At 73.8% G+C, this 182,399-nt stretch carries 172 protein-coding genes and 1 tRNA gene (1 of these 173 only partly in view); 71 read left to right on the top strand and 102 right to left on the bottom strand.

Annotated elements, in window-relative coordinates; genetic code table 11:
• Positions 1-145: 145 nt before the first annotated feature.
• The 7 genes from ACIRS1_RS16470 to hemL form a co-directional block, all read right to left on the bottom strand.
• On the bottom strand, positions 146-532 hold the full coding sequence (locus ACIRS1_RS16470) for a hypothetical protein (RefSeq protein ID WP_360219144.1): 387 nt from the start codon (positions 530-532) through the stop codon (positions 146-148).
• Between the two features lie 140 nt (positions 533-672).
• A complete protein-coding gene (gene ccsB / locus ACIRS1_RS16465) occupies positions 673-1,803 on the bottom strand; it encodes a c-type cytochrome biogenesis protein CcsB (protein ID WP_360219147.1) in 1,131 nt (376 codons plus the stop codon).
• A gap of 3 nt (positions 1,804-1,806) precedes the next feature.
• Entirely contained in the window at positions 1,807-3,573 is a 1,767-nt protein-coding gene (locus ACIRS1_RS16460; RefSeq protein WP_360219150.1) for a cytochrome c biogenesis protein ResB, read from the bottom strand.
• Between the two features lie 2 nt (positions 3,574-3,575).
• A complete protein-coding gene (locus ACIRS1_RS16455; protein WP_360219153.1) occupies positions 3,576-4,364 on the bottom strand; it encodes a cytochrome c biogenesis protein CcdA in 789 nt (262 codons plus the stop codon).
• Positions 4,361-4,978, bottom strand: coding sequence for a TlpA family protein disulfide reductase (locus tag ACIRS1_RS16450; RefSeq protein ID WP_402840038.1), 618 nt, complete (start codon positions 4,976-4,978; stop codon positions 4,361-4,363). The genes ACIRS1_RS16455 and ACIRS1_RS16450 overlap by 4 nt, the downstream gene beginning before the upstream one ends.
• A gap of 185 nt (positions 4,979-5,163) precedes the next feature.
• Positions 5,164-5,814 carry a histidine phosphatase family protein gene (locus ACIRS1_RS16445; RefSeq protein ID WP_360219192.1) on the bottom strand — a complete coding sequence of 217 codons (651 nt, stop codon included), beginning with the start codon at positions 5,812-5,814 and terminating at the stop codon, positions 5,164-5,166.
• 236 nt (positions 5,815-6,050) lie between these two features.
• Positions 6,051-7,379 (bottom strand): glutamate-1-semialdehyde 2,1-aminomutase, encoded by a 1,329-nt coding sequence (gene hemL, locus ACIRS1_RS16440; protein ID WP_402840036.1) that lies wholly within the window; start codon positions 7,377-7,379, stop codon positions 6,051-6,053.
• A 438-nt stretch (positions 7,380-7,817) separates the two neighbouring features.
• On the opposite strand from hemL, the gene ACIRS1_RS16435 reads away from it, so the two are divergent.
• A complete protein-coding gene (locus ACIRS1_RS16435; RefSeq protein WP_078881187.1) occupies positions 7,818-8,300 on the top strand; it encodes a hypothetical protein in 483 nt (160 codons plus the stop codon).
• Between the two features lie 98 nt (positions 8,301-8,398).
• On the opposite strand, the gene ACIRS1_RS16430 is transcribed toward ACIRS1_RS16435, so the two are convergent.
• From ACIRS1_RS16430 to ACIRS1_RS16415, 4 genes are all read right to left on the bottom strand, one after another.
• Positions 8,399-8,887 carry a MarR family winged helix-turn-helix transcriptional regulator gene (locus ACIRS1_RS16430; RefSeq protein WP_402840033.1) on the bottom strand — a complete coding sequence of 163 codons (489 nt, stop codon included), beginning with the start codon at positions 8,885-8,887 and terminating at the stop codon, positions 8,399-8,401.
• A gap of 62 nt (positions 8,888-8,949) precedes the next feature.
• Positions 8,950-10,230 carry a glycosyltransferase family 39 protein gene (locus tag ACIRS1_RS16425; protein ID WP_360219165.1) on the bottom strand — a complete coding sequence of 427 codons (1,281 nt, stop codon included), beginning with the start codon at positions 10,228-10,230 and terminating at the stop codon, positions 8,950-8,952.
• Between the two features lie 215 nt (positions 10,231-10,445).
• Positions 10,446-12,122, bottom strand: a complete 1,677-nt coding sequence (locus tag ACIRS1_RS16420; RefSeq protein ID WP_402840030.1) for an RICIN domain-containing protein — start codon at positions 12,120-12,122, stop codon at positions 10,446-10,448.
• A 251-nt stretch (positions 12,123-12,373) separates the two neighbouring features.
• Positions 12,374-12,613 carry a chaplin gene (locus ACIRS1_RS16415; RefSeq protein ID WP_360219171.1) on the bottom strand — a complete coding sequence of 80 codons (240 nt, stop codon included), beginning with the start codon at positions 12,611-12,613 and terminating at the stop codon, positions 12,374-12,376.
• A gap of 239 nt (positions 12,614-12,852) precedes the next feature.
• Here ACIRS1_RS16415 and ACIRS1_RS16410 point away from each other — a divergent pair, with 239 nt between their 5' ends.
• The 4 genes from ACIRS1_RS16410 to ACIRS1_RS16395 all read left to right on the top strand — a co-directional run bounded on the left by ACIRS1_RS16410 (position 12,853) and on the right by ACIRS1_RS16395 (position 14,452).
• Positions 12,853-13,107: a chaplin gene (locus tag ACIRS1_RS16410; RefSeq protein ID WP_360219174.1), complete on the top strand. Its 255-nt coding sequence runs from the start codon at positions 12,853-12,855 to the stop codon at positions 13,105-13,107.
• 231 nt (positions 13,108-13,338) lie between these two features.
• On the top strand, positions 13,339-13,581 hold the full coding sequence (locus ACIRS1_RS16405) for a chaplin (protein ID WP_360219177.1): 243 nt from the start codon (positions 13,339-13,341) through the stop codon (positions 13,579-13,581).
• A 107-nt stretch (positions 13,582-13,688) separates the two neighbouring features.
• Complete coding sequence (locus tag ACIRS1_RS16400) at positions 13,689-13,958, top strand: chaplin (protein WP_360219180.1); 270 nt, start codon at positions 13,689-13,691, stop codon at positions 13,956-13,958.
• 119 nt (positions 13,959-14,077) lie between these two features.
• Positions 14,078-14,452, top strand: a complete 375-nt coding sequence (locus ACIRS1_RS16395) for a hypothetical protein (RefSeq protein ID WP_402840025.1) — start codon at positions 14,078-14,080, stop codon at positions 14,450-14,452.
• A gap of 84 nt (positions 14,453-14,536) precedes the next feature.
• On the opposite strand, the gene ACIRS1_RS16390 is transcribed toward ACIRS1_RS16395, so the two are convergent.
• The gene (locus ACIRS1_RS16390) at positions 14,537-15,244 is read right to left on the bottom strand and encodes a hypothetical protein (RefSeq protein ID WP_402840022.1); all 708 of its coding nucleotides are present in this window, start codon (positions 15,242-15,244) and stop codon (positions 14,537-14,539) included.
• 280 nt (positions 15,245-15,524) lie between these two features.
• Here ACIRS1_RS16390 and ACIRS1_RS16385 point away from each other — a divergent pair, with 280 nt between their 5' ends.
• The 3 genes from ACIRS1_RS16385 to ACIRS1_RS16375 all read left to right on the top strand — a co-directional run bounded on the left by ACIRS1_RS16385 (position 15,525) and on the right by ACIRS1_RS16375 (position 16,774).
• Complete coding sequence (locus tag ACIRS1_RS16385; protein WP_031063477.1) at positions 15,525-15,869, top strand: hypothetical protein; 345 nt, start codon at positions 15,525-15,527, stop codon at positions 15,867-15,869.
• A gap of 76 nt (positions 15,870-15,945) precedes the next feature.
• Positions 15,946-16,290, top strand: coding sequence for a rodlet layer protein (locus tag ACIRS1_RS16380; RefSeq protein WP_188309838.1), 345 nt, complete (start codon positions 15,946-15,948; stop codon positions 16,288-16,290).
• A 220-nt stretch (positions 16,291-16,510) separates the two neighbouring features.
• A complete protein-coding gene (locus tag ACIRS1_RS16375; RefSeq protein WP_360212806.1) occupies positions 16,511-16,774 on the top strand; it encodes a hypothetical protein in 264 nt (87 codons plus the stop codon).
• A 77-nt stretch (positions 16,775-16,851) separates the two neighbouring features.
• Here the strand turns inward: ACIRS1_RS16375 and hemB are convergent, their stop codons facing one another.
• The 7 genes from hemB to ACIRS1_RS16340 form a co-directional block, all read right to left on the bottom strand.
• Positions 16,852-17,832: a porphobilinogen synthase gene (hemB, locus tag ACIRS1_RS16370; protein ID WP_402840017.1), complete on the bottom strand. Its 981-nt coding sequence runs from the start codon at positions 17,830-17,832 to the stop codon at positions 16,852-16,854.
• Positions 17,833-17,896: 64 nt separating this feature from the next.
• Positions 17,897-19,546: a bifunctional uroporphyrinogen-III C-methyltransferase/uroporphyrinogen-III synthase gene (locus ACIRS1_RS16365; protein ID WP_360212802.1), complete on the bottom strand. Its 1,650-nt coding sequence runs from the start codon at positions 19,544-19,546 to the stop codon at positions 17,897-17,899.
• A complete protein-coding gene (gene hemC, locus ACIRS1_RS16360) occupies positions 19,543-20,553 on the bottom strand; it encodes a hydroxymethylbilane synthase (protein WP_402840014.1) in 1,011 nt (336 codons plus the stop codon). Before hemC ends, ACIRS1_RS16365 begins: the two co-directional genes overlap by 4 nt.
• A gap of 41 nt (positions 20,554-20,594) precedes the next feature.
• Positions 20,595-21,932 (bottom strand): glutamyl-tRNA reductase, encoded by a 1,338-nt coding sequence (locus ACIRS1_RS16355; protein WP_402840011.1) that lies wholly within the window; start codon positions 21,930-21,932, stop codon positions 20,595-20,597.
• Positions 21,933-21,960: 28 nt separating this feature from the next.
• Positions 21,961-22,860 (bottom strand): redox-sensing transcriptional repressor Rex, encoded by a 900-nt coding sequence (locus ACIRS1_RS16350; protein ID WP_360212796.1) that lies wholly within the window; start codon positions 22,858-22,860, stop codon positions 21,961-21,963.
• A 101-nt stretch (positions 22,861-22,961) separates the two neighbouring features.
• Complete coding sequence (locus ACIRS1_RS16345; RefSeq protein WP_360212794.1) at positions 22,962-23,708, bottom strand: 3'-5' exonuclease; 747 nt, start codon at positions 23,706-23,708, stop codon at positions 22,962-22,964.
• 162 nt (positions 23,709-23,870) lie between these two features.
• A complete protein-coding gene (locus ACIRS1_RS16340) occupies positions 23,871-24,155 on the bottom strand; it encodes a glutaredoxin family protein (RefSeq protein ID WP_402840008.1) in 285 nt (94 codons plus the stop codon).
• A 141-nt stretch (positions 24,156-24,296) separates the two neighbouring features.
• On the opposite strand from ACIRS1_RS16340, the gene ACIRS1_RS16335 reads away from it, so the two are divergent.
• From ACIRS1_RS16335 to ACIRS1_RS16325, 3 genes are all read left to right on the top strand, one after another.
• Positions 24,297-25,286 carry an HAD family hydrolase gene (locus ACIRS1_RS16335; RefSeq protein ID WP_402840005.1) on the top strand — a complete coding sequence of 330 codons (990 nt, stop codon included), beginning with the start codon at positions 24,297-24,299 and terminating at the stop codon, positions 25,284-25,286.
• Positions 25,287-25,904: 618 nt separating this feature from the next.
• The gene (locus ACIRS1_RS16330) at positions 25,905-26,678 is read left to right on the top strand and encodes an ECF subfamily RNA polymerase sigma factor, BldN family (protein ID WP_360212815.1); all 774 of its coding nucleotides are present in this window, start codon (positions 25,905-25,907) and stop codon (positions 26,676-26,678) included.
• A 276-nt stretch (positions 26,679-26,954) separates the two neighbouring features.
• The gene (locus ACIRS1_RS16325; protein ID WP_402840002.1) at positions 26,955-28,271 is read left to right on the top strand and encodes a DUF5667 domain-containing protein; all 1,317 of its coding nucleotides are present in this window, start codon (positions 26,955-26,957) and stop codon (positions 28,269-28,271) included.
• Positions 28,272-28,357: 86 nt separating this feature from the next.
• On the opposite strand, the gene ACIRS1_RS16320 is transcribed toward ACIRS1_RS16325, so the two are convergent.
• The 5 genes from ACIRS1_RS16320 to ACIRS1_RS16300 form a co-directional block, all read right to left on the bottom strand.
• On the bottom strand, positions 28,358-29,365 hold the full coding sequence (locus ACIRS1_RS16320; RefSeq protein ID WP_360212786.1) for a lysophospholipid acyltransferase family protein: 1,008 nt from the start codon (positions 29,363-29,365) through the stop codon (positions 28,358-28,360).
• Between the two features lie 7 nt (positions 29,366-29,372).
• Positions 29,373-30,476, bottom strand: coding sequence for an NAD-dependent epimerase/dehydratase family protein (locus tag ACIRS1_RS16315; RefSeq protein ID WP_387902090.1), 1,104 nt, complete (start codon positions 30,474-30,476; stop codon positions 29,373-29,375).
• A 150-nt stretch (positions 30,477-30,626) separates the two neighbouring features.
• Positions 30,627-30,725 carry a 30S ribosomal protein bS22 gene (locus tag ACIRS1_RS16310; RefSeq protein WP_003948845.1) on the bottom strand — a complete coding sequence of 33 codons (99 nt, stop codon included), beginning with the start codon at positions 30,723-30,725 and terminating at the stop codon, positions 30,627-30,629.
• A 191-nt stretch (positions 30,726-30,916) separates the two neighbouring features.
• Positions 30,917-31,126, bottom strand: coding sequence for a helix-turn-helix domain-containing protein (locus tag ACIRS1_RS16305; RefSeq protein ID WP_063351305.1), 210 nt, complete (start codon positions 31,124-31,126; stop codon positions 30,917-30,919).
• A gap of 215 nt (positions 31,127-31,341) precedes the next feature.
• On the bottom strand, positions 31,342-32,538 hold the full coding sequence (locus ACIRS1_RS16300; RefSeq protein ID WP_402839998.1) for an acetoin utilization protein AcuC: 1,197 nt from the start codon (positions 32,536-32,538) through the stop codon (positions 31,342-31,344).
• A 239-nt stretch (positions 32,539-32,777) separates the two neighbouring features.
• Between ACIRS1_RS16300 and ACIRS1_RS16295 the strand changes: the two genes are divergently transcribed.
• A complete protein-coding gene (locus ACIRS1_RS16295; protein WP_387902088.1) occupies positions 32,778-33,248 on the top strand; it encodes a hypothetical protein in 471 nt (156 codons plus the stop codon).
• A gap of 39 nt (positions 33,249-33,287) precedes the next feature.
• Here ACIRS1_RS16295 and ACIRS1_RS16290 read toward each other — a convergent pair whose 3' ends face one another.
• Positions 33,288-34,520 (bottom strand): MFS transporter, encoded by a 1,233-nt coding sequence (locus tag ACIRS1_RS16290; RefSeq protein WP_402839995.1) that lies wholly within the window; start codon positions 34,518-34,520, stop codon positions 33,288-33,290.
• Between the two features lie 247 nt (positions 34,521-34,767).
• A complete protein-coding gene (gene proC / locus ACIRS1_RS16285) occupies positions 34,768-35,595 on the bottom strand; it encodes a pyrroline-5-carboxylate reductase (protein WP_402839992.1) in 828 nt (275 codons plus the stop codon).
• A gap of 259 nt (positions 35,596-35,854) precedes the next feature.
• On the opposite strand from proC, the gene ACIRS1_RS16280 reads away from it, so the two are divergent.
• The gene (locus tag ACIRS1_RS16280; protein ID WP_402839989.1) at positions 35,855-36,304 is read left to right on the top strand and encodes a hypothetical protein; all 450 of its coding nucleotides are present in this window, start codon (positions 35,855-35,857) and stop codon (positions 36,302-36,304) included.
• Between the two features lie 113 nt (positions 36,305-36,417).
• Positions 36,418-37,791, top strand: a complete 1,374-nt coding sequence (locus ACIRS1_RS16275; RefSeq protein WP_360212772.1) for a hypothetical protein — start codon at positions 36,418-36,420, stop codon at positions 37,789-37,791.
• A 4-nt stretch (positions 37,792-37,795) separates the two neighbouring features.
• On the opposite strand, the gene ACIRS1_RS16270 is transcribed toward ACIRS1_RS16275, so the two are convergent.
• The 9 genes from ACIRS1_RS16270 to ACIRS1_RS16230 form a co-directional block, all read right to left on the bottom strand.
• Complete coding sequence (locus tag ACIRS1_RS16270) at positions 37,796-38,326, bottom strand: hypothetical protein (RefSeq protein ID WP_402839986.1); 531 nt, start codon at positions 38,324-38,326, stop codon at positions 37,796-37,798.
• A gap of 124 nt (positions 38,327-38,450) precedes the next feature.
• Positions 38,451-40,295 (bottom strand): dihydroxy-acid dehydratase, encoded by a 1,845-nt coding sequence (gene ilvD / locus ACIRS1_RS16265; RefSeq protein ID WP_360212768.1) that lies wholly within the window; start codon positions 40,293-40,295, stop codon positions 38,451-38,453.
• A 239-nt stretch (positions 40,296-40,534) separates the two neighbouring features.
• Complete coding sequence (locus ACIRS1_RS16260; RefSeq protein WP_402839983.1) at positions 40,535-41,338, bottom strand: class I SAM-dependent methyltransferase; 804 nt, start codon at positions 41,336-41,338, stop codon at positions 40,535-40,537.
• A 46-nt stretch (positions 41,339-41,384) separates the two neighbouring features.
• Complete coding sequence (locus ACIRS1_RS16255) at positions 41,385-42,188, bottom strand: sugar phosphate isomerase/epimerase family protein (protein ID WP_402840053.1); 804 nt, start codon at positions 42,186-42,188, stop codon at positions 41,385-41,387.
• A gap of 816 nt (positions 42,189-43,004) precedes the next feature.
• Positions 43,005-43,967, bottom strand: a complete 963-nt coding sequence (locus ACIRS1_RS16250) for a Ppx/GppA phosphatase family protein (RefSeq protein WP_360212764.1) — start codon at positions 43,965-43,967, stop codon at positions 43,005-43,007.
• A 145-nt stretch (positions 43,968-44,112) separates the two neighbouring features.
• Entirely contained in the window at positions 44,113-44,964 is an 852-nt protein-coding gene (locus ACIRS1_RS16245; RefSeq protein WP_402839981.1) for a glycerophosphodiester phosphodiesterase, read from the bottom strand.
• Positions 44,965-45,327: 363 nt separating this feature from the next.
• On the bottom strand, positions 45,328-46,650 hold the full coding sequence (locus tag ACIRS1_RS16240; protein WP_402839978.1) for an SUKH-4 family immunity protein: 1,323 nt from the start codon (positions 46,648-46,650) through the stop codon (positions 45,328-45,330).
• 1,106 nt (positions 46,651-47,756) lie between these two features.
• Positions 47,757-50,660 (bottom strand): toxin glutamine deamidase domain-containing protein, encoded by a 2,904-nt coding sequence (locus tag ACIRS1_RS16235; RefSeq protein ID WP_402839975.1) that lies wholly within the window; start codon positions 50,658-50,660, stop codon positions 47,757-47,759.
• A gap of 177 nt (positions 50,661-50,837) precedes the next feature.
• Positions 50,838-51,224 (bottom strand): WXG100 family type VII secretion target, encoded by a 387-nt coding sequence (locus tag ACIRS1_RS16230; RefSeq protein ID WP_402839972.1) that lies wholly within the window; start codon positions 51,222-51,224, stop codon positions 50,838-50,840.
• Between the two features lie 424 nt (positions 51,225-51,648).
• Here ACIRS1_RS16230 and ACIRS1_RS16225 point away from each other — a divergent pair, with 424 nt between their 5' ends.
• Complete coding sequence (locus ACIRS1_RS16225) at positions 51,649-52,485, top strand: hypothetical protein (RefSeq protein WP_402840050.1); 837 nt, start codon at positions 51,649-51,651, stop codon at positions 52,483-52,485.
• Between the two features lie 143 nt (positions 52,486-52,628).
• Here ACIRS1_RS16225 and ACIRS1_RS16220 read toward each other — a convergent pair whose 3' ends face one another.
• Together ACIRS1_RS16220 and ACIRS1_RS16215 are read right to left on the bottom strand one after the other, a co-directional pair.
• Positions 52,629-53,798, bottom strand: a complete 1,170-nt coding sequence (locus tag ACIRS1_RS16220; RefSeq protein WP_360212754.1) for an NADH-quinone oxidoreductase subunit D — start codon at positions 53,796-53,798, stop codon at positions 52,629-52,631.
• Positions 53,795-54,811 carry an SAM-dependent methyltransferase gene (locus tag ACIRS1_RS16215; protein WP_402839970.1) on the bottom strand — a complete coding sequence of 339 codons (1,017 nt, stop codon included), beginning with the start codon at positions 54,809-54,811 and terminating at the stop codon, positions 53,795-53,797. The genes ACIRS1_RS16220 and ACIRS1_RS16215 overlap by 4 nt, the downstream gene beginning before the upstream one ends.
• A gap of 129 nt (positions 54,812-54,940) precedes the next feature.
• On the opposite strand from ACIRS1_RS16215, the gene ACIRS1_RS16210 reads away from it, so the two are divergent.
• From ACIRS1_RS16210 to ACIRS1_RS16140, 15 genes are all read left to right on the top strand, one after another.
• The gene (locus tag ACIRS1_RS16210; protein ID WP_360212750.1) at positions 54,941-56,167 is read left to right on the top strand and encodes a sensor histidine kinase; all 1,227 of its coding nucleotides are present in this window, start codon (positions 54,941-54,943) and stop codon (positions 56,165-56,167) included.
• Positions 56,168-56,202: 35 nt separating this feature from the next.
• Positions 56,203-56,892 (top strand): response regulator transcription factor, encoded by a 690-nt coding sequence (locus ACIRS1_RS16205; RefSeq protein WP_360212748.1) that lies wholly within the window; start codon positions 56,203-56,205, stop codon positions 56,890-56,892.
• A gap of 163 nt (positions 56,893-57,055) precedes the next feature.
• Complete coding sequence (locus ACIRS1_RS16200) at positions 57,056-58,006, top strand: DUF2520 domain-containing protein (protein WP_360212746.1); 951 nt, start codon at positions 57,056-57,058, stop codon at positions 58,004-58,006.
• Complete coding sequence (panC, locus tag ACIRS1_RS16195; protein WP_402839965.1) at positions 58,006-58,911, top strand: pantoate--beta-alanine ligase; 906 nt, start codon at positions 58,006-58,008, stop codon at positions 58,909-58,911. Before ACIRS1_RS16200 ends, panC begins: the two co-directional genes overlap by 1 nt.
• A 45-nt stretch (positions 58,912-58,956) precedes the next feature.
• Complete coding sequence (gene panD, locus ACIRS1_RS16190) at positions 58,957-59,406, top strand: aspartate 1-decarboxylase (RefSeq protein ID WP_360212742.1); 450 nt, start codon at positions 58,957-58,959, stop codon at positions 59,404-59,406.
• A 16-nt stretch (positions 59,407-59,422) separates the two neighbouring features.
• A complete protein-coding gene (locus ACIRS1_RS16185) occupies positions 59,423-61,096 on the top strand; it encodes an L-aspartate oxidase (RefSeq protein WP_402839962.1) in 1,674 nt (557 codons plus the stop codon).
• A gap of 4 nt (positions 61,097-61,100) precedes the next feature.
• Complete coding sequence (gene nadC / locus ACIRS1_RS16180) at positions 61,101-62,072, top strand: carboxylating nicotinate-nucleotide diphosphorylase (protein ID WP_402839959.1); 972 nt, start codon at positions 61,101-61,103, stop codon at positions 62,070-62,072.
• A gap of 29 nt (positions 62,073-62,101) precedes the next feature.
• Positions 62,102-62,887 carry a type III pantothenate kinase gene (locus ACIRS1_RS16175; protein ID WP_360212736.1) on the top strand — a complete coding sequence of 262 codons (786 nt, stop codon included), beginning with the start codon at positions 62,102-62,104 and terminating at the stop codon, positions 62,885-62,887.
• Positions 62,888-62,980: 93 nt separating this feature from the next.
• Positions 62,981-63,733 carry a hypothetical protein gene (locus ACIRS1_RS16170; RefSeq protein WP_360212734.1) on the top strand — a complete coding sequence of 251 codons (753 nt, stop codon included), beginning with the start codon at positions 62,981-62,983 and terminating at the stop codon, positions 63,731-63,733.
• A 92-nt stretch (positions 63,734-63,825) separates the two neighbouring features.
• Positions 63,826-65,382 (top strand): bifunctional lysylphosphatidylglycerol synthetase/lysine--tRNA ligase LysX, encoded by a 1,557-nt coding sequence (gene lysX / locus ACIRS1_RS16165; RefSeq protein WP_396317620.1) that lies wholly within the window; start codon positions 63,826-63,828, stop codon positions 65,380-65,382.
• A gap of 263 nt (positions 65,383-65,645) precedes the next feature.
• On the top strand, positions 65,646-66,086 hold the full coding sequence (locus tag ACIRS1_RS16160) for a BlaI/MecI/CopY family transcriptional regulator (RefSeq protein WP_360212732.1): 441 nt from the start codon (positions 65,646-65,648) through the stop codon (positions 66,084-66,086).
• Positions 66,087-66,095: 9 nt separating this feature from the next.
• A complete protein-coding gene (locus tag ACIRS1_RS16155; RefSeq protein ID WP_360212730.1) occupies positions 66,096-66,632 on the top strand; it encodes an amino-acid N-acetyltransferase in 537 nt (178 codons plus the stop codon).
• Between the two features lie 91 nt (positions 66,633-66,723).
• A complete protein-coding gene (locus ACIRS1_RS16150) occupies positions 66,724-67,077 on the top strand; it encodes an Lsr2 family protein (RefSeq protein ID WP_360212728.1) in 354 nt (117 codons plus the stop codon).
• A 650-nt stretch (positions 67,078-67,727) separates the two neighbouring features.
• On the top strand, positions 67,728-70,247 hold the full coding sequence (locus ACIRS1_RS16145) for an ATP-dependent Clp protease ATP-binding subunit (protein WP_360212726.1): 2,520 nt from the start codon (positions 67,728-67,730) through the stop codon (positions 70,245-70,247).
• A gap of 410 nt (positions 70,248-70,657) precedes the next feature.
• Positions 70,658-72,934: an immune inhibitor A domain-containing protein gene (locus ACIRS1_RS16140; protein WP_402839952.1), complete on the top strand. Its 2,277-nt coding sequence runs from the start codon at positions 70,658-70,660 to the stop codon at positions 72,932-72,934.
• A gap of 113 nt (positions 72,935-73,047) precedes the next feature.
• Here ACIRS1_RS16140 and ACIRS1_RS16135 read toward each other — a convergent pair whose 3' ends face one another.
• Entirely contained in the window at positions 73,048-74,214 is a 1,167-nt protein-coding gene (locus ACIRS1_RS16135) for a beta-eliminating lyase-related protein (RefSeq protein ID WP_360212722.1), read from the bottom strand.
• Positions 74,215-74,573: 359 nt separating this feature from the next.
• Between ACIRS1_RS16135 and ACIRS1_RS16130 the strand changes: the two genes are divergently transcribed.
• Positions 74,574-75,518, top strand: a complete 945-nt coding sequence (locus tag ACIRS1_RS16130; protein ID WP_402839950.1) for a M23 family metallopeptidase — start codon at positions 74,574-74,576, stop codon at positions 75,516-75,518.
• Positions 75,519-75,566: 48 nt separating this feature from the next.
• Here the strand turns inward: ACIRS1_RS16130 and ACIRS1_RS16125 are convergent, their stop codons facing one another.
• Positions 75,567-76,202, bottom strand: a complete 636-nt coding sequence (locus tag ACIRS1_RS16125; protein WP_360212718.1) for a helix-turn-helix domain-containing protein — start codon at positions 76,200-76,202, stop codon at positions 75,567-75,569.
• Between the two features lie 227 nt (positions 76,203-76,429).
• Here ACIRS1_RS16125 and ACIRS1_RS16120 point away from each other — a divergent pair, with 227 nt between their 5' ends.
• A complete protein-coding gene (locus ACIRS1_RS16120; protein WP_402839946.1) occupies positions 76,430-78,034 on the top strand; it encodes an MDR family MFS transporter in 1,605 nt (534 codons plus the stop codon).
• Between the two features lie 161 nt (positions 78,035-78,195).
• On the opposite strand, the gene ACIRS1_RS16115 is transcribed toward ACIRS1_RS16120, so the two are convergent.
• Complete coding sequence (locus ACIRS1_RS16115) at positions 78,196-79,137, bottom strand: A/G-specific adenine glycosylase (RefSeq protein ID WP_387902049.1); 942 nt, start codon at positions 79,135-79,137, stop codon at positions 78,196-78,198.
• Positions 79,138-79,352: 215 nt separating this feature from the next.
• On the opposite strand from ACIRS1_RS16115, the gene ACIRS1_RS16110 reads away from it, so the two are divergent.
• Positions 79,353-80,258 carry a hypothetical protein gene (locus ACIRS1_RS16110; RefSeq protein ID WP_402839943.1) on the top strand — a complete coding sequence of 302 codons (906 nt, stop codon included), beginning with the start codon at positions 79,353-79,355 and terminating at the stop codon, positions 80,256-80,258.
• 183 nt (positions 80,259-80,441) lie between these two features.
• On the opposite strand, the gene disA is transcribed toward ACIRS1_RS16110, so the two are convergent.
• Together disA and radA are read right to left on the bottom strand one after the other, a co-directional pair.
• The gene (gene disA / locus ACIRS1_RS16105) at positions 80,442-81,500 is read right to left on the bottom strand and encodes a DNA integrity scanning diadenylate cyclase DisA (protein ID WP_360212808.1); all 1,059 of its coding nucleotides are present in this window, start codon (positions 81,498-81,500) and stop codon (positions 80,442-80,444) included.
• 201 nt (positions 81,501-81,701) lie between these two features.
• Entirely contained in the window at positions 81,702-83,201 is a 1,500-nt protein-coding gene (gene radA / locus ACIRS1_RS16100) for a DNA repair protein RadA (RefSeq protein ID WP_360212712.1), read from the bottom strand.
• 242 nt (positions 83,202-83,443) lie between these two features.
• Between radA and ACIRS1_RS16095 the strand changes: the two genes are divergently transcribed.
• Complete coding sequence (locus tag ACIRS1_RS16095) at positions 83,444-85,462, top strand: sigma-70 family RNA polymerase sigma factor (protein WP_402839939.1); 2,019 nt, start codon at positions 83,444-83,446, stop codon at positions 85,460-85,462.
• Between the two features lie 46 nt (positions 85,463-85,508).
• Here the strand turns inward: ACIRS1_RS16095 and ACIRS1_RS16090 are convergent, their stop codons facing one another.
• Both ACIRS1_RS16090 and ACIRS1_RS16085 read right to left on the bottom strand, forming a co-directional pair.
• The gene (locus tag ACIRS1_RS16090; protein WP_402839936.1) at positions 85,509-86,843 is read right to left on the bottom strand and encodes a DUF1254 domain-containing protein; all 1,335 of its coding nucleotides are present in this window, start codon (positions 86,841-86,843) and stop codon (positions 85,509-85,511) included.
• A gap of 93 nt (positions 86,844-86,936) precedes the next feature.
• Positions 86,937-88,280, bottom strand: coding sequence for a DUF1254 domain-containing protein (locus ACIRS1_RS16085; protein WP_402839934.1), 1,344 nt, complete (start codon positions 88,278-88,280; stop codon positions 86,937-86,939).
• Between the two features lie 233 nt (positions 88,281-88,513).
• Here ACIRS1_RS16085 and ACIRS1_RS16080 point away from each other — a divergent pair, with 233 nt between their 5' ends.
• Entirely contained in the window at positions 88,514-89,554 is a 1,041-nt protein-coding gene (locus ACIRS1_RS16080) for an NAD-dependent epimerase/dehydratase family protein (protein ID WP_402839931.1), read from the top strand.
• Positions 89,555-89,751: 197 nt separating this feature from the next.
• Here ACIRS1_RS16080 and ACIRS1_RS16075 read toward each other — a convergent pair whose 3' ends face one another.
• Positions 89,752-90,801 (bottom strand): family 2 encapsulin nanocompartment cargo protein polyprenyl transferase, encoded by a 1,050-nt coding sequence (locus ACIRS1_RS16075; protein ID WP_402839928.1) that lies wholly within the window; start codon positions 90,799-90,801, stop codon positions 89,752-89,754.
• Between the two features lie 317 nt (positions 90,802-91,118).
• Entirely contained in the window at positions 91,119-92,540 is a 1,422-nt protein-coding gene (locus tag ACIRS1_RS16070; RefSeq protein WP_402839926.1) for a family 2B encapsulin nanocompartment shell protein, read from the bottom strand.
• A gap of 385 nt (positions 92,541-92,925) precedes the next feature.
• On the opposite strand from ACIRS1_RS16070, the gene ACIRS1_RS16065 reads away from it, so the two are divergent.
• Positions 92,926-94,002 (top strand): ATP-grasp domain-containing protein, encoded by a 1,077-nt coding sequence (locus tag ACIRS1_RS16065; protein WP_402839923.1) that lies wholly within the window; start codon positions 92,926-92,928, stop codon positions 94,000-94,002.
• A gap of 97 nt (positions 94,003-94,099) precedes the next feature.
• Here ACIRS1_RS16065 and ACIRS1_RS16060 read toward each other — a convergent pair whose 3' ends face one another.
• The 8 genes from ACIRS1_RS16060 to ACIRS1_RS16025 all read right to left on the bottom strand — a co-directional run bounded on the left by ACIRS1_RS16060 (position 94,100) and on the right by ACIRS1_RS16025 (position 103,484).
• The gene (locus ACIRS1_RS16060) at positions 94,100-94,645 is read right to left on the bottom strand and encodes a methylated-DNA--[protein]-cysteine S-methyltransferase (protein ID WP_402839922.1); all 546 of its coding nucleotides are present in this window, start codon (positions 94,643-94,645) and stop codon (positions 94,100-94,102) included.
• Positions 94,646-94,824: 179 nt separating this feature from the next.
• Positions 94,825-95,058: a hypothetical protein gene (locus ACIRS1_RS16055; protein WP_402839919.1), complete on the bottom strand. Its 234-nt coding sequence runs from the start codon at positions 95,056-95,058 to the stop codon at positions 94,825-94,827.
• Between the two features lie 390 nt (positions 95,059-95,448).
• Positions 95,449-96,525 (bottom strand): serine/threonine-protein kinase, encoded by a 1,077-nt coding sequence (locus ACIRS1_RS16050; protein ID WP_402839916.1) that lies wholly within the window; start codon positions 96,523-96,525, stop codon positions 95,449-95,451.
• Positions 96,522-98,366 (bottom strand): ABC transporter ATP-binding protein, encoded by a 1,845-nt coding sequence (locus ACIRS1_RS16045; RefSeq protein WP_402839913.1) that lies wholly within the window; start codon positions 98,364-98,366, stop codon positions 96,522-96,524. The genes ACIRS1_RS16050 and ACIRS1_RS16045 overlap by 4 nt, the downstream gene beginning before the upstream one ends.
• 727 nt (positions 98,367-99,093) lie before the next feature.
• Positions 99,094-99,723 (bottom strand): DUF4276 family protein, encoded by a 630-nt coding sequence (locus ACIRS1_RS16040; protein ID WP_402839910.1) that lies wholly within the window; start codon positions 99,721-99,723, stop codon positions 99,094-99,096.
• Positions 99,720-101,120 carry an AAA family ATPase gene (locus tag ACIRS1_RS16035; RefSeq protein WP_402839908.1) on the bottom strand — a complete coding sequence of 467 codons (1,401 nt, stop codon included), beginning with the start codon at positions 101,118-101,120 and terminating at the stop codon, positions 99,720-99,722. The genes ACIRS1_RS16040 and ACIRS1_RS16035 overlap by 4 nt, the downstream gene beginning before the upstream one ends.
• Positions 101,121-101,355: 235 nt before the next feature.
• A complete protein-coding gene (locus tag ACIRS1_RS16030; protein ID WP_402839906.1) occupies positions 101,356-102,174 on the bottom strand; it encodes a class I SAM-dependent methyltransferase in 819 nt (272 codons plus the stop codon).
• Positions 102,171-103,484: a helix-turn-helix transcriptional regulator gene (locus tag ACIRS1_RS16025; RefSeq protein WP_402839903.1), complete on the bottom strand. Its 1,314-nt coding sequence runs from the start codon at positions 103,482-103,484 to the stop codon at positions 102,171-102,173. The genes ACIRS1_RS16030 and ACIRS1_RS16025 overlap by 4 nt, the downstream gene beginning before the upstream one ends.
• A 203-nt stretch (positions 103,485-103,687) precedes the next feature.
• Between ACIRS1_RS16025 and ACIRS1_RS16020 the strand changes: the two genes are divergently transcribed.
• The 7 genes from ACIRS1_RS16020 to ACIRS1_RS15990 all read left to right on the top strand — a co-directional run bounded on the left by ACIRS1_RS16020 (position 103,688) and on the right by ACIRS1_RS15990 (position 108,701).
• Entirely contained in the window at positions 103,688-104,182 is a 495-nt protein-coding gene (locus ACIRS1_RS16020; RefSeq protein WP_402839900.1) for an ATP-binding protein, read from the top strand.
• Positions 104,183-104,362: 180 nt separating this feature from the next.
• Positions 104,363-104,503, top strand: coding sequence for a hypothetical protein (locus ACIRS1_RS16015; RefSeq protein ID WP_167574070.1), 141 nt, complete (start codon positions 104,363-104,365; stop codon positions 104,501-104,503).
• 13 nt (positions 104,504-104,516) lie between these two features.
• Positions 104,517-105,704, top strand: a complete 1,188-nt coding sequence (locus tag ACIRS1_RS16010) for a cupin domain-containing protein (protein WP_402839897.1) — start codon at positions 104,517-104,519, stop codon at positions 105,702-105,704.
• Positions 105,701-106,597, top strand: a complete 897-nt coding sequence (locus ACIRS1_RS16005; protein ID WP_402839894.1) for an aldo/keto reductase — start codon at positions 105,701-105,703, stop codon at positions 106,595-106,597. Before ACIRS1_RS16010 ends, ACIRS1_RS16005 begins: the two co-directional genes overlap by 4 nt.
• A gap of 28 nt (positions 106,598-106,625) precedes the next feature.
• Entirely contained in the window at positions 106,626-107,414 is a 789-nt protein-coding gene (locus ACIRS1_RS16000; RefSeq protein ID WP_402839892.1) for a hypothetical protein, read from the top strand.
• A 131-nt stretch (positions 107,415-107,545) separates the two neighbouring features.
• The gene (locus ACIRS1_RS15995; protein WP_402839891.1) at positions 107,546-108,121 is read left to right on the top strand and encodes a hypothetical protein; all 576 of its coding nucleotides are present in this window, start codon (positions 107,546-107,548) and stop codon (positions 108,119-108,121) included.
• A 64-nt stretch (positions 108,122-108,185) separates the two neighbouring features.
• A complete protein-coding gene (locus ACIRS1_RS15990; RefSeq protein WP_402839888.1) occupies positions 108,186-108,701 on the top strand; it encodes a hypothetical protein in 516 nt (171 codons plus the stop codon).
• Between the two features lie 641 nt (positions 108,702-109,342).
• Here ACIRS1_RS15990 and ACIRS1_RS15985 read toward each other — a convergent pair.
• Positions 109,343-109,534, bottom strand: a complete 192-nt coding sequence (locus ACIRS1_RS15985) for a hypothetical protein (protein WP_402839885.1) — start codon at positions 109,532-109,534, stop codon at positions 109,343-109,345.
• Positions 109,535-109,635: 101 nt separating this feature from the next.
• Positions 109,636-109,709 (bottom strand) — tRNA-Thr (locus ACIRS1_RS15980).
• 283 nt (positions 109,710-109,992) lie between these two features.
• On the opposite strand from ACIRS1_RS15980, the gene ACIRS1_RS15975 reads away from it, so the two are divergent.
• The 3 genes from ACIRS1_RS15975 to ACIRS1_RS15965 all read left to right on the top strand — a co-directional run bounded on the left by ACIRS1_RS15975 (position 109,993) and on the right by ACIRS1_RS15965 (position 112,667).
• Complete coding sequence (locus tag ACIRS1_RS15975; RefSeq protein WP_360211288.1) at positions 109,993-111,084, top strand: sn-glycerol-3-phosphate ABC transporter ATP-binding protein UgpC; 1,092 nt, start codon at positions 109,993-109,995, stop codon at positions 111,082-111,084.
• Between the two features lie 182 nt (positions 111,085-111,266).
• Complete coding sequence (locus ACIRS1_RS15970) at positions 111,267-111,716, top strand: hypothetical protein (RefSeq protein ID WP_360211286.1); 450 nt, start codon at positions 111,267-111,269, stop codon at positions 111,714-111,716.
• A 150-nt stretch (positions 111,717-111,866) separates the two neighbouring features.
• Complete coding sequence (locus ACIRS1_RS15965) at positions 111,867-112,667, top strand: NDP-sugar synthase (RefSeq protein WP_402839880.1); 801 nt, start codon at positions 111,867-111,869, stop codon at positions 112,665-112,667.
• Between the two features lie 156 nt (positions 112,668-112,823).
• Here ACIRS1_RS15965 and ACIRS1_RS15960 read toward each other — a convergent pair whose 3' ends face one another.
• The 7 genes from ACIRS1_RS15960 to ACIRS1_RS15930 all read right to left on the bottom strand — a co-directional run bounded on the left by ACIRS1_RS15960 (position 112,824) and on the right by ACIRS1_RS15930 (position 120,017).
• Entirely contained in the window at positions 112,824-114,518 is a 1,695-nt protein-coding gene (locus ACIRS1_RS15960) for a DoxX family membrane protein (protein WP_402839877.1), read from the bottom strand.
• A 316-nt stretch (positions 114,519-114,834) separates the two neighbouring features.
• Positions 114,835-115,824: a 23S rRNA (guanosine(2251)-2'-O)-methyltransferase RlmB gene (rlmB, locus tag ACIRS1_RS15955; protein WP_360211280.1), complete on the bottom strand. Its 990-nt coding sequence runs from the start codon at positions 115,822-115,824 to the stop codon at positions 114,835-114,837.
• A gap of 136 nt (positions 115,825-115,960) precedes the next feature.
• Positions 115,961-117,355 carry a cysteine--tRNA ligase gene (gene cysS, locus ACIRS1_RS15950; protein WP_402839874.1) on the bottom strand — a complete coding sequence of 465 codons (1,395 nt, stop codon included), beginning with the start codon at positions 117,353-117,355 and terminating at the stop codon, positions 115,961-115,963.
• A gap of 70 nt (positions 117,356-117,425) precedes the next feature.
• The gene (locus ACIRS1_RS15945) at positions 117,426-117,821 is read right to left on the bottom strand and encodes a PPOX class F420-dependent oxidoreductase (protein WP_360211277.1); all 396 of its coding nucleotides are present in this window, start codon (positions 117,819-117,821) and stop codon (positions 117,426-117,428) included.
• A gap of 155 nt (positions 117,822-117,976) precedes the next feature.
• Positions 117,977-118,477 carry a 2-C-methyl-D-erythritol 2,4-cyclodiphosphate synthase gene (gene ispF / locus ACIRS1_RS15940; protein ID WP_360211275.1) on the bottom strand — a complete coding sequence of 167 codons (501 nt, stop codon included), beginning with the start codon at positions 118,475-118,477 and terminating at the stop codon, positions 117,977-117,979.
• Positions 118,467-119,192: a 2-C-methyl-D-erythritol 4-phosphate cytidylyltransferase gene (gene ispD, locus ACIRS1_RS15935; RefSeq protein WP_402839871.1), complete on the bottom strand. Its 726-nt coding sequence runs from the start codon at positions 119,190-119,192 to the stop codon at positions 118,467-118,469. The genes ispF and ispD overlap by 11 nt, the downstream gene beginning before the upstream one ends.
• Before the next feature lie 342 nt (positions 119,193-119,534).
• Positions 119,535-120,017 (bottom strand): CarD family transcriptional regulator, encoded by a 483-nt coding sequence (locus tag ACIRS1_RS15930; RefSeq protein ID WP_030244332.1) that lies wholly within the window; start codon positions 120,015-120,017, stop codon positions 119,535-119,537.
• Between the two features lie 431 nt (positions 120,018-120,448).
• Here ACIRS1_RS15930 and ACIRS1_RS15925 point away from each other — a divergent pair, with 431 nt between their 5' ends.
• Positions 120,449-121,144 carry a DUF461 domain-containing protein gene (locus ACIRS1_RS15925; RefSeq protein ID WP_402839868.1) on the top strand — a complete coding sequence of 232 codons (696 nt, stop codon included), beginning with the start codon at positions 120,449-120,451 and terminating at the stop codon, positions 121,142-121,144.
• Between the two features lie 107 nt (positions 121,145-121,251).
• Here ACIRS1_RS15925 and ACIRS1_RS15920 read toward each other — a convergent pair whose 3' ends face one another.
• On the bottom strand, positions 121,252-121,947 hold the full coding sequence (locus ACIRS1_RS15920; protein WP_280725820.1) for a response regulator transcription factor: 696 nt from the start codon (positions 121,945-121,947) through the stop codon (positions 121,252-121,254).
• Positions 121,944-123,470, bottom strand: a complete 1,527-nt coding sequence (locus tag ACIRS1_RS15915) for a sensor histidine kinase (protein WP_402839864.1) — start codon at positions 123,468-123,470, stop codon at positions 121,944-121,946. Before ACIRS1_RS15915 ends, ACIRS1_RS15920 begins: the two co-directional genes overlap by 4 nt.
• Positions 123,471-123,777: 307 nt before the next feature.
• On the opposite strand from ACIRS1_RS15915, the gene phoU reads away from it, so the two are divergent.
• Together phoU and ACIRS1_RS15905 are read left to right on the top strand one after the other, a co-directional pair.
• A complete protein-coding gene (gene phoU / locus ACIRS1_RS15910) occupies positions 123,778-124,458 on the top strand; it encodes a phosphate signaling complex protein PhoU (protein WP_402839862.1) in 681 nt (226 codons plus the stop codon).
• A gap of 205 nt (positions 124,459-124,663) precedes the next feature.
• Positions 124,664-124,840 carry a hypothetical protein gene (locus ACIRS1_RS15905; protein ID WP_360211267.1) on the top strand — a complete coding sequence of 59 codons (177 nt, stop codon included), beginning with the start codon at positions 124,664-124,666 and terminating at the stop codon, positions 124,838-124,840.
• Between the two features lie 94 nt (positions 124,841-124,934).
• Here ACIRS1_RS15905 and ACIRS1_RS15900 read toward each other — a convergent pair whose 3' ends face one another.
• The 4 genes from ACIRS1_RS15900 to ACIRS1_RS15885 all read right to left on the bottom strand — a co-directional run bounded on the left by ACIRS1_RS15900 (position 124,935) and on the right by ACIRS1_RS15885 (position 128,895).
• Positions 124,935-125,525, bottom strand: coding sequence for a lytic polysaccharide monooxygenase (locus ACIRS1_RS15900; protein ID WP_360211265.1), 591 nt, complete (start codon positions 125,523-125,525; stop codon positions 124,935-124,937).
• Positions 125,526-126,840: 1,315 nt separating this feature from the next.
• The gene (locus tag ACIRS1_RS15895; protein ID WP_402839858.1) at positions 126,841-127,500 is read right to left on the bottom strand and encodes a hypothetical protein; all 660 of its coding nucleotides are present in this window, start codon (positions 127,498-127,500) and stop codon (positions 126,841-126,843) included.
• Between the two features lie 213 nt (positions 127,501-127,713).
• Positions 127,714-127,920, bottom strand: a complete 207-nt coding sequence (locus ACIRS1_RS15890) for a hypothetical protein (RefSeq protein WP_402839855.1) — start codon at positions 127,918-127,920, stop codon at positions 127,714-127,716.
• A 216-nt stretch (positions 127,921-128,136) separates the two neighbouring features.
• Positions 128,137-128,895, bottom strand: coding sequence for a phosphoglyceromutase (locus ACIRS1_RS15885; protein ID WP_360211261.1), 759 nt, complete (start codon positions 128,893-128,895; stop codon positions 128,137-128,139).
• Positions 128,896-129,044: 149 nt separating this feature from the next.
• Between ACIRS1_RS15885 and ACIRS1_RS15880 the strand changes: the two genes are divergently transcribed.
• Positions 129,045-130,373, top strand: a complete 1,329-nt coding sequence (locus tag ACIRS1_RS15880; RefSeq protein WP_402839852.1) for an MDR family MFS transporter — start codon at positions 129,045-129,047, stop codon at positions 130,371-130,373.
• Between the two features lie 37 nt (positions 130,374-130,410).
• Here the strand turns inward: ACIRS1_RS15880 and ACIRS1_RS15875 are convergent, their stop codons facing one another.
• Both ACIRS1_RS15875 and mshA read right to left on the bottom strand, forming a co-directional pair.
• Entirely contained in the window at positions 130,411-130,932 is a 522-nt protein-coding gene (locus ACIRS1_RS15875) for a YbjN domain-containing protein (protein ID WP_402839849.1), read from the bottom strand.
• A 109-nt stretch (positions 130,933-131,041) separates the two neighbouring features.
• Complete coding sequence (gene mshA, locus ACIRS1_RS15870) at positions 131,042-132,412, bottom strand: D-inositol-3-phosphate glycosyltransferase (RefSeq protein WP_387902142.1); 1,371 nt, start codon at positions 132,410-132,412, stop codon at positions 131,042-131,044.
• 217 nt (positions 132,413-132,629) lie between these two features.
• Between mshA and ACIRS1_RS15865 the strand changes: the two genes are divergently transcribed.
• Entirely contained in the window at positions 132,630-133,460 is an 831-nt protein-coding gene (locus ACIRS1_RS15865; RefSeq protein WP_402839846.1) for a class I SAM-dependent methyltransferase, read from the top strand.
• 366 nt (positions 133,461-133,826) lie between these two features.
• Here the strand turns inward: ACIRS1_RS15865 and ACIRS1_RS15860 are convergent, their stop codons facing one another.
• A complete protein-coding gene (locus ACIRS1_RS15860; protein ID WP_360211314.1) occupies positions 133,827-134,384 on the bottom strand; it encodes an O-acetyl-ADP-ribose deacetylase in 558 nt (185 codons plus the stop codon).
• A gap of 347 nt (positions 134,385-134,731) precedes the next feature.
• Between ACIRS1_RS15860 and ACIRS1_RS15855 the strand changes: the two genes are divergently transcribed.
• On the top strand, positions 134,732-136,093 hold the full coding sequence (locus ACIRS1_RS15855; protein WP_402839843.1) for a PP2C family protein-serine/threonine phosphatase: 1,362 nt from the start codon (positions 134,732-134,734) through the stop codon (positions 136,091-136,093).
• A 209-nt stretch (positions 136,094-136,302) separates the two neighbouring features.
• Here ACIRS1_RS15855 and ACIRS1_RS15850 read toward each other — a convergent pair whose 3' ends face one another.
• The 8 genes from ACIRS1_RS15850 to ACIRS1_RS15815 all read right to left on the bottom strand — a co-directional run bounded on the left by ACIRS1_RS15850 (position 136,303) and on the right by ACIRS1_RS15815 (position 144,269).
• Positions 136,303-136,653 carry a DUF2516 family protein gene (locus ACIRS1_RS15850; protein ID WP_396317611.1) on the bottom strand — a complete coding sequence of 117 codons (351 nt, stop codon included), beginning with the start codon at positions 136,651-136,653 and terminating at the stop codon, positions 136,303-136,305.
• 123 nt (positions 136,654-136,776) lie between these two features.
• A complete protein-coding gene (locus ACIRS1_RS15845) occupies positions 136,777-137,331 on the bottom strand; it encodes a hypothetical protein (protein WP_360211251.1) in 555 nt (184 codons plus the stop codon).
• A gap of 2 nt (positions 137,332-137,333) precedes the next feature.
• Positions 137,334-137,786 (bottom strand): helix-turn-helix domain-containing protein, encoded by a 453-nt coding sequence (locus tag ACIRS1_RS15840; protein WP_402839839.1) that lies wholly within the window; start codon positions 137,784-137,786, stop codon positions 137,334-137,336.
• A gap of 69 nt (positions 137,787-137,855) precedes the next feature.
• A complete protein-coding gene (locus tag ACIRS1_RS15835; protein WP_402839836.1) occupies positions 137,856-138,503 on the bottom strand; it encodes a deaminase in 648 nt (215 codons plus the stop codon).
• A 32-nt stretch (positions 138,504-138,535) separates the two neighbouring features.
• Positions 138,536-139,663 carry a MerR family transcriptional regulator gene (locus ACIRS1_RS15830; RefSeq protein WP_402839833.1) on the bottom strand — a complete coding sequence of 376 codons (1,128 nt, stop codon included), beginning with the start codon at positions 139,661-139,663 and terminating at the stop codon, positions 138,536-138,538.
• A 33-nt stretch (positions 139,664-139,696) separates the two neighbouring features.
• Positions 139,697-140,671, bottom strand: a complete 975-nt coding sequence (sigJ, locus tag ACIRS1_RS15825) for an RNA polymerase sigma factor SigJ (protein ID WP_402839830.1) — start codon at positions 140,669-140,671, stop codon at positions 139,697-139,699.
• Positions 140,672-140,715: 44 nt separating this feature from the next.
• Positions 140,716-141,003, bottom strand: a complete 288-nt coding sequence (locus ACIRS1_RS15820; RefSeq protein ID WP_402839827.1) for a hypothetical protein — start codon at positions 141,001-141,003, stop codon at positions 140,716-140,718.
• Positions 141,000-144,269: an SNF2-related protein gene (locus ACIRS1_RS15815; protein ID WP_402839824.1), complete on the bottom strand. Its 3,270-nt coding sequence runs from the start codon at positions 144,267-144,269 to the stop codon at positions 141,000-141,002. The genes ACIRS1_RS15820 and ACIRS1_RS15815 overlap by 4 nt, the downstream gene beginning before the upstream one ends.
• A 197-nt stretch (positions 144,270-144,466) precedes the next feature.
• Between ACIRS1_RS15815 and ACIRS1_RS15810 the strand changes: the two genes are divergently transcribed.
• A complete protein-coding gene (locus tag ACIRS1_RS15810) occupies positions 144,467-145,084 on the top strand; it encodes a YceI family protein (RefSeq protein WP_360211237.1) in 618 nt (205 codons plus the stop codon).
• Between the two features lie 143 nt (positions 145,085-145,227).
• On the opposite strand, the gene ACIRS1_RS15805 is transcribed toward ACIRS1_RS15810, so the two are convergent.
• A complete protein-coding gene (locus tag ACIRS1_RS15805) occupies positions 145,228-146,190 on the bottom strand; it encodes a LysR family transcriptional regulator (RefSeq protein WP_402839822.1) in 963 nt (320 codons plus the stop codon).
• A gap of 130 nt (positions 146,191-146,320) precedes the next feature.
• On the opposite strand from ACIRS1_RS15805, the gene ACIRS1_RS15800 reads away from it, so the two are divergent.
• Positions 146,321-147,721 carry an MFS transporter gene (locus ACIRS1_RS15800; protein WP_402839819.1) on the top strand — a complete coding sequence of 467 codons (1,401 nt, stop codon included), beginning with the start codon at positions 146,321-146,323 and terminating at the stop codon, positions 147,719-147,721.
• 9 nt (positions 147,722-147,730) lie between these two features.
• On the top strand, positions 147,731-148,210 hold the full coding sequence (locus ACIRS1_RS15795) for a macro domain-containing protein (RefSeq protein WP_360211231.1): 480 nt from the start codon (positions 147,731-147,733) through the stop codon (positions 148,208-148,210).
• Here ACIRS1_RS15795 and ACIRS1_RS15790 read toward each other — a convergent pair.
• Positions 148,195-148,764 (bottom strand): GNAT family N-acetyltransferase, encoded by a 570-nt coding sequence (locus ACIRS1_RS15790; protein ID WP_402839815.1) that lies wholly within the window; start codon positions 148,762-148,764, stop codon positions 148,195-148,197. The two genes, ACIRS1_RS15795 and ACIRS1_RS15790, sit on opposite strands and share 16 nt — an antisense overlap.
• 192 nt (positions 148,765-148,956) lie before the next feature.
• Here ACIRS1_RS15790 and ACIRS1_RS15785 point away from each other — a divergent pair, with 192 nt between their 5' ends.
• A complete protein-coding gene (locus ACIRS1_RS15785; protein WP_402840046.1) occupies positions 148,957-149,748 on the top strand; it encodes a TetR family transcriptional regulator in 792 nt (263 codons plus the stop codon).
• 34 nt (positions 149,749-149,782) lie between these two features.
• Here ACIRS1_RS15785 and ACIRS1_RS15780 read toward each other — a convergent pair whose 3' ends face one another.
• From ACIRS1_RS15780 to ACIRS1_RS15755, 6 genes are all read right to left on the bottom strand, one after another.
• A complete protein-coding gene (locus ACIRS1_RS15780; RefSeq protein ID WP_402839812.1) occupies positions 149,783-151,063 on the bottom strand; it encodes a GNAT family N-acetyltransferase in 1,281 nt (426 codons plus the stop codon).
• Between the two features lie 40 nt (positions 151,064-151,103).
• A complete protein-coding gene (locus ACIRS1_RS15775) occupies positions 151,104-151,625 on the bottom strand; it encodes a GNAT family N-acetyltransferase (protein ID WP_402839809.1) in 522 nt (173 codons plus the stop codon).
• A 123-nt stretch (positions 151,626-151,748) separates the two neighbouring features.
• Positions 151,749-153,044: a C40 family peptidase gene (locus ACIRS1_RS15770; RefSeq protein WP_402839806.1), complete on the bottom strand. Its 1,296-nt coding sequence runs from the start codon at positions 153,042-153,044 to the stop codon at positions 151,749-151,751.
• Between the two features lie 272 nt (positions 153,045-153,316).
• Positions 153,317-154,390, bottom strand: a complete 1,074-nt coding sequence (locus ACIRS1_RS15765; RefSeq protein WP_402839803.1) for a hypothetical protein — start codon at positions 154,388-154,390, stop codon at positions 153,317-153,319.
• Between the two features lie 78 nt (positions 154,391-154,468).
• Positions 154,469-156,238, bottom strand: coding sequence for a threonine/serine exporter family protein (locus ACIRS1_RS15760; RefSeq protein ID WP_402839800.1), 1,770 nt, complete (start codon positions 156,236-156,238; stop codon positions 154,469-154,471).
• A 209-nt stretch (positions 156,239-156,447) separates the two neighbouring features.
• Positions 156,448-157,101: a VTT domain-containing protein gene (locus tag ACIRS1_RS15755; protein WP_360211217.1), complete on the bottom strand. Its 654-nt coding sequence runs from the start codon at positions 157,099-157,101 to the stop codon at positions 156,448-156,450.
• A gap of 432 nt (positions 157,102-157,533) precedes the next feature.
• Here ACIRS1_RS15755 and ACIRS1_RS15750 point away from each other — a divergent pair, with 432 nt between their 5' ends.
• Complete coding sequence (locus tag ACIRS1_RS15750; protein WP_402839797.1) at positions 157,534-157,857, top strand: hypothetical protein; 324 nt, start codon at positions 157,534-157,536, stop codon at positions 157,855-157,857.
• 109 nt (positions 157,858-157,966) lie between these two features.
• Here ACIRS1_RS15750 and ACIRS1_RS15745 read toward each other — a convergent pair whose 3' ends face one another.
• Positions 157,967-159,169, bottom strand: coding sequence for a TetR/AcrR family transcriptional regulator (locus tag ACIRS1_RS15745; RefSeq protein ID WP_402839795.1), 1,203 nt, complete (start codon positions 159,167-159,169; stop codon positions 157,967-157,969).
• A 275-nt stretch (positions 159,170-159,444) separates the two neighbouring features.
• Here ACIRS1_RS15745 and ACIRS1_RS15740 point away from each other — a divergent pair, with 275 nt between their 5' ends.
• On the top strand, positions 159,445-160,602 hold the full coding sequence (locus tag ACIRS1_RS15740) for an acyl-CoA dehydrogenase family protein (protein ID WP_402839792.1): 1,158 nt from the start codon (positions 159,445-159,447) through the stop codon (positions 160,600-160,602).
• Positions 160,603-160,737: 135 nt separating this feature from the next.
• Here ACIRS1_RS15740 and ACIRS1_RS15735 read toward each other — a convergent pair whose 3' ends face one another.
• Complete coding sequence (locus ACIRS1_RS15735) at positions 160,738-161,004, bottom strand: hypothetical protein (protein WP_402839789.1); 267 nt, start codon at positions 161,002-161,004, stop codon at positions 160,738-160,740.
• A 220-nt stretch (positions 161,005-161,224) separates the two neighbouring features.
• On the opposite strand from ACIRS1_RS15735, the gene ACIRS1_RS15730 reads away from it, so the two are divergent.
• On the top strand, positions 161,225-161,542 hold the full coding sequence (locus ACIRS1_RS15730; protein ID WP_402839786.1) for a cupin: 318 nt from the start codon (positions 161,225-161,227) through the stop codon (positions 161,540-161,542).
• Between the two features lie 35 nt (positions 161,543-161,577).
• Here the strand turns inward: ACIRS1_RS15730 and ACIRS1_RS15725 are convergent, their stop codons facing one another.
• Positions 161,578-162,168, bottom strand: coding sequence for a TetR/AcrR family transcriptional regulator (locus tag ACIRS1_RS15725; protein WP_360211205.1), 591 nt, complete (start codon positions 162,166-162,168; stop codon positions 161,578-161,580).
• 110 nt (positions 162,169-162,278) lie between these two features.
• Here ACIRS1_RS15725 and ACIRS1_RS15720 point away from each other — a divergent pair, with 110 nt between their 5' ends.
• The 4 genes from ACIRS1_RS15720 (at position 162,279) to ACIRS1_RS15705 (ending at position 165,591) form a co-directional block, all read left to right on the top strand.
• On the top strand, positions 162,279-163,835 hold the full coding sequence (locus tag ACIRS1_RS15720; protein ID WP_402839783.1) for an MFS transporter: 1,557 nt from the start codon (positions 162,279-162,281) through the stop codon (positions 163,833-163,835).
• Positions 163,836-164,053: 218 nt separating this feature from the next.
• Positions 164,054-164,416 carry a YidH family protein gene (locus ACIRS1_RS15715; RefSeq protein ID WP_402839780.1) on the top strand — a complete coding sequence of 121 codons (363 nt, stop codon included), beginning with the start codon at positions 164,054-164,056 and terminating at the stop codon, positions 164,414-164,416.
• Positions 164,417-164,591: 175 nt separating this feature from the next.
• Positions 164,592-164,870 (top strand): Sec-independent protein translocase subunit TatA, encoded by a 279-nt coding sequence (gene tatA, locus ACIRS1_RS15710; RefSeq protein WP_360211199.1) that lies wholly within the window; start codon positions 164,592-164,594, stop codon positions 164,868-164,870.
• A 154-nt stretch (positions 164,871-165,024) separates the two neighbouring features.
• Positions 165,025-165,591, top strand: coding sequence for a potassium channel family protein (locus ACIRS1_RS15705; protein ID WP_402839777.1), 567 nt, complete (start codon positions 165,025-165,027; stop codon positions 165,589-165,591).
• 98 nt (positions 165,592-165,689) lie between these two features.
• Here ACIRS1_RS15705 and ACIRS1_RS15700 read toward each other — a convergent pair whose 3' ends face one another.
• The 3 genes from ACIRS1_RS15700 to ACIRS1_RS15690 form a co-directional block, all read right to left on the bottom strand.
• A complete protein-coding gene (locus tag ACIRS1_RS15700; protein WP_402839775.1) occupies positions 165,690-167,231 on the bottom strand; it encodes a hypothetical protein in 1,542 nt (513 codons plus the stop codon).
• A 311-nt stretch (positions 167,232-167,542) separates the two neighbouring features.
• The gene (locus ACIRS1_RS15695) at positions 167,543-167,725 is read right to left on the bottom strand and encodes a hypothetical protein (protein WP_402839773.1); all 183 of its coding nucleotides are present in this window, start codon (positions 167,723-167,725) and stop codon (positions 167,543-167,545) included.
• A 191-nt stretch (positions 167,726-167,916) separates the two neighbouring features.
• Positions 167,917-168,228 (bottom strand): hypothetical protein, encoded by a 312-nt coding sequence (locus ACIRS1_RS15690; protein ID WP_402839770.1) that lies wholly within the window; start codon positions 168,226-168,228, stop codon positions 167,917-167,919.
• A 159-nt stretch (positions 168,229-168,387) separates the two neighbouring features.
• Here ACIRS1_RS15690 and ACIRS1_RS15685 point away from each other — a divergent pair, with 159 nt between their 5' ends.
• Entirely contained in the window at positions 168,388-169,371 is a 984-nt protein-coding gene (locus tag ACIRS1_RS15685; RefSeq protein ID WP_360211189.1) for a LuxR C-terminal-related transcriptional regulator, read from the top strand.
• Between the two features lie 21 nt (positions 169,372-169,392).
• On the opposite strand, the gene ACIRS1_RS15680 is transcribed toward ACIRS1_RS15685, so the two are convergent.
• The 4 genes from ACIRS1_RS15680 to ACIRS1_RS15665 all read right to left on the bottom strand — a co-directional run bounded on the left by ACIRS1_RS15680 (position 169,393) and on the right by ACIRS1_RS15665 (position 173,661).
• Entirely contained in the window at positions 169,393-169,761 is a 369-nt protein-coding gene (locus ACIRS1_RS15680; protein WP_402839767.1) for a VOC family protein, read from the bottom strand.
• A 57-nt stretch (positions 169,762-169,818) separates the two neighbouring features.
• Positions 169,819-171,345, bottom strand: coding sequence for a protein kinase (locus tag ACIRS1_RS15675; RefSeq protein WP_402839764.1), 1,527 nt, complete (start codon positions 171,343-171,345; stop codon positions 169,819-169,821).
• Positions 171,346-171,763: 418 nt separating this feature from the next.
• The gene (locus ACIRS1_RS15670) at positions 171,764-172,843 is read right to left on the bottom strand and encodes a hypothetical protein (protein WP_402839761.1); all 1,080 of its coding nucleotides are present in this window, start codon (positions 172,841-172,843) and stop codon (positions 171,764-171,766) included.
• Complete coding sequence (locus tag ACIRS1_RS15665) at positions 172,840-173,661, bottom strand: RNA polymerase sigma factor (RefSeq protein WP_402840043.1); 822 nt, start codon at positions 173,659-173,661, stop codon at positions 172,840-172,842. The genes ACIRS1_RS15670 and ACIRS1_RS15665 overlap by 4 nt, the downstream gene beginning before the upstream one ends.
• A gap of 318 nt (positions 173,662-173,979) precedes the next feature.
• On the opposite strand from ACIRS1_RS15665, the gene ACIRS1_RS15660 reads away from it, so the two are divergent.
• From ACIRS1_RS15660 to ACIRS1_RS15645, 4 genes are all read left to right on the top strand, one after another.
• Positions 173,980-174,672, top strand: coding sequence for a hypothetical protein (locus ACIRS1_RS15660; protein ID WP_360211181.1), 693 nt, complete (start codon positions 173,980-173,982; stop codon positions 174,670-174,672).
• A gap of 244 nt (positions 174,673-174,916) precedes the next feature.
• Positions 174,917-175,639: a VC0807 family protein gene (locus ACIRS1_RS15655; RefSeq protein WP_402839758.1), complete on the top strand. Its 723-nt coding sequence runs from the start codon at positions 174,917-174,919 to the stop codon at positions 175,637-175,639.
• Between the two features lie 183 nt (positions 175,640-175,822).
• The gene (locus ACIRS1_RS15650) at positions 175,823-176,563 is read left to right on the top strand and encodes a tyrosine-protein phosphatase (protein ID WP_402839755.1); all 741 of its coding nucleotides are present in this window, start codon (positions 175,823-175,825) and stop codon (positions 176,561-176,563) included.
• A gap of 103 nt (positions 176,564-176,666) precedes the next feature.
• Positions 176,667-177,416: a Clp protease N-terminal domain-containing protein gene (locus ACIRS1_RS15645; RefSeq protein ID WP_360211175.1), complete on the top strand. Its 750-nt coding sequence runs from the start codon at positions 176,667-176,669 to the stop codon at positions 177,414-177,416.
• Positions 177,417-177,537: 121 nt separating this feature from the next.
• Here ACIRS1_RS15645 and ACIRS1_RS15640 read toward each other — a convergent pair whose 3' ends face one another.
• A complete protein-coding gene (locus ACIRS1_RS15640) occupies positions 177,538-178,029 on the bottom strand; it encodes an NUDIX hydrolase (RefSeq protein ID WP_360211173.1) in 492 nt (163 codons plus the stop codon).
• 184 nt (positions 178,030-178,213) lie between these two features.
• On the opposite strand from ACIRS1_RS15640, the gene ACIRS1_RS15635 reads away from it, so the two are divergent.
• Positions 178,214-178,549: an STAS domain-containing protein gene (locus ACIRS1_RS15635; protein WP_402839750.1), complete on the top strand. Its 336-nt coding sequence runs from the start codon at positions 178,214-178,216 to the stop codon at positions 178,547-178,549.
• On the opposite strand, the gene ACIRS1_RS15630 is transcribed toward ACIRS1_RS15635, so the two are convergent.
• The 3 genes from ACIRS1_RS15630 to ACIRS1_RS15620 all read right to left on the bottom strand — a co-directional run bounded on the left by ACIRS1_RS15630 (position 178,457) and on the right by ACIRS1_RS15620 (position 180,297).
• The gene (locus tag ACIRS1_RS15630) at positions 178,457-179,431 is read right to left on the bottom strand and encodes a sigma-70 family RNA polymerase sigma factor (RefSeq protein ID WP_402839748.1); all 975 of its coding nucleotides are present in this window, start codon (positions 179,429-179,431) and stop codon (positions 178,457-178,459) included. The two genes, ACIRS1_RS15635 and ACIRS1_RS15630, sit on opposite strands and share 93 nt — an antisense overlap.
• A 168-nt stretch (positions 179,432-179,599) precedes the next feature.
• The gene (locus ACIRS1_RS15625; RefSeq protein ID WP_402839746.1) at positions 179,600-179,872 is read right to left on the bottom strand and encodes a hypothetical protein; all 273 of its coding nucleotides are present in this window, start codon (positions 179,870-179,872) and stop codon (positions 179,600-179,602) included.
• Positions 179,873-180,030: 158 nt separating this feature from the next.
• Complete coding sequence (locus tag ACIRS1_RS15620) at positions 180,031-180,297, bottom strand: UBP-type zinc finger domain-containing protein (RefSeq protein ID WP_360211163.1); 267 nt, start codon at positions 180,295-180,297, stop codon at positions 180,031-180,033.
• Between the two features lie 240 nt (positions 180,298-180,537).
• Here ACIRS1_RS15620 and ACIRS1_RS15615 point away from each other — a divergent pair, with 240 nt between their 5' ends.
• Positions 180,538-181,242 (top strand): SDR family oxidoreductase, encoded by a 705-nt coding sequence (locus ACIRS1_RS15615; RefSeq protein ID WP_387902133.1) that lies wholly within the window; start codon positions 180,538-180,540, stop codon positions 181,240-181,242.
• Between the two features lie 117 nt (positions 181,243-181,359).
• A protein-coding gene (locus tag ACIRS1_RS15610) for a lysylphosphatidylglycerol synthase domain-containing protein (protein WP_402839743.1) crosses the window boundary here: on the top strand, positions 181,360-182,399 show its beginning. 1,510 nt of this gene lie beyond the right edge of the window; 1,040 of the gene's 2,550 nt are visible here — the first part of the coding sequence; its start codon is at positions 181,360-181,362; its stop codon lies off the right edge, out of view.

The following is a 182,399-nucleotide window of genomic DNA, read 5'->3' as shown; positions in this document are numbered from 1 at the left end:
CGGTCCGATATCCGCTCACCCGCAGACGACTTGACCTGCCCCACCCTCGCCATACCCCAATCAACGAGACGACAGCGCCAAAGTCACTGGCATTGCGGCTAGGGCCCGTCCGGCCCCGGCCGGCGCCCCGCGCGCCGGCGGCCGGTCAGGCGGCGACCAGGGCCGACGGCCGCCCGGCGTGCATCACGCTCAGGTTGGCCGCCAGCCGGACCGGGTCCTGGGCCAGCCAGAGCCGCAGCGCCGCGCCCAGCGCCGCGCTGGCCGAATCGATCCGGACCTCGGTGACCTGCGCGATCCGCGCCGCGCCGGGCACCAGCAGGTCGGCCAGCGGGGTCGGCAGCCAGACCGTCAGCGCACACGGCGCCGGCGTGGCGAGGGCCCCCAGCAGCCGGTAGGCGTCCCCCGGCGCGCTGAGCACGGGGATGATGTCCAGCAGGCCGTCGGCCACCACCTCGGACACGTCGCTGCGGTGTCCCTGGGCGAGCCGGCGGAGCAGCATGCGCTCGGCGGCGGTGATTCGGACGGTCAGCATGACCTCGTCGCACTCCATTGCGCGATTTCCTCCTCGTTCCTCCCCGTGCCGGCACCGACGGCCGGCACGAACTACCCCTGTCGCACCTCGGCCCGGCCACCTTCTGCGGAGAGCCGGGCCGGTGGGTGACTGTGCCCCGGTCAGATCCCCGCGTACGAGTGCTTGCCGGTGACGAAGATGTTCACGCCGTAGTAGTTGAAGAGCCAGCAGGCGAAGGCCGCCAGCGCCAGGTAGGCCGCCTTGCGGCCCTTCCAGCCGGCCGTCGCCCGGGCGTGCAGGTAGCAGGCGTAGGCGACCCAGGTGATGAACGACCAGGTCTCCTTCGGGTCCCACTCCCAGTACTTGCCCCAGGCCGCCTCGGCCCAGATCGCACCCGCGATGATGGTGAACGTCCACAGCGGGAAGACCAGGGCGTTGATCCGGTAGGACAGCTTGTCGAAGGTCGACGCGGCCGGCAGGCGGCGCCAGACCGACGCCGGGGTGCCCAGCGGGCCGCTGGTCAGGCCGGCCGCCATCCGCTTGTCGAAGGCGTCCTTGCCGAGGTACAGCAGCGTGGCGATGAACGCCGCGTAGAAGGCGCCGCCGCAGAAGATCGCGGTGGAGACGTGGATCGCCAGCCACGGCGAGTGCAGCGCCGGGACGAGCTGCTCGGAGTCCGTGTACAGCACCGTGGTGGCGATGCCGAGCGTCAGCAGCCCGGCGAGGACGACCGGCAGGCCCAGCCAGCGGACGTTCTTCCGCGCGGCCAGCAGCACCAGGTACGCCGCCGTCATGGCGAAGGCGAAGGCGCAGGAGAACTCGTACATGTTGCCCCACGGCCAGCGGGACACCGACAGGCCGCGGGTGACGATGCCGCCCGCGTGCAGCAGCGCGCCGAGGACGGTCAGCGAGACCGCGATCCGGCCGGCCAGGTCGGCCCGGTCGCTGGTGCCGGCCGCGCCCGGGCCGTCCTCCTCGTCCGCGCCGCGCCCGCTGGTGACCACCGTCGCGCCCGCGCCCGCCACGGCGGTGCGGGTGAGCGTGGCGGTGCCGCCGCCGGCCTTGGCGACGGTGACGGTCACCTTCTTCGTGCCCTTGGCGTCCGCCGCGGCGACGGTCTCGGCCAGGCTGCCCGACTGCTCCGTCGAGCGGACGGCGACGGCGCCCTTGCTGCCGAAGGTCCACTCGATCATGTGGGCGAACATGGCGAGCGTGTAGACCACCATGGCCGAATAGATCAGCTTGTTGGAGAGGTCGGCCAGCTGTGGGTCGACCCCCGAGGCGAGATGCACCGTCTACTCCTTGGAGTTCTGGTCGGCAGGGGCTGCGGGTTGCGGGGGTGCTTCCGGGGCCGTGGCGGTCTCCGGTCCCGGGCCTCCGGGACCCGGCTCCCCGGGTGCGGTGCCGTCCTCGTCCTCCGACGCCGGGGCGTCGTCCTGGAGGTCCACCGCGAGTTCGGCCAGCTCCTCGGCGATCTTCGCCGACTCGCTGCGGGCCAGTCCGGCCAGCTCCACCTGGGTGCCGCCGCCGGGCAGGGCGACCGCCCGGACCCAGATCCGGCGGCGCTGCACGAACAGCGAGCCGATCAGACCGAGGATCGCCAGCACCGCACCGGCCAGGGCGATCGAGTTGCCCGGGCGGTGCGAGACGTTGAAGCTGGCCCACTGCTTGTAGCCGTCGAAGGTGACGCTGCCGTAGCCGTTCGGCAGCTCCCAGGCCTGGCCGGGCTTGAGCCGGGCCTTGGCGGGCTGGTCGTCCTGCGTCAGCTGGGTCAGCTTGCGGGTGTTCAGCTGGTAGATGTTCTGCGGCAGGCCGGAGTCGGTGCCGAGGTCGCCGGCGAAGGCGTTCAGCACCAGCTCGGGGGCCGCGTCGCCGGGGAACAGGGACACCGGCCCGGTGCCCTCGAAGCTCAGCGGGGCGGTCGGCAGGAAGAAGCCGGAGAAGCCCAGCTGGGTCCTGCTGCCGTCGGGCCCGGTGCCGTAGTCCGAGACCTTGACGACACCGGTGGAGGTGAGGTTGCCGTCCTGCGGGAGGAACGGCGTGGCGCCCTGGTAGACGACCTCGCCCTTGCCGTTGCGGACGGTGATGACGGGCGCGTAGCCGTGCCCGATCAGGAAGACCTTGCTGCCGCCGATCTCCAGCGGGTGGTTGACCTCGATGGTGCCCTTGCTGCGCTTCGACGCGTCGCTGCCCGTCGAGTACTCGACGTTCGCGGTGAACTGCCGGGCGGCGCCGATCTGGTCGCCCTTGTCCTGGAACTTGGCGGTGAAGCCGTCCAGCTTCAGATAGAAGGGGTCGAGGTCCTCGTTGCCGTAGAAGCGGGTGCCGTTGAAGTCGTCGAGCTGGGTGATCGTGTTGGAGTACCCCTCGCCCTCGACCATCAGCTTGCCGCCGGTGCCGGAGGCCAGGCTGGCCCAGGCGAAACCGCCGAGCAGGGCGAACAGCGACATGTGGAAGAGCAGATTGCCGACCTCGCGCAGGTAGCCCTTCTCGGCGGCCACCGAGCCGCCGGCCAGGTTGGCGCGGAAGCCGCGCTTGCGCAGCAGCCGGTGGGCGGCGGCGTTCACCGCGTCGGGGTCGGCCGCGGTGCGCCAGGCCGCGTGCACCGGCATCCGGGTCAGGTTGCGCGGCGCGGCCGGCGGCTGGGCCCGCAGCACGCCGACGAACTGCCAGGTGCGCGGGACGATGCAGCCGGCCAGCGAGACGAACAGCAGGATGTAGATCGCCGAGAACCAGACCGAGCTGTAGACGTCGAACAGCTGGAGCTTCTCGTAGACGGGCGCGACGGTGGCGTGCTGCGCCTTCCAGGCCTCGACCTTCAGCTGGCCCTGGCCGTTCTGGTACTGCGGGATCAGCGAGCCGGGGATGGCGGCCAGCGAGAGCAGGAAGAGCAGGATCAGGGCGACCCGCATCGAGGTCAGCTGGCGCCACATCCAGCGCGCCCAGCCGAACGCCCCCATGCCGGCCGGTCCGTCGGACTCGACCGGCGCGGTGCTGAGCCGCTCGGCGGCCGCGTCGTCCGGAGCCTGGGGCGGCTCGGTCTCGGTCGTGGTGTTGCTCACGGTCAGATTCCGATCCGGAAGTCGGCGGTCCAGGTCTGCAGTTCGCTCATCATCGAGTCCCAGACACCGGTGACGAGCAGCAGACCGACCGCGACGAGCATGCCGCCGCCGATCCGCATGACGAGCGGGTAGTGCCGTTTGACCCACCCGAAGGCGCCCAGCGCCCGGCGGAAGGCGACGGCGGCCAGGATGAACGGTACGCCCAGCCCGAGGCAGTAGAAGGTGGTGAGCAGCGCGCCACGCTGCGCGTCGGCCTGGTTGAGCGCGAGGTTCTGCACCGCGGTGAGGGTCGGGCCCATGCACGGGGTCCAGCCGACGCCGAAGACCACGCCGAGCATCGGCGCGCCGAGCAGGCCGACCGCCGGGCGGCGGTGCGAGCGGACCTCGCGCATGCTCAGCCCGGGCACCAGGCCCATGAAGGCCAGGCCCATCACCACGGTGAGCGAGCCCAGCACGATGCTGATCGTCCGCTTGTAGTCCTGCAGCTCCTGGCCGAAGTAGCCGAAGAGCGCCCCGGTGGAGACGAACACCGCGGTGAAGCCCAGGATGAACAGCACCACGCCGAGCAGCATCCGGCCGCGCCGCGAGCCGCGGGCGTCCGCGAGGTCGGCGGCGGAGAACCCGGTCACGTACGAGAGGTAGCCGGGCACCAGCGGCAGCACGCAGGGCGAGAAGAACGACGCCAGCCCGGCCGCCAGCGCGACCGGGGCGGCCACCAGCAGCGCCCCGCTCTGGACGGTCGTGGTGGTGTCGGCCAGGTGCGCGCCGGCCAGCTGGAGCGCGGCACTCACTGCTTCTGCTCCGCGACCACCGGCTGCAGGATCGACTCCAGCGCGTCCTCCACCGTGCCGCCGACGGCCCGGGCCGCCAGCTTGCCGTCGCGGTCGACGATGAGGGTGGTCGGGATGGACTGCGGGTTCAGGCTGCCCTTGGGGAACTTCAGCAGCTGGGTGCCGGCCGGGTCGAAGATGCTCGGGTAGGTGACGCCCTTCTCCTGCTCGAACCGGACGGCGTTGGCCTTCTCGGTGTCCCGGGTGTTGACGCCGAGGAACTGGACGCCCTGGTCCTTGTACTTCTCCGAGACCCGCTGCAGGTCGTCCGCCTCGCCCCGGCACGGCCCGCACCAGGAGCCCCAGACGTTCAGCACCACGACCTTGCCCCGGTAGTCGGAGAGCTTCACCTGGGCGCCGTCCAGCGTCTCGCCGGAGATGTCCGGAGCCTCCTGGCGGTGGCCGGCCTCGGCCTTGGAGACGTTGGTGCCCTTGACGGTGACGAAGCCCAGCTGGCTCTCACCGCTGCTGGACGAGCCCGCGGAGGAGCAGCCGGTGAGGGCGAGCGCAGCGGCGGCGGCGGTGGCGGCGGCGGCTGCGGCGACACGGGGACGGGGGCGCGCCATGGCAGACATGTGAAAAGTTTCGCATGGAGTCCCGGGAGGGTTCGGGGGGGTCCTGCCTTGCGCGTCGCACCCCTCCTGACCTGCGACTGGACCGGACCGCCCGGCGTGCGCCGGGCGGTCCGACCCCATACTTACGCACCGCTTACGCGCCGTCCGTGCGGGGCGTGGGCAGGGCGCGAGGGGCCCGGGCCCGCTCAGGCGCCGAAGCTCTTGCCGACCGGCTTGTCGCCCTTGCGGCCCTTGCCCACCAGGTGCGCGGGCAGCAGGTCGCGGGCCGGCTCGCGGTAGCCGACCGAGACGATCCTGTCGCCCTCGAAGGTGAAGCTGGTCAGCGAGGCCAGCGAGCACTGCCGGTTGCGCGGGTCGTGCCAGAGCCGGCGGCGCTCGACGAAGGAGCGGAGGATCCAGATCGGCAGCTGGTGGCTGACGCAGACCGCCTCGTGCCCGCGCGCGGCGTCCCGGGCGGCGCCGAGCGCGCCCATCATCCGCACCACCTGGTCGAGGTAGGGCTCGCCCCAGGAGGGCTTGAACGGGTTGGTGAGGTACTTCCAGTAGCCCGGGTTGCGCAGTGAGCCGTCGCCCACCCCGAAGGTCTTGCCCTCGAAGACGTTCTCCGCCTCGATCAGCCGCGCGTCCGCCGCGACCTCCAGGCCGTGCGCCTTCGCGATCGGCTCGGCGGTCTCCTGGGCCCGCTCCAGCGGGGAGGCCACCACGTGGGTGATGTCCCGGCCGGCCAGGTCCTCGGCCACCCGGTCGGCCATCCGCCGGCCCAGTTCGGACAGGTGGTAGTCCGGCAGGCGGCCGTACAGGACGCCCTCCGGGTTGTGCACCTCACCGTGCCGCATCACGTGGACGACGGTGATCTCTTCGGCGCTCACTTCTCGGTACTCCTGGGGATCGGGGTGAACTGGGGCGTGGCCAGGGCGGGTCTTTCGGATCACGTCGGATCAGCGGGCGTCGTTGGGGTGCGTGCATCGGCGGCGCCGAGGAGGGAGTCCATGCGGAGCATCGGCGACTGACGAGAAGCCGGCGAGGTGCGCGCCCCGGCGGCGACCGCCTGGCGTGATCCGAAAGACACGCCCTAGGCCGTGGCAGCGGCGGCCGCGCGGGCGGCGGCGGGCAGGGCCGCGGCGATCCGCTCGAGGGCGCGCTCGTCGTGGGCCGCCGAGACGAACCAGGACTCGAAGGCGGACGGCGGCAGGTAGACGCCCTCGGCGAGCATCGCGTGGAAGAAGGCGGTGAAACGGTACGCCTCCTGGGTCTTCGCCTCGTCGTAGTTCGTGACGGCGGCGTCGGTGAAGAACACCGAGAACATGTTCCCGGCGGTCTGCAGCCGGTGCACCACGCCCTCCTTGGTGAGCGCCTCCGTCACCAGCCCGGAGACCTCGGCGGCGACCCGGTCCACCGTCGTGTACACCTCGTCGGTGCAGCCGCGCAGCTGGGCCAGGCCCGCCGCGGTGGCGACCGGGTTCCCGGACAGGGTGCCCGCCTGGTAGACCGGGCCGGCCGGGGCCAGGTGGGCCATCACGTCGGCGCGGCCGCCGAAGGCCGCGGCGGGGAAGCCGCCGCCCATGACCTTGCCGAAGGTCAGCAGGTCCGGCGCCCAGCCCTCGCCGGCCGCCTCCAGGCCGTACCAGCCGGCCTTGGAGACGCGGAAGCCGGTCATCACCTCGTCGGAGACGAACAGCGCGCCGTTCGCCGCGCAGAGCCGGGCCAGGCCCGCGTTGAAGCCGGGCAGCGGCGGGACGACGCCCATGTTGCCGGGCGAGGCCTCGGTGATCACGCAGGCGATCTCGCCCGGGTGGGCGGCGAACGCCTGCTCGACGGCGGCCAGGTCGTTGTAGGGCAGCACGATGGTGTCGCCGGCCTGGGCGCCGGTGACGCCCGGGGTGTCCGGCAGACCGAAGGTGGCCACCCCGGAACCGGCCGCGGCCAGCAGCGCGTCCACGTGACCGTGGTAACAACCGGCGAACTTCACGACCTTCGCCCGGCCGGTGAAGCCGCGGGCCAGCCGGATCGCGGACATGGTGGCCTCGGTGCCGGAGGAGACCAGGCGGACCTGCTCGACCGGGGCGACCCGGGCGACGATCTCCTCCGCCAGCTCGACCTCGCCCTGGCCGGGCGTGCCGAAGGAGGTGCCGTGGGAGACCGCCCGCTGGACGGCGTCGATCACGGCGGGGTGCGCGTGGCCGAGGATCATCGGGCCCCAGGAGCACACCAGGTCGACGTACTCGCGGCCGTCGGCGTCGGTGAGGTAGGGGCCGGTGCCGGACACCATGAAGCGCGGCGTGCCGCCGACGGCGCGGAAGGCGCGCACCGGGGAGTTGACGCCGCCGGGCGTCACCACGGAGGCGCGGTCGAACAGCGACTGGGACTGGGGGGCTTCGTAGGGGTAGCTCACGGGAGACATGGTCTCAAATCGTGTCCTTGAGCTCTGCATGTCGGACCCGATCATCTGGAACGATGATCCGGGCACCGTTGTCTGTACGGTTGTCCGTACAGCAGGGGCCCTGACCGCTCCGGAGCGCGGACCGGTCAGACTGTGCACTCGGGGTGCGCAGGCGCTCCGGTTGTGTGCAGGGGTGTGGAGAGGACTGCCGCGTACCGCGAGTGGGTACGGCGGCGCATGACGGGTAAGGAGCACGTCCGGTGGGACGCCGGGCGTGCGGGGGTCTGTCGATTCCGGCGAATTCCGGTGAGGATGGTCCGAGTGTCCGAGGCGCAGGACGGCTACGACGAGGCCGCGGGGGGCTCCCGCAGGCCTGCCGAAGCCGCACGCGGGGGTACGGGAGCGGGTACGGGTCGTGGTCGTCGCGGTGGCGAGAGGCGGGGTGAGGGACACGTGGGGGTGACGTACAAGTACTTCGGCGCACCGGACCGCGCCACCGCCGCCAGAGTCCCCACCGCCCTCGGCCCCGGGGGGCTCGGTCTGGACGCGGGCGAGCTCGGCTCGCTCGGGCGCCTGGGCGACCTGATGGAGACCAGCGGCTCCCCCAACGGCCACCTCTCCACCAAGATCAAGCCGGAGACCATGAGCGCCATGGTGCTCACCGGCATCCAGGGCGTCCCGCTGCACCAGGTGCCGCCGCTGGAGCTGGTCGTGCTGCACCCCGACTACGCCGTCGTCCAGCTCCCGCACAACGTCGTCGAGCCGCTGCGCAAGGCCGACGAGACCGAGCTCGGCGCCGCCGCCTTCATCTGGTCCACCGTCCCCGACCGGCGCGGACCGCGCGACGCCTTCGTGATCTACAGCATGCTGCACGAGTGGCAGGACTTCGCCAACCGCCTGCACGAGGCGGGGCACCAGCTGTACTGCCTGGTCTGGCCCTAGGGTTCATCTGACAGCTCCGCCGCCCCGGCCGCTCGACGCGGGCCGGGGCGAGGTCGGTTGACGCCCGGTCAGCCCTCCCCGCGGCCCCCGGGCAGGGCTCAGCCCCGGGCGCGCCGCGCGCGGCGCACCGTCCGTTCGCTCTCCACCGGCTCCGCCAGGTGCCCGCCCACCAGGTGCGTCAGCGCCCGCACGAACACCTCCTGCTCGGGCTGCGGCAGCGACTCCAGCAGCTCCCGGTGCACCCGGTCGGCGATCGCGGTGCCCTGCTCGACGGCGCGCCCGCCCGCCTCGGTGACCGAGATGATCCGGGCCCGCCGGTCCGTCGCGGACGGGCGGCGCTCGGCCAGCCCCAGCTTCTCCAGCTCGTCCACGGTGACCACCATGGTGGTCTTGTCCAGGTCCGCCAGCTCGGCCAGCTGGATCTGGGTGCGTTCGGACTCCTGCGCGTGGAAGAGCACGCAGTACGCGCGCGGCGTGATGCCGAGCTCCGTGAAGGCGGCCGCCATCCGGGTCGCCAGCACGTGGCTCGCGTGGTCCAGCAGGCCGGAGATGTCTCGGATCTGGCGCACGGGCGGGGTCGTCGTCATACGTCCGAGGTTAGCAACGGCCCGTCCGCTCCCGGATGATCCCGTTGCCAACCAACGCGGGTCTACGGGATACCCAACTCGAACAGCGCATAGCCCGCGTACCAGCCCGCCGCCACCACCGGCATCGCGAACAGCCCGACCAGCGAGGAGGTCCGCACCCGGCGCAGCGCCACCGCCAGACCGATGAACAGCGGGAACGCCGGCAGCAGGTAGCGCGAGATGTTGCCGAAGATCTGGTTGCTGCTCAGCGCGGTGATGATGGTCAGCGCCGTGTAGACCACCAGCACCAGCGGCGGGCGGGTCCGCCGGAGCAGCACCAGCAGACCGGGCAGCGCGATCAGCAGGGCGATCGCGATCAGGTCCGGAACGGGATTGGACTGCCAGAAGTCCCAGTGCCCGGTGATCACGTCCATGACCGTGCGGACCGTGGACGCACCACCGTCGAAGTAGCGGTTCCAGGCGCCGCGCTGCAGCTTGAAGTAGCCGCCCCAGTCGCCCATCCGGTACCCGACCCAGACCACGTAGCCGAGCAGGCCCCACGGGGTGACCAGCATCGCGAACAGCGGCCGGCCCACGCCGTCGGTGCGCCGCACCAGCGCCACCAGGGCCGCGATCGACACCGCCGCGATCAGCGCCGCCGCCGTCGGCCGGTTGAGGCCCGCCACCAGGGCCAGCAGGCCGGCCGCGACCCAGCGGCGGGTCATCACGCAGTAGCAGGCCCAGGCGGACAGCGCGACGAACAGCGAGTCCGAGTAGACCGCCCACTCCACGCCCGAGCCCGGGAACAGGCCCCAGATCACCGCGGCGATCACACCCGCCCGGAACCCGCCGAGCCGCTCCGCGACCGCGAAGATCCCGGCCGCCGCGACCAGCGAGGCCAGCACCGAGACCGCTATCCCCGAGCCGTACGGCCCCAGCCCGGTCACCGCGCCGACCAGCCGCATCAGCCACGGGTACAGCGGGAAGAAGGCCGCCGAGTTCTCGTAGTAGGTGGCCAGCGGCCAGCCGTGCAGCGGGATCAGCTGCGGGTCGTACCCGTTCTCCGCGATCCGCTGGTACCAGACGCCGTCCCAGGTGCCCAGCACGTCCCACGGCTGGGCCCCGCCGCCGCGGCCCGGGTCCTTCTTCAGGAAGTCCCCGGTGTGCGACAGCAGCACCATGAAGACGGTCAGGCCGACGGCCTTGACCACCGCGTACGCGCCGAGCGCGGGTGCGAAGCGGTCCACCAGCGCCCCGAACCGCCCGGGCACCCGGCCCGACGACTCCTCGGAACGCTCCACGTCCGGTGCCGCGGGCGCACCGGGCTCCTTGCTGGACGACTCGGTGCTCGATGCCGTGCTCATCTGCTCTCGGTACTCCCCGCCCCGCTCGTGGGTCCGCGCGGCTACGGCGCAGCGATTTTTCAGGTGAGCCTACGGCACGCCCCCGAGCGCCCGGCTCCCAGCCGCCCGCCCGGAACCCCGTGGCGCCGCCCCGCCCTCACCGGCGACGGACCCGCGTGCCGACGCCCCGCCGCCGCACCGGATCCGGGCGGTGGCGGGGCGTCGGGTGCGGAGGGTCAGCTCGGGAGGTAGACGATGCCGAGCTTGGTGAGCTGCCAGAGCTGGTTCGGGGCGCCCGTGTCGGCGGTGAGCTCGACGAGCGGGTTGCCCTTGGCGTCGAGCGTGCTGCCGGGCGCGACCACCTTGCCGCGGTCCTGGGAGTCGGCGATCTTGTAGCGGCCGTCGCCGGCGGGCACCAGGACCCAGCGCTGGTTGCCGCCGCCGTTGCAGCGCCACTGCTGGATGCGGGTGCCGGGGGCGGTGGAGGCGGCGTTGGCGTCCAGGCACATGTCCCGGTTGCCGCTGAAGTCGAGCTCGAAGCTGCCGCCGGCCTTGGCCTCCAGCACGAAGGACTGGTTCAGCCCGCCGCCGGCCGGATAGGTGATGGCGGCCCGGCCGTTGGTGGAGTCGCCGTAGGTGCCGCCGCCGCTGAGGTCGAGCACGTTCCCGTTGCCCGCGTTGGTGAGCTGGTACCAGGAGCCGTCCTCGGGGGCGTCGCCGAACGGCTTGCCGGGGGTGAGCGGCCGGATCGAGGTGGTGTTCTTCGGATCGAGCGTGCAGTAGGCCTGCGCCAGGTCGGGCTCGGCGAAGAACTGGCCGAGGCAGACGCCCTCGCCCCGGTAGCCGGCGACCCGCAGGTGGTACGACTGCCGGACCATGTTCATGCACAGGCCCGGGATGCCGATCTGCGAGTCGCACCCGTTGCGCGCCCACTCGGAGAGGTTGATGACGTCCCCGTTGGAGTACTCGTACGGGGAGCTCGTCCACTCCGCGCAGACCTCGTGCCCGAAGGCGACCCTGCGCTGGTCGAGGTAGCGCACGCCCGGCACCTGCTCGGCGGCGCCGCGCAGCGCGTCGCTGAAGGTCGGCACCACCCAGTTGTGGCCCCAGGCGAGGTCCTCGGGGAAGGCCGGGCAGCCGTCGGCGATCTTGCCGAGGTAGTCGTTGCGCCGGATGTCCGGGGTGATCGGGTTGAAGTACGACTGGTAGACCAGCTGGTACGAGGTGTCCGGGTAGCCCGCCCGGCGCATGGTCTGCCGGACGTTCTGCAGCGCGGCCACGACCTTGGGCTGGACCCGCTTGGCGCGCTGGACGATCTCGGCGCTGCCGATGGTGTCCCGGCAGCCCTGGTCCTTGGGGATCGGGAAGTACTGCGCGAGGCAGTGCATCATGATCCCGCTGAAGTCGAAGTCGTCGTTGGCGCCGATGGTGACGACGACCATCTTGACGTCGTACTTCCCGGCCACGTCGGCGAGTCGGACGTCCTGTTTCGGCTCGCCGAAGTCCCCGCTGCCGGAGCCGGTGACCTTGGCCAGCTCGGGGTCGCTGACCAGGTCGCCGGTCTGGGCGCCGGAGCAGGCGAGGTCGATCGGGGTGACCCCGGGGATGTCGGTGACGAAGATCTCCGACTTGGGGTGCCGGTGGCAGTAGTTGGTGGGGCTGTCGGTCTCGGGGAAGTAGCCGTCGCCGGTGTCGGTGCCGGCGCCCTCCCCCGAGATGGCGCTGTCGCCGAGGGCGACGATCGCGGCCGGGCGGGTGGCACCGGCCTGCGGGGCCGGGTCGGCGAGGGCGGCCGGCGCGCCAGCCAGGCCCAGGGAGGCGACGAGGGCGCCGGTGGCCAGCAGTGCGCCGTAGGGGGAGCGGCGCGCCGGCTTCCGTGGGCGCCGCGCCGCTGACAGTCGGGACCTGATCACACGCGACTCCTTGCGGGGGTGGGGGGCCGCCCGGAGGGGCGCCGAGCGGCGCGGGGCAAGAAAGGTGAGCAGGTCTCACATTCTAGGTACTGACAAGTAGTGCAACAAGGCTCGTGACAGCGGCGGAACCTGAGGCCCCGTCGGCCCGCGTGGCGTCCGCGGGGAGGCGGGCACGACGAAAGCCGCCGCTCCGCACCCCAGGAGGGAAGCGCGGAGCGGCGGCTCACACCCCGGCCGAACCGGGTGCGGGATCAGCCCACGTTGGCGCAGTGGTTCCCGAACGCCGGGTTCAGCAGGCCGACGATGTCGATGGTGTTGCCGCAGAGGTTGACCGGAACGTGCACCGGAACCTGGACCTGGTTGCCCGAGATGACACCGGGGGAACCGGCGGCGACGCCCTCGGCGCCGGAGCTGGCCATCGCGGTGCCGGCGCCGGCGGCCACGATGCCCACCACGGCCGCGCCGACGGCGGCGGTCTTCTTGATGCTCATACGAGCCTCCTGACTGTTCAACAGAGATGCACGGGGAGTGCGACATCTAGAACGACACCCGTCCGGAGCGGTTGCGACGGTGCGCGCACTGTCACCCGTGTGGCCCAACGGGCACGGCGACCGGCATTCGGGTGATCACGGGTGATCCGCCGACCGGACCGTTTCCCCCGGCCCCCTCCCTCGTTCTCCCTGGCGGAACACGCTCCATCCGGTCCTACACAACGAATCGAGTACCGCCCATGCGCAAGCTCGCCCACGGCGTCGTCGGCACCGCGGCCACCGCCGCCCTGCTCGCCGCCGGCGCAGGCGCCGCGTCCGCACACCACCTGCACGGCGCGTCCGCCGAGGGTGCCGCGGCCGGCTCCGCCGGCGTGGTCTCGGGCAACGAGCTGCTGATGGTTCCCGTCGACGTCCCGGTGAACCTCTGCGGCAACTCGATCGACGTGGTGGGCCTCCTGAACCCGGCGTTCGGCAACCACTGCCTCAACGCCTGACCGGGAATTCCTGGTCGCTCCCCCTCCGAACCGTTCCCGGCCGTGCGGGAACCGTCCGCGGGGAGCCGGAAACGACGCGACGGCTGCGTGCGCCCGCGCCACGGGCGAAACACGCCGGTGTGCGCCGTCGGAGTGACAATCACGGCAATCCCAGAAGCCATCGGGTGAGTATTCCCGCTCGCCCGGCTCCCGACATTTCGCATCCGTCGGGCAGAAAACGGAGGAAAGAACATGCGTAACCTCAAGAAGGCCGCCGCCCTCTCCCTGGCCGCGACCGGCCTGGTCCTCGGTGCGGCCGGCGGCGCGTTCGCCAGCTCCGGTGCCGAGGGCGTCGCCGCCGGCTCCCCGGGCGTGCTCTCCGGCAACCAGATCCAGATCCCGGTGCACATCCCCGTCAACGTCTGCGGCAACAGCATCGGCGTCATCAGCATCCTGAACCCGGCGTTCGGCAACTCCTGCGCCAACATCGGCTGAACCCGCGGTCGCCGCAGCGGCGACTGCTGATTCACCGACCGTGCCGCGCCCCGGAGCGCCGGGGCGCGGCACGCTCCACCCGTGTGTGATCGAGGAGATCAACCCCCATGCAGAACGTGAAGAAGGCCGCCGTCCTCTCCGCCGCCGCCGCCGGCCTGGTGCTGGGCGCGGCCGGCTCCGCCGCCGCGAGCTCGGGCGCCGAGGGCGTGGCCGCCGGTTCCCCCGGTGTCGCCTCCGGCAACCAGATCCAGATCCCGGTGCACATCCCGGTCAACCTGTGCGGCAACAGCATCAACGTCATCGGCGCCCTGAACCCGGCCTTCGGCAACAGCTGCGCCAACGCCGAGATGCACCCGCAGCACGCGGACGACTGCTGATCACCGATCGGCACGCGTTCCGGCCGAACTGCCCCCCGACCAGCCGGCCGGGGGGCAGTTCGGCGTCCCCGGCGCCCGGTGGCCGACCGGGCCCCCGATCCACCGAAGGGTGATACCGCATGGTTTCGAAGAAGGGTGGGGCCGGCGTGGCCGCCGCCGTCGGCGCCGCGATGCTGCTCGGTGCGGGCTCGGCGCAGGCCGCCCCCGCGGCGGCCCCCGCGCCCGGGCCGGCCACGCTGGCCAAGACCGACGTCGGCCAGGCGCTGAACGGCACGACCTCCGGGCTCGGCTACGGCGTCGCGCCGATCAAGAGCCTGCGTCTGGACCCGTGGGCCAACTCCTCCGCCGACGTGCTCAACAACGGTGCGACCGTGCAGCCGGACCAGGGCCTGGCCCCGGTGGGCACCGGCACGCTGACCGGACCGCTGAGCGCGGGCGGCGGGGTCAAGGACCTCCCGCTGGTCGGCGGGCTGACCGGCGCCCTGCCGGGCTGAGGGCGCGGACGCGCCGGAGCCCGGCACCCCGCCTGGTGGCCAGGGGTGCCGGGCTCCGGCGCGTCGGGCCGGTGCCCGACCGGCTCAGAGCCGGGTGAGGTCGGCCAGACCGCTCTGCCGGACGAGGCCGGTGACGGTCGAGGTCGCCGTGTCGGTCGCGTCGGTCTGCTGCAGGACGCCGGTGGCGGTCGCGGTGGTGGTGGTGGCCAGCGCGTTCGCCTCGTCGGTGACGGAGAGCCGGCTCTCGTCGCCGCCCAGGCTCGCGGTGGCCCCGGGGACGGTCTGCACGGCACCGGGCACCAGGCGCGGGTCCACCTCGTGCACCCGGATCCGGCCGTCGGCGAGCTGGCCGGTGCCGTCGTGCACCAGGGACAGCGGCTTGCCCACGTCCAGGCCGGGCGTCTTGGCCTGGAGCGGCGCGGCCGGGGCCTCCAGCAGCACCTCACCGAGGTCGGCGCCCTGGTCGACCAGCGGGAGCGGCAACTGGGCCTTGGCGCTCGGGCCGACCTTGCCGGTGGCCAGCTGGGGCACCAGGTGGTCCGGGAGCAGCCCGTTGTCGGTGGTCCGGCCGGCCGGCGGCATGACCAGCGAGGTGGGGATGCCGGCCGTGACGCGGCTGCCCAGCGGGGTGAGCGGCACGTCGGCCGGGACCTGCTGGGTGGCCAGCTTGTCCTCCAGGGCTCCGACCTGGTCGGGGCTCACGGCCGGGGCGGCGGAGGCCGCTCCCTGGGAGGCGAGCACGCCCGCACCGACCGCCAGCAGCATCGCGCCGGCCCGCTTGGAGAACTTCATGCTTTTCACCGTTCCTTCGGGGAGGGCTGCGGGGCCGCAGCCGGAAAGCAATCTGCCTCAACGAGTGACGGTGAGCCCGGATTGCGGCGGTTAACCGGTTCGGCCTAATAATCCGACCGGAAACCACCCCTCGACGCGCCTCCCGGACTGTTTTAAAAAATGCCCGTAACCTTCCGTGCCGTCATTCTTTGATCTGGACGTCAGTGACTGCAGACCGGGTCTGAGCGTTCTACGCGTTGTACGCACGGAAACCAAGAGCATTTCAGAGAGGGATCTCCCCATGATCCAGAAGTCCTTCGCCGCCGCCGGCCTGGCCGTCGCCGCGCTGGCCGCCGCCGCCGCGCCCGCCTCGGCCATCGGGGACGCGGACGGCGCCGCCGCCTCCATCGAGGGCAACGGCGGTACCAACTTCACCGGCACCGTCGGCAACAACAGCCCGAACTTCCACTTCCTGGACAACGCGAACGTCTGCCTCCCCGAGATCCACAACATCGCCGTCGGCGTTCTCGGTGTGGCCGTCCCGGTCGAGGTCCCGATCGCCAACAGCGGTGGCAAGCAGTACTGCACCCAGGGCCAGGGCACCCAGAGCCACGGCGACGCGGGCGTGTCCCACCTCGTCGGCTGACGCTCCCCCAGCCGCACTCCCCCCGATCCACCCTTCGAATCGCTCCCCGATTCACCCCTCGAGAGGAAAACCGGAAATGATCAAGAAGTCCCTCGCCGCCGCCGGCCTGGCCGCCGCCGCCATCGCGATGTCCGCCGGCTCGGCCTCCGCCATCGTCGACTCGGACGGCGCCGCCACCTCCGTCCAGGGCAACGGCGGTACCAACCAGACCGGCACCCACGGCAACGGCAGCCCGAACTTCCACACCCTGGACAACGCGAACATCTGCCTGCCGGAGGTCCACAACATCGCCGTCGCCGTGGTCGGCGTCGCGGTTCCGGTCGAGGTGCCCGTCCTGAACAGCACCCCGAAGCAGATCTGCAACGTCGGCCAGAACACCCAGTCCTCGGGCGACGCGGGTGTCTCGCACCTGATCGGCTGATCAAGGGGCCTGGTACGGACGGAGGGCCCGGGGAGGTACGTCTCCCCGGGCCCTCCGGGCTCTGCGGACGAGGTTCCCGGCGGTCCGCCCGCACGGGTGGGACCGGCCGGGTGACCGGTCGTCGGGGGCGGCGCGTGGGGCGCCGCCCCGGACGGCCGGATGTGATCACGTGTCAGAGGCAGGGCGCCCCCGGGGGCGCTCCGACAGAGAGGCAGAACCCATGAAGAGCAAGCTGGCCAAGGCCGCGCTGACCGTCACCGCCGCACTGGCGCTGGCGGGTGCCGCCACCCCGGCGTTCGCGCACGTCGGCCTGGCGGGCGGCGGCGAGTTCGCGGCCTCCGGCCACCACCCGTTCGTCGCCGGCGACTGGTGGGGCATCGCCCACACCTCGCACGTCGCCGCGGGCGGTGCGGGCTGGGGCGCCGCGACCTCCGAGGACGTCATCGGCGGCGAGGAAGGCTTCGCGCACGTCGGCGGCTGGTAGCAGACGGCGAAGGCCGGGTCCCTCCTGCGGGGAGGGGCCCGGCCTTCGGCGTGCCCGGCGCGATCCGGGACGGGACGTCAGTCCAGCAGCGCGGCGGCCTCGGCGGCCCAGTAGGTGAGGATCTGCTGGGCACCGGCCCGGCGGATCGAGGTGAGCGTCTCCATGATCATGCGCTCCCGGTCGATCCAGCCGTTCGCGGCGGCCGCCTCGACCATCGCGTACTCGCCGGACACCTGGTACGCGGCGACCGGCACCGGAGAGGCGTCGGCGACCTGGCGCAGGACGTCCAGGTAGGCCATGGCCGGCTTGACCATCACCAGGTCGGCGCCCTCGGCGAGGTCCTGCTCCAGCTCGCGCAGCGACTCGCGGGCGTTGGCCGGGTCCTGCTGGTAGGTCTTGCGGTCGCCCTTGAGCGAGGAGCCGACGGCCTCCCGGAACGGGCCGTAGAACGCCGAGGCGTACTTGGCCGTGTAGGCGAGGATGCCCACGTCCTGGTGCCCGGCCTCGTCCAGCGCCCGCCGGATCACCGCGATCTGGCCGTCCATCATGCCGGACGGGCCGACCAGGTGGACGCCGGCGTCCGCCTGCACCCGGGCCATCTCGGCGTAGCGCTCCAGGGTGGCGTCGTTGTCCACGCTGCCGTCGGCGGCCAGCACGCCGCAGTGGCCGTGGTCGGTGTACTCGTCCAGGCAGAGGTCCGACATGACCACCAGGGAGTCGCCGACCTCGGAGACCACGTCCCGGATGGCCTGCTGCAGGATGCCGTCCGGGTTGGTGCCCTCGCTGCCGGTCGCGTCCTGCACCTCCGGCACGCCGAACAGCATGAGGCCGCCCAGACCGGCCTCGGCCGCCTCGACCGCGGCCTTGCGCAGGGTGTCCCGGGTGTGCTGGACGACGCCCGGCATCGAGCTCACCGGGACGGGCTCGCGGACGCCCTCGCGGACGAACAGCGGCAGGATCAGCTCCGCCGGGTGCAGCCGGGTCTCGGCGACCAGCCGGCGCATCGCCGGGCTCTGCCGGAGCCGGCGCGGGCGAACGTACGGGAATTCAGCGGACACGGCTTCTCTCTCCGAACGGTTGTGCAGTGCCGGGGGCGGCGGATCACCGCCCCCGGCCGGGGTGTCAGCGGGCCTTGCGGCGCGAACCCGGACGGCGCTCGCTGGGCCGGTAGACCGGCTCGCCGGCCGCCGTCGCGGTGTCCCGGCGCTTGGCCCCGAAGTCCGCCAGCGCCTGGGCCAGCGCGGCCGCCGACGGCGCCGGGGCCATCACGTCGACCCGCAGGCCGTGCTCCTCGGCGGTCTTGGCGGTGGCGGGGCCGATGCAGGCGATGACCGTCACGTTGTGCGGCTTGCCGGCGATGCCGACCAGGTTGCGGACGGTCGAGGAGGAGGTGAAGAGCACCGCGTCGAAGCCGCCGCCCTTGATCGCCTCGCGGGTCTCGGCCGGCGGCGGCGAGGCGCGCACCGTCCGGTACGCCGTCACGTCGTCGACCTCCCAGCCCAGCTCGACCAAGCCGGCCACCAGGGTCTCGGTGGCGATGTCGGCGCGCGGCAGCAGCACCCGGTCGATCGGGTCGAAGACCGGGTCGTACGGCGGCCAGTCCTCGAGCAGACCGGCGGCGGACTGCTCGCCGGAGGGCACCAGGTCCGGCTTCACGCCGAAGTCCACCAGGGCCTGCGCGGTGGTCTCGCCGACGGCGGCGACCTTGATCCCGGCGAAGGCCCGGGCGTCCAGCCCGTACTCCTCGAACTTCTCCCGGACGGCGCGGACGGCGTTCACCGAGGTGAAGGCGATCCACTCGTAGCGGCCGGTGACCAGGCCCTTGATGGCCCGCTCCATCTGCTGCGGGGTGCGCGGCGGCTCGACCGCGATGGTCGGCACCTCCTGCGGCACCGCGCCGTAGGAGCGCAGCTGCTCGGAGAGGCCGGTCGCCTGCTCCTTGGTGCGCGGCACGAGCACGTTCCAGCCGAACAGCGGCTTGGTCTCGAACCACGAGTGCGAGGAACGGTGGACGACCTGCTCGCCCACCACGGCTATCACCGAGGTCGCCGGGTCCACCGGGGCGGAGACCGGCGAGGGCAGCACCCGGGCGGCCTTCAGGTCGGCCGCGATGGCGGACAGCGTGGAGGTGAAGGTCCGCTGGCGGGTGGTGGTGCCGGAGAGCGTGGCGCTCAGCGCCGACTCCGGCTTGCGGCCGTTGGCGACCAGCGCGTTGGCGGTGGCCGGGAGCTGACCCAGGGTGGTGCGGACCACCAGGGTGGTCTCCGGCGCGCCCAGGTCCACCGGGCTGCCGGCCAGCAGCGCGGCGCCGTCCACGAAGCGCACGTCGGTGCCGGCCGCGCCGCGCAGCGGGACGCCCGCGTAGGCGGGGACGCCGACCGACTGGGCGACGCCCGGGACGACCTCGAAGGGGATCCCGTCGCCCGCGCAGCGGAGCATCTCCTCGGCGGCGCAGCCGTCCAGGCCCGGGTCGCCGTCGACGGTGCGGACCACGTGCTTGCCGGCCCGGACGGCCTCGGCGACCAGGCCGGTCAGGTCGAAGTCCGTGCCCTCGGCGGCCGGGGTGTGCACCTGCACACCGGCCGGACAGTGGGTGCGCACCGCGGCGGCGGTCAGCGGGTCGGCGACCAGGATGTCGGCCGAGGACAGCACCTCGACCGCGCGCAGGGTCAGCAGCCCCGGGTCCCCGGGGCCCGCGCCCAGGAAGGTGCACCGTCCGGCGGCGGACTGGCCGCCCGGGAACGGGGTGTCGGTGGCGGCGGTGGGGCTCATCGGGCTCGCTCCCCCATCAGGGTGGCCGCGCCCGCGTCGAGCAGCCGGGCGGCCAGCGCGCGGCCGAGGGCCGTCGCGTGCTGCTCGGCGGTCTCGTCGAGGACGATCGGACCGTTGGCGGTCATCTTCAGCAGGGTGGCGCCGTCGGGGTCTCCGACCACGCCCTCCAGCCGCAGTTCGTTCGGCCGGGCCCAGGTGGCCAGCGCGGCCACCGGGGCCGAGCAGCCGGCCTCCAGGGTGGCCAGCAGGGCGCGCTCGGCGGCCACGGCGACCCTCGTGGGGGCGTGGTCCAGCGCGGCGAGCGCGGCGGCCAGTCCGGTGTCGGCGGTGGTGCACTCGATCGCGAGCGCGCCCTGGCCGGGGGCCGGGATCATCAGGTCGGGGTCGAGGTGCTGGGAGATCTCGGCGCCGCGGCCGAGCCGGTTGAGGCCGGCCGCGGCCAGCACCACCGCGTCCAGCTCGCCGCCGGTCACGTAGCCGATCCGGGTGTCCACGTTGCCGCGGATCGCGACGGTCTCCAGCTGGGCGCCGCGGGCGGTGGCCCAGGCGTTCAGCTGGGCCATCCGGCGCGGGGAGCCGGTGCCGATCCGGGCCGGGCGGCCGGCGCCGGCCAGCTTCTCGACCAGCTCGTCCAGGGTGAGCCCCTCGGCGGCGACCAGGGCGTCCCGGACGTCCTCGCGCTCGGGGACGGCGGCCAGCACCAGGCCCTCCGGCGCGGCGGTGGGCAGGTCCTTGAGCGAGTGCACGGCGAAGTCGATCCGGCCCTCCAGCAGCGCGTCCCGCAGCGCGGAGACGAACACGCCGGTGCCGCCGATCTGCGCCAGCGCCTCCCGGGAGGTGTCGCCGTAGGTGGTGATCTCCACCAGCTCGACGGGGCGCCCGGTGACCCGGGTGACCTCGCGGGCCACCATGCCCGACTGGGCCATGGCGAGCGCGCTGCGCCGGGTGCCGAGCCGCAGGGTCGCGGTGGCGGCCGGAGCCTGCTCCGTGATCGGTTGACCATTCATGAGGTGATCGTCCCGGTGGTACTCGTGGGATGGCTGACGGTTCATCTGGCGCCCCCGCCCGAGGGCTGGGGTCCGCCGACGGGGGTGCCCGACACGGCGTGCACGGCTGCCGGGTCGAGGTCGAAGAGCTCGCGCAGGGCGTCCGCGTAGGAGGCGCCCCCGGGCTCGGCGGCCAGCTGCTTCACCCGGACGGTCGGGGCGTGCAGCAGCTTGTCGACGACCCGGCGGACGGTCTGGGTGATCTCGGCGCGGGAGCGCTCGTCCAGGTCGGGCAGCCGGGAGTCCAGCCGGCCCAGCTCGGCGGCGACCACGTCGGAGGCCATCGAGCGCAGCGCGACGACGGTCGGCGCGATCCGGGCGGCCCGCTGGGCGGCGCCGAAGGCGGCCACCTCGTCGGCGACGATCCGGGTGACCTGGTCGACGTCGCCGGCGCCGGGGCTGGCGGCGTGCGCGTGGGAGAGGCTCTCCAGGTCGACCAGCAGGGCGCCGGGCAGCTCGTGCACGGCGTGGTCGACGTCGCGCGGCATGGCCAGGTCGAGCAGCGCGAGCGGCTCGCCGGACGTCCGGGCGGCGACCGCCGCGGCCACGTCCTCGGCCCGGATCACCACGCCGGCGGCGCCGGTGCAGGAGATCACCAGGTCGACGTCGGCCAGCGCCTCGGGCACCTTGGCGAGGTCCAGGGTGCGGGCCGCGCCGGGGCCGAGGATCTCCACCAGGCGCTCGGCGCGGGCCGGGGTCCGGTTGGCGATCAGCAGGTCGGTGACGCCGGCGCGGACCAGGGTGGCGGCGGCCAGCGAGCTCATCGAGCCCGCTCCGACCACCAGCGCCCGCTTGCCGGCGATCTCGCCGGCGCCCGCCGCGACCTGCTCCAGGCCGAAGGTGACCAGCGACTGGCCGGCCTTGTCGATGCCGGTCTCGCTGTGCGCGCGCTTGCCGACCCGCAGCGCCTGCTGGAACAGCTCGTTCAGGCCGCGGCCGGCGGTGTGCTCCTCCTGCGCCTTGGCCAGGGCGTCGCGCAGCTGGCCGAGGATCTGGCCCTCGCCGACGACCATCGAGTCCAGGCCGCAGGCCACCGAGAAGAGGTGGTGGACGGCGCGGTCCTCGTAGTGGACGTACAGGTGGGAGGTCAGCTCCTCCAGGTCCACCCCGCTGTGGTGGGCGAGCAGCAGCGACAGCTCGGCGACGCCGGCGTGGAACTTGTCCACGTCCGCGTACAGCTCGATCCGGTTGCAGGTGTTGAGCAGCGCGGCCTCGCCGACCGTCGCGGTGGCGGCCGCGTCGTGCAGCAGCCGGGTCGGCACCTCGCCCGTCAGGGCGGCGCGCTCCAGCACGCCGACCGGCGCCGTGCGGTGGCTCAGTCCAACGACGAGAAGACTCATGCCCGCCCCCTGGTCCCACGGTTCTCGATCATGCGGGCATCACCGCGGAGCGATCTCCGTCGCCGCCCTTGGCGGACTTGCCCTTGCCCTGCTCGGGCTGCTCCTTGGCCGCGGACTCGGCGGTGCCGCGGCCCTTTCCGCTGCCGCCGGCCGCGCGGCGCAGCTTGGCGGCGGCCGCACGGACCGGGCCCGGGGCGCGGTCCAGCACCGACTCGGGCTGGTCGGGCTCCTCGCCGGCCTTGCGCTGCTCGTGGAAGGCCAGGATCTGCAGCTCGATGGAGAGGTCCACCTTGCGCACGTCCACGCCGTCCGGGACGGTCAGCACGGTCGGGGCGAAGTTGAGGATGCTGGTGACGCCGGCCTCGACGAGCCGGTCGCAGACCTGCTGGGCGGCGCCCGGCGGGGTGGTGATCACGCCGATCGAGACGTGCTGGCTCTCGACGATCGACTCCAGCTCGTCCATGTGCCGCACCGGCAGGCCGGCCGCGCTGCTGCCGACCACGTTCGGGTCGGCGTCCAGCAGGGCCGCCACCCGGAAGCCGCGGGAGGCGAAGCCGCCGTAGTTGGCGAGGGCGTGGCCGAGGTTCCCGATGCCGACGATGACGACCGGCCAGTCCTGGGTCAGGCCGAGCTCGCGGGAGATCTGGTAGACGAGGTACTCGACGTCGTAGCCGACGCCGCGGGTGCCGTAGGAGCCGAGGTAGGAGAAGTCCTTGCGCAGCTTGGCCGAGTTCACCCCGGCCGCGGCGGCCAGCTCCTCGGAGGAGACGGTCGGCACCGAGCGCTCGGATAGCGCGGTGAGCGCCCGCAGGTAGAGGGGCAGGCGGGCGACGGTCGCCTCCGGGATGCCCCGGGCACGCGAGGGTCGGCGCGCGGCGCCCTGCTCGGGCGTCTGCGAACTGCTCTGTGGTGATCGGCCGATTGCCACGGTGCTCCTGTGGGTGAAGCTGGGCTTAGGCAGCCAGGCTATGCGTTTGTGAACGTGTGCACAAAGATGGTGTCCGATTTGTCCCCGCACAGTGATGCGCATCACGCCGTCGACCCCATAGCACCGCGGTCCGACAGCACCACTGCCGGGGCAGGTACCCCGGGCAGCCACGGACCATACGGCGCCTCCCGCCGCATCAACGGGACGGGCGCCCCGGAGGGCCTGGAGCGGGCCCGGCCCAGCCTCGGCCACGGCACCCGCGCCGCCTCCCGCAGCGGGCCCGCCCAGTCGTCCGGCGGGCAGCCCGGCACCCCCGCGCAGTACCGCAGCAGCTCGGCCGTCACCCGGGCGTCGCCCAGCGCCGTGTGCGCCGGGTACCAGCCCAGGCCCGCCGCCTCCACACAGGCCGCCAGGCCGTGGCCGCGGGCCTCCGGGAGGTGGGCGCCGGCCAGCCGCATCGTGCAGAGCAGGGGGACGGGCGGCAGCGGCACGCCGATCCGGGCGAACTCGCGCTCGAGGAAGGCGTGGTCGCAGCTCACGTGGTGGCCCACCAGGACCCGGCCGGCCAGCAGCTCCAGCAGCTGCGGGGCGATCTCCCGGAAGCGCGGGGCGCCCTCGACGTCCGCCTGGTGTATCCGGTGCACGTGGGTCGGCCCGACCGGGCCCAGCGGGTCGAGGAGGGTGGCGAACTCCGCCTCCGGGCGGAGCCCCTCGTCCAGCAGCACCACGGCGATCTCGACCACCCGGTGCCGCCACGGGCTGCGGCCGGTCGCCTCCACGTCCACCACGGCGAAGCCCCCCGCCCCCGACGGGGCTTCGGGCGTCCCAGGGGTCGGACCGGGAAGCATGGCGGCACTCCTCGTGTGCTCAGCCCCCCTCGGGCGCAAACGCGTTCGATCGTAAGCCGACGAAGCGGCCCCGGCCCAAGCCGAACCGGGGTGTCTTTGGCAACGATTCGGCGAAGCGCCCCCGCCGAGTGGCGGGGGCGCGAAGGCGCCGCGGAGGGCCGGTCAGCCGCCGAGCGCGGCGCGCAGGCGGCGCTCGTCGACCCGCCAGAAGTCGTGCTGCCGCCCGTCGATCAGGGTGACCGGGATCTGCTCCCAGTAGCGCCGGTACAGCTCCTCGTCCTGCGTGATGTCCTTCTCCTCGAAGCTCGCGCCCAGCTCGCCCGCCACCCGGACGATCACCTCCCTGGCCTCGTCGCACAGGTGGCAGCCGGGCTTGCCGACCAGGGTCACGGCGCGGTCGGCCGGCGAGGGCCGGGGGCTCTTGTCACGTCGCAGCAGTGGGCTCACCGGGCCATTGTGCGCCCGACCGGCCACCGCCCCGGCCCCGGCCGCCCGCGCCCGGGCCGGCCGGGGGCGCCGCCCGGTGTTCACCGCACGGGCACGCCGCCGTCACGGCCGCTCCTCGCCCGGCTGGCTATGCTCGATGACATGGCCGTGCTCCGAAGGCTCACCCAGGCGAGGCGTTCCCCCAGCGAGCGGACCGCCCTGGCGGGCGAGGCCGCCGCCGAGGCGGCGGAGGCCGCCCTGCGGGCCGAGCCGCAACCGGACGCCGGCACCGGGGGCCCCGCCGCGGAAGGCGCCGAGGACCGCCCCGGGAAGGCCCCCAAGGCGCCGGCCGGGAACCACACCCCCGAGCCGGACGACCCCCGGGCCGCCGCCTTCTTCGACTGCGACAACACCATCCTGCGCGGCGCCGCGATCTTCTACCTCGGCGTCGGCCTCTACCGCCGCGGCTTCCTCACCCGTCGGGACATCGCCCGGTTCGCCTGGCAGCAGGCCTGGTTCCGGCTGAACGGCGCCGAGGACCCGGACCACATCTCGGACGCCCAGCACACCGCCCTCGGCATCGTCGCCGGCAAGAGCACGGCCGACCTGGAGGTGCTCTGCGAGGAGGTCTTCGAGCAGGTCGTCGCCGACAAGATCTGGCCCGGCACCCGCGCCCTGGTGCAGATGCACCAGGACGCCGGCCAGCGGGTCTGGCTGGTCACCGCCGCCCCGCTGGAGGTGGCCAGGGTGATCGCCGGGCGGCTCGGCATGACCGGGGCCCTGGGCACCGTCGCCGAGGCCGAGGGCGGCCGTTACACCGGCCGCCTGGTCGGCGAGCTGCTGCACGGGCCCGCCAAGGCCGCCGCGGTGCGGGCGCTGGCCCGCCGCGAACACCTGGACCTGGACCGCTGCGCCGCGTACAGCGACTCAGCCAACGACATCCCGATGCTCTCGCTGGTCGGCCACCCGTACGTGGTGAACCCGGACGGAGCGCTGCGCCGCCACGCCCGGGCGCAGGGCTGGCGGGTACGGGACTTCCGGACCGGCCGGAAGGCGGCCCGGGTGGGCCTGCCAGCGGCGGTCGCGGTCGGGGTGCTCGCCGGCGCGACGGCCGCCGCGGTGGCCCTGCACCGGCGCCGCAGCTGCGCCTGACGGCTGCTCCCGGCCGCTCCTCCGACCACCTCCTCCTGCCTCCGACCGCCCCCGGGCGGACCTCCCCCGTGCAGGCGACCAGCCGTCAACGGGGGCTCTGACCTGGACCCTCGTACGGGCGAACTGCCGCCCGCCACAGGGCTTTCCGGACGCCATGAGCGAACTTGCAAGCCGGTGACCGGTTCTGATCGTTCGCCAGGCCGGGAAAGTCGGGGGTTGCCGAGCGCCACGACAGGGAAACCGCCCGCCGGACCACCGAATTGGTCACCCTGAGCGCCCGTTCGATCACGTTGAGCCGGATGAACGATGACAGCTTCGGTCAGTGTCAGCCGAATATGCGCGCCAAATGGATCCCAAGCGACCACTTCGACCACACGGTGTAGCTGTCATTGCACAAAGCGTTATTCTCTCCTGGATGCACGTCACCCACGCGCCCCGCTCGAACGGGCGGCGCGGGCGTGCTCTCCGCGCAGGCGGAGGTGATCCGTCCACAGTTCTGCCTCTGGGAGTCCCGTGTACCCACCCGTCCGGAACGACGCGCCTGCACCCTCCCGCCCGTCGTCCGCGCCCCTGCGTCCCCGCACCGGCCTCCGCGGTCGCCCCGCCACCGACCGGCAGATCTCCACCGGCCTGGACCTGCTGCGCAGCCTGCTCCGCAGCCAGCTCTCCGTCTCGCCCCAACTCGTGCCCGCCGGCGTTCCGTTCGGGCAGCCGCAGGCCGCCGGCCTGGCGCTGCGGACCACCGCCGCCGGCTCCACCGGCACCGGCTCGCGCGGCCGCAGCGGCACCGCCGGCGTCGGCCGCGGCCGCACCCGGACGGCACCCAGCCCCGGCTACGAGACCGAGCACAACCCGATCATGGAGCTGGTCGAGCGCGCCCAGGCCGGCGAGAGCGAGGCCTTCGGCCGGCTGTACGACCACTACGCGGACACCGTCTACCGCTACATCTACTACCGGGTCGGCAGCCGGGCCACCGCCGAGGACCTCACCAGCGAGACGTTTCTGCGGGCGCTGCGCCGGATCGGCACCTTCACCTGGCAGGGCCGGGACTTCGGCGCCTGGCTGGTGACCATCGCCCGGAACCTCGTCGCGGACCACTTCAAGTCCAGCCGGTTCCGGCTGGAGGTGACCACCGGCGAGATGCTCGACTCCAACGAGTGCGAGCGCAGCCCGGAGGAGTCGGTGCTGGAGTCGCTCTCCAACGCCGCCCTGCTGGAGGCGGTGCGCCGGCTCAACCCGCAGCAGCAGGAGTGCGTCACGCTCCGCTTCCTGCAGGGGCTCTCGGTGGCCGAGACCGCCCGGATCATGGGCAAGAACGAGGGCGCCATCAAGACCCTCCAGTACCGCGCCGTGCGAACCCTGGCCAGGCTGCTGCCGCCGGACGCGCGGTGAGGCGGCGGTGCCGGTGACCGCGGGCGGCATAGCGGAGGACGGGCCGGCCGGCCCGTCACCATCCGTGCGCGACCGACACGTCCGGGTGAACGGTCGGTCCGATGATCAGCCGTGCGTAACCCACCGCCCGCACCACTCGTTGGCCAGCGTGCAAGCCCCCACCAGGCGTGCGGTCAAGCCGAATTGCGACCTGTCACCCGATGGAGTGGCTTTGGCCCGCCGAGGCAACCGTCCGGCAGGCCGGGGTGTCGACAACGACGAAGGGAGGTGTGGCCCGTGACGGCAAACGTGCTGGAGCACCGACGGGCGAAGGCCTTCGCCGAGGCGCTGGAGGCCCACCAGGCGGAGCTACGCGGAGCGGACGACGCCGAATCGGCCACCACCGCTGCCGGCGGCTCCGGTTCGGCCACGACGGCCGAACTGGTCGGGCTGACCGACGTACTGGGAGCCCTGCCCGGACCGGCCCTGGACCGGGAGGTCCGGACCGTCCAACGCGCCCAGCTGATGGCCGCGTTCGAGCAGGCCTTCGCCGGCGGAGGGGGCGCGGCGGTGCCCCGCCAGCGCCGGCACCGGGCGATCCGGACGGCACCGCGCGGCCGCTGGAGCCGCCGGTTCGCGATCGGCGGACTGGTCGCCGGGCTCGCCGTCGGCAGCCTCGCCGGCGCCGCCGCGGCCAGCTCCAACGCCCTCCCCGGGGACACGCTGTACGGCATGAAGCGCGGCCTGGAAGGGCTGCGGCTCGACCTCGCGGACACCGACTCCGAACGCGGCGAACTGCTGCTCGACAACGCCGCCACCCGGCTCGGCGAGGTCAGGACGCTGGTCGGCCACGGCGACCAGGGCAGCACCCTCAGCCCGGGCACCGTCGAGCGGGTCCGGCGCGCGCTGGACGACATGCACGCCGACGCCCTCAAGGGCCGCGAGCTGCTCCGCTCGGTCTACCGCAGCAACGGCTCGCTCGACCCGATGCGCGCCCTGGCCGGCTTCGCCCACGACGAGGACGGCCGCTGGGCCGAACTGGAGGGGCAGCTGCCGGTCCAGCTCACCCAGCAGGCCCACCTGGTGAGCCAGCTCTTCGACGACATAAGCGAGGACGTCGCGCCCCTGCGCCTGGTCCCGCCCGCCACCAAGAACGGCGGGAAGACCGGCACCGGAGCGGGCGGCGGCACGGCCGGACCGACCGGCGGCGCACCCGCCGACACCACGGCCGGCGACCCGGGCACCGCGCCCGACACCGGACCGGCCCAGAAGGGCGGCACCGGGGCGAGCGGCGGCGCGGGCCGCCCCGGCGGCACCGAGCGGGCCCCGGCCAGCAGCGGGGCCAGCACCCCCGGCGGCAACGGCGCCAAGGGCGGCGGACTGCCCAGCACCCTGCCCACCAGTGCCCCGGACGCCGTCAACGGGCTCGTCGGAGACCTCACCAGCGGGCTCACCGGCGGCAAGCCCTCGCCCAGCGCCGACCCGGCCCCGCCGCAGGTGCCGCAGCCGCCCACCGGCACGCCCAGCGCCCCGGTCAGCGGCCAGCCCCAGGGCGTCGAGGTGCCCCCGCTGATCCCGGGCCTGCTGCCCGGACTGCGGATCCTCGGCGGCTGACCGAACGGCATCGAGGGCCCCGGCGATCCCCGCCGGGGCCCTCGGTCGTGCCGTCCGCGCCGTTCACCGGCCCCCGGGCGGCGGGGTCAGAAGAACACCGAGCGGCGCTGCACCAGCAGCTTGTAGAGCGTGTGCTGGATGGTCTCGCGCACCTCGTCGGCCAGGTCGAAGACCAGCATCGGGTCATCCGCCGCCTCCGGCGGGTACCCGTCGGTGGCGATCGGCTCGCCGAACCTGATGGTCCACTTGGTCGGCAGCGGCAGCACGCCCAGCGGCCCCAGCCACGGGAAGGTCGGGGTGATCGGCACGTACGGCAGGCCCAGCAACCGGGCCAGCGTCTTCACGTTGCCGATCATCGGGTAGGTCTCCTCGGCCCCGACGATCGAGCAGGGCACGATCGGCACCCCGGCCCGCAGCGCCGAGGAGACGAACCCGCCGCGGCCGAACCGCTGCAGCTTGTACCGCTCGGCGAAGGGCTTGCCGATGCCCTTGAAGCCCTCCGGCCAGACCCCGACCACCTCGCCGCGCTCCAGCAGCGCCTGGGCGTCCTCGTTGCAGGCCAGCGTGTGGCCGGCCTTGCGGGCCAGCTCGTTGACGCCCGGCAGGACGAACACCAGGTCCGCGGCGAGCATCCGCAGGTGCCGGCGCTGCGGGTGGTGGTCGTGGATGGCGACCTGGGTCATCAGGGCGTCCAGCGGAATCGTCCCGGAGTGGTTGGCGACGATCAGCGCGCCGCCCTCCGCCGGGATGTTCTCGACGCCCTGGACGTCGATCCGGAAGTACTTCTCGGCCAGCGGACGCAGCAGTCCGAGCAGCACCTCCTCGGTGAGCTCCCGGTCGAAGCCGAACTCGTCCACCTCGTAGTCGCCGGTGATCCGGCGGCGCAGGAAGGCCAGCCGGTCCGCGGCCCGGCCCTCCCAGCCCTTGCCGAACAGCCGGGTGGCGGCCGGACCGAGCTGTCCGGACAGCGCCCCGCCGACCGCGTCGGCGAGGCGGTCGGCCAGCCCGGGCCCCTCGGGCGCGGTCCAGCTGGGGGCGGACTCGATCGGGATGACCCTCGCCTCGCCCGGCGCGTTCTCGGCTGCGGCACTCATCGCGGGTTCAGCTCCTCGGTGGACGGGGGCGGTCGGTACGGGTCCGCTCGCCGGAGGCCCGCTCCGGGCCGAGCAGGCCCGCCAGCCGGTCGGTGACGGCGGCGAGCCGCTCGGGCGGCAGCAGGCCGGGCCGCTGCGCGGCGGCGAAGTCGGCGAAGGCCTCCGTGGTGGTGAAGGCCGGGCGGTAGCCGAAGGTCTCGCGCAGCCGGGTGGTGTCCACCACGCGGCCGTGGGTGAGCAGCCGCAGCTGTTCCGGCGAGACGTCGACCAGTCTGGTCTGCCGGGCCATCCCGGCCATCCAGCTGATCGCGGGCAGCAGCAGCGGCAGCGTCGGCCGGCCGAGCCGCCGGGCGCACTGGGAGAGCAGCAGGACACCCTCCCCCGCCACGTTGAACGTCCCGGTGTTGACGGTGCCCGGAACGGCCTCGCCGGCCGCCCGGCAGAGCACCTCGACGGCGTCGTCCTCGTGGACGAACTGCAGCCGGGGGTCGTAGCCGAGCACCGTCGGCAGCACCGGCAGCGCGAAGTACTCGCTGAGCGGGGTGTCCGCGTGGGGGCCGACGATGTTGGCGAAGCGCAGCACGGTGACCGCGACGTCCGGGCGGCGCCGGGCGAAGCCGCGGACGTACCCCTCGACCTCCGAGGCGTCCTTGGCGAAGCCGCCGCCGGGCGGGTTCTTCGGCTGGATCCGCTCGGTGAACACCGCCGGGTCGCGGGGCGCGGAGCCGTAGACGCCGGTGGTGGACTTCACCACCAGGCGGCGCACCCCGGGGGCCTTCTGGCAGGCGCCGAGCAGCTGCATGGTGCCGATGACATTGGACTCCTTCACCGCGGAGCGGTTGGTGGAGCCCAGACCGGTGGCGCTGACGCTGAGGTGCACCACGGTGTCCACGCCGTGCTCGGCGATCACCCGGGAGACCGCGGGCCGGCGCAGGTCGAGCTGGTGGAAGCGGTACTCGGCGGCGGGCCCGTCCGGCTCCTCGACCGGCAGCCCGGGCGGCTGCACGTCCACGCCGACCACCAGGTCCACCCCCGGTCGGCGGCGGAGCTCGGCGGCGAAGCGGGCACCGAGATGGCGCGCCACGCCGGTGACGAGTACGACCACGCCCACGGTGCTGCACCCCATTCCCAGAAGCCGAGCGGCCTGCGTGCACCGTACCGCGCCGCCGGGCCGGGCCGTGAAACGACACCGCCCGCCCGGGCCGCGAGGGCCTGGGCGGGCGGTGGAAGCGCCTGGCGCGCTGAGCGCGGCCGGGGGCGCTTACTTCTTGTTGCGACGCTGAACGCGAGTCCGCTTCAGAAGCTTGCGGTGCTTCTTCTTGGCCATACGCTTGCGACGCTTCTTGATGACAGAGCCCACGGAACAACCCTCGCTCACTGAGACTCTCGCCCGTGACGAGACGGAGTCCATACGACTGACGGAGGGCCTAGCCTACCGTCCACGGGGCCAGGGCCGTAATCGTGGTCCCCGTGACCGGGAAACACGCGGAAAATCTGCGGCGAACGGGGGCCGGATCCGCGGTCGCGGACCCGGCCCCCGCCGCCCTCGGTCTACGCGCTCTCGAGCCGCACGTAGGACTCCTTGAGGTACTCGTGCACCGCCTGCTGGGGCACCCGGAAGGACCGTCCGACCCGGATGGCCGGCAGCTCTCCGCTGTGCACCAGGCGGTACACCGTCATCTTGGACACCCGCATGACCGAGGCAACCTCCGCCACGGTCAGGAAGACGACTTCCTGCAGGGGACGCTCGCCGGAACTCATGACCATCACCCGACCCTTACCCGTGTGCAAGGCACCGGCTTCCCCTCCGGTGACTCCACCGGCACACGTGTATCCCCAGAGTAGTTATGGGTGGTACCAGTGGGAAGAGGGGAGGTGCAGTCCTCGTACGGTGAGAGATAGGACTGTTGCAGTACGTAGTCACTCGGCGGATCGCCGGAGCGCCCGTACGCAGGGCGGGAGCCGGCGGACCGGTTTCAGGCCAGCAGGCCGTGGTGGGGGAACACTGCTCGGCGGCTGGCCAGGATGGCCTGATCGAGCCGGTCGGCCGGATCGTAACCCGCGTCGAAGTCGCGCCAGGCCGGCCGGGCGCCGTCGGTCATCCGCAGCGGGGCCGGGCGGCGGGTGCGGTGGTAGACCTCGGCGCGCCAGGCCTCCGGGGTCTCGGTGGCCGGGTCGACGGGCCGCCCGGCGGCGGTCGCGACGAGATGGGTCCAGCTGCGCGGCACGACGTCCACGACGGCGTAGCCGCCCCCTCCGGTGGCGATCCAGCGGCCGCCGGTGAGCCGGTGGGCCAGCCCGTGCAGCTCCTCGGCGATCAGCCGCTGCGCGTCCACGGTGACGGCCAGGTGGGCGAGCGGGTCCTCCAGGTGGGTGTCCGCGCCGTGCTGGGTGACCAGCACCTGCGGCCGGAAGGCGGCGAGCAGCTCGGGCACCAGGGCGTGGAAGGCGCGCAGCCAGCCCGCGTCGCCGGTGCCGGCCGGCAGCGCGAGGTTGGCGGCGGTGCCGGGGGCGTCGGGGCCGCCGGTCTCGGTGGGCCAGCCGGTCTGCGGGAAGAGCGTGGCGGGGTGCTCGTGGAGCGAGACGGTGAGCACCCGGGGGTCGTCCCAGAAGACCTGCTGGACGCCGTCGCCGTGGTGGACGTCCACGTCGACGTAGGCGACCCGTTCGGCGCCGAGTTCGAGCAGCCGTGCGACGGCCAGCGCCGGGTCGTTGTAGACGCAGAAGCCGGAGGCCTTGGCGGGCATCGCGTGGTGCAGCCCGCCGGCGAAGTTCACCGCGTGCGGGGTCTCCCCGCGCCAGACTGCGTCGGCGGCGGCCACGGACTGGCCCGCGATCAGCGCGGAGGCCGAATGGACCGCCGGGAAGGCCCAGTTGTCGTCGGTGCCGAGCCCGTGCCGGGGGTCCGACAGCTCGGGGTGGGCGGCGGCGTGCTTGACCGCCTCCACGTACTCCCGGGTGTGCACCAGGTGCAGGGTGGACTCGCCGGCCGGCGGTGCGGCCCGGACGGTCACCCCGGGCCCGGCGTCCAGGCCGAGGGCCTCGACGAGGCGCATGGTGAGCGCCAGCCGGGTCGGGTCCATCGGGTGGCCGGGGCCGAAGTCGTAGGCGGTGACGGCCTCGTCCCAGAAGAGGTGCAGGCCGCAGGGGGTGTCACGCTCGGCTTCGGGCATGGCCTCCACCGTAGTGGGTGGGGGTGGCCGGGCCGCCCGCGGGGCGCGCCGGGGCGGCGGACGCGGCGCTGGTCACGCGGTGCACGTACGGCAGGTGCGGTGCGCGCGTGCGGCAACGGTGGAGGTGATTTGTTGAGGCGGTACAGACAAGAGCTGTGCGAGTACCTATGCTCTCCGCCATGAAGCCATTCAGCGTGCAACGCCTTGGGGTAATTCTCGCTGCAATACTGGGACTTGGTGTGTTCTTTGCCGCCCAACCGGCCTCCGCCACGGTCAACGGGACCAACTTCAGCGTCGACAAGTCGACCGCGAAGGCCGGTGACCAGCTGACCCTGACGCTGGCCCTCACCAACAACGAGACCAGCGACATCTACTTCGCCTACGAGTCCATCCAGCCGACCTGGCCGGCCAACCAGCTGAACGGTGCCTTCACCGTCACCGGCTGCGCCGGCGACACCGTCGACTGCACGACCAGCGGGAACAGCGCCAGCTTCCACTTCAACGCGCCGATCGTGCCGGGTGCCACCAAGACCGTCACGCTCACCGTCAAGATCACCGACACCCCGCCGTGGGACGCCACCACGCCGTACACGGTGAACTGGGCGCCTTACGTCTACTACGAGTTCGGCCAGGTGGGCGGCACCTCCACCGCCCAGGACCAGGGCTGGGCCTACGGCACCGCCAGCCTGGCGACCACGATCCTGGGCTGATCCCGCCCGCCCTTGCCCGCCCCGCCCCCGTCCCCGCCCTCAGCCGGCGGGGGCGGGGGCCAACGCCGGTGCCGGCGAGAACCGCTCGGCCAACGGCAGCACGGCGAGCACCAGCAGCATCGGGGCGAGCAGCGCCCAGCGGTACGAGCCGGCGTCCGCCAGCGCCCCGACCAGCGGCGAACCGATCAGGAACCCCACGTAGTTGAAGAGGTTCAGCCGCGCCACCGCGGCGTCCGAGTCGGCCGGGAACAGCCGGCCGCCGGCCGCGAACACCTGCGGGATGATCGCGCAGATGCCGAAGCCCAGCACGGTGAACCCGGCGATGCCCGCCCAGGGCGCCGGCGCCGCGGCGGCCAGCGCGAAGCCGAGCGCGGCCAGCCCGGCACCGGCCCGGACCACCCCGACCGCGCCCCAGCGCTGCACCGCGCGGTCGCCCAGGGCCCGGCCGAGCAGCATCGCCACCATGTAGCCGAGGTAGGAGAGCTTGGCGACGTCCTCGGCGCTGCCCAGGCCGTCGGTCAGGTACTTGACGCTGTAGTTGGAGACCGAGGCGTCCGCGATGTACGCGAACGCCATCGCCAGGCAGAGCGGCAGCAGCGGCCGCCAGGGGATGGAGCGGGCGGCGGCCTCGGCGGCCTCCCGGACGGCGTCGCCGAGTTCGACCGGCCCGGCGAACCTGGTACCGGTCAGCAGGGCCAGCGGGGCGATCACCGCGGCGGCGGTGCCGAACAGCACCGGCAGGCCCAGGTCGTAGTGCGAGCCCAGCCCGGCGACCGCCGCACCCACGATGCCGCCGAGGCTGAACGCGGCATGGAAACCGATCATGATCGACCGGCCGTAGCGGTGCTGCAGCCCCACCCCCAGCATGTTCATGCTGGCGTCCAGCGCCCCGACCAGCAGCCCGAACGCGCCCAGCGCGAGGGCGAGTTGCCAGAGCGAGCCGCCGAGCCCGGCACCCGCGAGGCTGAGGCACACCAGCGGCTGGACCACCCGCAGCACGGCCCGGGCACCCGTGCGCTTCACCAGCTGTTCGGAGGTGATCGAGCCGACCCCGGCGAGGACCGGCACGGCGGCCAGGAAGACCGGCAGCATGCCGTCGCTCAGCCCGTACCGGTGCTGGATCTCCGGGATGCAGGTCACCAGCAGGGCGAAGGTGACGCCCTGGAGCAGGAAGCTCACGGCGAGCGCGGCCCGCCCGGCGCGCAGGGCGGGCGGTGCCGCGGGCGGGGCCCCGGGGGGTGTCTCGGGTGTCGCGGGTGGCGCCTCACGCATGCGGGACCTCGCTACCGGCCGGTACGACGATGTTGGCGAGAGCGTAGGGGGTGGGCCGCGATTGCGGGAGGGGTCGCGCAGGGACTTTCCGTGCACGGGGCCGCGCAGGGGCCTTCCGTGCACGGGGCCGCACAGCGACCTTCCGCGCACCGGGCCGCGGCGGGCCCCGGCGCGGACTCGGCGCCCCCGGGGCGCGCCTCGTGGACCTCGCCCCGGCGGTGATCCGCGGGACGCGTCCCGGGTCCGGCTACTTCCCGCCGGAGGCGAGCTCCCGGGAGCGGTCCCGGGCCGCCTCCAGGGCGCCCAGCAGCGCGGCCCGCACCCCGTGGTTCTCCAGCTCCCGGATGGCCGCGATGGTGGTGCCGGCCGGCGAGGTGACCGCCTCGCGCAGCTTCACCGGGTGCTCCCCGGAGTCCCGCAGCATCACCGAGGCGCCGATCGCGGACTGCACGATCAGGTCGTGCGCCACCTGCCGGGGCAGACCGAGCAGGATGCCCGCGTCGGTCATCGCCTCGACCAGGAAGTAGAAGTAGGCCGGCCCGGAGCCGGACAGCGCGGTGGCCGCGTCCTGCTGGGACTCCGGCAACCGCAGCGCCTTGCCGACCGAGCTGAAGATCTCCTCGGCGCGCTCCAGGTGCTCCTCCGTCGCGTGCGAGCCGCCGGAGATGACGCTCATCCCCTCGTCCACCAGGACGGGCGTGTTGGGCATCACCCGGACCACCGGGGTGCCGGCCGCCAGCCGCTCCTCGAACCAGGCGGTGGGGACGCCCGCCGCGGCCGAGATCACCAGCCGGTCCGCGGCGACGTGCGGCGCCAGCTCCTCCAGCAGGCTGCCCATGTCCTGCGGCTTGACGGCCAGGATCAGGGTGTCGGCGAGCTTCGCCGCCTCGGCGTTGGAGACCGCCGCCACGCCGTGGCGGGCGGCCAGTTCGGCGGCGCGCTCGGGGCGGCGGGCGGTCACCAGGACGTCCGCCGGGTCCTTGCCGGCCCGCAGCAGACCGGAGAGCAGGGCCTCGCCGATCTTGCCGGTGCCCAGGAAGGCGATCTTCTGTCCGTGTGCTGCGCTGGCGCCCATGGCTGCTCCTTACCCTCGGTACTGCGGCCATCCTCGCACCGTGCGGGGGCGGCCGCGGGGACCGTCCAGCCCGTGGTCCGCCCACTCCGGTGGTCGGCACCCGGCCACCGGCGCACCGCCGCACCGCCGCACCGCCGGCCACCGGCCACCGGCCACCGGCCGCCGGCCGCCGCCGGCCGCCGCCCCGAGCCGACCCCTCAGGGGAAAGTCCGGGGCATCCCCTATGGCCTCCGCGTCCGCGCGGGCGCACCGTGGAGCCATGGCACACGACGAAATGTCCCGACGTGAGAACCGGCAACTCGCCGTCGCCTCGGCGGCCGTGGGCCCGTGGCGGACCGCCGCGGGGGTCGGTGCGGTGGTGGGTGCGACCGCCCTGGGGATCGACGCGATCTCCGGGGACTGGTCACTGGGCATGCTGGCCGGGCCGGCCGGCTGGGCCCTGTTCTTCTTCTTCCTGGTCGGCACCGTCGGCGGGCAGCTGCGCCGCGACACCGGTGACCGCCGGCTGCGCCGCTGGTCGAACGAGCACCCGTGGCGGGCCGCCCTCCCGGCGGCCGGCGGGCTCCTCGTGCTGGACGTGCTGGCGCAGTGGTTCCTCGGCGACTCCAGCCTGTTCGGCGCCTTCTTCCTGGCCCTGCTGCCGGCCGGCGTCCTGCTGGCCGTCGCCGGGGTCGTGGGGTCGGTGAAGCAGGCCCGCGGCAAGGACTGACACCGGCACAGACCGGGGCAAGAAGGGGTGAAACGCCACGCCTCGCACACGCGTTCACCACATGGTGTGCCCCCGATCGACGAATCGTCACCGCCCGTCGTCATACTGGCGCGATGCCGATAGCCGAAGATCCGGAACCGCGCCCCGCCGAGGGCCGCGAGCCGGGCGGGTCCGACCCGTCCGGAGCGGGCGGGAAGGACCCGTTCGCCGACCTCGTCCTGGACGAGGAGTTCATCAAGGGCGCCACCGTCCAGGAGCAGTCCGGGCGCACCCGGATGCTGGCCGCCCGGTGGAAGCACACCCCGCCGGTCGATCCGGGCGGCCGCCGCTCCGTCAACGACGGCCCGGCGAAGGCGGCCGGCCGCAGGTTCGGCCGCAAGCCGAAGGCCCCGGCCCTCGATGCCTGGGGCAATCCGCGCCCGCGCCGCCGGCCGGAGTGGCGCGCGCCGCTCTACGTCGTCCTCACCATCGCCGTGCTGCTCGCCGCGCTCAACATCGACGGGCTGCGCAGCTGGTACGACACCCGCTACGGGAACGGCTCCGGCAACGGGCCGGCCGCCGCCCGCACCCCGGCCGCCCCCGTCGCCCCGGAGACGGCGAAGCCCACCGCCGCCCCCTCCGCGGCCGCCGACCAGCAGCCGACCGTCGACCACCCCTGGAAGGGCTCCCCCGTGGAGGGCTGGCCGACCTCGATGGACGACTTCAAGCCCGTGGACGAGCCGGCCGCGACCGGCGTGTTCGGCGCCGACCAGGTCGCCGCCCAGGTCGCGCTGGTGAAGGGCTACCTCGCCGCGGCCAACATGGACCCCAAGGTCATCGGCGGCGCCCGGCCGGACGCCGCGCTGGCCATGCTGGAGCGGGACCAGCAGGACGACCTGAACGCGGCGCTGGCCAAGCCGTCCGAGGAGCACGACCCCACCAGGGACTTCGCCCGCTTCGACCCGCGCGAGGCGATCCTGGCGACCGACACCGTCAAGGTGCAGGGCCGGATCACCGTCGAGGGCGACGGCGACAAGGGCGTCCTGGTGCACACCGACTTCACCTACGTGTACGCCCTGCGCCCGGGCCCGGAGGCCGCCCAGCGGGCCGCCTCCCCCCGGCCCGCGCCGAGCGCTCCCCCGGCGACGAAGCAGCCGGCCGCGCCGTCCGGCGGCACGGCCAAGCCGGTGGGCCTGGTGCTGCCGGCCGCGGACGTCGCGGGCGACACCTGGACCACCCGCACCATCGTCCGCAAGCAGGAGGACTTCCGCTTCTACGACCCGGCCCGGTACCGGGTCAACCCGAAGAAGCTGAGCTTCGCCAAGTCCTCGTCGGACATCGGCAACAGCGCGTGCGACGTCTACGACGGCTTCCTGCACCCGCAGTTCGACCAGTTCGCGGAGCTCGCCCACCCCGGCTCCACGCCGACCGGGCCGGCCACCGACCCCTACGACCGGACGAAGGACATCCAGGAGAGCGCCGCCTGCGGCACCCTCAGCCGGAACTGACCGCTCAGCGCCGGCGCTTGCCCCGGCCCGGCGCCCCGGCGCCGGGCCGGCCGCTGCGGTCGGCCCGGCGCTTGCCGTACTGGGCGAGGGCCCGCTCGTGGGCGGCCCGGTTGACCGCCTCGCCGGGGGCCTCGGTGAGGCTGCGGACGAAGTAGGCGAGCAGCGAGCCGACCCCGCCGATCAGCCAGACCGCGCCGAGTGAGCGGTCCTCCGTCATCCAGCCGGTCAGCCGGTCCTTGCCCTCCGTGAGCACCTTCCAGGTGCGCAGCGCGGCCATCAGCGAACAGATCGCGATGGCCGCGGTCAGCAGCCCGTTGAGGAAGCCGCCGCCGTCGGAGAGGGCGACGCCCTCGACGCCGAGGCGCAGCGCGAACGCACCGGCCGCCGCGGCGACCAGCGCACCGGCCGACACCGCGACGCGGCGCAGCCAGTAGCCGTTGTCCCGCTCGACCCAGCTGGTGCCGAACCAGCGGATCGGGTCCGGCTCGGGGGCGCCGACGGGCTGGGGGGCGGGGGCGGGGGGCTGCTCGTTCACGGGGTCGATTATCCCCCGGACGCCGGAAGCGGCGGAGGAGCCGTCCCGGACTGCGGGACGGCTCCTCCGCCGTCGTCGTCGGGCCGGGCCCGGACGGCTGCCGGGCGGCCGCCCGGCAGCGGGCTCAGCCCAGCTTGCTCACGTCGCGCACGGCGCCCTTGTCGGCGGAGGTGGCCATCGCCGCGTAGGCGCGCAGCGCCTGGCTGACCTGGCGGTCGCGGTTCTTCGGGCGGTAGCCGCCGCCGGCCTCCAGCGCGCGGCGGCGCTCGTCCAGCACCTCGGCGGGCACCTCCAGGGAGATCCTCCGGCCCGGGATGTCGATGGCGATGGTGTCGCCGTCCTCGACCAGGGCGATCGTCCCGCCGGAGGCGGCCTCCGGGGAGGCGTGGCCGATGGACAGGCCCGAGGTGCCGCCGGAGAAGCGGCCGTCGGTGACCAGCGCGCAGGCCTTGCCCAGGCCCCGGCCCTTGAGGAAGGAGGTCGGGTAGAGCATCTCCTGCATGCCCGGACCGCCCTTGGGGCCCTCGTAGCGGATGACGACGACGTCGCCCTCCTTGACCCGCTTGGCGAGGATCGCCTCGACCGCGTCCTCCTGCGACTCCACGACGACGGCCGGGCCGCTGAACGTCCAGATCGACTCGTCGACGCCGGCGGTCTTCACGATGCAGCCGTCCTCGGCGAGGTTGCCGTACAGGACGGCGAGGCCGCCCTCCACCGAGTAGGCGTGCTCGACGCTGCGGATGCAGCCCCCGGCGGCGTCGGTGTCCAGCGATTCCCAGCGCTCGGACTGCGAGAAGGCCTCGGCGGAGCGGACGCAGCCGGGCGCGGCGTGCCACAGCTCGACGGCCTCCGCGGACGGCGAACCGCCCCGCACGTCCCAGGTCTTGAGCCACTCGGCGAGCGAGCCGGAGTGCACCGTGTGGACGTCCTCGTTGAGCATCCCGCCGCGGTACAGCTCGCCGAGGATGGCCGGGATGCCGCCGGCCCGGTGGACGTCCTCCATGTAGTACGAGCCGTTCGGCGCGACCTTGGAGAGGCAGGGCACCCGGCGGGAGACCGCGTCGATGGCCCGCATGTCGAAGTCCAGCTCGGCCTCCTGGGCGGCGGCGAGCAGGTGCAGGATGGTGTTGGTCGAGCCGCCCATGGCGATGTCCAGAGCCATGGCGTTCTCGAAGGCCGCGCGGGTGGCGATCGCGCGCGGGAGCACCGAGGCGTCGTCCTGGCCGTAGTGGCGGTTGGTGATCTCGACGACGGTCCGGCCGGCGGCCTCGTAGAGGGCGCGGCGGGCGGTGTGGGTGGCGAGCACCGAGCCGTTGCCGGGCAGCGAGAGGCCGATGGCCTCGGTGAGGCAGTTCATCGAGTTGGCGGTGAACATGCCGGAACACGAGCCGCAGGTCGGGCAGGCGTTCTCCTCGATGATCGCGATGTCCTCGTCGGAGACGTTCTCGTTGACGGCCTGCGAGATCGCGTCGACCAGGTCGAGCTTGCGCACCGTGCCGTCCACCAGGGTGGCCTTGCCGGCCTCCATGGGCCCGCCGGAGACGAAGACGGTCGGGATGTTGAGGCGCAGCGCGGCCATCAGCATGCCCGGGGTGATCTTGTCGCAGTTGGAGATGCAGATCAGCGCGTCGGCGCAGTGCGCGTTGACCATGTACTCGACCGAGTCGGCGATCAGGTCGCGCGAGGGCAGCGAGTAGAGCATGCCGCCGTGGCCCATCGCGATGCCGTCGTCCACGGCGATGGTGTTGAACTCGCGCGGGATGCCGCCCGCCTGCTTGATCGCCTCGGAGACGATCCGGCCGACCGGCTGCAGGTGGGTGTGGCCGGGCACGAACTCGGTGAAGGAGTTGGCGACCGCGATGATCGGCTTGCCGAAGTCCTCGCGGGCTACGCCGGCGGCCCGGAGAAGCGCCCGGGCGCCTGCCATGTTGCGACCGTGGGTGACCGTACGGGACCTCAGCTCGGGCACTGTGCTCCACTCCTTCGGGGCTGTCGCCGGCGCCCCGCTGGTGGGAGGGTGCGGGGGCCGCTGTGGCTACGAGCCTACGCCCGCGGTCCAGGCGGCGGACGGCCCGTCCGCGATGCGGTCAGGCGGACGGGCCGTTCGGGGGTGTGCGGGGCGGGGCCGTTCGGGGGGTGGGGGTGTGGGGCGGGCCCTTCGGAGGTGTGCGGGGCGGGGGTGTGGCCAGGGCGCCGGGGTGGGCCGGGTCAGGCCGGGGTGTCCGGGGTGATCGCCACCGCCAGCTCCAGGGCGTAGCGCTCGACCAGCCGGCCGTCCGGGAACTCCGCGGTCATCGCGACCCGCTCGGCTTCCAGCAGCGGCGCGCGCTCCTCGGGCCCGAGGGAGGCCATGAACGAGCGGGAGGTGAGGTCGGCCAGCACCTCGTCCACGGTGACCCTCCGCCCCCAGCGCAGCACCGCGCGCTCGACCCTCAGGCCGGCCGCCGCGAAGTGGGCGACGTGACCGGCGACCCCGCCGTAGCCGTGGTAGCGGTCCCCCAGCGCCGCGGTCATCCGCTCGACCCGGGCCCGGACCCACGGCACGGTCTCGTCCGGGATGTTCCACCAGGCGGCCAGGGCGCCACCGGGCCGCAGCACCCGGACCGCCTCGGGGACGGCCAGTTCGGGGCGGGTCCAGTGGAAGGCCTGGGCGTAGGTGACCAGGTCGGCGGAGCCGTCGTGGAACGGCAGTTCGTCGCCGCCGGCCCGGACCAGCGGCAGCCCCGGCGACGAGGCCAGGAACTGGGCGGCCATGCCCGCGCTGGGCTCCACCGCGACGACGTCCGCCCCGCGGGCGGCGAGCAGGCGGGTGGCGATGCCGGTGCCGGCGCCGACGTCCAGGACCCGGGCGCTCTTCAGGCTGCGGCCGGACAACCGCTCCACCGCGTCGAACAGCTCCTCCGGGTAGCCCGGCCGGCCGCGGCCGTACTCGACGGCGACCCCGCCGAAGCTCCGCGCCGCCTCCAGCCGCCCCTGATCCTGGCCCCGGCCCTGGTGCTGATCCTCCGTCATGGCTTCCCCTCCGCACGGTGGTTCGCGCCCTCACGAGCGCGGTCTCTCAGCGTACGCGCGACGGGGTGGCCAGGTGCAGGCGGGTGAAAGCCAGGGCCTCGGCCAGATCGGCCTCGCGTTCGGCGGGCGACGCGGAACGCCGGGTGTTGACCTCCAGCACCACGTGACCGTCGAAGCCGGTGCGGGCCAGGTGCTCCAGCAGCTCGGCGCAGGGCTGCTTGCCGCGGCCGGGGATCAGGTGCTCGTCCTTGCCCGAGCCGCTGCCGTCGGCCAGGTGGACGTGCGCCAGCCGGTCGCCCATCCGCTCGACCATGGCGAAGGTGTCGATCCGCGAGGTCGCGACGTGCGAGAGGTCGATGGTGAAGTGCCGGTACTCCTCGTCGGTGACGTCCCAGCCGGGCGCGTAGGCCAGCACCTCGCGGTCGCGGTAGCGCCACGGGTACATGTTCTCGACCGCGAAGCGGACGTCGGTCTCGCCCGCCATCCGGTTGATGCCCGTCACGAAGTCCCGGGCGTACTGGCGCTGCCAGCGGAACGGCGGGTGGACCACGACCGCGCTCGCACCGAGCTTCTCCGCCGCCGCCCGGGCCCGGACCAGCTTGGTCCACGGGTCGGTGGTCCACACCCGCTGGGTGATCAGCAGACAGGGCGCGTGCACGGCCAGGATCGGCATCCGGTGGGCGTCGGAGAGACGGCGCAGCGCGTCGACGTCCTGACTGACCGGATCGTTCCAGACCATCACCTCGACCCCGTCGTAGCCGAGCTTGGCGGCCAGCTCGAACGCCACGGCGGTGCTCGCCGGGTACACCGAGGCGGTGGACAGGACCACCTTGGTGTCCGGAATGTGCAGGGTCGGGTGCGGGGGCAGCACCAGCCGGTCGGTGGTGCGCAGCAGCGGGGGGCGGGCGGCGTCGCGCCGGGCGGCCTTGACCGAGCGCACCGACTGGACGGCGGCCTTGGCGGCACCGGCGGCCCGGGCGGTGCGGGTCTCCCGGGGCGCGGCGGTGGCGGCGGCCTTCCGCGTGCCGGGCTTGCGTACACCGGCCTTCTTCGGCTCGGCCTTGCTCGGCTCGGCCTTCGCGAGGGCGGGCTTCGGGGGCTCCGGACTCTTCGGGTCGGCCGCCGTGGGGGCGGGCTTCGCGGGAGCGCCCTTCGTGGGGGCGGGCTTCGTGGGAGCGCCCTTCGTGGGGGCGGGCTTCGCGGGGTCGGACGTCTTCGAGGCCGTCCTCCTGCGCGCGGGCCGCTTCGGCTCCGGGGCCCTGGTCTCCGGGTCCTCGGGCTCCGTCTCGGGACGCCCGGTCCCGGAGTGCTCGGAGCCGGGTGCCTCCGGGCCGGCGGACTTCTCGGCGGCGGGCTTCCGGACGTCGGGCTTCCGAGGGGAGGACCTCTCGGCGGAGGACCTCTCGGCGGAGGACCTCTCGGCGGAGGACTTTCCGCCGGCGGACTTCGCGGCGGCGGACTTCGCGGCGGTGCGCTGAGCCGCCTTCGCGGCCTTGGCGGCCTTCGCCGCGGTGGCGCCCTTGACCGCCTTGCCGAGCCTGCGGCGCGCGCCGTCCGGCCGCGGCTGCCCGTCCCCGGGGGCGCGGTCCTCCGGCGTCCCGTCCTCACCCGCTGGTTGCACCACGGGAGACAGCGTATGCGGACCGCGCTCCGAACGGGACCGTCCTCAGGGGGTGAGCGCCGGGCGGCGGCGGTCGGCGGGGCTGTCCATGGTGTCCAGGCGGCGCAGGATGATGCCCTCGCGCAGCGCCCAGGGACAGACGTCCAGCTCCTCCAGCCCGAAGAGGTCCATGGCGGCGTCGGCGACCAGTGCTCCGGCCAGCAGCTGCTTGGCCCGGCCCTCGGAGACGCCGGGGATCTGCGCCCGCTCGGCGACGGTCATCCCGGCCAGCCGCGGCAGCCAGGCGGACAGCCCGCTGCGGGTGAGCCTGCGGTCCGCGTACGGGCCGGCGTCGGCGGGCGCGGCGCCGGTCATCCGGGCCAGCTGCTTGAAGGTCTTGGAGGTGGCGACGGCGTGCTGGGGAGTGCCGAGTCGGGAGACCTCACCGACGACGGTGCCCATCTCGGCCCGGATGTGGCGTCTCAGCTCGCGCAGCCCGTCCGGGTCCGCCACGTCCCCGGGCAGCCAGCGGGCGGTCAGTCGGCCGGCGCCCAGCGGCAGCGAACAGGCGACGTCGGGCTGCTCGTCCAGGCCGCAGGCGATCTCCAGCGAGCCGCCGCCGATGTCCAGGTTGAGCAGCCGCCCGGAGGACCAGCCGAACCAGCGGCGGACGGCCAGGAAGGTCAGCCTGGCCTCGTCCTGCCCGGAGAGCACCCGCAGCTCCACCCCGGTCTCCGCGGCGACCCGGCCCAGTACCTCCTCGCCGTTGGCCGCCTCCCGGACGGCCGAGGTGGCGAACGGCAGGATGTCGACGACGCCCTTGTCCTCGGCGACCCGCAGCGAGGAGGCGACGTGCCCGACCAGCCGCTCGACACCGGCCTCGCTTATCGCGCCGTCGACGTCCAGCAGCTCGGCCAGACGCAGCTCGGCCTTGTGCGAGTACGCGGGTAGCGGGGCGGCACCCGGATGGGCGTCCACCACGAGGAAGTGGACCGTGTTGGAACCTACGTCGAGTACACCGAGTCGCATAACTCTCCACGCTACGCGATCCGGACCTGGGCGAGACCGGATGTGACCGTATTCGCGCTGGTCCCGGCGGGCACACCGGCGGTGGGGCAGTGCCCGCCGGGCACACCGGGGGCGGATCAGTGGCCTCGGCCGCGCCGGTGGTGGATCAGTGGCCGCCGGGCCCGGGCCGCGGCCCGGTGCGGCAGTTGGCGTCCGCCCAGCGCCGGGCCGGGCCCGGGGTGTCGGTGATCAGGCCGTCGGCGTCCCGGGCGGACATCAGCTGCCAGGACTCCTCGTCGTCGAGCGTCCAGACGTACACCTCGCGGCCCGCCCTGCGCTCGGCGGCGATCCGGGCCGCGGTCGCCAGCGAGGTGTCCAGGGCGATGCCCCGCAACGGCAGGTCACCCGGGTCCTCGGCGATCGCCGAGCCCTGGATCAGCACCACCGGCAGGGCCGGGGCGGCGGCGTGGGCCTGGTGCAGGTGCTCGGCCGAGAAGGAGTAGAGGACCACCTTGGCCCGGCTGGCGGCGGCGATCCGGGCGATCCGGACGACGTCCTCGGCCCGCTGCCACTTGATCTCCATCAGCAGGGTGGCGTTGCTGTCCGAGAGGCGGTCGAGCAGCTCCTCCAGGGTGGGCACCGGCTCGGCGGGGCCCGGCCCGACCGTCACCCGCAGGTCCGCGACCTGGGCGGCGGTCAGGTCGGCGACGGCGCCCTTGCCGTTGGTGGTGCGGTCCACGGTCGGGTCGTGCATCAGCACCGGGACGCCGTCCCGGGTCGTCTGCACGTCGGTCTCCAGCCAGTCGGCACCCTGCTCCAGGGCGGTCTCGAAGGAGGCCATGGTGTTCTCGGGAGCGCTGCGCGGGGCACCGCGGTGACCGATCACCACCGGGGCGTCGCAGGACGGCGTGGCGGCGACGGACCGGGCCTTCAGCGCGGGCGCGGAGGCGCATCCGGCGGCCAGGACCGCGAGGGCGGCGAGGACGGCCGTCTGGGCGGCGCGGGGCTGGGCGGTCACGGCTCGGGGGCTCCGGCTCCTGCTCGGTTCGGTCGGGGGGTGGTTCGGTCGGGGGGCCTGGTTCGGCCGGGGTCTGGTTGGGCGGGGGTCTGGTTGGGCGGGGGTCTGGTTGGGCGGGGGTCTGGTTGGGCGGGGGTCTGGTTCGGCGGGGGTCTGGTTCGGCCGGGGTCTGGTTCGGCCGGGGGTCAGCTGGCGGACGTCGCCGCCCGGTCGGAACGCATCTCATACGACTCGACGGCAGATCATCAAACTGATCCGACAACCCGACGATGCCATCCGGTTCCTCTCAGCCTGGGGCCACCTGGCGGCACGCCGACACCGCGGTGCGGTCCACGTCACCCGGACGAGTGGCCGCTGCGCCGCTCACAGCAGTCCGTCCCACGACTGCTCGACGATGACGGCCCACCAGTTCTCCGGATCGTCGAAGACCGTCCCGTCCACCGCCACCAAGGCCCGCTGCAGGGCCTCCACCGCCGCCCCGGCCGTCACCGGGTCCGACCCGCGCAGGGCGGGAAGCCACCCGGCGAACACCGCCAGGCAGCGGATGAAGGACCGCACGTCCGCGTTGCCGTACCGGGCCGTCCCGTCGTCCGGATCGACGGCCCGGACCGCACCGCTCACCGCGTCGAGCGTGACCAGCGCCCAGCCGTCCGACCCCAGCACCAGCCGCCCCGCCAGCGCCGCCCGCTCCCGCTCGGCAACCCGGGCGCCCCGACCCGCCGCCGCCAGGTGCGCCGCCAGCGGAGGCAGCACGGCGGCGGGGCGCGAACCGTCCCCGACCGCCGCCGCCCCCGGGTGGTACAGGGTGAAGAAGCCCGGCAGCACCGACGGCACACCCACCGTCAGCAACACGGCCGCCGCCTCCCCGGGCAACTCCGCCCGCGCCACGTCCGCCGGATCGAAGCGCTGCACGCCCGCCGCACCGAACCCCGCGGCCAGCCGGGCCGCCAACGCCGCATCCGACTCCACGGGCGCCGGTTCCTTGTGCGCCGACTCCGCGGGCACCGGGAGCGCCGCCCGCGGGAACGGCACCCGGTTCCGCACCGGACCGTCCGGGGGCGCGGGCAACGCCCGCACCGCCGCCGCCCGGTGATCGAACCTCGGACCGTACGGCACCTCGAAGCCCACCCGGACCCGCGGCAGCTCCGCCGCCAGCGCGTGCGCCCAGTAGCCGCCGGGCAGGGCACCCAGCCGCAGATCCGTGCGCACGGCCAGCACGTCCTCGGCCGGGACGCCCTGCTCGCGCAGCCACCACCAGCCGCGCAGCGCCGGGTGCGGCAGGCCGGCCGCCGAACGCAGGGCCAGCGAACGCACCTCGCCCGCGGCGTCCCGGTAGGTCAGCTCGGCCCGGGCGCCCCGACCGGTCGCCGGCGGACGCGCCGGGTCGTACCCGCCGGCGCCCACGAAGTCCCGGTACAGCCCGACCACCTCGTCCACCGGCACGGACGGCCACACCGTGAACCGACCGCTCTCCCGGTCCACCACGGCACACGCCGCCCCGACCTCCTCGGGCGGCCGCCGCTCCCCCGTCCGCGGATCCACCGCGACCTTCGGCGGCTCCGCCCAGACCACCCACCCGAGCTCGAACTCGTGCGCGAGAACCCGCCGCACCGCCCCGGCGCCCTGCGGGAGATCGCCGTTGATCCACCGATGACCCGCCGCCACCGCCTGCGCCCGCGAGATCACGCCGCCACCGCCCCCTCATCTCGACCACGCCGTCGACCCGCGACCCTACGACCCCGCCCATCCCCCCACCACAGCCGCACTCCCCGACCCGCCCCCGCCGAGCCACTCCCCGCCCACTCCCCCGGCACGGAAAGTCGACCCGACCGACTTCCCACGCAGGCCCACCAGGCGCGGAGCCCACCCCCGGAGGAATATGCAGACCGGTCTACCTAAGTCCCCGCACCCCCGGCCCACCCGGGCGATGCCCTGTGCAACACCACGCCGGGCCGGCGCGAACGAGGGGTGAATATGACGGTCGGTCTACATATCCCCAGCGCCGCCCCACCGACCCGCGCCCAGGAAGTCGACCTGCCCGACTTCCCACGCAGGACCACAGGGTGGGACCAGCAAGGAATATGACGGTTGGTCTACATATTCACCCCAGCGGCAAGCGCACCAATCCGTACGCAGGAAGTCGACTCCGCCGACTTTCAACTCCACACTCACAGACGCCACAGGGCGCGACCACATAGGACGACCAATCTAGGTGCGGCAAAGCCGGGACGCAGCCACCCTGCACGGGAAGTCGACATGGCCGACTTCCTACGCAGGACCTCCTTGGCAGCCGGGGTGGAATATGGCGGTCGGTCTACAGATTCCTCCCCGCTACAGCGGCGCCGGGCTGCACACAGGAAGTCGACCGCGCCGACTTCCCGTGCACAGGTCGCGCCGGATAGGCCGAGCAGGACGACCAGTCCACACATGACACACCCGGGCCGCGGCCACCCTGCACAGGAAGTCGACCCGATCGACTTCCTGCGCGGCGCCCCAGGGGGAGCTCGGCGAAGAATATGACGGTCGGTCTACAGATTCCTCCCCGCTACAGCGGCGTGACCTGCGTGCAGGAAGTCGACCGCGCCGACTTCCCGCACAGGTCACGCCGGACGGGCCGAATAGGACGACCGGTCTACATATGGCACGCCTGGGCCAGGGCCACGCCGCGCGGGCAACCTCCGGGTGAATATGACGGTCGGTCTACATATTTGGCTGGGGCCGAGACGGGGCGCGCACAGGAAGTCGGATGGGTCGACTTCTTGTGCGGGCGGCGGGCGGCGGGCCGGGGGGCCTCAGGGGGTGGGGGTGACGTCCAGGGGGTGGCCTTCGGGGGTGAGGGTGATGGCCCAGAGACCGCGGGTGGCGGGGTGAAGAGGGGTGGAGCCCTGGCGGGCGAGCTGGTGGTCGAGATACGTGACGGCGTTCCGGTGGTTGACGGCGTTCCAGGCGTGGGGGCGGCCGTGGTCGTCGAGGGTGAGGAGGAGCGCCTGGGCGCCGTGGCCGGAACGGAGCAGGTCCGCGACGAGGCGGTCGAAGGCCGGCCCGCCGTCCCCGAGGTCGCGGAACGGAGCGCCGAGTTCGCGTTCCGCACGGTCGCGACCGCCGCGTTCCCCGGCGTCGCCTTCGGTGGGGATGCGGGGGGCCGCGCAGGTGGGCAGGCCGGCGTGGGTCTCGATGGCGGAGAGGGCGATCTCCAGGCTGTTGTTGGCCCGGCCGGGTTCGCGGTACCCGCCGTCGTTGACGGCTTCGGCCCAGCACCCGGCGGCGGGGTCGGGGTGGCGCAGCGGTCGGCCGTCCTCGTCGCGGGGTGTGCGGCGTTCGAGTTCGGCCTGGTGCTGGGGGTCGACCGGGGCGAGCCCGCCCGGCAGGCCGTAGGGGCGGCTGTCGGCGAGGGTGCGGGGCCGGACGGCCGGGTCCTCGGTGTGGCCGGCGCGGCGGGCGCGGAGGGCGAGTCGGAACGCCGTCGCGTGGGCGGTGGCGACCGGGACGACGCCCCAGACCAGCGCGGGGTCGGCGGCGACGGGTGCGGCGGAGTCCCGGCGGCGGCCGTCGGGCTGGTGCGGTTCGGGCCGCGCGGGGTTGGGCCCGACGACCGGCGGGGCGGGAACGACCGCCTGCGCGGGCGGGGCCCCCGGGGAGGTGCCCGGGGCGGTCGGGGCGGTGGGCGTGGCTGGGTACGGCGCGGTGCCGACGGGAGGGCGGGGAGCGGCGGCCCCCGGGCGGGGTTCGGGTCCGGGCTGCGGACCGCCGGTGGCGGCTGCCGCAGCGGCCGGCGCACCCGTGCCCGGCGCGCCCGTGACCGGTGCCCCGGGCGTCGCGGCCGCACCGGTCGGGCCGGCGCCCGGCCCACCGGCCCCGGCAGCGCTCCCGAACGGTGCCGGAGCGCTCCCGGAGTACCCGCCACCGCCCACGAGCGGGCCCGCCGCGCCGGACGGGGGTCCGTAGGCCGGCGCCGCGAGGTGCCCGGCCACGCCCACCGGACCGACCGCCCCGACCGCCCCGACCGGTCCGGTCGTCCGGACCGACGGCGGCGTCTCGGGCGGCCCCTGGTCGTACGAGGGGGTGGCGGCACCGGCCGGCGGGGCGAGCACGGAGTCGGTCCGTACGGTGACGGGCCCGCCCCCGTTGCCGCCGGTGTGCGCGGGGGCCGGCGCGGGCTGCTGGAGCGGGTAGTCGCCGTCCGACCAGCCGCCCCCGCCACCCCCGGCCACCGGGGCCACAGCGGCCCGGGCGGGCGTCGACCAGTCGGCCCCGGCCGGTGCGCCGCCGTGCCCCGGCCACCCACCAGTGGCATGGGACGCGACGGACGCGACGACGGGTCCGTCCGGGGAGAGGCCGCCGGTGACGGCGCTGGTCCCGGCGACGGCCGTGTCGGGCCCGAGCGAAGCCGTCAGCAGGTCGGGAGCGGCGGCCCCCGCCACCCCCACCCCGCCCGCCGTCCTGGGTCCGGTCCGCGGTCCGGACGTCGGACCGGTCGCAGGGTCGTCCGTCGAGTCCGGGTCCGGGTCCCGACCCGGGCCCGGGTCGGGAGCGGGGATCAGCGAGGTCGTGAGGACGGCCGGCCCGCCGGGCAGCAGTCCGGCGAGCGGCAGGCCGTGCGGCTCCTGGTCGGACGCCCTGCCGTCCCGGCCGTCCGGACCGGTGAGCAGCGGGCGCCCGTGTTCGTCGAGGCCGACGGCCGGATCGGCCACGCCGACGAGCGGTCTGCCGTCCGGCCCGGTGACGACGAGCAGTCCGGCGACGTCAGGGAGGGGCGTCCCGTCGGCCCGGAGGATGACCGGTCGGCCGTCCTGTCCGAGGACGGGCTGCCCGGCCCCGTCGAGTTCGACGGTGAGCCCGGGCACGCCGACCAGCGGTTTCCCGTCCCTCCCGGTCAACAGGACGAGTCCGGTGCCGTCCGCGCCGAGCACGCCGGGTTCGCCGAGCGCGGCCGGCAGGCCCGCGGCACGTGCGTCGAAGGCGCCTGCGGCGGCGGTCCGGTAGGAGTAGGAGGCGGTGGTGACCCCGGGCGCGGCGCCGAGCCGGAGCAGCGCGACCGCGGCCGGGTCCTTGAGCGCGGTGGCGAGGCCGTCCTTCATCCCGCGGCCGAGCTCGTCGAGCAGCCCGCCGATCTTCAGGCCTGCGGTTTCGACGGCCAGCGTCGTCTTCGCGTCGGCGAGCTGCCGCCCCGCGGTGTCCCGCACGGCTGCGGTGGCAGCGGCGACGGTCCGGCGCAGCCCGCCGAAGATCCCGTCGGCACCACCCCCGGCCGGGGCGGCGGACACCGGGGCGGCGGGCACCGGAGCAACGGCGGCCTCCTGGACCGCGGCGGCCTGCTGTTCGGCCTGCCTGAGCTCGGCGGCGAGTTCCCGGAGGGTGGCGACGATCTCGGCCTTGCAGCCGTCGACGGCCCGGGCGGCCTGGTCGAAGGCCCCGGCGACCAGCCCGACGGCGGCGTGGGCGTCGTCCAGGTGCCCCTTCCCCCCACCGGTGAACGCCTGCCAGTACGCGCCGAAGGCGTCGACCGCATGGCCGGAGTTCTCGCTGGTGACGCGTCGGGCGGACTCGCCACCGCGACGGGTGAGGCGGTCCGCCTCGGCGGCGAACTCCCGCCAGAGCCCGGCCGCCCGGCGCAGCCCGTCCTCGTCGGCCTGTGGCCACTGGTGGCCGGTCCTGGCCAGGACCGGGGCCAGTTCCTCGGGCAGCTTCCGGGCCACGCGCTTCCCCCTTCAAGACCTTCGAGACCTACAAGCCCTACAAGACCTACAAGCCCTACGAGCCCCGCGTGCCGTGAACCGCCCGCCGCCCACCGCCCACGGAGCGCGGCGGACGCCCGAGCACCGGCACCCCACCCCCCTGGCCCACGACCCACCGGGCCCGGGGAACGCCGACCGTCAGGCCGACACGTCCTTGGGGACGACCGCCGCCGACCCCGGGGTTGCCGCTGCCCCCGGCGGCCCGAAGCCCGCCGCCGCCGAGGTGTCGGTGTCCGCGGTGCGGTCGGCCATGGTGTGGAGCCCGGCACCGACCTGCCCCAGCCGCCCTGCCAGCCCCCGCAGTCCACCGGCGAGTTCGCCGCGCGCCGGCCCGTAGACGGTGGCGAAGCCGCTGCCCGGCCGGTCCGTGCCCCATGGTGCGCCGAGGGCGGCGAGGTCCCGCTCCAGGGCGCCGACGGCCTTCGCCAGATCGCGCCCGATCCGCTCGAACTCCCGTGCCTCGCCCCGCAGTTCCCACGGCTTGAGGACGAAATCCCCGCTGCCGGCGACCCCGTCGTCTGGCATCCCCGTACCTCCCCGTCGCGGATTGGCCGCCATCCTAGGGCTTGTTCCGGACGGTCGGGCGCAGGGCGTTTCTCCGGTACCCGGGGGGTGCTGCGGGCTGGGCCGGTGCGGGTGGAGCCGTTCACGCGTCCGCGGGTGCGGCAGTGCGAGGGCCTGGTGCGGGCCTCCAGTCGTGATCACCGGCCCTCGGCGAACGTGCAGGTCGTCATCGACGCCGACGCCCGACCGCAGCCGCCCCGGCCGTCACCCCCCCCCGGGCCTCCTCGGGCACCCCCCGGCACCCCCGCGCCCGGCCGAGGCGCCGCGAGGCCCCCCGGTGGCGGGCGGTCCGCCGGCCCCGCGAAGGCTCTACCCTTGCCGGGTGGCACCAGCAGAAACGTCCAAGAAGAAGTCCAAGGCCTCCTCCGCGCCGGTCGACCTCGCGATGCCGACCCTGCGCCGCGAGACCCCGCTCGGCGGGATCCCGCGCGACGAGGTCCCGCTCGACTTCCCCCGCGCCTGGGTCGAGTTCGCCGACCCCGACGACGAGGAGCAGGTCTTCCGCTGCGACCTCACCTGGCTGACCTCCCGCTGGTCGTGCGTCTTCGGCCAGGGCTGCCACGGCATCCGCGAAGGCCGCGGCGAGTCGGACGGCTGCTGCACGCTGGGCGCGCACTACTCGGACGAGGACGACGAGAAGCGCGTCCTCGGGCACGCGGCGCGGCTGACGCCCGAGCTGTGGGAGAACTTCGCGCACGGCACCGACGCCAAGGGGCGGATCAAGTCCGACGGCGGCGTCACCATGCTGGACGAGGACGGCGACCGGCAGACCCGCCGGGTGGGCGGCGCCTGCATCTTCGTGAACAGCCCCGGTTTCGCGGGCGGCGCGGGCTGCGCCCTGCACGCGCTGGCGCTCAAGGAGGGCCGGGAGCCGCTGGAGACCAAGCCGGACGTCTGCTGGCAGCTCCCGGTCCGGCGCACCTACGACTGGATCGACCGCCCGGACGACACCCGCTACCTGCAGGTGTCGATCGGCGAGTACGACCGCCGCGGCTGGGGCCCGGGCGGCCACGACCTGCACTGGTGGTGCACCGGCGCCCCGGCCGCGCACCAGGGCGCGGACCCGGTGTACGTCAGCTACCGCCCCGAGCTGACCGAGCTGATGGGCAAGGCGGCCTACGAGGTGCTGGCCGGCCTGTGCGCGGAGCGGATCGCCACCAAGGGCGACCGCAAGGTGGCCCCGCACCCGGCGGACCCGGTGAAGAAGCCCAAGAAGGCCTGACCCGCCGCAAGACCCGGGAGACGCAGGCCCGGCGCACGGCCCGGGAGACGCAGGCCCGCCGCAGGGGCCGGGCCACCGGCCCGCCCCCGGGGCGCCCGCCCCGGGGCGCCCACCCCGGGGCGCCCACCCCGCGCACCGCCCGCCTACTTGTCGATGTCCCCGACCACGAAGAACATCGACCCGAGGATCGCCACCATGTCCGCGACCAGCGTCCCCGGCAGCAGCTCGGTCAGCGCCTGGACGTTGTTGAACGACGCCGAGCGCAGCTTGAGCCGCCACGGCGTCTTGTCGCCGCGCGAGACCAGGTAGTACCCGTTGATCCCGAGCGGGTTCTCGGTCCACGCGTAGGTGCTGCCCTCGGGGGCCTTGAGGACCTTGGGCAGCCGCTGGTTGACGGGCCCGGGCGGCAGGGTCGCGAGCTTGTCGAGGCAGGCGTCGGCGAGGTCGAGCGAGTTGACCGTCTGCTCCAGCAGGCACTCGAAGCGGGCCAGGCAGTCACCCTCCTCGCGGGTGACGACGGTGAGCACCTGCCGCAGTTCGTCGGAGCCGTACGCGAGGTAGGGCTCGTCGCGGCGCAGGTCGAGGTCGAGGCCGCTGGCCCGGGCGATGGGTCCGCTGACGCCGTACGCCTCGGCCTGGGCCCTGGTGAGGACGCCGACGCCGGCGGTGCGGGCGCGGAAGATCTCGTTGCCGAGGACGAGTTCCTCGAAGACCGGCAGCTGGGAGCGGACCACGGCGACGGCGGTGCGGACGCGGCCGAGCCAGCCGGCCGGGAGGTCCTCCTTGAGGCCGCCCACCCGGTTGAACATGTAGTGCATGCGGCCGCCGGAGGCCTCCTCCAGGACGTGCTGGAGGTCCTCGCGGCCGGTGAAGGCGTGGAAGATCGGGGTGATCCCGCCGAGTTCGAGCGGGTAGGAGCCGAGGAACATCAGGTGGTTGAGCACCCGGTTGAGCTCGGCGAGCAGGGTGCGGATCCACACCGCCCGTTCGGGGACCTCCATGCCGAGCATCCGCTCGACGCCGAGGACGACACCGAGTTCGTTGGCGAAGGCGGAGAGCCAGTCGTGCCGGTTGGCCAGCATGATGATCTGGCGGTAGTCGCGGGCCTCGAAGAGCTTCTCCGCGCCGCGGTGCATGTAGCCGATCACCGGCTCCGCGGTGACGATGCGCTCGCCGTCGAGCACCAGCCGCAGTCGCAGCACGCCGTGCGTGGCGGGGTGCTGCGGGCCGATGTTGAGCACCATGTCGGTGGTGCCCGCCTCGCCGGTGAAGTTCTCGGCTCCCGCCCCGATGCCGACCGTGGTCTCCCTCATGGGGTCAGAGTCTGCCATCCCGGCAGGTGGCGCAGGCTCTCCGGTACCGGCATGCGGACCGTCTGGGCCAGCCAGCCGAAGGCGCCGAGCCCGGCCGGGTCGGTCAGTTCGGCGCCCTCACCTGCGCCGCTGAGCGCCCGCAGGTACCCGACGGGGTCGCTGGAGGCGAGGGCGAGTGCCGGTCGGGCGCCGCTGACTCCGAGGGCCCGGAGGGCGTCGCGCTGCGTCGTCCACAGGCTGTGGAGGCCGGGGGCGGCGGCGGAGTCGAGGGCGACGTGCGCGGTGACGTCGCAGGAGCCGTCCGGGACGGGGGCCACCTCGCGGCCGCCGCGGAAGCCGGCGAGGGTGCCGAAGGGGGGCCGCCGCCCGGCGGTGTGGGCGTAGTCGACGGCGACGGCCAGGCCGCGGTCGAGTCCGGCGACGGCGTGCGCCCAGGCGGCGTCGCGGGGGCCGCCGAACTCGACGCGGTCCCCCGGCTGCCGGGCGGGCCACCAGCGCCCGGCCCAGGCGGCGTCGGCCGCCGAGACGGGCTCGCCGGGCCGTTCCTCGCCGGTGGCGGTGTCCACCTCGCGGTAGCGCAGCACCCCGTCCTCGTCGACCTCGCCGGCGTCCAGCGGCACGTTGTCCAGCCACTCGTTGGCGAACAGCAGCCCGGTGCGGCCGCGCGGCACCGCGTCCGTCCAGCGGACCGCGTCCGGCAGCCCGGCCGGGCGGTCCGCGAGCTCCACACCGTACGGGCGCAGCCGCGCGAGCACCTCGCCGGGCAGTTCGGCCAGCACGCCGGCGAGCAGTTCGCCGCGTCCGGCCCCGACGTCGACCAGGGCCAGCTCCTCCGGACGACCGAGGGCCTCGTCAACCTCCAGCAGCAGCCGTGCCACCGCGCGGGCGAACAGTTCCGAGGCGTGCACCGAGGTTCGGAAGTGCCCGGCGGGGCCCTCCGGCCTGCGGTAGAAGCCGCCGTCCGGGTCGTACAGGGCCTGTTCCATGGCGGGCGCCCACCGCATCCAAGTCATGGGCCGGGACGCTACCCGGCCGCCGGGCACCCCTGCCCATCGGCACCCGTGCGTCTCCGACCTACGGAGTAGGACGGATCGCCCTACCGGCGGACCTGGGCACACCGCGTGACTGCCTACGCTGGAGACGTGCATCGACTCAACGCCTGGCTCCGCCGTCACCCCATGGTGGTCGACGCCGCCTGGGCTGCGGTCGTGCTGTTCTTCGGCCTGCTGCCGAACGACAACTTCCCCGACGGCTGGCGCTTCGACGCGCAGATCCTGGTCGCGGTGCTGCTGCCCGCGCTGATGGTCTTCCGCCGGCGCTTCCCCGACGTGACGGTGGCGGCCGCCGCCGGCCTCGGTCTCGGCCAGGTGGCCGCCGACGTCGATCCGGCCGCCTCCTCGATCGCCTACCTGGTGTTCGCCTACACCGGCGCCGCCTTCGGCCAGAAGTGGACGTCCCGGCTGGCGCTGGCCGCCGGTGTCGCCAGCGGTCCGCTGGTGTTCTGGCAGCTGCACCCGATGAAGACGGAGCTGGACCACGCCGGCGACGCGGTCACCCGGGAGTACTCCCCCGGCCAGGCCCTGCTGATCATGCTGCTGATGAGCACGCCGTTCATCCTCTGCTGGGCCTGGGGCCGGCTGACCCGGGTGCGCCGCGCCTACCTGACCGAGCTCGAGGACCGCGCGGCCCGGCTGGAGCGCGAGCGGGACGCCCAGGCCAAGGTGGCGGTCGCCGCCGAGCGCGCCCGGATCGCCCGCGAGCTGCACGACGTGGTCGCCCACAACGTCTCGGTGATGATCGTGCAGGCCGACGGCGCCGCGTACGTGCTCGACAACTCCCCGCAGCAGGCCAAGGAGGCGCTCGGCACCATCGCGTCCACCGGTCGGCAGGCGCTGGTCGAGATGCGCCGGCTGCTGGGCGTGCTGCGGACCGCGGACACCGCCGAGGAGTACGTGCCGCAGCCCGGGGTCGAGGAGCTGCCGGAGCTGCTGGAGCAGGTCCGCACGGCGGGGCTGCAGGTGGACTACGCGACCTCCGGGCACCCCCGCGAGCTGCCGCGCGGCGTCGAGCTGACGGTCTACCGGATCGTCCAGGAGGCGCTGACCAACGTCCGCAAGCACGGCGGCCCGGACGTGCACGCCCGGGTCGCGGTCGACTTCGGCGAGCGGGAGCTCGCCGTCCTGGTCGAGGACGACGGCCGCGGCAGCACCGACGAGCAGCTCACCGCCGGCGGCACCGACGGCCTCGGCCACGGCCTGATCGGCATGCGCGAACGGGTCGGCATGGTCAGCGGCCGCCTCGACGTGGGCCCCCGCCCCGGCGGCGGCTTCCGGATCCGCGCCGTCCTCCCCCTGAAGGCGGCACACTGAGTCCCCCGTCGCCCCGACGCCCCGAAGGAGCCACCTTGACCATCCGCGTGATGCTCGTCGACGACCAGGAGCTGTTGCGCACCGGCTTCCGGATGATCCTGCAGTCGCAGGGCGACATCGAGATCGCCGCCGAGGCCGGTGACGGCGCCCAGGCCCTCGAACGGCTGCGGCACACGCAGGTGGACGTGATCCTGATGGACGTCCGGATGCCGCGCCTGGACGGTGTGCAGACCACCCGCCGGATCTGCCTCGCCGAGGACGGGAGCCCGCTGCCGGACGCCCCGCACGTGCTCATCCTGACCACCTTCGACCTGGACGAGTACGCCTTCGCCGCGCTCAAGGCCGGCGCCAGCGGCTTCCTGCTGAAGGACGTCCCGCCGACCGAGCTGGTGGCCGCGATCCGCGCGGTGCACGGCGGGGACGCGGTGGTCGCCCCGACCACCACCCGCCGCATGATCGACCGCTTCGCCGAGGTGCTGCCCACCCCGCAGAGCTCGCCCGGCTCGGACGTGCTGGGGCCGCTGACCGAGCGCGAGCGGGAGGTGTTCCTGCTGGTCGCGCAGGGCCTGTCGAACGGCGAGATCGCCGCCCGGCTGGTGCTCTCCGAGGCGACGGTGAAGACCCACGTCGGCCGGATCCTGGCCAAGCTCGGCCTGCGCGACCGGGTCCAGGCCGTGGTGCTCGCGTACGAGGCGGGGCTGATCCGGGCCGGCGCAGCCGACTGAGACCCCGCCGCCCGCCCGTAGAATGGGCCGGTGCGTCCGGTACCCGAAGAGGACCGGAACGATCAGTCGAGGAACCAGGGCAGGCTGTGGGCGAGCGGAGCGAGCCCGCTGTGGACGAAGTGCGCGTCGGCGGATGCCCGCCCGAGCGCAGCGAGGTGGGCGCATGAACGGGTCGGACGACTTCGCCGGGTTCGCCCCGCTCGCCGACGGCTTCGGCGATCCGGCCGATCCGGGCAACCGCCCGGCCCGCCTCGCCGTCGGCGTGGTCGGCACCGGGCGGGTGGGACCGGCCCTGGGCGCCGCCCTGCAGCTGGCCGGGCACACCGTGGTCGCCGCCTCGGGGGTGTCCGCCACCTCGCGGCGCCGCGCGGAGGCGCTGCTGCCGGGGGTGCGGGTGGTCACCCCGCCGCAGGTGCTGGCCGCGGCGGACCTGGTGCTGCTGACCGTCCCGGACGACGCGCTGGCCGACCTGGTGGCCGGCCTGGCCGCCACCGGTGCCGTCCGCCCCGGGCAGCTGGTGGTGCACACCTCCGGCGCGCACGGCGTGGGCATCCTGGAGCCCGCCACCCGGGCCGGGGCGCTGCCGCTCGCGCTGCACCCCGCGATGACCTTCACCGGCACCTCCGTCGACCTGGACCGGCTGGCCGGCTGCCCGTTCGGGGTCACCGCCCCCGAGGAGCTGCGGCCGGTCGCCGAGGCGCTGGTGGTGGAGATGGGCGGCGAGCCCGAGTGGGTGCCCGAGCAGGTCCGCCCGCTCTACCACACGGCCCTCGCCCACGGCGCGAACCACCTGGTCACACTGGTCTCGCAGGCGATGGAGCTGCTGCGCACGGCCGGCGTCGCCGAGCCCGGCCGGCTGCTCGGCCCACTGCTGGGCGCCGCCCTGGACAACAGCCTGCGCTCCGGCGACGCGGCCCTCACCGGCCCGGTCGCGCGGGGCGACGCGGGCACCGTGCGGCGCCACCTGGCGCAGCTCAGTACGGTGTCCCCGGACATCCCGGCGGCCTACCGGGCGATGGCCCGGGCCACCGCCCAGCGGGCGCTCGCCCACGGGACGATCGACGAGGCGTCGGCGACGGCGCTGCTGGACGTACTGAACGAGGAGAAGCACTGATGGCACGCGGCAAGCAGCCCGGCAGGTCCCAGCGGGAGCCGAAGGTCCACCGGGCCGTCGTCACGCACACCGTGGACGACTTCGAGGCCGCGTTCTGGCCGGACGAGCAGCCGGTCGACAACGCCGTCGTGATGACCATGGGCGCGCTGCACGAGGGGCACGCCGCCCTGGTCCGGGCCGCCCGCAAGCAGGTCGGCCGGGAGGGCCGGGTCGCGGTGACGGTCTTCGTCAACCCGCTGCAGTTCGGCGCCGGCGAGGACCTGGAGCGCTACCCGCGCACCCTGGACGCGGACGTGCGGCTGGCCGAGGAGAACGGCGCCGACGTGGTGTTCGCGCCCTCCGTCGACGAGGTGTACCCGAACGGCGAGCCGCAGGTGCGCCTGACGGCCGGCCCGATGGGCGAGCGCTACGAGGGCGCCACCCGCCCGGGCCACTTCGACGGGGTGCTGACCGTCGTCGCCAAGCTGCTGCACATCACCGACCCGGACTTCGCGTTCTTCGGCGAGAAGGACGCCCAGCAGCTCGCGGTCATCCAGCGGATGGTCGCCGACCTGGACTTCGACGTCGAGGTCGTCGGCGTGCCGACCGCCCGCGCCGAGGACGGCCTGGCGCTGTCCTCGCGCAACCGCTACCTCTCGGAGGAGGAGCGCACCCGCGCCCTGGCACTCTCCGCAGCGCTGTTCGCCGGCCGCGACGTGGCCGCGCAGGGCCCGAAGGCCGTCCGCGAGGCCGCCTCCGCCGTCCTGGACGGCGCGGAGGGTGTCACCCTTGACTACCTCGCCCTGATCGACCCGCACGACTTCACCGAGGCGGCGGACGACTTCCAGGGCGAGGCGGTGCTGGCCGTCGCCGCGAAGGTGGGCTCGACCCGCCTGATCGACAACGTCCGCATCATCGTCCGGTAAGCAGCAGTACCCCCTCAGGCATGCACTCACAGGAGGCGTGACCCCATGCTCCGCACCATGCTCAAGTCCAAGATCCACCGGGCCACCGTGACCCAGGCCGACCTGCACTACGTCGGCTCGGTCACGGTGGACGAGGACCTGCTCGACGCCGCCGACCTGCTCCCCGGCGAGCTGGTCCACATCGTCGACATCGACAACGGCGCCCGGCTGGAGACGTACACCATCGCCGGCCCCCGCGGCACCGGCGTGATCGGCATCAACGGCGCCGCCGCCCGCCTGGTCCACCCCGGCGACCTGGTCATACTCATCGCCTACGGGCAGATGGACACGGCCGAGGCCAAGGGCTACGAGCCGAAGATCGTCTTCGTGGACGAGCGGAACCGGATCACCGGCCTGGGCGGCGACCCGGCCGAGACCCCGGAGGGCAGCGGACTGCTCCGCGGCGACCGGGCGTACGGTGACGGCAACGGCGCGGCCCCGACCGCCGCGCGCTGAAGGAGCCACTGACGCCATGTCCGCCACGCACCGCCTCACCGCCCCGGCCCCGGGCTGGACCGCCACCACCGACGTGGTCGTGGTCGGCTCCGGCGTAGCCGGCCTCACCGTCGCCCTCAACGTCCGCAAGGCCGGCCTGCGGGCCATGGTGGTCACCAAGGCGATGCTGGACGACGGCTCCACCCGCTGGGCCCAGGGCGGCATCGCGGCCGCCCTGGGCGAGGGTGACACCCCCGAGCAGCACCTGGACGACACGCTGGTGGCCGGCGCCGGGATCTGCGACGAGGAGGCCGTCCGCACCCTCGTCACCGAGGGCCCGGACGCCGTCCGCCGGCTGATCGCGGTCGGCGCCGCCTTCGACCGCGGCGCCGACGGCGAGATCCTGCTCACCCGCGAGGGCGGCCACCACCGCCGCCGGATCGCGCACGCCGGCGGCGACGCCACCGGCGCCGAGATATCCCGCGCGCTGGTCGAGGCCGTCCGCAGCGACCCGGGCATCGAGCTGATCGAGCACGCGCTCGTCCTCGACCTGCTCACCGACGCCGACGGCCACGCCGCCGGCCTCACCCTGCACGTGATGGGCGAGGGGCAGCGCGACGGCGTCGGCGCCGTCCGGGCCCGCGCGGTGGTGCTCGCCACCGGCGGCATGGGCCAGGTCTTCTCGGCCACCACCAACCCGGCGGTCTCCACCGGGGACGGCGTGGCGCTCGCCCTGCGGGCCGGGGCCGCCGTCACCGACCTGGAGTTCGTCCAGTTCCACCCGACGGTGCTCTGGCTGGGCCCGGAGGCCGAGGGCCAGCAGCCGCTGGTCTCCGAGGCGGTCCGCGGCGAGGGCGCCCACCTGGTGGACGCGGACGGCGTCCGCTTCATGCTCGGGCAGCACGAGCTGGCCGAGCTCGCCCCCCGCGACATCGTCGCCAAGGCGATCACCCGGCGCATGCAGGAGCAGGGCGCCGAGCACATGTACCTGGACGGGCGGCACTTCGGTGCCGAGATGTGGGAGCAGCGCTTCCCGACCATCCTGGCCTCCTGCCGGGCGCACGGCATCGACCCGGTCACCGAGCCGATCCCGGTCGCCCCGGCCGCCCACTACGCCTCCGGCGGCATCCGCACCGATCCGCGGGGCCGCACCAGCGTCCCCGGGCTCTACGCCTGCGGCGAGGTCGCCTGCACCGGGGTGCACGGCGCCAACCGGCTGGCGTCCAACTCGCTGCTGGAGGGCCTGGTGTTCGCCGAGGCGATCGCCGCGGACCTGACCGCCCGGCACCGGACCGGCGGGCTGCCCGAGCGCTCGGTGGACGTCGCCGCGGCGCGCGCCGCGCAGCCGGTGCCGCTGCCCCCGTCCGAGGCCCGGGCCGAGATCCAGCGGCTGATGTCGCGCGGCGCGGGCGTGCTGCGCTCGGCCGCGTCGATGGCCGACGCCGCGGCCGGGCTCACCCTGCTCGCCGAGCAGGCCTACGCGCACGTCGCCGAGGAGAAGCCCGCCGACCCGCGGGTGGAGACCTGGGAGGCCGCCAACCTCCTGCTGGTCGCCACCGCCCTGGTCGCGGCCGCCGCGCAGCGCCGGGAGACCCGCGGCTGCCACTGGCGCGAGGACTTCCCCGAGCGCGACGACGCCCACTGGCGGCGCCACCTGATCACCACCCTCACCGCCTCCGGCGACCCCGTCAGCACCCCTGAGGAGCAGTAGAACCATGACCCACTCCCACGAGGACCTCCCCCTGGCCGACGCCCAGGGCGGCTGCGGCGACGGCTGCGCCTGCGGGGACGGCGAGGGCTACGAGACCGGCCTGGACCCGCAGCTCGCCGAGCTGCTGGAGGAGGCCGGGCTGGACCCGATCGAGGTCGAGGACGTCGCCACGCTGGCGCTGGCCGAGGACCTGGCCGGCGGCGAGGACGTCACCTCGGTGGCCACCGTGCCCGCCGAGGCCGTCGCCACCGCCGACTTCACCGCCCGCGAGGCGGGCGTGGTGGCCGGCCTGCGGATCGCCGAGGCCGTCGTCTCGCTGGTCTGCGAGGAGGAGTTCGAGGTCGAGCGGCACGTCCAGGACGGCGACCGGGTCGAGGCCGGCCAGGTGCTGCTCTCCGTCCGCTCGCGCACCCGCGACCTGCTGACCGCCGAGCGCAGCGCGCTCAACCTGCTCTGCCACCTGTCCGGCATCGCCACCGCGACCCGGGCCTGGACGGACGCCCTGGAGGGCACCGGCGCGGTCGTCCGGGACACCCGCAAGACCACTCCGGGGCTGCGCGCGCTGGAGAAGTTCGCGGTCCGCTGCGGCGGCGGCGCCAACCACCGGATGGCGCTGTCCGACGCCGCCCTGGTGAAGGACAACCACGTGGTCGCGGCCGGCGGCGTGGCCGAGGCCTTCCGGGCCGTCCGGGCCGCCTACCCCGACCTGCCGGTCGAGGTCGAGGTCGACACCCTGGAGCAGATCCCGCCGGTGCTGGAGGCCGGGGCCGACCTGATCCTGCTGGACAACTTCTCCGTCCCGCAGCTGAAGGAGGCCGTCGAGCTGGTGGCCGGCCGGGCCAAGCTGGAGTCCTCCGGCGGACTGACCCTGGCCACGGCGCGCGAGGTCGCCCAGACTGGTGTCGACTATCTGGCCGTGGGCGCGCTCACCCACTCCTCGCCGATCCTGGACATCGGCCTGGACCTGCGCGCCTGACCTCCGCCCCGACTCGCAGAAAGCGCCCCATGCTCCTCACCATCGACGTCGGCAACACCCAGACCACGCTCGGCCTGTTCGACGGCGAGGAAGTGGTCGAACACTGGCGGATCTCCACCGATCCGCGCCGCACGGCCGATGAACTGGCGGTGCTGCTGCAGGGGTTGATGGGCAACCACACCGCGGTCCGGGAGGCCTCGGTGGAGGGGCTGGCGATCTGCTCGTCCGTCCCCGCCGTGCTCCACGAGCTCCGCGAGGTGACCCGCCGCTACTACGGCGACGTCCCCGCGGTGATCGTGGAGCCCGGCGTGAAGACCGGGGTGCACGTCCTGATGGACAACCCCAAGGAGGTCGGCGCCGACCGGATCGTGAACGCGCTGGCCGCCAACCACCTGTACGGCGGCCCGTGCATCGTGGTCGACTTCGGCACCGCGACCACGTTCGACGCCGTCAACGCCCGGGGCGACTACGTGGGCGGCGCGATCGCCCCCGGCATCGAGATCTCGGTGGAGGCGCTGGGCGTCCGCGGCGCCCAGCTGCGCAAGATCGAGCTGGCCCGGCCGCGCAACGTGATCGGGAAGAACACCGTCGAGGGCATGCAGTCCGGGATCCTGTACGGCTTCGCCGGCCAGGTGGACGGACTGGTCGAGCGGATGGCCCGGGAGCTCTCCAAGGACCCGGACGACGTCCAGGTGATCGCCACCGGCGGGCTGGCCCCGCTCGTCCTCGGCGAAGCCACCACCATCGACGTGCACGAGCCCTGGCTCACCCTGATCGGCCTGCGGCTCGTCTACGAACGCAACCGGCCCAGCTAGGGCGCGGGCCCGGCGCGGCCCGTCGGGCCCGACCACGGGGTGTCCGGCGCGACGTTACCGACAAATCGGATATTCCTCACGTAGTGTCAGCCCATGCCTACGCCACACGGATCGCGCGGCGGCATGGCCTTCAGCGCCGACGAAGTCCGCGTGCTGCGCCGCGCCCTCGCCCAAGCCCTGCACCCCGCCGCCCCCGTCCACCTCCAAGGCCCCGGCCACCCGGCGTTCTCCGGGCCCGGCGCCGAACTGTGGGCGGAGGACGTCCAGGACGCGCTGCGCCTGACCGAGGCGATCGACGAGGCCGTCCAGGAGGGCGGCCGGCTGCGCGCCTTCCTGCTCGCCGACCTCGGGCGCTACCGGGCCGCCCTGCCCGGCAGCGCACCCGGCTACCTGGAACGCCTGGAGGAGGCCGTCACCGACGGCTACCTGCCCGGCCCCGAGGACCTCACCGCGCTGCGCGGACTGACCCGCCAGCCCTGCGGCCACCACGAACGCGCCCGCCGCTCCCGGCTGGCCGGCCGCTGCCACGCACTCGCCGAGGCCGCCGTCCGCGAGCGGCTCGCCCTCACCGCCGGGCAGCCCCGCCACCTCGTCGCCGTACCGAGCCCCGCCGCACCCCCGAGCAGTCTCCCCACCCCTGTTGGAGGACGGATCACGATGAGCAGCACCGACTCCCCCGCCGAGCGGCCCACCGCCCCCCAGACCGCCCCGGCCCGGCCGCACCGGATGCCGACCCCGGCCGAGCTCTTCGGCCGCCGTCCCAAGCCCCCGGCCCACCCCGCGCCGGCCGCGCCGCCCGCCCCGGCCGGCCCCGAGGAGATCGAGCTCGCCACCGGCACCGGCTGAGCCGGCCGGAGCACCGAGGGGGGCCGCCGACGCGGCCCCCCTCACCCGTATCCCGTGGCGGAGCACCGTGTGTGGCTGGCTACCCTTGTGGGGTGAGCGATCAGAGCCCAATCCCCGCGACCGACGACCTTCCCGAGCAGATGCGCGTCCGGCGCGAGAAGCTGGACCGGCTCAGGGCCGCCGGCATCGACCCCTACCCGGTCGGCTTCCCCCGCACCACCACCATCGCGGACCTGCGTGCCAAGCACCCCGACCTGGAGCCGGACACCGCGACCGGTGAGCGGGCCGGCGTCACCGGCCGCGTGATCCTCTCCCGCACCGGCGGCAAGCTCTGCTTCGCCACCCTGCGCGACGGCACCGGCGACCTCCAGGTGATGTTCTCCCTGGACAAGCTCGGCCCGGAGCGGCTGGCGGCCTGGAAGGCCGACATCGACCTCGGCGACCAGGTGGGCGTCGAGGGCGAGGTGATCACCTCCAAGCGCGGCGAGCTGTCGGTGATGGTGGACCGCTGGGAGCTCACCGCCAAGTGCCTGCGCCCGCTGCCGGACAAGCACAAGGGCCTGACCGACCCGGAGGCCCGGGTCCGCCAGCGGTACGTCGACCTGATCGTCAACCCCGAGGCCCGCGAGATCCTGCACCTGCGCAGCAAGGTGGTCCGCTCGATCCGCCGCACCTACGAGGACCGCGGCTACATCGAGGTCGAGACCCCGATGCTGCAGCCGGTGCACGGCGGCGCCAACGCGCGTCCGTTCAAGACGCACATCAACGCGTACGACATCGACCTGTACATGCGCATCGCTCCCGAGCTGTACCTCAAGCGGCTCGTGGTCGGCGGCGCCGAGAAGGTCTTCGAGATCAACCGCAACTTCCGCAACGAGGGCGCGGACTCCACCCACAACCCGGAGTTCACCTCGCTGGAGTCGTACGAGGCCTACGGCGACTACGACACCCAGGCCGAGCTGATCCGCGCGACGATCGTCAACGCGGCCCGGGACGCGCTGGGCACCACGGTGATCAAGGGCGTCGACGCGCACGGCGTGGAGCACGAGATCGACCTGGCCGAGCCGTGGGAGGAGGTCTCCGTCTACCCGGGCATCTCCGCCCGCCTGGGCGCCGAGGTCACCCCCGACACCGGCGTCGAGGAGCTGCGCAAGCTCGCCACCGAGCACGGCATCCCGTTCGAGAAGGACTGGGGCCACGGGCAGATCGTGCTGGAGATGGTCGAGCGCCTGCTGGAGGAGAACGCCGTCCGGCCGACCTTCATCAAGGACTACCCGACCGAGGTCTCCCCGCTCACCCGCCAGCACCGCTCCGTCCCGGGCGTGGCCGAGAAGTGGGACCTGGTGATCTTCGGCACCGAGATCGGCACCGCCTACTCCGAGCTGGTCGACCCGGTCGAGCAGCGCGCCCGGCTGACCGCGCAGTCCCTGCTGGCCGCCGGCGGCGACGTCGAGGCCATGCAGGTCGACGAGGACTTCCTGCGGGCGCTGGAGTACGCGATGCCGCCGACCGGTGGCCTCGGCCTCGGGGTGGACCGCCTGATCATGCTGCTGACCGGCAAGAACATCCGGGAGACGGTGCTCTTCCCGCTGGTGAAGCCGGAGCCGAAGGCATCCGCCGCGACGGCGGAGAAGACCGAGGAGGAGTGACCTGATGGACTACGTCAGCGCGATCGTGCCGCCGCTGGTCATGGCGATCGGCTTCGGCTTCCTGGTGCGGGCCATCGTCCGCTCGCAGGGCGGGGCCCAGAAGGCCAAGGAAGACCTCGACTGACCCGCCGGCGCACCCGCGACCGACGGGGTCAGCCGCCCGAACGGCCGGCGCGCCGCCATTCCCGATTCCGGGGTGGCGGCGCGCCGGTTTGGCGCACTTCACAAGATTTGCCCCATTCACTCCCTATCCTGGCCGCACTATGGTCCGGCAACTCGGCGAACTTGAGAACGCCATCATGACCCGGGTGTGGCGGTGGAACCGACCGGTGACGGTTCGCGAGGTTCTCCTGGATCTGCAGTCGGAACGCGAAATCGCGTACACCACGGTGATGACCGTCCTGGACAAGCTCCACAGAAAGGGCTGGCTGCGCCGCGAGCGGGTGGGCCGGGCCTATCGATATGAGCCGGTCTCCTCCCGCGAGGCCTACACCGCGGCGCTGATGAACGACGCCTGGGCCACCGGCGACAATCCGGCCGCGGCCCTGGTGCACTTCTTCGGCCTGATGTCGCCCGAGCAGCGCGAGGCGCTGCGGGACGCCTTGCGGGTGGCCGCACTGTTCCCGTCCGATCCGGCCCCGGCGGATTCCCCGCCGCCGCCCGGAGCCGATACCGGGGAGACCGGGCCGGGGCCGACGCGATAACGTCCCGGCATGGAGGTCACCATCCGCCGTGCGCGGACAACCGACGTGCGGGCCGTGCGCGGGCTCGTCGACGCCTACTCGCGCGACGGGATTCTGCTGGACAAGCCCACGGTCACGCTGTTCGAATCCGTCCAGGAGTTCTGGGTCGCGGAACGCGACGACGACGGCACGGTGGTGGCGTGCGGAGCACTCCACGTGATGTGGGAGGACCTGGCCGAGGTCCGCACGCTCGCGGTCGACCCGTCCTGCCGGGGCTTCGGGGTCGGACACCTGCTGTTGGAGAAGCTGGTGCAGACCGCCCGCTGGCTCGGCGTCCGTCGGATTTTCTGCCTGACGTTCGAGGTCCCCTTCTTCGCGAAACACGGTTTCGTCGAGATCGGCGAGGTTCAGGAAACCGATGATGGTACGACAGACCCGGCGGCGATCGCTACGGATGTCTATGAAGAACTTCTCCGCTCGTACGATGAAGGTGTCGCGGAGTTCCTTGACCTCGAGCGCGTGAAGCCCAACACACTGGGCAACTCACGCATGCTGCTCCACCTCTGAGCGGCTCCGCGCCGGTCAAGGGTTTGTGTTTTCCGGAGAAAGGCGCTTTCCTTTCCTTAGGCAATGGGTCGTTTAGCGGAAAGGGAAGCCCGTGGCACAGAGGGTGCAGGTCATTCTTGAAGACGATCTCGACGGCGGTTCGGCGGACGAGACGGTGACGTTCGCGCTCGACGGCGTTGCCTACGAGATCGACCTGAAGAGCGCCAACGCGGACAAGCTCCGCGGTCTGCTGGCGCCGTACGTCGAGAAGGGCCGCAAGCAGAGCGGCCGGCTCGCCGGGGCACGTCGCCCGGGCCGCGGCACGGCGCCGCGCCCCACCGGCGGGGGTGCGCCCGACACCGCGAAGATCCGCGCGTGGGCCAAGGAGCAGGGCATGGAGGTCAACGACCGCGGCCGGGTGCCGAGCACGGTCCGCGAGGCCTACGACAAGGCCAACGCCTCCTGATCCCGGCGCCGCCGGAACGCCGGAGCGGGTGCGGGGCCCCGGCGGCCGCGCACGGCGCCGACGACACACGCGCGGGGCGCGGAGGAATCTCCTCCGCGCCCCGCGGCGCGCGCCCGGAGGGCCTGCGCGCCACCGGCGCCGGGGGGCGTCCGGGGCGTGGGCCGGGGCGGCGGAACAATCACGAGCTGTGCAACGCTGTAGGAGCGAAGCGGTAACGCCGACACCACCGATGGCGTACCGGTCGACGCGGCGGGCACTGAACCACCGTCACCGCGGCCCGACTTCTCGCCAGGCGAACACCGCCACCGCGGAAACTGCGCGAGAACCGCCCCGATACCGGGTATGAATGCAGGTGGACGGGTTCTCCGACCCGTCCAGGGGCAGTATGTGCGACCGGCCGGGGACGGTCCGGCTCCGCCCCGGCGGCTCTTGTTCGCCGATGGCGTAGCGGTATCCGGTGCATCCGGGCCACCTGTGGGAACACCGTTTCCCAACATCAGGTTGGGATTGGTGTCGGCTGGTCGCGCAGCATCTCGCTCCCGTACCGGGGAGTGAATCCGTGGGCCGCGCCGCTGAGCGGGACTAGCATGCGGAAGGACAGGGCGGGGACCGACCCCGAACTGCCCGACCGCTCTGAGGAGCGATAAACGATGTTCGAGAGGTTCACCGACCGCGCGCGGCGGGTTGTCGTCCTGGCTCAGGAAGAAGCCCGGATGCTCAACCACAACTACATCGGCACCGAGCACATCCTCCTGGGTCTGATCCACGAGGGCGAGGGCGTCGCCGCCAAGGCCCTGGAGAGCCTCGGGATTTCTCTTGAGGCCGTTCGCCAGCAGGTCGAGGAGATCATCGGCCAGGGCCAGCAGGCCCCGTCCGGTCACATTCCCTTCACCCCCCGGGCGAAGAAGGTCCTGGAGCTGTCGCTCCGGGAGGCCCTGCAGCTCGGCCACAACTACATCGGCACCGAGCACATCCTGCTCGGCCTGATCCGCGAGGGCGAGGGCGTCGCCGCCCAGGTCCTGGTCAAGCTGGGTGCCGACCTCAACCGGGTGCGCCAGCAGGTCATCCAGCTGCTCTCCGGTTACCAGACGAGCGGCGGCAAGGAGTCGGCCACGGCCGGCGGGCCCGCCGAGGGCACCCCGTCGACCTCGCTGGTCCTGGACCAGTTCGGCCGCAACCTCACCCAGGCCGCCCGCGAGGCCAAGCTCGACCCGGTGATCGGGCGCGAGAAGGAGATCGAGCGGGTCATGCAGGTGCTGTCCCGCCGCACCAAGAACAACCCCGTCCTGATCGGCGAGCCCGGCGTCGGCAAGACCGCCGTCGTCGAGGGCCTGGCGCAGGCCATCGTCAAGGGCGAGGTCCCCGAGACGCTCAAGGACAAGCAGCTCTACACGCTGGACCTGGGCGCGCTGGTGGCCGGCTCGCGCTACCGCGGTGACTTCGAGGAGCGCCTGAAGAAGGTGCTCAAGGAGATCCGCACCCGCGGCGACATCATCCTGTTCATCGACGAGCTGCACACCCTGGTCGGCGCGGGCGCCGCCGAGGGCGCCATCGACGCCGCCAGCATCCTCAAGCCGATGCTGGCCCGCGGCGAGCTGCAGACCATCGGTGCCACCACCCTGGACGAGTACCGCAAGCACCTGGAGAAGGACGCCGCGCTGGAGCGCCGCTTCCAGCCGATCCAGGTCGCCGAGCCGTCGCTGCCGCACACCATCGAGATCCTCAAGGGTCTGCGCGACCGCTACGAGGCCCACCACCGGGTCTCCATCACGGACGCCGCGCTGGTCGCCGCCGCCACCCTGGCCGACCGCTACATCTCGGACCGCTTCCTGCCGGACAAGGCGATCGACCTGATCGACGAGGCCGGTTCCCGGATGCGCATCCGCCGGATGACGGCGCCGCCGGACCTGCGCGAGTTCGACGAGAAGATCGCCGACGTGCGCCGCGAGAAGGAGAGCGCGATCGACGCGCAGGACTTCGAGAAGGCCGCGTCCCTGCGCGACGACGAGAAGCAGCTCCTGCAGGCCAAGGCCAAGCGCGAGAAGGAGTGGAAGGCCGGCGACATGGACGTCGTCGCGGAGGTGAACGAGGAGCTCATCGCCGAGGTCCTGGCCACCGCCACCGGCATCCCGGTCTTCAAGCTGACCGAGGAGGAGACCTCGCGCCTGCTGCGCATGGAGGACGAGCTGCACAAGCGCGTCATCGGCCAGAAGGACGCCATCAAGGCGCTCTCCCAGGCCATCCGGCGCACCCGTGCGGGCCTCAAGGACCCGAAGCGTCCCGGCGGCTCGTTCATCTTCGCCGGCCCGTCCGGCGTCGGTAAGACCGAGCTGTCCAAGACGCTCGCCGAGTTCCTCTTCGGCGACGAGGACGCGCTGATCGCGCTCGACATGTCCGAGTTCTCCGAGAAGCACACCGTCTCCCGGCTCTTCGGTTCGCCCCCCGGCTACGTGGGCTACGAGGAGGGCGGCCAGCTGACCGAGAAGGTCCGCCGCAAGCCGTTCTCGGTCGTCCTCTTCGACGAGGTCGAGAAGGCCCACCCGGACATCTTCAACTCGCTGCTGCAGATCCTGGAGGACGGTCGCCTGACCGACTCCCAGGGCCGCGTGGTCGACTTCAAGAACACCGTCATCATCATGACGACCAACCTCGGCACCCGGGACATCTCCAAGGGCTTCAACCTGGGCTTCGCGGCCACGGGTGACACCCAGACCGGGTACGAGCGGATGAAGGCGAAGGTCGGCGAGGAGCTCAAGCAGCACTTCCGCCCCGAGTTCCTGAACCGCGTCGACGACATCGTGGTGTTCCACCAGCTGTCCGAGGACGACATCATCCAGATCGTCGACCTCATGATCGCCAAGGTGGACGAGCGGCTCAAGGACAAGGACATGGGCCTGGAGCTCGGTGTCGAGGCCAAGAAGCTGCTGGCCAAGCGCGGCTACGACCCGATCCTCGGTGCCCGTCCGCTGCGCCGCACCATCCAGCGCGAGATCGAGGACCACCTCTCCGAGAAGATCCTCTTCGGCGAGCTGCGGGCCGGCCACATCGTCGTCGTGGACGTCGAGGGCGAGGGCAAGGACGCCAAGTTCACCTTCCGCGGGGAGGAGAAGTCGGCCGTCGCGGACACCCCGGCCGCGGTCGCCTCGTCCGGTCCGGACCTGACGAAGTAGCAACATTTAACAGACAACTTCACAGCCACCGAGCCCCCGGCGTCCGCGCCGGGGGCTCGGTGCGTTCCGGGCCCGCGGGCCGCGGGTTCCGGCTGACCGGAATCTACGGCTTCGGGACGGGATGGTACGGATGCGTCCCATTTCTCAGTAAGCTTTAACGAGCATACGGTTGACATATGGTCAGCTGATGGGAAGTCGCGGAGCATAGCGCCGTGACCATGTCAGGGTCAAGGTCTATCTTTTCCGTCCACGCTTGTATCAAATGACGTCCACCTGTCTTTCATTTTGGTTTGCCGGGCTTTGGCCAAGAGCTGGCCCCGGTCGGGGAGGACGTCACAACGTTGAAGCACACCAGGAGAACCGCTGCGGTGGCCACGGCCGCGGCGGTCATAGTCACGCTTGGCGCGGGCATGTTCCCGGGCACCGCCGTCGCCGCCGGTTCGGCCCCCGTGCCGAAGGACCCGGCCGAGGCCGTCCAGAGCACTGAGCACAACTTTCCCGGCCCGCTGACCGGAAAGGTGGAGGCCGAGCAGAAGGCCGCCACCGAGCAGCTGCTCGCCGGCACCGCGAAGGTCGAGGAGCACAACGGCAGCACCAGCGTGAAGCTGGGCAAGGACAAGTACGTGGAGCTCGCCCGCGAGCGCACGGACAAGATCTTCACCATCCTGGTCGACTTCGGCGACCAGGTGGACAACACCACCAAGACGGCGGACGGCAAGGTCAAGTACGGGGGTGAGCCCGGCCCGAAGCACAACGAGATCGCGCAGCCGGACCGCGCCACCAACAACTCGACCGCCTGGCAGGCCGACTACAACCAGCAGCACTACCAGGACCTGTACTTCAGCAAGGACAAGCCCTCGCTGAAGACCTTCTACGAGAAGCAGTCCTCGGGCCGCTACTCGGTCGACGGCGTGGTCTCGGACTGGGTGCGCGTTCCGTGGAACGAGGCCCGCTACGGGTCCGACTACTGCGGCTCCAACGTCTGCGCCAGCGCGCAGGACCTGATCCGCGACGCCGTGGACATCTGGTACAAGGACCAGCTGGCCAAGGGTCAGACCGACGCCCAGATCAAGGCGACGCTGGCCCAGTACGACCAGTGGGACCGCTACGGGTCGCACCACGACGGGAACTTCAACCAGCCCGACGGGTACATCGACCACTTCCAGATCGTGCACGCCGGCGAGGACAAGTCGGCCGGTGGCGGCAAGCAGGGCAGCAAGGCCCTGTGGGCGCACCGCTCGTACGTCTACGGCAACCTGACCGGCCAGGCCGGCCCCGAGGGCAACAAGCTCGGTGGCGTCCAGGTCGGCAGCTCCGGTCTCTGGATCGGCGACTACACGATGCAGCCCGAGAACGGCGGCCTCGGCGTCTTCGCCCACGAGTACGGCCACGACCTCGGTCTGCCGGACCTGTACGACACCGCCGGCAAGGGCATCGACAACTCGGTCGGCTTCTGGTCGCTGATGTCCTCCGGTTCCTGGCTGGGCGAGGGCAAGGACGCGATCGGCGACATGCCGAACGACCTCGACGCCTGGAGCAAGCTGCAGCTCGGCTGGCTGAAGTACGACAAGGCCACCGCGGGCAAGGAGTCGACCCACCACATCGGTCCGGTCGAGTACAACAGCGCCCTCCCGCAGGCCCTGGTCGTCGACCTGCCGAAGAAGAGCATCACCACCGACATCAACAAGCCGTTCGCCGGCACGTCGGAGTGGTGGAGCGGCAGCGCCGACAACCTGAACGTCACGCTGACCCGCGAGGTCGACCTGACCGGCAAGGCCAAGGCCAGCATCAACGCCAAGGCCTGGTACGAGCTGGAGCCGGACTTCGACTACGCGTTCGGCGAGGTCTCCACCGACGGTGGCAAGACCTGGACCGTCGTGGACGGCACCTGGAACGGCGCCGCGCTGCCGAAGGAGAACGGCCGCCCGGCCGTCAACGGCCTCGCCGCCACGTGGGGCGACCTGTCCTTCAACCTGGACGCCTACGCCGGCCAGAAGGTCCAGTTCCGCTACCACAACACCACCGACGGCGGCCTGCACTACCGCGGCTTCGCGGTGGACGACATCTCGGTGACCGCGGACGGCGCCACCGTCTTCAGTGACGACGTCGAGAAGGGTGACAACGGCTGGACGTCCGCCGGCTTCACCCGCTTCGGCGGCTCGTACACCAAGGACTACGCGCAGTACTACATCGCCGAGAACAAGCAGTACGTCTCGTTCGACCAGACCCTGAAGACCGGCCCGTACAACTTCGGCTTCGCCGACAAGCCGAGCTGGGTCGAGCACTACGCGTACCAGCCCGGCCTGCTGATCTGGTACTGGGACGAGTCGCAGACCGACAACAACGTGAGCGCCCACCCGGGCCACGGCCTGGTCCTGCCGGTCGACTCGCACCCGGCCTCGCTCAAGTGGTCGGACGGCACCCTGATGCGTCCGCGCATGCAGGGCTTCGACTCCACCTTCGGTTCCCGCAAGGTTCCGGCGCTGACCCTGCACAAGGCCGGCGTCGAGACCACGATCCCGAAGTCCAAGGGCGTCGACGAGTTCTCGGACCTGAAGTCCTGGTGGTCCAAGGACAACCCGTACAGCGGCGTGGACGTCCCGAAGACGGGCACCAGCATCGAGGTCGAGAACGAGTCCTCGAACTACCTGGAGACCTGGATCCGGGTCCGTCCGGTCGACAACTGATCGATCGAGCAGTAGCGATCAGCCTGTGACCAGGCGCATCTGAACACACCTCGGCCGGCCCGTCCCCGCACTGCGCGGGGGCGGGCCGGTCGTCCTTGCACCGGGCCCCGCCGCTACCCGACCTTGCCACCGGCCGGCAGCCGGTCGAGGAAGGCGGCGGCCGCCCCGGCGACCTCGGCGGCCGTCCAGTCGAGCGCGGCCGCGGCCACCGTGACCTCCGTCATCGACAGCCCCGGCAGGTCGCGCTCGCGCCAGCCGCCGAACAGCCCGGTCCCGGTGTCCTCGGCCAGCCCCAGCGTGGCCTCCTCCAACTCCTCGGCGCGGTACGGCAACCAGAGCTGGAACTGGTGGGTGTGCGGCGGGGCCGGGTGCACCCGGGCGCCCGGGACCGCGGCGAAGGCGGCGGCCAGCGCCGCGGCGACCGTCCGGGCGTGGGCCACGTACCGGTCCAGCCGCGGGAGTTCGTCGTCCAGCCCGGCCAGCGCGGCCAGCACCGCCGGCCACTGCTGGTAGACCTGGCCGCCGTACCGGTGCCGCCAGGCCCGGGCGGTGCGGACGAAGCCCGCGGCGCCGGCCAGCGCGGCGCCGCTGACCCCGCCGAGCGTCTTGTAGAAGGAGACGTAGACCGAGTCGGCCAACCCAGCGATCTCCGGCAACGAGTGGCCCAGGTGCCGCACCGACTCCCAGATCCGGGCGCCGTCCACGTGCAGCGCCGCGCCGTGCTCCGCCCGGACCACCTCCGCCAGCGCCGTCAGCTCCGCCCAGTCGGGCAGCACGAACCCGGCCTCGCGCAACGGCAGCTCGAGGCTGAGCGCGGCGTACGGCTCGTCGAAGGCGCGCAGCTCGGCGGCGGTGGGCTGGCGCGGCGCGATGGTCGGCCAGACGCTGCGCAGTCCGGTCAACACCCCGAGCGCCTGCCGCTCGGCCCGGTCGGTGTGGGCCAGCGGGTGCGTCGCGACGGTGCGCAGCCCGGCGGCCTCGGCGTGGATCCGCAGGGCGACCTGCTGGGCCATCGTGCCGGTGGGGAAGAAGGCCGCGTCCTCGGTGCCCAGCAGGTCGGCGACCCGGCGCTCCAGGGTGCGGACCACGCCGTCGCCGTACTGGTCCGGCCGGTGGTCCAGGCCGCCGTCCGCGGCCGCGAGGGCGGCGAGGCGTTCGCGCATGCTCTGCGGCCGGGCGCCGGACAGGATCCGCTCGCAGCCCCGCAGGGCGGCGAAGCGGCGGTCCGGGAGGCTCGGGCGGTCACTGCCGTCGGGGTCTTCGCTCCTGTTGCCATACATGGGTCGATGGTCCCGCAGCGGGCCCGTCAGGTCAGCGGCGCGGACCGCGAAAGGCCCCGGGGCCGGCACAAACCCCGGTGCGGCGTGGGACTGGTCACAGGGGCCGGAAGGGGTACGAGCGGCGGTAGTAGGCGGCCCGGCGGGCCCGGCGGCCGCCGCGGACCGGTGGTGGTCGATCCGATCCCGTGATCGTCGCTCCGCCGGCCCGGATCCCGGGCGCGACGCCGACTACCCGCCGTAGTACGTCACACCGTTTGGGGCTGCGCCCGGTGACGGTTACACCTGAGTGGTCCCCGCGCAGCACAGCCCGAACGGGTCCTTCCGTGCTGCCCTCGTACGACCGTGAGGTACGGCAACCGATGTCCTCTGTCCCGCCCGTGGGGCCCGCGCTGCGCCGGCTCGCCGCCCGCGCCGCCGCCCAGGCCGCGGCCTGGCAGCCCCGGCTCGGCCACGCCGTCCGCACCCACGCCGCCGCACCGCTGCGCGCGCTCGCCACGCCCCGTCACGCCACCCTGCCGGGCAGCCGTCAGCGCGCCGACCGGGACCACGCGGTGGCCTCCGCGGGCGTGGTCGCCGCCCTGCTCGCCGGCGGGCTGCTGGTGGCCGCCCCCGGCAGCGCCTCGGCGCACACCGTCCGGCCCACCACCCCGGGCAGCTCGGCCTTCACGGCACCGCAGGCCGCGGTGCCCAGCCCCGGGATCGTCCAGGTGTCGGGGCCGAGCTCCTACCGGCTCCCCGGCGGCGGGGACTCGGCGCAGGATTCCGTCGCGGTGGCCGCCAACCTGCTGCCGACCGAGCCGCCGGCCGCCGCCGCAGCGCCCGCGGACCCGGCCCCCGCCGCGGCACCCGCCGCCGAGCCCGCCCCGGCCCCGGCACCCGCCCCGGCACCCGCGCCCGAGTGGTCGGCGCCCGCCCCCGGTGCACGGACCAGCAACCCGTACGGGAAGGCCAACGCCGAGTACGCCGCCGGGTACCACACCGGGGTGGACTTCGCGGTCGCCCCGGGCACCCCGCTGCTGGCGGTCGGCAACGCGACCGTGGTGTCGGCCGGTTGGGACGGCGCGTACGGCAAGGAGGTCGTGCTGCGGCTGGCGGACGGGCGCTACGCGCAGTACGCGCACATGTCCTCGCTCGCCGTCTCGGCGGGCGACAAGGTGTCGGCCGGCGAGCGGATCGGGCGCTCCGGGAGCACCGGCAACTCGACCGGGCCCCACCTGCACTTCGAGATCCGCACCAGCAACCACTACGGCGCGGTGGTCAACCCGATCGCGTACCTCGCGGGGCACGGCGTCACCGACTTCTGACCCCGGGCCCCCGCCCTGTCCGCCCCGGGGCGGACGGGGCGGACGGTCTCAGGGGCGCGCGGGGGCGGGGTGGCTGATCCGGCCGCCGATCTCCAGGGCGACCACCCGGGCCGCCGCGATCGCGTCCTCCAGGGTGGCCGCGACCTGTGAGGTCTCGCCCCAGACGTTGTCGGTCCGGCCGCACTCGGAGTCGTCCTGCTTGAGCAGGAACAGCGACGAGTGGACGGTGAACAGGGACATCGCGGCGCGCAGCCGGTCCTGGAAGTCGGCGTCCGGCCCGTGCACCAGCTGGATCATGGTGATCATGCGGTCCCGGAACGCCAGCCCGGCCGGGGACTCGCGCAGCGCGGGCTGGTTCTCGTGGAAGAAGCGCAGCAGCGGCGCCCGCTCGGCCATCCCGTCCGCGAAGCGGCGGATCAGCTCGTCCCGCATCTCCGGGCTCCAGGACTGCTCACGGCCCCACGCGATGGTCTCGTCGATCGGCGCGGCCATCCGCTCGACGATGCCGAGGACGATGTCGTCCTTGGTCTTGAAGTGGTAGTAGAGCGCGGCCTTGGTGACGCCGAGGCGGTCGGCGATCTCGCGCAGTGAGGTCTGCTCGTAGCCCTGCTCGGAGAAGAGCTCCAACGACACCTCGATGATGCGAGCCCGGGTGTCGCTGCGGGGGCTGTGCGGAGTGCCCATGGCCTGCCTCATGACTGCGTCGGTGACTGCTGCGGACCCCGGTGGCGTCCGCCCCGGGCCATTCTCCCTGCCCGGACGGCCGCTCGGGAAACTGGCTTGACGGCCGGCTAGTACACAACTTACCGTGCCGACGGTACACCAAACTAGCCGGGCGACAAGTAAGTAGTCGGCCAGCAGGCACGCACGGCCTCCGCTCGTCCGCAACACCCCCCGGGAGACACCACCTCATGTCACAGTCCAAGACCGCCGGGCCGGCACCGGAGGAGCAGACGGCCGAGGAGGAACAGCCGCGGTCGCCCCGCGAGATCCGCCTCGTGATGGTCGGCCTGGTCGTCACCATGCTGCTGGCCATGCTCGACAACCTGATCGTCGGCACCGCGATGCCGACGATCGTCGGTGACCTCGGCGGCGCCGAGCACCTGTCCTGGGTCGTCACCTCCTACACCCTGGCCACCGCCGCCTCCACCCCGATCTGGGGCAAGCTCGGCGACCTCTACGGCCGCAAGGGCACCTTCCTCACCTCGATCGTGATCTTCCTGGTGGGCTCGGCGCTGTCCGGCCTCTCGCAGAACATGAACGAGCTGATCGGCTTCCGCGCCCTCCAGGGCCTGGGCGCCGGCGGTCTGATGGTCGGCGTCATGTCGATCATGGGCGCGCTGGTCCCGCCGCGCGACCGCGGCAAGTACCAGGGCATGTTCGCCGCGGTGATGGCCCTCGCCACCATCGGCGGCCCGCTGATCGGCGGCTTCATCACCGACCACCTCAGCTGGCACTGGACCTTCTACATCAACCTGCCGCTCGGCGTGGTCGCGCTCGCCGTGGTCGTCGTCACCCTGAAGCTCCCGAAGGTCCGCAACACGGCCCGGATCGACTACCTGGGCGCCCTGCTGCTCACCACCGGCATCGTCTCGCTCACCCTGATCACCACCTGGGGCGGCCAGCAGTACGCCTGGGGCTCCAAGCAGATCCTCGGTCTGGCCGCGCTCTCCGCCGCCTCGCTGATCGCCTTCTGCTACGTCGAGCAGCGGGTGCAGGAGCCGATGCTGCCGCTGAGCCTGTTCAAGAACCTCAACTTCACCCTGGTCTCGATCATCGGCTTCATCGTCGGCTTCGTGATGTTCGGCTCGACCGTCTTCCTGCCGCTCTACCAGCAGATCGTCCAGGGCGCCTCGGCCACCAACTCCGGGCTGCTGCTGATGCCGATGATGTTCGGCATGCTGGTCGTCTCGCTGGTGGTCGGCCAGGCCGTCACCAAGACCGGCAAGTACCGGATCTACCCGATCATCGGCACCGTCGTGATGACCGGCGGCATGGTGCTGCTCTCCACCATGGGCACCGGGACCAGCAGCTTCACCTCCGCCTGCTGGATGGTCGTGCTCGGCGCCGGCATGGGCTTCCTGATGCAGATCACCATGCTCGTCGCGCAGAACAGCGTCGAGCTCAAGGACGTGGGCGTGGCCAGCTCCACCGCCACCCTGTTCCGCACCATCGGCGGCTCCTTCGGCGTCGCGCTCTTCGGCGCGCTGTTCAACAACCGGGTCACCGAGACGATGAAGGAGCGGCTCGGCGAGCAGGCCACCGCGGGCGGCGGCGGGGTGAAGGACCCGGGCCAGATGAGCCCGGCCGCCCTGCGCAAGCTCCCCGACACCATCCAGGACGCCTACCACCACGCGGTGTCCAACGGCCTGCACACCGTCTTCCTGTGGGGCGCGGCGGCGGCCGTGATCGCCATCGCCGCCGCGGTGTTCCTGCGCGAGGTGCCGCTGCGCGGCGTCGGCACCGGCAAGGAGGACAAGGCGGCCGAGGCCTCGCTGGAGGCTGCGGCCATCTGATCCGCCCGACGTGCCGAAGGCGCCCCCGGAGCCGTGCTCCGGGGGCGCCTTCGTGCGTCCCCGCGGGCCCGGGGGCGCCGGGTGTCCCGAGGTGTCCCGCGGGCGCCTTCGGACACCGGGAGCGCGAACGGGCGGGCCGGGCCGTACCGCGGAGGCGCCGGCTACTGGGGCAGCCGGTAGACGCCCTGCTCGACCGGCTCGACCAGGCCGTCCGCGACCAGTCCGTCCAGCGCCCGGGCCCGCTGCACCGCGTCGGGCCAGACCTCGTCCAGCCGGGCCTGCGGCACCGCGCCGTGCGCCTCCCGCAGCACCGCGAGCAGCTTGCCGCGCACCTGCCGGTCCGTCCCCTCGTAGGTCTGGCCGCGCCGGGCCGGGCCCTCGTACGGCGGGCGGCCGGCCCGCTGCCAGGCGCAGTGGGCGAACAGCGGGCAGTCCCCGCACTCCGGGCCGCGCGCGGTGCAGACCAGCGCGCCCAGCTCCATCACGCCGACCGCCCAGGTGGCCGCCGTCTCGGCGTCGTCGGGCAGCAGCGCGGTCGCCGTACGGCGCTCGGCGGCCGTGGTGGCCTGGGCCGGGTACTCGACGCCGGTGACGGCGCGGGCGAACACCCGGCGGACGTTGGTGTCCAGCACCACGTGCCGCTGACGGAAGGCGAAGGAGGCGACCGCGGCGGCGGTGTACTCCCCCACGCCGGGCAGCGAGAGCAGCGTCGCGTGGTCGTCAGGCACCTCGCCGCCGTGCTCCTCGGTGATCGCCACCGCGGCCGCGTGCAGCCGCAGCGCGCGGCGCGGGTAGCCGAGCCGGCCCCACATCCGGACCGCCTCGCCGGGCGCGTCGGCCGCGAGCGCCGCCGGGGTGGGCCAGCGGGTCAGCCAGGCCTCCCAGGCGGGCAGTACGCGCTTCACGGGGGTCTGCTGGAGCATGAACTCGCTCACCATGACCGCCCAGGGCGTCGCGTCGGGCGTCCGCCAGGGCAGGTCGCGCTTTCCGGCCTCGTACCAGTCGAGGACGGTCGCGTGGAAGAGCGGCAGGGGCATCGGCAACCGGACGGCCTCCGGTGCGGAGCCGGTCGGAGCAACGGGAACGGGGGTGATGGCAGCCATGGCCCTTCGATCCTCCCATGCCCGGCGGCCCCGGCCGAAGCGGAGTTCGAGGCTCCGGACAATTCGGTGAACCGCGGGGAAATCACCGCTTCGGGGCTCCCTCGAACGGCGCAAATGGCGGATCATGTGAAGGAAGGGGCGACTGTGCAGTGTTGGTGAGTCAATCGCCACACACAGTCTCGTAGAGTTTGGGCGTGCCCTCTCTGCGTCAACCCGTGGGACCTCTGCCGGCCTCGATCTACTGGCGCCGGCGCCTCGTCATGCTCGCCGCCGTCGCGGCGGTCGTCGCCCTGATCGCCTGGCTGATGACCGATCAGGGCGGTGACGGCGGATCACAGAGCAAGGCCGCCCAGGCCGTTCCGTCCCAGTCCCAGACCCCCGCCCAGGCCATCACGCCCGGAGCCTCGCCCAGCGGGCCGGCGGCCCGCCCCGGCGGCGGCAGCGGCGGTGGCGGCAGCCAGAGCGGCGGCCCGGTGGCCGGCTCCGGCGGCGGCGAGGTCAGCCTCAGCACCGGCGGCACCGGCGGAGCCCCCAACCCGGCCCCCGCCACGGGCGGATCGGGCGGTGGCGCGGCCGCGGGCGGTGCCTCCGGCGGGACGGGCGGCGCGGGTGCCGCGGGCGGCGCGGGTGCCGCGGGCGGGTCGGGCGGCTCGGGCGGGTCGGGCGGCTCGGGCGGCGCCCCGGCGGTGAACACGGCCGAGGTGATGGCCCTGCCGGTCTGCGTCTCCTCCCAGGTCACCCTGGAGCTGACCGGCGCCCAGAACTCGTACCAGCCCAAGGACAAGCCCCGGCTCTCGCTCACCGTGAAGAACGCCTCCGGCACCAACTGCCGGGTGGACCTGGGCCGGACCGCCTCCGCGATCACCGTGACCGCCAGCAACGGCGACCGGATCTGGTCCTCCGGCGACTGCCCGAGCGACCGCGGCAGCGCCTGGGTGCAGATCCCGGCCAACAACGGCATGACCGAGACCTTCACCTGGGACCGCAGCCGCAGCAAGCCGCAGTGCGCCACCGTGGACACGACGGCCCCGGCCGCCGGCACCTACCTGGTGGTCGCCGACCTCACCGGCCTCTCCGGCGGGCAGGTCTCGGCGCGCTCCTCGATCCGTCTGGAGAGCTGAGGCACCCTCGGCTCCACGCGAAGCCCCCACCGCCGGACCGGTTCCGGTGGTGGGGGCTTCGGCGTTCGGCGGCGGGGCGCGGCGCGGCAGGACGCAGCGGGCCGCGGCGGGACGTGCGAAGGCCCCCGGGAGACCTGCTCGCCGGGGGCCCGGGCGGAGGCGCCGCGAGACGGGCGCCCCCGGTCAGACGTAGCGTTCCAGGATGGACGATTCGGCAAGGCGGGACAGGCCCTCCCGGACCGAACGGGCCCGGGTCTCGCCGACGCCCTCGACCGTCTGCAGGTCGTCGATGCTGGCGGCGAGCAGCTTCTGCAGACCGCCGAAGTGCTCGACCAGGCGCTCTATCACCGTGTTGGGCAGACGCGGGATCTTCGCCAGCAGCCGGTAGCCCCGCGGCGAGACCGCGGAGTCCAGCGACTCCGGGGAGCCCGAGTAGCCGAGCGCCTTGGCGACCGTCTGGAGGTCCAGCAGTTCGGCGTGGGTGAGCGCCTCCAGATCGGCCAGCACCTCGTTGACCGTGCGGCCCTTCTTGGCGGCGCGCTCCGGGAAGTAGTCCCGGGCGACCAGCTCCCGCTCCGGCTCCACGCCCGCGATCAGCTCGTCCAGCTGGAGCGAGAGCAGACGGCCGTCGATGCCGAGCTCCAGCACGTAGCCGGCGATCTCGGTGGCGATCAGCCGGACCATCTCCAGCCGCTGGGCGACGGCGGTGACGTCCCGGACCGTCACCAGGTCCTCGATCTCCAGCGCGGAGAGCGTGCCGGCGACCTCGTCCAGGCGCAGCTTGTAGCGCTCCAGGGTGGCCAGCGCCTGGTTCGCGCGGGACAGGACGGTGGTCGAGTCCTCCAGCACCCGGCGGGTGCCGTTCACGTACATCGCGATCAGCCGCATCGAGTGCGAGACCGCCACCACCGGGAAGCCGGTCTGCCGGTTGACGCGCTCGGCGGTGCGGTGGCGGGTGCCGGTCTCGTCGGTGGGGATGGTGGAGTCCGGCATCAGGTGCACGCCGGCCCGGACGATCTTGGTGATGTCCTTGTCCAGCACCACCGCGCCGTCGAGCTTGCACAGCTCGCGCAGGCGGGTGGCGGTGAACTCCACGTCCAGGACGAAACCACCGGTGCAGATCGACTCGACCGTCTTGTCGAAACCGAGCACGATCAGGCCGCCGGTGTTGGCCCGGAGCACCCGCTCCAGGCCGTCGCGCAGCCCCGTGCCGGGCGCGATGGCGGTGAGGGAGGCCCGCAGCAGGGCCTCCTCACGGGAGGCCTTGTCCGCCCCCCGGTCGCTGGCTGCCACGTGACTCCTCCGGTCGACCCCGTGCCGCGCGCCTCGCGCCGTGCGCCGGTCCGCGGTCTGTTGCTCTGTCGCTCAGTACCGCTCGGTACTGCCTACTGGCCAATGAGACTGGGGAAAGTCTAACTGCGTGCGGCATCGACAGGGCTTGGGTCAGCGCAGTTCGTCGGAGTCGAGCGGCTCCCAGCCGTCCATCAGCTCCTCCGGATCGGCGACGACCCGGGCCGAACGGGGGGCCGGCGGCGCCGACGGTGCCTCACCACGGGGCTTGGCGGCGGCCCGGCGGCGGCCCGGGATCGCCCGCAGCGCCTCGCCGATGTCGGCCACCTCCACCACCTTCATGCCCGGCGGCACCTTGCCCGGGTCCGGCGGGACGAGGGCGTGCGTGAAGCCCAGCCGGTGCGCCTCGGCGAGCCGCCGCTGCACACCCGTCACCCGCCGCACCTCGCCCGCCAGGCCGACCTCGCCGATCGCCACCAGGTTGCTGGGCAGCGGGGTGTCGGAGGAGGAGCTGGCCACCGCGAGCGCGACCGCGAGGTCGGCGGACGGCTCGCTCAGCTTCACCCCGCCCACCGTCGCGGTGTAGATGTCCTGCTTGCCGAGCTTCACCCCGCCGTGCCGCTCGACCACCGCCAGGATCATCGCGATCCGCGGCGACTCCAGGCCCGAGGTGGTGCGCCGCGGCGACGGGATCTGCGAATCCACCATCAGCGCCTGCACCTCCGCGACCAGCGGCCGCTTGCCCTCCAGCGTGACGGTGAGGCAGGTGCCCGGGACGGGCTTGTCACGCCTGGTCAGGAAGAGGCCGGACGGATCCGCCAGACCGGCGATGCCCTCGTCGTGCAGCTCGAAGCAGCCGACCTCGTCCGTCGCGCCGTAGCGGTTCTTGACCCCGCGGATGAGCCGCAGCCGGGCGTGGCGGTCCCCCTCGAAGCTGAGCACGACGTCCACCAGGTGCTCCAGCAGGCGCGGGCCCGCGATCTGGCCGTCCTTGGTGACGTGGCCGACCAGCAGCGTGGCCATGCCGCGCTCCTTGGACGCCCGGATCAGCGCGCCCGCCACCTCGCGGACCTGGGCCGGGCCGCCGGGGGCGCCGTCCAGCTCGGCGGAGGCGATGGTCTGCACCGAGTCCAGGATCAGCAGGCCGGGGTTGACCGCCTCGACGTGCCCGAGCACGGCGCCGAGGTCGGACTCGGCGGCGAGGTAGAGGTGGTCGGAGAGGGCGTTGATGCGGTCCGCCCGCAGCCGCACCTGGCCGGCCGACTCCTCGCCCGTGACGTAGAGGGTGCGGTGCTGGTCGGAGGCCGCCTTGGCCGCGACGTCCAGCAGCAGGGTGGACTTGCCGACGCCGGGCTCGCCCGCCAACAGGACCACCGCGCCCGGGACCAGCCCGCCGCCGAGCACCCTGTCCAGCTCCGGAACGCCCGTCGAACGCGCCGTCGCGACCTGGCCGTCGACCTGGGCGATCGGGCGGGCGGGCGCGCTGACCGGGCCGGCGGCGGTCGTCCGGATCGGCACCGCGCCGTACTCCTCGACCGTGCCCCAGGCGTTGCACTCCGGGCAGCGGCCGACCCACTTGGGCAGCTGGTTGCCGCACTCGGTGCAGCGGTACGCCGGGCGGGGCTTGGCGGTGGTCTTGGTACGGGCAGCCATGCGGCCACCGTAGCGCCTGGGTCTGACACCGCCGGACGAGCGAGGGGCGCGGGCCCCTCGCGGGCGCCCCGCCCGGCGGGGTGCACGGGCGGGGGCCGGGCGGGGTACACGGGCCGGGGCGGGCGGATGCACGGGCCGGGGCCGGGCGGCGTCCACACAGATGGACGATGTTGTTACCCGAAAGAAGTACATACGCGGCGAACGGCCGGGGCCCACCGCCCGCCGTCTCTACCGTCGGACGGGTGACAACGCGTACTGAAGCGCCGCCGGCCGCCGTGCTCGCGGCGTACGACCGGCAGGTGGACGGCCTGTTCACCTACTGCCTCTCGGTGCTGTGCGAGCACGACGCGGCCGCCGCCGCCCTGCACGAGGTCCGCGAGCTGGCCCGGCGGCACGGCGCCCGGCTCGCCGAGCCCGGGCTGGTCCGGGCCTGGCTGTTCGCACTGGCCAGGTACTGCTGCCAGCGGCGTCTGGCGGACGGCGCCGGCCGGGAGCCCGGAGCGGAGCCGGCCGAGGCCGAGGCGGCCCGGCGTCGGCGCGAGCTGGCCTCGCTCGCCTGGCCGGAGGCGGCCGGCACCGATCCCGAGCAGCGCGAGGCGCTGGAGCTGTCCGTCCGGCACCGGCTGACCCCGCACGAGGTGGCGGCCGTCCTGGGGCTGCCGTTCGAACGGACCCGCGCCCTGCTCGCCGCCGCCGAGGCCGAGGTGGCCCGGACCAGGGCCGCGCTGCTGGTGCTCGGGGTGGGCAGCTGCCCGGAGCTCGACCGGCTCGGCGGGGCCGGGGCGGAGTCCTGGCGGGACTGGGTGCTCGGTCCGGCGCTGCGCCGGGAGCTGGTGCAGCACGTGGTCGACTGCCCGACCTGCCGGGGGACGGCGGAACGGGTGGGCGACGAGGCGGCGGAGGGCTCGGCCGGGCTGTCCGGGCTGGCGCTGCTGACCGCGCCCGCGGCCGCACCGGTGGGGGGCGGGCCGGGCATGCGCGAGGGGGGCGAGGACGGCGCGGCGGAGGACGGCGCGGCGGAGGACGGCGCGGCGGGCTACCTGCCGACGGCGTCCGGGGCCGCCCGGCGGGCCCGGCGGGCGGCCGGGGCCCCGGCGGTGGATCCGGGACTGCGGTTCGACCAGGGCGGCTTCCCCCGGCACCGGGCGCCGGACACGGGCCGCGCGCTGGCGGTCCGCCGGCGGGTGGTGACCACCGGGGTGCTGGCCGCCGTCCTGGCCGCGCCGGTGGTCGCGCTCTGGGCGGGGCACCGCGGCGGCGGCGAGCCGGGGTCGGCGGCCTCGGTCTCCACGGTGCGGGTGGAGGAGGCCGGCCGGGCGGGCGGGCAGCTGCCGCCGGACGCGCGGCCGTCGGCGGGTGATCCGGCCGACCCGGAGTCGTCCGCGGTCCCCGGGATGGAATTGGCGGGTGCGGGGGCGGTCACGTCCGGTTCCGGCACTGCAGAAACGTTGTTCCCCGGGATTCCGCGGCTCGCCCTCCAGGGACCGGCCGTACCGGTACCGGCCCGCGGCGCGACCCCGATCGGCAGCCCCACCCTGGTCGCCGCCCCCGCCCCCGCGGTCGAGCGGGTCACCGCTCCCTGGCCGGGCCAGGCCGCACCGGCCGCGACCGGGCTGCTCACCGTCGAGGCCGGCGAGTACGGCAGCCGGACCGTCCTCACGCTCACCAACTCCGGTGCCACCGAGATCCGTTGGCGTGCCGCGCCGGACGCCGGCTGGCTCCGGCTCAGCCGTGACTCCGGGACGCTGGCCCCGGGCCAGCGGATCACCGTGATCGTCACGGTGGACGAGGACCTCGCCCCCACGACGCACTGGACCGCCCGGATCGCGCTGCCGCCCTCGCAGGCGGTCGTCACCCTGGAGGGCGGCCCGCACAACCGGGGCGGTTCGGCCTCCTCCCCCGCCGACCCGGGCCCGACCGCCACGGCGGCCCCGGGGACGACACCCGATCCCACACCGACCGGCTCAACGGGCTCGAGCGGTTCGACCGGCTCCACGCCCGGTGGCACTCCGAGCGGGACCCCGCGACCGTCCGGGTCGGCGACGGCGTCCCCGTCCCCGTCGGGTTCGCCCTCCTCCGCGCCGCCGTCGCCCTCGCCCTCCTCCTCGCCGAGCTCCTCACCGAGCTCCTCGCCGTCCGCGCACCCGTCCGCGCACCCGTCCGCGCACCCGTCCTCGCAGCCCTCCTCGCAGCCCTCCGCGCAGCCGTCGGGCTCTCCCACGGCCGCCCCGGCGGGCGGTGCGTCCCCGGCCGCGCGCTGAGGCACCCGTACGGCGGGGGACGGGCGGAGCGGTACGGCCCGGACGGTCAGCTCCGCCGGATCGGCGGCACCCGGTAGCTGCCGTCCAGCACGGCCTGCTTCGGCTGGTAGAGCCGGATGATCGGACGGAACTCGCCGGGCGGCGTGGGCAGCCAGTTGGCCGCCGTCGGCCCGTCCTCGGGTTCCTCGTGCTGGAGCGTCAGGGTGAGCGAGCCGTCCTCGCCGTAGACCAGGCCCGGGGTGCGGTCGCCGATCGAGTAGCGCCCGATCGGGTTCTCCACCAGGTAGTAGTCCGGCAGCCCGTACATCGTGACGGACCAGAAGGCCTCGGCCGGCGGCGGCTGGTCGAAGTGCAGCGTGTAGCGGTGCTCGCCGCTGAGCGGGCGGCCGTCGGAGTCGTCGTAGGTCATCGCGTACGAGGCCTCGTAGGCGTGGTTGCCCCAGAGGCCGGCCCGGGCGGCGGCGGCCCGGCTGAGGTAGCCGGCGCGGCGGTCGGGGATGCGCCAGTCGGGTTCGTCGCGGGTCCCGGGCCCCAGGTGGTCGATGTTGTAGTCGAACAGGTGGAGCGCCGAACGCCACTCGCCGAGCGGGTGGTCCTCGGGCGGGCGGGTGGCGTCCTCGACCCGCTCCCGGCCGGCGGCCAGGCCCCTGCCCAGCGCGAGCGTCCAGTCCGCGGCGGCCGCGCGGTACGGCGAGGCGCCCGGGTCGAGGAGGCCGAGCGGGGCGAAGCGCCGCTGGTACTCGACGTCCGGCCCGGCCGGCAGGAAGGCCTGCATCCAGACCCTGAGCCGTTCGAAGAAGGCCAGCCGCTCGGGGACGTCCGGGTCCGGCTCGGGCAGCCCGGCGACCAGCCCGCCGGGCTCCAACGGCTCCAGGGTGAGGGCGGCCTGGAGGGCCTTGACCCGGGGGAGGTCGCGCGGGCCGGTGCAGGCGAAGCGGCCGACGATGGTCGCCACCGTGGTCGGCACCTCGATCACCCGCGTCGGGTCGGGCGGTGTGCCGTGCCAGCCCGGCGGGACGACCAGCCAGGTCTGCTCCTCGGTGCCGGTGGCGCGGCTCCCGAGGTAGGCGACGTTGTCCGTCCAGGCCCCGACGAACTGCAGCACGTAGTAGGCGCCCGCGGTGTCCGGGACGCGCAGCACCTGCGGGCCCTCGGAGAGGTCGAGCTGGGCGACCGAGTAGACGGTGTCGTTGTTGACCGAGACGAAGTGGTCCCTGGGCCCGGCCAGCCGGGTGGCGTGGCTGAAGTGGTTGAACTCCGCCGCCGGCAGGGTGCCCAGGCCGCCCTTGGTGAAGCGCTCGACCATGGTGAGGCCTGCGACGAGCGGGTAGCCGTAGACGTAGGCGTCGGCGGCCAGGGCCTCCAGCTCGGGCTGGTTCATCGGGTGTCCTTCGTCAGGTCGGTACGGGATGCCCGTCGGGTGCCCGTCGGGTTTCGGCGCTCGCCGTGGGCGGTCACCGCGGGGGCGGGGCGGTCACCGCGGGTCGAGCGGCGGGAGCCGCCAGCGGCCGTCGAGCACGGAGCGGTCCGGCCCGTAGAGCCGGGCGACCACCGAGAACGGGCCGTCCGGGGCGGGCAGCCAGTTGGCGGAGTGCCCGGCGTCGGCGGGGCGCTTGTGCCGGACGTGGAGGGTGAGTCCGCCGTCCGGGTCGCGGACCAGGCCCGGGGTGCGGTCGCCGATCGAGTAGCGGTCCAGGGTGTTGTCGACCAGCAGGCGGTCCGGGAGCCCGTACATGGTGACCGACCAGAAGAACCGGGCCGGTGGCAGGTCGTCCGGGCCGAAGCGGATCACGTAGTCGCGGTCGCTCGCGTTCGGCGGCCGGTTGCCGGCGCTGTCGACCGGCCAGCCGCCGTACCAGGCCTCCTCGGCAGGCAGCCCGTAGAGGCCGAGCCCGGCGCCCACCGCCTGGCCGAGGAAGTCCGCGCCGACCTCTCCACGGGTGCCGAACAACCCGGCCGAGGTGCCGGGTTCACCGGTGGCGCGGGCCAGCCGGGTGCGGCCGTCGGCGATGCCGCGCTCGATCTCGGCGCGCACCGCGAGGGGCAGTGCGGCGGGTTCGAACTCGCCGCGGCCGTCGACGCCCAGGTCGGTGAGGCGCCCGCGCAGGTCGGTCTCGGCGGGCGGCAGCGCGACCTCGCCGTGCAGCGGGAAGAAGCCGAGCAGGAAGTCGAGGAAGGTCAGGAACTCGACGGTGCCGAGCACCTCCTCGCGCCACACCGGCCAGACCGGCTCCGGCGCGGGGGCGGGCGCCGGGGTGCCCGCGTAGGCGTGCAGCGGGCGCAGCCGGTAGCCCTGCTGGACGGCCGACAGCTCGGCGAGCTCCGCCGGTGTCCCGCCGGCCAGCTGGGTCCGGCCGACGATCCCGACCAGCCGGGTCGCGGTGCGGATCACCCCGCGGACGCCGGGGGGCGGCTCGCCCTGCCAGCCGGGGCCGGCCACCAGGTGGTCGCCGGCCTCCGGGCCGGTGGTCCGGCTGCCGATGAACCCGGCGTAGACGGTGTCGAGTTCGTGCAGCGGCAGAACGTAGTAGCGGTCCGTCGCCGGGACCGACACCACCCACGGCTCGGCGCGCAGGTCCAGCCAGGCCCAGGAGTACGGGGTGTCGTTGTTCGGGGTGACGACGTCGGTGTCGGCCGGGGTGGACGGCCGCCGGTGGTGGCGGAAGACGCCGAAGCCGCCGACGTGGCGCGGGTCCGCGTCGTCCAGGGCCTGCGCGTACAGGGTGCGGTAGTTCCGCAGCATCGGGTAGGCGCGGATCCAGGCCTCGGCGACCGTCGCACGGATGGTGGCCGGGTCCACGAGTGCCGGGTTGGCCATGTGCGTCGCTCTCCCCAGTGCACGGAAGGCCGGCGACGCCGGGGCGGGCCGGAATTCTGGACATACGAGTACATAGCGGATGCTATGCGGGGCCGGGCGGGGCGGCACGTCGGCCGACCGGTGGGGGCGGGGCGGCACGGGGCCGATGGGGCGGGGTGGGCGGGCCCGGCGGCCCGCTCTGCCCAGCGCTAAGCGAGGGTCACCGACGGCCGGCCGCGGACAGACTTGCCCGCATGAAGATCCTCCTGCTCGGCGGCTCGTCCTTCCTCGGACGGGCCTACGCATCCGACGCCCTCGCCCGCGGCCACGAGGTGACCACCTTCAACCGCGGCCGCACCACCGCCGACCTGCCCGGTGTCGAGACCGTCCGGGGCGACCGCGACCACGCCGACGACCTCGCCCGGCTCGTCGAGGGCCGCAGCTGGGACGCCGTCGTCGACACCTCCGCGCAGCAGCCCGCCCAGGCGGCGGCCTCCGCCGCACTGCTGCGCGGCCGGGCCGACCACTACACCTTCGTCTCCTCCGTGCACGCCTTCGCCGACTGGCCCGCCGGAACCGTCACCGAGGACTCGCCCCTGCACCCCTGCCCCGCCGACACCCCTCCCGGCCAGCCGCCCGGCAACCCGCTCAAGGCGGGCTGCGAACGGGCGGTCCTCGACGGCTTCGGCGCCGAACGCTCGCTGATCCTCAACAGCGGGCTGCTCATCGGCCCGCACGAGAACGGCGGACGGTTGCCCTGGTGGCTGGAACGGATGGCCCGCGGCGGGCGGGTGCTGGCCCCCGGCGACCGCCGGCGCACCATGCAGGTGATCGACGTCCGGGACTTCGCCGCCTTCGGGCTCGACCTGCTCACCGCGGGAACCACCGGTCGCTACGTCACCACGGCCCCGCCCGGACTGCTCACCTTCGGCCAGTGGCTGGAGACCTGCCGGGAGGTGGCCGGCGCCGCGGACACCGAGCTGGTCTGGGTCGACGACGCGGCGCTGCTCGCCGAGGGGCCGGACCAGGTCGAGCCGTGGAGCGAACTCCCGCTCTGGGCGCCCGACGTGCCCGAGCTGACGGGCGTCTGGCTCGCCGACACCGGCCGGGCCCGGGCGGCCGGGCTGCGCTGCCGGCCCTTCGCCGAGACCGCGCGGGACACCTGGGAGTGGCTGCGCAACCGCGGCCCGGCCGAGGACACCGACGCCGAGGGGCGGAAGGGCCGCAAGGAGGCCGCGGTGCGGCAGGGCATCGAACCGGCCAAGGAGCAGCGGCTGCTGGCCGCCTTCGGCTGAGCCCCGCGCCGGCTCCGGGACGGGGCACCGGGATCGGCCTCAGCGGCCGGGCCCGGCGACGTGGACGGCGCCGGGGCCTGGACGGGCCTCAGTGGTCGACCCGGCGCTGCCGGTGGACGCAGGAAGCGGGGCCTGGACGGGCGCGCCGCAGGGGTGGGCGACCGGGCCGGGCCGGCGCCCACCCCTGCCGCCCCGGGTCAGTGCTTGCGGCGGGTGACCAGTTCGGCGAGCGCCAGCAGTTCGTCCGCCGCGGACGGCTCCGGAACGGCGGTGGCCAGCTGGGCCATCGCCGCGGCCATCCGCTCGCAGGACTCGCCCTGCGCCCAGCCGCGGCCGCCGGCGCCCTCGACGGCAGCCGCACACTGCGCCAACTCCTCCGGGCTGAGCGGGCGTTCCAGCGCGTACAGTTCGCCCAGCCGGGCACCCTCGGGGGTGCCGGAACCGAGCGCCGCGACCACCGGCAGCGACTTCTTCCTGGCGACCAGGTCCGCGCCCACCGGCTTGCCCGTCACCGCGGGGTCGCCCCAGATCCCGATCAGGTCGTCGATCAGCTGGAAGGCCAGGCCGATCTCCCGGCCGAAGCCGTCCATCGCCTGCGCGGCCTCCGTCGAACCGCCCCCGTACAGGGCCCCCATCGCGCAGGCGGCGCCGAGCAGGGCCCCGGTCTTCGCCTCCGCCATCGCCAGGCACTCGGTGAGGGAGACGTCGCTGCGCTGCTCGAAGGCGCAGTCGATCTGCTGCCCCTCGCAGAGCTCGACCACGCAGTCGGTGAGCCGCCGGGCGGACTCCCGGGCAGCCGGGTCCGGGTCCTCGGCGAGCAGCCGGAGCGCCAGCGAGTGCATGGCGTCCCCGGCCAGGATGGCCTCGGTGGTGCCGAACACCCTCCAGGCGGTGGGGCGGTGGCGGCGCGTCACGTCGCGGTCGATGACGTCGTCGTGGAGCAGGGTGAAGTTGTGCACCAGCTCGACGGCGGCGGCCGCCGCGGTGGCCCTGGCCGGGGTGCCGCCGAGCGCCTGGGCCGCGGCGAGCACCAGGGCCGGCCGGATCGCCTTGCCGGAGGGCGCGGCCGAGGGCGAGCCGTCCGCCTCCCACCAGCCGAAGTGGTAGCCGGCGACCTTGCGCATCGCGCCCGGCAGCGAGTCGACGGCGGCCCGCAGGACCGGGTCGACCAGCGTGCGGGCCCGGGCGAGGACACCCTCCGCCTCGCGCCCCTCCCGGTGGTCCCGTTCCAGCGTGGAGCTCGTCATGGGTTTCTCCCCCCTGTTGGCCTGCGGTGAGGCCGTCGGGCCTGCGACAGGACGTGTCGGCCCGCCCGGGGCGGGCCGCTGTGAAGTACCGGCGGTGGGGCGCTCGGCCCGCACGAAGGCGCGCCGCCCGGCCCGGGGTGTGGGCGCCCCGGCCGGGCGGCGCGGGATGGCCGGCCGGCATCGGTCCCGGTGGTCGGCGTTGGGTGCACGCCGCTCCGGTGTCGGCGTTCCGGCGTCGGTTCCGGTGGTCGGCGTTCGGCCAACACCGGGCCGGCGGTCGCCGTTCCAGCGTCGGTTCCGTGGTCGCCGGCCGCGTTCTAGCGCTGCGCGATGTCCACGTTCTCCAGGACGCCGACCGCGTCCGGCACCAGGATCGCGGCGGAGTAGTAGGCGCTGACCAGGTAGGAAATGATGGCCGTCTCGTCGATTCCCATGAACCGCACCGAAAGGCCCGGCTGGTACTCGTCCGGAATTCCGGTCTGGTGCAGGCCGATGACGCCCTGGTTGTCCTCGCCGACGCGCATCGCGATGATCGAGCTGGTGTGACCGCCGACGACCGGGATCTTGTTGCACGGGAAGACCGGCACCCCGCGCCAGGCGGTGACGTGCCGCCCCTCGACCTCCACCGTGCCGGGCACGAGGCCGCGCTTGTTGCACTCGCGGCCGAAGGCGGCGATGGCCTTGGGGTGGGCGAGGAACATCCTGGTGCCGCGGCGCCGGCTGAGCAGCTCGTCCATGTCGTCCGGGGTGGGCGGCCCGGAGTGGGTCTGGATGCGCTGGTCGTACGCCGCGTTCTCCAGCAGGCCGAACTCGGGGTTGTTGACCAGCTCGTGCTCCTGGCGCTCGCGCAGCGCCTCGATGGTCAGCCGCAGCTGGTGCTCGGTCTGGTTCATCGGCTGGTTGTAGAGGTCGGCGACGCGGGTGTGGACCCTGAGGATGGTCTGCGCGACGCTCAGCTCGTACTCGCGGGGCCTGAGCTCGTAGTCCACGAAGGCGCCGGGCAGCTCGTACTCGCCGTGGTGGCCGGCGGAGAGGTCGATCGCGGCCTCGCCGTGCTTGTTCTGCGCCTGCTGGAAGCCGTTCAGGTACTCGATGATCTGCAGCTGCAGCGCCTCGGAGCGGTCGTGCAGCTCCTGGAAGGCGGACCAGGGCAGGGCCATCACCGTGCCCGAGGTCGCGGCCCGGACGGTGTACGGCCAGGTGCCGTCCTCCTGCTGCAGGGCCTCGTCGCCGAGGTGGTCGCCGTCGGCGAGGGTGCCGACCACCGTCTCGTCGCCGTACTTGCCGGTGCCGATCCGCTCGAGCTTGCCGTGTGCGATCAGGAAGACCTCGTCGATCGCCGCCCCGGCCGAGACCAGGACGTCGCCGGCGCCGAAGTCCCGCTGGACGAAGCGCCCGGCCAGCTCCTCCAGCAGGGCCTCGTCCTGGAACCCGCGCAGCGCCGGCACCTCGGCGAGCGTCGGCGCGACGATCCGCACCTCGGGGCCGGTCTTGACGAAGCTCACCCGACCGCGGCCGACCGAGTGGCGCAGGCGGCGGTTGACCCGGTAGGTACCGCCGGACACCTGCACCCAGGGCAGCGTCCTGAGCAGCCAGCGCGGGCTGATGCCCTGCATCTGCGGCGCGGACTTGGTGGTGGTGGCGAGGTTCCGCGCACCTGCCGTGCTCAGACTCTGCTGCTGCCGGATCTCCGGCTGCGCGCCCGGCGCAGGAATACCGGCAGTGGTTTCGGTCGACATAAGGGGAGCCCTTCGCATACCCGATTACCCGATGACGTGTCGCCTTGCACATTCATGTTGCAGCTTCATGGTGAGGCCATTCGGGGGCGGGGCGCAATCACTCTTTCGAGTGGTTCGGAATAACCGAACAAATAGTACGACTGGATCACCTGATCGATGCTTGTTCGACTAATTATTCGAACTTATCGGAATGCCGCTGCCTATCGTCCCCCATCGACACCCCCTCCGGCAGCGGAACCGGGCAGCGGCCACCCGGACCGACCCGCCTGTTCGAATCCCCGCGACGGCCCGCTAGGGTGCCACCTCACAGGGCCGCCCGGGCAGTCGGCGCACGGTCCCGCCCCACGCCCTGACCCTCCGTCACGCCATGCCCCGGGAGGCAGCCTTGGGAGCGCCGGTACGCGTCTGGCTCAACCGCACCTACGCCGAGAACGTCTTCTTCATCGAGCAACTGCACGCCGCACCGCGCCCGGTGACCGTCCACGCCACCCACGCCGACCCCGACTCCCCGGTGCTCGCCGCCGCCGACCACGGCACCCTCGAGCCCGCCGACCTGCCCGCCGACGCCTACGTCGGCTACGCCCTCGACTACTGCGCCCGGCACGCCATCACCGTCTTCGTCCCCCAGCTCCACCAACTCGCCGTGGCCCTCGCCCGGCCCGAGTTCGAGGCGATCGGCACCACCCTGCTCTCTCCCCCCGCCACCGCCGTCGCCGCCTACGCGGGAAAGGACGACGGCTACCGCGCGATATCCGCCGCCGGACTCCCCACCCCGCCCTGGTGGCGGGTCCGCACCGCCGCCGAACTCCACGAGGCCGTCGACCGGATCGAGGCCACCGGGCACACCCCCTGCCTCAAGCCCACCACCGGCGCGGGCGGCGCGGGCTTCCGGGTGCTCACCCGCGAGCCGTACGGGCCGCACCGGCTGCACGGCTGGGACCACCGGGTCCAGGTCGAGCAGGTGGCCGCCGCGCTGTCCGGCGACCGGGCCGGCGGCGGGCCCGGGGAGGAGCCGGCGGACCTCCTGGTGATGCCGTACCTGGACGGGCCCGAGGTCTCGGTCGACTGCCTCGCCGACCGGGACGGCACCCCGCTCACCGCGGTCGGCCGCACCAAGGACGGCCGGCGGCGCGGCTTCACCACCGACCCGCGCTACCTGGAACCGGCCGGCCGACTGGTCCGGGCCGGCCGGATGGCCTACCTGTCCAACATCCAGTTCCGCGAACTGGACGGGCAGCCCGTGGTGATCGACGTCAACACCCGCCCCGCCGCCGGGCTCCACCAGCTCCGGCTGTGCGGGCTCAACCTGCCCTGGGACGCCGTCCGGCTGGCCCTCGGCGAACGGCTGGAGGCCGTCCGGCCGCCGGACGTCCGGGGCCTCGAGTACACGCTGGTGTCCGGCATCCAGCCGGTCCGGCCGCGCCGGGCACCGGCGGCGGTCGACCTGGTGCGGCAGCACTGAGCCGGGCTCGGCAGGCGGCGGGACGTGGCTCCGGGGCTCCGGGGCTCCGGGGCTCCGGGGCTCCGGGGCTCCGCAGGGACGCTGCGCCAGGGGCCGGCTACAGGGGGCCGTTCCAGTCGAGCGTCGGCTCCAGCACCCCCTCCAGGGTCAGCAGCCAGCGCTTCACCTCGATCCCCACCCGGCCGCCGCCGAAGCCGCCGATCCCGTCCGCCGCCACCACCCGGTGGCAGGGCACCAGCAGGGCGACGGGGTTGGCGGCCATCATCTGGCCGACGGTCCGCGCGGCCAGGCCGGGCTCGGTCACGTCCTCGAACACCCCGCTGCGGGCGGCCAGTTCGCCGTAGGTGATGGTCCCGCCGTACGGCACCTCCTGCCAGAGCGTGCGCAGCACCGTCCGGTGCGGGCCGGAACTCAGGCTCCAGTCGATCGGCAGGCCCAGCTCCCGGCTGCGGCCCGACAGATAGGCGCCGATGCGGTCCGTGACGGCGGCGATCCGCGACGCGTCGGTGCACGGCGGCAGCTCACCCTCCCGCACGCCGTACCCGGCGGCCGCCACGCCCAGCGGCGTCACCGCGAGGTGCATCGGACCGCTGGGCAGCGGCGTCTCCACCGTCAGCCAGGACATCGACCGGGACTGCGACACGCTCGGGCCCCCACCCTCCGCCGGACCGGGTGCCGGCCACCCCGACACCCCCGGGGCAGACCCGACCGGGCCGCCCCGCGCGCCATCGTACGGCGGGCGGGGCGGGGCACCTCCGGTTCCGGCTCCCGCTCCGGCTCCGGTTCCGGCTCCCGCTCCGGCGCGGTCGGACGCGGCAGCCGTCAGAGCCGCCCCTTCAGCTCCGCCGCGAGCGTCCGGGACCACCGCGACAGCTCGGCGCGGTCCGGCGTCCGTCCCTCGCACAGCAGGGCGAGCTGCGCGTCGTTGATCCGGTTGGGCCCCGGGATCTCCAGCAGGTACGCCAGCTCCGCCAGCACCGTGGCGAGCCGATCGGCGTCCGCGTGGTCCAGGGCGACCGCGGATTCGTGGTGGCTGATGGTGAGCGAACCGGGCATGGCCGACCTCCTCCTTCGTCCCCGCACCTCCACGGTACGACCGGCCCGGCCGCCGCGCTCCCCGCCGGGGCGACGGGGTTCGGCAGCCGGGCCGGAGGTGCGCTCCGGGGCCGGCCGGGCACGGTGGGCGACGAACCGCGCCGGGCCGGGGGTGCGCCCGCGGAGCGGGTCGGGTGGGGGCGCACCGGCGGGCGGCCCGGAGTGGGGTGCCGAGGCCGGTGGGAGGCGGGCGTCAGGCTTCCGCGACCGGCTTCCGGTGGGGATGACCGGCGCCGCCGGGGCCGCCGGGCTCGCCGGGGTCGCCGGGCGCACCACCGGCCCGCTCTTCCTCACCGACCGCCGCGCCCCCGCCGCCGACCGCTGCCCGCTCACCGGCCGCGCCCGGCTCTCCTACCGCCGCGCCGCCGAACTCCTCGCCACCCACTCCCGCCCGCTCACCGCCCCGCCCGACCCTGCCTGGACCCTCCGGCGGCTCCGCAAGTCCTGAGACATGTCGCCCGGGTCCGAGGCGTAGTAGTCCCCGTCGCCGGAGTCCGGGTCGCCGGCGTCCCCGTCGCCGGAGTCCGGGTCGCCGGCGTCCCCGTCGCCGGAGTCCGGGTCGCCGGCGTCCCCGTCGTCGCCGTAGTCCGGGTCGTCCACCGGCGGTGCCACCGCACGGCGGCTCCGCGGGAGCAACGCGTCCAAGCGGCCGGCCAGTTCGGGCAGGCCCGGGCGGTCGGCCGGGTCCGGCCGCAGGCAGCCGTCGATCGCCTCGGCGAGCGGACGGGGCAGCCGACGCGCGCGGCCCACCGGTGGCGCCGGGCCGTCCGGGGCCGGGCCGGCGAAGGGGACGTCCCCGGTGGCCGCCTCGTACAGGGTGATGCCGATCCCCCAGACGTCCGCGGCCGCCGTGAGCAGGCCCCCGCCGGCCTGCTCGGGGGCGAGGTAGCCGTCCGTCCCGACGCCCGGGCGCCCCCGGCCCGGCGGGCGGGCGATGCTCAGGTCGAGCACCTTGGCGTGGCGGCAGTCGATCACGATGTTGGAGGGCTTGAGGTCGAGGTGCAGCAGGCCCTGCCCGTGCAGGTAGCGCATCGCCGAGCAGAGGTGCAGCCCGAGCAGGGCCAGGTCGGTGGCGGCCGGCCGGCGGCTCCGCCGGTCGATGAGGTGGGCGAGGGTCTCGCCGGTCAGGGTCTCCAGGACCGCGTACGGCTGCGGGTTTTCGCCCGTGCCGTAGCCGCGCACCAGGTGCGGGTGGGTGAAGCCGGTCAGCCAGCGGCCCTCCTGGAGCAGCCGTTCGCGCAGCCGGCGGTCGCGGCGGCGGTCGGGCCGGAGCACCTTCACCACGCAGCGGCAGTCCCGTTCCTCGCTCCAGGCGTCGTAGACGTCGAGCCAGCCGGTGCGGCACAGGTGGGCCAGGACGGGGTAGCCGGGGGCGAGGGGTGTCCCCGCGGGCAGCGGAGGTCGGGTGTTCAGCGGTCGGGTGTTCATCGGACGGTCTCCTGCAGCGGTGTCGCGGGGACGGGCCGGGCGTGCAGCCGGTCGAGCCGCGCGTAGCCGTCGTTGCGCGCCAGCAGCTCCTCGTGCGTACCGCAGTCGGCGAGGCGGCCGCCGTCGAGCAGCACGATCCGGTCGGCACTCCGGACAGTGAGCAGATTGTGCGAGATGATGATCGTGGTCCGCCCCCGCATCAGCCGTCCCAGCAGCTCCATGACCCGCTGCCCGGACCCCGCGTCGAGCCCGGTGGTCGGCTCGTCGAGGATCAGCACCGGCGCGTCGCGGACCATCGCCCGGGCGATCGCGAGCCGTTGGCGCTGCCCACCGGACAGCAGCCGGCCCTGCTGCCCCACCACGGTGTCGTAGCCGTCCGGCAACCCGACGACGAAGTCGTGCACGTCGGAGGCCCAGGCGGCGGCGAGGATCTCCGCGTCGCTCGCGTCCGGCCGCCCGTACGCGATGTTCTCCCGGACGGTGCCGTGGATCACCAGGGTCTCCTGCAGCAGCACCGTGACGTTGTCCCGCAGGTCCGCCAGCGCCAGCTCGCGCAGGTCGATCCCGTCCAGCCGGACGGCACCGCGCTCCGGGTCGTAGAACCGCAGCAGCAGCTTGGACACCGTCGACTTGCCGGCCCCGCTCGCGCCGACCAGCGCCACCGTCTCGCCCGGTTCGGCGTGGAACGACACGTCGAACAGCGCCACCCTCTTCGACCCCGGGTAGCGGAACCACACCCCGTCGAAGGTCACCGCCCCGCGCACCCGGGCCGGTCTCAACGGCACCGGCGGATCGGCCACCTGCGGGCGCTGGTCGAGCAGTTCGATGATCCGCTCGGCGGCGGCGGAGGCCGAGTAGAGGCCGTTGCTGAGCCGCGAGATCCCCCGGATCGGCCCGTACAACCGGCCCAACAACGCCACGAAAACCAGCAGTTCGCCCAGCGTCAACCGCCCCCAGGACAGCTCCCAGGCGCCCAGCCCCAGCACGATCAGCCCGCCGGACAGCTCCAGCACCTCGACGATCGGCGCGAACAACGCCCGCAGCCGGGTCGCCGCCATCGTCGCCCGGAACCGCGCCAGGCTCTCCCGCAGGAACCGCTCCTGCTCCCAGTCCTGCCGGTTGTACGCCTGCACCAGCGCGATGTTGCCCAGCGTCTCCTCGGCGAGGGCGCTCACCGAACCGCTGCGCCGTCGCCGCTCCCGCGAAGCGGCCTTCACCAGCACCGAGAAGCGGCGCGCGAGGAACCAGAACAGCGGCGCCACCACCAGCGCGACCAGGGTGAGGTCCCAGCGCAGGTAGAACAGCACGGCCAGGAAGACGGCGAGCTCCGCGGCGTACGCGACGGCGTCGAGGACGCCCGACAGCAGGAACGTCTCGACCGCCTCGATGTCACCGGTCAGCCGGGACAGCACGTCACCGAGACGCCGCCGCTCGAAGAACCCGAGCGACAGGCCCTGCAGGTGCCGGAACACGTCCGACCGCAGGGCCAGCAGGAAGCGCTCGCTGACCCAGGCCGAGGTCGTCTCGTCGGCGAAGCGCAGGCCCCCCGCCACGACGGCCAGCCCGGCGTAGCCGAGCGCGACCGGCAGGAACAGCCCGAGCCTGCGCGGCACCAGCACCTCGTCGACGACGACCTTGAACAGCCAGATCGCGGCCGCGTCGACCACCGGGCCGAGCAGGACGAACCCCAGCAGGAGGGCCAGCCAGCGCCTGCCCCCGCGCGTGTAGGGCCAGAACCTCCCGAAGGTCCGCCGCAACGGCACCGCCGGAGCGGCGTCGACGACCGACCGGCCGTCGCCCTCACCCGTACCGACGACCGTCAGCCGCCGCAGTGACCACACGGAACTCGTCCAACCCTGGGAACTCGGCCGGGCCCGGGGCCCGGCCCTGACAGGACGGCGGAGCCGTCAGTGCCGCGACGACGAAGTGCGCCGACGGCGACGGTGGGTGCCCGTCTTCGAGGTCCTGGTCGAGCGACCGGACTTGGTCCGCTTGTGCGGATGCCTCATCGCCGGAACCAGATTGGCCAGCATGCCCATCACTGTCTCCTTCCTCATCCGTTTCCCCACCAGGAGGTACGCACCACCCCGGCCCCCCGCTCACCCCCGCCCCACCCGATTCCGGAACCCGCCGCCCCCACCCCCGCAACGACGAAGGGCCGGCCCCACCTGGTCACCAGGTGGAGCCGGCCCTTCACGCCGCTGAGCCCCCTGTCGGGTTCGAACCGACGACCCCCGCTTTACAAGACGAACCCGGATCATGACGGAGCGTGATGCCTGATGCCGCGCGGCGCTAACCTGCAGTTCAGCGCCACGCGGCAGGTTTCGTGATCCAGCTCCGGACGGCTGCTGCCACCCCGTCCGCTCACGCATCGCTCACGCACGCCCCCAAGAGGACGTCTCCCGGCAGGGATCCCCCGGCTCCCGACGAGACCGTGGCAGGCCAACAACATCCGATGGGCATGGCATGCCCACTCGTCCCTACGGCCCGACCGTGATCCGTCCTGTGACAGAGATCGAGACCTGATCTGCCGACTGAGGAATCTCGTTCTTGCTGGCGTTCGCTCGATTAACCACGCCCTCTGAACGCCTCGCGCAAGTCCTTCGTGAACGTTGCCCATGAAGGGACCCGACTCACAGCCCCGTTCGGATCAAGCATCTCAAGAAGTCGCGCCCGATTTTGAGAAAACCGTGCCTGAAACTTCTGGAGGCGCGCACCCTGAAGCTCGCTGGCAAGTGCCAGAGTATCCTTGAGCTTCGCCTTGGGGTCAGCTATTGCTTCTACACTTGCCGGCTTGGGAAGATTCAGCCCCACCCGACCCTTGGGATTTTGCGCTACCTGTCGAATGGCCTGCTCGTCCAGCAGCAACCACGCTTCAAGCATTCTGACAGGGATTGCCGGGATATGCGGCAAGTCGGGCCACGATTCAGCAATCGCATTCTCGATCTCTCGCCTGCGAGCCTCGGGGCCGTCTCGGTCCGAATCCCGGTGAACCACTACAAGGTCGTAATCCCCACCGAGATCCTTCGCAGCGCGCAACTTCGCCGAAACAGACGACCCCGGCTTTACTGGAAGTAGGTTGAAATCTGGCACTGTGAGCACAGTCGCCACACCTTCTTCTGCACCAATTCTCTCGATGTGCAGAGAGATCCCGCGATCACTGCTACCTTCACATAGGTAAAGCACTCGAGTGCTCATGCCGCGCCCCAGTCCAGCTTAAGTTGAGCGCCTGGCGGCGTTGTCAGATATGGCAGAATGTCGGCCTTAGTGACATACTCGCCATCTGAATCTTGTGCACGCCACGTATCCACAAGAGGGCGCAGTCGCAACCCGCGACCCACTTGTCCCGCCTTGGTCCGAAATGCGGACGTATCCGCAAAGAGCAAATCCTCGGACCTCACGAGCTGAACAATCCCCGGAGAATGCGTATTAATGAGAACCTGCCGGAATTGATTATCTTCCCCGGGGGCCTCAAATGGGTCAACTGCCAGGTCTCGGACCAGCTCCACCATAACTTCGAGATTGGCCGGATGGATGCCATTCTCAGGCTCTTCCATGCAGGTCAATCCCCGAACGTCGGGGTCCTCAAGCAGCACACACAGCGCCAAGAAGCGCAAGGTCCCCTCGGAGAGGCTTCTTGCGGGCAGCATCAAACCGCTCGTTTCACGGAGCTGTACAGTCAACAGCTCCCGCACGTCATCTTCGACGACTTCCAGGCTGCTGACTCCCAGGCCTGCCAGATCAGCAAGCCTGCCAGCCGTCCGCGCGTAAACGCGCTCGGGATCGCTCGGGGAAATCCTATGAGCGATCCTGAATAGAGTCGCGGGAAGGTGCAGTCCGTCTGAGCCCATGGTGCGCGGTCCCACATACCGATCCGCACTACGCAGAGCGGAGGGCTCTAGCGCCAGCCTGCGCCACGACTGCATTTCTCGCCGAGCTGCAAGGATCGTCTGGTCGTCACTACTTGTGACCGTCGAAACCAGGGTGGCGGGGGCCCGCGAGGCTGCTGCCGGCTTAGGCTGCCCCCGACTTCCGCCATCCTGATGAATGTTGATGATCGGTTCTCCACTGGGGTCCCGAGTGGTGGAGATATAGGCCGCACCGCTCCGACGGCCCCTGACAACTTCATTGCGAAATTTTGAGGCGCTGTGCGGAAAACGCATATGATTACGCGCATCTCCCTGCTTGATATGCCTCAGGCTCTCACCGAGAAGTGTTAGCCGCCCAATTTTCTCGATACCATGAGCAGGCTGATATCCAAGCTCAAGCTCATATCGAAGAAATGTCGTGGTAGGCTTCGCCTGGCGGCCAAAATCATCTTCCACCTCGGCCGGAACAATCATTTCCGCGGCGAACCTCACCTTGTGAGATCCCGGCGCATATCCGTTCCAGAAAAGGTCTCGGGGATCGCCAAGGCGCTCCCCGCGAACCCCCCGAACTTCTTGAGCGGCGTCCATCATTGACTTATCTGCAAGCAGGCTGAGGAACTGGATCGCATCGAAGACATTGGACTTTCCAGTACCGTTTTCTCCTGCGATGCAGGTGAAAGGGCCAAGCTCAATTGTAAGATCGATGAGGTTCTTGAACCCATCCACCTCAAGCCTTGTTAGCATGGACAGCCGCCGATCGGTCGATGATTACTCATGTCTGCGTTTCCTATTTATGAAGTTGCCCGCATATCTCGGGAGATGAGGCCAGATCTTCATTCCTCTGCAATGGCAACAGTACCGTGCAACTGGTCAGTGACGGCTATCTTTGTGCTTGCGCAAGGCACTTTGGGTACCTGACAGCAGCCGGACCATCTGGGTCTGCGCATCGTGCGGGCCAGCTTCATGGCCGACAGATCAGGAAGCCGCCAAGGCACGTGATCTTGAACAATCCGTCGGCCTCGATAGTGGCAGCAGCGATCTCAGCCGCCCGACTGACGGTCTCCTGGAATGGGACACCGCACTGCTCGGCCCATGCCTCGTAGGAAGCGAGATGGGCGACGATCGGCGCTGGGTCGGTGACCTCGATCGTGCCGGGCAATGCCCGGACTCGGATGTCCGTAAACACCGCCCCGAGGTAGCCGGCGGCTTTCTCCAGGGAGAAGCGCGAGCTGAGGGAGACACGCGCTGGCCCCTCAGCGATGCCCAGAACGTCGCCTGCGGCCCTCATCCAGAGCCGGTCCAGTTCACGCTTGTCGGTGTCACTGTTGGTGGAGCCGATGAGCACTCCGCCAGGTCGGAGGACCCGCGCCAGTTCCTTGATAGCGGCCTCGATGTCGCTGACGTGGTACAGCATGTGCAGGGCCAGCACGGCGTCGGCGCTGTTGTCGGCGAAGGGCAGGGCCTGGGCGTCGGCCGCCAAGAGCGGCCTTTCGACGTCGGCGAGGATGCCCGCCGAGATGTCCATCCCGACGACCTGAAGGTCTGGGCGATCCTTGTGCAGTCGACTGACGAACTTGCCGTTTCCGCACCCGATGTCGAGGACGATCCCGCTTGTGCCGGCCAGCTCTTCGACGACGATCCCGGGCAGGTCGTACTGCGGCTGCTGCCACCGGTAGATCGACTGTCGGGCGGCCAGGTGGCGTTCGTCAGCGTAGGCGCTGTTCGCGAGGATGGACTTGTCGGCAACAGCGGCGTCCTGCTGTGCGGTGTTGCTCGTCACTGTGGCAGCTCCGGAGGGTTCGTGAGTGCGGGTCGAGAGCAGGCTTCTCTGACATTCTCACGAAGACTCAGGACGATCGGGGAGCCTGCATAGGCGGGTTCGGCGAGACGAGTGCTCAGCGCCCGAAGGCGGCTGGAGATGCTCGCTGTTCGCCGGTCCGGTGCGGCGTCCAGCACCACCGAGAGCTTCTCCTGCACGCCGTCGAGGTCACCGTGGGCGAGGTGGGCGTTGGCGAGGTCGAGGTGGGCTGCCAGCAGGTCGCCGGAGGACTGATCCTGCTGCGGTGCCGACTCGTACAGGGCGATAGCCCGGGAGGACGCCTCGATGGCGCGGTTCACGTGACGCTGGCTGCCCAGGGCAAGGAGGGCTGTGCCGGCGTAGGTCCACTGCTTGGCCTCGGGAAACGTCAACACGCCGGGAAGATCCACGGCGGTTGCTGTGCTCCGCGCCGCCGCGGCCGCTTCCACGGCTCGTAGCGCGCTCGCACTGTCACCGAGGGCGGCGGTGGCCCGTGCTTCAAGGCTGAGCAGACGAGCTGCGATCGTCCCGCGGTCCGCGTACGGCAGCCCTGCTCTGGCCAGTTCGGCGGCCTGACGGTGCTCCTGCTGCCAGTAGGCGATCAGGGACTGGACGGATCGGGTCCAGGCCCGGAGACCGTTGTGGCCGGCTGACTCCGCGCAGCGCCAGGCCGTTCGCGAGTGGGTGGCGGCTGCCGTGTACTGGCCGAGGTCGAGGGCGACATGGGTAACCAGGCCACAGAGGCGTCCGGCCTGCAGGTAAAGATGGCTTGTCTGGTAAGGGTGTTGGCGGCCTCGGAGTAAGTCGAACACCCCTCGCCGGAGGGCTCCGATGTCGTGGAAGAGCTCGGACACCGGCTTGCTCACGTAGTCCGCTGCCAGCCTCGCAATGTCCGCGTCGATCTGTTCGAGCAGCGTGTCGTCCACGTTGGACGCGCTCGCGAAGCGAAGGAAGAGCGCGGACTCTGCCGAGTCTGCTGCCACGGCCACGACGAGATCGTTGTCGCGGTCCGTGCGCAGGGCAGGCACACGAGGCGCGGCCTCGCCGACGCTGCTGGGCAGTGAAACTGCTTCGGCGGCTGCAGGGGGTGCTGCCAGCAGGTCGGCCAACTGGTCGACCGAGAGTTCCAGGGCGCGGGCGAGCTTCGGCCGCATCCAGGGCTGTGGGGCACCCCTGCCGCTCTCCCATCGCCCCACGGTCGTACGGTCCACATCGAGGGCTTCAGCCAGGGATTCCTGGGTGTGGCCAACCGCCTCCCTGCGCTGGATCAGCCGGGACCTCCTGGATGCCATCTCGCGTCCTCCAGAGGTACGTCAGTTCGCCTGCAGCCATAACGGGCCAGGTCAGGCCCAGGTTTGCAGCACGGATTCCTCAGTGCCGCTTCAATTCTGCTCTGGTTCACCGGCGTTGGAGGCGGTTCTGTAGATACCTGCCGGGTGAATCCCGGCGCGAATCGGCCCGCTGCCGACCTCGTCCCGGTGAAAGGTCCGCGCTCATGTCCGTCGCCACCCGCCAGGCCACTGCCCCCGCCCCGTTCGGCTTTCGCGTGCTGCCCAGTGCCGAGGCCGTGCCGGACGCCCGGCGGGAGGTGATACGGGCTGTGCGCGGTTGGGGCTTGCCGCTGGCGGAGGACGCGCTCCGCGATGTCGAGTTGCTGTCCAGCGAGCTGATCACCAACGCCGTGTCCCACACCCACGCCCCGTGCGCGGTGTGCGTGTCCTGGGACGGTGAACGGCTGCGCGTCGAGGTGACGGACGTCGGCCACGAGCTGCCGGCCGCGGGCGGGATCAACCTCGACGCCACCGACGGGCGAGGGCTGTTCCTGGTGGCAGCGCTCGCGATGAACTGGGGCGCCGAGCCGAACCCCGCTGGCAAACGGATCTGGTTCGAGGTCGGCACCACCGCCGCCGTCTCGGGCGACGAGCGACTCACCGCGCTGGTGAGGGCCGCTGCCCCGAAAGCACGGGATGTCGTGCCGACCAGTGCCTGACAAGACTTCCTCCCGCCCCGACGCGGGCTTGGGGGATGCGGGTGGCCGCGCTGGTCAACAGCCACGCGGCACAAGCACCTGAGGTTCCTTGCCAGCGGCTTGCCGTGGTGACGGATCCATCGCTGCACCCACGACGGGGCTGGGCAGTCGACCCGCCCCGTGATTCCTAAGGAGTACTTCATGCCCGAGAACCTGACGACCAGCACCGAGCTGGAGGGCGACGGCCTGTTGGTCGCCCGTACGAAGGTCGCCGCTGCCCGCTCGCGTGGCGAGCAGCCGTCGGACGGCGGCTCCACCGGCCGAACCGACACCAACGACTGACGGCTGCATCACGATGACCGCCGAGCACTTCTGGGTGGTCGAGCGTCTGGGCGGGGATGACTTCCTAGCCCAGACGCTCGGCCGCGGCTTCAAGGTCGCACGCGGTGAAGCCGCGTCACTCGCCGGACTCATGAGCTGGGATGACCTCAACGCCATCCTGACCCACCACCGGTTCGAACCCCCTCGCTTCCGACTCGCCACCAACGGGGAGCAGCTGCCCGCGCACACGTACTCCCGGCCGATCACCACCCGGCGCAACACCGTCTGGCACCAGCTTCAGCCCTCCGAACTGCACAAGCGTCTCGCCGAGGGTGCCACGCTGGTCCTGGACGCCGCCGACGAACTCCACCCCGGCATCGGTGCTCTGGCCGGCCAGCTTGAGCGATGGCTGCGAACCGGCGTGCAAGCCAACCTGTACGCCTCCTGGACCGGCACCGAGGGCTTCGGCGTCCACTGGGACGATCACGACGTGGTCGTCGTCCAGCTCGACGGCGCGAAGCGCTGGCGCATCTACGGCCCCACCCGAACGATGCCGATGCACCGCGACGTCGAGACACCCGAGCCGCCGCCCGACGAGCCCGTCGCCGATCTGGTACTCACCGCCGGCGATGTGCTCTACCTGCCCCGCGGCTGGTGGCACGCCGTTGCCGCCTCCGAGGGCCAGCACTCGCTGCACGTCACGTGCGGGCTGCAGAGCACAACGGGCGCCGACTTGATCACCTGGCTGTCGGAGATGTTGCGCGCCCACGAGGCCGTCCGGGCGGACATCCCGCGCTTCGGGGCCGCCGAGGAACAGCGTGCCTTCCTGGATACGATCGGCAAGCTCATCGGGACGGAGCTGGAACACGACGACCTGATCGCCCGCTTCTCCTCCGCTCGCGACGCCACCGAGCGAGCCCGCCTCGCGCCGTCGCTGCCCCACATCACGGCGGCCCCACCGGATGCTGACCTTCAGGTGCGCCTGGTCACCACGCGGCCCGCGCTCGCGGCCATGCCCGACGGCACCGTCCGGCTGACCGCCGGAGGTGAGGAGTGGACGTTTGCCGCCAAGGCCGAGTCGATACTCGCGCTCCTCGCCGACGGGGAACCTCACCGGCTGGCCGATCTCGCACAGGCCGCAGGCATCACTCTCGGGCAGGCGGCCGGTGTCGTGACGGGGCTGGTAGACGGCCAGGCCGCCGCGATCGGAGGTGCGCAATGACGGCCCGGCTGGGCCTCGGCACCTACCGCTGCCTCGATGTGGCCGAGGCCGCGCTGATGGCCGCCTCCCGAGGTGCCGACTGGATAGACACCGCGCCCAACTACGAACGGGGCCAAGCGGAGACCTCGCTCGCCGTGGTTCTGGCCGCCTACCCGGATCTGCTCGTCTCCACGAAGGTGGGCTTCGTCCCTGCCGGCGCCACGCACATCGGTGTGCGAGCCGGTGCCCTGTCCGCAGCCGACGCCGAACGCGGGCACTGCCTCGCCCCGGATTACATCGCCTGGCAGCTCGCCCGTAGCAGGCGCATGCTCGGCCGGGTGCCCGATCTGGTGTTCGTCCACAACCCCGAACACGGCTGCCCGGAAGACGAGATCACCGACCGGCTCTACACCGCATTCCTGGCACTGGAGGAGGCATGCAGCCAACAGATCATCAGCGCCTATGGAGTGGCGACCTGGCGCGGCTTCAGTAACGGCCTCTTCGACGTACCCACGCTGATCGAACTCGCGGCCAAGGCCGGCGGGCCGAATCATCACCTGCGGGCCATCCAGCTCCCGGTCTCCCTCGTCCACCTTGCGCCCGTCGCCCAGGCTCTCGACGGACACGGCCCGTTGGCCGATGCCCTGGATGCGGGACTGAAGGTGTTCGCCTCTGCCCCGCTCCACGGCGGCGAGATCCCCGGCATGGTGACCCCGGAACTGTCCGAGCTGATCACCCCTGGCAAGACCCCTGTCGAGACCGCCCTCGCCGTCGTTGCTTCAGCCCCAGGGGTGAAGCGCGTGCTCCTCTCGACGGGAAACCCGGGACACTGGATGCGGGCCGCCGACACCGTCAGCCAACCGCCGTTGTCTCCGGACGTACTCCGAAGGGTCATTGATGTACTCGGAACCTGAGCCGGACACCGCCAGGCGGATGCGCGGGATGCATGCCGCAGCAGCAGCGGCGCTCGACGCGACGCCGCTCGGCTCCCGCGAAGCGTGGGGCTGGCGCGGACGCACCCTCGGTCGCGCGGTCGCCACAGCATCCGGCGAGGGCTGGCTCCGGCTGGTGTCCACCCCGGCTGACAAGGCCGGCGGAAAGCTCTGGGAGGGACCGCAGGAGGCAGAACGGCTCATGCCTCCTGCGGTACCCAGGCCACGCCTGCGAGAGCGGCGTACCTGGACCGAGGGCAAGCACGTCTACCTGGCGGAGCTGTACGACAAGATCACCGCCTCCACCATCACTACCCACGAGCCGATCCTCCGGGAAGCTCCTGACCTGGACGACGCCTGGTGGGACGAACTCAGCACCGCCCTCGATGCCATCGCCGCCGTTCCCTGCGACCGAGTGGCGGTCCGGCAGGAATACCTGGACCGCGCCATGCCCCAGTATCTGGGCTTCCCAATCGACACCAGGGTGCCGGCCTGGACGACCGCCCACGGTGACCTGCACTGGGCCAACCTCACCGCCCCCGTCCTCACCGTCCTCGACTGGGAAGGCTGGGGCATCGCGCCTGCCGGATACGACGCGGCGCTGTTGTACTCGTACAGCCTCCTCGTGCCGGACACCGCCGCAGAAGTCCGGCGGCGGCTCGGGCACATCCTCGACACCCCCGCCGGGAGGTTCGCCGAGCTCGTGGTCATCACGGAACTCCTGCAGACCACCACCCGAGGCGACAACCTCGACCTTGAGGAGCGTCTGCGGAGAAGGCTCTCCGAGATCACCGGCTGACTGGCCCTGCCACGGTTGTAGGTCCTCAGGCTCGGCCGACCGCGGTCACGTCCGCTTCGACGCGTCCAATCGGGTCGGACGTCCTGAAAACTCATGGCAGTTTGTCTGTGTGGCCCGGAGAATCCGATCGCATGGGAGCCGACATACATGGCTTCGTGGAGTGCCGGGCCACCTACGGAACGCTCGACGAAGACGACGCGCACTGGAATGCAGCGATAGACCTGGATCTGTTGTACGGCGGTCGAAGCTACGACGCCTTCGGCTGCCTGTTCGGCGTGCGGAACCATGCCGGCTTCCGCCCACTGGCCGGAGAGCGGGGCCTACCCGCCGACGTGTCGTCCCAGACCCGGCAGTCCTACGAGGCATGGGCGCCCGGTGGTCACAGCCCGTCCTGGATCAGCTGGGCGGAACTGGCTGCGGTGGACTGGGACGAGCCCGCCGAGGCCGTGGACGAGCGTGTGCAGCGGTACACGCGGACGCCGGACCGGAGCTGGGTCCTGACAAGCAAATCGTTCCGGGGTCGCCACAACAGGCCGGAAGGCGCTGAGTGGGTGGAGGACGGGGTCCTCTTTCGTGTCGTGCGAATGGTGCGCCGGGATGCCGTGCCAGAAGACGGCGAGTGGGCGCCGGTGTGGAAGACCATGAGTGCCCTCGCTGATGTTCACGGCGGAGAGAACGTCCGACTCATCGTGTGGTTCGACAGCTGACCGCATCTTTGGTTCTCCCGGAAACTCTGACCAGGAGGGCGTGACCTGCGATTACTGTGCCGCTGTGACTCTCACCGATGCCGAGATAGGTAACCTGCTCGCACCGGCCGGGTTTCGCTTCCTCGAACGGGTCCACGGGGAGGTCCAGTTGCCGCCTCTTCCGCCTTACCACTCGCCCGCGAGCGCCAGGCCCGAGCACGGGCGGTTCGACTCTCACCAGGACGAGGTTGCCGATCTAGACGCTTCGGACATGGCCGACAAGGTCAACGCGAGCTGGCTCCGGATGGCGACGGAGTACGGGCTCTTCGACGGGAACCGGGAGTTTCTGCTCGCAGTCAGCCGCGCAGACCTCGGAGAAGATCCGGACGAAGAGCCCTACACGGTGTGGCTTCGGGTGCGGCTACTTGACGACTGGGACCTCGTGGGGAGCGAGGTGGATCTTCTGAGGAGCGGGTTCGCAACGCTCTTCACCGCTCGCTTCGTTCCGGAGTTCACTGCGGCGTCCCTGGACGGCCGAATGATGATGAACACCACCGTCTGGGGCAATGGCACCATCAGCACGATCGTCATCCGCCCGTAGCTTGGCCAAGCGAAGGTCCGACCGGGAGCCACTCAGTCAGCAAGCAGACCCATGGGACTCCCGGCGGAGAGCCCAGCTGGTGGCTGCGCGAAGACCGTAGGACCGTCATGCGCGACAACTTGCTCCACCCTCAGGGGCGCGGGCTGGGGTAAGGACTCCTTACCCCACGACTTGCTGCGCGGCGTGAGGTCGCTTGTTCAAAGTGAGGCTGATCGTGTGAAGAGGTAGTCAAAGCGGAATGCCTCCGGATTTGTGTCCGAATCCGTCCCCGCGCTCACATGCGTCGCTGGCAACGGCGGGGTGTGAAGCTGAGCGTTCAAGCCCAAGCGCACCTTGGTCATCGAGGAGCGACAGGCGAGGGGAAGGCTGGACGGGCGAACGAGAGTGAACCCTTGAGGAATCCTCGTCATGTAGGACCCGCGCTGATGGTCAGTAGTCGGCGGGAAGGACCCGGACGCTGGAAGGCGTCAGGTGGCCCCGGGGTCGAGCAAGCCCAGGGAGCCGGACACCGCTGGTCCCGGGGAGAGAGGGCGCCCACCCCAGTCGCATCTTCGGCATGCGGAACACGAAAACCCTGATGAGGTCCAGGAGTTCGCTCCTGGTAGGCCGACCGCAAGGAGAGCGGAATCCCTCACGCTCGCTCACGCGGCGGGCGCGGACCTGCATTCGATCAAGGAGATGCTCGGCCACTCCTCGATCGGCATCACCTCGGACACGTACACGACTCTGCTTCCGCAGGTCGACCGGGCGATCGCAGAGGCGGCGGCCCGGCTCGTACCCCGGGCGAACAGGCCGCGCAAGGTTGCCCAGTCCACCACGAACACCCAGCTCACCGGGCCATCCGCTCACGCAAACGGCCTCGGACAAGAAGTCCGAGGCCGGCGATGAAGCCCCCAGAAGGCCAAAACTGCAGCTCATCCGAGGTGGAAACGAGAGCCCCCTGTCGGGTTCGAACCGACGACCCCCGCTTTACAAGAGCGGTGCTCTGGCCAGCTGAGCTAAGGAGGCACGGTGGCCGTCCGCGATGGATCACGGCGGCACCGGGGGCAGTCTACCGGGCCCGGGTGGTGGGGTGGGGGGATATCCGGGGGTCGGCGGGGTGGGTGGGCGTGATGGAACCGATGCCGAAATCGGGCGGGACGGGGGCTGACAAGCGGCGCGAGCGCAGGTAGCGTCGCCGGGAGTCGGCCTGCGCAGTGGTTCAGACCACTGGGTGGGCGGACGGAGACGAACCAACCCCCCTTTACTCGGATCGTCCGGCACGTTCCTGCCGGTGAAGGAGAGAACGACCATGGCTTCTGTCACGTACGACAAGGCGACCCGGATCTACCCCGGTGCCAAGGACCCGTCGGTGGCGGCGCTGGACCTGGAGATCGCGGACGGCGAGTTCCTCGTGCTCGTCGGCCCGTCGGGCTGCGGCAAGTCGACCAGCCTGCGCATGCTGGCCGGCCTGGAGGACGTCAACAGCGGCGCGATCCGGATCGGTGACCGGGACGTCACGCACCTGCCGCCGAAGGACCGGGACATCGCGATGGTGTTCCAGAACTACGCGCTGTACCCGCACATGACGGTCGCGGAGAACATGGGCTTCGCGCTCAAGATCGCCGGCGTGAACAAGTCGGAGATCCGCACCAAGGTCGAGGAGGCCGCGAAGATCCTCGACCTCACCGAGTACCTGGACCGCAAGCCGAAGGCGCTGTCGGGCGGTCAGCGCCAGCGCGTCGCGATGGGCCGCGCGATCGTGCGCCAGCCGCAGGTCTTCCTGATGGACGAGCCGCTGTCGAACCTGGACGCCAAGCTCCGCGTGTCGACCCGCACCCAGATCGCCGGCCTGCAGCGCCGCCTGGGCATCACCACGGTGTACGTCACCCACGACCAGACCGAGGCGCTCACCATGGGCGACCGGGTCGCGGTGCTCAAGGGCGGCGTGCTGCAGCAGGTCGACTCCCCGCGGAACATGTACGACCGGCCCGCCAACCTGTTCGTGGCCGGCTTCATCGGCTCGCCGGCGATGAACCTGGTCGAGGTCCCGCTGGTGGACGGCGGCGTGAAGTTCGGCGGCTCGGTGGTCAACGTCTCGCGTGACGACCTGGCCGGTGCCGGTTCCGACAAGACGGTGACCGTCGGCATCCGCCCGGAGCACTTCGAGATCGTCCCGGCGGGCGGCATCGAGGGCGTCGCGGTGACGGTGAACGTGGTCGAGGAGCTCGGCTCGGACGGCTTCGTCTACGGCACCACCAAGATCGGCGGCGAGGACAAGGAGCTGGTCGTCCGCGTGCACGGCCGGCAGATCCCGGCCCGCGGCGAGACGATCCACGTCGTGCCGATCGCCGACGAGACCCACGTGTTCTCCACCAGCACGGGCGCCCGCCTGAGCAGCTGACGGGGCGGCCCGGGTGCGCCCGGGCACACCGCCGTGCGGAGCCCGTCGGACCTGCCCCGGTCCGACGGGCTCCGTCCGTACACCCCCGCGTCAACACGGCGCGGGGACGAACCCGGACACGGTGTCACTCGATGGTGTAACGGAGGGCGATCCGGCCCGCACCCACCGCTACGCTCCTGAGCGTGAAGCAGCTTGTGCGCCGTATCGGCCAGACCGTCGCCCTGACCCTGCCGGTCGTCCTGGTGACCACCGGCACCCTCGCCGTGACCCGCGTGCCGTGGGCCCCGCCGACCGGCCTCGACCAGCAGGTCGTGGCCGCGTCCAGCGGGGACGGCGCCGGGATCGGCCGCACCGCGACCGCCGCCGCGGACCGCTCCTCGGACGCGCTCGCCCCGCAGGAGTCGCTGCGGGTGGCACTGCTGGACGAGCTGCGCGCGAAGAACCCGTCGGCGGCGCTGGACCTGCTGGAGCGCTCGATGCGCGAGCAGCCGTCGCTGACGCCGTACTGCAGCTCGCTCGCCTCCGAGCTGGGCAAGGCCGCGGTGCGCAAGTACCAGGGCGACGTGCAGCGCGCCCGCTCCTTCGCCCGCCCGGTCTGCGACGGGTCGTTCGCCGCCGGCATCGCGGGCTGACGCCCCCCCCCCGGCCGGCCCCCGGCACCACGCCGGGCGCCGGAGCCCCACGACGGCCTCCCCCGCACCCCCGCAGCAGGCGCCGCAGCCCGGACCGGGCCGCGGAGCCGCCCCGGCTCCACGGCCCGGTCCGCGCCTTATTGTTCAGCCATGACCGCTGACTACGGCCCCACCGCCGACCTCGCGTCCCAGCCGTCCCGCTCCCCCCGCTCGCCCCGGCCGACCACGACGCCCGTCACCCAGGCCGTGATCCTGGCCGGCGGCCAGGGCTCCCGGCTGCGGCCCTACACGGACGACCGCCCGAAGCCGCTGGTCGAGATCCCGGGGACGGGCACCCCGATCCTCGGTCACCAGCTGGCCTGGCTGGCCGCCGAGGGCGTCACCGACGTGGTGGTGTCCTGCGGTCACCTGGCCGACGTGCTCCAGGAGTGGCTGGACAAGGCGGACCTGCCGCTGCGGGTGCGCACGGTGGTCGAGGAGGAGCCGCTCGGGCGCGGCGGCGGCCTCAAGTACGCGGCCCGGGCGCTGCCCCGCCCGGACGAGCCCTGGTACGCCACCAACGGCGACATCTGGACCAGGTTCAGCCTGCGCGAGATGGCCGCCTTCCACCACGAGCGGGACGCCGTCGCCACGCTCGCGCTGGCCCGGCCGCGGATCCCCTGGGGCGCGGTGGAGACCGACCAGTTCGGCAACGTGCTGGACTTCATCGAGGCGCCACCCTCACCGTTCCTGATCAACGCCGGGCTGTACGTGTTCAGCCCGGAGTTCGCCGAGCTGCTGCCGGACGTGGGCGACCACGAGCGCACCACGTTCCCCCAACTGGCGCGCGGCAAGCGGCTGGCGGGCTACCAGCTGCCGCAGGGCGTGTACTGGCGCGCCATCGACACCGCGAAGGACCTCACGGAGGCGGCCAAGGAGCTCGCCGCCGGGGCCGGCCGCGCCCCGCAGTGAACCGCCGGCGGTGACCGGGGCCGCAGCGCCCGCCGAGGAGGCCGCGACACCGCAACCGGGCCCGCGGCACCCGCCACGGCGACCGGGCCCGCGACGCCACGGCAGTGGGCCGGATGCTCCCCCACGGAGCATCCGGCCCACTGCCGTACCGGACCGTCAGGTGGACGTCGGCGCCCCCGGACGGGAGGAGCGGGCGCCACCGGACAGGTCGGCCAGCGGGCCGCTGCCCAGCACCCCGCCGAGCAGTCCGGACCCGGATCCCGACCCGGAACTCGGGCTGGGCTTGGGCGCCGTGCCGGAGCCGCCGGGGGCCGGGGTGCTGCGCTGGGCGGGCGAGGAACCGGCCGCCGGTGCGGCGGCGGTCGGCGCGGCCGGGGCCGGGGCCGAACTGGCGCCGCCCTCGGTCTTGGTGGCGTGCCCCTTGCCGCTCGGCGTCGGGGCGGCCGGACGGCTGGCCGGGGCGGAGGACGGCGGGGCGGTCGGGCTCGGCGTGGGGGTGGCCGGGCGGGGGGCGGAGGACGGCGAGGGCGGGGTGGACGGGCCCTGGCCGGTGGAGGGGCCGGTCGGGGCCCCGGAGGGCCAGACCGGTGTGCCGTAGTCGGTGGCCGGACGGGCCGGCGCCTGGTGCGGCCGGGCACCGGTGCGCACCGCCGCACCGAGCATCGAACCGAGCAGCAGGGTCACCCCGACGACGACCGTGGTGACCACGGTGCCCCGGCGCAGCACCCGGCGGCGCAGCGCGGCGGGCGCGTCGGTGCCGTACCGCCGCCAGGCCTCCAGGCTGAGCCGTCCGTCCAGGGAGGCGAACGGCGCACCGGCGATCAGCAGCGGGCTCCAGGCCGCCAGGAAGATCAGGTCGGGGGTGTCGTAGACCGGCACGGCCCGCCAGCTGACGGTGAAGAGCAGTGCGGCGGAGAGCAGCATCGCCGCCCCGGCCGCGAGCCGCTGCCAGAGGCCGAGGATCGTCAGCACGCCGACCACGATCTCGGTGAACGACACCACCAGCCCGGCGCCGACGGGGTGCGCCATGGCGAAGGCCAGCAGCGGCTCGGCGACCTTCCAGGGGTGCAGCGAGGAGAGCCAGCGCATCATCGAACCGCGCTCGCCGCCGTCGAAGTACACCGGGTCGCAGAGTTTGCTGAAGCCGGCGTAGACGGACAGCGAGCCGAGGACGGCGCGCAGCGGCAGCAGGACCAGGCCGAGGTCGACGCGGCGGCCGGGGTACCAGGCCTGCCGGCCGTCGGCGGCGGCCGCGGAGACCTCGGGCAGCTCGCCGCTCGGGGTCCAGCCCTGCGGCACGCCGACCGGGCCGACGCCGGCGTCGGTGGCGGTGCCGGAGCCCTCGCGGGGCTGGCGGGGCACCGTCCGGGCGCCGGTGTAGGACGGGATGACCTGGGTGTCGGACTCGGCGAGGCCGACCCCGCCGCCCCCGGAGCCGGTGAGCCGGACGGCCTCCAGGAGCTGGGTGGCCGCGAGGTCCCCGGGGGGTGCCTGGCCGGTCCAGGTGACGGCGGTGACGCGGCCCTTGCGGCGCGGCGCACCGCCTCCGCCGGCACCCGCCAGTGCCGGGACGGCGGAGGCGGGCACGACGACCTGCGGGGTGACCAGCGGACGACGGATCAGGCCCTGGTTGGCGTACGGGTCGCCGAACGCGGCGCCGGTGGACAGCAGTCCGGCCGGGGCCTCGATCAACGGCGCCACCGGGGTGCCGAGCCGGAGCCGGAAGCTCGCCTGGGTGCTGCTGAGGCGCGCCGGGTCGGACGACACCTTGACGGTGTCGAGGCCGGGGCCCGCTTCTATCCCGGTGCTGCCGCCGCCGAACAGGGGGCGCCGAGGTGTTCTGGTGTCCACGCCCGGTCTAACCGGGTGACGGCCGCTAAGGACACTCTCCCGGGTGGATGTCCGGCGCACACTTGAAGTGATCATGAAAAAAGCGATCGGGCCCGGTCGGGCCCGATCGCTTTCCAGCCGGACTGCGGAGGATTCGGAAGAACCCCTGCGCGCCGGCCCCGCTCTGTGCTCCGTGGCAGGTGCTCCGCGCCGGCCGTGCTCCGCGCGCTCGGCGCGGAGCACCTGCCGTCGGCTCAGGACGCCTGCCGTCGGCTCACGCCGTCCGGCATCGGCTCACGGCTCACGGCTCACGGCTCACGGCTCACGGCTCACGGCGTCAGCGCTTGGCGCGCTGCCGCGCGGCCTCGTACAGCACGATGCCCGCCGCGACGCCGGCGTTCAGCGACTCGGTCAGCCCGGACATCGGGATCCGCACCCGCATGTCGCAGGTCTCCGATACCAGCCGGGACAGCCCCTTGCCCTCGCTCCCGGCGACGATCACGACCGGACCGTTCAGCAGCTCCAGGTCGCCGATCTCGGCCTCGCCGTCGGCGGCCAGGCCGACCACCATCAGGCCGGCCTTCTGGTAGGCCTCCAGGGTGCGGGTGAGGTTGGTGGCCCGGGCGACGGGCAGTCGGGCGGCGGCACCGGAGGAGGTCTTCCAGGCACCGGCGGTCATGCCGGCCGCGCGGCGCTCGGGGATGACCACGCCGTGCGCGCCGAAGGCGGCGGCGGAGCGGACCACGGCGCCGAGGTTGCGCGAGTCGGTGACGCCGTCCAGCGCGATGATCAGCGCGTCCTGGCCGGCGTCGGAGGCCTCGACCAGCAGGTCGTCGGGGTGCGCGTACTCGTACGGCGGCACCTGGAGCACCAGGCCCTGGTGGTTGAGCCCGCCGGTCATCTGGTCCAGCTGGGCGCGCGGGGCCTCCATCAGCGGGATGCCGCGGTCGTTGGCGGCCTGGAAGGCGTCGCGCACGCGGTCGTCGGTGTCGATGAACTGCTGGACGTACAGCGCGTTGGCCGGCACGTCGCCCTGCAGGGCCTCGACCACGGAGTTGCGGCCGAAGACCAGCTCGGCGCTGCCCGCGCCACCGCGGCCGCCGCGGCCGGCCCCGGCGCGGCGCATGCCGGCGCGGGCCTTGGCGTCCCGCTCGCGCTTGACCGCGGCGTTGGCGGCGCGCTGCTTCGGGTGGCCCTTGCGCTCCGCGCCGGGCGGGGTCGGGCCCTTGCCCTGGAGCGCCTTCCGGCTGTGCCCGCCGGTACCGACAGACGCGCCCTTCTTCGATCCGGGGTTGCGGCGGTTCCTGCGCTGGCTGTTGCCGGCCATGGCTGTACTTCCTGTCTGTCCGGCATGCCCGGCCGCCCCGTTACTGTCCGGCGGCGGCCGGCGGCATGCGCTACGTCATGCGGGAGGGCCGCACCGGTCCGGTACGGCCCACCCTCACCCCGATCGTCAGATGGGGTTACTGGTTGTTGATCGTCCAGCGCGGGCCGGACGGGGTGTCCTCGATCACCAGCCCGGCGAGGCCGAGCTGGTCGCGGATGGCGTCCGCGGTGGCGAAGTCCTTGCGCTGACGAGCCGCCTGCCGCTGGTCCAGGACCAGGCTGACCAGCGAGTCGACCACGCCGTGCAGGTCCTCGCCGCGCTCCGCCCCGGCCCAGTGCGGGTCGAGCGGGTCGAGACCCAGCACTCCGAGCATCGCACGGACCTCGGCGAGCCGCGCCACCGCGTTCTCCTTGTCGTCCGCGTTCAGGGCGCTGTTGCCCTGGCGGACGGCGGTGTGCACGATGGCGAGCGCCTGCGGCACGCCCAGGTCGTCGTCCATCGCCTCGGCGAAGGCCGGCGGCACCTCGGGCGCCGCCTCGACCGGGCCGCAGCGCTCGACGGTGCGCTGGACGAAGCCCTCGATCCGGCCGAAGCCGGCCTCGGCCTCGCGCAGCGACTCCTCGCTGTACTCGATCATCGAGCGGTAGTGCGGGGCGGCCAGGTAGTAGCGCAGCACGATCGGCCGCCAGCGCTGGACCATCTCGGAGACGAGCACCGAGTTGCCCAGCGACTTGCTCATCTTCTCGCCGGCCATGGTGACCCAGGCGTTGTGCACCCAGAAGTTGGCGAAGTCGTCGCCGTAGGCCTTGGACTGGGCGATCTCGTTCTCGTGGTGCGGGAAGATCAGGTCCAGCCCGCCGCCGTGGACGTCGAAGGCCGCACCGAGGTACTTGTGGGCCATCGCCGAGCACTCCAGGTGCCAGCCCGGGCGGCCGCGACCCCACGGGGTGTCCCAGCTGGGCTCGCCGGGCCGGGTCGCCTTCCACATCGCGAAGTCGCGCGGGTCCCGCTTGCCGGTCTCGCCCTCGCCCTCGGGCTGGCGCAGGTCGGCGAGCTTCTGGTTGGAGAGCGCGAGGTAGTCGGGGTACGACTTCACGTCGAAGTAGACGTTCCCGTCGGCCGCGTAGGCGTGCCCCGCGGAGATGAGCACCTGCATCATCTCGATCATCTCGGGGATGTGCCCGGTCGCCCGCGGCTCGACGGTCGGCGGCAGGCAGCCGAGGGCCGTGTAGCCGTCGTTGAACGCGCGCTCGTTCTCGTAGGCGATCTGCCACCACGGGGTGCCGAGCTGGCGCTCCTTGGCGATCACCTTGTCGTCGATGTCGGTGACGTTCCGGGCGAAGGTCACCTGGTAGCCGCGGTAGGCGAACCACCGCTGCATGATGTCGAAGTTGAGCCCGGACCGGATGTGCCCGATGTGTGGCGCCGACTGGACGGTAGCGCCGCACAGGTAGATCGAGACACAACCCGGTACAAGCGGGACGAAGTCGCGTACCTGGCGGGTGCTGGTGTCGTACAGGCGAATGCTCACAGCGTCAAGCGTAGTGGGCGGCGGGGGGTGCCCCGCGACATTCCCCCGGAATCCCGGGCCCGGACGGCGGTCAGATGCTGCCGACCACCTTGCGCGGGGTGAGCCGCACCACGACCCGGACGTCGTCCGGCCCGTCCCACCCGTAGACCTGCTCCCCGCGGTACTTGAAGGCCAGCTCGTCGATCAGCTCCCGGCCGCCCTCGGTGGTCATGGTGGCCGAGCCGCGCACCTCGAAGTACTCGTACGGGCTGTCCGGAGGGTTGACCAGGAGGGTCGCCCGCGGGTCCTTGACCAGGTTCAGGTGCTTGCGGCGGCCCTGGACGGTGGAGAACAGGATGTCGTCGCCGTCGCGCTTGACCCAGACCACCGAGGACTGGGGGCTGCCGTCGGGCTGGATCGTGGTGATCACGGCGAAGGTCTTGCCGTCGACCAGGGCCTTGGCACGGTCGGAGAGTTGGGCGCTCATCGGGAACCTCTTCTCGTCGGCGGTGGGGCGGACCCGGCGGGACGGCGCGGAACGGCCGGAGCGGGCCCGCGCCGAACACTATCGACCCGGGCCCCGGCAGCCCCCGTTGAACACCCGTCAGCGGCGGAGTTTTCCGAGGCCTCCGCCGTGCGGGCTCAACGCCGTTCGTACACCAGGGCGGTGGCGATCGCGGCGAGCCCCTCGGCCCGGCCGGTGAGGCCCAGGCCGTCGGTGGTCGTCCCGGAGACCGACACCGGCGCACCGGCCGCCTCCGACAGCGCGGCCTGCGCCTCGGCCCGCCGCTTGCCGATCTTCGGTCGGACGCCGATCACCTGGACCGCGACGTTGCCGATCTCGAAGCCGGCCTCGCGCACCAGCCGGGCGGCCTCGCCGAGCAGCTTCACCCCGGAGGCGCCGGCCCACTCGGGCCGGTCGGTGCCGAAGTGCGCGCCCAGGTCGCCGATCCCGGCAGCCGAGAACAGCGCGTCGCAGGCGGCGTGCGCGGCGACGTCGGCGTCCGAGTGCCCGGACAGCCCGAACCCGGCGTCCGGCCATTCCAGTCCGGCCACCCACAGCGGGCGGCCGGCCTCGAAGGCGTGCACGTCGGTGCCGATCCCCACCCGGGGGACGGGCGGGAGCAGTGGATCAGTAGGCATCGGAGGCCCTCCGGCGGGCGAGTACGGCCTCGGCGAGCACGAGGTCCAGCGGACGGGTGACCTTGAACGCCTCCTCGTGGCCGGGCACCACGACGACCCGGCCGCCGTAGCGCTCCACCAGGCCGGCGTCGTCGGTGACCGGCGGCGCGTCGGCGGCGCCCGCGCTCTCCTCGGCCAGCGCCTTGGCGTGCACCTCGACCAGGGTGGTCCGGTCGAAGCCCTGCGGGGTCTGCACCGCGCGCAGGGTGGCCCGTTCGGGCGTGTCGAGCACCGGCTCGGGGAGTCCCGGGTTCGGCTCGACCCGCTTCACGGTGTCGGCCAGCGGCACCGCGGGCACGACCGCGACGGCCCCGGCCCGGACGGCGGCCGCGACGGCGTCCACCACCTCGACCGGGACGAGCGGGCGGGCCGCGTCGTGCACCAGCACGACCTCCACGTCGGCCGGGATGGCGGCCAGGCCGAGTCGCACCGACTCCTGGCGGGTCGCGCCGCCGGCCACCACCCGGATGTCCTTGTCGTCCAGGCCGTGGCTGTCGAGCAGGGCGACCACCTCGGCCACCCCGTCGGCGGGCGCGGCGACCACGACCAGGCCGACGGCCCGGCTGCGGGCCAGCGCCCGTACGGCGTGCACCAGGAGCGGTACACCGCCCAGTTCCCGCAGGGCCTTCGGGGCACCGGGCCCCAGCCGCTCACCGCGTCCGGCGGCGGGCACCACTGCTGCTGCGACTGCTGCTGAGGCGTTCAGGTTTCACTCCTTCGGCGAAGTGGGTATGGCCTTGGCGTGCCCGGCGGGCGCGAGGGCCCCTTCCGAAGAACCACGGTCCACCACACCCGCCGCACAACCCGCAGAATCGGTCCTGCACGGCGAATCGGTCTGGCGGCCCCGGGCCCGGCAGGCCCGGCCGCGTCGTGGCGGACCCCGACCCGGTCGGGCCGGAGGCGTCGTCCGGACACGCCTCAGCGCCCGAAGTGCCACTGCACCACCCCCGGACACGTGGTCCTGGGAGCGGCGCGCCGGCACCGGGCGCTGTGAGCGGTGGGCGGAAGCCCGACTGCACTACGAGGCGAGCACCTCGTCGAGCAGCGTCTCCGCCTTGTCCTCGTTGGTGTTCTCCGCCAGCGCGAGCTCGCTGACGAGGATCTGGCGCGCCTTGGCGAGCATGCGCTTCTCGCCGGCCGACAGGCCGCGCTCGCGCTCACGACGCCAGAGGTCGCGCACGACCTCGGCGACCTTGATAACGTCGCCCGAGGCGAGCTTCTCGAGGTTCGCCTTGTAGCGACGGGACCAGTTGGTCGGCTCTTCGGTGTACGGTGCGCGCAGCACCTCGAAGACCCGGTCCAGACCCTCCTGGCCGACCACATCGCGCACGCCGACGAACTCCGCGTTCTCGGCGGGCACGCGGAGCGTCAGGTCTCCCTGCTGCACCTTGAGCACCAGGTAGGTCTTGTCCACACCTTTGATCTGGCGAATTTCGATGGCCTCGATCAGCGCGGCCCCGTGATGGGGGTAGACCACCGTGTCGCCAACCTTGAACGTCATGTGACAGGACCCCTTCCGTGGCTTTCCAGAATAACACGCTTTTCGGCGCACCCGAAGGGCGTTTTCGCAGGTCAGGGCAGGTCTCGGGGCTTGACAACCACCCCCATGACGTGCTGCGACCGATGTTCGAGAGGGGCTTCCCGCAGGTCGGAGGCGGTTCCGGCGCTCGACGAAACCTCGCGCAACACTCGCGAAACCGTGATTGGATCTTGAGTTTTCACCGTTTATCGGGCCGTATCCACATCGTTATTCGATCTTGGTCGAAGCTTGTCCCGGGAGTGACCTGGACACGCCATCGGTGCGGCCGGACGGGCGCCCGGCGGACCCCGGTCGTGCGACACGGGGGACCACCCCGTGAGGAGCGCATAAGTGAGGTCGATAATCTGAGACCTGACCTACCGACACGTGACCCATTAGGAGAAGCCGCCGCCGTGAGCCGCAGCCTTCGACGCGGCAGCATCGCCGCCATCGCCGCCATCGCCATCGCCTCGCTGTCGTCCTGCGCCGCCGGCAACTCGCCGGACACCCTGCAGATCAAGCCGGACAACGCTGCGGCCACTCTCGGAACGGACCTCCGCCTGAACAACATCGTGGTCGTCACCGGGGACGAGTCCTCGGGCGAGCACACCGGCCCCGCCAACGTGACCGTCAACATCGCCAACACGGGCCTGGTGCCGGCGGAGCTGCAGTCGATCACCGTCGGCACCGCCACCGCCTCCTTCGCCGACGCCGCGGGCGCCCCGCTGACCGGCATCGTCATCCCCGCCAACGGCGCCGTGGCCATCGGCGGCGACGGCAACCCGTCCGCCAAGGTCGCCTCGGTGACCGTCCAGGTCGGCGGCTTCGTCAACACCACCTTCACCTTCAAGGACGGCCAGAAGGTCGACACCCTGGCCGGTGTGAGCCCGAACAAGGGCCTCTACAAGGGCTTCGGCCCGACGGCGAGCCCGGTCGCCGTGCCCGCCAAGAGCACCGCCCCCGCCGCGGCCACCCCGGCCGCCGGCGCCACCACCCCGGGCGCCCCGGCCACCACCGGTGCGGCCGTGCCGTCCGGTACCGCCGCCCCGGCGGGCACCACGCCCGCCGCGGGCACCCCGTCCGGCAGCCCGTCCGCCGGCACCCACTGAGGCACCACGGCGCTCCGGCGGCCCCCAGGGGCCGCCGGGCGTGATGCGGAAGGCCCCCGCCCGGCGACTGCCGGCGGGGGCCTTCCGCATCACGTCGGACCTGCGGTCTACGGCTCGAACTTGTAGCCCAGGCCGCGGACCGTCACCAGGTAGCGCGGGGCGCCCGGGTCCGGCTCGATCTTGGCCCGCAGGCGCTTCACGTGGACGTCCAGGGTCTTGGTGTCGCCGACGTAGTCCGCGCCCCAGACCCGGTCGATCAGCTGCATGCGGGTGAGCACCCGGCCCGCGTTGCGCAGCAGCATCTCCAGCAGGTCGAACTCCTTCAGCGGGAGGTCGACCTTGGCGCCGTCGACGGTCACCACGTGCCGGTCGACGTCCATCCGGACCGGGCCCGCCTCCAGGGCGCCCGGGCCGCCGCCGTTCTCGCCCGGGCCGCCGTCCTCGCCGCGGCGCCGCAGCACCGCGCGGATCCGGGCGACCAGCTCACGGGTGGAGTAGGGCTTGGTGACGTAGTCGTCCGCACCTATCTCCAGCCCGACGACCTTGTCGATCTCGCTGTCCTTGGCGGTCACCATGATCACCGGGACGTTGGAGCGCACCCGGAGCTGGCGGCAGACCTCGGTACCCGGCAGGCCCGGCAGCATCAGGTCGAGCAGGACGAGGTCGGCGCCGTTGCGTTCGAACTGCTCCAGCGCGTCGGGGCCGGTGGCGGCCACGGCCACCTCGAAGCCCTCCTTGCGGAGCATGTACGAGAGGGCGTCGCTGAACGACTCCTCGTCCTCGACCACCAGTACTCGGGTCACGATCGGGCCTCCGGGGCAAGCTGTGGGGTTGGGTCTGACAGGGGTTGTTCCCGCTCCCCCGTGGGGAGCGAACGGTCCGCGCGGCCCGAGTCGGCCGTCCGGTCCGTGGTGAGGGTCTGGGTGGGCGTGGTGGCGGTCCCGGCGCGGCCGGCGTCGGGGCCGGGCCGGTCGTCGGACCGGCTGTCGGACCGGTCGTCGGGCCGGCTGTCGGACCGGCTGTCGGACCGGCTGTCGGACGGGTCGTCGTCCCACTCGTCGGGCAGGTCGTCGGCGTCTGCGGACTCGACCTCGGCGTCGGAGTCGGACTCGGGCGCCTGGCCGGCGGGCAGCCGGACGGTGAAGGTGGAGCCCTGGCCCTCGACGCTCCACACCGAGACCGTGCCGCCGTGCGAGGCGGCGACGTGCTTCACGATGGAGAGGCCGAGGCCGGTGCCGCCGGTCGCCCGGGAGCGGGCCGGGTCCACCCGGTAGAAGCGTTCGAAGACGCGCTCGCGGTCCTTCTCGGAGATGCCGATGCCCTGGTCGGTGACCGAGATCTCGATCAGCTCGCCGTCCGCCTCCCCGAGCGCCGCGGCGCTGGAGATCCGGCGGGTCGCGATCGCCACCCGGGTGCGCGGCGGGCTGTAGTTGACGGCGTTCTCGACCAGGTTGCCGAGCGCCGCGGCGAGCTGGCCGCGGTTGCCGTGCAGGTAGAGGCCGGCGATGCCGCCGGCCGCGATCAGGATCTGCTTGGCGGCGGCCTGCTGGCGGCAGCGGTCGATCGCCTCGGCGATCAGCTCGTCCACCGCGACCGGCTCCGGGTCGACCATCAGACGGTCGTCCTGGACCCGGGAGAGGTCGATGATCTCCTGGACCAGGCTGGCCAGCCTGGTCGCCTCGATCTGCATCCGGCCGGCGAAGCGCTGCACCGCCTCCGGGTCGTCGGACGCGTCCGCGACCGCCTCGGAGAGCAGCGACAGGGCGCCGACCGGGGTCTTCAGCTCGTGGCTCACGTTGGCCACGAAGTCCCGGCGGACGGCCTCCACCCGGCGGCGCTCCGTCTGGTCCTCGACCAGCACCAGCACCAGCCGCGAGCCCAGCGGGGCGACCCGGACGGAGACCGCCAGCGGCTCGGCCGCGCGGGCCGCGCCGGGTCGGGGCACCTCCAGTTCGACCTGCCGGATCTCACCGTCCCGGCGGGTGGCGCGGGCCAGCGACAGCATCGGGTCCACGGCGACGGCACCGCCGCGCACCAGGCCCATCGCGTATGCGGCGGAGCTGGCCTTGACCACCTCGTCGCCCTCGCCCAGCACGATCGCGCAGGAGCGGAGCACGGAGAGCACGGTGTCCACCCCCGGCGGGAGCGGAGGCTCCGGGGTGGCGGTGCCCAGCACCTGCTGGCGACCACGGGTCCTGCTGCTGGTGCCGCCGTACCTGCCCCTGGCCTGCTCGCGCTCGCTCCAACGGAAGGCGATGGAGGCCGTGAGGCCGACGCCGAGCCCGGCTATGGCGCAGGCAGCGGCGGCGGCCACGTTCACGTCCATGTGGCCAGCGTAAGCGTACGGCCAGGGCACTCCCCAAGGCCTGGATCAAGGCATCGGCCACGCGTTGCCGAGAATTCACCTCCACGTAGCTGCCGATTCACCGCACCGGCCGTGCACCGTCGCCCGAACGGCGCAGAGTTGGCCGTGCAGCCCGTGTGGGAGCGGGCGGCGGGCCGAACAGCGGCCGCCGTCCCGGGTGCGCGCGTACGATTCGCGCCACCAGCAGCGGTCAACCCGGACGTCACGGCGACGGTCGGACGGGAGGACCGGTCGGCACCGCCACCGACACAGCTTCTGAGGAGAGAGCATGCGCGACGCGTACCACGAGGAACTCGATGCGATCGGCGACAGCCTGGTCGAGATGGCCCGGCTGGTCGGCTCGGCCCTGGGCCGGGCCACCACCGCACTCCTCGACGCGGACCTGGCGCTGGCGGAGAGCGTGATCGCCGCCGACGAGAAGATCAACGAGCTGCACCACGGGCTGGAGGACCGGGCGATCGACCTGCTCGCCCGCCAGCAGCCGGTCGCCACGGACCTGCGCATCGTGGTCACCTCGCTGCGGATGAGCGCCGACCTGGAGCGCTGCGGCGACCTCGCCCGGCACGTCGCCAAGGTCGCGCGGATGCGCTACCCCGACTCGGCCGTCCCCGGCGACCTGCACTCGACCGTCCTGGAGATGGGGCAGCTCGCCCAGCGCCTGGTGGCCAAGGCGGGCCTGGTGATCGCGACCAAGGACGTGGACAAGGCCCTGGAGATGGAGCAGGACGACGACGCGATCGACACCCTGCACCGCGAGCTGCTGTCGCACCTGATCGACGACCGCTGGCACCACGGGATCGAGACCGCCGTCGACCTCACCCTGGTCGGCCGCTACTACGAGCGCTTCGCGGACCACGCGGTGTCGGTCGCCAAGCGCGTGGTGTACCTGGTGACGGGCGAGCACGTGGCCGAGTTCGTGGCCTCCTCGGAGGCCGCCGCCACGGAGTGACCGCCGGCCGCGCCGGCACGGCCGCCCCGCTCGGCGGGGCGGCCGCTCACCCCTCGGGGTGGGTAAACCCGCGGCGGGGGTGGTGGGGAAGCACGGCTCTTCGTACTCCCCACCCCTGCGCGCCCGTTGACGCTCCCTCCGATCGGCGGTTTCACTCGAAGCCGTGGGCACCGACGCGTGCCCGTCACTAGGAGGGTTCAGCACGATGAACGCCAACCCCACCCGACCGGCACCGGCCCACGACACTTCCACGCCGCCCGCCCCCAGGCTGCTGCCCGTCCTCGCGGCCGGCTGCGGCTGCGGTCCGGGCTGCGGCTGCGGCTGCCAGTCCGGCGCGCCCTGCCAGTGCGGCGGCGTGGACGGCGGCTGCTGCGGCCACTGAGGACGCCCCGGTCCGCCCCGACCACCCGGGTGCGCGACCGCCACGACCGGCGGCCGCGCACCCGGACACGTCCTCCGGGGCCTCGGGGCGGGTCTCAGAACTGCACGTCGGTGCAGGAGTAGAAGGCGTTCCCGGTGTCGGCGATCTCCCAGACCGAGACGACCACCTGGTGGCCGGTCCGCCCGCTCGGGAGGGTCGCGGTGTGGCTGAGGGTGCTCGGCACCTGACGGCCGTTGTAGGGGACGGTCAGGAAGGGCGTCAGCTCCAGGCTCGCCCTGGTGACCGGCCGGCTCGCGTCGTAACCCGCCTTGGTCAGGTAGTACTTGAAGCTCGTGGTCGCGTGCCGCGCGGTGAACTTCCAGGTGAAGGTGAGCTGCTGGCCCGCCCGCACCGACGTGGCTGGCCAGGCGCCGCCGTGCGGGTCGTCCAGCTCCGCGAAGCGCGAGTTGCCGCCGGCGCAGATGGTGCCGTCCGCGGGCCCGGAGTTCGGGAAGCCCTTCGGGCCCTCGACGCTCTGCGGCTCCCACTGGATGTCCCCGCAGTCCCAGGCCACCGCGTCCGCTCCGCAGAGCGCGGCCCGGCTGGGCGGCGTCGAGATGTAGCCGTGGGACTGCGCCGGGAGCGCGAAGGTGAGCGGGATCGCGAGCGCGGCGACGGCCGCCCCGACGATGTGACGTGTGCGCATGGTGCTCCTCCGTGGGGGTGGATGGAGAGTGCGCCGGGGCGCGGTCGCGCGCGTGGGGGTGCGGCGGCCAGGACAGGGGGATCCTTGGCATGCTTGCGCCAGCCGGTGCCCTCACGGTAGGAGCAGCAGCCACCACCCGTCAATGGTCTGAACCATTTTCGCCGACCGCAACTCCCCTGCCACACAAGCCGGTTGACCACCCCCACCGACACGACACCCCCCGGAACGACAGAGACCCCGCCCCCCGGCGAACCGGGAGGCGGGGCCTGCAAGCAGTCGGGCGTTACTTCTTGCCCTGGGTCTGGCCTGTCGGTTCTTCGGGCCTGATCAAGGGGCTCTGACCTCGGGTTGAGCCGTCAACAGTTACCATCGTTGGCCGCCCTTGATCGACGCCGGACGGCCCACAGACGGCCCGGGGCGCGGCCCCCGGGCCGCCGCCCTACCCCAATGCTGCATCGGTCGGACATGTCCGAAGTCAATGCCTTAATCAAGGGTAATCGCCGCCGTAAACGTCTTAACGCACGCTCTCAACCGGTATGCTGATTGATGTTCAGCTCCAACGGTCTCGCGCGCCTCGGCGAGCGGCCGAGGACCTCGCACTGCGGGGCATTTCAACCCGAGGAGCTGGGCAAACATGGGAAAGCGGCGGCCACCTGCCAAGACGCAGGAGGGTAGGCCCTCTTGGAGGCAGATCCTCATTGCAGCACTTACGGCGGTGACAGCTATCGCGAGCTGCGTAGAGCAGCTGGTGCGCTGAACTAGCGCTCCCCCGTGGTCGAGAGCAGAACCGGACGAGCGCCCAGGGCTAGCACGAGGAAGCCCGGCCGCTGCTTAGTCGGCCGGACTCACTCGATCTCTCTACACAGGAGCCCGGGTCTGGTTGCCGCCAGGTCCGGGCGTTCTGTTGTAGAAGCTAGTGAAGCAATCATTCGTTGCTTCCAGGCTTCATGGACCAACTTGCTTAGTTGTCAGCTGACAGGATCTTGCTGTCAGCGAGTAGCAACAAGAGAACTGTATCAACTAAGCCACATGAAACGTGCTCTCTTAGTTCCTCGTAGTTGCTTGCAGTTCCTCACTGCTTCTAGTTGATGCCAACATCTTCTTCTCGAAGGATCGCTGCTCTGAGAACCTCCTTGTGGCACGCACGAGGAGCAGCCAGGATGACTTACGGCAGCTGGCAGAACGCCACGGTCGCGTCGTCGCCGGACTTGAAGCGCGGCCAGCGGGGCCCCTAAGGGTCCGTGGCCTCGACCTTCCGGACCGTCGAGATCAACCCGTCAGCGCCAGTCTCCCGGAGGGTGGCGAAGGCATCCGCTCACGAAGCGGCGCGGTACTCGGTGACGAGTCGCGAGACGCCATCGGACAGGACGACCGCCGCCCGGACGTCGGCCAGCGGCACGGTGTCCGTCAGCGCATGGTGTGCTGCTTCGCCGCTGGAGGTAGCCACCCAATAGCCGTCCACAGTGTTCCGGGTGAGCCGCTGGGCCTCGACCATCCGGCGGACGGCCTCGGCGTGCTCCGGCGTGCCCGTGGCGAACCGTTCGGTCTCAGCGCGGAGTTCGGGCACCACGGAGTCGACCCGCAGGTCGGTAACCACCTGGTAGTCGTCGGCCCGCTCGAAGACGATCGGCGAGTCGGCGAGGACCAGGTAGTCGAAGTGGTCGGCTCCGGCCCGAAGGATCGAGACCGTTGCCGATGGCGTCCCAGGGTTGCCGAGGTCGCACCCGGGGTGGAGCGCGGCGACCTGGTCGAGGGCCTGGGCCAACCCGTCAGCCAGCGGCCGGCCAGGCTCCGCCAGCGCAGCCACCAGGTGGCCGCCCAACTGGGCGACATACCACGGGACACCGTGACGACAGCCGGTGTCGAGCCCGGCCGTGCTCAGGCCGTCCAGGACCACGGCGAACGTGGGCGTGGCCGCCACCCAGTCTTCGTTGGGGTTCGTACCGCCGGGCGCGGTGGCAATGGAGACGCGCATCTGTCTGCCCTCGTATGGGTAGATCGGGGTAACCCCGCTGCCCGCCAGAGCTTCCAGAGTCTTCAGGTCATAACAGCAGGAGACGAGCGTGGAGAATCACTTCGGCCGGACCTCGCGGTACAGCTCGCCGCGGTGGTTCTCCCGGCATTGCACGACGCCGTCGCGCCGCGGCACGGGGGTCGCGAGGGCTGACGGTCCCGCCCGGAGTGCCGCTCAGCTCACGAGCGCCCTGGTCAGCGCGGAGACGAACACCGCGCTGGACATCACGATGAAGAGCCAGCCGGTGATCAGGGAGGTTGTGGTCGGCCCTTCCTTGGACGCCTCCTTCGGCGCCTTCATGATGAACCTGTTGATTCCTCGGAAGTCCGTGACCACGGCGATGCCCAGGAACAGTGGAACCAGGAACGCCAAGACGCTCACGGAAACCGGCCCCCCTCGTCGTCGACCCGCGCATTCGGCAGGTTCACCAGGCCATCAGTACACGGGGATCCGCCTCGGCACCACCGAAAACCCCGATCCGGGCGTTGAAGCGGCCGACGGTAGACCGAGGCGCGAAGGCCCACGGACGGCCCGGGAATGACGACGGCCCCTGATCTGCGCCATGTGCGCAGGTCAGGGGCCGTTCCGGCAAGTGGGTTACTTCTTGCCCTGGTTCTTGACGGCCTCGATGGCGGCGGCGGCGGCCTCCGCGTCGAGGTAGCGGCCGCCCTTGGCGACGGGCTTGAAGTCGGCGTCGAGCTCGTAGACGAGCGGGATGCCGGTCGGGATGTTCAGGCCGGCGATGTCCTCGTCGGAGATGCCGTCGAGGTGCTTGACCAGCGCGCGCAGGCTGTTGCCGTGGGCGGTGACCAGGACGGTCTTTCCGGCGGCGAGGTCCGGGACGATGGCGTCGTACCAGTACGGGAGCATCCGCTCGACGACGTCCTTGAGGCACTCGGTGCGCGGACGCAGCTCGCTCGGGATCTCCGCGTAGCGGGCGTCACCGGCCTGCGAGTACTCGTTGTCGTCGGCCAGCACCGGCGGCGGGGTGTCGTAGGAACGACGCCACAGCTGGAACTGCTCCTCGCCGAACTCGGCCAGGGTCTGGGCCTTGTCCTTGCCCTGGAGCGCGCCGTAGTGCCGCTCGTTCAGGCGCCAGCTGCGGTTGACCGGGATCCAGTGGCGGTCGGCCTTGTCCAGGGCGATCTGCGAGGTGCGGATGGCGCGGCGCAGCAGCGAGGTGTGCACCACGTCGGGGAACAGGCCCTCGGCGGCCAGGAGCTCGCCACCGCGGGCGGCCTCCTTCTCGCCCTTCTCGTTGAGGTCGACGTCGACCCAACCGGTGAACAGGTTCTTCTGGTTCCACTGGCTCTCGCCGTGGCGAAGCAGGATGAGTCGGTACGTCGTGTCAGCCATGGCCACCAGCTTAGTGGAGCCCGAAAAAGCGCTGGTGGGGACCTCGACCCCATGTGTAATGTCTGCTCAGCAGGAATGACACTTACACGCGTCGGCTGGCCGGGCCTGCCCGTTCCGCTCAGCGGACGCCCGCACACGGGAGCCCCCACATGCTCTTCGCCGCACCGGCCAACCCACGGATCCGAAGAGTGGTGCAGGAGACGGTGGGCGGGCTGCCGCGCCAGTTCTGGTGGCTCTGGGTGTCCACGCTGGTCAACCGGCTCGGCGCCTTCGTGGTCACCTTCCTGGCGCTCTACCTGACCAGCGAGCGCGGGTACTCGCCCTTCTACGCGGGCCTGGTAGCCTCCCTGTTCGGCCTCGGTGCGGCGTCCTCGGCGATCGTCGCCGGTGTGCTGACCGACCGGATCGGGCGTCGGCCGACCCTGGTCGCCGCCCAGCTCGGCGCGGCCCTGTTCACCGCCGTGCTCGGCTTCGCGGACGGCCGGGTGGCCATCGCCGTGGTGGCCTTCCTGGTCGGCTTCTGCAACAACGCCACCCGGCCCGCCACCTCGGCGATCATCGCCGACATCGTGCCGGTCGAGGACCGCGTCCGCGCCTACTCGCTGAACTTCTGGGCGATCAACCTCGGCTTCGGCCTCTCCTCCGCCGTCGCCGGTGTGATCGCCACCCACGGCTACCTCGCGCTGTTCCTGCTGGACGCGCTCTCCACGGTGCTCTGCGCGGTGGTGATCTTCGTCAGGATCCCGGAGACCAAGCCCGACGCCCCGGCCGCGAAGTCCGCGGAGCCGGCGGTCGGCATCGTCACCGTCTTCCGGGACCGCCGGTTCATGGCGGTGGTCGGGCTCACCCTGGTGCTCGCCCTGGTGCTCCAGCAGGGCTCCACCACGCTCGCGGTGGAGATGGGCCGCTGGGGGATCACCTCCACCCAGTACGGCCTGGTCATCGGGCTGAACGGGCTGCTGATCGTGCTGCTGCAGATCCCGCTCACCCGCTGGGTCGAGGGGCGCAGCCGGACGGCCATGCTGGCGGCGGCCGCGCTCTTCATCGGCTGGGGGTTCGGGCTGACGGCGCTGGCCGGCTCGTCCGCCTGGTTCTACGCGCTCACGGTGGCGGTCTGGACGATCGGGGAGATCCTCTACACGCCGACCCTGATGGGCCTGGTCGCCGAGCTGTCGCCGACCCACGCGCGCGGTCGCTACCAGGGCGTGTACTCGCTCTCCTGGTCGCTCGCCTCGTTCCTGGGGCCGGCCGCGGGCGGTCTGCTGCTGGAACGGGCCGGCGGCGGGGTGCTCTGGACCGCCTGCGGGATGTGCGGCACGGCCGCCGCGGTCGGCTACGTGCTGCTGGCGCGCCGGCCGGGCCCCGCAGCGGTCGGCGGGAGCGGGGCGACCGCGGTGGTGGCGACGGCCCCGGTTCCCCCGGCTGCGGTCGCGACCGCGGCTCCCGTCGCGACGGCGAAGGCTCCGGCGGACGCCTGAGGTCGGGGCGGCCGGGCCCGGTCCCGGCGGCCTGCGGTCAGTCGGCCGCGGGGGCGGCCGGGGCGGCGAGGTGGGCGAAAGCGGCCAGGTTGCGGGTGGACTCCCCGCGCTTGGTGCGCCACTCCCACTCGCGCCGGATCGCCGAGGCGAAGCCCAGTTCCAGCAGGGTGTTGAACGGCTCGTCGGCGTTCTCCAGCACCGTGCCGAGCAGCCGGTCCACGGCGTCCGGGGTGAGCACCTCGAGCGGCAGGCGGCCGGCCAGGTAGACGTCGCCGAGCGGGTCGACGGCGTACGCGACGCCGTACAGCCGGGTGTTGCGCTCCAGCAGCCAGCGGTAGACGCCCTCGTGGTTCTCGTCCGGGCGGCGGATCACGAAGGCGTTCACCGACAGGGTGTGGTCGCCGACCCGCAGGGCGCAGGTGGTGCTCAGCTTGCGGGTGCCCGGGAGCGTCACGACCAGCGTGTACGGATCCGTGGCGGCCGGCTCCCAGGCCGCGCCGGCGTCGTCCAGGGCGGTGCGCAGGAGGGTCAGGGCCTCGTCCTTGGTGCGGATTGCCATGAGGGTGACGTTACTCGGCGGTACCGGCCGCGCGCACCAGCGGGGCGCGGCCCGGCGGCGTGCCCGGCGGCGTGCCCGGCGGCCGGCCGCTGTCGGCCGCCGGGCCGGCTCAGGCCAGTCGGCGGCGGGCGGCGGCCAGCCGCCCGGCCGGGCGGGCCAGGCTGCCGGCGTAGACGTCGGCGGTGGTGGCCGCGGCGGTGTCCCAGCCGAAGCCGGCCGCGTGCCGGGCCGCCGCCGCACCGCGCAGGGCGACCAGGTCCGGGTCGATGACGTACGGCTCCAGCGCGTGCGCCCAGGCCACCGGGTCGTGGCCGTCGACCAGCGTGCCCGTCCGGCCGTCCCGCACCGCGACCGGCAGTCCGCCGACGGCGGCCGCCACCACCGGGGTGCCGCAGGCCTGCGCCTCCAGGGCGACCAGCCCGAAGGACTCGCTGTACGAGGGCATCACCAGCGCCGTCGCCGCGCGGTACCACTCGGCGAGCCGCGCCTGGCCGACCGGCGGGTGGAAGCGCACCACGTCGCCGATGCCCAGCTGGGCGGCGAGCTTGTGCAGGCTCTCCGGCCGGGCCAGCCCGGTGCCCGAAGGGCCGCCGACCACCGGCACCACCAGGCGCTCGCGCAGCTCGGGGCGGCGCGCGAGCAGCTCGCCGACCGCCCGCAGCAGCACGTCCGGCGCCTTCAGCGGCTGGATCCGCCCGGCGAAGAGCAGCACCGCGGCGTCCTGCGGCAGGCCGAGCCGGGCCCGGGCCCCGGCGCGCGCGGACGGCCCGCCCGGGCGGAACACCTCCAGGTTGACCCCGGGGTGGACGACGGCCAGCTGGTCGGGCCGGGCGGCGTAGTGCAGGGCGAGCTCGGCGGCCTCCTCGGTGGTGTTGGCGATCAGCCGGTCGGCCGCCTCCACCACCTGGGTCTCACCGATCACCCGTGCCGCGGGCTCGGGCGTGTCGCCCTCGGCCAGCGCCGCGTTCTTGACCTTGGCCATGGTGTGCATGGTGTGCACCAGCGGCACCCCCCAGCGCTGCGCCGCCAGCCAGCCGACCTGCCCGGAGAGCCAGTAGTGCGAGTGCACCAGGTCGTAGTGGCCGGGGCGGTGCCCCGCCTCCGTCCGCAGCACGCCGTGGGTGAAGGCGCACAGCTGGGCCGGCAGGTCCTCCTTCAGCAGGCCCTCGTACGGCCCGGCGGTGACGTGCCGGACCAGGACGCCCGGGGCCAGCTCGACGGTGGGCGCGTCGTCCGAGCAGATCGCCCGGGTGAACACCTCCACCTCGATGTTCAGCGCGGCCAGCCGCTTGGCCAGCTCCACGATGTAGACGTTCATGCCGCCGGCGTCGCCCGTGCCGGGCTGGTGCAGGGGCGAGGTGTGGACGCTCAGCATGGCTATCCGGCGCGGGCGGCGGCGGCCCGGCACGAGTGACTGGAGCCGGCCCCGCGCGGGAGCGGCGGGCTGGGCACGGCGTACCGAACGGACGGGGTGCTGGATCACCTGGCTGAAGCCTCCTCTGTGCGGCCCGTCTCGGCGGCCCGCGCACGGGCCGCCCGTTGTCCGGTGTGCGCTGCCCCGTCCGGGCACACATCACCACCAGTGTGCCAACCGCGCGTGGGCCGCCCCGCATTCCCGGTCCGGCCGACGAGCCCGCGGGCCGGGCGACGCCGCAGGTCACGGCGGTGCCGCCGGCGGCCCGGATACCCTTCCAGGCATGGCTGCCTCCTTCGACCCCCCGACCGCACCCGCCCGCGGGCGGACCGGGCGGCCGGTAGGGACGGTCACCCGGGGCACCACCAACACCAACCGGCTGCGCCGGATGGACCGCTGGATCGCCCACGCGCTCGGCCGCACGCTGCGCGCCGCCGAGCGGCCGCCGGTCGCGGTCGACCTCGGCTACGGCGCCGCGCCGTGGACGGCCGTCGAACTGGCCGGACGGCTGCACGCGGTGCGCCCGGACGTCCGGGTGGTCGGGATCGAGATCGAGCCGGAGCGGGTCGCGGCCGCGCTGCCGTACGCCCGGCCGCCCCTGCTCACCTTCCGGCGCGGCGGCTTCGAGGTGCCGCTGGACGGCGGCGCGCCGGCCCAGCTGATCCGGGCCGCCAACGTGCTGCGGCAGTACGAGGAGTCGGCGGTGGCCGCGGTGTGGGAGCGGCTCTGCGCCCGGCTGGCCCCGGACGGGCTGCTGGTCGAGGGCACCTGCGACGAGATCGGGCGCCGGCACGTCTGGGTGGCGCTCGGCCCCGAGGGCCCCCGGACGGTGACCTTCGCGGCCCGGCTGGGCGGCCTCGACCAACCCTCCGACCTGGCCGAACGGCTGCCGAAGGCGCTGATCCACCACAACGTGCCTGGCCGGCCGGTGCACGCCTTCCTGGCCGACTTCGACCGGGCCTGGGCGGCGGCCGCGCCGTACGGGGCCTTCGGCGCCCGGCAGCGCTGGGTGGCGGCGTGCACCGCCTTGGCGGGCGCCTGGCCGCTGGTGGACGTGCGCGGGCGGTGGCGGCAGGGCGAGGTCACGGTGCCGTGGAGCGCACTCGCGCCGTAGCCCCGGTTCCGACGCCCGTGGGCGACGTTTCCAGTGCCCGTGGGCGACGTTTCCGGTGCCCGTGCGGTCGGCCCTGGTGCACGATCCCGCACGATCCCGCTCATTCACTCGAACGAGTTATCGAATACCTCTGGCGTGTTGACGCCCCGCCACGCCACGATGGACGCCACCGGACGGTGCCACCGCACCACCGCCCGGCCCCGGACGTGGCCTGGTCACGCCCGGGCCGCGACCGATCCAGCCCGTACAGGAACGCCCCTCGCAGGACACCCCGCGCAGGAAGACCCACGCAGGAAGACCCCGCGCAACAACAGAGCCGGACGACGCCAGAGCCGGACGACGACAGCCGCGCGCGCCCAGCCCGCGCTACCCCAGCCCGAGCAGCTCCCGCCCGACCCGGTCGAACACCTCGTACATCGACGCCCCGAACAGCACGAACCGCACCTCCGCCAGCTCTGCGCCCGCCCGCGCGTCACCGCCGTCCAGCACCTGCGCGACGGTGCCGAGCGCGATCCGGGCCGCGTCGGCCGGCGGCCAGCCGTACACCCCGGCCGACACCGCCGGGAACGCCACCGTGCGCGCGCCGAGCTCCGCCGCCGTGCGCAGCGACTCGCGATAGCAGGAGGCCAGCAGCCCCGCCCGCTCCTCGTACTCCTCCTCCAGGTACACCGGCCCGACGGTGTGCACCACCCACCGGGCCGGCAGCCGCCCGGCCGTCGTCGCCACCGCGCGCCCCGTGGGAAGCCCCCCGCCCCAGTGCGAGGCGCGCAGGCGGCGGCAGTCCTCCAGGACCTGCGGCCCGCCCTTGCGGTGGATCGCGCCGTCCACGCCGCCACCGCCCAGCAGAGAGGAGTTCGCGGCGTTCACCACCGCGTCCACCTGCTGTTCCGTGATGTCACCCTCGACCAGGGTGATCCGCGTCACCGTCATCCGTTCCCTCTCCCCACCCGGCCCGGCCGCCACAGGGGCGGGATCCGAGCCGTCGTCCGAGTCCCATCACCACACAGCCACCGGCGTGGCAATAACCACAACGGCGCCGGTCGGCCAGAGAAATCCCCGGAGATCACGTTATGGTCGCGAGAAGTTCCCCGACGCACGGTGCCAGGCGGGCACTGCGGACGGACGCCGACCGTTACGCACTCGGGGAAAGGGAGGAACCACCGATGCCCGCAACGGGAGACGGGCGGGCACCTGGTGCCGCGGACCTGCCGGGCGCCCATGACGGCGCCCCCGTCGGCCATGCCCGTAACCGCCCGACCAGCAGCAATCCGGTGACGTCCCCTCCCCAGATACCTCACCCGCGGTCCCAGGCCCGAAACGCCCAACCGGCCGAGACCTCCGTCACGCACGGCAGCGCACCGCTCAGGCTGCTGGTCATCGAGGACGACGCCTCCGACGCACAGCTGATCAAGGCGGCGGTCGCCGACAGCGGCACCTCCATCGAGATCCACTGGGCCCGCGGCCTGGAACAGGCCACCGAGCTGCTGGGCGCTCCCCCGCACGGCGCCCGGCGCGGTCGCCCCCGCAGCACCGAGTTCAGCTGCGTGCTGCTCGACCTGGCCGCTCCCGCCGACCTGCCGCACCCCTCCGACGCCTCGGACGGCCTGGAGGGGCTGCACGAGCTGCTCCGCCGGGCCCCGCACACCGCGGTGGTGGTCCTCACCGACGCGGCCGGCGCCGAACTGGGCGCGGCCGCCGTCGCCGCCGGCGCCCAGGACTTCCTGATCAAGCACGAGACGGACGGCCCGCTGCTCGCCCGCGCCCTGCGCTACGCCGTCGAACGCAAGCGCGCCGACGAGTCCCAACGCCGCCTGGTCGAGGCCGAACTGCGCGGCCAGGAGAACGCCCGGCTCCAGCGCCACCTGCTGCCCACTCCACTGCTCGACGGTGCCGGCCTCTCCTTCACCCGGCGCTACCGCCCCGGCCGCCGCCGCGCCCTGCTCGGCGGCGACTTCTACGACGCCGTCCGCACCGACGACGGCACCGTCCACGTCGTGATCGGCGACGTCTGCGGCCACGGCCCGGACGAGGCCGCCCTCGGCGTCGCCCTCCGGATAGCGTGGCGCACCCTCGTCTTCGCGGGCCTCACCGGCGAGGAGCTGCTCACCACCCTCCAGCACGTGCTGGAGCACGAGCGGCGCAGCGACGAGATCTTCGCGACGCTGTGCATGCTCGTCATCGAGCCCGGCGGCTCCAGCGGCGACCTCAGCTCCCTCGGCACCTGCGAACGGGCCCGCCTCTACCTCGCCGGGCACCCCGCACCCCTGCTGCTCGGCCGCAACCACGAACCGCTCACCCTGCCCGCCGACCTCGCCGGGCCCGCGCTCGGACTGCTGCCCTGCCACGACGGAGGGGCCGCCTGGCCCGCGCACGAGCTCGAACTCCACCCCGGCTGGCGGCTCCTGCTCTACACCGACGGGTTGATCGAGGGCCGGGTCGGGGCCGGCTCCCGCCGCCTCGGCCAGGACGGGCTGGCGGACCTCATCGGCGACCACCAGGCCGCCGGGCTCACCCGGGGCCGGCTCGTCGACAGCGCCATCGCCGAGGTCGAGGAGCTGAACGGCGGCGCGCTGACGGACGACGTCGCGGTGCTGCTGCTGGAGCGCAACCCGGTGCAGCTGATCCTCGGTTGATCCCCCGGCCGAGGCCGCCCGGACAGGACCGGACACGCTCCGACCCGGCCGGGCGGTCGCGGACCCGACCGAACCGGCCGGGCATGACCGGGCACCACCGGACCGGCCGGGCATGACCGGGCACCACCGGACCGACCGGTCCCCGGACGCGCGACGGCCCGGGCGGGTGAACCACCCGCCCGGGCCGTGACGTCGACGGACCGCCCGGTCTACCAGGGCCCGTACGGACCGGTGTTGCTGCGGCCGCCCCGGCCGGTGCCGCCGGTCAGCGCCCGGATCGCCGGGCGCACGTCCACCACGTAGACGATCGACGCGACCAGGCCGGCGAGCGTCCCGATGCCGGTGAAGAAGTTGACCCCGAAGAGCAGGTCCCAGCCGAAGGCGATCGCCAGGATCGCCAGCCAGAACGGCTTGGTCTTCTTGTCCGCCGCCCGGTAGGCGTCCTCGCGGCGGGTGGCCGCGTCGAGCAGGGCGAACAGCTTGTAGGCCAGGATCGCGACGGACATCCACCAGATCGGGTTCAGGTAGGCCAAGTCCAGAATCTGGGCCACTCCGCCCATCGTGTTCTCCTCTGTCTCCCGGCTCCGGCGCTCCGGCCGCCGTCCATCCTGGCACGCCGGGCCGTCCGCCCTGGGGTCAACGTCCCGCGGTCACCGGATGTGCCCCGTTCGGCGGCCCTTCACTCACCGGGAGTCGGTGGAACCCTTCCGGGCGCGGGTGGACCGCTTCGGGGCGGCCGGCGCCGCGGCCCCGGTGTCGTCGGCGGAGCCCCCGGCGGGCTCGTCCTCGACCAGCTCGGCCTCGACCGGCTCCTGCTCCTGCTCCACGACCACCGGCTGCGACGACTCGGCGGGGGCGGCCGGACGGGTCCGGTCCACCACGGCCTTGCCGCGCTCGGCCAGCTCGTCGTACGCCTCCTTGGCCTTCACCGCCAGCTCGACCGCGCGACCGACCTGCTGGAGCGCGAAGCTCTGGGCCTGCTCCTGCAGCACCTTCACGTCGACCGGGAAGGCCGCGACGCTGCCGGTGACCTTGGCCTGCGCCTCGGCCAGCTTCGTCTGCGCCTCCTGCAGGCGGGCGGTGGCCATCTCCTGCGCGCCCTTGCGGTCCGCCGCCAGCGCCTCCACCCGGGCCGGCACCTCGCGCAGCTTCTCGTAGGCGAGGTCCCCGGCGCCGGCGAGGGCGTACAGCGGGGTCGGGTCGCTGAGGGTCTTCTTGATCTCGTCGGTGATCGGCATGCTTACCGGTCCTCCCGGTGGATGTTCTGGTGGGCTGAGCCGTCGGTCGTCGGGCCGGAGGCTGGTGGAGTGCCGGCGCCGGGCACGGCCTCGGCGGCCGGGCCCCGCAGGGCGGCGTTCTCCTTGAGGAAGGCGTCGTAGACCGCGAGCAGCGCCTGCTTCTGCTGCTCGTTGACCAGCGGATCGGCCAGGATCGCGGCCCGAAGTTCCAGGCCCTCACCGCGCCGCTCCTCCAGGATCCCGGCCTGGACGTACAGCGTCTCCGCCGAGATCCGCAGCGCCTTGGCGATCTGCTGCAGGATCTCCGCGCTCGGCTTGCGCAACCCTCGCTCGATCTGGCTGAGGTACGGGTTCGACACGCCGGCGGCCTCCGCCAGCTGCCGCAGTGAGTACTGCGCGTTCCGGCGCTGCTCGCGGATGTACTCGCCCAGCGAGCCGACGTTCAGTGAGGCCATGCCAGCAGCGTGCAGCATCGCGCTTGCAAATGCAAGCAGGGTGCTAGCAGCAGCAAACGCCCGGAGCGGTCAGGCCCCGGGGCCGGCGGCGGCGGTGATGCGGGGCCAGAGGGCGGCGAGGAGGGCGGGGAGGTCCGCCGAGCGGAGGGCCGGGTCGGCGGCGAGGTCGACGGCGAGCCGGGCGGTGGCGGGGTCGGCGCGGAGGGCGGCCCGGACGGTGCGGTGGCCGGGGCCGGCCCGGCGCACGGTGTCGGCGAGGAACAGCGCGGTGGCGACCGCCCCGGGCCAGCCTTCCGGGGCCGGCCCGAGGGTGCGGACGGTCTCCGCCGGCCGGTGCCCGACCGACTCGGCCCACGGGTCGGCGGCGAGGTAGCGGACCGTCCCGACGCCCGTGAAGGCCGCGGCGGCCGCGCACATCGCGCAGGGCCGGTGGCTGCTCCACAGGGTGTGGGTGGTCAGGTCCCAGGCCGTGCGGGCCGCGGCGAGCGCGTTGAGTTCGGCGTGCGCGAGCGGGGTGCCCCGGAGGGAGTCGGCGCTGCCCCCGGCGTCGTACGCGCGGTTGCGGCCCTCGGCGACGATCGCGCCGGCGGCGTCGGTGAGCACGGCGCCCACCGGCAGGCCGCCGGCACGCCAGGCCTGGTGGGCGAGTTCCAGGCACCGGCGCGCGGCGGGTGCGAGCGCGGGCCAGGCGGCGGCGAAGCCTCCGGAGGTCTCCATGCGGCGACCCTAGGGTCCGACGCCCGGGTGGATCACTCGGAGGATCCGACGGGTTCTGGCATCCGGACCGGCATCAGGACGGAGAAGGTGCCGTCCCGGCCCGGGGTGCGGATCGCCAACGGGGCGATCGGGCCGCCGAGTTCGAGCACCAGCTGCTCGGGCCGGCCGGCCCGCAGGGCGTCCAGCAGGAAGTCGCGGTTGACCGCCACCCGCGGGGCGTCGGACGCCGTCCCGTCGTCGGCGACCGTGAGGCCGCCGTCCGCGGTGAGGGCGAGGACGGTGACGGCGCACTCCGCGCCGTGCGGCCCGGAGGGCAGGGTGCGGGTGGCGCCGTTCTCGACGGCGGTGCGCAGTTCGGCGGCGGAGAGGCCGATCCGGTGCTCCGGTTCGAGCCGGGTGACCGCGCGGTGGTCCGGGTAGTCGAAGTCCAGGGCGGTGCCCTCGATCCGGTGGCCGCCGGTCTCGGCGCGGACCAGACCGCCGCCGAGGGTGAGCGCGACCCCGGTGGGGCCCTCCGCCGCCGAGCCGAGCAGCGCGCGCAGGGCGTCCACCAGTGCGGTGGGGACGATCACGCCGGCGGCGGCCGCGGAGCCCGTCGAGGGGTCGGCGGAGGCGGGCAGCTCGGCGAGCGCCATCCGGTGGCGGTCGGTGGCGACCAGCCGCAGCACCGGCCCGTCCGGCTCGAACAGCACCCCGGCGAGGGCGGGGGCCTCCGGGCCCCCTCCGACGGCGAAGCGCACCGCGTCCAGGGCGGCGGCCAGCTCCTCGGACCGGACGGTGAGGCGGGACTCGGCGGGTGTGGCGGTCATCGGTCGCTCCCTCTGGTCGATCATCACGCGGATCAGGGAGAGCTCGCGGCGGGCGTCCGTGAGGCCGTCCTCCAGCCGGCGCAGGTGCGCGTCGAGCACCCGCCGGGCCTCGCCGGAGCCGGGGGCCGCGCCGAGCACGGCGCGGATCCCGGCCAGCGGTAGGCCGACCCGGCGCAGCCGGGCCAGCAGGCGGGCGTCGGCGAGTTGCCCGGGCCGGTACCAGCGGTAGCCGGTCTGCGGGTCGACCCAGGCGGGGGCGAGCACCTCCGCGCCGTCGTAGTAGCGCAGGGTGCCGACCCCGAGGCCGCTGGCACGGGCCAGTTCGCCGATGCTGTGCAGCTCGCTCTCCATGCCGTGACTCTGCGGGCTCGACCAGGTCGAGGGTCAAGCCCCGCCCGGGGCACCGGCCGGGACCGCGGGATCACTCGGATCCGCGGCGCCGGCCGGGCCCGGGACGCCGGTCAGGCCCGGGGCACCGGTCAGGTGGGCGAGCTTCGCCGGGTTGCGGACGGTGCGCAGCTCGGCGATCCGCAGCCCGCCGTCCGGCGCCTCGACGAACTCGAGGACGGAGACGGCGTCGACCGCGCCGTCCAGGGTGAGCAGCAGACCGGGCTGGCCGTTGACCAGCACCGGCCGGGCGGCGGCGCCCCCGCCCAGTCGGCCGAGCACGCCGAGCAGGAAGCGGGCGACGTTCCGGGCGCCGGTGACCGGACGCAGCGCGGCACTGACCACCCCGCCCCCGTCGGTCCAGGCGGTGACGTCGGGGGCGAGCAGTTCGAGCACCCGGTTGAGGTCGCCGCCGGCGCAGGCCGCGAGGAACTCGTCGGTGGCCCGGCGGCGCAGGTCCGGCGGGGCGTCGTAGCGCGGCCGACGGGCCCGGACGTGCGCCCTGGCCCGGCTGCCGACCTGGCGGCAGGCTGCCTCGGTGCGGTCCAGCGCCTCGGCGATCTCCCGGTAGGAGAAGCCGAAGGCCTCGTTGAGGACGAAGACGGCCCGTTCCAGCGGCGAGAGGCTCTCCAGCACGACCAGCAGGGCGAGCGAGACCGTCTCGGCACGCTCGGCCCCGTCGGCCGCGTCCGGTCCGGCGACCAGCGGCTCGGGCAGCCAGGTGCCGGGGTAGGTCTCGCGGCGGACGGCCGCCGAACCGAGCCGGGTGAGCGCGAGGTTGGTGACCGTCCGGGCCAGGTAGCCGCCCGGGTTGGCGACCGGGCCGCGGACCCGGGTCCAGCGCAGCCAGGTGTCCTGGACGAGGTCCTCGGCGTCGGTGAGGCTGCCGAGCATCCGGTAGGCGATGCCGAAGATCATCCGGCGGTGCTGCTCGAAGTCCTCCGGGCCCGCGGCGTCGGGAGTGTCGGTCACCCGGCCGACGCTACCCCACGCGACCGGCGCGGCCGGAGGGTGCGTCAGTCGAGGAAGGCCCGGTAGGCGGGGGCGAGCAGGGTGGCGAGGTCGCGGCCCCGGACGGTCACGCCGGACCGGCCGAGGCGGCGGAGCGAGGGCCCCCCGGCCTCGTCGGGGTGCTCGGGCGGGGCCGGGCGCAGGGTGAACCCGCCGCCCCAGTAGGCGGCGACGTTCACCGCGGGGGCGTTCGAAGCGGGGGCGTTCGAAGCGGGGGCGTTCGGCGCGGGGGCGTTCGGCGCGGCGGCGTCCGTGGCCGGAGCGTGCGCGGCGGGGGTGGGCCGGTCCGTCATGCGTCCTCCTCGGCGACGGCGTCCTCGCGGGTGAGCGCGACCAGTTCGCGCAGGGCCTCCACCGGCAGGTCGGTCAGCCAGCGCTCCCCCGCGCCGACCACCGACTCGGCCAGGGACCTCTTGGCCGCCAGGAGTTCGTCGATCCGCTCCTCGACGGTGCCGACGCAGACCAGGCGGCGGACCTGGACGTCCCGGCGCTGGCCGATCCGGAACGCGCGGTCGGTGGCCTGCTCCTCGACGGCCGGGTTCCACCAGCGGTCCAGGTGGATCACCTGGTTGGCGGCCGTCAGGTTGAGCCCGGTGCCGCCGGCCCGCAGCGAGAGCAGGAACACCCCGGGCCCGTCCGGGGACTGGAACCGCTCGACCAGCTCCTCGCGGCGCGCCCGCGGGACTCCCCCGTGCAGGTGGAGCACCTCCTCCCCGAGCCGGCGGGCCAGGTACGGGCGGAGCATGGTGCCGAACTCGGCGTACTGGGTGAAGACCAGGGTGCGGTCCCCCTCCGCCAGCGCCTCCTCCAGCAGCTCCGCCAGTCGGGCCACCTTGCCGGACCGCTCACCCAACGCCGAGCCGTCGTGCAGCAGTTGGGCCGGGTGGTTGCACACCTGCTTGAGCTTGCCGATCGCGGCGAGCACCGTACCGCGCCGCTCGACGCCCCGGACGCCCTCGACCCGTTGCAGCAGGTCGGCCACCACGGCCTGGTAGAGGCCGGCCTGTTCGGCGGTGAGGTTGCACCAGACGGTCATCTCCTGCTTCCCCGGCAGCTCGGCCGCCACCGCCGGATCGGACTTGAGCCGGCGCAGCACGAACGGCTCGGTGCGGCGCCGGAGTTCGGCGGTGCGCTCGGGGTTGCGGTGCAGTTCCACCGGGATCGCGTAGCGCTCCTTGAAGCGTTCGGCCGGGCCGAGCAGCCCGGGGTTGGCGAAGTCCAGGACGGCGTGCAGCTCGGCCAGCCGGTTCTCGACCGGGGTGCCGGTCAGGGCGATCCGGTGCCGGGTGACGGGCAGCGCGCGGACGGCCCGGGACTGCGCGGCACCGGCGTTCTTGATGTGCTGCGCCTCGTCGGCGACCACCCGCCGCCAGCGGACGGTGCGCAGTGCCGCGAGGTCGCGCTGGACCAGCCCGTAGGTGGTGATGACGAGGTCCACGCCCCGCAGGGCGTCGGCGAGCCCGTCCGGGCCGAGGCGGTCGGAGCCGTGGTGCACGTACCGCCGCAGGCCGGGGGCGAAGCGCTCGGCCTCCCGCTGCCAGTTCCCGACCAGGGACATCGGACAGACCAGCAGGGTGGGGCCGGTGGCGCCCTCGGCCCGCTCGACGGCCAGCAGGGCGAGGGTCTGGACGGTCTTGCCGAGGCCCATGTCGTCGGCGAGCACCGCGCCGAGGCCGAGCCCGCTCATCGCCCGCAGCCAGGCCAGCCCGCGCTCCTGGTAGGGCCGCAGGACGGCACCGAAGTCCGGGGGCAGGGCGGGCACGGGGGCAGGGGCGGCGCGCCCGGCGAGGAGGTCCCCGAGCGGGCCGTCCGCGCGGACGGCGGTGACGGGCAGGCCGGCGACCACGGCCTCGGGGTCGAGGGCCAGGCGCAGCAGGTCGGCGGTGGCGAGGACGCCGTCGCGCTGCTCGGCGAGGAAGGCGAGCGCCGCGGCGATCTGCGCCTGGTCGGCCTCCAGCCAGGTGCCGCGCACCCGGACCAGGCTCTTCTTGGCGTCGGCGAGTTCGGCGAGCTCCCGCTCGGTGAGCGGCGGGCCGTCCGGGCCGAGCGCGGCCTGCCAGCGGAAGGCGACCACGGTGTCGCGGTCCACCTGGCTGGTGACGGCGAGCGAGCCGGGCGCGGGCGGGGTGGTGGCGCGCAGGGCGAGCCCGAGCCTGGGGCGGCGGCGCCACCAGGCGGGCAGCAGGACGCCGAAGCCGCCCTCGGCGAGGTCGGGCGCGGCGGTGCGCAGGAAGTCCAGTGCGCCGGCCCGGTCGAGGGGCAGGACGGCCGGGCGGGAGCGGTGGCGCAGGGCCGCCAGGGCCGGCCAGCGGTGCGCGGCGCGGGCGAGTTCGGCGACCAGGACGTCGGCCGGGTCCGGCGCCTTGCGGGACAGCGCGGCGAGGGCGGCGCCGCCGTCGTGCAGGTCGGCGGCGCGGACCAGCAGGGAGGGCTCGTCGACGGCCTGGAGGAGGAACTCCAGCTGCCAGGCGTCGTCGGAGGGCCGGCCCTCGGCGTCGTCCGGGTCGGGCCCGAGCGGCTCCAGCAGGCGGAAGCAGAGCCGCAGGGCGGGCGCGGTGGGTTCGGCGGCGGCGTACCAGGCGGTGATCCGGCGGCGCAGGTCGGCGAGGTCGGCGGGGCCCCTGGCGGGGAGGTCGCCCTCGGGGTCGGCCGCGAGGGCGCCGTCCGGGGTGGTGAGGGCGTGCAGCCAGCGTTCGGCGGCGGTGCCGGCCCGCGCCCCGTCCGGGACCAGCGGGGGCGTGCCGGCCAGGGCGGCCCGGGCCTCGGCGTCCACCAGGGCGCCGAGGACGGCGTCCAGCAGGGCCTCGCCGGTGGTGGCGGGAGGTCCGGCGGAGGCCGGTCCGGACGGCGTTCCGGCGGGAGTCCCGGCTGGAGTTCCGGCGGGCGTCGTTCCGGCGCCCGGGCCGGTGGCGGCCGCCTCCGCGGCGTTCGGCCACCCGCCGAGCAGGACGGGTGGGCAGTCGGCCGCCAGTCCGGCGGCCTCCCGGAGGCCGGCCGGGGTGAGGTCGGGGCGCCAGCGGGCCTGCGGGCGGCCGTCCGCCAGGACGGGCAGCGGCAGCACCCGGCCGTGGCCGACCGCCCGCCAGGCGAGGTCGTGGACGCCGGTCAGCCAGCGCAGCGAGGCCCCGTGCACCACCTCGACCCGTCCGGCGCCGGGCAGGTCGGTGCTGGTGACGGCCCAGTGCGGGTCGAAGACCTCGCCGAGCAGCTGGGCGGCGGCCGCGGTGTCGAAGAGCAGGGCCGGGACCCGCCAGGGGGCGAGCCCGGCGGCGCCCCGGGCGGGGGTGACCGGGAGGTCGGGCGAGGGTGCGGGCAGGGCGCCGACGGTGGGCAGCAGCAGGGTGGCCCAGCGCTCGGGCGCCCGGCCGGCGAGCCAGCCGAGGCCGGGCCCGATGCCCCCGAGGACGGCGGCCAGTCCGGCGGCCGGGCAGGCGTAGGGGTGGGCGCGCGGGGCGGGCCGGTCGGGCCCGGGCCCGGCGGCACCGGGGTGGGCCCGGGCGTCCTCCGCCCAGAGCGCCAGCCGCCCGTCCGCCCGCCAGAGCGCGTGCAGGACGAACATGCGGGTGGGCCTCTCCGGGTGGGTGGATCCGTCCTTCGCAGGGTAGCCGGGAGGTCCGACAGGGCCGGTCCGCCGGAGCGGCCGGGGCACCTCCCGAAGGCCGTGGCGCGCCATGGTTGAAATTTGAACGAAAGCGCCCTACGCTGGAGCCAACAAGTTGAAGCCTAAACAACTGGCTTCGAACCCGAGGAGGAGCCATGGGCCTGTTCAACCGCACCAAGACCGCCACCCCCGCCGCCGCGACCGCCGTCACCACGGCCCCGGCCGGCCCGGACCTCGCCCACCTGACCGGCGACTGGGCCGTCGACACCACGCACAGCGAGGTTTCCTTCTCGGTCCGGCACGCCATGATCACCAACGTGAAGGGCCGCTTCACCGAGTACGACGGCAAGCTGCACCTGGACGGCACCACCCCGGGCAACTCCTCCGCCGACCTGGTGATCAAGGTCGCCAGCATCGACACCAACCAGGCCCAGCGCGACGAGCACCTGCGCACCGGCGACTTCTTCGCGGCCGACACCTACCCGGAGATCCGCTTCCGCAGCACCTCGACCGAGTGGCTGCGCGGCGACACCTACCGGATGGCCGGCGACCTGACCATCAAGGACACCACCCGCCCGGTCGTCCTGGACCTGGAGTACACCGGCAGCGCCACCGACGCCTACGGCGCCGAGCGGGTCGGCTTCGAGGGCTCGACCGTGGTCGACCGCACCGAGTTCGGCCTGACCTACAACGCGGCCCTGGAGACCGGCGGCGTGCTGATCGGCGAGAAGGTCAAGCTCGGCTTCGACATCTCCGCCGTCAAGGCGGCCTGACCCGGCCGTCCACGGCCACTGCCCGGGCGGTGCGCCGCCGACGCCGCCGGCGCACCGCCCACCCGCCGCCCCTGCCGACCCCCCGACGGCAGGGGCGGCGGCATCCCCTGGCCGGCAGCGCCGCGCCCGGCGCGGCCCCGCGGTCACCCGGCCAGCAGCGCCGCGTCCGGCGTCGGCAGCCAGCTGCCCTCCGGCCTGAGCAGCCAGCCCTCGGCCGCGCCGAACCCGGCAGCCGCGGCGGCCAGCGCCGCCAGCCCCGGATGCCGCTCGCCGGGCCGGTGCACCAGGCTGACCAGGCTCAACGGCACCGGCTCCACCAGCGGCACGTTCACCGCCCCCGGGAGGCTCGGTCCGCCGACCGTGGTCAGCATCGGGTCGCCGTGCCGGGCGAGGTAGCGGGCGGTCTCGTCCACGCCCACCGGCGGGACGTGCGGCGCGGCCGGCGCCAGGCCGTGCTCGCGCAGCAGGCGCACGCCGAGGTCGGCCCACTCGGTGGTGGCCGGGTTCCCCGCGCAGACGTCGACGGGGTGCCCGGCGAGGTCCGCGAGGCGCAGCGCCCGGCGCCCCGCCAGCGGATGGGTGTCCGCCATCATCACCGAGACCCGTTCCAACCGCACCGGGACCTGAGCGAGTTGGCCGCGCAGCTGGGCGGGCAGACCGGCGAAGCGGCCGAACGACACGTCCAGCCGGTGGGCCAGCAGTTCGGCGGCGGCCGCGGCGAGGCCGCCGTGGAAGCGGGCCAGCAGTTCACCCTCCGGCCAGGCCGCGCGGGCCCGTTCGAGCACCCGGTCGGCGGTGAGGTCCGGGCCGGTGACGTCGCTGTTGAGGTCGAGCAGCAGCGGCCGGACGGCGTCGCCCAGGATCTCGTCGTGCAGGGCGAGCAGCCGGCGGGCCCGGGGCAGCAACCGAAGCCCGGCCGGGGTGAGTTCGACACTGCGGGTGGTACGGGTGAACAGCGCGTCGCCGAGCAGCCCCTCCAGGGTCCTGATGTCCCGGCTGAGCGCCTGCTGGGCGACGTGCAGCCGCCCGGCGGCCCGGCCGAAGTGCAGGGTCTCGGCGGTCGCGACGAAGCCGCGGAGCAGACGGGGGTGCAGGTCACGGGGCATGGGCGGCAGGGTAACAACCGCACGGCCATTGACAACAGCGTGTTGTGAATGCGGCGGAACAGGTGTTGGACGGCCGCCGGGCGCCGCCGCCAGGCTGGAGGCATCCCCCCTCCGCCTCCCCTGGAGCCCGATGCCCCCGCGCGCCCTCCTCCCCTCCTACCGGCGGCTGTTCGCGGCCCCCGGCGCCGCCGCCTTCACCCTCACCGGACTGCTCGCCCGCCTCGCGCTGTCGATGAACGGCGTCTCGCTGGTCGTCCTGCTCGCCGAGCGGCGCGGCTCGTACGCCCTGGCCGGCAGCGTCGCGGCGGCCGGACTGGTCACCGGCGCGATCGGGATGCCGCTGCTCGGGCGGCTGGTGGACCGCTACGGCCAGGCCCGGGTGACCGTCCCGGCCGCGCTCTACAACGTCCTGCCGCCGGTCGCCCTGCTGCTCTGCGTCCGGTCCGGCGCCCCCGACTGGACCCTCTACGCCTGCTGGGCGGCCTGCGCGGCCACGCCCAACCTCGGCGGCATGGCCCGGGCCCGCTGGGCGCACCTGTACCGGGGGGACCCGGCCGCCCGGCACCGGGCCAACTCCCTCGAACAGGCGCTGGACGAGCTCTGCTTCATGACCGGGCCGGTCCTGGCGACGGCGCTCTGCACGACGGTCGCCCCGGAGGCCGGACTGCTCACCGGCGCGACGTTCGGCGCGGCCGGCGCCCTGCTGTTCGCGGCCCAGCGGCGCACCGAACCACCGACGGCCGCCCGCACCGCGCTGGACGCCCCCGGCTCCCCGCTGCGGGTGCCCGGACTGCGCGTGCTGGTGCTCACCTTCCTCGCCACCGGCGTGGTCTTCGGCGCGACCGAGATCACCACCGTGGCGTACGCCGACGCGCTCGGGCACCGGGCGGCCGCGGGCCCGCTGCTGGGCCTGGTCGCGGGCGGATCCTGCGTGGCAGGGCTGCTGTTCGGGCTGCTGACGCCGCGCCGGGCACCCGGCGTGCGCTTCCTCGCCGGGGCCGCGGCGATGGCCGCGGTGCTGCTGCTGCCGCTCGCCGCCGGGCTGGGCGGGGCCGGGCTCGGCCTGCTCGGGGTGGTGCTGTTCGCGGGGGGCACGGCCACCGCGCCGACCATGGTGACCGGCATGACCCTCGTCCAGGAGCTGCTGCCGGGGCGGCAGTTCAACGAGGGGATGGCGGTGGCGGTGTCCGGCATCGTGGTGGGCATCTCGGGCGGCGCGGCGCTCGCCGGAGCGGTCGCCGAGCACGCCGCGCCCGGCACCGGCTACCTGCTGCCGGCCGCCGCGGCCTCGCTGGCGCTGCTCATCGCGCTGGCCGGGCGGCGGCACCTGCGCGTCCCCGGCGGCTCGCGGGCCGCGGGCGGCTCACGGGCGCTGGACGGCGCCGAGGGCTCCGGTGCTCCCGGGGCTCCGACCCGCCCGGACGGCCCGGGCGGCCCGGGCGGCCCGGGCGGCCCGGGCGGCCCGGGCGGCCCGGGCGGCCCGGGCGGCCCGGCGGAAAATACCGAGCGGGCTGTCAGTGCCCCGGTCTAGCGTTCGGGCATGACGGAGATCACCTACGTCCGCGGCGATGCCACCGCGCCCCTCGGCAAGGGCGTGAAGGTGATCGCGCACGTCTGCAACGACCTCGGCGGCTGGGGCAAGGGCTTCGTGCTCGCGCTGTCCGGACGCTGGCCCGAGCCCGAGGCCGCGTTCCGGCGCTGGCACCGGGAACGGGCCGGGAACGACTTCGGGCTCGGCGCCCTCCAGCTGGTGCGGGTCGGGCCGTACGTCTGGGTGGCCAACATGGTCGGCCAGCGCGGCATCCGGACGGGGCGCTCCACGGGGGTGCCGGTCCGGTACGAGGCGATCGACACCGCGCTGGCCGCCCTGGGCGACCGGGCCCTGGAGCTCGGCGCGTCCGTCCACATGCCGCGGATCGGCTGCGGCCTGGCGGGCGGGCGCTGGGAGCGGGTCGAACCGCTGGTGGCGGCCCGGCTGGTGGCCCGGGGCGTACCGGTGACGGTCTACGACGTGGACTGAGCGGCAGCCGGGTCGGCGGCCAGGGCCTCGGCCGGCCAGCTGTACACGTACTCGGGCAGCACGTACCCGCCCGGGAACACGCCCTCCTGGGCCCGCGTCCGCACGGCGCCCTCGCGCTCGTAGAAGGCGATCGCCCGGGTGTTGTCGCGCAGCACCTCCAGGTACAGCTCGGCGCCGGGGTGCCGCTCGGCGACGTGCGCGCGGCCGGCGGCGAGCAGGGCGCGGCCGATCCCGCCGCCGGTCAGCCCGGGGCGGACGTGCAGGTTGTCGACCAGCACCCGGCCGTCCGGCTGCGGGACGAGGTAGACGAACCCGACCGTCCGCCCGCCCCGTTCGGCGATCAGCAGCTCGGGCTCGGCGGAGGGCTCGCCGTAGTCGGCGCCCAGCCGCAGCTCCCACAGCTCGCGCCGCTGGGCGGGCAGTCCGTCCCCGAGCGCCTCCGCGGGGACGATCCCCTCGTAGGCGGTGCGCCAGCTGCCGGCGTGCAGGTCGGCGACGGCGGCGGCGTCCCACGGTCCGCCGCTGCGAATGGTGGTCTCCCCGTGACTGATCATGTGACGAGCCTCCCACACCGACAGAGTTGAACATGTTCAAGCCGACCCTCTACAGTTCTGCCATGCTTTTGAACGCGTTCGAAAGGACGGGGGCGGCAGGTGCGGTACCGGACGCGGAGGGGACGTCCGGTACCGCACCCACCGACACCGGCTGGAGCCTCGTCTCCGGTTAGGCTCGTGCCCGTGGACGACCTGGCAGCGACGAACCGAACGGACGACACGAGCGGCACGGCCGAGGCCGAGGCCGCACCCGGCGCGGACAGCGGGCCCCTGCCCGGCGGGCGGGCGCAACCGAAGACCGACAAGAGCGAGCAGACCCGGGCGCTGATCCTGGAGACGGCCATGCGCCTGTTCCAGGAACGCGGCTACGAGAAGACCACCATGCGCGCCATCGCGACCGAGGCGGGCGTCTCGGTCGGCAACGCCTACTACTACTTCTCCGCGAAGGAATTCCTGATCCAGGGGTTCTACGACCGGATGACCCACGACCACGCGGCGGACGCCAGGCGCCGGATGGCCCACACCCGGGACTTCGCCGAGCGGCTGCAGATCGCCCTGGACTCCTGGCTCGACACCGCCGCCCCGTACCACGAGTTCTCCGCCCAGTTCTTCCGCACGGCCGCCGATCCGAACAGCTCGCTCAGCCCGTTCTCCAACGAGTCCCACCCGGCGCGGGCGACGGCGGTCGAGCTCTTCCGCGACGTGCTGCAGGGCTCCGAACTGGCACCGAAGCTGGACGCCGAACTGGTCGACCTGCTGCCCGACGTGCTCTGGCTGCACCTCATGGTCGTCGTCCTCTACTGGGTCTTCGACCGGACCGAGGACACCGAGCGGACCAGGGAGTTCGTCCGCCGCTCCACCCCCATGGCGGCCCGGGTGATCAACCTCTCCCGCTACCGGGTCTTCCGGCCGATCGTCCGCGACGCCAAGGGCCTCATCCAGGACTTCATCCTCCCCACCATCGGCAAGACCGCCGTCAAGTAGCCGCGCCCGGCGGCGGGGAGGGTCTGGCGGGCGGTCAGAAGCCGTCCGGGTTCCAGGGCTGCAGGGGGGTGCGCAGCAGGAGGTCGGCGGCGGCGGCCGCGCCCGGGCGCAGTTCGGTGAGCAGGCCGGCGGCGGCCAGCCGGGGCGCCGTCTCGCCGCCCAGGTGGAGCGAGCCCAGGACGGAGGCGTCGAGGGCGAGGTCGGCGTCGTCGGTGGTCCGGACGCAGCGGCCGGTGCCGTCCGCGGCCACCTCGACCGCCCAGTGGCCGGCGGCGTAGCCGAGCCGGTCCTCGACCGCCAGCACCACCCGGCCCGGGGCGCCGTACGTCCGGGCGGCGAACGCCGCCTCGACGTCCAGCACCCGCAGCCAGGTGAAGTCCGCGTTGTCCACGTGGGGGGTAGCGGCGCGCGGGTCCTGGAGGAGCAGCGGCAGCGGGTCGTCCGGGCCGACGTTCTCCACCACGACCTTGCGCACCCAGTCGACGGACAGGACGAAGCGCCAGAGGCCGGCGGCGGTCGCCCGGTCGAGGGCGAGGAAGTCGACCACGGTGAGCGTGCAGTCGGGGTAGCTGCCGTCCCACTTGTCGTCGACCCGGTAGACCACCAGGCCGGTGACCGCGCCGTCGGCGTCCCGGTGCACGGCCGCGAACGGCTCCTTGAACTCGAAGCCCGGCACCTGGAGCTCGCCGGTGGAGCGCTTCCACCACAGCCCGTCGCGGGCGATCGCGCCCGGCTGGGTGCGGCGCCAGCGCTCGTGCAGGTCGGCGCCGACCTCGCGCAGCTCGGCCATGGTCACGAAGTCGATCCGGCCGCCGGGGACGGTCGGCACGCCCTCGCGCAGCCCGCGGGTGCGCCGCAGGTCCACGTTCCAGCCGTGGCCGCGGGTGGCCGGGCCGAAGCCGTAGCGGCCGTAGATGTTGTACTCGGCGGCGATCAGGATGGCGACCGCCGAGCCGCGGTCGGCGGCGGCCGCCAAGTCCCGGCGCATCATGGCGCCGAGCAGGCCCCGGCGGCGGTGGGTGGCGCTCACCGTCACCGCGGTGATCGCGTCGGCCCGGACGGCGGCCCCGCCCGGGACGGTCAGCTCGACGTCGAAGCTGCGGAAGGTGGCGATGCAGCGCTCGCCGTCGAAGCCGCCGAGCATCCGGCCCGGCTCCCACTGCCGACGACGGAAGTCCGCCGCGCTGCCCACGTGCGAGCGCAGGAAGCCCGTCGCGAGCGCGCGGTCCCACGCGGCGACCTCGTCCTCGGCGATCGCGCGGATCCGGAGGCCGTCCACGACGTCCACGGCACCGTCATCGGTTCTGTTGCCCATCCGGCCACGGTACGGCGGCGCTCGTCCGGCGGCATCCGAATTATTCCGTGCCCGACCGGCGGTGCTCGCCGGGCGTCACCACCCAGTCGTGGCAGCGCAGCACGCGGTCCGCGAAGTCGACCTCCCGCTCGCCGAGCAGCCGGAAGCCGAGCGCCCGGCAGACCCCGTTGGACGGGCCGTTGGTGACCGCGGGAAAGGCGTGCACCCCGCCCCACCTGCCGTCCCGGGCGGCGGCGTCCAGCAGTTCGCGGACGGCGGCCTTGGCGAGGCCGCGGCCCTGGAACGCGGGCAGCACGCTCCAGCCGATCTCGGAGACGACGCCCCCGCCCTCCTCGTACGACCAGAGCGCCACCCCGCCGGCCACCACCTCCGGCCCGTTCCCCGCCGGAACGATCACCTTGATCCAGGAGCGGTCCTCGGCGACCTCCCGGACGTCCTTGCGCAGCCGCTGCACCACCCGCTCCCGGGGCAGCGGCCCGCCGAGCTCGGCCATCATCACCGGGTCGCAGCGCATCCGGACGTACGCCTCGACGTCTCCCTCCCGGACATCCCGCAGCAGCACGGCGCCTCCTCCCGGTCGTCGGACCTCCCACGGTAGCCCCGGCCCCCGACGACGCCGGCCCGTCCGGAGGGAAGGGCCCCGGGGCTCCTCCGGGCGCTCCGGGCGCTACGGGCGCTCCGGGCGCTACGGGCGGGCGTAGAAGTCCGGGGTGCCCATGATCCAGAGGCTGGCCTGTTTGACCGGCATGCCGACCCGGGGGGCCTCGATCATCTGGTCGTCGCCGATGTAGAGGCCGACGTGGTGGATGTCGGCGGCCCGGCCGGTGTCGCTCCAGAAGACCAGGTCCCCGGGGCGCAGCTGGCGGTAGCCGATCGGGGTGCTCTGGGCGTACTGGTCGGCGGCGAAGTGGTTGAGCGGCCGGCCGCCCTCGCGCCAGGCGGTCATGGTCAGCCCCGAGCAGTCGTAGCCGTCCGGGCCCTCGCCGCCCCAGACGTAGGGCAGGCCGATCTTGGAACGGGCGAAGGCGACGGCGGCGGCGGCGCCCTCGGCGGACCACGGGCGGTCCGCGGGCGGTGCGGCCCCCACGGCTCCCAAGGCCTCCGCGGCCGCGGCTTCGGCGGCGGCCCGGTCGGCGGCGGCCTTCTCGGCGGCGGCGCGGGCGGCGGCCTCGGCCTCGCGGGCGGCGATCGCCTCCACCGCCTCGCGGCGCCGGCGTTCGAGCTCGACGGTGGTGTGCCGGGCGGCGGCCAGTTCGGTGAGCAGCTGCTCGCGGCGACGCGCGGTGGCGGCGACGGTGCTCTGCTGGGCGGCGAGCCCGGCCTCCGCCCTGCTCCTGGCGGCGCCGACCTCGGCGGCGGCCTTCTCGGCGGCCCCGGTGGCGGTGCGGGCGGCGGCGGAGGCCCGGGCGGCCGCGGCGGCGGTGGAGGTGGCGGCGTCCAGGATCTGCCGGGTGCGGTCGCTGGCGACGCCGACCGCGGTGGCGCGGTCGCCGGCCTCGCGCGGGCCGCGGGCGCCGAGCAGCGCGTTGAGGGCGGAGAGTTCGGCGCCCGCGCCCTGCCGGTAGGTCTCGGCGGCGAGCCGGGCGGCGTCCTCGGCGGCCTCGGTGCGCCGGGCCTCGGCGGCGGTGGCGCGGCCGGCCGCGGCGGTCTCCTCGGCGCGGGCCCGGGTGAGGGCGAGCTGGGCGCCGTTGTAGGCCTCGACGGCCCGTTCGGCGCTGTGCGCGGCCCGGTCGAGTTCGTCCCGGGCGGCGGTGAGTCCGGCCTCGACGGCCGTGACGGTGGCCGCCGTGCGGTCGGCCTCGGCGCGGGACCGGCCGATCTCCTCGGGGGTCGGGTACCGGTCGTCGCCGGTCGCGGGGCCGGCGGGGGCTCCCGGGCCGGCGGCCGGCGCGGGGTCGGCCGGCGCGGCCTGGGCGGCGGGGAGCAGCCCGAGCAGGGCGGTGAGGGACAACAGGAGGGTCGGCAGGAGCCTGCGTGCCACGAGACATCCCTTCTCACGGGTCCGGAGGGGATGACGGCCCGGCGGCCCCCGGGGCCCCGGGGGCCTCGGGACTCCCGGTCCGAAGGCCGGGGCGGCCGGGCAGCCGGTCCGAGGAGATCCGGCGAATCATCCCATCACGCGACAGAACGGTCACTCGCCGATCATGTTCTCAACTCCGGCGCCTTTCCCACCCCGAACACCGTCCGCCGGTCGGGTGACCATCGGATGATCCGACCAGGAATCGGCTTCGGCCCGGCCCCGGGGGAGGCGGCCTACCGGTGGATCCGGGGCGTGTGGGTCCGCAGGTGGGGGTGTCGCGAGGAGCGCCGCTCCAGCCCGGTCGGCCGGACCGCGTACGTCCGGTTGCGGCCCGCCCGGACCGCCCGGCGGCGCTGCTGGGCGCCGCGGGACGGGCCCGGGAGGCCGACCGGTCCGAAGGCCGCGCCCTCCCCCGGGCCGAGCGGGGCGCCGGCGGCGGCGGCCGAGCGGCGGTCGGCCAGCCGGGCCTGGCGCCGGGCCAGCGCCCGGGCGGCGTGCGCGTCGAGGTGGGCGGTGGCCCGGGCGGCCATCCGCTCGGCCACCCGGTGCGCGGCGGGGTGGTTCGCCGGCACCTTGTCCGGAGCACCCGCGATCAGGTCGAAGAGCCAGGTGCGGGCCCGGTCGGCGCGCCGGTGCAGCAGGCGCTCGCGCCGGAGCGCACGCGCCCGCCGGCGGGGGCGCGTGGCGTACCGCCAGCGGGCCCACGGGCTGCTGGGCCGGGCCAGCCGGATCGCCCCGATCCAGGAGAGGCCGGGGACCATGATGCCCAGCAGGCCGGTCCACATCTTGCCCTTGATCAGGGTGATCACCGAGGCCAGCGCGTTCACCGAGATCACGGTGATCAGGCCCCACCTGGTCTCCTCGCCGGGCACCACGCCGAGCGGCACGTACCCGACCAGCAGCAGGGCGGTGAACAGGATCCCGAAGATCACCGCGTCCACCGACTTGCGGCCCTGCTCGCTCCAGTAGACGTCGTCCAGGTGCAGGATCAGCGCGAACTCGTCCAGCACCAGGCCGCAGCCGATGCCGAAGACCAGCCCGAACCAGTCGATCCACGGGTGCCCGCCGTAGGTGGCGAACACCCCGATGCCCCCGGCCAGCAGGAAGCCCAGGCCGAACACCATGTGGTGGATGTGCAGGCCGCCGGGGGTGACGTTGCCCGGCCACCAGCGGACCTGGGCGCGGATCATCCGGACGCTGAAGCGGATGAAGACGAAGGAGGTGATGAAGCCGACCAGCAGCAGGAGCAGCGGTTGCTTGTGCGCGGCGAGGATGTGCTCGCGGTAGCCGTCCAGCAGTGTGGTCATGCTTCTTACCTTCGTTCCTGGTCCTGCGTCCGGTCGGCCGTGACGTGGCCCGGAGGCCAACACCGGTCCAACGCCCGGTCAGAACCCGCGGGTGCGCTTGGCCGCCCGGCGCGGGCCCATCGGGTACAGCGACGGGCGCTCGCCGCCGACCGGGAGCTTCATGAAGAGTCGGGCGATCTCGCCCCCGAGGTTCACGCCGATCGCCAGCGCCATCGCGATCGCCGCCGCCCGGGAGACCGACACCAGGCCGGCGCTGGAGTGGCCCTGCGCGAAGGAGAGCATCCCGAGGTAGAGCGCCGACCCGGGCATCAGCGGGCCGATCGCGGCGGTCACGTACGGCAGCGCCGAGCCGTTGCGGTAGCGCGCCATCAGCTGCCCGAAGAGGCCGACCAGGCCCGCCGCCACCCCGGTGGCCGCGATCGGGGACAGGCCCGCGTTGTAGGCCAGCACGCCGTAGCTGGCCCAGCCGATGCCGCTGTTCAGCGTGACCAGGGCGAGCGAGCGCCGGTCGGTCTGCAGCAGGGTGGCGAAGGCCAGGGTGAGCACCAGCGCCGCGATCATCTGGACCGGCGGGTAGCTGACGCCCACCAGGCTCTCGTCCGGCCGCAGCTTCGCCTCGAAGCCGACGCCCAGGTAGAGGATCAGCATCACCCCGATCACGATGCCCGCGACCAGGTAGATCACCTCCAGCAGGCGTGCCGCGGCGGTGATGTAGAAGCCGGTCAGACCGTCCTGGACGGCGGCGACCAGGGCCCGCCCGGGCAGCAGCGCGAACAGGCCGCCGGTGATCACCACCGAACCGCGCAGCCCCCAGTCGTTGAAGGACAGGATGATCCCGGAGGCCGCGGCCGGCATCGCGGCCGCCACGAACTGGTAGAACTCCGGCAGCCGGCGCCGGGCCAGCATGGAGGCCAGCCGGTCGCCCAGGACGGCCGCGACGAAGGCGCTGGCGAAGACCAGCCAGGCCTTGTCGTCGGCCCGCCCGCCGACCAGGAAGGTGGCCGCGCCGGCCAGCAGACCGGTGGTCAGCGCGAGGAACCAGGCCGGGTAGGGGTGGCGGTTGCGGCGGATCGCGGCGAGCCGGCGGTAGGCGTCGTTGACCGTGACCTTCTCGGCGGTGATGTCCGCGACCAGCTCGTAGACCGCGTTCAGCCGGGTGTAGTCGGAGGTGCGGCGGCGCACCACGCGGTCCGCGGTGATCGGCGGCTCGACCAGCGAGGGCTGGTGCGAGATGCCGATGAGGGTGAAGGTGACCTGCGGCTCGCAGTGGTCCAGCCGGTAGGCGTGCGCGATGCCGAGCATCGCGGCCTCGACGTCCTCGGCGGCCTCCCCGCTGGCCAGCAGCAGCTCGCCGATGCGCAGCGTCAGGTCGAGGATGCGCGGGACGTTGCGGGTCGCGGCCGCGGAGGGGTGCAGTTCGCGGGCGGTCCGCTCGAAGGCGGGCCGCTCGGACATCGGGGTGCGCAGCAGGGTGCGCATGCGGTCCGGCCAGGGCGCCTCGCCGGGCGCGCCGGGGGTGAGGTCCGGGACGGGGATGCCGGTGGGCGGCGTGTAGCCGGCGGCCCGCCACTCCTCGGGGGTGAGGGTGTCCTCGGCGACGGAGCGGCGCCGGGCCGGCCGGGCGGCCCCGCCCGACGGCTCCAGTCCGGGGTGCGGACCGGCCGCGACGGCCGGATCGGGCTCGAACGCGGGCTGGGCCTCGGACTCCGGCTCCGGCTCCGGCTCCGGGTTCAGCAGGCCCCTGGTCTCCGGGATCGGCGGAACGAGCGGGACGACGGTGACGGGCTCGACGAGCGGGGCCGGGTGGCCGAGCAGGCCCTCGGTGGGCGGTGCCTCGGCGGGGTCCACCGGCCCGACCGGCGGTGTCCGCCGCGCCTGGCGGACCGCCCGGCCCCCCCTCGCCCGCTTGCCGCCGCCCGGTCGGCCCCGCTTCGGCACTTCCGCTCCTCGCCACCCCTGGTGGCCGCCTGCCACCGTTCGATCTCGGGTTACACCTTGCCTGATCGAACAGCCGGACGCACATGTACGCGACGTAGCGTGACCGTCCCCACGGGCTCCTACCCGGCGCGGTGACGGCTGGCGGCGGCCGCGCCGGAGCGGCGGGCCCGGAGCAGTTCGACGGCCACCGGGACCACCGAGACCAGCACGATGCCGACCAGGATGGCCTCGATGTTCTCCCGGACGAACGGGATCCGGCCGAGGAAGTAGCCGAGCACGGTGACCCCGGCGCCCCACAGGACGCCGCCGACGACGTTGAAGACCACGAAGGTGCGGTAGTTCATCCTGCTCACCCCGGCGACGATCGGGGTGAAGGTGCGCACGATCGGCACGAAGCGGGCCAGCACGATCGCCTTGGGCCCGTGCCGGTCGAAGAAGGCCGCGGCCTTCTCGACGTTCTCCTGCTTGAACAGGCGGGAGTCGGGGCGGCGGAACAGCCCCGGCCCGACCTTGCGGCCGAACAGGTAGCCGACCTGGTCCCCGGCCACCGCGGCGGCCACCACCAGCGCGCAGACCAGCCAGAGCGGCTGGTGCAGGTACGTGCCGCCGGCCACCAGCAGGCCGGTAGTGAAGAGCAGCGAGTCGCCGGGCAGGAAGAAGCCGATCAACAGGCCGGACTCGGCGAAGACGATGGCCAGGATGCCGAGCAGGCCGAAGGTCGAGATCAGGTGGGTCGGATCGAGCCAGGACGGGCCGAGGGCGAGGCTGGTCACGGTGCAGGCACTCCGGGAGGTCGAGTCTTGGCAATGAAAACGTAAAGCATTCACCAAGACTCGTCAGCCCCTGGAATGGTTCCCCGACCGGGCGGGGCGGGGCACCCCGCCCCCGCTCCGCCCCGCCCCGCCCGACCTTCGAGAGCACCCGGTCAACTCGGAGTTGACAGCGGAGGGTTGTCGAAGAATCCCGGCCTGGCCCTCAACTCGCCCTTCCCACAACGGATTCGGCCGGCCGGATGACGCCCGTCGGGCCGTCCGGCGGAACCCGGATACGACAACGCCATGACACCATCGGGGGAATTGCCACCCGTACGGTGGAGTTCGTCCACGCCGCTGGTGAATGCTGAACGTGCGACGTCAGGCAACGGCGCCACGGAGCGGCCACTCCGGATCGCGCCACATTTCGCACCCCAGCTCAGGGAGACCAGCGTGTCCCGTATTCGCGCAGCCGCCGCCGTCACCGCCCTCGGGGCGTTCCTCCTCGTGGGCGTCGGCGCCACCGCCGCCCACGCCGACAACGGCGCCGGCGCCGTCGACCACTCCAACAGCAGCGTCGTGAACAACACCGGCTCCGACAACATCATCGGCAACGTGACCGGCAACGTGGTCAACACCCAGCAGACCGCGACCGGTTCGGGCGCCGCCAACCAGAACAACGGGCTGGCCGTGACCGGCAACGGCGGCAACATCGGCGCCCTGCAGGGCAACGGCAACGTCGACGCCCGGGTCTACTACCCGCACGTCCTGTACTGAGGCGGGCCCGACAGGGCCCAGGCGCCGCTCCCGGGGCCTGCCACCGGGCGCCCCACCGGGCCGGGCGCCCGCTCCCGCCGGCCGGGGGCGGGCGCCCGGCCGCGGCCGTTCAGGACGAGCCCAGGACGGCCCGGCCCAGGCGCAGCAGGCACTCGCCGAGGTCCGGCCGGGCACTGTGCGGACGGTTCCGGACCCCGTCGTTGACCAGCGCGAACAGGGCGTGCACCCGGATCCGGGCCTCGACCGCGTCGTAGCCGGGCCGGACCTCGCGCAGCAGGCCGACCCAGGTCCGCAGGAAGTCGCGCCGGAAGTCCACCGCGGCCCGCCGGTCGGGCGGGGCCAGTCGCTCCGTCTCGCTGAGCATCGCGCCCAGGTAGTCACCGTTGCGCAGCGCGAAGCCGACGTAGGCGCTCAGGCCGGCCTCGAGTGCGGCCCGCGGGCCGTCGGCGGCCGTGATCGCGCCGTCCACCTGCTGCCAGAGCCGCTCACGGCTGCGCACCAGCGAGGCGGCGAGCAACTGCGCCTTGCTGTCGAAGTGCCGGTACACGCTGGGGCCGGAGATGCCCACGGCGGCGCCGAGCTGGTCGGTGCTGACGTTGTCGAAGCCGCGCTGGTGGAAGAGCCGGACGGCCGCGGCGAGCAGTTCCTCCCGGCGGGCCGGCGGCCGGGAGGCGGGCAGCGGGTCGGCGGCAGCGACGGCCCGGGAGGCCGGGACGGCTTCCGTGGCCCGGGCGCCCCGGGCGGCGGAGCCGGCCTCCGCGGGACCCGGGCCGGCCGCGAGGACGGCGGCGACCAGGTCGCGCAGCACCGCCTCGGCTCGGCGGGGCTGCGGCGCGACCGCCTGGTAGGAGAGCCCGGCAGCCGCCGAGAGCGCCGACCAGCAGATCAACTCGACGTCCGGAGCGGACAGTTCGGGGCGCTCCGCGCCCAGCACGGCGGCCATCAGCCGGACGTCGGCGCGCAGCTCGCGGCGCAGCTCGGCCCGCCGGGCGGGTGGCAGCAGCCGGGCGTCGCGCTGCACCAGGGTGCCGAGCGGGCGGTGCCGGACCGCGACGGCGGCCAGCGCGGCACCGAGCTCGCCGGTGGTGCGGGCCGCGCGCAGCCCGTCGGCCAGCGCGTCCAGGCCCAACCGGACGGCGCGGTCGAGCAGTTCCGGCTTGCCGCGGAAGTGCCGGTAGAGGGCCGGAGCGGTGATGCCGACCCCGGCCGCGACCTCGCTCATGGAGACCTGGTGGTAGCCGCTGCGGTGGAAGCGGTCGGCCGCCACCGCGAGGATCTGGGCGCGCCGACCGGGCGGCCTCCGGACCACCATGGCCGCCTCCCTCCCCCGTCCGCTCCGGCCGCCGGACCGCGGTGCCGCCGGCCCCCCGGACCCGCTGACTCCCGGACTCCCGGACTCCCGGACTCTTGGGATCAGGCTAGCAAGGATTCACTTGACGGCGCCGCGAGCCCGCGACCACCGCCCGTTTCCGGCCTCGTCGACCCTGGACAGCCGAAGCTACCCGGGATTAACTTGTGGGGCCATCACCTGGCACGTTCAGCCTCCGCCGGCCCCACCGGCCGGTCGCCACCGAAGGGAGCGCCACCGTGCGCCGCACCGTGTTCAGCGAGGACCACGAGGCCTTCCGGGAGACCATCCGGGACTTCATCGCCAACGAGGTCGTCCCGGTCTACGAGAGCTGGGAGGCCGAGGGGCACCCGCCGCGCGACTTCTACCGCCAGCTCGGCGAGCTCGGCGTCTACGGCATCGAGGTGCCGGAGGAGTACGGCGGCGCCGGCGAGAGCGGCTTCAAGTACCAGGCCGTGATCGCCGAGGAGACCGCCAGAGCCGGCGTGAGCTTCGGCTCCTCGGGCGTGCACACCGGGCTCGTCCTGCCGTACCTGTTGGAGTACGCGAACGAGGAGCAGAAGCGGCGCTGGCTGCCCGGCTTCGTCTCCGGCGACATCATGACGGCGATCGCGATGACCGAGCCGGGCGCCGGCTCCGACCTCGCGGGCATCACCACCACCGCCCGGCTCTCCGAGGACGGCACCCACTACGTCCTGAACGGCGCCAAGACCTTCATCACCGGCGGCGTGCTGGCCGACCTCGTCCTGGTGGTCTGCCGCACCGCGCCGTACGACCCGGAGAACCGCCGGGCCGGGCTCTCCATCCTCTGCGTGGACACCGCCTCCGCGGGGTACAGCGTGGGCCGCAAGCTGCAGAAGATCGGCCTGCGTACCTCGGACACCGCCGAACTGGCGTTCAGCGACGTCAAGGTGCCGGTGGAGGACCTGCTCGGCGAGGAGGGCATGGCCTTCGCCTACCTGACCCACAACCTGGTGCAGGAGCGGCTGGCGATCGCGGTCGGCGCGTACGCGTCCGCCGCCGCCGCGGTGCGGTTCGCGGTGCAGTACGTCAAGGACCGCAAGGTGTTCGGCAAGGCCGTCGCGGAGTTCCAGAACACCAAGTTCACCCTCGCCGACTGCGAGGCCCAGGTGGTGGCGCAGCAGTCGATGGTCGACCGCGCGCTGGAGCTGTACCAGAACGGCGAGCTGACCGTGGCCGACGCGGCCGCCGCCAAGCTGTTCTGCACCGAGTCGGCGTCCGTCGTGATCGACAAGTGCCTTCAGCTGCACGGCGGTTACGGCTACATCCTGGAGTACCCGATCGCCCGGCTCTACACCGACAACCGGGTCTTCCGGATCTACGGCGGCACCAGCGAGGTCATGCGCAGCATCATCGCCAAGTCGCTCGGGCTGTAGGCGCTGCGCGGACCGCGGGCGTCGCCCGGCCCGCGGTCCGGTTCACGGCCGCGGCGGGCCGCACCCCCATGGCGGCCCGCCGCGCGGTGGCGGCGCGGGCCGGCCGGTCGGGTGCGCCCGGACGGCGGGGCGCGGTCAGTTGGGCGAGCTGTGCTCGGTGCGCCAGGCCTCCCAGCCGGCGTTGGACGCCACCTTCGCCTCGTGCAGTGCCCGGTGGGCCATCACGGACGGCGGGGTGTCGAGCCCGCGCACCCAGTTGCGGCCGGCCGTGGCCAGTGCCGCGCACACCATCACCGCGCCGGCCATGCCGATCACGGCGCCGACGCCGCTGAGCACCGCACCGCCGGCCAGCATCGGGCGGTTGACCTGGAAGCCGCTGAAAAGATTCTGGTTGGTCGCCATGCCTCCACGATGCGGGCACTCGGCGGGAGTCGCACGTCGAACGACTCCGGGCGGGCGTCGACGGCCCCGGGCAGGCCCCGCCGGGCCCGCGGCGGACGGACCGGCGGAGTGGACGGCCCGGGCGGACCGGGGGGCGGACCGCCGGCTCCGGGTGCGCGGAGCGGGCGCGTCCGCGACCCTGGGCGCAGGACCCCGGCCGGCGGGGCCGGGAGGACGCCCGATGCCCGATCTCGAACAGCTCGCCGTGGAGCACGCCGCCCGCGCGGCCGAGAGCCCGCACGGGCGCAGCGCCCACCTGGTGCTGCACGACGGCCTCCTGCGGCAGACCGTGATCGCCCTGACCGCCGGCACCTCGCTGGACGAGCACACCCCGCCCACCGCCGGCAGCGTGCAGGTGCTGCGCGGCCGGGTCTCGCTGACCATCGCCGGCCGGCACCTGGAACTGCCGGCGGGGCGGCTGGAACCGGTGCCCCAGGAGCGGCACGGGCTGCTGGCCCACGTCGACTCGGTGGTGCTGCTGACCGTCGTCACCGCATGAGGCCCGCCGTCACCGCACCGTGAGGGCGACCGCCCTCAGGCGGCGGCCGGGCCGAGCACCCCGCCGCTGACCAGGCGCAGCCCGCGCAGGAACTCCCGCCCGCTCGGCACCTGGTCCGGGGAGGCCAGCCACTGCGCGGCGTACCCGGCCAGCAGGGTCTGGTAGAAGGCGCCGCGGACGAGTTCCTCCTCGGTGTCCGGGACTTCGGGCAGCCCCTGGAACAGCGCGGCCAGGCCGAGCCGGCCCTCCTTCTGCGCGCCCGCGAACGCCTCCGCCAGTTCGGGGGCGTGCCCGGTCTGGGCGAGCGCCTCGAACTGGGCCGCCCAGAGTCCGCGGTGCGTGGCGAAGACGCCGCGCAGGCCGTCCCAGACGGCGGCGAAGCGCTCCTCCGGGTCGGCCGAGACCTGGTTGGCGGCGTCCACGACGGCCCCCAGGGCCGCCCCCATGTCCCCGATCGCCTCGATCATCGCCGCGTTGAGCAGGGCGTCCTTGGAGCCGAAGTGGTAGCCGATCGCGGCCAGGCTGACGCCCGAGGCGGTCGCGATGTCGCGGGCCGTGGTGCGTCCGTAGCCCTTCTCGTACAGGCAGCGCTTGGCGCCGGCCATCAGGTCTTCGCGGTTTCCCATGCCCCGAATCCTACGGAAGGTCTGGACGAATGTCTTGCACGAATGTCTTGGACGATCGATTTACACATCTGTACTAGACAAGCGTCTGACACATCCGTACTGTCATCCCCATGACCGCAACCACCGGCCGCGCAGGCCGCCGCGAATGGATCGGCTTGGCCGTCCTCCTGCTCCCGACGCTCGTCCTCGCCATGGACATGGGCGTCCTCTTCTTCGCCGTCCCGTACATCTCCACCGAGCTGGCCCCCAGCGGCACCCAGCAGCTGTGGATCATGGACATCTACTCGTTCCTGCTCTCCGGCCTGCTCATCACCATGGGCGCGCTGGGCGACCGCATCGGCCGGCGCCGGCTGCTGATGGTCGGCGCGGCCGGGTTCATCGGTGCCTCACTGCTGGCCGCCCGGGCCGACACCGCCGGCGGGCTGATCGCCGCCCGCGCCCTGCTCGGCGTCGCCGGGGCCACTGTGATGCCCTCGACGCTCGCGCTGATCCGCACGATGTTCCACGACCCGCGGCAGCGGCAGGCCGCCCTCGGCGCCTGGGGCGGCGTCCTCACCGCCGGCGCCACCCTCGGCCCCGTCGCCGGCGGCCTGCTGCTCGACCACTACTGGTGGGGCTCCGCGTTCCTGCCCGCCGTCCCGGTGATGGCCCTGGTCCTGCTCGCCGCCCCCGCCGTGCTCCCCGAGCACCGCGCCGCCACCCCCGCCGGCCGCTTCGACCTGCCCGGCGCCGCCCTCTCGATCGCCGCGATCCTCCCGATCGTCTACGGGGTCAAGACCCTCGCCGTCGACGGCTGGCACCCGCTGCCCGCCCTCGCCGTCCCGGCCGGTCTGCTGCTCGGCGCCGCGTTCGTCCGGCGCCAGCGCACCGCCGCCCACCCGCTGCTCGACCTCGGCCTGTTCCGGATCCGCACCTTCACCGGCGCGATCACCGTCAACACCATCGCGATGTTCGCGATGATGGGCTTCTCCCTCTTCACCTCGCAGTACCTGCAGCTGGTCAAGGGGATGAGCCCGCTCACCGCCTCGCTCTGGTCGCTGGCGCCCAGCCTCGGCGTCGGTGCGGCCGTCGGGATCACCTCGGCGCTGGCCGGCCGGGTCCGCCCGGCGGTCCTGATGGGCGGCGGCTTCCTCGTCGCCGCGGCGGGCTTCGCGATGATGACCGCGGTCGGCGCCCACTCCCCGCTGGCGGTCATCCTCGTGGCGGCGGGCGTGCTCGCCGCCGGCACCGTCGGCACCATGACCATGACCGCCGAGATGGTCGTCTCCGCCGCACCCGTCGAGCGGGCCGGCGCCGCCTCCGCCACCTCCGAGACCGCCGTCGAACTGGGCAGCTCGCTCGGCATCGCCCTGCTCGGCGCGGCCGGCGCCGCGGTCTACCGCCACCAGCTGGACGGCGCCCTCCCGGCCGGCCTCGACGGCGAGGCCGGCCGGGCCGCCCGGGACACCCTCGGCGGCGCGGTCACCGCCGCCGCCCACCTCCCCGACCGGCTCGGCTCCGACCTGCTGGAGACCGCCCGGACCGCCTTCACCGACGGCCTGCACGTCGCCGCCGTCGTCGGCCTGGTCTTCGCCCTGGGCGCCGCGGTGCTGGCCCGCCGTCTGATGGGCCACCTCCCCGCCGCCGCCCCCGCCCCGAAGGCCGGGGCCGAAACGGTCACCGCCTGACCGGCCCACCCGGCCGGCCCGGTCCACGCGAGTCATCGAGAGCCCCCGCCCACCCGGGCGGGGGCTCTCCGCCGTCCCCGGCAGCCGCGGTACGCCTCCCGACGGTTCCCGACCGCCGCCCCGACCGCCGCCCCGGGCCGCCGGACCGCGGAAGGCGGGCCGGGGCGGGGCGGTCTAGGCTCTGGCGCAGTGGGCGCGAGGAGCGCGAGGAGGCCGTGATGCCGGAACCCGGGGAGGCCGACGAGGAGCGGGAAGCGCTCGACTACCGCTTCTCGCTCGCCAACGAGCGGACCTTCCTGGCCTGGATCCGCACCTCGCTGGGCCTGCTCGCGGGCGGCATCGCGGTGGACCAGCTCACCCCCGACATCGCCCCGGAGCCGCTGCGGGTCACCCTGGCCGTGGTCTGCGCGCTCGGCGGCGCGGTGCTGGGGCTGACGGCCTACCAGCGGTGGACGAAGGTGGAGGCGGCGATGCGGGCGGGCGCGCCGTTGCCGCGGACCCGGGTGCTGCTGGTGCTGTCCACCGGGGTCGCGGTGGTCGCGGCGGTGTTGTGCGGGCTGATCATCGGCTACTCCGGCTGACCCCGCGGCCGCGTCGGCGACGCACACGACGCTTGCGTTCCGCTCGAACGGCACCTGGTTTTCGGCCAGCGTTTCCCGGCCGGTGTATCCGTTCGCCGTCAGTGCCAGGCATACTGGCCAGCACGGGCAACAGCCCACCTCGTGACTCTAGACAAGAAGGGACCGGTGGCCAGGGATGCTGCGGAACGGTCTTGAGCCCTGGCACCTCCTGGTGGTGCTGGCGGTCGTGGTCCTGCTGTTCGGATCGAAGAAGCTGCCGGAGATGGCCCGTGGCCTGGGCAAGTCCATGCGCATCCTGAAGGCGGAGACCAAGGCGCTGCGCGACGAGGACGCCCCGGCGGACGCCGCACAGGCCGCCGGCACCGCGCAGAGCACGGCCGCCCCCCAGCCCGCCGTCACGCCGACCAACGTGACCAAGGCCACCGAGACGAAGCGGCCCGAGACGACCGCCTGAGTCCCGCACTCGCCCCCGGAGCCCCCGGTACCGTCCGACGACGGCGCCGGGGGCTTCGTCGTGCGGTGACCCGCACGGCGCCCGGCCCGACGGCCCGACCCGGACGGAGCAGCCCGGCGGGCGCCGGAGGCCCCGGCGGAACAGGCTGGGCGGGATGTCCGAGAACCCGCTGCCGCCTCCCGCGCCCGTCGACCTGCGGGCCTGGTCCTATCTGCTCCTCGCGTTCACGCTGCTGATGGTCGGGTACTTCACCCTGCCGCTGGAGTGGTTCGGCAACCGCCGACCGGTGGTGAGCTGGACCTTCTTCGCGGCGGCGGTGGCCGGGATGACCTGGCTGCTGCTGGCCAAGATGGCCGGCGTGATGCGCGGGACGGCCAAGCGGCCGGTGGTCTGGCTGATCTTCCTGATCTGCATGGCGCTGACCATCTTCGCCGCGACGTACTACGTGATGGGGAGTCACAAGTCGGAGTTCGCGGGGCTGGAGACCCGGCTGGACGCGCTGTACTTCACGGTCGTCACCATGGCGACGGTCGGCTACGGCGACATCACCCCGGCGGGGCAGGCGGCGCGGCTCATCGTGACGATGCAGATCGCCTACAACTTCGTCTTCCTCGCGGCGGCCGCCGGGACGCTGTCGAAGGCGGTCCGCAGCAACGTGGAGAGCCGGATCGCCCAGGGGACGGGCGGGCGGCCCCGGCGCGGCCGGCGTCACGGGGGGTGACGACCCGGAGTGACGACGGCGAGCCCCGCCCTGGTCGGGCGGGGCTCGCGGGGTGGTGCCGGTGGGCCCGCCGACGGGTCGGGCGGGGCCGGTGGAGGTCAGCGGCCGCCGGTCACCAGGATCTGGGCGGAGCCGTCCGGCATGCCGGCGATGCCGACGCGCTGGGCGTTGAAGGTGCTCGCGCCGTAGGCGCCGGCGATCGGGGCGAAGCCGGTCCAGCTGCCGTCCGTGTTCCGGCTCCGGTGGTAGACGTTGCCGTCGTTGCCGATGGCCAGGACCTGGGCGGTGCCGTCCGGGGTGATGGTGATCGAGGCCTGGCTGGCCGCCATGGTGGGGGTGCCGACGCCGTCGATCGGGGCGAAGCCGGTCCAGCTGCCGTCGGAGCGGCGGACCTCGTGGTAGACGTTGCCGTCGCCGGGGATGACGAGGAGCTGGGCCGAGCCGTCGCGGTTGGCGGCGATGGAGACGTCGGACGCGTGGACCGGGCCGCCGTCGGTGCCGAGTACCGGCTGGAACGGGGTCCAGGAGCCGTCGGCGGCGCGGACGGTGTGGTAGACGACGCCGTCGCCGCCGATCGCCAGGGTCTGCGAGGAGCCGTCCGGGCCGACCGCGATCGACACCCGGCCCGCCTTCATCGGGGAGCCGTCCTTGAGGACGAGCGGCTGGAAGGCGCTCCAGGAGCCGTTCGCGCTGCGGATCGCGTGGTAGAGCACGGTGTCGGCGCCGACGGCGAGCACCTGGGCCGAGCCGTCCGGGCCGACCGCGATCGACACCTGGCTGGCGGCCATCTGCTTGCCGTTGAAGTCGGTCAGGGCACCCCAGGGCTGCCAGCTGCCGCTGGTGTAACGGACGGTGTGGTAGACGTTGCCGTCCAGGCCGATGCCGACCACCTGCGAGGAGCCGTCGGGCGCGGCCGCGATGGCCTCCTCGGTGCCGTTGAACTGCGGGGCCGTGGCGACACCGTTGAGCGCGCCGAGGCCGGTCCAGGTGCCGTCCGCGTTGCGGGTCCCGTGGAAGAACTGGCCCTTGGTCTTGCTGACCGTGGGCGCGGAGTCGTCCGCGATCCGGTTGTAGCGGTAGGCGTAGAAGTGCCGGCTGTTGATCTCGCTGCGGTTCATCACCCGGGCGCGGGTCGGGCCGGAGCGGCTCCACTCCTCGATGATGTTGGCCGCGTTGTGCGAGCCGTCGGTCCAGCCGACGAAGAGCGCGGTGTGGGTGTCGATGTTGTTGAGGGCGTCGCCCGGCTGGAGCTCGTCGAGGCCGATCCGGGTGGAGACGTTGACCAGCGAGTTGGTGTTCAGGCTGTCCGTCAGCTGCCAGGCCATCGAGACCAGGCCGGAGCAGTCCTGCCGGTAGCGGCCGCCGGTCTCGGCGTCGGCCCACCAGCCGTACGGGCTGACCAGGCCGTTGGGGCTGTACGGGACGGCCTTGTTCACCCAGTCCTGGGCCCGGGCCACGGCCTGGCTGCGGGTCACCGTGCCGCCGGGGGCGGCGCCGTTGCCGAGCGTGCCGGTCGAGGTCGGGGTCCGCCAGGAGGCGACCACGGTGTCGGCCTGGGCGGGCATGACGGAGAACACCGCGGAGGCGGAGACGGCGGCGAGGCCGACGGCGAGGGAGCGGGAGAGGGCGCGACGGGACACGACGGATCCTTTGATGGTCATGATCGGGTCAGAGTTCTTCGGTGGTGCTCCCCCGCGACCGGGCGGGAGCGGACGGCGGCGTCGAACCGCCGGAGGGGGAGGGCGTGCGGGCCGCGGCCGGGCGGCTGCCCTGCAGGAGCAGCCGGTGCGGCGGGGTGCGGCGGCCCGTGGGGCCGGGGTGGAACGGCCCGGGCCGGGCGGCGCGGGCGGGGTGGGCAGGGTGGCACTACGCGGAGCGGGCGGGCGGAGCGGGCGGGCGGAACGGCCCGGACGGCACTGCGCCTGGCGGCACTGCGCCGGGCGGGGCCCGATCAGCCCCAGATCATGTCGTAGGCGACGACGGGGGCGCCGGAGACGCCGGCGGTGGTGCTGGTGGCGGCACTGGCGGTGGTGGCGCTGCCGGCGTCGGCGGTGGCGACGGCGGGGGCCAGACCGGCCAGGGCGAGGGCGAGGGTGGCGACCGCGGCGGCCTTGGCGATGACGGTGCGGAGCATGACGGTGTCCTCTTCTACGGGTGCGACGGCCGGGTGGGTCCGGTGGTCGCGTCCCGCGGTGACGGTTCCTCCGGCGCCGTCCGGAGCGGTGCTCCCTGGCGGCGATCACTAGCTTCGTCGCAGCTCAGCGGCAGTGGAAGGGAATCCGGCTGGCCGGAAACGTCCCTGGACCGTTCCGGCCAGGGCCCGTCTCAGAGCCCCAGCAGCCGCTCGTAGAAGGGCGCCAGCAGCGGCGCGGCGCCGCGCGCCGCACGCCAGCCGGCGAACTGCGGGAGCGCGGTCAGCGCCCGGTGGCAGAAGCGGTCGGTCCGCGCCTCGGCGTCCTCCAGCCGGTCGGCCAGCAGGTAGACGCCCAGCACCGGATCCGCGCCCGGGTGCGGGTGGACGACGAGGTGCTCGATCCGGTCCTCCGGCCACACCTCTCCGCGCAGCAGCTCACGGGCGTCGGAGGGCAGCGCCAGCCCCGGGGACACGGGCCGCAGTGCGGCATGAACGAGATACATGCGACGAGCGTGCCGAACCCGGCAAACGATGCACAGGGGCCGAACATGGACGCTCCCGTCCTTGGCCGAAACCGTCCACCGGGCGGTGTGGCACCCCTCCGACCTGCTGTGGAATGATCGTCTACGCTTCGAACACGAGTCCATCACGGGGGTTTGGACATGCTGACGACGCTGGGGCTGGACACCGCCTCGGAGGCGGTCTACCGGGCCATGCTCGCCCATCCGAACGACGGGGTGGAGGGCCTGTGCACCCGGCTCTCGCTCACCGAGGAGCAGGTCAGGAACGCCCTCGACCTGCTCAGCGAGCTCGCCCTGCTGCGCCCCTCCGCCGAGCGCCCCGGCGAGCTGCGGGCCGTCTCCCCGGACGTCGGCATGGAGATCCTGATGGCCCGCCAGCAGGCCGAGCTGGCGGCCCAGCAGCTGCGCATCGAGGCCTCCCGCGCCGCGGCCGCCCAGCTCATCGCCGAGTACGCCGACCTGCGGCCCACCAAGGCCCACCCCGACGTCGAGCACCTCGTCGGCCTCGACCGGATCCGGGACCGCCTCTCCGCCCTCACCCGCGAGATGCGCCACGAGGTGATGACCTTCTCCCCCGACGGCGCCCAGAAGCCCGAGAACATCGAGGCCGCCAAGCCGCTCAACCAGGACCTGCTGTCCCGCGGCATCCGGATGCGCACCGTCTACCTCGACAGCGTGCGCAACAGCCCGCACACCGTCGACTACGTCAACTGGCTCGCCACCCACGGCGGCCAGGTCCGCACCGTCCCGGCGCTCCCCACCCGCATGATCGTCGTCGACCGCTCCACGGCCGTCATCCCGGTCCAGAGCGACGACACCGCCGCCGGCGCCGTCGTCCTCAGCGGCGAGGGCATGCTCACGGCGCTGTGCGCCCTCTTCGAGACCGTCTGGGCCGGCGCGCAGCCCCTCGGCGACGCCGCCGCCCCCGACGAGCACGGCCTCACCCCGCAGGAGCACACCGCCCTCACCCTGCTCTCCGACGGCCACACCGACGAGGCCATCGCCAAGCGCCTAGGTGTGTCCCCGCGCACCGCGCGGCGCATCGCCAACGACCTCATGGAGCGCCTCGACGCCCGCAGCCGCTTCCAGGCCGGCGTCCGCGCCGCCCAGGCCGGCTGGCTCTGAGACGGTCCCGCGGCACCGCGGTCAGCGGCTCGTGTCGATGACGCAGAAGCGGTTGCCCTCGGGGCAGGCGAGCACCACGAAGTCCGGGTCCTCGGGGTAGCTGTCCCAGTCGACCCGCCGGGCGCCGAGCGACACCAGTCGCTCGACCTCGGCGGCCTGGTCGGCGGCGTCGCCGGCGTAGAGGTCCAGGTGCACCCGGGGGTGCTCCTGGACGGGCGACTCGCTGACGCCCAGCGCGATCTGCACGCCGCCGCCGGCGGCGGGGACGAGCACCGTCCAGTCCGCCCCGACCTCGCCGTCGCGCGGGCGGTAGCCGAGCGCCGCCGTCCAGAAGGCGACCGCGCGCGGCATGTCGGAGACACCGAGGACGACGGATCCGAGAGTCAGCATCCCGCCATTGTGACGGCCCGCCAGCACCCATGCGGCGCCGGGCCCTCAGCCGGTCCCTCAGTCGTTCTGGTCGCCGGCCGTCGCGTGCAGGGTGATCAGCAGGGCCGACAGCCGGGCGTTCCAGTTGGCGTTGGTCGCGGGGTCGATGGCGTGCTTCTTCGCCATGTCGCGGATCACCTTCTGGGCGTCCTTCAGCTCCTGGGCGGCGTCGTCCGGGGAGCCCTCGTTGAGGCGGGCCGAGGCGTCGTCGAGGATCCGCAGCAGCTCGACCTGGCGGTCGCGGTCCTTGCCGACCTGGGCCTGCGCGACGGCCTGGCGGAAGGCGTTGAGCTGGAGCGCCGGGGCCTGGTTGCGGGGGACGACGGGGGCCGCCGTGGTCGGGAGGGCGGCCGGGGTGGTGGGCGCCGCCGGGGTCGGGGTCGGGGTGGGCGCGGCCGTCGGGCGGGCGGAGGCGGTGGCCGCGGGCGGCTTGGCCGCCGGGGTCGCGTGGCCGGCCGGCTCGTCGAAGGCGGTGACGGCCAGCGCGGTGACCCCGGCGAGCCCGGCCACCCCGAGGGCGCCCAGCACGAGCGGTCGGCGCCGGCTGCGGGCGGCGGGCGCCGGCGGGGCCGCCGGGACGGGGGCCATCAGCGAGGTGGCGGGCGCCGCGGCCTGCGGCGGCAGCAGGGTGGTGTGCTGCTGGTCGGCGTTCGCCGCCGGGACGGGCGGGAGCAGCTGGGTGGCGGCGGCGGTGGCGAGGAGTTCGGTCGTCGGGTCGCCGACCGCGAGCCCGGGCACGGTGGAGAGGAGCTCGTACCGCGCCGCGGCCGCGTCCGCGGGCCGGTCGGCGGGCTTCTTGGCGAGCAGCCGCAGGACCGCGGCGTCCAGGGCCGGCGGCAGACCGGGGCGGCGGGCCGACGGCGGCAGCGGCTGTTCGCCGACGTGCTTGAAGGCGATCGCCACCGGGCTCTCGGCGGTGAACGGGGTCGCGCCGGTCAGCATCTCGGTGAGCACGCAGCCGACGGCGTAGAGGTCGGTGCGGCCGTCCAGCGCCGAGGCCGTGGCCTGCTCGGGCGACAGGTACGCGGCCGTGCCGAGCACGCTCGCGGTCTGGGTGAGGTTGCTGGAGGACCCGGCCCGGGCGATGCCGAAGTCGACGACCTTCACCCCGCCGTCGTCGGTGATCATGATGTTGCCGGGCTTGATGTCGCGGTGGACCAGGCCGGCCGCGTGCGCGACCGCCAGCGCCTCGCAGACCGCCGCCGCGATGCCGACGGCCCGCTCCACCGGCAGGGCCGGCTGCTGCGCCAGCACGGCGGCGAGCGAACGCCCGTTGACGAGCTCCATGACGATGAACGGGGTGCCCTGGTCGACGCCGGAGTCGAACACCATGACGATCCTCGGGTGCACCAGCATCGCGGCGTGCTGCGCCTCCCGGCCGAACCTCTCGGCGAAGCGGGGGTCGTCGGCGAGGCCTCCGTTGAGGACCTTGACGGCCACCTGCCGGCCCAGCACGTGGTCCACGCCGCGCCAGACGGTGGCCATGCCGCCGACGCCGAGTATCTCGACGAGTTCGTAACGCCCGTTCAGCGCCCGTCCGATCACTGGAGCTCCCCTCACGTGCCGTGCCCGGGGTTCCGGGCCGCCTCGTGCACCCGTGCACGATAGCCGCCCCGCCGGACCGCCCCGCCGGGGGCGGGGAGGCGGTCGGGGGACCGGGCAGCGGTCCCCCGGCCGCCGGCACGGGGGGTGCGGCCCGCCCTGACTGCGGGCGGGCGGGCCGCACGTTCCGGGCCGGCCGGCCGGCGGCGCGTCCGGGGTGATGCGCCTGCCGGTCCGGCCGGGGCCGGCCGGGTGGACGGTGGGCACGGGGGAGCCGACCGGCCACCCGGGGTCTTCGGGTGGTCCTGCGTACTGCGGGTACTGCAGGTCCTGCGGGTGGTGCGGGTGGTGCGGGTGGTGCGATCCGGGTGGGCGGCGGGCCCGGGGGGAGTCGCCCGCCGCCCACCCGGAGTCCGGGGGGTTACCGCCGGCCCGACTGGTCGTCCTCGGGCCGGTCCGGTTTGACGGGGCTCGGGCGGGCGTCCGGCACGACCGGTACGGCCGGCACCGTGGAGGCGGTGCCGCCGGCCCTGCCGGGCTGCTTGGCCGCGTCGCCGCCGTTGGTGCCGGCGTCCGTGCCGCCCTTGCCCTTGCCGTTGGCGTTGTCGTTGCCGTTGCCGTTGCCGTTGCCGTTGCCGTTGGTGTTGTCGTTGCCGCCCTTGCCGGCGCCGGGGCTCGGCACCGCCCGGCCCGGGTCGCGGGGCTGCGGGGCGGCGCCCTGGTGGTCGTCGTCGCCCTGCTTCCCGGCGCCGTCCGCGCAGTACTCCGCCACCTTCTCCGCCCCGCCGGCCGCCGCGACCAGGGGGGCGTAGAGCGGGTCGGTGAGCAGCTGGCGCGAGCGCTCGCCCTTGCCCGTCCGGTCGGCGAACCCGCGGCAGAGCGGGACCAGCGCGGGCGGGACCTGCCGGGCGCCGCGTCCGTCGGCACCGGCGGAGGGGGCGCCGGGCGTCGGGGCGGTGGACGGCGCGACCTGCTGCGGGGCACCGGACGGGCCGGTGCCGGACGGGCGCGGGGACGCCCCGGCCGGCGCGGCACTGCGCGGCGGGGTGCCGGACGGGTGTCCGGACGCGCTGCCGCCGCCGGTGGCGAGCATGTGCTCCGGCTCGGCGGGGCCGCCCAGCGGGGACGGCAGGTTTCCGGTGCCGGCGGCGACCGCGACCCCGCACAGCGCCGTGGCGCCGAGCACGACGGCAACGGCCTTCGTGCTGAAGGCCCTGGCCAGCGTGGCGGTCGCCATCGATCGTCTCCGGACGGGTGCGGTCACTACGGGGTCGGACGCGAGACGGGCCTCCCGGAAGGCGGCCAGGGCGTGCTCCTCCCCGGCCAGCTCGTCGACCGTCGCCGGGGCGGCGGCCGCGGCGAGGACCCGGGCGACTGCCCCGGGACCGCCGTCCGGTCCGGTGAGCGAGGCGTCCTGCCCGGCCGGCGGGCCGCCCACGGCACCGCCGAGCAGGTGCTCGGCCGTGTCACGGTCGATCCGACGGGATCGGTTGGTGCTCATCTCATGTCCTTCAGCGTCGCGGCCCGGCGTTCTGTCACACCCTGCGCAGTATTTTTTTTCGCGGACCGCCCCGCGGCCCGTCCCGCGGGTCGTTCGGCGGGTCGTTCGGCGGGCTCCGCGGCCGCCCGCGCGGCCGGGATGCCGGTACCGGCCGCGAAGGGCTGCTCCAGCAGCGTGGCCAGCTTGCGCAGCCCCCGGTGGGCGGCCATCCGGACGCTGCCGGCCCGCTTGCCGAGCACCCGGGCGGCGCTCTCGGCGTCCAGTTCCATCACCACCCGCAGCAGGACGGCCTCGGCCTGGTCGCGCGGCAGCCGGGAGATCAGCGCCAGTGCGTCGGCGGTGCCGACGGTGGTGAGCGCGGCGCGCGCGGTGTCGTCCCCGGCGGCCAGCTCGGCGAGGTACTCGAAGGGCAGGTCGGTGACCGGGCGGCGGCGGCGGGCGCGCAGGTGGTCGAGCGCGCGGTGGCGGGCCACGGTGGCGGCCCAGCCGCGGAAGCCGTCCCCGTCCCCGGAGAAGCCGCCCAGGTCGCGGGCGATCTGCAGCCAGGTCTCGGAGGCGATGTCCTCGGCGTCCTGGGCGTCCTCGGGACGCCCGCCGACCAGTACCCGCAGGTAGCGCAGCAGGCCCGGCTGGACCGTCCGGAACAGCAGCCGGAACGCCTCCTCGTCCCCCGCCTGCGCGGCCCGGACGGCCTCGGTCAGATCGACGGGGGCGACGGGCCCGCCGGGTGGTGGGCCGGCGGAAGGGACTGGTCCGGACCGGCCGACGGGGCTGTCGGTGCCCGCTCCGGGGCGCTCTGCACTCTGCACCCGCCACATCATGCGCCATCCGGGCGACCGGGTCCGGGTCCGGTCGAAGGACCACGGGCCGCCGGGCCCAAGGTCCCGTCGGCCGCCGCCCTTCGCCCGCGGCCCCGGCGGCCCTCCGCCGCCTACGTTGTCCGTGGGCGAAGCAGTCCGGGCCCGGTCGGGCCCCGGGGCCGCCGTGCGCACCGTCGCGCCCGGACCGCCTCGACGACCGGCCGCCGCGCCGCCCCTCCGTCCGTCCGTCCGCCCGCCCCCGCGCCGCCGCGCGAGCGGGCCGACGGCCGGGCCGGCCGCCCCCACCAGCAGTGACGACCAGCAGGGACGCCCGCGATGACCACCGCCCACCAGCTCCACGCGGAGGGGCTGCGCCACCACCTCGCACCCGGCCTGCGCGCCCTGGGACTGCGCGGGTGGCGCCGCACCTTCGCCCTGCCGGACGAGACCCACTGGCTGCTGCTGGGCGTGGTGGAACGCCCCTCCGCCGACCGGACCTCCTTCACCTTCGACCTCAGTGCCGTCCGCCGGGCCGACTGGGCCGCCGCCGGTCTCCCCGGCCACCGGCCCGACCCGCGCACCCGGTACGGCCTGGAGGTCTGGCGGGCGCGGATCGGCGAGGTGCTGCCGGTCGGCGAGGACGTCTGGTGGCAGGTCCTGCCCGGGCCGCGCTGGCCGCTGGTGCTGGAGGACGCGGTCGCCGCCGTCCGCCGCTACGGCCTGCCGGAGCTGCGCCACCGGGCGGCGCGGGACCGGGACGGCACCGGGGAGGGCTACCTCTCCCGCGCCGGGCTGGAGGACGTCAACGCCGCCCTGCTGACCGCCTCGGTGGCCCGGGTGCAGCGCGCCGAGCTGATCGCCGGGGAGCTCGTCCTGACCGGCGCCTGGACCCGGGGCGACGCCGTCTCCCGGACCGTCCTGGAGGGCGTCGCGCGGGGCTTCCTCTCGGCCGGGGACGAGCGCTACCGCACCGTCCGCTGCCTGGACACCCGGGGTCGCGAGCTGTGGGCCTTCCCCCACCGGGGTTAGGCCGTGTCGCGCGCCCGGGGGCTCACTGCCGGGGCCGTGACGCCGGAGCACGCCCCGCGGCCTCCCCGCGCTCGGCGCACCCCGGGAAACCCGCAGGTCGGACGGGTCGTCACGGGCCGCACCATGACAGCTGTCACACGGATCCCGCAACGGACGGCACTGCTCTGACGGAGGGTCGGACGGAAAGACTGGAGGCACGACGCGGGCAGGGGCCCGCGGCCGCCGAGCCGGGGAGGAACCCACCGTGAGCCAGCCCGTCAACACCGCCGCCACCACCGCCCCGGTCGCCGCCGCTCCCACGGCCCGGGCCTCGAACCCGCTGCTCTCCGGGCTCCGCCCGCTCGCCCTCGACGTGGCCGCCCCGCTGGCCGGCTACTTCCTGCTCCACTCGGCCTGCGGCCTGAGCGAGTTCGCCGCGCTGGCCTGGAGCAGCACCATCCCGGCCGCCCGGACCGCCCTCGGCCTGCTGCGCGAGCGGCGGCTGAACCTGTGGGCCGCCCTGATGCTCACCGTCAACCTGGCCGGCCTGGCGCTCACCTTCGTCACCGGCGACGCCCGGCTGATGATCGCGAAGGATGGTGCGCTGAGCGGCACCGTGGCGCTGGCGATCCTCTTCTCGGGGCTGGTCGGCCGGTCGGTGATGACCCCGATGCTGATGCCCTTCGTCACCCGGGGCCGGGCGGACCGCACCGCCGCCTGGCACCGGTTGACCGGGGGTGCGGCGGCCGGCTCCCGGGCCTTCCGCCGCCACGAGCGGGTGTTCGCGGGGATCTGGGGCACCGCGCTGCTGGCCGAGTGCGCGGCCCGGGTGGTCGGCGCCTTCACCCTGCCGGTGTCGACCATGGCCTGGCTGTCCACCGTGTTCCTGGTCGGTGCGATCGCGGCCGGCTCGGTGCTCGGCCAGAGCGCCACCGACCCGATCGCCAAGCTGGTCATCGCCGAGGCCGAGGCCCCGACCACCGCCTGACCGCCGCCCGACCCGGCCCCGACCCGGCCCCGGACCGCACTGCTCGGCACCGCCCGGCACCGCCCGGCGCGTCCTGAACGCCGGATGCCGGCGATCCGAACGCCGAGGAACCATCCGGATCTCCCGGGAGTCCTTACATAACGAGGGGGTAACGGGACCCCCGTCGAGGAATCGGGGAACCCCATGAGCCGGACGCGCGCGCTGACCACCGCCGAGGACCGCACCCTCGTCTGGGACGGCTGCCTGAACGTCCGCGACCTGGGCGGCCTGCCCACCGCCTCCGGCCGGCCGACCGCCCGCGGGGCGATAATCCGGGCGGACAACCTGGACCGCCTCACCGCCGAGGGCTGGGACGCCCTCCTCGACCACGGCGTCCGCACCGTGGTCGACCTGCGCAACACCGAGGAGTACAAGCCGCTCCTCCCGCTCCCCGAGGGCGTCGAGCTGATCCGGGTCCCGTTGGACGAACTGGCCGGCCCCGCCTGGTGGGAGGCCTACGGCCGGCTGGACGGCACCCCGCTCGCACTCCGCCCCTACCTGGACCACTGCCCGCACGCCGCCGCCGCGCTGGTCGCGGCCGTCGCCGGCGCCCGCCCCGGCGGCCTGGTCGTGCACTGCGGCGCCGGCCGCGACCGCACCGGCCTGGCGGCCCTGCTGCTGCTCGCCCTGGCCGGCGTCGAGCGGGCCGCGATCGTCGAGGACTACCTGATCAGCGGCCCCAACGTCCGGCCGCTGTACGGAATGCTGGGCCTCCCGGACCAGTACGACCGGATCGACGCGGTGCTCGCCGGGGCCGGCACCACCGCCGAGGCCGCCCTGGAGGCGGCACTGAGCGACTTCGACCCGGCCGGCTACCTGCTCGCCGCCGGGGCCGCCCCCGCCGAGGTCGCCGCCGTCCGGGCCCGCCTGCTGCCCGCCGAGTAGCAGCCGCCCGGCGGACCGCGCCGCTTCTGCGGCTCCGGAACCCCTCCCGCCTCATCGTCAACCGGTGGTTGACGATGAGGCATCGACAACCTACGGTTGACGCATGGAGAATTCCGTCGTTCCCAGCACCACTCCCCTGCGCCTCGACGACCTGATCGCCGCGATCAAGAAGGTCCACCCCGACGCGCTCGACCAGCTCTCCGACGCGGTCATCGCCGCCGACCACCTCGGTGACCTCGCCGACCACCTGATCGGCCACTTCGTGGACCAGGCCCGCCGCTCCGGCGCGTCCTGGACCGACATCGGCCGCAGCATGGGCGTCAGCAAGCAGGCCGCCCAGAAGCGCTTCGTCCCCAAGGACCCGGGCACTCCCTCCGACCTGGACCCGAACCAGGGCTTCAGCCGGTTCACCGACCGGGCCCGCAGCGTCGTGATGGCCTCCCAGGAGGAGGCACGGCGGGCCGGGAACGCCGAGATCACCGCCGAACACGTGCTGCTCGGGCTGCTCGCCGAGCCCGAGGGCCTCGCGGTCAAGGCGCTCGCCGCCCAGGGCGTCGGCCCGGAGGCCGTCCGGACCGCGGCCACCGCCGCCCTGCCCGCCGCCGTCGCCGAGGTGCCGGCGCTCATCCCGTACGACGCGCAGGGCAAGAAGGTGCTGGAGCTGACCTTCCGCGAGGCGCTCAAGCTCGGACACAACTACGTCGGCACCGAGCACATCCTGCTGGCCCTGCTGGAGCTGGAGAACGGCGCCGGCGTGCTCGCCGGCCTGAGCGTCGACAAGTCCGAGGCGGAGACCTTCACCGCCGAGGCCGTCGCCGCCTTCATCGCCGCCCGGAACGCCGAGCAGGCGTGACCCGGACCGGCCCCCGGGCGGAACTCCCGCCCGGGGGCCGGCAGTCGGCCGCACGGGCCCGCCGGTGCGGCCCGCCGCGCCGCGCGGCGCTCGGCCCGTTCGCCGCGCTCCGCCGCGTTCCTCAGAAACCGGAGACGTGCGTGGTGACGATCCGGACCCGGCCGTCGACGGACGCCTCCAGAGCCGCCCGCAGCCGGGCCGAACGGGCCGGCCCGAGCAGCTCCAGGGCCTCGTCCAGGGGCGCCCAGCGGTGCTCGTCCAGCTCGCCGGCCGGCACGGTCACCGGGGTGCCGTCCGGGACGGTGCCGAAGTCGAACATCAAGTGCTCGGCCGGGTGGTCGAGTTCGGCCGAGGGATGGGTCCAGGAGATCGCCAGCAGGGCGCCGGCCTCCTTCACGATGCCGGTCTCCTCCTCCAACTCCCGTACGGCGCACTCGACCGGGCCCTCGCCGAGGTCGATCGTCCCGCCCGGGAACTGCCAGTGCTCGCGGTACCCGGCCTTCACGATCAGGATCCGGCCGGAGTCGTCGCGCAGCAGGCAGCCGGCCGCGGCGTAGATCCGGGGCAGCGAGGCCAACCACTCCTCGCGGGACTTCAAGGGCTCAGCCGTCACTGCGGTCCTCCTCGGGCACGGGGCTTTCGGACCGCCAACTCTGCCACCACCCGCCCGCCCACCGGGCCGGTAGGCCGACGGGCGGAGGCCCCGCACGGCGCCCGGAGGCCCTTCGGCCGGGCCGGCCCGGCCGGAACTTCCGCGCACACCGATGAGCCGGGGCCGCCGGACCGGTCCAAGCAGCGTGGAGAACACCCGGAACACCCCGGCCGACCGGCCGGACCGCGCCCTGGTCTGCGACCTCGGCGCCCTGGACGCGCCCGACCTGGCCGTCGTCGACGCCCTGGCCCGGCTCCGGCTCGCCGCCGGACGCCACGGCGTGGGCGTGGTGCTGCGGAACGCCGGCGGCCCGCTGCGCGAACTGCTCGCGTTCAGCGGGCTCGCGGCGCTGCTGCCGGCGGCCGCCGACCCGCCCTGCCTGACGGCGCTACTCGGCCTCCAGCCGGGGCGGGAGGCCGAACAGCGGGAAGAGCACGTCGGTGTCCAGGAAGTTGGTGAACCCGGTGATCCGGCCCGCTGACACCTCCGGCACGATCAGCGCCCACGGCTCGTGCCCGCCGGCCGGACTCGGCCGGTACTGGGCGAAGGCCGGGCCGCCGTTGGCGGTGACCGGGAGCAGCCGGGAGCCGCGGCAGCCGTGGCCGGGCCCCAGCATCCAGGCCCGGATCTCCTCCCGCCCGCACAGCCACATCGCGAACGGCGGCATGTTGAGCGTGACGTCCTCGTGCAGCAGCGCGGCCAGGCCGTCCATGTCGTAGGCCTCGAAGGCGCGGACGTAGCGGTCCAGCAGCGCGCGGTGGTCGTCGTCCAGGTCCGGCGCCGGACGGGCGGCCGCGTCCCCGGCGAGCACGCCGCGGGCCCGCTGCAGCGCGCTGTTCACCGACGCCACCGTCACGCCGAGCAGTTCGGCCACCTCGGCGGCCTTCCAGCCGAGCACCTCGCGCAGGATCAGCACGGCCCGCTGCCGGGGCGCGAGCCGTTGCAGGACGGCGACGAAGGCCAGCTTCACCGACTCCCGCTGGGCGGCCACGTCGGCCGGGTCCCCCGTCTCGGGCAGCACCCTGCCGTCCGGCGCGGGGCCGATCCAGGTCGCCTCGGGCAGCTGGGTCTCGCTCGCCGTCGCCACCGTGACGGGCCCGGCGAGGTCCATCGGACGGGCCCGGTTCCGGCGGCCGTTCAGTGCGTCCAGGCAGACGTTGGTGGCGATCCGGTACAGCCAGGAGCGCAGTGCGGCCCGGCCCTCGAAGCCCCGGTGGCCGCGCCAGGCGCGGACCATCGTCTCCTGCACCGCGTCCTCGGCCTCGAAGACCGAGCCGAGCATGCGGTAGCAGTAGCCCGTCAGCTCCGTCCGGTACCGCTCCAGCTGGAGCTCGACCGGCTCCTCCGTGATCACGTCGGCCATGGTGTGCCCCCGTCCTCCCGCCCCGCACTGCTCGATCACGTCGAAGGTACCCCGGGCCACCGACAGCCGGCCCGGCGGACGGCGGGGCCGGTGCGGGCCCGGGAGGGACGGCGGGGGCGGGCGGGGCCCGACGGCTCCGCCCGCCCCGGCCGCGGGCGTCGCCGCGGTTCAGTGCGCGGAGTGCTTCTCCGCACCGCGGTGCCGGTGGCCCTTGAGCTCGGCGTGCATCGCCGGGGCCCCGTGCGGCGCCGAGGCGGCGGTGTCGCGCCCGCCGTGCCGGAAGGCGTCGGGGGCGGTGTACCCGGCGGTGGCGGAGGACGCGGCCCCGCCGCCCGACCGCGGCGCGAGCCTGCTCGGTGGGTTCGCCATGCCCCGGCGCTCCAGCAGTTCCTGGGTGCCCTGGCGGAGCTTGGCGGTACTGCCCGGGGTTCGCTTGGTCATCGTCGGCCTCCCTTCGGCGGCCACCGGCCGGACGGATGTCGGCCAGGGGCCGCACGGGCGTCTTGTCCGGATTTTATCCGGATCGTCCGCGACCGCCACCGGGCACGGGCGGCGGGCGGGCCTTGGGCGACGGGCGGGGCGGGGCGCCCCGCGGCGGCTCAGCCCATCACCTCGTGGACGAAGCACCACCGCCAGTCCTCGCCCGGCTCGAAGGAGCGGATCACCGGGTGCGAGGTGTCGTGGAAGTGCGCGGTGGCGTGCCGCTGCGGCGAGAAGTCGCAGCAGCCGACGTGCCCGCAGTCCAGACAGATCCGCAGGTGCACCCAGTCCCGGCGGTCCTGGGCCAGGCAGTCGGCGCAGCCGCCGGCCGGCGGGAGGGGCGCGATGTCCTGGGGTGCCGCGGCGAGGTCTTCGCAGGCGCTCATGCTGGCAGGGTAGTGACGGCGCCCGCCCGGCGGGCCGGGGACACACCCGTCCGGGTGAACCGCCAGGGTGGCCCTGCCGGACCCCCGGTCCGGCGGACCGGGGAGGACCAGGGCCCTGGGTGGACCGCGGCGGGCCGCGCAGAGTGGACGGCGTCCACCCGAACACCCCGTCCAGGAGCCACCGTGAACCACCCCGGCCTCGCCGCCCGCACCGCCGTCGTCACCGGAGCCGCCAGCGGCATGGGTGCCGCCACCGCCCGACTGCTCGCCGCCGGCGGCGCCCGGGTCGCGCTGCTCGCCCGCCGCACCGACCGGATCGACGCCCTCGCCGCCGAACTCGCCGCCGCCGGCGGGCAGGCCCTCGCCGTCACCGCCGACGTCACCGACCAGGCCTCCGTGGACGCCGCCGCCCGGGCCGTCCACGCCGCCTACGGGCCGGTCGACCTGGTGGTCAACAACGCCGGGGTGATGCTGCCCAACCCGCTCGCCGACGGCCGGATCGACGAGTGGACCCGGATGGTCGACACCAACCTCACCGGCGCCCTGCGGATCGTCCGCGCCTTCAGCGCCGACCTCACCGCGGCCGCCGCCGAGGGCCGCACCGCCGACCTCGTCAACGTCTCCTCGATCGCCTCGCACGTCGTCTTCCCCGACTACGCCGTCTACGGAGCCACCAAGGCCGCGCTCACCCAGCTCTCCGCCGCCCTGCGCAGCGAGCTCGGCCCGCGCGACGTACGGGTCAGCGCCGTCGAGCCCGGGCTGACCGACACCGAGCTCGGCGGCCACATCGACAACCCCGACCTGCGCGAGCAGCTCGGCGGGATGTTCGCCGCCATCCCGGCGCTGACCGCCGAGGACGTCGCCGACCTGATCGCCTACACCGTCAGCCGCCCCCGGCACGTCAACCTGCGCCACCTCGTCGCCCTGCCGACCCGGCAGGCCTGACCGGCGGGCGGCCCGGCGGCGGCCGGCGGGGGGCGGCCCGGCCGGGACTGCCCCGCGGCCGGGCGGAAGCCGGCTTCCGGTCCCGGACGGCACGGATGGCGTGGGACCATGCCACCCGTGGCGATCGTGACGGGGAGTACGAGCGGCGACACCGGCGGGGGCACGACCGCCGAGGCGCCCACAGCAGCGCGCCGGGGCATACCCGGACGCACCGGCGGCGGCCGGAGCCGGGCGGTGTCCGAGTCGGGCCGGGTCCGGCAGCCCGTCGCCCTGATCCGGCTCCTCACCGGGCTCCTCGCCGTCGCGGTCACCCTGCTGCTCGCCGACTACGCCCGCGCCACCACCGGTGGCATCGCCGCCGACGTCGCCGAGGCCGCCGCCCTGGTGCCCCGGCCGCTCGCCCACCTGGCCAACGGCCTCACCACCGCCGCCGTCCTCCTGCTGCCGGTCGTCCTCGCCGCCCGCCGCCTGCTCGGCCCGGACCGGCGACGCGCCCTGCAGCAGGTCTCCGACGGCCTGCTCGCCGCCGTCCTCGCCTACGGCGCCACCCTCGGCGTCGACCTGTGGGCCGACGCGCACGCCCCGCCCTCCCTGCTGGCCGCGCTCACCCAGCCGCTGCCCGACGGCGTCCCGGGCCACACCGAGCCCGTCTACGGGTACCTCGCCCCCGTCCTCGCCTTCATGACGGCCTCCGGCAGCCGCGAACGCCGCGCCCCCTGGGCCGTCCTCGCCGTCTCCGGCCTCGCCGGGCTCGCCGGCGGCTACGCCACCCCCACCGCCCTCCTGCTCGGCCTGCTGCTCGGCTGGACCGGTGCCCACGGCACCCTCTACGCCGTCGGCACCCCCGACCCGCTGCCCGGCCCGCGGGAGATCCTGCGCGCCCTGCGCGAGAGCGGTCTGCGCCCCACCGGGGCCCGAGCCGTGGCACCCGACCACCACCTGGTCCACCAGGCCGACGGCAGGCCCGACCTCGACGTCCTGCTGCTCGAGCGCCAGGCCGTCACCGCCGCCGCCGTGCAACGCGCCTGGCGCCGCCTGCGGCTGCGCACCGCCCCGCACCCGCGGGCCCTGCGCTCGCCCCGCACCGGCCTCGAGCACGAGGCGCTCGTCACCTACGCGGCACTCGCCGCCGGCGTCCGCACCCGCCGCATCGCGGC

Origin of the sequence: Kitasatospora sp. NPDC101176, from assembly GCF_044768035.1 — a bacterium.
In the GTDB taxonomy this organism is placed as follows: domain Bacteria; phylum Actinomycetota; class Actinomycetes; order Streptomycetales; family Streptomycetaceae; genus Kitasatospora.
This window is presented reverse-complemented; position numbering and strand designations above follow the sequence as displayed.

Bases quoted from the DNA above. Each gene is read 5' to 3' on its own strand.
- ACIRS1_RS16470 (WP_360219144.1), bottom strand. From the start codon at position 532: ATGCTGACCGTCCGAATCACCGCCGCCGAGCGCATGCTGCTCCGCCGG.
- ACIRS1_RS16450 (WP_402840038.1), bottom strand. From the start codon at position 4,978: ATGTCTGCCATGGCGCGCCCCCGTCCCCGTGTCGCCGCAGCCGCCGCC.
- ACIRS1_RS16445 (WP_360219192.1), bottom strand. From the start codon at position 5,814: ATGCGGCACGGTGAGGTGCACAACCCGGAGGGCGTCCTGTACGGCCGC.
- hemL (WP_402840036.1), bottom strand. From the start codon at position 7,379: ATGTCTCCCGTGAGCTACCCCTACGAAGCCCCCCAGTCCCAGTCGCTG.
- ACIRS1_RS16430 (WP_402840033.1), bottom strand. From the start codon at position 8,887: ATGACGACGACCCCGCCCGTGCGCCAGATCCGAGACATCTCCGGCCTG.
- ACIRS1_RS16425 (WP_360219165.1), bottom strand. From the start codon at position 10,230: ATGAGCACGGCATCGAGCACCGAGTCGTCCAGCAAGGAGCCCGGTGCG.
- ACIRS1_RS16415 (WP_360219171.1), bottom strand. From the start codon at position 12,613: ATGAGCATCAAGAAGACCGCCGCCGTCGGCGCGGCCGTGGTGGGCATC.
- ACIRS1_RS16410 (WP_360219174.1), top strand. From the start codon at position 12,853: ATGCGCAAGCTCGCCCACGGCGTCGTCGGCACCGCGGCCACCGCCGCC.
- ACIRS1_RS16405 (WP_360219177.1), top strand. From the start codon at position 13,339: ATGCGTAACCTCAAGAAGGCCGCCGCCCTCTCCCTGGCCGCGACCGGC.
- ACIRS1_RS16400 (WP_360219180.1), top strand. From the start codon at position 13,689: ATGCAGAACGTGAAGAAGGCCGCCGTCCTCTCCGCCGCCGCCGCCGGC.
- ACIRS1_RS16395 (WP_402840025.1), top strand. From the start codon at position 14,078: ATGGTTTCGAAGAAGGGTGGGGCCGGCGTGGCCGCCGCCGTCGGCGCC.
- ACIRS1_RS16390 (WP_402840022.1), bottom strand. From the start codon at position 15,244: ATGAAGTTCTCCAAGCGGGCCGGCGCGATGCTGCTGGCGGTCGGTGCG.
- ACIRS1_RS16385 (WP_031063477.1), top strand. From the start codon at position 15,525: ATGATCCAGAAGTCCTTCGCCGCCGCCGGCCTGGCCGTCGCCGCGCTG.
- ACIRS1_RS16380 (WP_188309838.1), top strand. From the start codon at position 15,946: ATGATCAAGAAGTCCCTCGCCGCCGCCGGCCTGGCCGCCGCCGCCATC.
- ACIRS1_RS16375 (WP_360212806.1), top strand. From the start codon at position 16,511: ATGAAGAGCAAGCTGGCCAAGGCCGCGCTGACCGTCACCGCCGCACTG.
- ACIRS1_RS16365 (WP_360212802.1), bottom strand. From the start codon at position 19,546: ATGAGCCCCACCGCCGCCACCGACACCCCGTTCCCGGGCGGCCAGTCC.
- hemC (WP_402840014.1), bottom strand. From the start codon at position 20,553: ATGAATGGTCAACCGATCACGGAGCAGGCTCCGGCCGCCACCGCGACC.
- ACIRS1_RS16355 (WP_402840011.1), bottom strand. From the start codon at position 21,932: ATGAGTCTTCTCGTCGTTGGACTGAGCCACCGCACGGCGCCGGTCGGC.
- ACIRS1_RS16345 (WP_360212794.1), bottom strand. From the start codon at position 23,708: ATGCTTCCCGGTCCGACCCCTGGGACGCCCGAAGCCCCGTCGGGGGCG.
- ACIRS1_RS16335 (WP_402840005.1), top strand. From the start codon at position 24,297: ATGGCCGTGCTCCGAAGGCTCACCCAGGCGAGGCGTTCCCCCAGCGAG.
- ACIRS1_RS16320 (WP_360212786.1), bottom strand. From the start codon at position 29,365: ATGAGTGCCGCAGCCGAGAACGCGCCGGGCGAGGCGAGGGTCATCCCG.
- ACIRS1_RS16305 (WP_063351305.1), bottom strand. From the start codon at position 31,126: ATGAGTTCCGGCGAGCGTCCCCTGCAGGAAGTCGTCTTCCTGACCGTG.
- ACIRS1_RS16300 (WP_402839998.1), bottom strand. From the start codon at position 32,538: ATGCCCGAAGCCGAGCGTGACACCCCCTGCGGCCTGCACCTCTTCTGG.
- ACIRS1_RS16290 (WP_402839995.1), bottom strand. From the start codon at position 34,520: ATGCGTGAGGCGCCACCCGCGACACCCGAGACACCCCCCGGGGCCCCG.
- proC (WP_402839992.1), bottom strand. From the start codon at position 35,595: ATGGGCGCCAGCGCAGCACACGGACAGAAGATCGCCTTCCTGGGCACC.
- ACIRS1_RS16280 (WP_402839989.1), top strand. From the start codon at position 35,855: ATGGCACACGACGAAATGTCCCGACGTGAGAACCGGCAACTCGCCGTC.
- ACIRS1_RS16275 (WP_360212772.1), top strand. From the start codon at position 36,418: ATGCCGATAGCCGAAGATCCGGAACCGCGCCCCGCCGAGGGCCGCGAG.
- ACIRS1_RS16260 (WP_402839983.1), bottom strand. From the start codon at position 41,338: ATGACGGAGGATCAGCACCAGGGCCGGGGCCAGGATCAGGGGCGGCTG.
- ACIRS1_RS16250 (WP_360212764.1), bottom strand. From the start codon at position 43,967: ATGCGACTCGGTGTACTCGACGTAGGTTCCAACACGGTCCACTTCCTC.
- ACIRS1_RS16230 (WP_402839972.1), bottom strand. From the start codon at position 51,224: ATGCCAGACGACGGGGTCGCCGGCAGCGGGGATTTCGTCCTCAAGCCG.
- ACIRS1_RS16225 (WP_402840050.1), top strand. From the start codon at position 51,649: ATGCCGACCCTGCGCCGCGAGACCCCGCTCGGCGGGATCCCGCGCGAC.
- ACIRS1_RS16220 (WP_360212754.1), bottom strand. From the start codon at position 53,798: ATGAGGGAGACCACGGTCGGCATCGGGGCGGGAGCCGAGAACTTCACC.
- ACIRS1_RS16215 (WP_402839970.1), bottom strand. From the start codon at position 54,811: ATGACTTGGATGCGGTGGGCGCCCGCCATGGAACAGGCCCTGTACGAC.
- ACIRS1_RS16200 (WP_360212746.1), top strand. From the start codon at position 57,056: ATGAACGGGTCGGACGACTTCGCCGGGTTCGCCCCGCTCGCCGACGGC.
- panC (WP_402839965.1), top strand. From the start codon at position 58,006: ATGGCACGCGGCAAGCAGCCCGGCAGGTCCCAGCGGGAGCCGAAGGTC.
- panD (WP_360212742.1), top strand. From the start codon at position 58,957: ATGCTCCGCACCATGCTCAAGTCCAAGATCCACCGGGCCACCGTGACC.
- ACIRS1_RS16185 (WP_402839962.1), top strand. From the start codon at position 59,423: ATGTCCGCCACGCACCGCCTCACCGCCCCGGCCCCGGGCTGGACCGCC.
- nadC (WP_402839959.1), top strand. From the start codon at position 61,101: ATGACCCACTCCCACGAGGACCTCCCCCTGGCCGACGCCCAGGGCGGC.
- ACIRS1_RS16175 (WP_360212736.1), top strand. From the start codon at position 62,102: ATGCTCCTCACCATCGACGTCGGCAACACCCAGACCACGCTCGGCCTG.
- ACIRS1_RS16170 (WP_360212734.1), top strand. From the start codon at position 62,981: ATGCCTACGCCACACGGATCGCGCGGCGGCATGGCCTTCAGCGCCGAC.
- ACIRS1_RS16160 (WP_360212732.1), top strand. From the start codon at position 65,646: ATGGTCCGGCAACTCGGCGAACTTGAGAACGCCATCATGACCCGGGTG.
- ACIRS1_RS16155 (WP_360212730.1), top strand. From the start codon at position 66,096: ATGGAGGTCACCATCCGCCGTGCGCGGACAACCGACGTGCGGGCCGTG.
- ACIRS1_RS16145 (WP_360212726.1), top strand. From the start codon at position 67,728: ATGTTCGAGAGGTTCACCGACCGCGCGCGGCGGGTTGTCGTCCTGGCT.
- ACIRS1_RS16140 (WP_402839952.1), top strand. From the start codon at position 70,658: ATGTTCCCGGGCACCGCCGTCGCCGCCGGTTCGGCCCCCGTGCCGAAG.
- ACIRS1_RS16135 (WP_360212722.1), bottom strand. From the start codon at position 74,214: ATGTATGGCAACAGGAGCGAAGACCCCGACGGCAGTGACCGCCCGAGC.
- ACIRS1_RS16130 (WP_402839950.1), top strand. From the start codon at position 74,574: ATGTCCTCTGTCCCGCCCGTGGGGCCCGCGCTGCGCCGGCTCGCCGCC.
- ACIRS1_RS16125 (WP_360212718.1), bottom strand. From the start codon at position 76,202: ATGGGCACTCCGCACAGCCCCCGCAGCGACACCCGGGCTCGCATCATC.
- ACIRS1_RS16120 (WP_402839946.1), top strand. From the start codon at position 76,430: ATGTCACAGTCCAAGACCGCCGGGCCGGCACCGGAGGAGCAGACGGCC.
- ACIRS1_RS16115 (WP_387902049.1), bottom strand. From the start codon at position 79,137: ATGGCTGCCATCACCCCCGTTCCCGTTGCTCCGACCGGCTCCGCACCG.
- radA (WP_360212712.1), bottom strand. From the start codon at position 83,201: ATGGCTGCCCGTACCAAGACCACCGCCAAGCCCCGCCCGGCGTACCGC.
- ACIRS1_RS16090 (WP_402839936.1), bottom strand. From the start codon at position 86,843: ATGAACCAGCCCGAGCTGGAGGCCCTGGCCGCCGACGCCTACGTCTAC.
- ACIRS1_RS16085 (WP_402839934.1), bottom strand. From the start codon at position 88,280: ATGGCCAACCCGGCACTCGTGGACCCGGCCACCATCCGTGCGACGGTC.
- ACIRS1_RS16080 (WP_402839931.1), top strand. From the start codon at position 88,514: ATGAAGATCCTCCTGCTCGGCGGCTCGTCCTTCCTCGGACGGGCCTAC.
- ACIRS1_RS16075 (WP_402839928.1), bottom strand. From the start codon at position 90,801: ATGACGAGCTCCACGCTGGAACGGGACCACCGGGAGGGGCGCGAGGCG.
- ACIRS1_RS16070 (WP_402839926.1), bottom strand. From the start codon at position 92,540: ATGTCGACCGAAACCACTGCCGGTATTCCTGCGCCGGGCGCGCAGCCG.
- ACIRS1_RS16055 (WP_402839919.1), bottom strand. From the start codon at position 95,058: ATGCCCGGTTCGCTCACCATCAGCCACCACGAATCCGCGGTCGCCCTG.
- ACIRS1_RS16050 (WP_402839916.1), bottom strand. From the start codon at position 96,525: ATGAACACCCGACCGCTGAACACCCGACCTCCGCTGCCCGCGGGGACA.
- ACIRS1_RS16040 (WP_402839910.1), bottom strand. From the start codon at position 99,723: ATGAGCACTCGAGTGCTTTACCTATGTGAAGGTAGCAGTGATCGCGGG.
- ACIRS1_RS16025 (WP_402839903.1), bottom strand. From the start codon at position 103,484: ATGGCATCCAGGAGGTCCCGGCTGATCCAGCGCAGGGAGGCGGTTGGC.
- ACIRS1_RS16020 (WP_402839900.1), top strand. From the start codon at position 103,688: ATGTCCGTCGCCACCCGCCAGGCCACTGCCCCCGCCCCGTTCGGCTTT.
- ACIRS1_RS16015 (WP_167574070.1), top strand. From the start codon at position 104,363: ATGCCCGAGAACCTGACGACCAGCACCGAGCTGGAGGGCGACGGCCTG.
- ACIRS1_RS16010 (WP_402839897.1), top strand. From the start codon at position 104,517: ATGACCGCCGAGCACTTCTGGGTGGTCGAGCGTCTGGGCGGGGATGAC.
- ACIRS1_RS16005 (WP_402839894.1), top strand. From the start codon at position 105,701: ATGACGGCCCGGCTGGGCCTCGGCACCTACCGCTGCCTCGATGTGGCC.
- ACIRS1_RS16000 (WP_402839892.1), top strand. From the start codon at position 106,626: ATGCATGCCGCAGCAGCAGCGGCGCTCGACGCGACGCCGCTCGGCTCC.
- ACIRS1_RS15995 (WP_402839891.1), top strand. From the start codon at position 107,546: ATGGGAGCCGACATACATGGCTTCGTGGAGTGCCGGGCCACCTACGGA.
- ACIRS1_RS15975 (WP_360211288.1), top strand. From the start codon at position 109,993: ATGGCTTCTGTCACGTACGACAAGGCGACCCGGATCTACCCCGGTGCC.
- ACIRS1_RS15965 (WP_402839880.1), top strand. From the start codon at position 111,867: ATGACCGCTGACTACGGCCCCACCGCCGACCTCGCGTCCCAGCCGTCC.
- rlmB (WP_360211280.1), bottom strand. From the start codon at position 115,824: ATGGCCGGCAACAGCCAGCGCAGGAACCGCCGCAACCCCGGATCGAAG.
- ACIRS1_RS15945 (WP_360211277.1), bottom strand. From the start codon at position 117,821: ATGAGCGCCCAACTCTCCGACCGTGCCAAGGCCCTGGTCGACGGCAAG.
- ispF (WP_360211275.1), bottom strand. From the start codon at position 118,477: ATGCCTACTGATCCACTGCTCCCGCCCGTCCCCCGGGTGGGGATCGGC.
- ACIRS1_RS15930 (WP_030244332.1), bottom strand. From the start codon at position 120,017: ATGACGTTCAAGGTTGGCGACACGGTGGTCTACCCCCATCACGGGGCC.
- ACIRS1_RS15915 (WP_402839864.1), bottom strand. From the start codon at position 123,470: ATGGACGTGAACGTGGCCGCCGCCGCTGCCTGCGCCATAGCCGGGCTC.
- phoU (WP_402839862.1), top strand. From the start codon at position 123,778: ATGCGCGACGCGTACCACGAGGAACTCGATGCGATCGGCGACAGCCTG.
- ACIRS1_RS15905 (WP_360211267.1), top strand. From the start codon at position 124,664: ATGAACGCCAACCCCACCCGACCGGCACCGGCCCACGACACTTCCACG.
- ACIRS1_RS15900 (WP_360211265.1), bottom strand. From the start codon at position 125,525: ATGCGCACACGTCACATCGTCGGGGCGGCCGTCGCCGCGCTCGCGATC.
- ACIRS1_RS15895 (WP_402839858.1), bottom strand. From the start codon at position 127,500: ATGCGCGTCTCCATTGCCACCGCGCCCGGCGGTACGAACCCCAACGAA.
- ACIRS1_RS15885 (WP_360211261.1), bottom strand. From the start codon at position 128,895: ATGGCTGACACGACGTACCGACTCATCCTGCTTCGCCACGGCGAGAGC.
- ACIRS1_RS15880 (WP_402839852.1), top strand. From the start codon at position 129,045: ATGCTCTTCGCCGCACCGGCCAACCCACGGATCCGAAGAGTGGTGCAG.
- ACIRS1_RS15875 (WP_402839849.1), bottom strand. From the start codon at position 130,932: ATGGCAATCCGCACCAAGGACGAGGCCCTGACCCTCCTGCGCACCGCC.
- ACIRS1_RS15865 (WP_402839846.1), top strand. From the start codon at position 132,630: ATGGCTGCCTCCTTCGACCCCCCGACCGCACCCGCCCGCGGGCGGACC.
- ACIRS1_RS15850 (WP_396317611.1), bottom strand. From the start codon at position 136,653: ATGGGCGGAGTGGCCCAGATTCTGGACTTGGCCTACCTGAACCCGATC.
- ACIRS1_RS15845 (WP_360211251.1), bottom strand. From the start codon at position 137,331: ATGCCGATCACCGACGAGATCAAGAAGACCCTCAGCGACCCGACCCCG.
- ACIRS1_RS15840 (WP_402839839.1), bottom strand. From the start codon at position 137,786: ATGGCCTCACTGAACGTCGGCTCGCTGGGCGAGTACATCCGCGAGCAG.
- ACIRS1_RS15835 (WP_402839836.1), bottom strand. From the start codon at position 138,503: ATGGAGACCTCCGGAGGCTTCGCCGCCGCCTGGCCCGCGCTCGCACCC.
- ACIRS1_RS15830 (WP_402839833.1), bottom strand. From the start codon at position 139,663: ATGGAGAGCGAGCTGCACAGCATCGGCGAACTGGCCCGTGCCAGCGGC.
- ACIRS1_RS15820 (WP_402839827.1), bottom strand. From the start codon at position 141,003: ATGACGGACCGGCCCACCCCCGCCGCGCACGCTCCGGCCACGGACGCC.
- ACIRS1_RS15815 (WP_402839824.1), bottom strand. From the start codon at position 144,269: ATGTTCGTCCTGCACGCGCTCTGGCGGGCGGACGGGCGGCTGGCGCTC.
- ACIRS1_RS15810 (WP_360211237.1), top strand. From the start codon at position 144,467: ATGGGCCTGTTCAACCGCACCAAGACCGCCACCCCCGCCGCCGCGACC.
- ACIRS1_RS15805 (WP_402839822.1), bottom strand. From the start codon at position 146,190: ATGCCCCGTGACCTGCACCCCCGTCTGCTCCGCGGCTTCGTCGCGACC.
- ACIRS1_RS15800 (WP_402839819.1), top strand. From the start codon at position 146,321: ATGCCCCCGCGCGCCCTCCTCCCCTCCTACCGGCGGCTGTTCGCGGCC.
- ACIRS1_RS15795 (WP_360211231.1), top strand. From the start codon at position 147,731: ATGACGGAGATCACCTACGTCCGCGGCGATGCCACCGCGCCCCTCGGC.
- ACIRS1_RS15790 (WP_402839815.1), bottom strand. From the start codon at position 148,764: ATGATCAGTCACGGGGAGACCACCATTCGCAGCGGCGGACCGTGGGAC.
- ACIRS1_RS15780 (WP_402839812.1), bottom strand. From the start codon at position 151,063: ATGGGCAACAGAACCGATGACGGTGCCGTGGACGTCGTGGACGGCCTC.
- ACIRS1_RS15765 (WP_402839803.1), bottom strand. From the start codon at position 154,390: ATGACCACACTGCTGGACGGCTACCGCGAGCACATCCTCGCCGCGCAC.
- ACIRS1_RS15745 (WP_402839795.1), bottom strand. From the start codon at position 159,169: ATGGTGGTCCGGAGGCCGCCCGGTCGGCGCGCCCAGATCCTCGCGGTG.
- ACIRS1_RS15735 (WP_402839789.1), bottom strand. From the start codon at position 161,004: ATGGCGACCAACCAGAATCTTTTCAGCGGCTTCCAGGTCAACCGCCCG.
- ACIRS1_RS15730 (WP_402839786.1), top strand. From the start codon at position 161,225: ATGCCCGATCTCGAACAGCTCGCCGTGGAGCACGCCGCCCGCGCGGCC.
- ACIRS1_RS15725 (WP_360211205.1), bottom strand. From the start codon at position 162,168: ATGGGAAACCGCGAAGACCTGATGGCCGGCGCCAAGCGCTGCCTGTAC.
- ACIRS1_RS15720 (WP_402839783.1), top strand. From the start codon at position 162,279: ATGACCGCAACCACCGGCCGCGCAGGCCGCCGCGAATGGATCGGCTTG.
- ACIRS1_RS15715 (WP_402839780.1), top strand. From the start codon at position 164,054: ATGCCGGAACCCGGGGAGGCCGACGAGGAGCGGGAAGCGCTCGACTAC.
- tatA (WP_360211199.1), top strand. From the start codon at position 164,592: ATGCTGCGGAACGGTCTTGAGCCCTGGCACCTCCTGGTGGTGCTGGCG.
- ACIRS1_RS15705 (WP_402839777.1), top strand. From the start codon at position 165,025: ATGTCCGAGAACCCGCTGCCGCCTCCCGCGCCCGTCGACCTGCGGGCC.
- ACIRS1_RS15695 (WP_402839773.1), bottom strand. From the start codon at position 167,725: ATGCTCCGCACCGTCATCGCCAAGGCCGCCGCGGTCGCCACCCTCGCC.
- ACIRS1_RS15690 (WP_402839770.1), bottom strand. From the start codon at position 168,228: ATGTATCTCGTTCATGCCGCACTGCGGCCCGTGTCCCCGGGGCTGGCG.
- ACIRS1_RS15685 (WP_360211189.1), top strand. From the start codon at position 168,388: ATGCTGACGACGCTGGGGCTGGACACCGCCTCGGAGGCGGTCTACCGG.
- ACIRS1_RS15680 (WP_402839767.1), bottom strand. From the start codon at position 169,761: ATGCTGACTCTCGGATCCGTCGTCCTCGGTGTCTCCGACATGCCGCGC.
- ACIRS1_RS15670 (WP_402839761.1), bottom strand. From the start codon at position 172,843: ATGAGCACCAACCGATCCCGTCGGATCGACCGTGACACGGCCGAGCAC.
- ACIRS1_RS15665 (WP_402840043.1), bottom strand. From the start codon at position 173,661: ATGTGGCGGGTGCAGAGTGCAGAGCGCCCCGGAGCGGGCACCGACAGC.
- ACIRS1_RS15660 (WP_360211181.1), top strand. From the start codon at position 173,980: ATGACCACCGCCCACCAGCTCCACGCGGAGGGGCTGCGCCACCACCTC.
- ACIRS1_RS15650 (WP_402839755.1), top strand. From the start codon at position 175,823: ATGAGCCGGACGCGCGCGCTGACCACCGCCGAGGACCGCACCCTCGTC.
- ACIRS1_RS15645 (WP_360211175.1), top strand. From the start codon at position 176,667: ATGGAGAATTCCGTCGTTCCCAGCACCACTCCCCTGCGCCTCGACGAC.
- ACIRS1_RS15630 (WP_402839748.1), bottom strand. From the start codon at position 179,431: ATGGCCGACGTGATCACGGAGGAGCCGGTCGAGCTCCAGCTGGAGCGG.
- ACIRS1_RS15625 (WP_402839746.1), bottom strand. From the start codon at position 179,872: ATGACCAAGCGAACCCCGGGCAGTACCGCCAAGCTCCGCCAGGGCACC.
- ACIRS1_RS15620 (WP_360211163.1), bottom strand. From the start codon at position 180,297: ATGAGCGCCTGCGAAGACCTCGCCGCGGCACCCCAGGACATCGCGCCC.
- ACIRS1_RS15615 (WP_387902133.1), top strand. From the start codon at position 180,538: ATGGGTGCCGCCACCGCCCGACTGCTCGCCGCCGGCGGCGCCCGGGTC.